Origin of the sequence: Candidatus Pelagibacter sp. HTCC7211 (genome assembly GCF_000155895.1) — a bacterium.
Lineage (GTDB): Bacteria > Pseudomonadota > Alphaproteobacteria > Pelagibacterales > Pelagibacteraceae > Pelagibacter.
In genome coordinates this window covers 1,090,001-1,320,686 of sequence record NZ_DS995298.1, presented here as the reverse complement: position 1 = coordinate 1,320,686, position 230,686 = coordinate 1,090,001, and the positions used below count along the sequence as shown (strand labels likewise).

General features: G+C 30.9%; 249 protein-coding genes (2 of these 249 cut by a window edge). 152 read left to right on the top strand and 97 right to left on the bottom strand.

Annotated features, from left to right (window positions below):
• The 4 genes from PB7211_RS07090 to PB7211_RS07075 form a co-directional block, all read left to right on the top strand.
• Positions 1 to 183 carry the 3' end of a histone deacetylase family protein gene (locus PB7211_RS07090; RefSeq protein WP_008545486.1) on the top strand. It extends 711 nt beyond the left edge of the window, so 183 of the gene's 894 nt are visible here — the last part of the coding sequence; its start codon lies beyond the left edge, outside the window; the stop codon is at positions 181 to 183.
• 3 nt (positions 184 to 186) lie between these two features.
• Positions 187 to 561, top strand: a complete 375-nt coding sequence (msrB, locus tag PB7211_RS07085; protein WP_008544893.1) for a peptide-methionine (R)-S-oxide reductase MsrB — start codon at positions 187 to 189, stop codon at positions 559 to 561.
• Between the two features lie 66 nt (positions 562 to 627).
• Positions 628 to 1,470, top strand: a complete 843-nt coding sequence (locus PB7211_RS07080) for an inverse autotransporter beta domain-containing protein (protein WP_083780115.1) — start codon at positions 628 to 630, stop codon at positions 1,468 to 1,470.
• Between the two features lie 3 nt (positions 1,471 to 1,473).
• A complete protein-coding gene (locus PB7211_RS07075; RefSeq protein ID WP_008545694.1) occupies positions 1,474 to 2,445 on the top strand; it encodes a hypothetical protein in 972 nt (323 codons plus the stop codon).
• A 23-nt stretch (positions 2,446 to 2,468) separates the two neighbouring features.
• Here PB7211_RS07075 and grxC read toward each other — a convergent pair whose 3' ends face one another.
• Positions 2,469 to 2,723: a glutaredoxin 3 gene (gene grxC, locus PB7211_RS07070; RefSeq protein WP_008545771.1), complete on the bottom strand. Its 255-nt coding sequence runs from the start codon at positions 2,721 to 2,723 to the stop codon at positions 2,469 to 2,471.
• Positions 2,724 to 2,726: 3 nt separating this feature from the next.
• Positions 2,727 to 3,023, bottom strand: a complete 297-nt coding sequence (locus PB7211_RS07065; RefSeq protein ID WP_008545008.1) for a TIGR03643 family protein — start codon at positions 3,021 to 3,023, stop codon at positions 2,727 to 2,729.
• A gap of 124 nt (positions 3,024 to 3,147) precedes the next feature.
• Between PB7211_RS07065 and PB7211_RS07060 the strand changes: the two genes are divergently transcribed.
• The 16 genes from PB7211_RS07060 to PB7211_RS06985 all read left to right on the top strand — a co-directional run bounded on the left by PB7211_RS07060 (position 3,148) and on the right by PB7211_RS06985 (position 17,267).
• A complete protein-coding gene (locus PB7211_RS07060) occupies positions 3,148 to 3,762 on the top strand; it encodes a LysE family translocator (protein ID WP_034399169.1) in 615 nt (204 codons plus the stop codon).
• An 89-nt stretch (positions 3,763 to 3,851) separates the two neighbouring features.
• Positions 3,852 to 5,090, top strand: a complete 1,239-nt coding sequence (locus PB7211_RS07055) for an amino acid ABC transporter substrate-binding protein (RefSeq protein WP_008545950.1) — start codon at positions 3,852 to 3,854, stop codon at positions 5,088 to 5,090.
• Between the two features lie 63 nt (positions 5,091 to 5,153).
• Positions 5,154 to 6,047: a branched-chain amino acid ABC transporter permease gene (locus tag PB7211_RS07050; RefSeq protein WP_034399168.1), complete on the top strand. Its 894-nt coding sequence runs from the start codon at positions 5,154 to 5,156 to the stop codon at positions 6,045 to 6,047.
• Positions 6,047 to 7,096: a branched-chain amino acid ABC transporter permease gene (locus PB7211_RS07045; RefSeq protein WP_008544848.1), complete on the top strand. Its 1,050-nt coding sequence runs from the start codon at positions 6,047 to 6,049 to the stop codon at positions 7,094 to 7,096. Before PB7211_RS07050 ends, PB7211_RS07045 begins: the two co-directional genes overlap by 1 nt.
• A complete protein-coding gene (locus PB7211_RS07040; RefSeq protein WP_008546037.1) occupies positions 7,093 to 7,833 on the top strand; it encodes an ABC transporter ATP-binding protein in 741 nt (246 codons plus the stop codon). Before PB7211_RS07045 ends, PB7211_RS07040 begins: the two co-directional genes overlap by 4 nt.
• Positions 7,833 to 8,618 carry an ABC transporter ATP-binding protein gene (locus PB7211_RS07035; RefSeq protein ID WP_008544548.1) on the top strand — a complete coding sequence of 262 codons (786 nt, stop codon included), beginning with the start codon at positions 7,833 to 7,835 and terminating at the stop codon, positions 8,616 to 8,618. Before PB7211_RS07040 ends, PB7211_RS07035 begins: the two co-directional genes overlap by 1 nt.
• On the top strand, positions 8,618 to 9,322 hold the full coding sequence (locus tag PB7211_RS07030; protein WP_034399167.1) for an AzlC family ABC transporter permease: 705 nt from the start codon (positions 8,618 to 8,620) through the stop codon (positions 9,320 to 9,322). The genes PB7211_RS07035 and PB7211_RS07030 overlap by 1 nt, the downstream gene beginning before the upstream one ends.
• Positions 9,312 to 9,635: an AzlD domain-containing protein gene (locus PB7211_RS07025; protein ID WP_008544674.1), complete on the top strand. Its 324-nt coding sequence runs from the start codon at positions 9,312 to 9,314 to the stop codon at positions 9,633 to 9,635. The genes PB7211_RS07030 and PB7211_RS07025 overlap by 11 nt, the downstream gene beginning before the upstream one ends.
• A 40-nt stretch (positions 9,636 to 9,675) precedes the next feature.
• A complete protein-coding gene (gene glaH / locus PB7211_RS07020; protein WP_008544628.1) occupies positions 9,676 to 10,587 on the top strand; it encodes a glutarate dioxygenase GlaH in 912 nt (303 codons plus the stop codon).
• Between the two features lie 32 nt (positions 10,588 to 10,619).
• Positions 10,620 to 11,387, top strand: a complete 768-nt coding sequence (locus tag PB7211_RS07015; protein WP_008544262.1) for a pyrroline-5-carboxylate reductase — start codon at positions 10,620 to 10,622, stop codon at positions 11,385 to 11,387.
• Between the two features lie 5 nt (positions 11,388 to 11,392).
• Positions 11,393 to 12,181 (top strand): ABC transporter ATP-binding protein, encoded by a 789-nt coding sequence (locus tag PB7211_RS07010; protein WP_008545696.1) that lies wholly within the window; start codon positions 11,393 to 11,395, stop codon positions 12,179 to 12,181.
• On the top strand, positions 12,181 to 12,888 hold the full coding sequence (locus PB7211_RS07005; RefSeq protein ID WP_008545201.1) for an ABC transporter ATP-binding protein: 708 nt from the start codon (positions 12,181 to 12,183) through the stop codon (positions 12,886 to 12,888). Before PB7211_RS07010 ends, PB7211_RS07005 begins: the two co-directional genes overlap by 1 nt.
• A 1-nt stretch (position 12,889) precedes the next feature.
• Positions 12,890 to 13,900, top strand: coding sequence for a branched-chain amino acid ABC transporter permease (locus tag PB7211_RS07000; RefSeq protein ID WP_008544470.1), 1,011 nt, complete (start codon positions 12,890 to 12,892; stop codon positions 13,898 to 13,900).
• Between the two features lie 35 nt (positions 13,901 to 13,935).
• Positions 13,936 to 15,267 (top strand): branched-chain amino acid ABC transporter permease, encoded by a 1,332-nt coding sequence (locus tag PB7211_RS06995; RefSeq protein ID WP_008544306.1) that lies wholly within the window; start codon positions 13,936 to 13,938, stop codon positions 15,265 to 15,267.
• Positions 15,268 to 15,341: 74 nt separating this feature from the next.
• Positions 15,342 to 16,505, top strand: a complete 1,164-nt coding sequence (locus tag PB7211_RS06990) for an MFS transporter (RefSeq protein ID WP_008544697.1) — start codon at positions 15,342 to 15,344, stop codon at positions 16,503 to 16,505.
• A gap of 48 nt (positions 16,506 to 16,553) precedes the next feature.
• A complete protein-coding gene (locus PB7211_RS06985; protein ID WP_156773050.1) occupies positions 16,554 to 17,267 on the top strand; it encodes a sulfite exporter TauE/SafE family protein in 714 nt (237 codons plus the stop codon).
• 54 nt (positions 17,268 to 17,321) lie between these two features.
• Here the strand turns inward: PB7211_RS06985 and PB7211_RS06980 are convergent, their stop codons facing one another.
• The 13 genes from PB7211_RS06980 to PB7211_RS06920 form a co-directional block, all read right to left on the bottom strand.
• Positions 17,322 to 18,512 (bottom strand): ABC transporter substrate-binding protein, encoded by a 1,191-nt coding sequence (locus PB7211_RS06980; protein ID WP_008544200.1) that lies wholly within the window; start codon positions 18,510 to 18,512, stop codon positions 17,322 to 17,324.
• Positions 18,513 to 18,619: 107 nt separating this feature from the next.
• Positions 18,620 to 20,101 (bottom strand): aldehyde dehydrogenase, encoded by a 1,482-nt coding sequence (locus PB7211_RS06975; protein WP_034399163.1) that lies wholly within the window; start codon positions 20,099 to 20,101, stop codon positions 18,620 to 18,622.
• Positions 20,094 to 20,876: an alpha/beta fold hydrolase gene (locus PB7211_RS06970; protein WP_008544051.1), complete on the bottom strand. Its 783-nt coding sequence runs from the start codon at positions 20,874 to 20,876 to the stop codon at positions 20,094 to 20,096. Before PB7211_RS06970 ends, PB7211_RS06975 begins: the two co-directional genes overlap by 8 nt.
• Before the next feature lie 6 nt (positions 20,877 to 20,882).
• On the bottom strand, positions 20,883 to 21,470 hold the full coding sequence (locus tag PB7211_RS06965; RefSeq protein ID WP_008544157.1) for an amino acid synthesis family protein: 588 nt from the start codon (positions 21,468 to 21,470) through the stop codon (positions 20,883 to 20,885).
• Between the two features lie 3 nt (positions 21,471 to 21,473).
• Positions 21,474 to 22,103 (bottom strand): class I SAM-dependent DNA methyltransferase, encoded by a 630-nt coding sequence (locus tag PB7211_RS06960; protein WP_034399162.1) that lies wholly within the window; start codon positions 22,101 to 22,103, stop codon positions 21,474 to 21,476.
• Positions 22,104 to 23,783, bottom strand: a complete 1,680-nt coding sequence (locus PB7211_RS06955) for a thiamine pyrophosphate-binding protein (protein ID WP_008545204.1) — start codon at positions 23,781 to 23,783, stop codon at positions 22,104 to 22,106.
• A 17-nt stretch (positions 23,784 to 23,800) separates the two neighbouring features.
• Positions 23,801 to 24,970 carry an LLM class flavin-dependent oxidoreductase gene (locus tag PB7211_RS06950; RefSeq protein WP_008544375.1) on the bottom strand — a complete coding sequence of 390 codons (1,170 nt, stop codon included), beginning with the start codon at positions 24,968 to 24,970 and terminating at the stop codon, positions 23,801 to 23,803.
• Positions 24,971 to 25,120: 150 nt separating this feature from the next.
• Positions 25,121 to 25,807: a YdcF family protein gene (locus PB7211_RS06945; protein ID WP_008544816.1), complete on the bottom strand. Its 687-nt coding sequence runs from the start codon at positions 25,805 to 25,807 to the stop codon at positions 25,121 to 25,123.
• Positions 25,808 to 25,889: 82 nt separating this feature from the next.
• Positions 25,890 to 26,861, bottom strand: a complete 972-nt coding sequence (locus PB7211_RS06940; protein WP_008544198.1) for a 2OG-Fe(II) oxygenase family protein — start codon at positions 26,859 to 26,861, stop codon at positions 25,890 to 25,892.
• Positions 26,858 to 27,814 (bottom strand): DMT family transporter, encoded by a 957-nt coding sequence (locus tag PB7211_RS06935; protein ID WP_008545917.1) that lies wholly within the window; start codon positions 27,812 to 27,814, stop codon positions 26,858 to 26,860. The genes PB7211_RS06940 and PB7211_RS06935 overlap by 4 nt, the downstream gene beginning before the upstream one ends.
• Positions 27,811 to 28,761 (bottom strand): DMT family transporter, encoded by a 951-nt coding sequence (locus PB7211_RS06930; protein WP_008545448.1) that lies wholly within the window; start codon positions 28,759 to 28,761, stop codon positions 27,811 to 27,813. Before PB7211_RS06930 ends, PB7211_RS06935 begins: the two co-directional genes overlap by 4 nt.
• On the bottom strand, positions 28,758 to 30,341 hold the full coding sequence (locus PB7211_RS06925) for a choline dehydrogenase (RefSeq protein ID WP_008544405.1): 1,584 nt from the start codon (positions 30,339 to 30,341) through the stop codon (positions 28,758 to 28,760). The genes PB7211_RS06930 and PB7211_RS06925 overlap by 4 nt, the downstream gene beginning before the upstream one ends.
• Positions 30,342 to 30,386: 45 nt before the next feature.
• Complete coding sequence (locus tag PB7211_RS06920; RefSeq protein WP_008545433.1) at positions 30,387 to 31,220, bottom strand: TauD/TfdA dioxygenase family protein; 834 nt, start codon at positions 31,218 to 31,220, stop codon at positions 30,387 to 30,389.
• 51 nt (positions 31,221 to 31,271) lie between these two features.
• Here PB7211_RS06920 and PB7211_RS06915 point away from each other — a divergent pair, with 51 nt between their 5' ends.
• On the top strand, positions 31,272 to 31,604 hold the full coding sequence (locus PB7211_RS06915; RefSeq protein ID WP_008545010.1) for a DMT family transporter: 333 nt from the start codon (positions 31,272 to 31,274) through the stop codon (positions 31,602 to 31,604).
• A gap of 4 nt (positions 31,605 to 31,608) precedes the next feature.
• On the opposite strand, the gene PB7211_RS06910 is transcribed toward PB7211_RS06915, so the two are convergent.
• Together PB7211_RS06910 and PB7211_RS06905 are read right to left on the bottom strand one after the other, a co-directional pair.
• Positions 31,609 to 32,079: a thioesterase family protein gene (locus PB7211_RS06910; RefSeq protein ID WP_008544089.1), complete on the bottom strand. Its 471-nt coding sequence runs from the start codon at positions 32,077 to 32,079 to the stop codon at positions 31,609 to 31,611.
• A gap of 1 nt (position 32,080) precedes the next feature.
• Positions 32,081 to 32,806: a class II aldolase/adducin family protein gene (locus PB7211_RS06905; RefSeq protein WP_008544700.1), complete on the bottom strand. Its 726-nt coding sequence runs from the start codon at positions 32,804 to 32,806 to the stop codon at positions 32,081 to 32,083.
• A gap of 35 nt (positions 32,807 to 32,841) precedes the next feature.
• On the opposite strand from PB7211_RS06905, the gene PB7211_RS06900 reads away from it, so the two are divergent.
• Positions 32,842 to 33,729, top strand: a complete 888-nt coding sequence (locus tag PB7211_RS06900; RefSeq protein ID WP_008546117.1) for a 3-keto-5-aminohexanoate cleavage protein — start codon at positions 32,842 to 32,844, stop codon at positions 33,727 to 33,729.
• 38 nt (positions 33,730 to 33,767) lie between these two features.
• Here PB7211_RS06900 and PB7211_RS06895 read toward each other — a convergent pair whose 3' ends face one another.
• Both PB7211_RS06895 and PB7211_RS06890 read right to left on the bottom strand, forming a co-directional pair.
• Positions 33,768 to 34,796, bottom strand: a complete 1,029-nt coding sequence (locus tag PB7211_RS06895; protein ID WP_008545254.1) for a D-2-hydroxyacid dehydrogenase — start codon at positions 34,794 to 34,796, stop codon at positions 33,768 to 33,770.
• Positions 34,789 to 36,144 carry an aromatic ring-hydroxylating dioxygenase subunit alpha gene (locus tag PB7211_RS06890; protein WP_008545816.1) on the bottom strand — a complete coding sequence of 452 codons (1,356 nt, stop codon included), beginning with the start codon at positions 36,142 to 36,144 and terminating at the stop codon, positions 34,789 to 34,791. Before PB7211_RS06890 ends, PB7211_RS06895 begins: the two co-directional genes overlap by 8 nt.
• Positions 36,145 to 36,230: 86 nt before the next feature.
• Between PB7211_RS06890 and PB7211_RS06885 the strand changes: the two genes are divergently transcribed.
• From PB7211_RS06885 to PB7211_RS06860, 6 genes are read left to right on the top strand one after another with little or no spacing between them, the layout of a single operon-like run.
• Positions 36,231 to 37,367: an aromatic ring-hydroxylating oxygenase subunit alpha gene (locus PB7211_RS06885; RefSeq protein ID WP_008546091.1), complete on the top strand. Its 1,137-nt coding sequence runs from the start codon at positions 36,231 to 36,233 to the stop codon at positions 37,365 to 37,367.
• Positions 37,360 to 37,779, top strand: coding sequence for a lactoylglutathione lyase (gloA, locus tag PB7211_RS06880; protein WP_008545376.1), 420 nt, complete (start codon positions 37,360 to 37,362; stop codon positions 37,777 to 37,779). Before PB7211_RS06885 ends, gloA begins: the two co-directional genes overlap by 8 nt.
• A 17-nt stretch (positions 37,780 to 37,796) precedes the next feature.
• Positions 37,797 to 38,192: a cupin domain-containing protein gene (locus PB7211_RS06875; RefSeq protein ID WP_008544555.1), complete on the top strand. Its 396-nt coding sequence runs from the start codon at positions 37,797 to 37,799 to the stop codon at positions 38,190 to 38,192.
• Positions 38,193 to 38,212: 20 nt separating this feature from the next.
• Positions 38,213 to 39,634 (top strand): glutamine synthetase family protein, encoded by a 1,422-nt coding sequence (locus PB7211_RS06870; RefSeq protein WP_008544323.1) that lies wholly within the window; start codon positions 38,213 to 38,215, stop codon positions 39,632 to 39,634.
• Positions 39,635 to 39,637: 3 nt separating this feature from the next.
• Positions 39,638 to 40,648 (top strand): alpha/beta fold hydrolase, encoded by a 1,011-nt coding sequence (locus PB7211_RS06865; RefSeq protein ID WP_008545274.1) that lies wholly within the window; start codon positions 39,638 to 39,640, stop codon positions 40,646 to 40,648.
• A gap of 2 nt (positions 40,649 to 40,650) precedes the next feature.
• Complete coding sequence (locus PB7211_RS06860) at positions 40,651 to 41,592, top strand: 3-hydroxyacyl-CoA dehydrogenase NAD-binding domain-containing protein (protein WP_008545348.1); 942 nt, start codon at positions 40,651 to 40,653, stop codon at positions 41,590 to 41,592.
• Between the two features lies 1 nt (position 41,593).
• On the opposite strand, the gene PB7211_RS06855 is transcribed toward PB7211_RS06860, so the two are convergent.
• Genes PB7211_RS06855 through PB7211_RS06845 form a run of 3 tightly spaced genes read right to left on the bottom strand, consistent with a single transcriptional unit; the run spans position 41,594 to position 44,680 of the window.
• The gene (locus tag PB7211_RS06855) at positions 41,594 to 42,376 is read right to left on the bottom strand and encodes an SDR family oxidoreductase (RefSeq protein ID WP_034399160.1); all 783 of its coding nucleotides are present in this window, start codon (positions 42,374 to 42,376) and stop codon (positions 41,594 to 41,596) included.
• Positions 42,377 to 43,597 carry a Coenzyme F420 hydrogenase/dehydrogenase, beta subunit C-terminal domain gene (locus tag PB7211_RS06850; RefSeq protein WP_008544176.1) on the bottom strand — a complete coding sequence of 407 codons (1,221 nt, stop codon included), beginning with the start codon at positions 43,595 to 43,597 and terminating at the stop codon, positions 42,377 to 42,379.
• 60 nt (positions 43,598 to 43,657) lie between these two features.
• Positions 43,658 to 44,680 (bottom strand): quaternary amine ABC transporter ATP-binding protein, encoded by a 1,023-nt coding sequence (locus PB7211_RS06845; protein ID WP_008544171.1) that lies wholly within the window; start codon positions 44,678 to 44,680, stop codon positions 43,658 to 43,660.
• A gap of 109 nt (positions 44,681 to 44,789) precedes the next feature.
• On the opposite strand from PB7211_RS06845, the gene PB7211_RS06840 reads away from it, so the two are divergent.
• Positions 44,790 to 45,917, top strand: coding sequence for a TauD/TfdA family dioxygenase (locus PB7211_RS06840; protein ID WP_008545233.1), 1,128 nt, complete (start codon positions 44,790 to 44,792; stop codon positions 45,915 to 45,917).
• A gap of 2 nt (positions 45,918 to 45,919) precedes the next feature.
• Here the strand turns inward: PB7211_RS06840 and PB7211_RS06835 are convergent, their stop codons facing one another.
• From PB7211_RS06835 to PB7211_RS06815, 5 genes are all read right to left on the bottom strand, one after another.
• Positions 45,920 to 46,567 carry a glycerophosphodiester phosphodiesterase family protein gene (locus tag PB7211_RS06835; protein WP_008543995.1) on the bottom strand — a complete coding sequence of 216 codons (648 nt, stop codon included), beginning with the start codon at positions 46,565 to 46,567 and terminating at the stop codon, positions 45,920 to 45,922.
• 17 nt (positions 46,568 to 46,584) lie between these two features.
• Entirely contained in the window at positions 46,585 to 47,472 is an 888-nt protein-coding gene (locus PB7211_RS06830; RefSeq protein ID WP_008544152.1) for an ABC transporter permease, read from the bottom strand.
• Between the two features lie 65 nt (positions 47,473 to 47,537).
• Positions 47,538 to 48,551: a glycine betaine ABC transporter substrate-binding protein gene (locus PB7211_RS06825; protein WP_008544883.1), complete on the bottom strand. Its 1,014-nt coding sequence runs from the start codon at positions 48,549 to 48,551 to the stop codon at positions 47,538 to 47,540.
• Positions 48,552 to 48,700: 149 nt separating this feature from the next.
• Complete coding sequence (locus PB7211_RS06820; protein ID WP_008544254.1) at positions 48,701 to 49,642, bottom strand: NAD(P)-dependent oxidoreductase; 942 nt, start codon at positions 49,640 to 49,642, stop codon at positions 48,701 to 48,703.
• Positions 49,639 to 50,511 (bottom strand): DMT family transporter, encoded by an 873-nt coding sequence (locus PB7211_RS06815; RefSeq protein WP_008544849.1) that lies wholly within the window; start codon positions 50,509 to 50,511, stop codon positions 49,639 to 49,641. The genes PB7211_RS06820 and PB7211_RS06815 overlap by 4 nt, the downstream gene beginning before the upstream one ends.
• A gap of 55 nt (positions 50,512 to 50,566) precedes the next feature.
• Between PB7211_RS06815 and PB7211_RS06810 the strand changes: the two genes are divergently transcribed.
• From PB7211_RS06810 to PB7211_RS06785, 6 genes are all read left to right on the top strand, one after another.
• Positions 50,567 to 51,313 carry a maleate cis-trans isomerase family protein gene (locus PB7211_RS06810; RefSeq protein WP_008546065.1) on the top strand — a complete coding sequence of 249 codons (747 nt, stop codon included), beginning with the start codon at positions 50,567 to 50,569 and terminating at the stop codon, positions 51,311 to 51,313.
• Positions 51,313 to 52,479: a M24 family metallopeptidase gene (locus PB7211_RS06805; RefSeq protein ID WP_008544669.1), complete on the top strand. Its 1,167-nt coding sequence runs from the start codon at positions 51,313 to 51,315 to the stop codon at positions 52,477 to 52,479. Before PB7211_RS06810 ends, PB7211_RS06805 begins: the two co-directional genes overlap by 1 nt.
• A 39-nt stretch (positions 52,480 to 52,518) precedes the next feature.
• On the top strand, positions 52,519 to 53,604 hold the full coding sequence (locus PB7211_RS06800; protein ID WP_008545042.1) for an ABC transporter ATP-binding protein: 1,086 nt from the start codon (positions 52,519 to 52,521) through the stop codon (positions 53,602 to 53,604).
• 125 nt (positions 53,605 to 53,729) lie between these two features.
• Positions 53,730 to 54,857, top strand: coding sequence for an extracellular solute-binding protein (locus PB7211_RS06795; protein ID WP_008544955.1), 1,128 nt, complete (start codon positions 53,730 to 53,732; stop codon positions 54,855 to 54,857).
• A 70-nt stretch (positions 54,858 to 54,927) separates the two neighbouring features.
• A complete protein-coding gene (locus PB7211_RS06790) occupies positions 54,928 to 56,175 on the top strand; it encodes an ABC transporter permease (protein ID WP_008544090.1) in 1,248 nt (415 codons plus the stop codon).
• Between the two features lie 3 nt (positions 56,176 to 56,178).
• Positions 56,179 to 57,033, top strand: a complete 855-nt coding sequence (locus PB7211_RS06785; RefSeq protein WP_008544590.1) for an ABC transporter permease — start codon at positions 56,179 to 56,181, stop codon at positions 57,031 to 57,033.
• 2 nt (positions 57,034 to 57,035) lie between these two features.
• Here PB7211_RS06785 and PB7211_RS06780 read toward each other — a convergent pair whose 3' ends face one another.
• The 7 genes from PB7211_RS06780 to PB7211_RS06750 are packed head-to-tail and all read right to left on the bottom strand — an operon-like array spanning position 57,036 to position 64,163.
• Positions 57,036 to 57,914: a branched-chain amino acid aminotransferase gene (locus tag PB7211_RS06780; protein ID WP_008545933.1), complete on the bottom strand. Its 879-nt coding sequence runs from the start codon at positions 57,912 to 57,914 to the stop codon at positions 57,036 to 57,038.
• A gap of 11 nt (positions 57,915 to 57,925) precedes the next feature.
• Entirely contained in the window at positions 57,926 to 59,047 is a 1,122-nt protein-coding gene (locus PB7211_RS06775; protein WP_008544487.1) for a thiolase family protein, read from the bottom strand.
• A gap of 19 nt (positions 59,048 to 59,066) precedes the next feature.
• Entirely contained in the window at positions 59,067 to 60,212 is a 1,146-nt protein-coding gene (locus tag PB7211_RS06770) for a dimethylsulfoniopropionate demethylase (protein WP_008546106.1), read from the bottom strand.
• Positions 60,213 to 60,234: 22 nt separating this feature from the next.
• Complete coding sequence (locus tag PB7211_RS06765; RefSeq protein WP_008544844.1) at positions 60,235 to 60,570, bottom strand: 5-hydroxyisourate hydrolase; 336 nt, start codon at positions 60,568 to 60,570, stop codon at positions 60,235 to 60,237.
• A gap of 4 nt (positions 60,571 to 60,574) precedes the next feature.
• Positions 60,575 to 62,317, bottom strand: a complete 1,743-nt coding sequence (locus PB7211_RS06760) for a thiamine pyrophosphate-binding protein (protein ID WP_008544213.1) — start codon at positions 62,315 to 62,317, stop codon at positions 60,575 to 60,577.
• A gap of 5 nt (positions 62,318 to 62,322) precedes the next feature.
• On the bottom strand, positions 62,323 to 63,477 hold the full coding sequence (locus tag PB7211_RS06755; protein ID WP_008545851.1) for an alpha-hydroxy acid oxidase: 1,155 nt from the start codon (positions 63,475 to 63,477) through the stop codon (positions 62,323 to 62,325).
• Positions 63,474 to 64,163, bottom strand: a complete 690-nt coding sequence (locus tag PB7211_RS06750) for a Type 1 glutamine amidotransferase-like domain-containing protein (RefSeq protein ID WP_008544187.1) — start codon at positions 64,161 to 64,163, stop codon at positions 63,474 to 63,476. The genes PB7211_RS06755 and PB7211_RS06750 overlap by 4 nt, the downstream gene beginning before the upstream one ends.
• A 57-nt stretch (positions 64,164 to 64,220) precedes the next feature.
• On the opposite strand from PB7211_RS06750, the gene PB7211_RS06745 reads away from it, so the two are divergent.
• Complete coding sequence (locus PB7211_RS06745) at positions 64,221 to 64,949, top strand: ABC transporter substrate-binding protein (RefSeq protein WP_008544440.1); 729 nt, start codon at positions 64,221 to 64,223, stop codon at positions 64,947 to 64,949.
• Here the strand turns inward: PB7211_RS06745 and PB7211_RS06740 are convergent.
• Positions 64,946 to 66,169, bottom strand: a complete 1,224-nt coding sequence (locus tag PB7211_RS06740) for an aminomethyltransferase family protein (RefSeq protein WP_034399261.1) — start codon at positions 66,167 to 66,169, stop codon at positions 64,946 to 64,948. The genes PB7211_RS06745 and PB7211_RS06740 overlap by 4 nt on opposite strands.
• Before the next feature lie 156 nt (positions 66,170 to 66,325).
• Here PB7211_RS06740 and PB7211_RS06735 point away from each other — a divergent pair, with 156 nt between their 5' ends.
• The 5 genes from PB7211_RS06735 (at position 66,326) to PB7211_RS06715 (ending at position 74,078) form a co-directional block, all read left to right on the top strand.
• Complete coding sequence (locus PB7211_RS06735) at positions 66,326 to 67,813, top strand: ABC transporter substrate-binding protein (RefSeq protein WP_008545153.1); 1,488 nt, start codon at positions 66,326 to 66,328, stop codon at positions 67,811 to 67,813.
• Between the two features lie 95 nt (positions 67,814 to 67,908).
• The gene (locus PB7211_RS06730; protein ID WP_008544346.1) at positions 67,909 to 68,865 is read left to right on the top strand and encodes an ABC transporter permease; all 957 of its coding nucleotides are present in this window, start codon (positions 67,909 to 67,911) and stop codon (positions 68,863 to 68,865) included.
• Positions 68,866 to 68,868: 3 nt separating this feature from the next.
• On the top strand, positions 68,869 to 69,765 hold the full coding sequence (locus tag PB7211_RS06725) for an ABC transporter permease (protein WP_008544946.1): 897 nt from the start codon (positions 68,869 to 68,871) through the stop codon (positions 69,763 to 69,765).
• A 3-nt stretch (positions 69,766 to 69,768) separates the two neighbouring features.
• Complete coding sequence (locus PB7211_RS06720) at positions 69,769 to 71,793, top strand: ABC transporter ATP-binding protein (RefSeq protein WP_008545916.1); 2,025 nt, start codon at positions 69,769 to 69,771, stop codon at positions 71,791 to 71,793.
• A gap of 62 nt (positions 71,794 to 71,855) precedes the next feature.
• On the top strand, positions 71,856 to 74,078 hold the full coding sequence (locus PB7211_RS06715; protein ID WP_008544271.1) for a 3-hydroxyacyl-CoA dehydrogenase/enoyl-CoA hydratase family protein: 2,223 nt from the start codon (positions 71,856 to 71,858) through the stop codon (positions 74,076 to 74,078).
• Here PB7211_RS06715 and PB7211_RS06710 read toward each other — a convergent pair.
• Together PB7211_RS06710 and PB7211_RS06705 are read right to left on the bottom strand one after the other, a co-directional pair.
• Positions 74,075 to 74,725 carry a peptidylprolyl isomerase gene (locus PB7211_RS06710; RefSeq protein ID WP_008544229.1) on the bottom strand — a complete coding sequence of 217 codons (651 nt, stop codon included), beginning with the start codon at positions 74,723 to 74,725 and terminating at the stop codon, positions 74,075 to 74,077. The two genes, PB7211_RS06715 and PB7211_RS06710, sit on opposite strands and share 4 nt — an antisense overlap.
• A complete protein-coding gene (locus PB7211_RS06705; protein WP_008545819.1) occupies positions 74,725 to 75,447 on the bottom strand; it encodes a putative zinc-binding metallopeptidase in 723 nt (240 codons plus the stop codon). The genes PB7211_RS06710 and PB7211_RS06705 overlap by 1 nt, the downstream gene beginning before the upstream one ends.
• A 56-nt stretch (positions 75,448 to 75,503) precedes the next feature.
• Between PB7211_RS06705 and speB the strand changes: the two genes are divergently transcribed.
• Positions 75,504 to 76,463: an agmatinase gene (gene speB / locus PB7211_RS06700; protein WP_008545561.1), complete on the top strand. Its 960-nt coding sequence runs from the start codon at positions 75,504 to 75,506 to the stop codon at positions 76,461 to 76,463.
• A 20-nt stretch (positions 76,464 to 76,483) separates the two neighbouring features.
• Positions 76,484 to 77,920 (top strand): aldehyde dehydrogenase family protein, encoded by a 1,437-nt coding sequence (locus PB7211_RS06695; protein ID WP_008545706.1) that lies wholly within the window; start codon positions 76,484 to 76,486, stop codon positions 77,918 to 77,920.
• Here the strand turns inward: PB7211_RS06695 and argE are convergent.
• Positions 77,917 to 79,107, bottom strand: a complete 1,191-nt coding sequence (argE, locus tag PB7211_RS06690) for an acetylornithine deacetylase (protein ID WP_008544724.1) — start codon at positions 79,105 to 79,107, stop codon at positions 77,917 to 77,919. The genes PB7211_RS06695 and argE overlap by 4 nt on opposite strands.
• A gap of 27 nt (positions 79,108 to 79,134) precedes the next feature.
• Between argE and PB7211_RS06685 the strand changes: the two genes are divergently transcribed.
• From PB7211_RS06685 to PB7211_RS06650, 8 genes are read left to right on the top strand one after another with little or no spacing between them, the layout of a single operon-like run.
• Entirely contained in the window at positions 79,135 to 79,476 is a 342-nt protein-coding gene (locus PB7211_RS06685) for a tRNA-binding protein (RefSeq protein ID WP_008545863.1), read from the top strand.
• A gap of 2 nt (positions 79,477 to 79,478) precedes the next feature.
• Positions 79,479 to 80,072 carry a LysE family translocator gene (locus tag PB7211_RS06680; RefSeq protein ID WP_008544357.1) on the top strand — a complete coding sequence of 198 codons (594 nt, stop codon included), beginning with the start codon at positions 79,479 to 79,481 and terminating at the stop codon, positions 80,070 to 80,072.
• A 1-nt stretch (position 80,073) separates the two neighbouring features.
• Entirely contained in the window at positions 80,074 to 82,743 is a 2,670-nt protein-coding gene (acnA, locus tag PB7211_RS06675; protein ID WP_008545707.1) for an aconitate hydratase AcnA, read from the top strand.
• Between the two features lie 2 nt (positions 82,744 to 82,745).
• The gene (locus PB7211_RS06670) at positions 82,746 to 83,390 is read left to right on the top strand and encodes a hypothetical protein (RefSeq protein ID WP_008545324.1); all 645 of its coding nucleotides are present in this window, start codon (positions 82,746 to 82,748) and stop codon (positions 83,388 to 83,390) included.
• Positions 83,383 to 84,681 carry a PQQ-binding-like beta-propeller repeat protein gene (locus PB7211_RS06665; RefSeq protein ID WP_008544523.1) on the top strand — a complete coding sequence of 433 codons (1,299 nt, stop codon included), beginning with the start codon at positions 83,383 to 83,385 and terminating at the stop codon, positions 84,679 to 84,681. Before PB7211_RS06670 ends, PB7211_RS06665 begins: the two co-directional genes overlap by 8 nt.
• Before the next feature lie 2 nt (positions 84,682 to 84,683).
• Entirely contained in the window at positions 84,684 to 85,112 is a 429-nt protein-coding gene (locus PB7211_RS06660; RefSeq protein WP_034399156.1) for a hypothetical protein, read from the top strand.
• A complete protein-coding gene (zapE, locus tag PB7211_RS06655) occupies positions 85,109 to 86,161 on the top strand; it encodes a cell division protein ZapE (RefSeq protein WP_008545952.1) in 1,053 nt (350 codons plus the stop codon). Before PB7211_RS06660 ends, zapE begins: the two co-directional genes overlap by 4 nt.
• The gene (locus PB7211_RS06650) at positions 86,161 to 86,583 is read left to right on the top strand and encodes a secondary thiamine-phosphate synthase enzyme YjbQ (RefSeq protein ID WP_008545708.1); all 423 of its coding nucleotides are present in this window, start codon (positions 86,161 to 86,163) and stop codon (positions 86,581 to 86,583) included. The genes zapE and PB7211_RS06650 overlap by 1 nt, the downstream gene beginning before the upstream one ends.
• A gap of 21 nt (positions 86,584 to 86,604) precedes the next feature.
• On the opposite strand, the gene PB7211_RS06645 is transcribed toward PB7211_RS06650, so the two are convergent.
• From PB7211_RS06645 to PB7211_RS06575, 15 genes are all read right to left on the bottom strand, one after another.
• Positions 86,605 to 87,066 carry a hypothetical protein gene (locus PB7211_RS06645; protein WP_008544762.1) on the bottom strand — a complete coding sequence of 154 codons (462 nt, stop codon included), beginning with the start codon at positions 87,064 to 87,066 and terminating at the stop codon, positions 86,605 to 86,607.
• Positions 87,067 to 87,075: 9 nt separating this feature from the next.
• Positions 87,076 to 88,203: a diaminopropionate ammonia-lyase gene (locus tag PB7211_RS06640; protein WP_008545451.1), complete on the bottom strand. Its 1,128-nt coding sequence runs from the start codon at positions 88,201 to 88,203 to the stop codon at positions 87,076 to 87,078.
• A gap of 3 nt (positions 88,204 to 88,206) precedes the next feature.
• Entirely contained in the window at positions 88,207 to 89,532 is a 1,326-nt protein-coding gene (glnT, locus tag PB7211_RS06635) for a type III glutamate--ammonia ligase (protein WP_008545185.1), read from the bottom strand.
• Positions 89,533 to 89,566: 34 nt separating this feature from the next.
• The gene (locus PB7211_RS06630; protein ID WP_008545625.1) at positions 89,567 to 90,886 is read right to left on the bottom strand and encodes an FMN-binding glutamate synthase family protein; all 1,320 of its coding nucleotides are present in this window, start codon (positions 90,884 to 90,886) and stop codon (positions 89,567 to 89,569) included.
• Positions 90,887 to 90,888: 2 nt separating this feature from the next.
• Positions 90,889 to 91,572, bottom strand: coding sequence for a protein glxC (locus PB7211_RS06625; RefSeq protein ID WP_008545019.1), 684 nt, complete (start codon positions 91,570 to 91,572; stop codon positions 90,889 to 90,891).
• On the bottom strand, positions 91,572 to 92,456 hold the full coding sequence (locus tag PB7211_RS06620) for a class II glutamine amidotransferase (protein WP_008545299.1): 885 nt from the start codon (positions 92,454 to 92,456) through the stop codon (positions 91,572 to 91,574). Before PB7211_RS06620 ends, PB7211_RS06625 begins: the two co-directional genes overlap by 1 nt.
• 12 nt (positions 92,457 to 92,468) lie before the next feature.
• Positions 92,469 to 92,621, bottom strand: coding sequence for a hypothetical protein (locus PB7211_RS08030; RefSeq protein ID WP_008545017.1), 153 nt, complete (start codon positions 92,619 to 92,621; stop codon positions 92,469 to 92,471).
• Positions 92,622 to 92,678: 57 nt separating this feature from the next.
• A complete protein-coding gene (locus PB7211_RS06610; protein WP_008545291.1) occupies positions 92,679 to 92,909 on the bottom strand; it encodes a hypothetical protein in 231 nt (76 codons plus the stop codon).
• Between the two features lie 11 nt (positions 92,910 to 92,920).
• Complete coding sequence (locus PB7211_RS06605; RefSeq protein ID WP_029455438.1) at positions 92,921 to 94,321, bottom strand: ammonium transporter; 1,401 nt, start codon at positions 94,319 to 94,321, stop codon at positions 92,921 to 92,923.
• A gap of 127 nt (positions 94,322 to 94,448) precedes the next feature.
• A complete protein-coding gene (locus PB7211_RS06600; protein WP_008545628.1) occupies positions 94,449 to 94,865 on the bottom strand; it encodes a hypothetical protein in 417 nt (138 codons plus the stop codon).
• 8 nt (positions 94,866 to 94,873) lie between these two features.
• On the bottom strand, positions 94,874 to 96,283 hold the full coding sequence (locus tag PB7211_RS06595) for an FMN-binding glutamate synthase family protein (protein WP_008544549.1): 1,410 nt from the start codon (positions 96,281 to 96,283) through the stop codon (positions 94,874 to 94,876).
• Entirely contained in the window at positions 96,283 to 97,137 is an 855-nt protein-coding gene (locus PB7211_RS06590) for a gxgxg motif-containing protein (RefSeq protein WP_008544064.1), read from the bottom strand. Before PB7211_RS06590 ends, PB7211_RS06595 begins: the two co-directional genes overlap by 1 nt.
• Positions 97,125 to 98,069 carry a glutamine amidotransferase gene (locus PB7211_RS06585; protein ID WP_008545934.1) on the bottom strand — a complete coding sequence of 315 codons (945 nt, stop codon included), beginning with the start codon at positions 98,067 to 98,069 and terminating at the stop codon, positions 97,125 to 97,127. Before PB7211_RS06585 ends, PB7211_RS06590 begins: the two co-directional genes overlap by 13 nt.
• Positions 98,070 to 98,100: 31 nt before the next feature.
• Positions 98,101 to 99,570: a glutamine synthetase family protein gene (locus tag PB7211_RS06580; protein ID WP_008544420.1), complete on the bottom strand. Its 1,470-nt coding sequence runs from the start codon at positions 99,568 to 99,570 to the stop codon at positions 98,101 to 98,103.
• Positions 99,571 to 99,690: 120 nt separating this feature from the next.
• Positions 99,691 to 101,019: an NAD(P)/FAD-dependent oxidoreductase gene (locus PB7211_RS06575; protein ID WP_008544935.1), complete on the bottom strand. Its 1,329-nt coding sequence runs from the start codon at positions 101,017 to 101,019 to the stop codon at positions 99,691 to 99,693.
• A gap of 143 nt (positions 101,020 to 101,162) precedes the next feature.
• Between PB7211_RS06575 and PB7211_RS06570 the strand changes: the two genes are divergently transcribed.
• From PB7211_RS06570 to sucD, 3 genes are read left to right on the top strand one after another with little or no spacing between them, the layout of a single operon-like run.
• A complete protein-coding gene (locus tag PB7211_RS06570; RefSeq protein ID WP_008544462.1) occupies positions 101,163 to 102,101 on the top strand; it encodes an HpcH/HpaI aldolase/citrate lyase family protein in 939 nt (312 codons plus the stop codon).
• Between the two features lie 2 nt (positions 102,102 to 102,103).
• Complete coding sequence (locus PB7211_RS06565) at positions 102,104 to 103,264, top strand: malate--CoA ligase subunit beta (RefSeq protein ID WP_008544572.1); 1,161 nt, start codon at positions 102,104 to 102,106, stop codon at positions 103,262 to 103,264.
• 4 nt (positions 103,265 to 103,268) lie between these two features.
• Positions 103,269 to 104,156, top strand: a complete 888-nt coding sequence (sucD, locus tag PB7211_RS06560) for a succinate--CoA ligase subunit alpha (protein ID WP_008545773.1) — start codon at positions 103,269 to 103,271, stop codon at positions 104,154 to 104,156.
• A gap of 34 nt (positions 104,157 to 104,190) precedes the next feature.
• Here the strand turns inward: sucD and PB7211_RS06555 are convergent, their stop codons facing one another.
• Complete coding sequence (locus PB7211_RS06555; protein ID WP_034399153.1) at positions 104,191 to 104,538, bottom strand: hypothetical protein; 348 nt, start codon at positions 104,536 to 104,538, stop codon at positions 104,191 to 104,193.
• Entirely contained in the window at positions 104,539 to 106,866 is a 2,328-nt protein-coding gene (locus PB7211_RS06550; protein ID WP_008544616.1) for a DUF1989 domain-containing protein, read from the bottom strand.
• A 110-nt stretch (positions 106,867 to 106,976) separates the two neighbouring features.
• Here PB7211_RS06550 and PB7211_RS06545 point away from each other — a divergent pair, with 110 nt between their 5' ends.
• The 14 genes from PB7211_RS06545 to PB7211_RS06480 all read left to right on the top strand — a co-directional run bounded on the left by PB7211_RS06545 (position 106,977) and on the right by PB7211_RS06480 (position 121,262).
• Positions 106,977 to 107,921, top strand: coding sequence for an ABC transporter substrate-binding protein (locus tag PB7211_RS06545; RefSeq protein ID WP_008544939.1), 945 nt, complete (start codon positions 106,977 to 106,979; stop codon positions 107,919 to 107,921).
• 71 nt (positions 107,922 to 107,992) lie between these two features.
• Complete coding sequence (locus tag PB7211_RS06540) at positions 107,993 to 108,457, top strand: hypothetical protein (protein WP_008544792.1); 465 nt, start codon at positions 107,993 to 107,995, stop codon at positions 108,455 to 108,457.
• A gap of 34 nt (positions 108,458 to 108,491) precedes the next feature.
• Complete coding sequence (locus tag PB7211_RS06535; RefSeq protein WP_008545910.1) at positions 108,492 to 108,869, top strand: hypothetical protein; 378 nt, start codon at positions 108,492 to 108,494, stop codon at positions 108,867 to 108,869.
• Complete coding sequence (locus tag PB7211_RS06530; protein WP_034397628.1) at positions 108,842 to 109,420, top strand: hypothetical protein; 579 nt, start codon at positions 108,842 to 108,844, stop codon at positions 109,418 to 109,420. Before PB7211_RS06535 ends, PB7211_RS06530 begins: the two co-directional genes overlap by 28 nt.
• Positions 109,421 to 109,484: 64 nt before the next feature.
• On the top strand, positions 109,485 to 110,516 hold the full coding sequence (locus tag PB7211_RS06525; RefSeq protein ID WP_008545421.1) for a quaternary amine ABC transporter ATP-binding protein: 1,032 nt from the start codon (positions 109,485 to 109,487) through the stop codon (positions 110,514 to 110,516).
• Positions 110,517 to 110,519: 3 nt separating this feature from the next.
• Positions 110,520 to 112,673 carry an ABC transporter permease gene (locus tag PB7211_RS06520; protein ID WP_008544222.1) on the top strand — a complete coding sequence of 718 codons (2,154 nt, stop codon included), beginning with the start codon at positions 110,520 to 110,522 and terminating at the stop codon, positions 112,671 to 112,673.
• Between the two features lie 8 nt (positions 112,674 to 112,681).
• A complete protein-coding gene (glpK, locus tag PB7211_RS06515; RefSeq protein WP_008545570.1) occupies positions 112,682 to 114,160 on the top strand; it encodes a glycerol kinase GlpK in 1,479 nt (492 codons plus the stop codon).
• Between the two features lie 117 nt (positions 114,161 to 114,277).
• Positions 114,278 to 116,005, top strand: coding sequence for an ABC transporter substrate-binding protein (locus PB7211_RS06510; protein WP_008545353.1), 1,728 nt, complete (start codon positions 114,278 to 114,280; stop codon positions 116,003 to 116,005).
• Between the two features lie 87 nt (positions 116,006 to 116,092).
• Entirely contained in the window at positions 116,093 to 117,157 is a 1,065-nt protein-coding gene (locus PB7211_RS06505) for an ABC transporter ATP-binding protein (protein WP_008544888.1), read from the top strand.
• Positions 117,150 to 118,214, top strand: coding sequence for an ABC transporter ATP-binding protein (locus PB7211_RS06500; protein WP_008545337.1), 1,065 nt, complete (start codon positions 117,150 to 117,152; stop codon positions 118,212 to 118,214). The genes PB7211_RS06505 and PB7211_RS06500 overlap by 8 nt, the downstream gene beginning before the upstream one ends.
• On the top strand, positions 118,214 to 119,080 hold the full coding sequence (locus PB7211_RS06495) for a carbohydrate ABC transporter permease (protein WP_008544707.1): 867 nt from the start codon (positions 118,214 to 118,216) through the stop codon (positions 119,078 to 119,080). Before PB7211_RS06500 ends, PB7211_RS06495 begins: the two co-directional genes overlap by 1 nt.
• Positions 119,077 to 119,877 carry a carbohydrate ABC transporter permease gene (locus tag PB7211_RS06490; protein ID WP_029454412.1) on the top strand — a complete coding sequence of 267 codons (801 nt, stop codon included), beginning with the start codon at positions 119,077 to 119,079 and terminating at the stop codon, positions 119,875 to 119,877. Before PB7211_RS06495 ends, PB7211_RS06490 begins: the two co-directional genes overlap by 4 nt.
• A gap of 86 nt (positions 119,878 to 119,963) precedes the next feature.
• Complete coding sequence (locus tag PB7211_RS06485; RefSeq protein ID WP_034399260.1) at positions 119,964 to 120,230, top strand: DUF2160 domain-containing protein; 267 nt, start codon at positions 119,964 to 119,966, stop codon at positions 120,228 to 120,230.
• A 3-nt stretch (positions 120,231 to 120,233) separates the two neighbouring features.
• On the top strand, positions 120,234 to 121,262 hold the full coding sequence (locus tag PB7211_RS06480; protein ID WP_008544385.1) for a glycerol-3-phosphate dehydrogenase: 1,029 nt from the start codon (positions 120,234 to 120,236) through the stop codon (positions 121,260 to 121,262).
• Between the two features lie 2 nt (positions 121,263 to 121,264).
• Here the strand turns inward: PB7211_RS06480 and PB7211_RS06475 are convergent, their stop codons facing one another.
• Complete coding sequence (locus tag PB7211_RS06475; RefSeq protein WP_008544347.1) at positions 121,265 to 122,599, bottom strand: NAD(P)-binding domain-containing protein; 1,335 nt, start codon at positions 122,597 to 122,599, stop codon at positions 121,265 to 121,267.
• 77 nt (positions 122,600 to 122,676) lie between these two features.
• Between PB7211_RS06475 and PB7211_RS06470 the strand changes: the two genes are divergently transcribed.
• Both PB7211_RS06470 and PB7211_RS06465 read left to right on the top strand, forming a co-directional pair.
• Positions 122,677 to 123,834 (top strand): iron-containing alcohol dehydrogenase, encoded by a 1,158-nt coding sequence (locus PB7211_RS06470; RefSeq protein ID WP_029455422.1) that lies wholly within the window; start codon positions 122,677 to 122,679, stop codon positions 123,832 to 123,834.
• Positions 123,834 to 124,616: a glutamine amidotransferase-related protein gene (locus PB7211_RS06465; RefSeq protein ID WP_008545196.1), complete on the top strand. Its 783-nt coding sequence runs from the start codon at positions 123,834 to 123,836 to the stop codon at positions 124,614 to 124,616. The genes PB7211_RS06470 and PB7211_RS06465 overlap by 1 nt, the downstream gene beginning before the upstream one ends.
• 4 nt (positions 124,617 to 124,620) lie before the next feature.
• Here the strand turns inward: PB7211_RS06465 and PB7211_RS06460 are convergent, their stop codons facing one another.
• Complete coding sequence (locus PB7211_RS06460; RefSeq protein ID WP_008544433.1) at positions 124,621 to 126,306, bottom strand: formate--tetrahydrofolate ligase; 1,686 nt, start codon at positions 126,304 to 126,306, stop codon at positions 124,621 to 124,623.
• Between the two features lie 127 nt (positions 126,307 to 126,433).
• Between PB7211_RS06460 and PB7211_RS06455 the strand changes: the two genes are divergently transcribed.
• Genes PB7211_RS06455 through PB7211_RS06440 form a run of 4 tightly spaced genes read left to right on the top strand, consistent with a single transcriptional unit; the run spans position 126,434 to position 131,540 of the window.
• Positions 126,434 to 127,690, top strand: a complete 1,257-nt coding sequence (locus PB7211_RS06455) for a sarcosine oxidase subunit beta family protein (RefSeq protein WP_008546121.1) — start codon at positions 126,434 to 126,436, stop codon at positions 127,688 to 127,690.
• Positions 127,691 to 127,963, top strand: a complete 273-nt coding sequence (locus PB7211_RS06450) for a sarcosine oxidase subunit delta (RefSeq protein ID WP_029454419.1) — start codon at positions 127,691 to 127,693, stop codon at positions 127,961 to 127,963. It abuts the gene before it with no gap.
• Positions 127,960 to 130,956 (top strand): sarcosine oxidase subunit alpha family protein, encoded by a 2,997-nt coding sequence (locus PB7211_RS06445; RefSeq protein ID WP_008545676.1) that lies wholly within the window; start codon positions 127,960 to 127,962, stop codon positions 130,954 to 130,956. Before PB7211_RS06450 ends, PB7211_RS06445 begins: the two co-directional genes overlap by 4 nt.
• Entirely contained in the window at positions 130,953 to 131,540 is a 588-nt protein-coding gene (locus tag PB7211_RS06440; protein ID WP_008545273.1) for a sarcosine oxidase, read from the top strand. The genes PB7211_RS06445 and PB7211_RS06440 overlap by 4 nt, the downstream gene beginning before the upstream one ends.
• A gap of 13 nt (positions 131,541 to 131,553) precedes the next feature.
• Here the strand turns inward: PB7211_RS06440 and PB7211_RS06435 are convergent, their stop codons facing one another.
• The 8 genes from PB7211_RS06435 to purE all read right to left on the bottom strand — a co-directional run bounded on the left by PB7211_RS06435 (position 131,554) and on the right by purE (position 136,453).
• On the bottom strand, positions 131,554 to 132,402 hold the full coding sequence (locus tag PB7211_RS06435) for a DMT family transporter (RefSeq protein ID WP_008545308.1): 849 nt from the start codon (positions 132,400 to 132,402) through the stop codon (positions 131,554 to 131,556).
• A 26-nt stretch (positions 132,403 to 132,428) separates the two neighbouring features.
• Entirely contained in the window at positions 132,429 to 132,869 is a 441-nt protein-coding gene (locus PB7211_RS06430; protein ID WP_008545507.1) for a hypothetical protein, read from the bottom strand.
• Positions 132,870 to 132,872: 3 nt separating this feature from the next.
• On the bottom strand, positions 132,873 to 133,619 hold the full coding sequence (locus tag PB7211_RS06425; RefSeq protein WP_008545796.1) for an aspartate/glutamate racemase family protein: 747 nt from the start codon (positions 133,617 to 133,619) through the stop codon (positions 132,873 to 132,875).
• Positions 133,620 to 133,639: 20 nt separating this feature from the next.
• A complete protein-coding gene (locus tag PB7211_RS06420) occupies positions 133,640 to 133,987 on the bottom strand; it encodes a cupin domain-containing protein (protein WP_008545208.1) in 348 nt (115 codons plus the stop codon).
• A 133-nt stretch (positions 133,988 to 134,120) separates the two neighbouring features.
• On the bottom strand, positions 134,121 to 134,327 hold the full coding sequence (locus PB7211_RS06415) for a cold-shock protein (protein ID WP_008545539.1): 207 nt from the start codon (positions 134,325 to 134,327) through the stop codon (positions 134,121 to 134,123).
• A gap of 114 nt (positions 134,328 to 134,441) precedes the next feature.
• The gene (locus PB7211_RS06410) at positions 134,442 to 134,912 is read right to left on the bottom strand and encodes a GNAT family N-acetyltransferase (protein WP_029455411.1); all 471 of its coding nucleotides are present in this window, start codon (positions 134,910 to 134,912) and stop codon (positions 134,442 to 134,444) included.
• Positions 134,913 to 135,959 (bottom strand): 5-(carboxyamino)imidazole ribonucleotide synthase, encoded by a 1,047-nt coding sequence (locus PB7211_RS06405; RefSeq protein ID WP_008544336.1) that lies wholly within the window; start codon positions 135,957 to 135,959, stop codon positions 134,913 to 134,915.
• Positions 135,960 to 135,961: 2 nt separating this feature from the next.
• Positions 135,962 to 136,453: a 5-(carboxyamino)imidazole ribonucleotide mutase gene (gene purE, locus PB7211_RS06400; protein ID WP_008544649.1), complete on the bottom strand. Its 492-nt coding sequence runs from the start codon at positions 136,451 to 136,453 to the stop codon at positions 135,962 to 135,964.
• 92 nt (positions 136,454 to 136,545) lie between these two features.
• Here purE and PB7211_RS06395 point away from each other — a divergent pair, with 92 nt between their 5' ends.
• Genes PB7211_RS06395 through PB7211_RS07995 form a run of 4 tightly spaced genes read left to right on the top strand, consistent with a single transcriptional unit; the run spans position 136,546 to position 139,946 of the window.
• Positions 136,546 to 137,511, top strand: coding sequence for a membrane dipeptidase (locus PB7211_RS06395; RefSeq protein ID WP_008544308.1), 966 nt, complete (start codon positions 136,546 to 136,548; stop codon positions 137,509 to 137,511).
• A 2-nt stretch (positions 137,512 to 137,513) separates the two neighbouring features.
• Positions 137,514 to 139,175 carry a hypothetical protein gene (locus PB7211_RS06390; RefSeq protein WP_008544277.1) on the top strand — a complete coding sequence of 554 codons (1,662 nt, stop codon included), beginning with the start codon at positions 137,514 to 137,516 and terminating at the stop codon, positions 139,173 to 139,175.
• 2 nt (positions 139,176 to 139,177) lie between these two features.
• Positions 139,178 to 139,786, top strand: coding sequence for a DUF3726 domain-containing protein (locus PB7211_RS06385; protein ID WP_034399150.1), 609 nt, complete (start codon positions 139,178 to 139,180; stop codon positions 139,784 to 139,786).
• The gene (locus tag PB7211_RS07995) at positions 139,779 to 139,946 is read left to right on the top strand and encodes a hypothetical protein (protein WP_196242560.1); all 168 of its coding nucleotides are present in this window, start codon (positions 139,779 to 139,781) and stop codon (positions 139,944 to 139,946) included. Before PB7211_RS06385 ends, PB7211_RS07995 begins: the two co-directional genes overlap by 8 nt.
• Here PB7211_RS07995 and PB7211_RS06380 read toward each other — a convergent pair.
• The 3 genes from PB7211_RS06380 to PB7211_RS06370 all read right to left on the bottom strand — a co-directional run bounded on the left by PB7211_RS06380 (position 139,943) and on the right by PB7211_RS06370 (position 142,726).
• Positions 139,943 to 140,488 carry a hypothetical protein gene (locus PB7211_RS06380; protein WP_008545780.1) on the bottom strand — a complete coding sequence of 182 codons (546 nt, stop codon included), beginning with the start codon at positions 140,486 to 140,488 and terminating at the stop codon, positions 139,943 to 139,945. The genes PB7211_RS07995 and PB7211_RS06380 overlap by 4 nt on opposite strands.
• A gap of 143 nt (positions 140,489 to 140,631) precedes the next feature.
• Entirely contained in the window at positions 140,632 to 141,990 is a 1,359-nt protein-coding gene (locus PB7211_RS06375; RefSeq protein ID WP_008546087.1) for a glycine cleavage T C-terminal barrel domain-containing protein, read from the bottom strand.
• A complete protein-coding gene (locus tag PB7211_RS06370) occupies positions 141,983 to 142,726 on the bottom strand; it encodes a methylenetetrahydrofolate reductase (RefSeq protein ID WP_232208845.1) in 744 nt (247 codons plus the stop codon). The genes PB7211_RS06375 and PB7211_RS06370 overlap by 8 nt, the downstream gene beginning before the upstream one ends.
• A gap of 251 nt (positions 142,727 to 142,977) precedes the next feature.
• Here PB7211_RS06370 and PB7211_RS06365 point away from each other — a divergent pair, with 251 nt between their 5' ends.
• Genes PB7211_RS06365 through PB7211_RS06270 form a run of 20 tightly spaced genes read left to right on the top strand, consistent with a single transcriptional unit; the run spans position 142,978 to position 162,614 of the window.
• Positions 142,978 to 144,171: an aromatic ring-hydroxylating oxygenase subunit alpha gene (locus PB7211_RS06365; protein WP_008545147.1), complete on the top strand. Its 1,194-nt coding sequence runs from the start codon at positions 142,978 to 142,980 to the stop codon at positions 144,169 to 144,171.
• Positions 144,172 to 144,182: 11 nt separating this feature from the next.
• Entirely contained in the window at positions 144,183 to 145,223 is a 1,041-nt protein-coding gene (locus PB7211_RS06360; protein ID WP_008545912.1) for a homocysteine S-methyltransferase family protein, read from the top strand.
• A 1-nt stretch (position 145,224) separates the two neighbouring features.
• On the top strand, positions 145,225 to 147,630 hold the full coding sequence (locus tag PB7211_RS06355; RefSeq protein WP_008544664.1) for a GcvT family protein: 2,406 nt from the start codon (positions 145,225 to 145,227) through the stop codon (positions 147,628 to 147,630).
• Between the two features lie 8 nt (positions 147,631 to 147,638).
• Positions 147,639 to 148,010: a hypothetical protein gene (locus PB7211_RS06350; RefSeq protein WP_008544342.1), complete on the top strand. Its 372-nt coding sequence runs from the start codon at positions 147,639 to 147,641 to the stop codon at positions 148,008 to 148,010.
• A gap of 19 nt (positions 148,011 to 148,029) precedes the next feature.
• Complete coding sequence (locus PB7211_RS06345) at positions 148,030 to 149,265, top strand: M24 family metallopeptidase (RefSeq protein ID WP_008545600.1); 1,236 nt, start codon at positions 148,030 to 148,032, stop codon at positions 149,263 to 149,265.
• The gene (locus tag PB7211_RS06340) at positions 149,265 to 149,678 is read left to right on the top strand and encodes an AAA family ATPase (protein WP_008544705.1); all 414 of its coding nucleotides are present in this window, start codon (positions 149,265 to 149,267) and stop codon (positions 149,676 to 149,678) included. The genes PB7211_RS06345 and PB7211_RS06340 overlap by 1 nt, the downstream gene beginning before the upstream one ends.
• A gap of 11 nt (positions 149,679 to 149,689) precedes the next feature.
• Positions 149,690 to 150,064 (top strand): cytidyltransferase, encoded by a 375-nt coding sequence (locus tag PB7211_RS06335; RefSeq protein WP_008544605.1) that lies wholly within the window; start codon positions 149,690 to 149,692, stop codon positions 150,062 to 150,064.
• A gap of 4 nt (positions 150,065 to 150,068) precedes the next feature.
• Complete coding sequence (locus tag PB7211_RS06330; protein ID WP_008546108.1) at positions 150,069 to 150,920, top strand: HalD/BesD family halogenase; 852 nt, start codon at positions 150,069 to 150,071, stop codon at positions 150,918 to 150,920.
• A complete protein-coding gene (locus tag PB7211_RS06325) occupies positions 150,921 to 151,700 on the top strand; it encodes an enoyl-CoA hydratase (protein WP_029455395.1) in 780 nt (259 codons plus the stop codon). It abuts the gene before it with no gap.
• Positions 151,700 to 151,897 (top strand): hypothetical protein, encoded by a 198-nt coding sequence (locus PB7211_RS06320; RefSeq protein ID WP_008544575.1) that lies wholly within the window; start codon positions 151,700 to 151,702, stop codon positions 151,895 to 151,897. The genes PB7211_RS06325 and PB7211_RS06320 overlap by 1 nt, the downstream gene beginning before the upstream one ends.
• 2 nt (positions 151,898 to 151,899) lie before the next feature.
• Positions 151,900 to 153,273: a selenium-binding family protein gene (locus PB7211_RS06315; protein WP_008545315.1), complete on the top strand. Its 1,374-nt coding sequence runs from the start codon at positions 151,900 to 151,902 to the stop codon at positions 153,271 to 153,273.
• Entirely contained in the window at positions 153,273 to 153,635 is a 363-nt protein-coding gene (locus PB7211_RS06310; protein WP_008544839.1) for a 2Fe-2S iron-sulfur cluster-binding protein, read from the top strand. Before PB7211_RS06315 ends, PB7211_RS06310 begins: the two co-directional genes overlap by 1 nt.
• A 5-nt stretch (positions 153,636 to 153,640) precedes the next feature.
• Positions 153,641 to 154,090 carry a CoA-binding protein gene (locus PB7211_RS06305; RefSeq protein ID WP_008544065.1) on the top strand — a complete coding sequence of 150 codons (450 nt, stop codon included), beginning with the start codon at positions 153,641 to 153,643 and terminating at the stop codon, positions 154,088 to 154,090.
• 28 nt (positions 154,091 to 154,118) lie between these two features.
• Positions 154,119 to 155,729: a membrane protein gene (locus PB7211_RS06300; RefSeq protein WP_008545623.1), complete on the top strand. Its 1,611-nt coding sequence runs from the start codon at positions 154,119 to 154,121 to the stop codon at positions 155,727 to 155,729.
• Between the two features lie 37 nt (positions 155,730 to 155,766).
• A complete protein-coding gene (locus tag PB7211_RS06295; protein WP_008545848.1) occupies positions 155,767 to 156,336 on the top strand; it encodes an NAD(P)H-dependent oxidoreductase in 570 nt (189 codons plus the stop codon).
• The gene (locus PB7211_RS06290) at positions 156,305 to 156,781 is read left to right on the top strand and encodes a hypothetical protein (RefSeq protein ID WP_232208844.1); all 477 of its coding nucleotides are present in this window, start codon (positions 156,305 to 156,307) and stop codon (positions 156,779 to 156,781) included. The genes PB7211_RS06295 and PB7211_RS06290 overlap by 32 nt, the downstream gene beginning before the upstream one ends.
• A gap of 56 nt (positions 156,782 to 156,837) precedes the next feature.
• Entirely contained in the window at positions 156,838 to 159,270 is a 2,433-nt protein-coding gene (locus PB7211_RS06285; protein WP_008545129.1) for a GcvT family protein, read from the top strand.
• Complete coding sequence (locus PB7211_RS06280) at positions 159,270 to 160,019, top strand: electron transfer flavoprotein subunit beta/FixA family protein (RefSeq protein WP_008545226.1); 750 nt, start codon at positions 159,270 to 159,272, stop codon at positions 160,017 to 160,019. The genes PB7211_RS06285 and PB7211_RS06280 overlap by 1 nt, the downstream gene beginning before the upstream one ends.
• On the top strand, positions 160,019 to 160,972 hold the full coding sequence (locus PB7211_RS06275) for an electron transfer flavoprotein subunit alpha/FixB family protein (protein WP_008544980.1): 954 nt from the start codon (positions 160,019 to 160,021) through the stop codon (positions 160,970 to 160,972). Before PB7211_RS06280 ends, PB7211_RS06275 begins: the two co-directional genes overlap by 1 nt.
• Positions 160,973 to 160,994: 22 nt before the next feature.
• Positions 160,995 to 162,614: an electron transfer flavoprotein-ubiquinone oxidoreductase gene (locus tag PB7211_RS06270; protein WP_008544406.1), complete on the top strand. Its 1,620-nt coding sequence runs from the start codon at positions 160,995 to 160,997 to the stop codon at positions 162,612 to 162,614.
• A gap of 1 nt (position 162,615) precedes the next feature.
• Here the strand turns inward: PB7211_RS06270 and PB7211_RS06265 are convergent, their stop codons facing one another.
• Positions 162,616 to 162,990 carry a DUF2237 family protein gene (locus PB7211_RS06265; protein WP_034399149.1) on the bottom strand — a complete coding sequence of 125 codons (375 nt, stop codon included), beginning with the start codon at positions 162,988 to 162,990 and terminating at the stop codon, positions 162,616 to 162,618.
• On the bottom strand, positions 162,991 to 163,458 hold the full coding sequence (gene hisI / locus PB7211_RS06260) for a phosphoribosyl-AMP cyclohydrolase (protein WP_008545562.1): 468 nt from the start codon (positions 163,456 to 163,458) through the stop codon (positions 162,991 to 162,993).
• 77 nt (positions 163,459 to 163,535) lie between these two features.
• Between hisI and folE the strand changes: the two genes are divergently transcribed.
• The 9 genes from folE to PB7211_RS06220 all read left to right on the top strand — a co-directional run bounded on the left by folE (position 163,536) and on the right by PB7211_RS06220 (position 171,176).
• Positions 163,536 to 164,153: a GTP cyclohydrolase I FolE gene (gene folE, locus PB7211_RS06255; RefSeq protein WP_008544725.1), complete on the top strand. Its 618-nt coding sequence runs from the start codon at positions 163,536 to 163,538 to the stop codon at positions 164,151 to 164,153.
• A gap of 1 nt (position 164,154) precedes the next feature.
• Positions 164,155 to 165,156, top strand: a complete 1,002-nt coding sequence (locus PB7211_RS06250) for an MDR family oxidoreductase (RefSeq protein ID WP_008545893.1) — start codon at positions 164,155 to 164,157, stop codon at positions 165,154 to 165,156.
• Entirely contained in the window at positions 165,156 to 166,043 is an 888-nt protein-coding gene (locus PB7211_RS06245; protein ID WP_008544776.1) for a LysR family transcriptional regulator, read from the top strand. The genes PB7211_RS06250 and PB7211_RS06245 overlap by 1 nt, the downstream gene beginning before the upstream one ends.
• 134 nt (positions 166,044 to 166,177) lie before the next feature.
• Positions 166,178 to 167,197 carry a Fe(3+) ABC transporter substrate-binding protein gene (locus PB7211_RS06240; protein WP_008545849.1) on the top strand — a complete coding sequence of 340 codons (1,020 nt, stop codon included), beginning with the start codon at positions 166,178 to 166,180 and terminating at the stop codon, positions 167,195 to 167,197.
• Positions 167,198 to 167,203: 6 nt separating this feature from the next.
• A complete protein-coding gene (locus PB7211_RS07990; RefSeq protein WP_008545936.1) occupies positions 167,204 to 167,365 on the top strand; it encodes a hypothetical protein in 162 nt (53 codons plus the stop codon).
• A gap of 110 nt (positions 167,366 to 167,475) precedes the next feature.
• Positions 167,476 to 169,095 (top strand): ABC transporter permease, encoded by a 1,620-nt coding sequence (locus PB7211_RS06235; protein WP_008544134.1) that lies wholly within the window; start codon positions 167,476 to 167,478, stop codon positions 169,093 to 169,095.
• A gap of 7 nt (positions 169,096 to 169,102) precedes the next feature.
• Complete coding sequence (locus tag PB7211_RS06230; RefSeq protein WP_008544957.1) at positions 169,103 to 170,161, top strand: ABC transporter ATP-binding protein; 1,059 nt, start codon at positions 169,103 to 169,105, stop codon at positions 170,159 to 170,161.
• Positions 170,162 to 170,175: 14 nt separating this feature from the next.
• Positions 170,176 to 170,862, top strand: a complete 687-nt coding sequence (locus tag PB7211_RS06225) for an AzlC family ABC transporter permease (protein ID WP_008544468.1) — start codon at positions 170,176 to 170,178, stop codon at positions 170,860 to 170,862.
• Positions 170,859 to 171,176, top strand: a complete 318-nt coding sequence (locus tag PB7211_RS06220; RefSeq protein ID WP_008545790.1) for an AzlD domain-containing protein — start codon at positions 170,859 to 170,861, stop codon at positions 171,174 to 171,176. The genes PB7211_RS06225 and PB7211_RS06220 overlap by 4 nt, the downstream gene beginning before the upstream one ends.
• Here the strand turns inward: PB7211_RS06220 and PB7211_RS06215 are convergent.
• Positions 171,169 to 171,852, bottom strand: coding sequence for an MBL fold metallo-hydrolase (locus PB7211_RS06215; protein ID WP_008544545.1), 684 nt, complete (start codon positions 171,850 to 171,852; stop codon positions 171,169 to 171,171). The two genes, PB7211_RS06220 and PB7211_RS06215, sit on opposite strands and share 8 nt — an antisense overlap.
• 54 nt (positions 171,853 to 171,906) lie before the next feature.
• Between PB7211_RS06215 and PB7211_RS06210 the strand changes: the two genes are divergently transcribed.
• Both PB7211_RS06210 and PB7211_RS06205 read left to right on the top strand, forming a co-directional pair.
• Positions 171,907 to 172,350 carry a c-type cytochrome gene (locus PB7211_RS06210; protein WP_008546064.1) on the top strand — a complete coding sequence of 148 codons (444 nt, stop codon included), beginning with the start codon at positions 171,907 to 171,909 and terminating at the stop codon, positions 172,348 to 172,350.
• A 2-nt stretch (positions 172,351 to 172,352) separates the two neighbouring features.
• On the top strand, positions 172,353 to 172,790 hold the full coding sequence (locus PB7211_RS06205; RefSeq protein WP_008545127.1) for a DUF4396 domain-containing protein: 438 nt from the start codon (positions 172,353 to 172,355) through the stop codon (positions 172,788 to 172,790).
• Between the two features lie 3 nt (positions 172,791 to 172,793).
• On the opposite strand, the gene PB7211_RS06200 is transcribed toward PB7211_RS06205, so the two are convergent.
• On the bottom strand, positions 172,794 to 174,101 hold the full coding sequence (locus tag PB7211_RS06200) for an MATE family efflux transporter (RefSeq protein ID WP_008544760.1): 1,308 nt from the start codon (positions 174,099 to 174,101) through the stop codon (positions 172,794 to 172,796).
• Positions 174,102 to 174,156: 55 nt separating this feature from the next.
• Here PB7211_RS06200 and PB7211_RS06195 point away from each other — a divergent pair, with 55 nt between their 5' ends.
• Positions 174,157 to 174,867: a class I SAM-dependent methyltransferase gene (locus tag PB7211_RS06195; protein WP_008544369.1), complete on the top strand. Its 711-nt coding sequence runs from the start codon at positions 174,157 to 174,159 to the stop codon at positions 174,865 to 174,867.
• Here PB7211_RS06195 and PB7211_RS06190 read toward each other — a convergent pair whose 3' ends face one another.
• Positions 174,868 to 175,395: a cytochrome b gene (locus PB7211_RS06190; RefSeq protein WP_029455381.1), complete on the bottom strand. Its 528-nt coding sequence runs from the start codon at positions 175,393 to 175,395 to the stop codon at positions 174,868 to 174,870.
• Here PB7211_RS06190 and PB7211_RS06185 point away from each other — a divergent pair.
• From PB7211_RS06185 to PB7211_RS06170, 4 genes are all read left to right on the top strand, one after another.
• The gene (locus tag PB7211_RS06185; protein WP_008545405.1) at positions 175,390 to 175,857 is read left to right on the top strand and encodes a cytochrome c; all 468 of its coding nucleotides are present in this window, start codon (positions 175,390 to 175,392) and stop codon (positions 175,855 to 175,857) included. The two genes, PB7211_RS06190 and PB7211_RS06185, sit on opposite strands and share 6 nt — an antisense overlap.
• Before the next feature lie 11 nt (positions 175,858 to 175,868).
• The gene (locus PB7211_RS06180) at positions 175,869 to 176,393 is read left to right on the top strand and encodes a hypothetical protein (RefSeq protein WP_008545666.1); all 525 of its coding nucleotides are present in this window, start codon (positions 175,869 to 175,871) and stop codon (positions 176,391 to 176,393) included.
• Positions 176,394 to 176,475: 82 nt separating this feature from the next.
• Entirely contained in the window at positions 176,476 to 177,411 is a 936-nt protein-coding gene (locus PB7211_RS06175; RefSeq protein WP_008545735.1) for an ABC transporter ATP-binding protein, read from the top strand.
• Positions 177,401 to 178,168 carry an ABC transporter permease gene (locus PB7211_RS06170; RefSeq protein ID WP_008545471.1) on the top strand — a complete coding sequence of 256 codons (768 nt, stop codon included), beginning with the start codon at positions 177,401 to 177,403 and terminating at the stop codon, positions 178,166 to 178,168. Before PB7211_RS06175 ends, PB7211_RS06170 begins: the two co-directional genes overlap by 11 nt.
• Here PB7211_RS06170 and PB7211_RS06165 read toward each other — a convergent pair.
• The 3 genes from PB7211_RS06165 to PB7211_RS08025 all read right to left on the bottom strand — a co-directional run bounded on the left by PB7211_RS06165 (position 178,165) and on the right by PB7211_RS08025 (position 180,920).
• A complete protein-coding gene (locus tag PB7211_RS06165) occupies positions 178,165 to 179,307 on the bottom strand; it encodes a glycine cleavage T C-terminal barrel domain-containing protein (RefSeq protein ID WP_008545456.1) in 1,143 nt (380 codons plus the stop codon). The genes PB7211_RS06170 and PB7211_RS06165 overlap by 4 nt on opposite strands.
• A gap of 94 nt (positions 179,308 to 179,401) precedes the next feature.
• Entirely contained in the window at positions 179,402 to 180,676 is a 1,275-nt protein-coding gene (gene aceA, locus PB7211_RS06160; RefSeq protein ID WP_008545888.1) for an isocitrate lyase, read from the bottom strand.
• Positions 180,677 to 180,758: 82 nt separating this feature from the next.
• Positions 180,759 to 180,920 (bottom strand): hypothetical protein, encoded by a 162-nt coding sequence (locus tag PB7211_RS08025; RefSeq protein WP_008545618.1) that lies wholly within the window; start codon positions 180,918 to 180,920, stop codon positions 180,759 to 180,761.
• Positions 180,921 to 181,031: 111 nt separating this feature from the next.
• Between PB7211_RS08025 and PB7211_RS06155 the strand changes: the two genes are divergently transcribed.
• Positions 181,032 to 182,465 carry a helix-turn-helix domain-containing protein gene (locus PB7211_RS06155; RefSeq protein WP_008544478.1) on the top strand — a complete coding sequence of 478 codons (1,434 nt, stop codon included), beginning with the start codon at positions 181,032 to 181,034 and terminating at the stop codon, positions 182,463 to 182,465.
• A 189-nt stretch (positions 182,466 to 182,654) separates the two neighbouring features.
• Here the strand turns inward: PB7211_RS06155 and PB7211_RS06150 are convergent, their stop codons facing one another.
• Complete coding sequence (locus PB7211_RS06150; protein WP_008546014.1) at positions 182,655 to 185,192, bottom strand: ABC transporter permease; 2,538 nt, start codon at positions 185,190 to 185,192, stop codon at positions 182,655 to 182,657.
• Positions 185,176 to 185,841, bottom strand: coding sequence for an ABC transporter ATP-binding protein (locus tag PB7211_RS06145; protein WP_008545585.1), 666 nt, complete (start codon positions 185,839 to 185,841; stop codon positions 185,176 to 185,178). The genes PB7211_RS06150 and PB7211_RS06145 overlap by 17 nt, the downstream gene beginning before the upstream one ends.
• Here PB7211_RS06145 and PB7211_RS06140 point away from each other — a divergent pair.
• The 9 genes from PB7211_RS06140 to PB7211_RS06100 all read left to right on the top strand — a co-directional run bounded on the left by PB7211_RS06140 (position 185,840) and on the right by PB7211_RS06100 (position 192,972).
• Positions 185,840 to 186,448: an arylesterase gene (locus PB7211_RS06140; protein WP_034399147.1), complete on the top strand. Its 609-nt coding sequence runs from the start codon at positions 185,840 to 185,842 to the stop codon at positions 186,446 to 186,448. The two genes, PB7211_RS06145 and PB7211_RS06140, sit on opposite strands and share 2 nt — an antisense overlap.
• Positions 186,449 to 186,482: 34 nt before the next feature.
• Positions 186,483 to 187,028: a tetratricopeptide repeat protein gene (locus PB7211_RS06135; RefSeq protein WP_034399146.1), complete on the top strand. Its 546-nt coding sequence runs from the start codon at positions 186,483 to 186,485 to the stop codon at positions 187,026 to 187,028.
• Positions 187,029 to 187,658, top strand: a complete 630-nt coding sequence (locus PB7211_RS06130) for an SOS response-associated peptidase (RefSeq protein WP_008544172.1) — start codon at positions 187,029 to 187,031, stop codon at positions 187,656 to 187,658.
• Positions 187,651 to 188,133: a GFA family protein gene (locus PB7211_RS07870; protein ID WP_029454475.1), complete on the top strand. Its 483-nt coding sequence runs from the start codon at positions 187,651 to 187,653 to the stop codon at positions 188,131 to 188,133. Before PB7211_RS06130 ends, PB7211_RS07870 begins: the two co-directional genes overlap by 8 nt.
• Complete coding sequence (locus PB7211_RS06120) at positions 188,130 to 189,476, top strand: NAD(P)/FAD-dependent oxidoreductase (RefSeq protein WP_008545342.1); 1,347 nt, start codon at positions 188,130 to 188,132, stop codon at positions 189,474 to 189,476. Before PB7211_RS07870 ends, PB7211_RS06120 begins: the two co-directional genes overlap by 4 nt.
• Before the next feature lie 53 nt (positions 189,477 to 189,529).
• Positions 189,530 to 189,979, top strand: a complete 450-nt coding sequence (locus PB7211_RS06115; RefSeq protein ID WP_008546018.1) for a YtoQ family protein — start codon at positions 189,530 to 189,532, stop codon at positions 189,977 to 189,979.
• A gap of 6 nt (positions 189,980 to 189,985) precedes the next feature.
• Positions 189,986 to 191,098, top strand: coding sequence for an RIP metalloprotease RseP (rseP, locus tag PB7211_RS06110; protein WP_008546098.1), 1,113 nt, complete (start codon positions 189,986 to 189,988; stop codon positions 191,096 to 191,098).
• A gap of 156 nt (positions 191,099 to 191,254) precedes the next feature.
• Positions 191,255 to 191,530, top strand: a complete 276-nt coding sequence (locus PB7211_RS06105) for an HU family DNA-binding protein (protein WP_008545361.1) — start codon at positions 191,255 to 191,257, stop codon at positions 191,528 to 191,530.
• A 140-nt stretch (positions 191,531 to 191,670) separates the two neighbouring features.
• Entirely contained in the window at positions 191,671 to 192,972 is a 1,302-nt protein-coding gene (locus PB7211_RS06100; RefSeq protein WP_008545426.1) for an ammonium transporter, read from the top strand.
• A 124-nt stretch (positions 192,973 to 193,096) separates the two neighbouring features.
• Here PB7211_RS06100 and bcp read toward each other — a convergent pair whose 3' ends face one another.
• Complete coding sequence (gene bcp / locus PB7211_RS06095; protein ID WP_008545779.1) at positions 193,097 to 193,567, bottom strand: thioredoxin-dependent thiol peroxidase; 471 nt, start codon at positions 193,565 to 193,567, stop codon at positions 193,097 to 193,099.
• A 46-nt stretch (positions 193,568 to 193,613) separates the two neighbouring features.
• On the opposite strand from bcp, the gene PB7211_RS06090 reads away from it, so the two are divergent.
• Positions 193,614 to 193,997, top strand: a complete 384-nt coding sequence (locus PB7211_RS06090) for a rhodanese-like domain-containing protein (protein ID WP_008544362.1) — start codon at positions 193,614 to 193,616, stop codon at positions 193,995 to 193,997.
• Here the strand turns inward: PB7211_RS06090 and PB7211_RS06085 are convergent.
• Positions 193,994 to 194,581 (bottom strand): 2-hydroxychromene-2-carboxylate isomerase, encoded by a 588-nt coding sequence (locus tag PB7211_RS06085; protein WP_008545290.1) that lies wholly within the window; start codon positions 194,579 to 194,581, stop codon positions 193,994 to 193,996. The two genes, PB7211_RS06090 and PB7211_RS06085, sit on opposite strands and share 4 nt — an antisense overlap.
• On the bottom strand, positions 194,574 to 195,047 hold the full coding sequence (locus PB7211_RS06080) for an ABA4-like family protein (protein ID WP_029455374.1): 474 nt from the start codon (positions 195,045 to 195,047) through the stop codon (positions 194,574 to 194,576). Before PB7211_RS06080 ends, PB7211_RS06085 begins: the two co-directional genes overlap by 8 nt.
• 26 nt (positions 195,048 to 195,073) lie before the next feature.
• On the opposite strand from PB7211_RS06080, the gene PB7211_RS06075 reads away from it, so the two are divergent.
• Positions 195,074 to 195,637 carry a regulatory protein RecX gene (locus PB7211_RS06075; protein WP_008545927.1) on the top strand — a complete coding sequence of 188 codons (564 nt, stop codon included), beginning with the start codon at positions 195,074 to 195,076 and terminating at the stop codon, positions 195,635 to 195,637.
• Here the strand turns inward: PB7211_RS06075 and PB7211_RS08020 are convergent.
• From PB7211_RS08020 to PB7211_RS07915, 3 genes are read right to left on the bottom strand one after another with little or no spacing between them, the layout of a single operon-like run.
• A complete protein-coding gene (locus tag PB7211_RS08020; RefSeq protein ID WP_034399144.1) occupies positions 195,629 to 195,772 on the bottom strand; it encodes a hypothetical protein in 144 nt (47 codons plus the stop codon). The genes PB7211_RS06075 and PB7211_RS08020 overlap by 9 nt on opposite strands.
• The gene (locus tag PB7211_RS06065) at positions 195,772 to 196,536 is read right to left on the bottom strand and encodes a 3'(2'),5'-bisphosphate nucleotidase CysQ family protein (protein ID WP_008544185.1); all 765 of its coding nucleotides are present in this window, start codon (positions 196,534 to 196,536) and stop codon (positions 195,772 to 195,774) included. The genes PB7211_RS08020 and PB7211_RS06065 overlap by 1 nt, the downstream gene beginning before the upstream one ends.
• A 6-nt stretch (positions 196,537 to 196,542) precedes the next feature.
• The gene (locus tag PB7211_RS07915; protein ID WP_008544731.1) at positions 196,543 to 196,710 is read right to left on the bottom strand and encodes a DUF3553 domain-containing protein; all 168 of its coding nucleotides are present in this window, start codon (positions 196,708 to 196,710) and stop codon (positions 196,543 to 196,545) included.
• 41 nt (positions 196,711 to 196,751) lie between these two features.
• Between PB7211_RS07915 and mnmA the strand changes: the two genes are divergently transcribed.
• The 13 genes from mnmA (at position 196,752) to PB7211_RS06000 (ending at position 208,248) form a co-directional block, all read left to right on the top strand.
• A complete protein-coding gene (gene mnmA / locus PB7211_RS06060) occupies positions 196,752 to 197,870 on the top strand; it encodes a tRNA 2-thiouridine(34) synthase MnmA (protein ID WP_008546086.1) in 1,119 nt (372 codons plus the stop codon).
• A gap of 164 nt (positions 197,871 to 198,034) precedes the next feature.
• Positions 198,035 to 199,210 carry a trans-sulfuration enzyme family protein gene (locus PB7211_RS06055; RefSeq protein WP_034399143.1) on the top strand — a complete coding sequence of 392 codons (1,176 nt, stop codon included), beginning with the start codon at positions 198,035 to 198,037 and terminating at the stop codon, positions 199,208 to 199,210.
• A gap of 6 nt (positions 199,211 to 199,216) precedes the next feature.
• The gene (locus PB7211_RS06050) at positions 199,217 to 200,437 is read left to right on the top strand and encodes an MFS transporter (RefSeq protein ID WP_008544704.1); all 1,221 of its coding nucleotides are present in this window, start codon (positions 199,217 to 199,219) and stop codon (positions 200,435 to 200,437) included.
• On the top strand, positions 200,415 to 201,605 hold the full coding sequence (locus tag PB7211_RS06045) for a chorismate-binding protein (protein WP_232208841.1): 1,191 nt from the start codon (positions 200,415 to 200,417) through the stop codon (positions 201,603 to 201,605). The genes PB7211_RS06050 and PB7211_RS06045 overlap by 23 nt, the downstream gene beginning before the upstream one ends.
• Positions 201,602 to 202,159 (top strand): aminodeoxychorismate/anthranilate synthase component II, encoded by a 558-nt coding sequence (locus tag PB7211_RS06040; protein WP_008544331.1) that lies wholly within the window; start codon positions 201,602 to 201,604, stop codon positions 202,157 to 202,159. Before PB7211_RS06045 ends, PB7211_RS06040 begins: the two co-directional genes overlap by 4 nt.
• Positions 202,122 to 202,892: an aminotransferase class IV gene (locus PB7211_RS06035; RefSeq protein ID WP_008545252.1), complete on the top strand. Its 771-nt coding sequence runs from the start codon at positions 202,122 to 202,124 to the stop codon at positions 202,890 to 202,892. The genes PB7211_RS06040 and PB7211_RS06035 overlap by 38 nt, the downstream gene beginning before the upstream one ends.
• Before the next feature lie 3 nt (positions 202,893 to 202,895).
• Entirely contained in the window at positions 202,896 to 203,294 is a 399-nt protein-coding gene (locus PB7211_RS06030; RefSeq protein ID WP_008545688.1) for an HIT family protein, read from the top strand.
• A gap of 111 nt (positions 203,295 to 203,405) precedes the next feature.
• A complete protein-coding gene (locus tag PB7211_RS06025; protein WP_008545638.1) occupies positions 203,406 to 204,200 on the top strand; it encodes a hypothetical protein in 795 nt (264 codons plus the stop codon).
• A gap of 31 nt (positions 204,201 to 204,231) precedes the next feature.
• Positions 204,232 to 204,702, top strand: a complete 471-nt coding sequence (gene aprB / locus PB7211_RS06020; RefSeq protein ID WP_029454500.1) for an adenylyl-sulfate reductase subunit beta — start codon at positions 204,232 to 204,234, stop codon at positions 204,700 to 204,702.
• Positions 204,702 to 206,561: an adenylyl-sulfate reductase subunit alpha gene (gene aprA, locus PB7211_RS06015; protein ID WP_008544778.1), complete on the top strand. Its 1,860-nt coding sequence runs from the start codon at positions 204,702 to 204,704 to the stop codon at positions 206,559 to 206,561. The genes aprB and aprA overlap by 1 nt, the downstream gene beginning before the upstream one ends.
• 21 nt (positions 206,562 to 206,582) lie before the next feature.
• Positions 206,583 to 206,933 carry a hypothetical protein gene (locus tag PB7211_RS06010; RefSeq protein ID WP_029454502.1) on the top strand — a complete coding sequence of 117 codons (351 nt, stop codon included), beginning with the start codon at positions 206,583 to 206,585 and terminating at the stop codon, positions 206,931 to 206,933.
• Between the two features lie 71 nt (positions 206,934 to 207,004).
• Positions 207,005 to 207,139 (top strand): hypothetical protein, encoded by a 135-nt coding sequence (locus PB7211_RS08085; protein WP_008545402.1) that lies wholly within the window; start codon positions 207,005 to 207,007, stop codon positions 207,137 to 207,139.
• A 29-nt stretch (positions 207,140 to 207,168) separates the two neighbouring features.
• A complete protein-coding gene (locus tag PB7211_RS06000; protein ID WP_008546097.1) occupies positions 207,169 to 208,248 on the top strand; it encodes a sulfite exporter TauE/SafE family protein in 1,080 nt (359 codons plus the stop codon).
• A 12-nt stretch (positions 208,249 to 208,260) separates the two neighbouring features.
• On the opposite strand, the gene PB7211_RS05995 is transcribed toward PB7211_RS06000, so the two are convergent.
• The 3 genes from PB7211_RS05995 to PB7211_RS05985 are packed head-to-tail and all read right to left on the bottom strand — an operon-like array spanning position 208,261 to position 210,806.
• A complete protein-coding gene (locus PB7211_RS05995; RefSeq protein WP_008544288.1) occupies positions 208,261 to 209,343 on the bottom strand; it encodes a YeiH family protein in 1,083 nt (360 codons plus the stop codon).
• Between the two features lie 7 nt (positions 209,344 to 209,350).
• Complete coding sequence (locus PB7211_RS05990) at positions 209,351 to 210,517, bottom strand: UxaA family hydrolase (protein ID WP_008544455.1); 1,167 nt, start codon at positions 210,515 to 210,517, stop codon at positions 209,351 to 209,353.
• A 4-nt stretch (positions 210,518 to 210,521) separates the two neighbouring features.
• Positions 210,522 to 210,806, bottom strand: coding sequence for a UxaA family hydrolase (locus tag PB7211_RS05985; RefSeq protein ID WP_008544684.1), 285 nt, complete (start codon positions 210,804 to 210,806; stop codon positions 210,522 to 210,524).
• A gap of 114 nt (positions 210,807 to 210,920) precedes the next feature.
• Between PB7211_RS05985 and xsc the strand changes: the two genes are divergently transcribed.
• The 4 genes from xsc to fghA all read left to right on the top strand — a co-directional run bounded on the left by xsc (position 210,921) and on the right by fghA (position 216,056).
• Positions 210,921 to 212,705, top strand: coding sequence for a sulfoacetaldehyde acetyltransferase (gene xsc / locus PB7211_RS05980; protein WP_008544656.1), 1,785 nt, complete (start codon positions 210,921 to 210,923; stop codon positions 212,703 to 212,705).
• Positions 212,706 to 212,744: 39 nt separating this feature from the next.
• Positions 212,745 to 214,049 carry an NAD(P)/FAD-dependent oxidoreductase gene (locus tag PB7211_RS05975; RefSeq protein ID WP_008544877.1) on the top strand — a complete coding sequence of 435 codons (1,305 nt, stop codon included), beginning with the start codon at positions 212,745 to 212,747 and terminating at the stop codon, positions 214,047 to 214,049.
• 62 nt (positions 214,050 to 214,111) lie between these two features.
• Positions 214,112 to 215,224, top strand: a complete 1,113-nt coding sequence (locus PB7211_RS05970; RefSeq protein WP_008545375.1) for an S-(hydroxymethyl)glutathione dehydrogenase/class III alcohol dehydrogenase — start codon at positions 214,112 to 214,114, stop codon at positions 215,222 to 215,224.
• A 1-nt stretch (position 215,225) separates the two neighbouring features.
• Positions 215,226 to 216,056 carry an S-formylglutathione hydrolase gene (gene fghA / locus PB7211_RS05965; RefSeq protein WP_034399140.1) on the top strand — a complete coding sequence of 277 codons (831 nt, stop codon included), beginning with the start codon at positions 215,226 to 215,228 and terminating at the stop codon, positions 216,054 to 216,056.
• Between the two features lie 5 nt (positions 216,057 to 216,061).
• Here the strand turns inward: fghA and PB7211_RS05960 are convergent, their stop codons facing one another.
• The 7 genes from PB7211_RS05960 to PB7211_RS05930 are packed head-to-tail and all read right to left on the bottom strand — an operon-like array spanning position 216,062 to position 222,242.
• Positions 216,062 to 216,547 carry a YajQ family cyclic di-GMP-binding protein gene (locus PB7211_RS05960; RefSeq protein WP_008544207.1) on the bottom strand — a complete coding sequence of 162 codons (486 nt, stop codon included), beginning with the start codon at positions 216,545 to 216,547 and terminating at the stop codon, positions 216,062 to 216,064.
• A 22-nt stretch (positions 216,548 to 216,569) separates the two neighbouring features.
• On the bottom strand, positions 216,570 to 217,721 hold the full coding sequence (locus PB7211_RS05955; protein ID WP_008544477.1) for a M24 family metallopeptidase: 1,152 nt from the start codon (positions 217,719 to 217,721) through the stop codon (positions 216,570 to 216,572).
• Positions 217,721 to 218,497: a fumarylacetoacetate hydrolase gene (locus tag PB7211_RS05950; protein WP_008544832.1), complete on the bottom strand. Its 777-nt coding sequence runs from the start codon at positions 218,495 to 218,497 to the stop codon at positions 217,721 to 217,723. The genes PB7211_RS05955 and PB7211_RS05950 overlap by 1 nt, the downstream gene beginning before the upstream one ends.
• 9 nt (positions 218,498 to 218,506) lie before the next feature.
• Positions 218,507 to 219,310, bottom strand: coding sequence for a M23 family metallopeptidase (locus tag PB7211_RS05945; protein ID WP_008545844.1), 804 nt, complete (start codon positions 219,308 to 219,310; stop codon positions 218,507 to 218,509).
• On the bottom strand, positions 219,295 to 220,053 hold the full coding sequence (locus PB7211_RS05940; protein ID WP_008544958.1) for an SDR family NAD(P)-dependent oxidoreductase: 759 nt from the start codon (positions 220,051 to 220,053) through the stop codon (positions 219,295 to 219,297). Before PB7211_RS05940 ends, PB7211_RS05945 begins: the two co-directional genes overlap by 16 nt.
• Positions 220,053 to 220,646, bottom strand: a complete 594-nt coding sequence (locus tag PB7211_RS05935) for a TerC family protein (RefSeq protein WP_029454515.1) — start codon at positions 220,644 to 220,646, stop codon at positions 220,053 to 220,055. Before PB7211_RS05935 ends, PB7211_RS05940 begins: the two co-directional genes overlap by 1 nt.
• Positions 220,647 to 222,242, bottom strand: a complete 1,596-nt coding sequence (locus PB7211_RS05930; RefSeq protein WP_008544606.1) for a GMC family oxidoreductase — start codon at positions 222,240 to 222,242, stop codon at positions 220,647 to 220,649.
• A 149-nt stretch (positions 222,243 to 222,391) separates the two neighbouring features.
• On the opposite strand from PB7211_RS05930, the gene PB7211_RS05925 reads away from it, so the two are divergent.
• The 5 genes from PB7211_RS05925 (at position 222,392) to PB7211_RS05905 (ending at position 227,765) form a co-directional block, all read left to right on the top strand.
• Positions 222,392 to 223,489 carry a TRAP transporter substrate-binding protein gene (locus PB7211_RS05925; RefSeq protein WP_008544653.1) on the top strand — a complete coding sequence of 366 codons (1,098 nt, stop codon included), beginning with the start codon at positions 222,392 to 222,394 and terminating at the stop codon, positions 223,487 to 223,489.
• Between the two features lie 67 nt (positions 223,490 to 223,556).
• Entirely contained in the window at positions 223,557 to 224,195 is a 639-nt protein-coding gene (locus tag PB7211_RS08015) for a TRAP transporter small permease subunit (protein ID WP_034399137.1), read from the top strand.
• Positions 224,196 to 225,530: a TRAP transporter large permease gene (locus tag PB7211_RS05915; RefSeq protein ID WP_008545156.1), complete on the top strand. Its 1,335-nt coding sequence runs from the start codon at positions 224,196 to 224,198 to the stop codon at positions 225,528 to 225,530.
• Positions 225,531 to 225,556: 26 nt separating this feature from the next.
• Positions 225,557 to 227,014 carry an NCS1 family nucleobase:cation symporter-1 gene (locus PB7211_RS05910; protein ID WP_008545024.1) on the top strand — a complete coding sequence of 486 codons (1,458 nt, stop codon included), beginning with the start codon at positions 225,557 to 225,559 and terminating at the stop codon, positions 227,012 to 227,014.
• A gap of 4 nt (positions 227,015 to 227,018) precedes the next feature.
• The gene (locus PB7211_RS05905) at positions 227,019 to 227,765 is read left to right on the top strand and encodes an SDR family NAD(P)-dependent oxidoreductase (protein WP_008544890.1); all 747 of its coding nucleotides are present in this window, start codon (positions 227,019 to 227,021) and stop codon (positions 227,763 to 227,765) included.
• Here PB7211_RS05905 and PB7211_RS07985 read toward each other — a convergent pair.
• Positions 227,755 to 227,892 carry a hypothetical protein gene (locus PB7211_RS07985; RefSeq protein ID WP_156773049.1) on the bottom strand — a complete coding sequence of 46 codons (138 nt, stop codon included), beginning with the start codon at positions 227,890 to 227,892 and terminating at the stop codon, positions 227,755 to 227,757. The two genes, PB7211_RS05905 and PB7211_RS07985, sit on opposite strands and share 11 nt — an antisense overlap.
• Before the next feature lie 90 nt (positions 227,893 to 227,982).
• Between PB7211_RS07985 and PB7211_RS05900 the strand changes: the two genes are divergently transcribed.
• Complete coding sequence (locus tag PB7211_RS05900) at positions 227,983 to 228,633, top strand: DUF3047 domain-containing protein (protein ID WP_008545898.1); 651 nt, start codon at positions 227,983 to 227,985, stop codon at positions 228,631 to 228,633.
• Positions 228,634 to 228,680: 47 nt separating this feature from the next.
• Complete coding sequence (locus PB7211_RS05895) at positions 228,681 to 229,103, top strand: YbgC/FadM family acyl-CoA thioesterase (protein WP_008545805.1); 423 nt, start codon at positions 228,681 to 228,683, stop codon at positions 229,101 to 229,103.
• Here PB7211_RS05895 and PB7211_RS05890 read toward each other — a convergent pair.
• Positions 229,093 to 229,773: a uracil-DNA glycosylase gene (locus PB7211_RS05890; protein WP_008544295.1), complete on the bottom strand. Its 681-nt coding sequence runs from the start codon at positions 229,771 to 229,773 to the stop codon at positions 229,093 to 229,095. The two genes, PB7211_RS05895 and PB7211_RS05890, sit on opposite strands and share 11 nt — an antisense overlap.
• Positions 229,774 to 229,775: 2 nt before the next feature.
• On the opposite strand from PB7211_RS05890, the gene PB7211_RS05885 reads away from it, so the two are divergent.
• Both PB7211_RS05885 and PB7211_RS08080 read left to right on the top strand, forming a co-directional pair.
• Entirely contained in the window at positions 229,776 to 230,330 is a 555-nt protein-coding gene (locus PB7211_RS05885) for a histidine phosphatase family protein (protein ID WP_008544919.1), read from the top strand.
• Between the two features lie 11 nt (positions 230,331 to 230,341).
• A complete protein-coding gene (locus PB7211_RS08080) occupies positions 230,342 to 230,470 on the top strand; it encodes a hypothetical protein (RefSeq protein ID WP_255347119.1) in 129 nt (42 codons plus the stop codon).
• Here PB7211_RS08080 and PB7211_RS05880 read toward each other — a convergent pair.
• Positions 230,467 to 230,686, bottom strand: the 3' portion of a protein-coding gene (locus PB7211_RS05880; RefSeq protein WP_008544997.1) for a hypothetical protein. Its footprint extends 203 nt past the window's final position; only the last 220 of its 423 coding nucleotides appear in the window; the start codon falls outside the window, past its right edge; it ends in the stop codon at positions 230,467 to 230,469. The genes PB7211_RS08080 and PB7211_RS05880 overlap by 4 nt on opposite strands.

The window sequence follows — 230,686 nt, the reverse complement described above, 5'->3', positions numbered from 1 at the left end:
CGATTAGGTAAATTAAAAATTTCAGATGAAGGCATAAGACTCAGAGATGAGCTAGTAATTGAAAGTTTTTCTTCAAAAAAAATACCTATTTGTGGTGTTCTAGGTGGAGGATATAATAAAGACTTTAATAAATTGGTAGAATTACATTCTTTATTACATCAATCTTGTGCTAAATTAATTTAAATTATGACAAAGAAAATTAATAAAGATTTAACTTCTGAGCAAAAATTAGTTTTATTTGAAGAGGGCACTGAAATGCCAAATTCCTCTGAATTAAATAATGAAAAAAGAGAAGGAAGTTTTCATTGTGTAAATTGTGGTGAAAAATTATTTGATTCAATCACAAAGTACGAAAGTGGCTCAGGCTGGCCATCTTTTTACGAGTCTTTACCTGATGTATTTGAAACTAAAACAGATCACCTACTTGGTTATGCTAGAACTGAATATCATTGTAAAAAATGTGGTGGTCATCATGGTCACATCTTTGACGATGGTCCAAATCCTTCTGGTAAAAGATACTGTAATAACGGCGTTTGTTTGGTTTTTAAACCAAAGGAATAAATCATAAACCTAAATTAGGTTTAATATAATTTGTAAATTTTAATTAAATCTAATAAAATTTAGTGAATGAAAATAGTTAAATTAACTTTCATAATTTTATTATATAGCTTAAGTGCTAATGCTATAGACCTAACCAATAAGTTTATGAATAACTTGAATAGTTATTTTAGTGATAAATTCCCAACTGCTGAAATTGGTTTAAGTACAGGTGTAACAAATGAAGTTACGGGAAGTGTTTTAGTAGTAAAACCTATAAGTGATCCAAGTGATAATGAAAATATTATCTTCACTCAAGCAAGTTTATTTTTATCAGACGATAGCAGAGAAACTATCAATTTAGGTTTTGGTAATAGAAAATTGATTAATGATGATACATTATTAGTTGGTTATAATTTATTCTATGATCATGAATTAGATTATGATCACCAAAGAGCAAGTATTGGTATTGAAGCAATATCAAGTGTTGGATCGTTAAGAGCTAATCAATATTACGGTCTTTCTGGCTGGAAATCAGGATTAAATAATATAAATGAGAAAGCATTAAATGGTAGCGACGTAGAATTAGGTATGCCATTACCTTATCTGCCATGGACAAATTTATACTATAGATCATTTAACTGGGAAGGTGCTAGTGGTGCAGCAGATCTAGAAGGAGATGAGATATCACTAGAAGCAAAACTTACAAATTTTAATATTGAAATTGGAAAAAGAAGTAATGATGGAGTTACTGAAGATGAGGAATTTTTAAAAATAACTTATACTTGTTGTAATAATTCAAATAACGAAATTGGAATAAGTGACACCGCCTATAATTTAACTTCAGTTTCAGATCAAAAATTTGCAAAAGTTAGAAGACAAAACTTAATTGTAAAACAAAAAGAAATGGATTTAACAGTAATAGGATTTTAATTTATGAAAGCTGATTTAAATATTAGAATATTTTTTATAATATTATTTTTAAGTTTGATTAGTATAACATTCTATTCAACAGCTACAAATGCACAGCCTGGAACTACGGTAAGTAGAAATGATCCAGAATGCAACGGTAATGGAGGAACTATAACTCCTGCTGCTGCAAACAATAGATGTGAATTTACTCCTGATGCTCAAAAGATAACTTTTTATAGATTAGATCTATGTACTTCTCGACCAACTGGTCCAACAACATCTGCACAAGTAGTAAGAACTAATTGTTCTACATTTTTCAAGAATGATAGTGGGTCTGAGACAACAGTTGTAAAAGGAACAGGTACTCAAATAGGAACTGCTGCAGATTATACTGCTTTACCTTATGGAAATTATACTTTCGCAATTGTCACTATGGGTTCTACATTTAAATTCACGACAAGCCAACTTTTTGATGCTACGATGAGTGACAGATCAAATACTTCGACAACTTGTGTAACAAAAGTATCATCTCTTGGAACAATATACGGTTTTGAAAACAGAATTAATACTGCTGCAAAATCAAATGTAGACTGTACTTCAGGCGCAACTGCTGCCGAGACAACAATTGGAGTTAATACATTAACAATGGATAGTGATGATGATTGCTATCATGCAGTAACTTTTCAAGGTACGAGTGTTAATATCGATGCTTATTTAGTAGAGTCAGATTTGACACTTCTTGATGGAGTTGGAGCTACAGACACAGACCAAATTAAAAATGGTATAGCAGGTTGTACTGGCGGTGCAGATCACGATATTGCAAGAATAATTGGTGTAATGCCACTTGCAACAACAATGAAAATTACCCCTCAAACTACTGGTCTTCAAATCAAATACAATAATACCAGAGGTATAACAAAAAGTATGACTAGCACTACAAATATGATTGGATATTTTGATAGTGCTTATTTCGATTTTGATTTAATTGCTAGGTAGTTTGAATTAATTTTAAACTTTTTTTATTTCAGTAATTCTAATAATTTATTCTCTTTTTCCAAAGCTCTGGTTTCATCATAACCACCAATGTGCTGGTCATCAAAAAAGATTTGTGGAATTGTTCTCTTACCATTTGCTTTTTTAATCATTTCTTCCATAGCACCTTCAACTGTTGCAATGTTAATTTCTTTATATTCTACATTATTTCTAGCTAATAATCTTTTAGCAGCATCACAGTAATTGCAAAGAGGACCTGTATAAATAGTTACTAATTTCATGAATTATAAATAATCATTCTTTTTAATTTTACTAGTAATTTGTTTTCTTGAGTATTCAAATTTTTTTCGGTGTTTAATACTTTTTTGATTAACTCGTTTTCGCCACAACCTGAATGAGGCAGGCTTAATAGATCGTCTCATAATTTTAATTACCTCAGACTCTGTTTTCCCAGTCTTCTTTTCAATATCTTCAAAAGTGATCCGGTCAGCCCAAGCTGCCCAAATAACCCAATCTGGGTCATTTACATCTGGCTCTGGATTTTTGACCCTGGTAATAGGGGTGTGACCTTTTTTTTTCATAAATCCTTTATATTTGAAAAAAATGTTTAATGCATTTTTTTTAGAGAGTGATATTATGTATTTGATAGTCCTTCTTAGCCATCTTTAGCTCCCGGTTTTTAAGGACTATCCACGCATACTTAAAATGTTCCCCATAAACTATTTTCTATTTTTACAAATAATCTTATTTTTATTTATTACACCAGGTACACCAAGAATTGTCATAATTTCTTATTCTATGAATTATGGTGTTCAAAAATGTATTTGGACTGCATTAGGAGATATAAGTGCAAACTTTATTCAGGCAACTCTTGTCATCTTTGTCATTGGCTCATTTTTTTTAGATAATCCAAATTTTTTAAATATTTTTAAATGGATAGGAATAATTTATTTATTATATCTTGCTTATGATCTTTATAACTCAAAACCAAAAGATATAAGTTCAAATAATATTTCATCAAAAAGTTTTTTTTCTTTTTTTAGAGATGGTTTTTTAGTTGCAGGCACAAGTCCTAAGGCTTGGATGTTTTTTCCATTAATTTTTCCACAGTTTATTGATTTTAATTCAAATTATGTTGTTCAATTCTTTATTTTAATCACAACTTATGTAGTTTTAGATTTTTTATCTTTAGTTGCTTATGCTATGCTTGCTAGAAAATTAATTGTTTGGATAAAAGCAAATCCAAAAGTAATTAATACAATTTCTGCGAGTGTTTTAATTATCATTGCAATTATTATTGCTGTAATTCAACAATATTAACACTAATTAGTGATGCTTAATGCCTCTTGCATAAAATTAAATTTGTTTATTTAATAAGAAAATAATTAATTAATTAAAGAGGAAATAAAATGAGATTAAATAAAATAATTTTAAGTTTTGTTTCTGCATTAGTGATTTTATTCTCAACTTCAGTTGCATCTTTTGCAAAAGTTGTTGGTGACAAAATTATTTTAGGTGCTGCAATTTCATTAACTGGTAAATATTCATCTAATGGTGTTCATACTCAAAACGGTTATAACATGGCCGTTGACAGAATTAATAGCATGGGTGGTGTTAAAGTTGGTGGAAAGACTTATAAGTTTGACATTATCTATTATGATGATGAGTCAAACCCAAAAAGAGCTGCACAGCTTGCAGAAAGATTAATATCACAAGACGGTGTTGAGTTTATGCTTGGCCCTTACAGTTCTGGTTTAACAAAAGCGATTGCGCCTGTAACTGAAAAATACGGTGTTCCAATGGTTGAAGCAAATGGTGCTTCTAGATCTTTGTTCACAAAAGGTTACAAATATCTATTCGCCGTATTAGCTCCTGCTAATTTATATCTTGATGTTGCTATAGATCTAGCGGTTGAAAAGAATAATGGAAAAGGAGTTACTGTTGCAATGGCGTTTGAACAAGATGCATTTTCTCAAGACGTAAGACTTGGTGTTTTAGATGCAATTAAGAGAACTGGCTCTAAAAAAGTAATTGATGATAAATTACCAAAAGAGCTAAATGATATGGCTGCGACTTTAGTAAAAGTGAAACAAATGAAACCAGATGTTTTAGTTGTTTCTGGTCACACAAAAGGTGCTCTAACTGCTATCAGACAAATATCTGAGATGAAGGTAGATGTTCCAATGTTAGCTATGACACACTGCGATGCAGCTAAATTATCAAAGCAACATGGTAAAAACTCACAGTATGCCTTATGCGCTTCTCAGTGGCACAAAACATTAACTTATAAAGATGATTTCTTTAAAGATGGTATGACTTATGATGCAGACTTTACTAAAGAGTTTGGTTATGCACCTCCATATCAAGCAGCAGAGTCATCAGCTGCCCTATTGGTATTTAAAGATGCATTTGAGAGAGCAGATTCTTTTGATCAAAAGAAAGTTAGAGACGCTCTTGCAGCTACTAATATGCAAACTTTTTATGGAAATATAAAATTTGCAGAAGGTGGTCAAAATGTTGATAAGCCAATGGTACTTTTCCAAGTGATGTGTGATGATGCAGGAAAATGTGAAAACAAAGTTGTTGCTCCAACTAAATGGGCGTCAGCTAAGTTAATTCACCCAATTCCTTCGTGGTCTAAAAGATAAAAACAAATCTATAAATACCCCCTAATATATTATATATAGGGGGTATTTTTTTAAAGGTTCATTATGGATTTCATGGTTTTTCAATATCCAATGATTTCTGTTCAAGCATGTTTGGATGGAGTTTTACTTGGAATTTTATTTGCATTGATTGCATATGGTATGGCGCTTCAATGGGGGGTAATGAATATAATTAATATTGCTCAAGGAGATCTTGTTATATTAGGTGGATACATTGCTTACTTCATGTATCTATATGGAATTCATCCAGCTTGGGGAGTAATTGTATCTCCAATAATAATGTTCTTTGTAGGTATAGCAATTTACAAACTTGTAATTAATAAAGTAGTAGATAGGGATTTATTTATCTCTATTTTAGCTACTTTTGGAATAAGTATTCTTTTCATGCAATTAATGAACTTTGCATTTGGAGCTGATGTTGTTCTCGCAAATTCAGATTATGGAACAACTATGTTATTTAATAATAATGTTGTATTGCCAAATTCAAAAATATTTTCAGCTTTTATAAGTGTTTTATTCGCAATTTGTTTAGTAATTTATATGAAAAAATCGAAGCTTGGTCGTGCAATTAGAGCTACAGCACAAAATGCAAGAGCAGCAAAGATTTTAGGCGTAGATACAGAAAAAGTTTATGCAGCTACTTTTGGTATCAATGCAGCCCTTTGTGGTGTCGCTGGTGCATTAATATCCATAACATTTACTATCCATCCTTATATGGGTTTACCATACACAATAAGATCATTTATGATTGTCATTATTGCTGGATTAGGAAATTTACCGGGTGTTGCAATGTCAGGTATGGGATTAGGTGTTTTTGAAGAATTCGCTGATTATATTTTAGGAACAGAATTTAGAATAGGATCTGTATTTTTACTTCTAGTTTTAATACTTGTTTACAGAAGATTTAAATTATCAAGGAAAAGAGAATACTTAAAATAATGAAAAATAATTTAATTTTATATATTGGAATTTTAATTTTTGGTATAGCCGCTCCATTTATATTTCCAGCTTTTAAAGTTCAGTTATCAATACTTTGTGTATTAATTATTCTTGCTACAACCTGGAATATTCAGGGTGGTGAAATGGGCTATAATTCATTTGGAAATATTCTCTTTTATGGTCTTGGCATGTATCTATGTGCTTCTGTACAAGTTGGAATGTTTTTTCCATTAGCAGAGTGGACAGAAAGTGGGGGTGAAAAAACATTTGTTCATACTCCAACTCAGTTTTTTCAAGGAATGGCTGTTGGATTGATAGTAGCTGCAGTTGTACCAACTATTGTAGCAGGTTTAATTGGATACTCTATTTTAGGACTTAGAGGACATTATTTTGCAATTTGTACATTAGGATTAGGAGTTGCAGCAGGTGAAATTTCTGGAGGAATTGAGATCATTGGAGCTGGACAAGGCTTCACTACTCCACCATTTCCTGATGTAGGAAGTTTAGAATCAAGAGGTGAATTTTTTTATTTCTTAAGCTTCTTTACATTGGTACTTACATTCATTGCTGTTCGTTCAATATATCCTACAAGATTTAAATTAATACTTAACGCTATCAGAGATAATGAGGACAAAGCTGAAGCAATGGGTATTGAAACAATGAAATACAAAATTATTGGCTGGATGATCTCAGCATTCTTTTGTGGATTAGCAGGTGGAATAATGGGCGGCTTAGTTGGATATATCGACTCTACTGATGTTGCGTTCGATGGAAGAGAGATGGGAGTATTCATGGTATTGATGGCAATACTTGGTGGCAAAGGAACACTTTGGGGTCCAATTATTGGTGCAACTGTTTTTCATATATTTAAAGAAGGCTTTTGGACATTCTTTTTAGGTTGGCAGTATGTAGCTTTAGGAGTCTTGATTGTTGTGATTGTAATTTATTTCCCTGAGGGAATTATGGGATGGTTAAGAGAAAAATATCCAGAGAGATTTGGTGAAGTAGTTGATGAAAAAGATCGTAAAGCACAGGTAGAACTTAAGTGAGTATTTTAGAAGTAAGTAATGTAAGTAAATCATTTGGTGGTGTTAAAGCTAATGTTGACATCTCAATGAATGTTGAAAAAGGTAAGATAGTTGGATTAATTGGGCCAAATGGCTCAGGCAAAACCACATTATTTAATTCGATTGTAGGAACTTATCCTATAGATAATGGATCAATAAAATTTAATGGCAAAGAAGTCTCAGAGTTGCCAGTCCCCGTAATTGCAAAGCTAGGATTATTAAGGACATTTCAACAGACTAGAATTTATGGAAAGCTTAACTGCATAGAAAATATGCTTATTAGTCACAAAGGTAGTGACGCAGACTTAATGAAAATATTTTCTAAAATTCCACAAGAATTAACAGATAAAGCTGAAAACTTATTAAATTTCGTAGGGTTATTTCAAAAAAGAAAACTTAGAGCAGGGGACCTCTCATTTGGTCAACAAAAGTTATTAGAACTTGCAATGGCATTAATGAATGAGCCTGAAATGTTATTATTGGATGAGCCAACAGCGGGAATTAATCCGACATTGATAAATGGAATAATCGATAGATTAATTAAGGTAAATCAAGATTTTGGAATAACACTTTTAGTGATCGAGCATAATATGAGAGTAATAATGCAGTTAGCAGAAGACATTTTTTGCTTAGCTCATGGTAAAATGTTAGCTAATGGTTCTCCAAATGAAATTAAAAATGATAAACGTGTTATAGACGCGTATTTAGGAGCTCAATAATGGCAAATCAATATGAAGTATTAGGAAAAGCTCCAACACCAGAGGATTTAAAAAAATTATCGCCTGAAGAAATTCACTTAACTATAAATAATTTAAATGCTGGTTATGGAAAAATGGAAATTTTGCATAATTTTGATTTATTTGTAAATAAAGCTCAGTCTTTATGTTTGATTGGTCCAAACGGAGCAGGTAAGTCAACTATACTTCATTCAATCTATGGATTTACAAATATTTTTTCTGGTCAGATTGAAATAGAAGGAAAAGAGATTACAAATCTTACTCCTGCTGAAAAATTAAAGTCAGTTGGTATAGCTTATATACTTCAAGATAATTCAGTATTTCCTGACATGACTGTCGAAGAAAACTTGTTAATGGGAGGATATATTAAAGAAAAAACGGATGAGTCATATCAAGAAGCTGAAAGAATTTTTCAAAAATATGAAAGATTAAGAAATAGAAGAAACCAGCCAGCAAAAGTTTTATCAGGTGGTGAAAGAAGATTGCTAGAAATATCTAGAGCGTTAGTTATGAAGCCATCAGTATTGTTAGTAGATGAACCATCGATTGGTTTGGAACCAAGATACATAGATATGGTTTTTGAAATTTTAAGAGATCTTCAAGAAAATGAAAAAAAAACTATTATTCTAGTAGAGCAAAATGCTAAAAAAGGTCTTGAGTTTGCAGATATAGGATATGTTTTGGTGTCGGGACAAACTGCAATTGCAGGAAAGGGAGATGATTTACTTAAAAATCCTGACGTTGGTAGATTGTTCCTTGGTGGATAATGATTAAGAAAAGTTTTTTCTTAAAAGGATATAGCTCAATATTTACTCATGACAGTCCAGCAATAGCTCTCACTTGTTGTTTTGTAGCTATTGGAGCTCTTTTTAAAAATTTAGGTTTTAACATTCAGGAGAGTATTTTTTCAACTGTTTTAACTTATGCTTTGCCTGGCTCATTAGTTATGGCTGAGTCCATGTTAATTGGAGCATCCTTATTAAATATTTTTTTAGCGGTTTGGTTTGTTAATGCAAGACTTTACCCTATGGCTGTATCTTTATTTCCTTTAATGATGCACAAAAGTCAACCTAAGTGGAAATACTACTTTTCTTGTCATTTTATTGCTGTTTCTGCTTGGCTGATCATGAAAAGTAATTACAAACAAATTCCAAAAAAATACAGAATTGATTACTGGATTGGCATTGGAAGTGCAACAGTAAGTGTATCAGTTATTGGCACATTTTTGGGTTTTTCTTTATCAGAGTATTTGAATAAAGATATGATGATGGGATTAGCAATTCTTAATCCAGTTTATTTTTTATGCATGATGGTTGGGGCATCAAAAAATATACCAATAACTCTATCAGTTTTGCTTGGAATTATATTAGGACCAATTATATATTTATTTTCACCCGAGTGGTCAATTTTATTGGCAGGTGTGATTGGTGGAACTATAGCTTACCTAGTTGGAGAGCACAGTGTCAGCTAATATAGTATATGCAATCCTGGTAACTTCTTTAGCAACATTTTTATCTAGATTTTTGGGTGCTATTACATCTGAGGGCATAAAAGAAACCTCAAAACTTTTTAAATGGTTTAATTGTTTAGCCTACGCAACCTTGGCAGCATTAATAGCAAGAACTATAATTTTTCCTGCTGGTATTTTAATAGATGCAAGTTATTCCAGTAGATTACTTGTTGTATTGTTATCTTTGTTTGTTTTTTTCATTTCAAAGAAAAACTTTGTTTATCCTACAATTTTCTCTGCTTTTTGTATGGCTATTATTAATAATTATATCTAATTAAAATTGATTTATAAACTAAGGTAAAATAAAATTTAGAATGCAAAAAATTACGGGTATAGATATTCAAGAGCATGATCATTCAAATAGGATCGTTAAGATTAGTTTAGAAAATGATATTATAGATAAATTAATTTTTCCTTTTAATAAATTTGATTTAACAGCATTAGAACTCAAACCATTTACAAGATTTACTTTAGCTAAAAGTTTAGATGATTTAACAAACAATAAATTAAGTGATTTGATGAATTCAATCATTAGAGATAGATCGACAGGTTGTTTTATCATAGGACCAAAAAACATAACTACAAAAATTAATGATACATTTTTAGTTAAGTTGTCAACTGCAATCGCTCATCTTATAGGTGTGCCAAATCATGATGCCATGACTGGAAAATATTACGCTCGTTTTCACGTAAAACATGAAGATACTAGCGACTCATATTTGAGAAAAGCTTATAGAAATATGGATCTTCACACAGATGGAACATATGTCAAAGATGTTACTGATTGGTTAATTATGACTAAAATTGATGAACAAAATGTAGAAGGTGGAGAGACTGCAATGTTACACCTTGATGACTGGGAACATTGTTTCGATTTATATAATGATCCCATAGGAAAACAAAAGTTTGTTTGGGGATCACCAAAAAGTAAAAATATTGATTATAAAGTTGAACACCCAGTTTTTTCGTCAGATGGAGAGGGAAGACCAACAATTTCATACATAGATCAATTTCCTGAACCACAAAATATGGAACAAGGAAATTTTTTGCAGAGATTATCTGATGGATTAGAGGAGAGTAAAAATAAAATAATTACAAAATTACCTGTTGGTTACTCTGTGATCGCAAATAATTATTTCTGGCTTCATGGTAGAAAACCTTTCAAAGAAAATAAGGAATTAAGTAGAGAATTACTAAGAATTAGAGGTTCTTTTTTTGTTAATTAATTCAATATAATCAATATAAAGTAACCAAAATTATGATTTTAGGTTTTATTGGTACAGGAAAAATTGCTGCTTCAGTGATTACTGGAATATGTAAATCAAATATTTCTTTCAAAAAAATAATTATTTCACTAAGAAATAAAAAAATAGCACAAGGTTTAAAAAGAAAGTTTAAAAAAATAGTTATCGCTAAAGATAACCAACAAATTGTAGATCAGTCTAATTGGGTATTTTTATCTGTTACACCAATTGTTGGTGAAAAAATTATAAAAGATTTAAAATTTAAATCCAAACAAACTGTTGTTAGCTTTATTTCAACTATAACTTTGTCTCAATTAAAAAAAGCAATTAACAAAAAAGTATCAATTGTTAGAGCAATACCTCTTCCTCCAATTGCATTAAAGAAAGGTCCGGTACCTATTTGCCCTCCTAATCCAAAAGTAAAAGCATTTTTTAATAAGCTTGGAACAACAGTCGAAATTAAAAATGAAAAATCTTCAATAAATTTTTGGTCAACTTCTGGAATGATGGCACCTTTTTATGAGGTGTTGAGAGTTATGACTGATTGGCTAGTAAAAAGAGGAGTAAAAAGAAGTAATGCTCAAAAATATATTACCTCTCTGTTTTTAGCATTATCTGAAGATGCTGTGGTAAATTCAAAAAAAAACTTAAAAAATTTAGTTAAAGATTCTCAAACGCCAAAAGGATTGAATGAACAAGGTGTGAAGGAATTAACTAAAGCAGGTTTTTATAAATCCCTTGAAAAAACTTTAGACAGTATTCATCGAAGATTAAATAAATAAATTAGATGTCTGAAAATATTTTAGAGATTAGTAATTTGTCGAAATATTTTGGAGGTATTGCTGCTGTATCTGATTGTTCTTTAAATGTTAAACGAGGAAGTATTACAGGAATAATTGGACCTAACGGATCAGGTAAGACGACATTATTTAATTTAATTGCTGGAAATTTAAAATCTTCAAATGGATATGTTACTTTTGACGAAGAAAATATAACTGATGTTCCATCATATGAATTATTTTCAAAAGGACTTTTAAGAACTTTTCAAATTGCTCACGAATTTACCAATTTATCTGTTTTAGAAAATCTGATGATGGTTCCTGGAAATCAATCAGGAGAAAAAATAATGACAGCATTGTTTAAACCTGGCCTGGTAGCTCAAGAAGAAGCTGTGATTAAAGACAAAGCAAAAGAAGTAGTCAATTTTTTGAATTTAGGACATTTATCAAATGAATTAGCTGGAAATCTATCTGGCGGACAGAAAAAATTGTTAGAACTTGGAAGAACGATGATGGTAGATGCAAAACTTGTGCTACTTGATGAGGTTGGTGCTGGAGTAAATAGAACTTTATTAAAAGATCTTGGTACTGCGATTGAAAAGCTAAATAGGGAGAAGGGCTATACTTTTTGTATGATTGAGCATGATATGGATTTTATTGGTAGATTGTGTGATCCAGTAATAGTAATGGCTGAAGGATCAGTTTTATTTGAAGGATCAGTTGAAGAAGCAAAAAAGGATGAAAAGGTAATTGAAAGTTATCTTGGAAGAGGCTCCAAACTTAAGGATACAAAGTAATGGCATATTTTGAAGGAATTGAAATGACAGGTGGTTATGGAAATGGACCTGATATCATTAATTCATGTTCAGTAGACGTAAATAAAGGTGAAATAGTTTCTATACTAGGTCCAAATGGAGCTGGAAAATCTACAGCTATGAAAGCTATGCTTGGTTTACTTAATTTAAAATCTGGATCAGTAAAAATTGACGGAAAAGATATTTCAAAATTATCTCCACAAGATAGAGTTAAAGAGGGTATTTCATTCGTTCCTCAAACAAAAAATGTATTTGCTGGTATGACAGTTGAAGAAAATTTAGAAATGGGTGCATTCCTAGTTAATGATGACGTAAAAAATATTATTGAGGAAATTTATGAGCTATTTCCGGTTTTAAAAGAAAAAAGAAATCAGTTTGTTGGAGAATTGTCAGGTGGTCAGAGACAACAAGTTGCTCTTGGAAGAGCTTTAATGATTAAACCAACTGTTTTAATGTTAGATGAACCTACGGCAGGTGTTTCCCCAATAGTAATGGATGAATTGTTTGACCATATTATTAAAGTAAAAAGAACCAATGTTGCAATCTTAATGGTTGAGCAAAATGCAAAACAAGCATTAAATATTTCTGATAGAGGTTATGTTTTAGTAACTGGAGAAAATCGATATTCAGGAACAGGAAATGAATTATTAAACGATCCAAGAGTTAGAAGCTCATTCTTAGGCGGGTAGTATGGATATATTAAACGCAATAATACTTTTACTTAATTATATTTTTATTCCAGCCCTAACCTATGGATCTCAATTAGCCCTTGGTGCAATTTTTGTAACATTAATTTATGGTATCTTAAGATTTGCTAATTTTGCTACTGGAGACATGATGTCATTTGGTACAATGATTACTATTTTGTTTACATGGTATTTCCAATCTTTAGGAATTTCACTTGGTATTCTACCTACAGCACTATTAGCCATTCCTTTTGCGATTATTTTCATGATTTTATACATGTTCAGTATTGATAAATTTGTGTTTAAATATTATCGAACAAACAAAAGTCCACCTGTTCAACTGGCAATGGTAAGTATTGGGGTTATGTTTGTCACTCAAGCAGTTGTAAGAATTATTATTGGTCCATCAGATAGAAGATTTTTTGATGGAGAAAAATTTATTATTAAAGCACGTGAGTTTAAAGAGATGACAGGTTTAAACGAAGGTCTTGCATTAAAATCAACTCAAGTGCTAACAATATTTGTTACAATAGTATTAGTTTCTTTGTTATTTTGGTTTTTAAACAAAACGAAGACAGGAAAAAGCATGAAGGCATATTCTGATAATGAAGATTTGGCACTTCTTTCAGGCATAGATCCAAAGAAAATTGTTATGATTACGTGGATAATTGCTGGAATTTTAGCAACTATTGGTGGTGCTTTATATGGTTTAGATAAAAGTTTTAAACCATTTACATACTTTAACAATATGCTTCCTATTTTTGCTGCTGCAATCGTTGGAGGTATTGGAAACCCTTTTGGAGCATTTTTGGGAGGATATGTTATTGCTTTTTCAGAAATATTTTTAACTTACGCTTACAAAAAATTTTTTATGTATATGTTGCCAGAGAGTATGGAGCCTGAAAGTTTAGTTCAACTTTTATCAACAGACTATAAGTTTGCAGTATCATTTTCGATACTTGTTATTGTTCTACTCTATAGACCCTCTGGAATATTTAAAGGGAAAGTATTGTGAGAAAAAATTTAAACGTAATTGCGGCTTACAGTATTATGATGGGCTTAATTATCTTAGTGGGATTATTTCAATCTTGGAATATTGCATTATCTATTTTTAATCTTTGCTTAATTTCTGCAGTAATGACAATGGGAGCTAATATTCAATGGGGTTATGCAGGACTAATTAACTTTGGAATTATGGGATATACAGCATTAGGCGGTCTTGCAGCAGTATTAATATCTGTCGATCCTGTACAAGAGGCATGGAGCGCTGGTGGTTTTGATATTTTAATGAGCTTATGGCTAATAGTAGTTATGGTCTTAGTTGTCAGATTTATTTTAAAAAGATTTGAAAAATCTAAAGTGAGAACTTATAGCATCGCGGCAATAATAATTTCGGGTATATTGCTTATTAGATTTTCTGCAGAACCAGGCATTGAAGCTATTGAAGCTGTTGATCCTGCTAAAACAGGTTTTTTAGGTGGATTTGGATTACCTATTTTATTTTCTTGGATTGTTGGAGCATTCTTTGCTGGAGGATTAGCTTTTATTGTTGGGAAAGTAGCGTTGGGTCTTAGAGCTGATTACTTGGCAATTGCTACACTTCTTATTTCAGAAATTGTAATCGCTATAATTAAACACGAAGATTGGCTTACAAGAGGCGTTAAAAATGTAATTGGTTTAAAAAGGCCGGCTCCATATGAAGTTAATCTACAAACGACAGATTGGTTTATAAATTTAGTTGAAAAATTTAATTCTGGAAAATTAGAAATAATTTCCAATTTATCAGATCGGCAATCAGCATTAAATCAGCTTGTTATCGAAGGCTCATCAGTATTTGTAAAATTATGTTACTCAGGTTTATTCTTAACAGTGGTTATAATTCTTTTAATTTTAACTCAGAAAGCACTTTATTCTCCTTGGGGAAGAATGATGAGAGCAATAAGAGATAATGAGGAAGCAGCAAACGCTATGGGAAAAAATGTAGTTAAACAACATTTATTAATTTTTATTTTAGGATCTGCAATAGTTGGAATTGCTGGCGCGATGTTAGTTACTCAGGATGGCTTGTTTACTCCTGGAAGTTATAGACCTATGAGATATACATTTCTTATATGGGTAATGGTAATTGTTGGTGGAAGCGGGAACAATTTTGGTGCTATTTTAGGAGGTTTTGTAGTTTGGTTCTTATGGATTGAAGCTGCTCCAATTGCATTATTCTTAATTAATTTTTTTACAGCAGGTATTTCAGAAACAAACGCTCTTAAAGCTCATTTAATTGAAAGCGTGCCTTACTTTAGATTCTTAATGATGGGCCTTGGATTATTATTAATTATGAGGTATCGACCAAAAGGTATACTTCCTGAAAAAATAGAAATAAAATAATTTAATATGAAATATATTATATTGGGTGCTGCAATTGCTTGGGCCATGTACATGGCAGACAAGTATATGTTTTAATGAATAAAAATCTTTGGCTGCTGATTTTAAGTCAGATTTTTGCTTTTACCGCTGCACCAGTCACAGTATTTTTAAGTGGAATTATTGGATCTCAATTCAGTCCTATTAAATCTTTAGCAACTTTGCCAATGGCATTATCGATTGTAGGTATTGCGATCTTTGCATTTTTTGCCGCAAAGATTATGAGTATTATTGGAAGAAGAGCAGGTTTTATTCTTGCTTCAGTTGGAAGTTCTCTAGCATCATTAATGGCATCATACTCAATAATTATTGAAAGTTTTTTATTATTTAATTTAGGATGTTTCTTACTTGGAGCAGGAGTAGCTTTTAGTCATCAATATCGTTTTGCTGCAGTTGAAACTGTAGATAAAGATATGGCCCCAAAAGCTATATCAATAATATTATTAGCAGGGATTGGTTCAGCTTTTATAGGTCCAAATTTAGCAAATATTTCAAAAGAGATTATCTTAGATCATTTGTATGCAGGTTCATATGTTGCACTTGCAATATTGACATTATCTTCAACAATTTTTTTATTATTTTATGAGGATAATCATAGACCAAATAATTTAATTAAAAAAAATACACGAAGTTATTTTGAATTAATTACACAACCAAGATTTTTACAAGCATTAATAGCATCATCTTTTGCTTATGCGGTGATGTCATTTTTGATGACAGCTACACCCATAAGCATGCATGTAATGGAAAAAATTAGTTTGGCAAAAACTGGATTAGTTATTCAGCTACATATTGCGGCAATGTTTTTACCTTCATTAATCACAGGAAATTTGATCAAAAAATTTGGACATAGCAAAATAATGTATTTAGGTGTTCTTTTGTTTTTAATAACAATTTTGACAAGTTTATTTGAGCAAAATTTTAAAAATTATTTAATAGCATTAATCTTTTTAGGATTTGGTTGGAATTTTTTATTTATATCAGGAACAAGTTTATTAGTTTTATCTTACAAAGAAGAAGAAAAGTTTAAAGCTCAAGGCTTTAATGATCTTATTGTTTACACAGTTCAAGCAATAGCAAGTTTATCAGCTGGCATATTTATTAGCCTAACTAGTTGGAAAACAATGAATTTAGTTTGTATTATTTTTTTAATAATTATTGTTATTTCCACTTTTAGAGCAGATTTAAAACAAAGAATTTAAATGGATTTTTTGTGATACTTTAATTTAGATTTATCTGAATTTTTATTAATAAGTTTTACTGTTTTTATAGCTTCGATAATAAGGGGGTTTAATGGATTTGGATTTTCAGCAACTTGTATTTCTGGATTTTCTTTTATTCTTCCTGCATTAGAGGTAGTACCGATTATATTAATTCTCGAGATTTTCATAAGTATTTTTATGGCACCTTATATTTGGAACAAAATAGACTGGAACTTTTTTTTTAAACTATTGATAGGGATTACAATTGGTTCACCAATTGGATTATATTTATTAAAATACTTATCACCACAAACAACTCATTTGTATGTATGTGTAATAATTATATTTTTTTCTTTATTATTAATGAAAGGCTACTCAAATCAAAAAATTAATAATGATGGCTCAAAAATTTTTACAGGAATAATTTCTGGAACCTTAAATGGATTAACAACATTAGGTGGAATGCCTGTTGCACTATTTTTATTGGTTACCAGTATACAACCAGCCGTAATTAGAGGGTCTTTAGCAGCACTATTTTTTTTAACAGATGTATATGCTTTTGTTTTAAGCTTTTTGGGAGGGATTGTAGATATGATAACAATTTATAGAACTCTTCCATTGATAATAATTTTACCAATTGGAGTTTATATTGGAGATAAATTTTTTGTTAAAAGCAAAGAAGCTCTTTATAGAAAAGTAGTGTTTAATTTTTTAATAATAATATCAATTTTTGGTATTTTAAGAATTACAGGAAGTATTTAAACATAAAAAAACCCCAGCAATTTACAATTACCGGGGTTTTTAATTTGATATTAATTATCTTTGTTTTTTAGTTTTAAACTTTCCACCTTTTACTTCTTGCTCTAAGAAAGAACCTTCGGCTTCACCAACACTAGTAAATGTAACACCAGTTGCTCCCTCGTAGTTAATCTTTTTACCTTTGGCAAGTAAGTCTAAACCTTTTTTTAGTTGACCTGGATAAATTTTAGTTCCAGGCTCATTAGCAACATCCATTACATTTTTTGCAATAGATGCTCTATCTGCTGAATTACCAGCTTGCATCGCTAAAACTATTAAAGCAGCAGCATCATATGATTCTCCAGTGTAAGGACCAGATGAATCTATTCCACCAGCTTTAGCTACTTCAGCAAACACACCAGCACCTTTTCCAGTTGAACCAGGCATAGAACCAAAAGATTTGCTTAAATCTTTTCCAAATGCATCAACCAAAGATTGACCGATCATTCCATCTGATAAAATAAATCTATCAAATGCACCTGAGTCTAAAGAGGCTTGAATAATTCCTTTTCCTCCTTGATCAAGGTAACCAATTACTGCTACTGCATCACCACCTGCTGAAGCAAGTGTTGCTACCTCAGATGAATAATCAGCTTTTCCATCTTCGTGAGCAGTTACTGTTGTAACTTTAATACCGTGAGCTTTAACTGCTGCTTCATATACATCAGCTAAACCTTTTCCATAGTCATTATTTGTGTAAGTTATTGCTACACTTTTAACTTTTCTGTCTTTTGTTATATCAGCTAAGATTTGACCACCTCTAGCATCTGATGGTGCAGTTCTAAAGAAATACCCATTATCATCTAAAGTTGTTAAACCTGGAGAAGTTGCTGATGGTGAAATCATCACTACACCATTTGGTACAGCAACATTTGATGCTATTGCACCAGTTACACCTGAACAATCTGCCCCCATAATTGCAGCTACACCACCTGAAATTAGTCCTTCAGCTGCTGAAGTTGCTGCCGCTGAGTCTACACAAGTTGAGTCTGCTCTTACTGGCTCAATTTTTTTTCCACCTAATAGCGAACCTGAATCAGAGGCCTCTTTAAAAGCAAGCTCTGCAGATGCAGCCATAGCAGGAGTTAGAGATTCAATAGGACCCGTAAATCCTAAAATAATCCCCATTTTAATCGAATGTCCGTCTGCCATTACATTTGAACCAAAGCTTGATACAAACATAAATACGGCGATAAATAGTTTTCTCATTATCTTCCTCTTTATTGTTAACAATTTATAAAAACCAATTTAAGTATGAATAAAACCAATATTCAATGACAAAATTATCCTAATTTAAACAGGTTAATTAATGCTGATTATCTTATTGAGAAAGGATCCAGAGAAGGCTCATCTGACGTATAAAACCAAGTAGTTTTAACTCTGGTGTAATCTTTAATAGACTCAATTCCTGCCTCTTTTCCATAACCACTATCCTTGATACCTCCAAAAGGGGCAGATGGTGAAATTAATCTATAGGTGTTAACGAAAGTTATTCCTGCCCTAATAGCTTTTGAGACTCTCATTCCTTTGGATAAATTGTTTGTGTAAACCCCAGAGGATAATCCATATTGATTATCGTTCATTTTTGAAATTACTTCTTCTTCTGTATCAAATTTCATTACTGATAATACAGGTCCAAATAACTCGTTTTCTGCTACAGGCAGATTGTGATTATCACATTCTATAATTGTTGGAGGAAAGTAATATCCTTTGTTAGAAAAAGAATGTCTTTCACCACCACATTTAATTTTTCCACCTTGATTAATTGTATCTTTAATATTTTTTTCTATTACCTCTAGTTGTTTAAAATTACTTAAAGGGCCCATCTCTGTCTCTGGATCCATTGGTGCTCCGATTTTTATTTTTGACGCTCGTTTTGAAAGTTTATCTAAGAATTCATCATAAATTCCTTTTTGTAAATAAAGTCTTGAGCCTGCTATACAGCTCTGTCCACTTGCACCAAATATTCCAGCTGTAATTCCATTTATTGCATTTTCTTGTTCTGCATCATCAAATACTGCAACTGGACTTTTTCCACCTAGTTCCAAACTTACTTCTGATAAATTTTCTGCAGAGTTTCTAATTATATGTCTTGCTGTTTCAGGACCTCCGGTGAATGCAACTTTTTCAACTAAGTTGTGAGTAGTTAAACTTTTACCACAAGGATCACCAAATCCTGTAATTACATTCACTACTCCTTTAGGGATACCAGTTTTTTCAATTAATTTTGCAAATTCAAATAGGACAGCAGGAGCAAGTTCTGAGGATTTAATTACAACTGTATTTCCCATCGCAAGTGCTGGCGCTAATTTAGTTGCAGTTAAAAACATTTGTGAATTCCAAGGAATTATTGCAGCTATAACTCCTATAGGTATTCTTGTTGTAATTGCTTGAACATTTGGTTTATCTATTGGCAAAACTGTTCCTTCGACTTTGTCTGCTAAGCCAGCGTAGTAATCGTAGTATTCTGCAATATAAACTGCTTGTTTTTTTGTTTCTCTATATAGTTTACCAGTGTCAATTGTTTCTATTTCACCTAGCATTTCTGCATTTTCCCTAAGTTGATTTCCAATAGCTCTTAAAAATTTAGCTCTTTCTCTTGGAAGTAACTTAGGCCATTCACCCTCGAATGCTTTTTGAGCAGCTTTGACTGCATTATCAACATCTTTAGAACTTGCTTCTGGTACAATTGCCCAAGGTTCATTGTGTTCTGGATTAAGAGTTTCAAATGTTTTTTTACTTTCAGAATCAACCCATTCACCATTAATAAACATTTTATATTGTTTTAGTTTAGTCATTAGATCTAATAAAATTTTTGATTGCTAAATTTACATCATCAGCACACTCAATACCACAAAGATGTTTTCCATCTTTAATGATCTTTAATTGACTTTTAGAGATTAAAATATTTAATTCTTGAGACATTTTTACTGTTGAGCCAATATCATATTCACCCGTCATAACCAGTGTACTAGCTGTAATTTTATTAAAATCCTCATCATTTTTATGGTTAACAAATAGCTCATAAACTTTTAAAAAATTGTTCATGTTATTAGCTGACAAAATTGAACTTATTTTTTCATAAATTTCTGGATTTTTTTCTAGATATTTATCAGTAAACCATCTTTTAAGAGCTAGTTTTGATAGTTTTAATTCTTGTTTTGCTTGTTCAAACCTTTGATTAACTATTTTTTGTTGTTGCTCCGTTCTTTTGTAAATTGAACCTAAAAGAACCAATGATTGTAACCGATCATTAAACTTAGTTGCAAAATTTCTAGCAATTAAAGAGCCAATTGAAAAACCAACTAGATGAATTTTCTGAAAATTAAGCTCATCAATTAATTTGATTAGTTGATCAGAAAAATCATCAAAACTTATATTTTGTTTTTTTAAAGAAGATTTGCCATGTCCCAAAATATCATATGCAAGAGTACTATAGTTTGTAAAAAAATCTAATTGTGGTTGCCAAATTTCATAAGTAAGGCCAACACCATGTATAAAGACTATTGGTATTGATTGTTCTTTTTGATTTAAAACATAAAAAGTACCAGATGCCGATGTTCCTGTTGTCATCTAGAATTATTTGGGTTCAATACCCATTTCTTTCATATCTTGATATCTGTCACCAGTTCTTGCATGAGCTCTTCCACTTGAAGCACCACCTATAGCTATTACTATTTCGTCATCAAATGGAGCATCATGAATAGTAAATTCATGAGTTAAATAATAAGGTCTTAAACCCGAGTCTGTTTTGTGCATCATGGGTATTGAAATTTTAGATCCAGCTGGACTTCTAGTATTTGTAAAACTTAAATAAGAAGTCCCACCAACTGCATCCCTAAATTTATTACCAAATCTTAATGTATGAATAAAAGCAGACGCATGTTCTATCTCTCCATTTAATCCTACTACACCTGCTTTTCCATAAGCTAATATTTTTTCAGGAGATCCAATTTCTTTAATAAGCTCGGGTACCAATAAATCACCTAACTTTGGAGCTAAGTCTAAAATAGTAGGTCTTAAATTTTCAACAAAACCTTGTCCATGCCAGGGATTTTTAAAAACGGCTGCAACTGAAACTAATAAGACCGGTTCTTTAGCTTCCTTACCACCTTCGATAAAAGTTTTATCAACAAATTTTGTAAATTTTCTTAAATTAATTTCCATTTTTTATTTAGTTACCTGAGCCAAAACTAGCCAGGCATTTACTCCTTTGCTTGCAATATAATCTGATTTAATAAATTCAATTATTTTCCAAGAGTTATTATCTTCTAACTCTTTAATCTTTTTGTCAAACCCATATTCTTCGTAAATTCCTAAATTTATTGTAAAACAAATCAAAGACTCATTTTTACAGATTCTAACCATTTCATCTAGTGCTGGTGGATTTACATGGCCAAAAGTAAAAGTTCCAACACAAGTTATTCCTTCATAAGTATCATCTGCAATATTTACTTTTTGATTAAGATCAATTTTAAATAAATTCTCATAAATATTTTTTGGAACTAAATCTAGCATTTTTTGAGAAAAATCAGCACCATCTAAGTTTAGATAGCCATTCTTTTTTAGCTCAACACCTACCAAGCCAGTTCCACAACCCGCATCTAAAATTTTAATTTCTTTTTTTGAATTATGTTTTTTAAAAAGGGTAACAGTTTCTTGAGGTCCAGAATATTTCCAATCAACCATATCTTTGTCGTATTTATTTTCAACTGTCCACTCGTCATAGTAATCCTCAACTTCTTTACCTGCCTTTAATTTATAAATTGGGATTTTATTACCAATATCTTTTTGTGACATTTATTTTTGCCTATGTTTAAAACTATCTCTTCTAAAACTATATAATGCACTTGGGTCAACATCAACATCAACCACTGCAGGTTTATTTGATTTCACTGCAGCTCTAACTGCCTCACTTATTTCAGAAATTTTTTTTACTTTAAAGCCTTTTGCACCATATAATTCTGCAACTTTATCAAATGAAGGGCTACGGATGTCTGCACCAAGGTATCGTTTCCCAAAAAAATCTTTTTGGTAGGCTTTTTCTGCTCCCCAACTTTGATTATTCATTACTATGGTTGTTGTGTTAATTCTATATTCTACTGCTGTGCTTAATTCAGAAATTGTCATACCAAATCCACCATCGCCCATTAAACTAACAACAGTTTTTTTTGGTTTTGCAACCTTAACTCCTAGACCGCAGGCAAACGAAAAACCTACCAAACCAAAATCTAAAGGTGTGAATAAAGAAGGAGGATTATAATATTTGAGAGCATCTGTTGCTTGTAAACATAAAGTTCCTGCATCTAAAGTAATAGCTGTATCCTTTGGTAACGCTTTTCTTAATTGTTTAAACAAACCTTTTGGTTGAATAGGAAAATTTTTACCTAGATTATTAGTTTCTCTATCAGTTAAATAATCTTTTCTTTGTTTTAAAAATTCATTTGTCCAATTTTTTATATCTAGTTTAATTTTTTGTTTTTTGATTTCATTATATATTTGATTAGTGACTGTGGCTGCGTCAGCATTGATACCTAGAACAACAGGAAAATATTTGCCCAGCATTTTTTTTTCAATTTCAATTTGAATAATTTTTGCTTTTTTATTGATATTATCGTAGCTATAAAAAGTAGAATTAAAACCTAACCTGGTTCCAATCGCCAAAATAACATCTGCTTCTTTCACAAGCCGTGATGCAACAGGGTTTCCACGAGGTCCCATTTGGCCTGCGTTAAGTTTATGGTTAAATGGTATGGCATCCCCATGACCTGCAGCGGTAACTATTGGCGTATTTAATAATTCTGCAAGCTTAATCACTTCTAAATATTTAGAAGTATATTTAATCCCACCACCAGCAATTATCACAAATTGTTTTGCATGACTTATTATCTTTGCTGCTCTTGTAATTTTTTCTTTGTTTCCTTTAAGGTAACTTTCGCTATCAAATGAAGGTTTTTTTACATTTATATTATAGTTCTCTGTTGCTGCTAAAATATTTCTAGGTAAATTAATGCAAACTGGTCCTCTTCTAGGCTTCATTGCTAGTCCAAAAGCATCACTAATTACTTGAGGAATAATTTTAGATTTTTTTACAGTCCAAGTTTTTTTTGTAATGGGTTTAAATAAAGATTGCTGATCAAGACCTTGAAATGCATCTTCAACTTTATCTTTAGTTGAATATGATCCTGCAATTGCAACTACTGGAGAGAAAGCAGCTTTTGCTTGAGCGACTCCTGTTACCAAATTGGTAGCTCCTGGGCCATTTTGTCCAGCTAAAATAACACCCGGTTTATTAGATGCTCTGGCATAACCATCGGCCATGTGAGTGCCAGTTCTCTCATCTCGTACACCAATAAATTTTATCTTTTTTTCATGATAAAGAGCATCAAACATTTCCATTGTTGCAGAACCAATGAGACCAAAGACATGTTCAACGTTCTCTTTTTTTAAAGACTTAACGGCAGCTTGACCACCAGACATTTTGTTTCGTGATTTGATCACGAAACTTTTTTTATTTCAGTATCAATATCATTTTTGAAGTTAGGCATAACTTTTTCAGTAAAAAGTTTTATGCTTTTCATGCAGTCTTTATGTTTTACTCCAGGAAAATTGGACCAAACTTGTAAATTCTGTAAGTTTAATTCAGATTTTAACTCATGAATTTTGTCTGTAACATATTCAGGTGTACCAAATAACATGTTTCTTTTATGTAAAAATTCGTAATTTAATAAATCTAATTTACCTTTAGTTTCAGGCAATTCTTCGCCTGGATCCATATGATTTCCAAGCCCTCTCCAGTGACATACCCATCGCATATAATTTACCATATGTTCACCAGCTTTTTCTTTTGCTTCTTCCATAGTGTCGGCAACAAACATATCTCTAACTAATGAAATTCCTTCACCCATTGGAACGTTTCTTTTTTCAGCTTCAGATTTTGCATTTTTAAATGCTTCAAATTTAATTTTTAAAGCTTTGACTGTTGGTATCCACATAATAATATTTAATCCTTGTTGCGCAGCCCATTCAATTGATCTAATGCCATCTACAACTTGATGAATTGGTGGATAAGGTTTTTGATATGGTTGAGGCAGAACACTAATCTTTTTCATTACATTAGTTTTCATATCCATAAATTCTTCACTAGGTTTACTCATATCATGTTGCCACACATAATCAGGTGATGGGTACGTGTAAAATTCACCTTTGTGATCAAAAAATTTTTCTTTCCAAGCTTTTTTTAAAATTGTTAAAGTTTCTTCAAACAATCTAAAATTTTTAGCCTGATCTTTCATGTCAGCTTCGATATTTAGATTAACTGCTTCCCTACCATAAATACCCCGGCCAATGCCAACTTCGACTCTGCCTTTTGATAATTGATCTAAAAGAGCTACATCCTCAGCCATTTGTATGGGATTATGAAACGTAATTACATTACAGGCTTGGCCTATTCTAATTTGATTAGTTCTTGCAGCCGCATCTACACCCATCATTAAAGGGTTAGTACAAGACTCCATTCCTTCGTGATTAAAGTGATGTTCGGTATACCAAATAGAATCCCATTTATTTTGATCACAATATTCTGTAATTTCTCTAGTTTCATCTAATAGTTCGTGGTAAGGCTTGTGTGTCCAGTTAGTAGTATTGCAAAAGTATCCAAAATTCATGCTTCCTCCTTTAAACTTTCTAATTTAAAAAAAGACGACCGATCCCACTTTCGTATTGGATATAACGATGAGTTATGTATCGCTCTTTACAATATAAATCTTAGCACAATTTTAAGTTCTAGGGAATATGGAAATTACTTCTATTTAAAGTTAATACTTTAAATTGTAATAAATTCTACCTATCATTTCTCTTACAAAAAAACTTGTCCCACTTAGCGCATTTGCAGAAGGTATGAAACTCATAAAAGTAATTTTTGATAATCCTTTTTGAAAATCAACAGGAAAAGGGACCACATTTATACCGGCAGCTTCAAAGACTTTTTGAGCTCTTGGCATATGAAATGCAGAAGTAACCAGTAAAACCTTAGACTTATCTTCAGAAAGTAACTTTTTAATAGCTTTTGCTTCTTGGTCAGTATTTTCTACATTTTCAGTTAAAAGAATATTATTTTCTGATATTCCATTATTGATTGCAATTTCTTTCAAATATTCACCTTCTGGAATTCCAACAGACCATGGTAATTTTCCTCGAGTAAGAATTAGTTTAGGGGCCTTTTTTTCTTTAAATAAGTTTATTCCTGCAAAAATTCGATCAGATGCTTCACCGAATTCATAATCTAAACCATCTTTAGAGTTTATAGTTCTAATCATACCACTCAAAACAACTATTGAGTCAGCAGGCTCAATATTAGAGGGTTTGCTTAATTGATAATCAGATTCAAGGTAAGCAACTAATTTGTCAGAAACAATAGGTAAAGAGCAAACGATTAAAATAAATATGCCAATTATGCTTATTTTTTTTGAATTAATAATTACTCCAAAAATAATTAATACCATTATCAGCATTAATGGACTAAAAATTAGAGGGAGGATTTTATGAAGGTAAATCATTATTTAAACATATCTATATGTTTTAATTTTATCTTTGGTATTCAATAAATTTTTCTAAAGATTTTTTTAAAAATTTCTCAAAAATTATACCTTTATTTTTATTATACGAATTCCCATTTAAAAATGAAGGAGACATTTTAAAATCATATGATGGCTCAAAAAAGAAAGGAATAGACATTCTCTTAGTTTTATTCCATAAAACTCTGTGATTAGTTGCTTTAAATTTACCCATACTTAAATATTCTAACGCTAAACCAGTATTAACGATTAGTGCATTTTTATTAAATGGAACATCATACCATTTTTTATTTCTTCTATTTTGAAATTGTAACCCACCTTTTTTATCTTGGTATAGTACAGTAAATATCCCACTATCAACATGTGTTTCACAACCAAGAGCAACCCCATCCTGTTTTGAAATTTCTACTGGCTTATTTTGATTTGGATAGTAATTAAATCTTAAGGTACTTAAAGTTTTTATTCTTGAAAAAGCTTTTCTGCTAATATTTTCATCTTTATTGTAAAGTCTTATTATGCTTTTAAATAATATCTCACTTAAAGAAAAAATTTCATCAAAATAATTTGATAAACTTTTTATAGATGTTTTATCCAAGGATTTTTTAAGATCTAAATATTCAATATATTTAGACTTATATTTTCTTACATGTTTTAATGTTATTTTAAGATCTCCTAAATCTAATCCTTCTTTACCATTTACAGTATTTGGAAAGTAACCTCGATATAAGTTTTTATTTTTATTATTCCATTTTTTTGGAGCCAATTTGTTTTTATTTATTTCTGAAGAATTAAAAAATCTATTTCCAATTTTGCAGATATTATTTATCTTTTTAATATCTATTCCATGGCCAGTAACTTGAAAAAAACCTACCTCAACGCAAGCCTTTTCAATTTTTTTGATTATTTTTAATGCATTTTGAGTTTTAAATTCATCTCTAATTAGTGAGGATATGTTTATAGTTGGTATATAATTTTTGGTCATCTTCTAACAGGTGTCTCAGTAGCAATATACTGTTCTCTAACTTTTTCTCTTGAATAAATATATATTCCAGCTGATATTATACAAGCAACACCTATAAAAGTTCTGGTAGATGGAATCTCATTAAATAAAAAATATCCAGGTATCATAGACATTATAATTAAAGAATACTCAAATAACGAAACTACAGAAGGTGAAGCAATAATATAAGCAGAAAAAATACAAACAAAAGCAATAGATGCAGCTACACCAAAAAATAATATAAATTTCCACGTATATTCTATGTTTGAAAACCATTCTCTAAAAATAAATTGGGTAGTTGAGTCATAGTTTGCATTATTAAATTGACCATTACCCATATAAATATAAATCAAACCGCATAGAGCTATAGCAATTAAATAAAAGTAAAATAGTTGAGTATTTACATCATCTTTATCGGATGTGTATTTTGTTATAGTCATAGATGCAGCATAAAAAAATGCACATCCTACTGGAAGTAAACTTTTATACTCAAATTCTGAAAAATTTGGATTAAGCACTATAAATACTCCTAAAAATCCAAAAGCAATTGCTGACCATCTTCTAATCCCAATATATTCTTTTAAAAAAAATTTTGCAAAAATTGATACAAAAAAAGGACAAGAAAAAAAAAGTGCATTAGCTGTTGCTAAAGGCATATAAGTTAAGGATATAAAAAAAGCAGAAAAAGCTAGAAAATGTAAAATGACTCTTACAAAAGTAAGGACAGGGTAATGTGTTTTTAAATTAACTTTTTGTTTTTTAAATTTGATATAAAAAAAAAGCAAAACTGCAGCAACAAAGTATCTTCCAAAGAAAATTTCATAAAGAGCAGATTTTTCAAAAATAAATTTGATTAAAGAGTCTTGCATTGCAAACAATGTCATTGCAATAATTATAAGCAGGATACCTTTTGAATTATTATCTTTAGCTCTCATCTATTAGGAGTATCTGTTACAATCATTTGATCTTTTACTTTTTCTCTTAAATATATATATATCCCCGCTCCTATAATAATTGAAATACCGATAAAAGTTCTTAATGTTGGCACATTATCAAATATTATATAGCCAATCATAATTGACCAAATAATTAAAGAATATTCATATAAAGAAACTACTGACGGAGATGCAATGCTGTACGCATTAAATATACAAAAAAATGCTAAAGCTCCAATAAATCCCATTAAGATTATAATTGGCCAAGCATAAGTTGGGTTTATAAACCATTCTCTAAAAATAAATTGAAATGTAGGATCACTAAAATTATTAAATTGACCTTTACCTGTAAAAATAAAAAATAAAATACTTATAATGGTTGCTCCAATATACAAATGGGTCATCTGAGTGTAAGAATTATCTTTGTCAGAAGTATATTTGGTAATTGTCATTGATATCGAGTAGCATAAAGCACATGCAATTGGTGCTAGTTTCTTATATTCAAAATCACTAAAATCTGGATTTAAAACGATAAATACCCCAATAAATCCTGATAAAATTGCAAGCCATCTTCTAATCCCAACTTTTTCATTTAAGAATAATACTGCTAAAATTGAAACAAAAAATGGACTAGAAAAAAATAAAGCATTTGCCATTGCAAGTGACATATATGTTAGTGAAATATAAAAAAAACTAAAACCAAAGAAAAAACATATAATTCTCAAAGTAGTTAAAAATGGGTAGTGAGTTTTAAAAATAATTTTTTGTTTTGTAAATTTCATATAACAAAATAAAAAAAATGCAGCTGATAGGGTTCTTCCTAGATATAATTCATACAACGCAGAGTCTTCGTATATGAATTTAATTAATGCATCCTGAATTGAAAACACAACCATTCCAACAAGAATAAAAAGAATACCCTTGGTATTGTTTTGTGCTGTTGTCATGAATTCATAATAAAGTCAGATGCTCTTTCTCCAATCATTAGGGTAGGTGCATTTAAATTACCACTTGTTATTTCAGGCATTATAGAAGCATCGGCAACCCTTATATTTTGTAATCCATGTATTTTAAGTTTTTCATCAACTACAGCCATATCATCTACACCCATTTTAAGAGTGCAAGAAGGATGATAAGCAGTTTCTGCTTTTGATCTAATATATTCCTCGATTTGACTGTCTGTTTGAGCACTTTCGCCTGGACCAACTTCTTTTCCCGTATAAGGCTTCATAGAGTTTTGACTAAGTATTTTTCTTGCTACGTGAATACACTTAATTGTCTCTTTAAGATCATAATCATCTTCTAAGTAATTGAATTGAATTTTTGGATAATCATAAGGATTTGAACTATTCAATGTAATTTGTCCTCTACTTTTTGGTTGATTTAAACTTGCATGTAATTGAAATCCATGTCGGTCAGGATCCACCGTGCCGTGATCTATTACAAATGCAGGAAAGAAGTGGAACTGAATATTTGGATACTCTTTATCTGCTGATGATTTGCAAAATCCTCCAGCTTCTAAAAATGATGTAGAGCAGGGACCACTTTTATTTAGAAACCACTGAATTCCAATTCTAACCATATTCAATTTGTTGACATATGAATATAAAGTATCTGGAGTTTTACATTCTTGTTGAATATAGGTTTCTAAATGATCTTGTAGATTTTTACCAACCCCTTTAAGTTCATGAATTACTTCAATTCCTTTATCCTTTAAGTGATCTGCTGGTCCAACACCTGAAAGCATAAGTAATTGGGGTGAATTTATTGATCCACCACTAAGTATTATTTCTTTATTTGCATATATTTTTTCAACTTTATTTTTAATTTTAACTTCAATTCCTATTGCTTTTTTTCCATCAAAAATAATTTTCTCAACAAATGTTTCTGTAAATACTTTTAAATTATTTCTTTTTCTGGCTGGATTTAAATAATATTTGGAAGCACTAGCTCTTTCACCTTTATGAATGGTAACATCATACATTCCAAAGCCTTCCTGATCTTCTCCATTCATATCATTATTAATTTTATGACCTGCTTCTTTAGCTGAGTTTAAAAAAGCACTAAATAATGGGTTTTTATTTTTAGATTGATTAATCGGAAGTATGCCGCTTCCACCTCTATACTCGTTCTCACCTTCAGACCAAGTTTCAATTTTTTTAAAGAAAGGTAAAACTTTTTCATATGACCAATCTCTTAGTCCAAACGAAGCCCATCTTTCATAATCATTTTTATTTCCTCTTACATAAACCATTCCATTATGAGCAGAGCAGCCGCCAATCATCTTTCCTCTTGGACAAAAAAGTTTTCTATTATTTAAGTGAGGTTCAGGTTCTGAATAATATTTATAATTATATTTTGGATCATGCATCGTATACAAAATTGCAAGTGGCATGTTTACTTTCCAAATATCACTATTTTTTCCTGCTTCAAAAATCGCAACATTATTTTGTGAATTCTCCGACAACCTATTTGCCAATACGCATCCTGCTGTACCTGCACCAATAACTAAATAATCAAATTTCATAATTTTTAAGAATTTATATTAATTTATTAAGAATTTAAATCTTACTTATTGAGGATGGTCACCCTCAATTGCAATTCGATCCATTATTCTCTCGTATCCAAGACCTCTTCCAGGAAAAAAATCTGCTATTGCATAATGAATTACACTTCTATTATCCCAAATAGCAACAGTGTCTTCTGTCCAACTAAATCGACAGGTTAGATCCAATCTAGCTTGATGTTCAAATATTTCCTTTAAAACTTGATCACTTTCCTCTTTTTCTAAACCTATAATCTGTTTTGTGTAGGTCCAGTTAACATATAAAATTTTCTTACCTGTTTCAGGATGTGTTCTTACTATTGGATGCTCATTAGAATAAGAGTCATAATTTCTTTTTTCATTACCTTCCATGTATTTATAATTATCAATAAAAAATTCTGCTCCAAGTGAACTATGAACTGCTTTTTTATTAATTATTTTGCTTTGGATTTTAGGGTCTAATGTTTCCCAGGCTAATTCCATATTTGAAAAACAAGTATCTCCACCAACAGGAGGAATTTTGACTGACTTTAATATCACTGCTTTAGTAGGCTTGGAATTATAACTTACATCGCTATGCCAGTTTTCACCCCATTGATTTTTTTCTTCTTTACCTTTGATAATTCTTACAATCTCTGGATGATCTTTTAATCCTTTAACATATGCATGAGTCTCTAATGGACCAAATTTTGCTGCAAGAGCTATTTGCTGTTCATTTGTAATGGGCTGATCTCTAAAAAAAATAACTTTATGTTCTAATAATAAATCATTTATTTTCTTAAAATTTTGATCAGAAGTATCAGTTAAATCAATTCCACTAATTTCTGCACCTAATGCGCCTGATAATAATTTTACATTCATTTAAAATAACTTATCGCTAGAATTTTCATTTGTCAAAATGTATAAGATAGGATGACTTTGACTCAGGCCTATATATTATTAGCAGTAGCAATTGCAGGAGAAATAATTTCTACAGGAACTCTAAAAGCTACAGATGGTTTTACTAAATGGGTACCTTCTTTAATCTGTATTTTAGCCATAGCCATTTGTATGTATACAATGTCTCATGCAATGAAAATTTTACCGATTGGAATAACTTACGCTACATGGTCAGGTGTAGGCATAATTGCATTGTCTTTGATAGGAATTTTTAAATATAAGCAAATTCCGAACCTTGCAACCACAATAGGCTTAGTGCTTATTGTTATTGGTGTTGTTATAGTCAATACTATGAATGATGCTTAAGTATTTATTTTTTTAATTTAGAAGAAAATTTTAAATTATCAGTTTTAAAAGTACTATTATTTTTAGAAATGAATTCTCTCATTAGATCCACTTTTTCTTTTTCAAATTCAACAACTTTTCTTTCATCTAGATCAACATAAAGCGATAAAGCTTCTAGAGTTGCGGATAAGTATTTTTTTTCTGAATGTATCATTTCTAACTTATATTGAATTCTTTTTTTATCATGGTCACAATAAATTAAGTTAATATCTACTTCGTCATTTTCTTTAACCTCTTGATCATAGGTAATATGAGATTCTACAACCATAGTGCTTTTTTTTGTAGTTTTTGCAGAATGTTCGCCCATATTAAAACTAGTTAATAAGACTTCTGATCCAAATTGATCAAATATGAGAACATAATATGCAACATTCATATGTCCATTATAGTCTGTCCAATCTTTTATTATTTTTTGTTTAGTAAGAAATATACTCATATTAATTTACATAATCAGGTTCTTCTTTATCTAAGATACATCTAATCTCTGATAAAAATTGTTTTGCTGTATCAACAGGATAATTTGCAGCCTCCTCTGAAGTTTTTTCAGCAATTTCATGACTTACAATGTTTAAATCTTTATTAGTTGATAGAGCTGTAATGTAAGTTTCGGAAGCTTTTTCAAAATAATATAATGAATTGAAACCTTCAGCAACTGTCTCTCCAGTTGTTATAATTCCGTGATTAGCTAAAATCATATGTTGCTTATTGCCTAAAGCATTTGCCATTTTGATTGACTCTTCTTGAAATCCCAATCCTCCAAAATCATTATAGACAGCAATCTTGTTATAAAAAGTCATAGTATTTTGATCTATAGGTTTTAACGTTGGGTCCTTTAGTGTTGATAGGATAGTTGCATATTTTGAATGAACATGAAAAATACATTTAGCATGTGGAGCTTTTTCATGAATTGTTCCATGTATATTTAATGCCGTAGAGTCTACTATTTCGGGTTTATTTCTAAATTCATTAATATTTTCTTTTGTTATTAAAATTAAATCACTTGCTTTTATTCGGCTAAAATGAATGCCGGCTTTATTTACATAAAAATCTGAGGAACCTGGAACGCAAGCACTAAAGTGATTTGCAACTGCTTCATGCATATTTAATCTTGCAGCCCATCTAAATGTTGCAGCTAAATCTTTTTGTAATTCAGTTATTTCCATTTTTACTTTTTTAAACTATAAGTGAATTATAAATTATGAACAATAAAGTTTTTGTATCTTGCGCGGTAACTGGTTCTGGAGACACTGCTAGCAAACACCCTGATTTGCCAAAAACTCCTGAACAAATAGCAACAGCTTCTATCGAAGCTGCTAAAGCAGGTGCTGCAATTGCTCATATTCATGTTAGGGAAGAAGATGGTACTCCTAGTAGGAGGTTAGAGCTATATAAAGAAGTAGTAGATAGAGTAAGATCTAGTGGCACTGATGTAATCTTAAATTTAACTACAGGTATGGGAGGTGACCTTGATATCGGGCAAGGTGATAACCCTTTAGATTTTGGCCCAATGACTGATATGGCAAATGTTATGGAAAGAATTGCAAATGCTGAACAGTTTTTACCTGAAATTTGTACACTCGATGCTGGAACACTAAACTTCGGCGATAGTTCGGTTATAACAGTTAATACGCCAAATGATTTGAGAAAAGCTGCCAAAAAATTAAAAGACATAGGGGTAAAACCTGAAATTGAAGCATTTGATTTAGGCAATATGTGGTTTGGTGCCCAATTGTACAAAGAGGGCTTATTAAGTGACCCACCAATGTTTCAGATGTGTTTAGGAATACCTTGGGGTGCACCAGCAACAACATTAGCAATGCAAGCAATGAAGGATATAATGCCAAAAGAGGGTGTTTGGTCTGGTTTTGCAATTTCAAAAAATGAAATGCCTTTTGTTGCTCAAACTATTTTGATGGGTGGAAATCCAAGAGTTGGCTTAGAAGATAATTTATATTTATCAAAAGGAAAATTAGCTACAAATGCGCAGTTGGTTGAAAAAGCAATAAGAATTGCAGATGAAATAGGCTATTCACCAATGACGCCAGCTGAAACAAGAGAAAAACTTAAACTTATTAAACACAAGTAAGTTAAAAATATTAGCTTAATTAATTTTATAAAATTTTTTTAATATCCAAGCTTTTTATCAATCTGATTCATTAACTCTTTATCTTCAAAAAATAATTTTAAATTTTTTATAAATATATTCAGAGTTAATCTTACATAGTCACCATGATCGTCAGACGATACATGAGGTGTTAAAATTAGATTTGGCGTATCCCAAAGTCTTGAAGACTTATCTAAAGGCTCGTGGGTAAAAACATCAAGTATTGCGCCAGCTAATTCATTATTATTAAGTTTATCAGCCATTACTTCATAATCCATTACTGACTGTCTTCCAACATTAACTATTCCACATGTTGGTTTAAGCATATCAAGTCTATCTTTATTAATCATATTTTTTGTATCTGGAGTTTCAGGTACAGCTAGGTACAAAAAATCTGCATTTGGTAAAACAGTATCAATACTTTCGATAGTAATAACCTCATTACATCCTTCTACTTTTTTCCCTTTTTTATTTACACCAATCACATTTGCTCCTAATGATTTGATGTGTTTTGCCATTGAAGATCCTAGAGATCCTGTTCCAACAACAACCACTGTTTTGCCTGCAATAGGATTGCTAAATAAAGAGACAAACTCTTTATTTTTTTGATTGGTAACAATTTTGGTCATATGATTTTGCAACATCAAAATAGCCATTAACCCGTATTCACCAGCTTTTTTGGCATGGACACCACTGCTATTAGTTAATACTAAATCATCAAACATCCAGTCCAAAGGAAGCAAATGCTCAACACCCGCAGAAACAACATGTATCCATCTCAAATTAGGTGAAATTTTTTTTAGATTTTGTGTAGGAAAGTTCCAAGCTAATAAAATATCAGAATTAGACATTGATTTTTCAAAATTATCTTCATCCCAATCAACAAATATTTCTACTTTGTTTTTTATTTCTGGAAGATCTTTAAGCGCATTTTCTAAGTGCTCTTTTGTAATAGTAAAATTTTTTTCACCTTCGGCATCAGTAGGGAAGGAGCCTGGTGCCCAATGATTATTCTTAACATGAATTTTTATCTTTTTATTTTCAGTCAAAATTACCCCTCGCCTCCATTTGTTGAAGATTTTTAATAATACTATTGTCTCTTTCTTTTAACGGCATTTCTTCTAAATCAAATTGCATATTCATCACTGAAGAACATATTGATTTGACGTACTCTTTATCATTATTACTTCTTTTTGGGGCTTTTAATACCGTATCTTGTCCATTAGTTCTCACGACTTCTCCTTTTGTCTTTTGAGGTTGAGGTGGTTCTAATCCTTGCTCTAAATCTTTAATTAATTTTCTTGTTCTTCTTCTATATATCATAACACCTTTATCAGTTGGCATTAGATGTTCTCCTTTATGACCACTTATTGAACCCATCCCCTCAACAGCTTCTGCATCACCAGGACTTTTTTGTTTTTCTTCTTTAGTTCTATTTGAAATTTCACCAGCTTCAATTCTTTCGTATCCTTCTTGATTATTGTATTCTATCGGATCTCCTCTTTCACCAAAATTTGCCCAAGCTAAAGCAACACAATGATGATCATCAATAGGCACAACCCACCTTGTAAAAGAACTTCTTCCAAAGTATTTACTTTTTGTACCATCAGCTGCAAATGCAGCTCCAGCCTGAGTAAAATTAGGTAAAATTAATTCATTTACTCTTACCCAAACATTGTCATTTATTCTTCGCGTATTACATCCTAGATATTGAATTCCTCTTTCATAAAATTCTATTTCTCCAACTTCAGCAAAACCTTCAGAGAATTGAAGACCAGAACTTTGACCGTGTAAAAATGATGTATGAAGAGGATCCATGATTGCATCTAAGACTTGGATCCAATTACAGTTATAATCTATACGATATGGACTCGAAGTATTTCCTGGTATTTCAAATGAGTCGTAATGTGGAAATTCTGGAATTTTATCCATTGGTCCAAGATAAGAAAATACTAAACCGTTAAATTCTATTACAGGGTAAGCTCCAAGTTTAAAAGTTTCTCTTAGTTTTTTAGCTTGTTTTGACTCTGGGTCTTCACCAGGTGTTTCAAGTATTTCACCGTTAGGAGAAAAAAGCCATCCATGATAACAACACCTAATTCCTTCTTCTTCAGTTTTACCATAGGCCATAGAAGCTCTTCTGTGAGGACATGCTTTATGGACCAAACCTATATTCCCTTTAGAAGTTTTAAATATTACTAAATCCTCTCCTAAAATACGAATTTCTCTTGGGATATGACTTACCTCAGAAGTTAAAGCAACAGGATGCCAATAGCGTCTTAAATATTCTCCACAAGCTGTCTTTGGATTTGTTCTTGCTAAAACCTCATCTATTTTTGGTACTGTAGACTGTTTATAGCCTCTAAAATCTTCTTCTATAAATTTGTTATTTCCCATCTAATTGCACTATTCAAATATTTTATTGTAAATCTTAATATTCTAAAATAGGGTTTTCAATATAATTAATAATTTTCTACTAGCCCATGTCTAAAGAAAAAAATTTAGTAAAAATAAAGAAATCAAAAAATGCCAATACTATATTTGGCCTACCAGCTAAATCTTATATTGATGAAAATTTTTGGAAAAAAGAATGTGAAACAGTTTTATCTAATGATTGGTTATTTGTAGGTTTTGCTCATGAACTTAAAAATACTGGTGATGTAATTCCATTATTTATTGCAAATAAACCAATATTACTTGTACGAAATAACAATAACGAAATAAAAGCTTTCCATAACGTTTGCAGTCACAGATGCCTAAAGCTTATAGATGAAAAAAAAAATGTAGGAAAAATGATACGTTGTCCTTATCATGCATGGAGCTATGATCTTGATGGTAACTTAAAAGCAGCACCTCATGTTGGTGGTACAGATCAACACAAGCCAAAAGGATTTAATTTTTTTGATCATGGTTTGAAACCAATAAAGATTCATATTTGGCACGATTGGATTTTTATAAATTTTAATGGAAAAGCAAAAAAATTTGAACAATATGCAAAACCACTTATTTCAAAATTCAATGATATTGATTTTACTAAATTGAGATATGCAGCTACGTTAAATTTTGGAAATATAAATACTAATTGGAAATTTTTAATTGAAAACTTTATAGAGCCTTATCATGTACAGTTTGTTCATAAGACTACTACCAATCAGCCTTTAAAAGATCATTACACTGTTGTAGACGGAGTATGTTATGGCAGTGGAGTAGACGTTTATGAAGAAGACACTAAAAATAGTACTGCTTTATCTGTAACATCTAGATATTTGTCTCTTTTTCCAAATTTTATAATTGGAACTTATTTTCCTAATCAAATCGGAGTTTATCTTAACGTGCCAATAAGCCCAGGTTTAACATCTCAAAAAAGAATAATTTACACAACAGACGGTAAAGACATGAGTAAAGAAGAAATTAAAATGGTTAAAAACATATGGTGGAGTGTTCATAAAGAAGATCATGAAATGTGTGAAAGACTTCAAGAAGGAAGGCACTCTCCAGCATCTTACGAAGGTGGTCTTTTGTCTCCTGTGTGGGAAAAAGGTGTTCAAGCATTTCAAAAGCTCATAGTTGATGCTACAATGAAATCTTCAAAATCAATAAAAAGGAAAAAAAATGTCTAAAGAAATCAATCTAGAGGGATATCGACTAGCCCATACAATGATAAGAGTTAAAGATCTAGAAGCATCTTTTAATTTTTATTGCAAAACATTAGGTATGAAAGTTTTAAGAAAAACAGATTATCCTGAGGGAAAATTTACAAATGCATTTATCGGCTATGGACTTGAAACAGAGTCTCCTTGTTTAGAATTAACACACAATTGGGATCAAAAAGAAGATTATGACAAAGGAAACGGATGGGGGCATGTTTGTATTGAAACTCCAGATGTTTATAAAGCTTGTGAAGATCTTGAAAAACTTGGTGTGAATATTACTCGTAAACCAGGTCCAATGAAACATGGAACAAGAGTAATAGCATTTTGTGAGGATCCTGATGGATATAAAGTTGAATTAAATGAACCAATAAAAGTCTAAACTGAAAGGAAATAAGAATGTCAAAGAAGCCACAACTATATAAGTTTAAAGATATAGAAAATAGACTTCATACTTTAGAACCAGGCAAGAGTTATATTAAACCCTTTGTTACCAGCAAAGTAAGTAACACGATGTGTGGTGGATTAAATTTCTTAAATAAAGTTTCTGTGCCATGGGATTTAACTTGTGATGAAATTATTTACTGTATGGAAGGAACTTTTAGACTAACATGTGATGGAGAGTCTTATATCTGTAATCCTGGTGATGTTCTTTATATACCTAAGGATAACCATATAGCTTATGAATGTGATGAAAAATGTGTAATATTTTATGCAGCGTACCCTCATGATTGGAAACAAAAAGCAGGCATAACATTTGTTCCTGGAATAGATCCTGAAGATATGCCACAATAATAAAAATTGAAGAGATCAACATGAGTAAAAATGAAAAAATTTATTACGTTAATTTTAAAGATGCAGTTGAGCGTAATAGAAAAAAAATACCTTCAGTTTATAAAAAATTAAAAAACGCTGGTGTAAAATACGTTTTATCAAGTTGGATTGATCTCCATGGTATTCCAAAAACAAAACCTGTTCCAATGTCTGATTTTGAACCTTTGTGTTTAGGAAAGGGACCTCAGTTTGCAGTTCATTCAATCTCTTATGTTCCAGAACTAACTCCAGCAGACTCGGATCAAGTTATGCTACCAGATTTAGACGCTGTTTATATTTGTCCTTGGGACACATCAACAGCAATAATTTTTGCAGATCTATTTTGGGAAGATAAACCTTACAATGTTTGTCCAAGACAAGCTTTAAAACGTAATATGCAAAAAGCTCAAGATGCTGGATATAGAGGTATGGCAGGGGTCGAACCTGAGTTTATTGCAATGAAATATGATGAAAATGGTCAGCCAATAAAAGCTATTGATACTGATCCAATAAAGGGAGTTAGGCCTAGAAGACAAGCTTTTGGTTATGACGTTGAGCACTCATTAGACTCAATGCATTTTTTAAAAGAATTAATTGATATTCTTAACGGTTTAGGATGGCAGCTTCATGATGTGGTTGCTGAAGGTGCTTACTCACAATTTGAATTAGATTTTCATTATACAAATCTTTTGGAGATGGCTGATAGATTAGTTTTTCTTCGTATCCTTCTCAAAGAGGTCGCTAAAAAACATAATATGTTTATTACATTTATGCCAAAACCTACTATTGGAGACTGGAGATCAGGAGCGCATATAAATTTCTCCATGGTCGGTAAAAATGGAAAAAATATTTTTGATGCAGGTAACAAATGGTCAAAAGAATCATTATTTGCTGTAGGTGGATTAATGAAACATGCTGAGGCATTAACTTCAATTACATGCTCAACAGTAAATTCGTATAATGGATTAGTTCCTAGAGTGGGAGGATTTGAAGGAGGCACAGTTACTTGGGCGCCAACAAATATTACTTATGGACACAACAATAGATCTGCTCAATTTAGATTACCTCAAAATAGATATTGTATAGAAAATAGAGCTGCAGATATGACCATGAATGTATATTTAGCTTTTTCAATGACACTTGCAGCTGCAGTAGAGGGAATTAAGATGAAAATTCATCCAGGCAAACCTACAGATCAAGATCTTTATGAAATGACCGATAAAGAGTTTAAAAAACTTGGGATTAAAAGGTTGCCAAGAAATTTACTTATGGCTTTAGAAGCTCTAAAGAATGATAGATTGTCTGATGAAGTTATAGGAACGGTTATGAAAAATTCTTTATTAGCTTATAAGAATGATGAATGGGAAAGATACCATCAAGCAGTTACTGATTGGGAAGTGAAAGAATATCTCAGACTTTATTAATTCATGAAGAATTATGAAAAGTTTAAATTAGGAAATATTAAACTTTTATCTGGTAAAATTTTAAGTTCAGCGGAATTAGCATACAAAACCTACGGCAAATTAAATAAAAGTGCCTCAAATGTAATTATTCTTCCAACTTTTTATACAGGAAGCCATATTAGAAATGAGGGATTTATTGGAAAGAATAGAGCAATTAATCCTAATAAATATTTCATTGTATCAATTAATATGTTTGGTAATGGCTTTTCATCGTCTCCAAGTAATACAATCAAAAATCAATCTGGTTCAAAATTTCCAACATTAACTTTATGGGACAATATTTATTGCCAACATAAACTCATTACTGAAAAACTAAAAATAAAAAAAATAGCATTAGTAACTGGCTGGTCAATGGCTGGATGTCAATCATATCAATGGGCTGCACAGTTTCCAAATATGGTAAAAGCAATTCTTCCATTTTGTGCATCATCTAAAACATCAATTCATAATCATGTTTTTTTAGAGGGAGTAAAAGCTGCACTTACAGCTGACAAGAATTGGAATAAAGGTAATTATAAAAGACAACCTGTTGTAGGTCTAAGAGCTTTTGGTCGTGTTTACGCAGGATGGGCTTTTTCTCAAAATTTTTATAGAGAAAAACTATTCAAGAAACTTGGATATAAAAATTCAGAAGAATTATTAAATGATTGGGCAGAAGATCATGCAAAAAATTGGGATGCTAATAATTTACTATCAAAATTAAAAACTTGGCAATTGAATGATATAAGTAGAGGACCAACTTATAAGAATAATTATATTAAGGCACTTAAATCTATAAAAGCAAAAACAATTTTAATGCCATGCAATCAAGATCTATACTTTAGAACCAAAGATAATGAATATGAAAAAAGATATATTCCACGTTCATCATTAAGACCAATTAATTCATCCTTCGGCCATTGTGCTGCAAATCCTGGTAATGATAGAAAATTTGAAAAAGAACTAGATAAGAATATTAAAGAGTTATTAAATTAAAAATGAATAAAATAAAAAAAATAGCCATTATAGGAACTGGTGTAATTGGTGCCGGATGGATAATTCGTTGCTTGGCACACGATAAAATTGTTTACGCTTTTGACAAAGATTTAAAACTTAAAAAAAACTTAGTATCTGAAATTAAGAGAACATGGCCTTATGTTAAAAAGCTTTTTAATAAAAAAACACTTAAATTAAAAAATTTTAAATATTTTACTTCTCTTGAAGAAGCTGTGAAAGATGCGGATTTTATTCAAGAATGTGCTAGCGAAAATTATGCCTTAAAAACTAGATTAATGGCAACTATAGGCAAGCATGCAAAACCTAAAGCGATAATTTCATCTAGCTCATCGGGATTATTACCTACTAAAATTTATTCCAAATGTAAAAATCCTCAACGAACAATTATTGGACATCCATTTAACCCAGTTTATTTATTACCTGCAGTTGAAATTGTGCCTAGTAAAAAAACTTCAAATGAATATTTAGATAATGCTAAAAAATTTTATAAATCGATTTCAATGAATCCAATAATGGTTAAGCATGAATTGCCTGGTTATTTATCAGATAGATTACAAGAGGCTTTGTGGAGAGAAGGACTACATATAATCAATGAAGGACATGCAACCACTGAAGATTTAGATAGAGCAATTGAAGATGGGCCAGGATTGAGATGGTCATTAATGGGAACTTTCCTAACTTTTCATTTAGCAGGAGGAAAAGCTGGCATGAGACATATGTTAGAACAATTTGGTCCAGCCTTAAAATTACCTTGGACAAAGTTAAAAGCTCCAAATTTGTCAAATAAATTAATAAATAGATTAGTGGCAGGCACTAAAAAACAATCTAAAGGAAAATCAGTTACAAAAATTGCAAATATAAGAGACGAATATCTTGTTGAACTTCAAAAACTTAGAAAAAAGTACGAAAAAAAATTAAGATAACTTAATCATTCCTTTCAGTATGGCCATCAACAGATATCACTTGTCCAGAAACTCTACTTGAATCATCAGAAATTAAAAAAGAACACATTTTTCCAATATCTTCTTCAAGGATCCATTGTTTCATTGAACTCATTGAAATAAAATCTTTTTCAATAGTTTTTGTTGATACTTTAGTGAATTTTGCTTTATCTCTTATTACTCTTTTCATTCTATCACCTTTAATTGTGCCAGGACATACAGCATTAACTCTAATATTAAATTTACCGAGTTCCATTGCTAATGTTTTTGTAACACCAATGATAGCCCATTTACTTGCCGCATAAGGAGAACGCAATGGAAAACCAAGTATCCCGGCAGTTGATGAGATATTTATTATTGAACCATTTTTAGATTTTTTAAGTAAAGGAATTGATTTTTTTGTAAAATAAAAATGACTATTAACATCTACATGTAATGTATTTTCCCAATCTTTTGATTTTAATTTTTCAAGAGATCCAGTAGGACCAGCTATTCCTACATTATTAATTAAAGCATCAATTTTTTTTGTTTTCTTTTTTATTTTTTGGAAAAAATCAGAAACTTGTTTTTCATCAGAGGCATCACAATAGTAAGTAAATAATCTTTTATTTTTTAAAGAATTTTTATTCAATTTAGTTAGAGATTTTGTATTAATATCACATAGATAGACGTATGCTCCTCTAGCAAGACAAATTTTTGCAGTAGCTAAACCTATGCCAGATGCACCAGCTGAAATAATTATTTTTTTATTTTTTAAAATATTCATTTAAATTTTATTTATTCTTAAAGTGATGCCTTTCTCCTCTTTAATATTAAATTCACTTTCATTATTATCATAAAGTTCTTTTATTCTTAATCCACTAGTTTCAACAATAGGTAAATTATTTTTTTTAAGACCTAAATGTCTTGCGTATACAGATTTTTTTTTATTTACCTGATGAGGCTGAAAGTCATTTATATCATCAATTTTTAAATGATTTCCTTTTTCAATATATCCATCTTTAATTGCACTATTTAATATATCTAATCCTTTTTCAGTTCTTACAATTGCTGCATTAAATCCCTCATCCTCTCCTATGGGAGATCCACCCCTCCATGTATCAAGGGCTGCTATATCAGCGCTTTCACCTATTGCGTCAGGACAAATCTTACATCTAAAATGAACTCTCCAGTTACTTTCATCTCCCCAAAAAGAATTATATTCTTTATCATGTTCTCTTCCATCCTTTGTTCTGACGTACATCAGACCAGGATTGCCGTATCCTCTGTATCTAAAAATATCTAGCTCTTCTTCTTTAATATTGTAGCTTTCTATAAAATCTTGAGATTTAGTAAATTCTGTAGAACCACCACAGACAAGAGTTAATAAATATTTACAATATTTATCTACTCTTTTATCAGTTTTAGAGAGAAGTCTAATTGCAGAAATATCACAAGGCTTTCCAATAAAAGCAAAATTTTTATTTTTATCTAGGGCTTCATTAAATTTACTTAAAGGTGAGGCGGGACCATATCTTGATCTACTCTCACAACTCAATAAATCTTTTTTTGAATAACTGAACTTTGGAATACTTCTCATTGGTTTGTCGGGGTCTCCCGCAGTATGTAAAATGAAATCTACCTTATTAGTTTCTAGCAGATATAAAGAAATTCCATTTAAAAGCCCTCCGGTTGAACTTTGAAATCTGATATCTTTATCAGATGACCATGCGTAGTATAAAGAATTGTAAACTCCCCATATTAAATCCTCTTTTGAATTTTTACTTATCTCTTTTTTAGGTAACCCCTCAACTAATACACCGGGACATATTTCTTTTATTTTTCTAAAGTCTTCATTAGATAAAGATGTTGTTTCTCTTGGTTCTAATCTTCCTTTATCAGTCATTGAAATTTGAATTTTTTCTTTTCCAACAACACTTTGACAAAGTCCACAACCTATGCATAGCCCATTACTTGTAATCTCTGTCAGATTTTTAATTTCTAACATTAATTATTTGCAAATATAATCATTCTCATCACAACTACCAAGTAGTGATGGTAATTCATTTTAAGATTTAACTAAAGAAGATTGTAATTCTTTATTTGTTATATATCCTTTTATATGTCCAGCTGAGTCTACGACATCAACAACCACATCATTAAGAACAATTTTTGGTAAAAATTCCTCTAAAAATTCATCTTCATGAACTTTTAATCTATTTTCTCCAGAGGGTTGTCCTTCTTTAGCATCAGTCATAATTACTTTTGCTTTTAAAACTTTTGCTCTATTTACATCTTTAACAAATGCTGCAACATAATCATCTGCTGGATTCATAACAATATCAACCGGAGTTCCAACTTGAACTAATTTACCTGCGTTTAAAATTGCAATATGATTTCCAAGTCGTAGTGATTCATCTAAATCATGAGTTATAAAGACAATTGTTTTTTTTAATTCTGACTGAAGAGAAATTAATTGTTTTTGCATATCACTTCTTATTAAAGGATCTAAAGCACTAAATGCTTCGTCCATTAACATGATATCCGAGTCTGTTGCTAAAGCTCTAGCAAGACCAACTCTTTGTTGCATACCTCCAGATAATTGATTTGGATATTGATTTTCAAAACCACTAAGTCCAACGGCCTCAATTTTTTCCATTGCTATTTTATTTCTTTCCTCTTGAGTTATATTTCTCATCTCTAAACCATAGCCTACATTTTGAATTACTGTTTTATGGGGAAAAAGACCAAATCTTTGAAAAACCATACTCATTTTATGTCTTCTAAATTCGATTAGTTCTTGTTTATTCAAAGACATTACATTTGTGCCTTCAACTAATATTTCACCAGATGTGGGTTCTATTAATCTGTTAAGATGTCTAATTAATGTAGATTTTCCTGATCCAGATAATCCCATGCAAACAAAAGTTTCCCCTTCTTCAATCTTTAACGAAACGTTATCTAGTCCCACAGTGTGACCAGTTTTTTCTAAAACTTCCTCTTTGGTCGCCCCGTCTTTAACCATTTGCATTACTGATTGTGGCTTATTACCAAAGATTTTATAAATATTATTGATTTCTATTTTTGACATTTTTCAATGAACTTGTAACAAAACTGCTAAATAGATTAAAGGAAAGAAATCGATAATTACAACTATTAATTGCATTGACAAATTTTAATGAGTAAATAATCATCAGTAAATGTTTCAAATAGATAAAATTGAAAAAGATACATCAGATTTAAAAATTAAATGGAGTGATGGAGAAGAAAGTAAATTTAACTATATGTGGCTTAGAGATAACTGTCCTACAGCTCATGACAAAGATTCTCATCACAGAATGTTTAATATTTTAAATGTTTCAGAAAATTTATCAGTAAAAGATTTTAAAATAGATGACAAAGGGTCTCTTGAAGTTCAATGGAGTGAAGGAGATCATACTAGTTTCTATGATCTGAATTGGCTTCGTCAAAATTGCTATACATTAAAAAATAAATCAAAATATATTTCTCCTTACAATTTATGGGATCAAAATCTTGGAAATAAATTCGAGTCAATTTGTATAGAGCATGACGAAATTTTAGACTCTGACGAGGGCTTGATAAAATGGTTAGAGCTTTTGCATCATACGGGTATTGCAATAGTTAAGAACGCACCAGTAGAAAAAAGATCTGCTTTTCCATTACTTAATAGAATAAGCCACATAAGAGAAACTTTTTTTAAAACACCTTTTGAGGTTATAAATATTCCAAAACCAAATAATTCAGCATACACAGCACATGCACTAAGAAATCATATGGATTTGCCTTGGTTTGAACTGCCTCCAGGATATCAATTTCTTCACTGCTTAATTAATTCAGCTAAAGGCGGCGACTCTTCGGCTGTAGATGGATTTGCAGTTGCTGAATATTTAAAGAATAATGAAAAAGAAATTTTTGAAACATTAGTTAACGTGCCATTAAAATTTAAAGATACAGATTATACACAAGTGTCTCATAGGGCATTTCATGCACCAGCAATCAGCTTGACTAAAGATGGAGATTATCATGATATTAGATTTAGTGTAGCAACAATGGATGTGCTTGATTGTCATCCTGATCTAATGGAAAAAGTTTATAAAGCTCACCATAGATTTGGAAACTTATTACATGATGATAGGTTTCAAATTAAATTTCGTTTAGGACCAGGTGACATTTATTCATTTAATAATAGAAGAGTATTGCATGGAAGAACAGAATTTGATCCAAACTCAGGGCATAGACATTTACAAGGTTATTATATGGATCGAGATGAAATCATTGGAAGATTAAATTATTTAAAAAAACAATAACTTCATAGATTCTCAAAAATTAAATTATAATTTTTTCTGTATTTATTAAAATCCAATTTGGACTTGATCGTATAAAAATATTTTTTAATTTTTAAATTTTGAATTTTTTTTTTTTTTAAGTATGATTTGTCCAGTATTAGGCAGTTGATATCTTTATTGCTCGCTTTTTTAAGTATTTTTTTAATACTGGTTGGTGGTGCAAAAGATAATCCAACTTTAACTTTTTTGTTAATCTTTAATAAATTGTAAACATTTTCATGCTTAAAAGATATAAATACACATCTTTTAAATTTTGAGGTCTCCTTAAAGAGCTTTCTAAGTAGCGACATTGATAAGGTTGGCTTTATTTCAATAAATAACGAGCATTTATTTTTTGAGAAAATTAATAGGTCTTTTAATAATGGAACTGGATTATTAAGATTTTTGCTTATTTCTTTAATTTTTGAATAATTGAGATTTTTTACACTTAAATTTTTTTTAAAAATTCTTTTAAGTGTAAAATCATGAAAACAAATAAACTCACCATCTTTTGTTGCATGAATATCTGTTTCAATCCCATAATTTTTATTAAAACAATATTTAAAAGAATTTATATTATTTTCTAAGAATTTCCTTTTAGCAAGACCTCTGTGAATTAATAGTTGAGGCATTAACAGATTATCAATATCTATTTTTTTGTTGTCCCACGATGTCTTTGAATTCTATTTCCGTATTCCTGAGTAACCCTGTCAAATATAATTGCAAGAGCAACAATTGCTAGACCATTCATTAGACCTAGAGCTAAGTATTGATTAGAAATTGCTTGCAAAATTGGAACACCTAATCCTCTTACACCAATCATAGAAGCAATTACTACCATTGCTAAAGCCATCATAATTGTTTGGTTTATTCCAGCAAAAATTGTTGGAAGAGATAAAGGTATTTGAACAGATCTTAATTTTTGCATTGGAGTAGCACCAAAAGCTTCAGCTGCTTCTAATGTTTCTTTATCTACCTCTCTTATCCCTAAGTTTGTTAACCTTACAACAGGAGGCAAAGCATAAATACATACAGCCAATAGACCTGGAACTTTTCCAATTCCTAATAACATAATAATAGGTATTAGATAAACAAAGCTCGGAATTGTTTGCATCATATCTAGAACTGGCAATATAGTCCTTTCTGCTCTGCTCGATTTTGACATTAGAATACCGATTGGTATTCCAACCACTATACATACAAGCGTTGAGACAGAAATAATTGCAACTGTTGCCATACAGTTTTTCCACATTCCAAAATAACCAATAACTATAAAACAGGCTATTGTACCAATTACTAATTTATAATTTCTAGATCCTATCCATGCTAAAATACCAAAAACACCAATAACTATAGGCCACGGAGTATTTACTAATAATTTTTCAAGAAAAATTAAAAATGATAAAAGTGGATCAAAGAAACCTTCAATTGCATCACCGTATTCTCTTGAAAAGTTTTTAAAACTATAATCGATACCTTTCTTTAACTCTCTAAGAGCGTCTCTATCCATTACTGGTATCTTGCTTAAAAATTCCATATTAAATTTATTATACTATAAAATCGAACCCGTTAAAATTTAACGGGTTCGATTAATACTTTTAATTAAAGTGCTTTTTTGATTTTTGAAGCAGCTGAACCTGAAACCCATTTAGTCCACACATCTTCTTGTGTTTTTAGGAATTCAATTGCAGCATCTGCACCTTCTGCTTGGTTTTCACCCATCCATACTAGCATACCATTCATTACTGGACCTGGATAAGTTCTATTCTCAAGGTATTTCATACCATCTTTACCAGCTGTTTTCTTAAAGTTATCAGTTGTTACTGTGAAAACTTCAGATTTTACCCATGATGATTTTTTTGGATTAGCACATTCTTGTTCTGGTTTAACTAAACAGTTATCCCAGTTATCTTTGCCGCCAAATTCACCCATGTCTACAGCTTGCATGTTGTATTTTCCGATAAGTGCAGTTGGTGACCAGTAGTATCCAAACCAGTTTTCACCTCTTTCAGCAGCTTTTGCTATTGAACCATCTAATCCAGCAGCAGAACCTGTCTCTACAATCATCCATCCTTTTTCTTCCATACCCCAAGCTCTAAAATGGTTTCTGTTACTTAATTCACAGTTCCATCCTGGAGGACAGATATGAAATCCACCTTTTGAAGGATCTTCTGGATGTGGAAATAGGTCAGGTCTTTTTAAAATTGCATCTGCAGTTGTAAGTTCAGGATGCTTTTCTAAAGTTGCAGGTAATACCCACCAACCTTCACCTAAACCAGTAATAGGTGCTTTGTTAACTGAGTGCATTTTACCTTCATCCTCAGCTTTATTTAAAGCTACGATTGCAGCATTTGCCCAGAATTCTGGAGCAACATCTGGCTCACCTTTTTCACTCATTGAAGTGAAAGTAGGCATTGTAGCACCTGGAACAAGTTCAACTTCGCATCCATAACCTTTTTCAAGTATAATTTTATCTACTTCAGCCATGAAATTCGCTGATGCCCAGTTCATATTAGCAATTGTAATCTTTCCACATGCAGCATTAGCAACACCAGTAAATAAAGTGAAACCTAAAACAGCTAATGAAGAGAGAACTATTTTTTTAATCATTTTCATTGTTTTCCTCTTAATAGTTTATATTTATCAAACACAACACATTAAGTTTAGGAAATCAATATGTCAATGGACGCAAACAACTTTGAATTGAATATAGAATTGATAATATCTTATATAAAGAACGATTTTTAGACTTTAAGTTTTAAATATTAGATTTCGTATCCTTTTTCCTCAGGCTCATTATCAGTTAACTCTTCAGGAAATCCATCTGCTCTAAAATCTATATTATTAGAATCTTCCATTCTTTTAACAATCATTGAAGACCATGCTCTTGAACCATATTTTTTTTGACCGTCTTTAAATATCTCAACAATTTTTGGAGAAATCTCTAATCCAGCGTTTAATTTTTTTGCTAGATCATCAAATAAACCAGTATCCTTTAAAACTAAGTCCATAGTAAAATTTATATTGTAAGACCCATTTAAAATCACCTGACTTTCAGTTTCATGCACAAAAGAATTACCTGAGGAAACTGCAATTCCTTTATAAGCTTTAGCAAGATCTAAATTTGATTTTTTAGCAACAGTCCAGGCTTCACCTAATGCAACTAGATGAACTGAGGCTAAGTAATTTGTTATAACTTTAAGAACTGTAGCACTTCCTAATTCACCAGTATGCAATACTTTTCTACCCATCACGGTTAATGCAGATAAAATTCTTTCAAAAGCCACTCTATTTCCTCCAACAAAGATAGCAATATTTCCAGTAGCAGCCCTATGACAACCACCGCTTACTGGACCATCTAAAGGTATGCCATTTTTTTCTATAACCTTTTTGCCAATTCTTTTAATTTCAGCTTCATCAGTCGTGCTCATTTCAAGCCATATTTTATTTTGAGTTATACCTTCTAGCACTCCATTTTCACCTTCCATAACATCTGCACAAATTTTTGGGGATGGTAAGCATGTAATAATTAAATCTACTTGCTCCGCTAATTCTCTTGCAGAACTTGCAACTTTGGCTCCTAAATTTTTAAACTCGTTAGTTAAATTCTCATCCAAGTCTCTTACAGTTAAATCAAATTTATTCCTTAACAAACTTCCAGCTAGTTTACCTCCAACATTTCCAAGACCTATAAATCCTATTTTCATTTTTTAACCTCATTATTTTTATTTTTTGTAATCACAATTAAAATTACTCCGACAATAATTAATGCCCCACCAGTAAATAATTCTTGTGTAGGTTTTTCTCCTAAAAGAAATATTGCTGCTAATAATCCTGTTGGTGGAATACCCATAGTTACAATTGGAAGAACTTTATAAAGTGGATTATTTTTCAAAACATAATAGAAGCAGCCATAAGTAATTGGTTGCATTATAAAACCAATATAAATAGCAATAATCCAATGATCAAATTTTGCATTTGATAAATAGCCTATCGTATTTCCATCTAGTATTGCTGAAATAAATATTAAAATTGGTCCAGAAAATAATGCCAACCAAGCAACTAAAGCTAGTGGGTTAATTTCTTTACTCAGTGGCTTAACAACAACTTGGCCTAGCGCCCATATTGCAGATCCTAAAATTGTTAGACCGATACCAATAAACTTTCCATCTAAACTGGGCGATCCTGTTAAAACGTAAACTCCAATAAAAGCAATTCCAATCCCAACCAAAGCTCGTATGGTTGGTTTTTCTTTAAGCATAAAATATGCAAAAATTACCCCAAAAGGAACTTCAGTTTGCACTAATAGTACCGCTGCAGAAGCATCTATTAAATTTAAACCAGAATACGTAATACTATATTGCAATGTATTAGCTATAAAAGATGCAATAAAAATTTTTTTTAAGTATCCCCACGGTATTGGAAACCACCAAATTAAAATAGACGCTGCAAACATAAATCGAATTCCCATTAACAAAATTGGAGGAAAAGACTCAAATGCAGGTTTGGCTATAACAAAACCAAAACCTAAAAATATAGGCACCAAAGATGCAACAAAGGTGTCTTTTATATTCATATTGTTTTTTATATTAATGATTAAAGAACTTATGATATATTCACCCTTTTAAATTATGAATTCAACAAAAATAGAACCAAAATATATTTCTAAATCAAATCCTAGAGTTGGTTTAATAGCACTTGCAAGTGACTTTATGATTGAAAGAGACTTTATAAATGTAATTAAAGACCGTGATATTGACTTTTTTGTTAACCGTATCGAATGTTACAATCCACTAACTACGGAAAATCTAATAAAAATGTCTAATAAAGTTACAGAAGTTACAAAAGACATTTTGCCAGATCAAGATATCGACTGTGTTGTTTATGGATGCACCTCAGGAACTATAGCTGCGGGTTATAGTTCTATAGAGCAAAAAATTAAAGTAGCCAAACCGATGGCAGATGTTACGACGCCAAGTACTGCTGCAATAAAAGCTTTAAAAAAATTGAATATTAATAAGATATGTCTTTTTACTCCTTATAGTAAAAAACTTAATGATGATGTAGCTGAATACTTTAAAAGTGAAGGATTTGAAATTACTTCAAATGCGTATTTTGATATAGAAGCAGATTATGACATTGGTAAAGTTGATCAGAATTATTTGTGTGAAGTTTTATCTAAAATAGATTTAAATGGAGCAGAGGCTTTATTTGTTTCATGTACAGCCTTACCAGTATTACCAATAATTGATGAATTAGAAAAAAAATTAAATACAACTGTTCTATCCAGTAATCAGGCTTTGATTTGGGATACACTTGAGAAAATAAATAAAAATAATTCAGTGGAAGGATTTGGAAAATTATTCCAAAGTAATTGATGCTTTTTACAAAAGAAGAATACAAAGATAGATTAAAGAAGACTCAAAAAATGATGCGAGAAAAAGGCATCGAATTATTAATCTCTCATGATACAAATAATTTAAATTACTTAACTGGTTATGATGCCTGGTCTTTTTATTATGCACAATGTGCAATAGTTCATGTCAATGCAGATGAACCTTTATGTTTTGTTAGAGCTCAAGATGCTGGTGGAGCTTATATAAAATCTTATCTTAAAAATGAAAATATTATAGTTTATGATGAAAATTACATTCATACTTGGCCAAAGCATCCTTATGATTACTTAGTTCAAATCATCAAAGAAAAAAAATGGGACAAACTTTGTATTGGTGTAGAGATGGATGCACACTACTATACAGCATTTTGTCATGAAAAAATAAAACAAGGTTTACCAAATGCAAAGATAGTTGATAGTGATAGATTAGTTAACTGGGTAAGATTAGTTAAATCAGATACTGAAATTGAATTTATGAAGTCAGCTGCTAAAATTTCTGAAAAAGGGATGAAAACCGCTATGGAAGTTATAAATCCAGGAGTAAGGCAATGTGATGCTGTAGGTGAAATTCAAAAGACATTATTTTATGGAACCGAAGAGTTTGGTGGTGAATACTCAAGTATAGCAACGTTACTTCCTACAGGAAAAGGAACATCTGCCTCTCATTTAACTGCATCTCAGGATAAGTTTGTAGAAGGTGAATCTACTATTATTGAGCTATCAGGAGTTTACAAAAGATATCATGCACCTATGGCAAGAACTGTATTACTTGGAAAACCAGATCAACTAAAAATTGATACTATGAAAAAAACTATTGAAGCTTTAGAGGCTGGTATTAGTGCTACAAAACCAGGAAATACTGCAGATGACGTTGCTCAGGCTTTTTGGAAAATACTAGATAAGTATGGAATTGAAAAGAAGTCTAGAACTGGTTATTCGATAGGTATTGGCTACCCACCAGATTGGGGAGAACATACTCTTAATATTTATAAAGGAGACATGACTATTCTTGAACCCAATGTTTGTTTTCATATGATAGCAGTAATGCAATTTGGTGACTGGGGAGTTGAAGCTTCAGAAGCAGTAAGAGTAACAGAGAGTGGTAGTGAATTATTTTGTAATATGAGTAAGGAATTATTCATTAAATAAATTGCTTGATTATCAATCTAACTAATGTTTTAACGTCTTATGGGTAATGATCACTTCGTAAGATTTGAAAATGTTGATAAAAGTTACGATGGTAAACAACTTGTCGTAAAGGGTTTAAATCTAGATATTGAAGAAGGTGAATTTGTTACAATGCTTGGACCATCTGGATCAGGTAAAACAACTTGTTTAATGATGTTGGCTGGTTTTGAAACACCAACTAATGGACAAATTTATTTAGACAACAAAGTCATTTCAGATATTCCTCCACATAAAAGAGGCATAGGAATGGTATTTCAAAACTATGCATTGTTTCCACATATGACAGTTTATGAAAATTTAGCATTTCCGTTAAGAGTTAGAAAAATTCCAAAAGATGAAGCTGATAAAAAAGTTGATAAAGCTTTATCAATGGTTTCCCTTCAAGGTTTTGAAGCAAGAATGCCCATGCAATTGTCGGGTGGTCAACAACAAAGAGTAGCTGTTGCAAGGTCGTTAGTATTTGACCCAAAACTAGTATTAATGGATGAACCTTTAGGAGCCTTAGATAAAAATTTAAGAGAAAGTATGCAATATGAAATTAAACATATACACGAAAGTATTGGTGTAACAGTTGTATATGTTACGCACGATCAAACAGAAGCCTTAACTATGTCTAATAGAATTGCAGTCTTTAATGATGGAAAAGTTCAACAGCTTTCAAGTCCAGATGAATTATACGAAAGACCTGTCAATTCCTTTGTAGCTGAATTTATTGGTGAGAATAATACTTTCGCTGGGGAGGTGTCAGATGTAGCGGGGGATAAGTGTAAAGTTAAATTAAATTCAGGAACAGAAATTTTAGCAAATCCAATTGTTGCAAAATCAAAAGGGGAAAAGACTACAGTTTCTCTAAGACCTGAAAGAGCGCTAATAGATCCTGAGTCAGAAATGGATAATAATCACAAAGGTAAAATTGAAGAGGTAATTTATCATGGAGATCATACGAGATTAAGAGTTGATTTGCTTGGCAACAAACAATTTATCTTAAAAGTTCCAAATAGTTCAAACAGGATGGATATTAAAGAAGGTAAAGAGATAAATATCGGTTGGAACAGTGTTGACTGCAGAGCATTAGACCCTAAATAAATACTTAAAATATCAAATAAATACTTAATCTTTAGCAAATATTAATCAACTGTTGACTATGCTTTGCTATCTTGTTTTACTTTCGCTTTATAAAAACTAAACGTTAACGTTAAATAGGAGAATAAATGAAAAAATTAAGTAAATTATTACTTGCTCTTTCTTTTGTACTTTCTGTAACAACTTCAGCATTTGCAGTTACTGTAGTGTCTTGGGGTGGAGCTTACACAGAGTCACAAAAATTAGGGTATGGTGATCCTACAGCTGCAAAATTAGGAATACCTGTTAATTGGGTAGACTACACTGGTGGATTATCAGAGATTAAAGCTCAAAAAGAAGCTGGAGCAATTACTTGGGACATCATGGATGTATATGCAAAAGATACAATCATTGGATGTGACGAAGGAATTTTCCACGAATTTGATTTTGACAAAGACTTCTTGCCGGCTCCAGATGGAACGCCAGCAAGTCAAGATTTCTTTACAAGCATGCCGTCTAAGTGTGCTGTTGGAAACATCTTGTACTCTTGGAACTTTGCTTACAATGATGCAAAAATTGGAGATAAAAAACCAAAATCAATCAAAGATTTTTTTAATACTAAAAAGTTTCCAGGTAAAAGAGCAATTTACAAAGGTGCAATGTCTAACTTAGAGATCGCATTAGTTGCTGATGGAGTTAAAGCTAGCGGAGCGCAAGCTGGTGGTGACTTACTTTACAGAAAAATGGAAGGTGCTGGTATAGACAGAGCTTTAGCTAAAATTAAAAAACTTTGTACAGATCCTAACGGTGGATGTGTATTTTGGAATGCGGGAGCTCAACCACCAGAACTATTAGCTAATGGTGAAGTAGTAATGGCTACAGGTTGGAACGGCAGATTCTTTAATGCACAAATGGAGGGAACTCCACTTGTACAAGTTTGGGACGCTCAAATTCTTGACTATGAATATTTTGCATTAGTTAAAGATGGTCCTGGCTATGCTGACGGTAGTGCTATGAAAGTACTTGCTGAAATGACTAGTACAGAAGGTTTAGCAGGAAGTGCTAAGTATATTGCTTACGCTCCTTGGAGAAAATCTTCAATTGCTATTATGGAAGCTGGAGAGCCTTGGTTTAAAGATGGTAAAACTAACATGGTACCACATATGCCAACAGCTCCATCAAACTTAAAAAGCCACATTCTTATGAACCCTGATTACTGGGCAGATAACCAGGATGAGATTAATGAGAAATGGGAAGCAATGAAAGCTGGTCTATAATTTAGTTTTATAGAATAGTTTTTTATACTATATTAAAAGGGCAGTTATTTATAACTGCCCTTTTTTTATTATGAGCCAAGATCAAATTTTATCATCTGACGGAATACCTCTTGAGCAAAGCCTTAAAAAAGCAGAAAGAAAAAATAAGCTTAAGGCAGTTTTACTAGTAGCTCCACTTTTTTTATTTCTACTTATTATTTACGTCTTTCCAATTGGAGATATGCTATTTAGAAGTGTTGATGATCGTATGATCACAAAAATGCTTCCTAAAACATTTAAAGCTATGGAAAGTTGGGATGGACAAGATTTACCGGATGAGCCTGTCTATAAGGCTATATATGAAGATTTAAAATATTTAAAAGAAAATAAAACTTATGGAAAAATTATTGCAAGATTAAATTATGAAAAATCTGGTTTTAGTAGTTTAATTAAAAAAACTGTTAGAAAATTAAAGAAGATAGAAGAAGGTAATTATAAAGAACAATTCATTAAAATTCATAAAAGATGGGGTCAGCCCGAATATTTAGTTGCTTTAAGAAATGCAGCTCCCAATTGGTCATATGCAAAATATCTAAAGGGTGTGGATATGAGATTTGATCAGGATAAAAACATAGTTCAGGTAGAGGAAGACAGAAGAATTTATAAAATTTTGTGGATGAGAACAATAAACGTAGCTTTTTGGGTTACTCTTTTTTGTTTTATTCTTGCTTACCCAATTTCACATTTACTAGCAACTTTACCCATGAAATACAGTAATTTGTTAATGATTTGTGTTCTACTTCCTTTTTGGACATCATTATTAGTTAGAACTTCTAGCTGGATGGTTTTACTTCAACAGCAGGGACCCATTAATGACTTGATTGTTTGGCTTGGCCTAGCTGCAGACGATAATAGGCCCGAGCTCATGTACAATGTTATTGGTACATTTGTTGCTATGACACAAATATTATTACCTTTTATGGTTTTACCTTTGTACAGTGTGATGAAAACTATATCTCCAAGTTTGATGAGAGCAGGTAAATCATTAGGTGGAACACCACTAGTATCTTTTGTAAAAATTTATTTTCCCTTAACTATTCCAGGTATTGGTGCTGGATGTTTATTGGTATTTATTTTAGCTATAGGTTATTACATTACACCTGCACTAGTTGGAGGTGCAAGTGGATCGCTAATTAGTAATACTATTGCATATCATATGAAAAGTTCTTTAGACTGGGCTTTTGCATCTGCACTTGGAACAATGCTGTTAGTAGGGGTTTTAGCAATTTATTGGGTTTATAATAAACTAGTTGGAATAGATAATATTAAGTTAGGATAATTTATGGCTTTACCAAATCATACACCTTTAAATTATAGAATTTGGCATTACACTTATTTGACATTTTGCGGTCTAGTATTCTTTTTTTTAATTGCTCCATTGTTTGTAATTTTGCCACTTTCATTTAACGCTGAGCAATACATTCACTTTTCTGCAAAAATGTTAGCACTTGATCCAGAAGGTTTTTCATTAAGATGGTATGAAGATATGATTTTTGGAACAAAAAACCCCTGGGGATTAGCAACAAAGAATAGTTTAATTATAGCTTTCTTCGCTACAATTGGATCAACAATTCTTGGAACAGTAGCCGCCCTTGGTTTGAGTAGTAGACACATGCCTTATAAAGCAGCTTTCATGGCTTTGTTGATTTCACCGATGATTGTTCCATTAATTATTTCTGGTACTGCAATCTTTTTCTTTATGGCAAAAGTAGGATTAGCTGCAACACATACCGGTATTGTTTTATCACATATAATTTTAGGAACTCCGTTTGTTGTAATTACAGTTACAGCAACTTTATCTGGTTTTGACCATAGTGTAACAAGAGCTGCAGCAAGTTTAGGAAGTAATCCTGTAAATACATTTATGAAAATAACACTGCCTTTAATTATGCCTGGCGTAATTTCTGGTGCACTATTTGCATTTGTGACATCGTTTGATGAAGTTGTAGTTGTATTATTCTTAGCTGGATTAGAAAATACTACTATCCCGATTCAAATGTGGGTAGGATTAAGAGAACAATTAAGCCCAACAATAATGGCAGTTGCAACATGTTTAATTGTAATGTCCACTTTAATTCTGGTTACCGCAGAACTTTTAAGAAGAAGGTCTGAAAGACTAAGAGGAATTAATAGATAGTTCTAGTTTTTTCCAACTAATTTTTCATAACTAGAAGAAAGATCTTTAATCAAATCACATACTTCAAATTTATCATCTTGAATACTTCCAACAGGTGTAATCTCTGCTGCTGTACCTGTGATAAAACATCCTTTAAAACTAGAAATTTCTTTAGGAGAAATTTTTCTTTCTATTATTTTAATATTTTTTGATTTTGCTAAATCAATAACAGTTTTTCTAGTGATACCATCTAAAAATGAGTCTGGAATTGGTGTATGTAATTCATTATTTTCATCTTTAAAAAAAATATTAGCACTTGTAGCTTCAGCTATGTTGCCTTCATGATCCAACATCAACGAGTCTGTGAACCCATCTTTTTCAGCTTGATGCTTAGAAAGTGTGCAAATCATATATAAACCAGCAGCTTTACTCTCCCAAGGTGATGAATTTTGAGGTGGCCTTTGCCACTTAGAAATATTTAATTTAATACCTTTTAACTTTAATTCAGCATTGAAGTATGTTGGCCAATCCCATATTGCTATAGCTACATTAATCTTAGTATTCTGCGCAGAAACCCCCATCATTTCACTGCCTCTCCAAACAAAAGGTCTAATATATCCGTTTTGAATATTTTGATCAGAGACAAGTTTTTCAGTAGCCTCAATAATTTCATCATATGAATAAGGAATTTTCATATCTAAAATTTTAGCAGAATTGAAAAGTCTATCTGTATGTTCTTTTAATTTAAAAATTTTTGTATTGTAAACTCTTAAGCCTTCAAAAACTAAACTAGCATAGTGCATACCATGACTAATAATATGAACTCGAGCATCCTGCCAATCACATAATTCATTATTAAACCAAATTTTTCCTGATCTTTTATCGAATGGTAATTGTTGCATGTTTCAATCTTTTATACAGACTCAATAATTGTTGCAATACCCATTCCAAGCCCAATACACTGTGTAGCTAGGGCGTATTTTTTATTTTCTCTTTTTAAAAGCTGAGCTGCTTTCCCAGTGATCCTTGCTCCAGTTGCACCTAGAGGATGACCTAGCGCTAACGCACCACCATCTATATTAATTTTATGTGTGTCTATTTCTAAATCTTTAATGCATGCCAATGATTGAGATGCGAATGCTTCATTTATTTCTACAATATCAATATCCTTCATTGTTAATTTAGCTCTTGTCAGTGCTTTTTGAGATGCACCAATAGGACCTAAACCCATTGTATCAGCTTTACACCCTTGAACTGCTGTCGATACAATTCTTGCTAGTATTTCTAAATTATTATTTTTTGCATATTGTTCTTCACATATAAGTGTAGCAGCAGCTCCATCTGTAAGTGGTGAGGATGTTGCAGCTGTAACAGTCCCATTTTGATCAAACGCTAATTTTAATCCATCTAATTTTTCTTGATTACTGTTTGGTCTGATATTGCTATCTTGTGAACATTTTCCAATAGCAACAATCTCATTATCAAAATTTCCTTTTGATTGTGCTTTAGATGCTTTTTGATGACTTGATATTGCAAATTCTTGTTGTTCAGCTCTTGAAATAGAATATTGTTTAGCAACATTTTCTGCAGTGGTACCCATTGAAAAATAAACATTGGGATTTTCTTTTTCAGCAAAAGGGTATGGTATAGCATCAAAACCAGTAGTTACTCTGGTCATACTTTCAACTCCACCACAAATAAAAACTTTTCCAGATCCCATAGCTATTTTTCCTGCAGCTATATGAATACCTTCCATGGATGATCCGCACCATCTGTCTACTGTCATGCCAGATGTTTTAATATCCATATCAGTTAGAAAAGTTACTAATTTACCAATATTGAAACATTGTTCACCTGTTTGAAAGGCACATCCAACTATAATGTCTTCTATTTCTTTTTTATTAATTTTAGTTTTAGAAACAAGATTACTAACAACTTCAGCAAGTAAATTTACAGGTTTTACGTCAATCAATTCACCTTTTCTTGCCATTGTGAAAGGAGATCTTGAATAACCCGCTATAACTGCTCTAAACATAATGGGTATATATAGCTATTTAATCTGGAAATGGCAAAGATGTTATCGTCCCATTTCTTTTTTCACCATCAAGAGTTTCAATAATGACTTCGTTACCTACGTTCCAATAATCTTTTAAAATCATTGATAAACCAATATTTTTTTTAATTCTAGGAGAGAAAATACCAGATGTTATTTGTCCAATTCTTTTATTGTCCTTTGAAAATATTTTTAAAGGTTGTCCAGTTGCTGCACAAGGAGCACCATCAAAGATAATGCCCCTCATTTTTTGTATTATGCCTTCACTTTGAATTTTTGTTAGAGCTTGTTTGCCAACAAAGTCATGAGAAGCATCTGCTTTACAATACTTTTCTAGGTTGCACTCTAAAGGGTTATTCTCACCAGTAAAATCGTTTCCATATGACATTAGCCCAGCTTCAATTCTGTCAATTAGGTTTGGACAACCTGGAGAAATATTAAATTTTTTACCTGCTTCCCAAATGGTATCCCAAAGTTTTTCACCCATTTCAACTTTATCAAAATAGTTTTCATGAACTTTAAAATAAATTTCAAAACCGTCTTGTTTACTGTATCCAGATCTTGCAATAATTTGTTTTGTCCCCTCAAAGTCTATCACTCTGAAATTAAAAAATTTAATCTTTTTAATTTCATCTCCAAATATTGAAACCATTAATTCTTCTGATTTTGGTCCTTGTATTGCCAATGGATAAACATCTGGCTCTTCAATCACTACATTTAAGTTTAAACCTAACGCCAATCCTTTGGCCCACAACAAAATATCAGAGTCTGCAATTGATATCCAAAACATATCATCATCTAATTTGAGTAAAACTGGATCATTTATCATTCCAGCATTCTCGTTAAGCATTGGGATATAAAAACATTTACCTATTGTCATATCTTTTATTGAACGAGGTGTTAATTTTTGAATTAGTTTAGCAGCATCTGGACCACAAATTTGAACTTGTCTCTGACAAGAAACATCCCACATCTGAACCTCTTTACTTAGATGTAAATAATCTTCTTCAACAGTATTTTTGAAACCTTTTGGTAAAAGCATATGGTTTACTACTGTAAAATCTGAAACTCCATGTTGTTCAACTCTATTTGTATAAGGAGTTCTTCTTATTCTTCTAGACATATTTAATTTTATATTTTTTGACATAAAAAATTTTATTTTTTAGTTGTTATTGAGACCACCAAATAGAGTAACTATTAGGTGATATAATAATTGGCAAGTGATATTTTTTTTCAGGATCTTCCATTTTAAATTTGATAACTATTTCAGAAACAATTTTTTTTTCAGAAAAATAATCTGAAGTTTTACATACCATTTCATATTCACAATCACAGTCTTCTTTTGAGAGTTCAAAATCTTTTAAAATTCTTCCTCCACTATCAGTTTCGGTTTCAAAAAATATTTTTTTCTCTCCAGATACGCTTATTTGATTAATAATTACTTTAACACCACTTGCATGTGTTCCATTTACTGAATTAAGTAGGTGAGAAGATAAAGTCGCCATAAATTTATTCAATCGACGCCTTATCTCTTTTATCACTAACAGCAGCAACAATTGGACTAATGACACCTTTAGCTTTAACATTGATACATGCAGTTTTTCCGCTTTCAAGGGCCCTTTTTAATGCCGGAGCCAATTGTTCTCTTTTTGTAACCAGTTCACCATGACCACCAAAACCCTCAAAGATTTTATGAAAAGGTATATCCCTAAAGTCTGTCGCAAAATGTTTTCCACTTTCAAACAATCTTTCTTGTTGTTGTGAAATACAATCTAAACCACCATTGTTATCAATTACAACTACAATGGGTTTATTTTCTTGAAAAGCAGCTTCTATTGACAAACCTCCAGATAAAAAAGCACCGTCCCCACTTATTAAAATAACATTTGAGTTAGGGTTCGTATTTTTAGCTGAAAGCGCAAATGGCACACCAACACCTAGCATACTAAAAGTGCCGGGATGAAGAATTCCACCTATTTTTTTTCCTTTTGATCCTGCAATATTTATTGCAATTTCAGACCAAAAATGAGTATTCCCTCCATCAATCACTAACCAATCTTTTTCACCAATGGCATCTTGAACATCCAAAGCTAATTGAAGTGGATGCATTTTACCCCCATTAGTTTCAGCGTGTTTTGTTTCTTTGCTTAAGTCTTCTAAAGTTTTATCAACCCATTCTTGTTTTTTAGTCTTATTAAGATCAAACCATTCTTTACCTAAATTCCACTTATTATTTGTATTAAGTTTATTTAAAGTATCAAAAAATACACCTGGATCACATAACAGATTTAAATCGGCAGCTCTATTAAGTTCTATTTCTTCATGAGATCCATTAATACAAACAAGTTTTGTTGAGGTTGGAAATAGAGGTGGATTTCCAAAATTCATTTGATTATCTAGTCTTGCTCCAACCATCAACACCAAATCAGACTCATGTAATGCAAATTTTGATGGTGGATACTGATGTATATCAGCTAATCCCATATAGGCATTGGCTTCTTCACCAAGTAATTTTTGATGGTAAGGAATATTAAATATTGGAATATTCAAATTATTTCCTACTTCCTCTAATTTTTTTTCTGAGCCAGACCACCATACTCCATGCCCACCTATTATTACTGGTTTTTTTGATTTACATGCAAGTTCTAAAATTTCTGATAAATGTGTTGGATCAGGCCAAGCTTTTACAACAGGTTTTGTTTTATTTGAAAAAGGTCTTTCTTCAAGGCCAGCATCTTCTGAAAAAGATGAAAACATAATATCAACAGGCATACTTAAATGTACTGCACCTGGATATCCATTAGTTGCAATCCTGTATGCTTTATCTACAAATTCTCGAATTCTAGTACCATCAGTAATACTCGCACTATATTTTGTTAATGGAGCAGCAATTGCAACATCATCAATTTCTTTAAATCCACCCGAGCCTTGTCTTTTTAAACTACTTGAACCAGTTATAAATATTACAGGTGATCTTTCACCCCAAGCTTCCATCATTGATGGTACAGCATTTGCAAAACCTTCTGGGCCTACAAGACAAACTGCAGGTTTTCTAGTAATTCTGGTATGTCCGTCAGCTATGTGTCCAGCTATTTGTTCATGAGGACAATTGATTACTTCCATTTGGCATTCCATAAATCCTTCTAGTGCAGGGTTACAAAAACCTCCAGACAGAGTAAAAACATGCTGAATTCCTTTATCTTTTAATGCTCTAGCTATTAATGATCCACCTCTAATTTTTTTCTCTGACATAGTATTTAGTATTTCATATTTTGAATGAATTTTTTAGCAATTATTTCTGAAGTCACTTCGTTTATATCAGTTAAACCAACTAAACCAAGTGCAGTACTTAATTCATCTTTAATTATATCTAAAATTTTTCTTAATCCTTTTTCTCCATCAGCACCAATCCCATACATTAATGGCCTACCAAGCATTACATAATCAGCTCCTAACGCCAAAGCTCTGATGATATCACTTCCACCTCTTATTCCACTATCAAAAAGTAAAGGGAATTCTTTACCCAGTGCATTTCTGATTAAAGGTAACGCTTCGATTGCTGCAGTAGCACTATCTAATTGTCTTCCTCCATGATTTGATACTTGAATAGCATCAGCTCCTTCAGCTTTAATCTTTAAAGCATCTTCTGGAGACATAACTCCTTTAATTATTAATTTACCTTTCCACGCTCCTCTTACTCTTTTTAAGGTTTCCCAATCTGTTGCTCCTCTACTTTCACTTCTAACAAATTTATTTCCATTTTTTGACGTTTCATAGTTCATAGGCTTAGGAATACCACCTAATAAAGTTGCTAATGACCAAAGAGGATGTGTTGCAAAATCAAACATTTGTTTTGGACCAATTTTAAAAGGCACAGTAAATCCATTTTTATTATCTTTTGCTCTTCTAAATTGAATTGGAACGTCTACAGTTAGTATAGCCACTTTGTAACCTGTCTGCTCTGCTCTTTGTAAAAGTTCCATTACAAAATTTTCCTGAAAATTGTACAATTGCATCCAAGAACGACCTTCTGATAATTCATACATATCTTCTAAAGATGTTGATGATGCCATTGATACACACGGAGGTATATTGTTAACAACACTTTCTTTAGCTAACATTTTATCTGCCCCAGTCCAAGTTAAGTTACACATGCCCATTGGAGAAAAACCAAATGGCTGATCAAACTCAATATCTAAAAATTTTTTTTTGAGATTTCTATTTTCAACATTTCTTAGAACTTTTGGCTCAAGTCTTATTTGATCTAAAGCTGTACTATTAATTTCACAAAGTTTCTCATCACCTGAAGCACCATCTAAAAAATCAAACATCAACCTAGGCATTCTCTTTTTTGCTAAATTCCTTGCATCTTCGATGCTATGAATTTTTTTACTTGCAGTTATATTATTCATTTATTCTTTATATATTCTTTAAGATTAATTTTTTTATTTTTATCTAAAAAATAAGCGCTTTGATTATTTACAGTAGAATAAACTTCAGTTGGTTTTCCGTCAATAAAAACTACTGCCACACCATCATCAATAGCAATCCCTTTGGGTAATTTGTTATTTTTAATATTCATTTCAAATTCATTAATTCTTTCAATATTAGACGAGTGAGGTGTGCAACTACCTTCCAATATACTGATACCTTTTAATGGTTTAAAACCTTGACCCATAGAATCTGACAATATCCAATCAAACCAACAAACAGCACCAGCACTAACTCCAGACAATATTGTTCCTTTCTCATAAGCAATTTTAAATACTTGTTCAAAATTATTCTTTCTCCAAATTTCTAACATAAATGAAGTATTACCACCTCCAACATAAACCAAATCTTTACTGAGTAACCAATCTGAAAAACCATTTACACTTGATGTAAGATTAAAATGAGATAGTTCAGAATTACTATTATCAAATTTTTTATAAAATTTTTCTACTTTTTCATTATCATCTTTGCTGGCTGTACCTAAAAAACCAATATTGTTTTTTATTTTTTTTAATTGATTTAAAATAAAATGATCTAAACTTTCATCTGACTCTGGTGTCACCCCAACACCACCTATTGCAATTATTTTTTTTTCGATTTTGCTCATTTAATTAAATTCAAAAAATTTGAATTAATATATAGTATTTTATAAATAAAATTTCTAATGAATGATTTTATATCAAAAAAAATAGCCCCATCTGGTGTTTTGCGTGTTGGTCTCAATATGAGCAATTTTTTACTCGTTAGTAGTGAAGATGCATCGGGTTTACCAGATGGATTATCTCCAGATGTTGGAAAAAAAATTGCAAAAGAACTTAATTTAAGTTGTGAATTAATTAAATTTCCAAATCCAGGTTTACTAGCTGATGCTGTAAATGATGATAAGTGGGATATTGGTAATATAGCTTATGAGAAGGAGAGAGGTAAAACAATAGATTTTAGTGATCCTTATATAAATATTGATGCTAATTTTATATTTAGAAGTCAAAGTAATTTTAAAAGTAATGAAGAGGTAGATACACCAGGTATTAAAATAGCTGTTTTTGAGCGAAGCGCGTATGATTTATGGCTTACTGATAATTTCAAAAATGCTGAATTAGTTAGAGCATCATCAATAGAAGAATCACATAATTTATTTAGAAATAATAATGTTGACGTACTAGCTGGATTAAAATCTAAACTTGTGGATGAAATAAAAACTAACAATGATTTTAAAATGATTACAAATCCATTTACTTACATAAAACAATCTATTGGAATCAAGAAAGGTAACCCTGAAATATTAGAATTTTTAAATGAGTTTATTTTAAACCTTATTAAAGAAGGCTACATAGAACAATTATTAAAAAAACATAAAGTTCAGGATAAATTAAGTATTCCTAAAATTGATTAGTTTTTAATTCCTGACCACGGTTCAGCTTTTGTGGGTATCTTTTTATTTATACCTCTTACTATTTCACCTTTCGGATCATACATAGGTAATTTACAAAGTTCAGCTTTATGAATTTTTTCATCAGTACATTCAACATCTACTACTGTTCCGGGTCTAATGTCTGATTTATCTAATAGTACAATTCCAACCCCACAAACTTGGTAAGGAGACCATGTGCTTGATGTTATTTTTCCAATAGATTGATTATTTATTTTTATATATCTTCCTTTTTTTGCTATTCCATCAACAACTCTAATACCCCAGCTTCGGCATTCCTTATCTGCATTTAACAATGCCTTTTTGCCTATAAAGTTATCTTTTTTTAAATCAACAAAACGACCAAGTCCTACTGAAAAAGGATTAGTTTCATTTGAAAAATCCTGTCCTGCAGATAAAAGTCCAGCTTCAATTCTTCTACCTCTAAAAGATGGCGTTGCAGTAATTATCATTCCCATTTTTTTTCCATTTTCTAGAATAAGATTACCTAATTTTTCTGCATCATTCTCAGGTCTAAAATAAATTTCCCATCCTAGTTCATTCGTAAATCCAGTTCGACTAATTATTACTTTTTCATTTGCCATTGTAATTTCAACCCAATCAAAATATTTCCATGTATTTGCTATGGGTTCATCAATTAATTGATCAAGAAGTTCCATCGATTTAGGTCCTTGAATTTGACTTACAAATACATTTGGTTCTTTTATTTCAACATCAAGTCCTTCTGAATTAGCTTTATACCATGAAAGCATGTCCCCATCTGCTTGAGCGAACCAATAACAATTTTCATCAATTCTTAAAAGTAAACCATCGGTGATTATTCCACCATCATGATAACAAGCGAACTGATAAGAGCATCTTCCTTTTTTAACTTTTGAAATATCTCTTGGAAAAATTCTTTGTAATAATTTAAGAGCATCAGGACCTGAAATTTCATAAGGATGTTCTCCTGTATGTCGAAGAATAATTTCTCTTTTTGTTTTCCAATATTGTTCATCCGGTGTAGCATTTGATAATTTTTCAGTCGTTAGTCGACCAGCATAATGAGAGTATTCTGGGTCATAAGGTAGCTCTTGATAAGTCAAAGGATGAATACTCATGGTTCTTGCTAGTTCAACAGGTCGGCCACTTTCTTCTTGCTGCGGCTTGATTGAAAACCTAATATTTCTTAAAGATTTATGCATATAATTTTTTAATAAATTAAATCTGAATTTTAATCCAGTTATATCATTAATTTGAAAGCCCAAATTAGGTACAATCTATAGTTGTATTGTACATTATTATTGTTCTAAATTTTGTAAGATGTTAGCTTTTCAAAAAATAAAGAGAGGAAATTAATAATGAAAAACGTTTTTAAAACGATATCAATTTGTTTGGTATCTTTAATGGTATCATTTTCATTTGCCAATGCTTCAAGTGGAACTTTTAAACTTTCACATGATCTTGGTTTTGGAAAAGATACAAACTTAGATGCGATAACTAAGGGTAGATTATTTCAGGTAGTCATTATGACTCAAAACCGTTTAGTTAGAAAAGATCTTAAGGGAGTAACATCTGCAGAATTAGCTACAGATTGGTCTGCAAATGCAGATGCCACTGAATGGACTTTTAAACTTAGAAAAGGAGTTAAGTTTCATGATGGGTCTGACTTTGATGCTGAGGACGTAAAATATTCTTTGATGAGAGTAAAAGATCCTGAAATTGGTTCACCTGCGAAAAAAAGCTTGAGCGTTGTAACAGACATTGAAGTTGTTGATTCTCATACTGTTAAAATGAAATTAAACACTTCTTTTGCTGATTTTCCACTTAACTTGACTGATTACAGATTGAGAATGATTCCATCTGGATCAGGAGACACTATTGGAAAAACAGGAATTGGAACTGGTCCTTTTATTGTTGAAAAATTTGATGCAGAAGGAACCACAATTCTAAAAGCTAATCCAAACTATTGGGAAGGTGCACCTGGACTTGCTGAAGTTCACGTAATCGCGATACCTGATGGTGAAGCTAGAGTTCAAGCTCTTTTGACTGGTCAAATTGATATGAATAGGTATGTACAATTTAGTCAGAAAAAAATCTTTGATGGTAATTCTAAATTTAAAACTTCAGTAATACCAACTGGTAACTGGAGAGGTATGGTTATGAATACGGAACGTGCTCCATTTGATAACCCTAAAGTTAGAAAAGCTGTTAGACTAGCTGTAGACAGACAAGAACTTGTTGATACTGTAATGGGTGGTGAAGCAGTAGTATCATGCGATACACCTGTAGCTCCAACTGACCAATATCGTCATAACATGAGTTGTAAACAAAACATTGCTGAAGCGAAAAAACTTCTTAAAGAAGCTGGATATCCAAATGGTATCGAAATGGTAATTCACGTTTCAACAAAAGAACCTACTTGGCCAACTATTGCAGAAGTGATTCAGCAACAAGTTGCTAAAGCAGGTATCAAAGTTGATATCAAAATGACACCATCAAAAAGTTACTGGAAAGAAACTTGGATGAAAAAAGATGTTGCAATGACACGTTGGAATGAAAGATCTGCAGATAGTGTTCTTCATGAAGTTTATCACAGTAGTGCTAAATGGAATGAGTCATACTACAAGAGTTCAGACTTTGATAAAAATCTTGCAGATGCTAGAGGTGAGCTTAATTTTAAAAAAAGAAAAGCTCTTTACGAAAAAGCACAACATACTTTATGGGAACAATCTGGAACTATGATACCTTACCATGTATCTAAACTAGTTGTTACAAGCTCAAGAGTTAAAAACCTTGATGATGTTGAGGTTTTTTCAATTCAATGGCACAAAGTCAAAGTAGATTAGTATAAAACTTATATTATACAGGCCACAATGTGGCCTGTATAATTACTTTCATTTATAAATAATTAATTTTAAAATTTGGGTTAATAATTTTAATTATGTTTTTTTTAATTTTTAAAAGATTTGTCTTAGGTTTAGTAACCTTATTTATAGTATCTTTGATAACATTTATTGGTGTTGAAATATTACCTGGGGATGCTTGTACTTCTTATTTAGAAAGAGAAGCTTTTGGTGAAGCTTTGGCTGCATGTATTAAAAGACTAGGATTAGATGTTCCAGCACATGAAAGATATATATCATGGGCATATAATGTTATTCAGGGAGATTTTGGTTATTCACTGAGTGGCCAAATGCAAATTAATGAGGTCTTAGGACCAAGAATAAAAAATTCACTAGTTCTTGCTTCTGCAGCAATAATTATTGGTATCCCATTAGCTTTAATATTAGGAATAATCACAGCTCTTTGGAGAGATAAAATGCCAGATATTATAATTTCTACTGTTGCAATATTTTCAATGACTATTCCAGAATTTATAAGCGCTACTTTATTAATACTAATAGTAGCAATTTGGCTAGAGTGGTTACCTGGCATAGTAATTGTACCTACAGATGTTACTTTTTTTGAGTTACTACCAAATATTATTTTACCAGTGATAGCAATTGCAATGATAATGACTGCACATATGGCTCGAATGGTTCGTTCAAGTGTTATTCAAGTAATGGCAAGTGATTATATTCAAATGGCAATATTAAAAGGAGTGCCATATTGGAAAATGGTTTTTAAACATGTGTTACCAAACGCATTGTTACCTGCAATTAATGTTGTTGCTTTAACTATTGCTTGGCTGTTGGGTGGAGTAGTTGTGACTGAAGTGGTATTTAATTATCCAGGACTAGGAAGATTAGTAATTGAATCGATATCCAATAGAGATTTACCAGTTGTTCAAGCTTTAGGAATCATTCTTGCATCTATTTACGTCAGTATAAATTTTATAGCTGACTTATTAACATTAATGTTAAATCCAAGATTAAAGACATTACAAACTAGAAAATAAAAAATGGAAAACTCAAAAAATACATTTCATGAAAATCCCAAAAGTTCTCTAGAAAAAGTTTTAGATATAATATCTACAATGGCCTCGAAACCATCAGGGTTTATTGGGTTAGCAATTTTAATTTTTCATGTAACTTTAGCTATAACTAGTCCGTGGTTTGCACCTTATGATTATAAAGCAATTAATCCTACGTTAATGTTAAATGCACCATCGTCAGAATTTTGGTTTGGAACTGATAGTTTGGGTAGAGATGTTTTTACTAGAACAATTTTAGGAGGTAGAACTGCACTTACCATAACATTCTTTGGATCAATTATTGCTTTACTTTGGGGAGGTCTTTTAGGAATTTTTTGTGGTTTAGTAGGTGGAAGAATTGACGATGTAGTGATGAGGATAGTAGATGCATTTTTATCAATACCCTGGATCTTGGCTATGCTTTTGATAGTTTCACTTCTAGGAACAACCACTGAAGTATTAATACCAGCCCTAGGTTTTTTTTATGGAAAAGGAATTGTTCGAGTTGCTAGAGCAGCTACTCATGATGTTATAGCAAAAGATTTTATTGTTTCTGCAAAAGCTAGAGGCCATAGCAATCTTTCAATTATTTGGAATGAGATATTACCAAATGTAAGAGATGCTATTTTAGTTGAAGGAGCAATGAGATGGTCTTGGATGCTTCTTGGATTTAGCTCATTATCTTTTTTGGGATTTGGGGTGAGCCCTCCAACTCCTGATTGGGGATTAATGATATCTAATGCTAGAGGATTAATGTCTTTTGCATGGTGGGCAGTAATTGCGCCTATTGTTGGATTAAGCTCATTAATTATTGGTATAAATTTAACCGCTGATGCTTTTGCTAAGGCTTTAGGAATTGATAGATCAACAAAAGCCCCTGTTTAAATTATGAATACTAATATTCAAGAAATTAAAGATTTATCTATTGGCTTTAAAAGTCAAAAAGGTGAACAAATCTCTATTCTTAGAAACATAACTACTAATATTAGAAAAGGTGAAACTGTTGGGATAGTAGGTGAGTCAGGATCTGGAAAAAGTACACTTGCACTTGCGATGATGGGCTATATTAAACATGGCCTTTTTACTACTGGTGGAGAATGTTTATTTAAATCTCAAGATTTACTCAGTCTAAATAACAAGGAATTAGAGGATATTAGAGGCAGAAAAATTGCAATGATCCCACAAAACGCTGGCCAAGCATTAACACCTAATCTTAAAATTGGTTATCAAATTGAGGAAGCGCTTAAACTACATACAGATTTTAGTAAAGTTGAAAGGGAGCAGAAAATTTCAGAATTATTAAATCAAGTCAGACTTCCATCACCAAAAATAATGGCACTCAGATACCCTCATGAACTTTCAGGAGGACAACAACAAAGAGTTGCAGTTGCTATGGCTTTAGCTGGTAACCCAGAATTATTATTATTAGATGAGCCAACTACTGGTTTAGATGTAACAACTCAAGCACATGTTTTGGAACTTTTAAAAGATATAGCAAAAGATACTGGTACATCGATGGTTTATGTAAGTCATGATCTTGGAGCAATAGCCCAAGTTTGTGACAGAGTGATTGTAATGTATGCAGGTGAAATTGTACTTGAAGGACCGGTTAGAAAAATTTTAAAAGAACCTATCCATCCATACACTTATGGATTATTAAAATCAATTCCAAAACTTTCTCTATCAGGGCTTCCTGATTCAATGCCAGGCAGCCAACCGCAACCAGGTAACATTGGAAGTGGGTGTAGTTTTTATGATAGATGTAATTTTTCAAGCGATGAATGTAAAGTTAAAGTGCCTGAATTAGAATATTTATCTGAGCTAGATACTAGTGTTAGATGTTTTAATCACTCTGAATTAGTTTCAAAAACTAGTGAACAGAAAATAACAAACGACTTAAAAAATAAAATAACTATAGATGAAATTTTAGATTTAAAGGATGTTTCTATATCTTATGCAAAACAAGGTATTATCGATCAATTCTTAAACAAAGTGACCGATACTAATCCCACCGTCAAAGATATAAATATTAATATTAATAAAGGAGAAACTATAGCATTAGTTGGAGAGTCTGGCAGTGGTAAATCTACAATTTTAAAATCTATCGCTGGGTTATTAAAAACTAAAGATGGGTATATAAAATTTGATAAAGAAAAATTGTTATCTGGTGATTTAAAAAAAAGAAATTCAGAACATTTAAGATCTATTCAATTAATTTTTCAAAACCCAGACGAGTCTTTAAATCCAAATCATACAGTTGAGCAAATACTTTCCCAACCTTTAAAACTATATTTTGGTTTGACAGGTAATAAACTTAAATCGAGTATTGCCGAATTACTTGAAAAAGTAAGACTTGGAGCTTTTTATATGAGCAGATATCCTAGACAATTATCTGGAGGAGAGAAACAAAGAATAGCTGTTGCAAGAGCATTTGCAGCAAGACCAGATATTATTTTATGTGACGAAGTAACTTCAGCTTTAGATGTATCTGTACAAGCCGCTGTATTAGATTTATTACAAAAATTAAAAGAAGAGTTAGGTACAACCTATGTGTTTGTTTCTCATGATCTTGCGGTTGTGAAAGCTATTAGCGATAGAGTTGCTGTTTTATATCAAGGAAGATTGTGTGAAATTGGTCCATCAAAAGATGTATATCAATTTCCATCTCACCCTTATACAGAAGTTTTAATCGGTGCAGTTTTAGAGCCAGATCCAGATATAAGACCAAAACTAGTAGCTGAAGATATAGTTGAGGAAAAACCACCTGAAATTGGCTGTTCTTTTCAAGGAAGGTGCCCAAGAATTATTGGAGATAAATGCAGAAATGAAACTCCACCATGGCAAATTGGAGATAACGGTAATGCAATCCGATGTCATATTAATATTGAAGAATTAAAAATTCAACAAAGCTAATGTTGAGACGATTTATTTATTTCAAGTTTGATTTAATTTTAATATAAGATCATTCTAATTTTATGAATATCAAAAAAGTTGTAGTTATCGGATCAGGGACAATGGGAAGTGGGATTGCAGCTCATTTGTGTAATGCAAATGTTCCTGTTACTTTACTAGACCTAACTACAGAGATAAGTGAGCAAGCAAGGGAGAGAATAAAAAAATCAAGACCCCCTCTTTTAATTGATAAGTCAAAAATTGATAATATTAATGTTGGAAATATTAATGATGATTTTAAAGTTGTTAATGAAGCAGACTGGATTGTCGAAGCTGTTGTTGAGAGAATAGATATCAAACATAACATTTATGAAAAAATTTTTAAAAAGAGAAAAGCTGGATCAATCATATCATCAAATACATCTTCAATACCTATAAGTGTACTTTCAGAAAAACTATCGGCTGAAGATAAAAAAGATTTTTGTATAACTCATTTTTTTAATCCTGTTAGATATATGGATTTACTTGAAATTGTTAAAAGTGAAAATAACGATTTAAATAAAATTGACACTCTTAAAAAATTCTGTGAAATTAGTTTAGGAAAAGGTGCAATAGTTTGCAACGATACCCCAGGCTTTTTAGGAAACAGAATAGGAGTTTTTGCAATGCAAATCGCTATGACAGAAGCATTTAAAATGAAAATGTCTATAGAAGAGGCTGACGCTGTTTTTGGAAGACCAATGGGAATACCTAAAACAGGAGTATTTGGTTTATATGACTTAATTGGAATAGATTTAATGGCTGATGTTTTGAAAAGCTTTATTAAAGAACTTCCTCAGTCAGATGAATTCCAAGAAGTTGCAAAAGAAATACCACTAGTCAAAAAATTAATTGAAACTGGTTATACAGGACGTAAAGGCAAAGGTGGCTTTTATAGAATGAATAAAGTTGATAATAAAAAAATTCTTGAAGCAATTAATTTAGAAACTGGAGAATATCATCCAACACAAAAAATTAATATAAAGTCTGACAAAGTAGATCTAAAAGCTTTAATCAATAGAGATGACAAATACGGTGAATACGCTTGGTCAGTTATTTCAAAAATTATTAATTATGCCTCTTCTCTAGTTCCAGGTATTACAGATGAATTTAATGATATTGATGAAGCAATGAGACTTGGGTTCAACTGGAGCAAAGGACCATTTGAAATGTTAGAGGAAATTGGTGTTGCTAATTTTTTCGATAAATTTCAAAATTATGAAGGAAATAAATTTTTAGAAAATTTATCCAAAACAAAAGATGAAAAATTTCATGGAATAAGACAAAAATATACTGACATTGAAACTTTAGGAAAAGTAAAAAAAACAGCAACCAATATTGATGGTAATAGCTCAGCATCTATTTATAGATTTGATGACTATAATATTGTTGAATTTACCACTAAAGCAAATGCGCTAGATTATGACTCAATGGAGGCTTTAAAAAAAGCTACTGATAAGCCATTAATAATTATTAATGAAAGTATGCAATTTTCTGCAGGTGTTAATTTAAGCTATACAATGGAATTTGCTAATAAAGGTGACTTTAAATCCATAGAAAAATTTGTGGGGTACTTTCAAGAGACATGCAAACATTTAAAATATTCTGACCATCCAGTTGTATCTGCTCCCTCAGGTTTAACTCTTGGTGGAGGATTTGAGGTTATGGTCCAAAGTAATTTCGTGGCATCTCATACAAATATTGTAGTCGGACTAGTTGAAGCTATTGTTGGATTAATACCTGCTGGAGGTGGATGTAAAGAAATGTTAGCAAGATGGCTTGATACAGAAGAAGCTAAAAATGATCCTCATTATGCACCATTGAAAGTATTTGATATTATTGGTTATGGAAAAACAGCAACTTCTCCCGTTGAAGCTGAACCCATGAAGTATTTAAAACCAGAAGATAAAAAAATAATGAATAGAAATAGTCTTTTGGAAGTAGCAAAAGACATCTTAAAAAATAATAAAGATTTTAAAGCACCCTTAGAGACAAAATTTAATCTTCCAGGTAAAGCTGTCAAAGAAGAAATGAATAAAATTTTAGAAAAACTTTATAATGAAAAAGTTATTCTCGATCATGGTTTGTTGGTTGCTCAAGAACTATCGCATGTTTTAAGTGGAGGAGATACCACAATTGATAAGACTTTGTCAGAGGATGATTTATATAAATTAGAGTTAGATGCTTTTATGAAGTTAATTGAAACTGAGAAGACTCAAGATAGAATTAAACACACTTTAGCTACTGGCAAACCTTTAGTTAACTAATTAATTCCATACATTCTAATTGTATTAATAAAATCTGGTCTTAATACATATTCAGACCGATGAGAATATTTAATTTTTTCTAAAATTTTTATTCCATAAATTACTTTTCCAATAGGTGTATATTCACCTTCAAACAAAGGTTCGTCATCAAGAATGATAAAGAATTGACTATCTTCAGTATTATATTTTAAGGTTCGCGCTAGACCAACACTTCCTTTTCTATAATCAAACTCTGCATCAATTTCTGAATTAATTGTTCCAAGACCAGATTTTCCAGTACCTATTTTTCCGTAATCTAATTTATTTTTTTTACCATACTCTAGATCTCCCGCTTGCACTAATTTATGTTTAATTACTCGATGAAATGCAACGTTATCATATGAATTTGTTTTTATTAATGTCTTGAATCTTTCAACTGCTTTTGGAGATACTTCTGGGTAGAGTTCAATAATTACATTTCCACATTCAACATTAAGTACAACAATATTTTCTGGCTTATCAAAGTTAATTGTTTGTGGATTGAAATCTTTAACAAATAAACATTTATTTTTAATTATTATTGTAAAACCTAATACAAAAATTGCTAATATTAAAAGAAAAATGAGTATTAATTTTTCAGATAAGGTTACTTTAACTTTTTTAATCATCAAAAATTAAAAGTAGCATCAATCTCATTTATCTTTTCTTTTATAAATTCAACTTTTTTATTTAGTATATTATCGTTAGTGTCTTGATATTTATTTGTTATTAAGTGAGAGAAAACTTCAGCCATATCCTCGGAGGGTATTGTTTTTGAATATTCAGTGAAAAAACCATTAGTTTTTTGGTAGGTATCAAGCCCTAATTTCTTAGAACAAGTAGAGCAATCAGCATATTCAAAATTTTTATTATTAAATGATTTCCACTCTTCTTCATTAAAAAGATCTTTAAATCCGTCATTTATGACATGAAATAACTCATGATGAATTACTCTTTCAAAATATTTTTCGTTAAACTCAAGATCAATAATAAGAGTTTTCATCAAATGATCAGGAATACCTGCGGTATTTATTCCTGAAATTGATAAATTTTCACACATTACAATATATTTAAGATTAATTTTTTTTAAAAATTGTTTTGAATATCTATTTAAATTTTTTGAAATTATTTTGTATTTTTCATCATAAGTTTGATTATTAGAATTTGTGCAAGATATATTTTTATGAATACCAAGCTTAAAAGGTTTTTCAGCATAAAAATATTTTAGGTTGTTTGGTGTTTTTAATTCGTAAATTTCTAAATTTGGAATTTTTATTAAATTATAAATTGTATTTGCCTTTACTGGAGTTATTAAAATAAAAAATAGTAAAATTAGCTTAAAAATCCTCATAATCTAAATTTAGATGATATTCGATTTAAAAAGAATGTGGTACATTTTGTTTATAAATGAAAAAAGAACGTAATAAAAATCCAATTCAACCTGTAAGTGGAACTAAAGTTCCAAGATTTGCAGGACCATCAACATTTGCAAGACTACCAGAGTTAAGAGATGTTGAAAGTTGTGATGTAGCAATTGTAGGTATCCCATTTGATGCGGGTACAAGTTATCGACCAGGTGCAAGATTTGGCCCACAAAGTATTCGACAAGCTTCACGTCATTTAAGAACAAATTTTCATCCAAGTTATGACGTTGAACCTTTTAAAGTACAACAAGTAGCAGATGCTGGTGACATTACTTGTAACCCTTTCAGTATTGATGAAGCAATAAAACAAATAGAAGTTGGAGCAACCGACTTATTAAATAAAGTAGGAGGTATTATTAGTTTAGGTGGAGATCATACAATTGCAGTACCACTACTTAGAGCAATTAATAAAAAATGTAATGGACCGGTTGCATTAGTTCATTTTGATGCTCATCTTGATACTTGGGATACTTATTTTGGTGCCCCATACACACATGGCACTCCTTTTAGAAGAGCAAGAGAAGAGGGATTATTTTTAGACGATGCTTCTATGCATGTTGGTATCAGAGGTCCACTTTATAGTAGAGATGATATTAAAAATGATGAAAGTTTTGGATTTAAGATAATTCATTGTGATGAATTTCAAACAGAGGGAACAGATAAAATTGCAGAAAGAATTAAAAAAAGAGTCGGTGATAACCCTTTATATTTATCAATTGATATTGATGTTCTTGATCCAGCTTTTGCGCCTGGAACAGGCACACCAGAGATTGCAGGTATGACAACTAGAGAAATGGTTAATGTTCTAAGAGGATTATCTGGATTAAATTTAGTATCAGCAGATGTAGTTGAAGTTTCACCTGCTTACGACCATGCTGAAGTTACTTCACTTGCAGCTGCAACAATCGTATACGAACTTACAAATTTATTTGCAAAATCATAAAGAAAGGATAGTTTCTCAAAATGTTAGATCAAAAAAAATTTTATATTAACGGTGAATGGGTTTCTCCCAAAAAACCAAATGACTTGACGGTAATTGATCCATCAACCGAAGAGGAGTGTGCAGTAATATCTTTAGGTGGAGCTGAAGATGTAAATGATGCAGTAAGTGCAGCAACAAAAGCTTTTGAAACATGGGCTTTTTCCTCAAAAGAAGAAAGACTAAAATATCTTGAAGCTCTTTATGTACTTTATAAAAAGAGATGGGCCGATATGGCTAAAGCTATATCTTTAGAAATGGGTGCGCCAATTGATTTTTCAACTCAATTACAAGCTGGAACTGGTGCTAGTCACATTAAGTCTTATATCAAAGTTTTAAAAGAATATAATTTTGAAAAAATTTTAGGTGATCATGCTCCCAATAATAATATTTTGCATGAGCCAAAAGGTGTTTGTGCTTTAATTACTCCTTGGAATTGGCCAATGAATCAGACTTGTTTAAAAGTAATTCCTGCAATTGCAGCAGGATGTACGATGGTTTTAAAACCTTCAGAAATTGCACCATTATCTTCAATGATTTTAGCAGAGATGATTGATGAAATAAAATTACCAAAAGGTGTTTTTAATTTAGTAAATGGAGATGGAGCTGTAACTGGAAACGCCTTAACAAGTCATCCAGATGTAAATATGATTTCATTTACAGGATCAACTAGAGCAGGAGCTTTAATTTCACAAAATGCAGCGAATGATTTTAAAAGAGTTAGTTTAGAATTAGGAGGAAAGGGTGCCAATATAATTTTTAAAGATGCTGACGCTGAGGCAGTTGAAAGAGGCGCTTTAAGATGTTTTAGAAATACGGGGCAATCTTGTAATGCACCTACCAGAATGTTAGTTGAGAAATCTATTTATGATGAGACTGTTGAAAGAGTAAAAAACTTTGCTAATTCAATGAAAGTTGATGTTGCAACTAAAGAAGGTGATCATATTGGACCTGTTGTATCAAAAACTCAATTTGATAAAATTCAATCCTTAATTCAAGTTGGAATTGATGAAGGTGCAAAATTAGTTGCTGGAGGAACGGGTAAACCTGATGGTTTAGATAAAGGATATTTTGTAAAACCTACAGCTTTTGCAGATGTAAATAATCAAATGCAGATTGCAAGAACTGAAATTTTTGGACCTGTTTTATCGATTATACCATTTGAAACTGAGGAAGAAGCAATTTCAATTGCAAATGATACTCCTTATGGACTTTTAAACTTTATCCAAACTCAAGATCAAGAAAAAGCCAATAGAGTTGCAAGAAGACTTAGATCTGGAATGGTTGATATTAATGGTGCAGGTTTAGCACCAGATGCACCTTTTGGTGGATACAAGCATTCAGGTATTGGACGTGAAGCTGGCAAACTTGGCTTAGAGGAATTCCTAGAAGTTAAAGCTGTTAGTGGTTGGAATAATTAATTAACAATAGAATTATTTTTAATCCCATCCAAAAGGTTAATACATTTTTTGAGTTCATCTAGAACTATAAATTCATCAATTTTATGTGCTTGTTCAATTGATCCTGGTCCACAAACAACAGTGCTAATTCCAATTTCCTGATACAACCCAGCTTCAGTTCCAAAAGAAACGACTTGTCTAGAATTATCACCAGTTAAACTTGAGATAAATTCACAAGCATCTGATTTATCTTTTCTATCAAATCCAATTATTTCTCCTATAATTTTTTTTTCGATTGAGGCATTAGTAAAAACTTTTTTCATATCTGGAAGTAAAACTTCATTTGCATATTTATCTATTTCTTGATTTAAAAATATACCATCTTCTTTTACAACAGGTCTTGTTTCCCAATTAACATGGCATTTGTCTGCTATTACATTGTGAGCTATACCGCCAAATATTCCACCAATAGATAAAGTAGAGTGTGGAGGATCAAAAATTGAGTCTTGAGGCACTCTCTCTTTAAGTTTTTTTCTTAATTCAATTAATTTATTTACATATCTTGATGCATATTCAACAGCACTTACACCTTTATGAGGTGCTGAACTATGACCTGCTAAACCTTTAAAATATGTTGTATATTCATAACATCCTTTATGAGCATCAATAATTTTCATGTTAGTTGGTTCTCCAACTATACAAATACCGTCTTTAATATTTCTTCTTTTCAATTCTTCTATTAATATAGGAGCTCCTATACATGCTGTTTCTTCATCAAAGGTAAAAGAAAAATGAATGTCTCTATCTAAATTAGATTTTGAGTAAATAGGCGCATAAGCTAAAGCACATGCAATAAAACCTTTCATATCGCATGAACCTCTTCCATATAATTTATCTTCTCTTATTGTTGCAGTAAAAGGATCTGAGCTCCAACCTTTTGAAACTGGAACAACATCAGTATGTCCTGATAAAATTATTGGTTTTTTATTATTTGAATTTTTTGCTTTAAGAGTTGCAAATAGATTTACTCTTTTTTTTTCATCATCATATGTTCTAAAAGAAGTAGCACCTAATTTTTTTAAGATATCATCACAGTAATCAATTAAAGCAGTGTTATCTTCACCAGATATAGTTTTGAAACCAATTAGGTCTGTTAAAATTTTAATAGAATTATTATATAAAAGTTCTGAATTATTTTCTGTACTCATATTTTTCATCCATTATATATTAATTATATGAAAGAACAAATTACATATGATATTTTTGACAAAGTGGACATTCGTGTTGGAACAGTTATCTCTGTTAAGAAAAATGAAAAAGCTAGAAAACCATCACTAGTTGTTGAAGTTGACTTTGGTGAAGAGATTGGAATTAAACAATCATCTGCTCAAATTACTCATTATTACAATGAAGAAAATCTCAAAGGAAAACAAGTAATTGGAGTATGTAATTTTGCTGAAAAAAATATTGCTGGTGTTGTGTCTCAAGTATTGATTTTAGGATCTATAGATAAAGAGGGAAAAGTTATATTAGTTCATCCATCTCAAAAGTCAGAGAATGGTTTACCAATTGCTTAATAATGCATCCAGAAATTTTATCAATTACGTTGTTTGGAATAGTTGCTGCATTCACGCCCGGACCAAATAATTTTGTAGCATTTTATTCTGGATTTAATTTTGGAATTAAAAGAACACTTCCGCATATTATTGGAGTTACTTTAGGCTTCCCCTTTCTTTTATTATGTTTAGCTTTAGGGTTAATAAATGTATTTAAATTATATCCACTAGTTCAAGAGATACTAAAATATCTTGGAACATTATTTTTAATTTATTTAGCTTATAAGATTTCATTTTCAGGATCTACAAAACAAGAAAACAAAAATAAAAATCCTGTCAAATTTATAGAAACTTTTATTTTTCAATTTTTAAATCCAAAGGGAGTGATTGCGGCAGTAATTGTTGTTTCTACTTATATAAATCCAGGAGAGAACTTTGTGAATTATACGACTCAAATTCTTGTTCTTGCATTACTAGTTTCGGTCACAAGTATTACCCTTTGGACGTTTATGGGTAAATTTCTTAGGAAATTTGCGACAAATCAGAAATTTATTAATTATTTTAATTATGTTATGTCACTGCTTCTTTTATTAAGCATAATAACTTTTTATTTATAATATGACACCGGGTACAAAAAATTCTTATAATACTCTAAAAAATATCTCAATCGATAATAAAGAATATAAATATTATTCTTTAAAAGAAGCTGAACAAAACGGCCTAACTGGCATTTCTAAACTTCCTAAGTCGTTAAAGGTTTTATTAGAAAATCTTTTAAGATACGAAGATGATCTATCGGTAAACAAAAACCAAATTAATTCAATTAAAGAATGGTTAAAATCAAAAAAATCAAATACTGAAATTGCATATCGACCTGCTAGAGTTTTACTTCAAGATTATACAGGTATTCCCGCTGTTGCTGACTTAGCCGCAATGAGAGAGGCAGTAAAAGATAAAAACAAAGATCCAAATACAATCAACCCATTATCAGCAGTTGATTTAGTAATAGATCACTCGGTACAAGTTGATAAATCAGCTAATTCAGATTCTTTTGAAAAAAATGTAGATATTGAGTTTGAGAGAAATGGTGAAAGATACTCTTTTTTAAAATGGGGACAACAAGCATTTAATAATTTTAGAATAGTTCCTCCAGGAACAGGAATTTGTCACCAAGTAAATTTAGAATATCTTTCAAAAGTTGTTTGGACTGAAGAATTTGAAGGAGAAAAATATTTATTCCCAGATACATTAGTTGGCACAGATAGTCATACAACTATGGTCAACGGATTATCAGTACTAGGTTGGGGTGTTGGTGGAATTGAAGCAGAAGCAGGAATGTTGGGCCAACCTATATCAATGTTAATACCAGAAGTAATTGGTTTTGAAGTAAAAAATAAAATGCCTGAAGGCACAACAGCTACAGATCTTGTTTTGACAGTTGTAAAAATGTTAAGAGATAAAGGTGTGGTTGGTAAATTTGTTGAATTTTATGGAGTAGGTTTAAAAAATCTAACATTAGCAGATAGAGCTACAATTGCAAATATGGCGCCTGAGTATGGGGCTACATGTGGATTTTTTCCAATAGATGATGAAACCTTAAAGTATTTAAAATTCTCAGGAAGAGATCAACATACTGTAGATATTGTTGAAAAATATGCAAAAGAACAAGGCTTATGGGCAAGCAATGAAATAGAATTTACAGATACTATATCTTTAGATATGTCTACAGTTGTTCCTACAATTTCAGGACCTAAAAGACCACAAGACAAAGTTTTATTAACAGAGGCAGCAACTTCATTTAAAAAAGTTTTTGAGGAAGCAACAAGTAGAAAAAATCAATCTATCTCAAAAGTTTCTGATACAGATTATGAAATTAAAGATGGATCAATTTTAATAGCAGCGATTACTTCCTGCACTAATACATCTAACCCTAACGTATTAATTGGTGCTGGATTACTTGCAAAAAAAGCTGTTGAATTAGGATTAAAAGTAAAGCCATGGGTAAAGACTTCATTAGCACCAGGTTCACAAGTAGTTACTGATTACTTAGAAAAAGCTGGATTAAACACTTACCTTGATAAACTTGGTTTTAATTTAGTGGGTTATGGATGTACGACCTGCATTGGTAATTCAGGTCCGTTACCTGAAAATATTGTTGATGCTATCCAAAAAGAAAATATATACGCAGTATCAGTCTTATCAGGAAATAGAAATTTTGAGGGACGAATTTCTCCACATATTAAAGCTAATTATCTAGCTTCGCCTCCATTAGTAGTAGCTTATGCTTTAGCAGGTCATATGGAATTTGATCTTTATAAAGATGCTCTGGGTAAAGACAAAGAGGGAAATAGTATTTATTTAAAAGATATTTGGCCGACTAATGAAGAAATAGAAGATACTTTGAAACAATCTTTAAATGCTGAAATGTTTATTAAAAGATATTCAAATGTTTCTGAAGGACCTAGTCAATGGCAAAAAATTAAAACAGAAGAAAGTAGTATTTATAATTGGGATGAAGGATCAACTTATGTAAAGAAACCACCATTCTTTGATAAACTTTCTGATCAACCAGAGGGATTTAAACCAATTAAAGATGCAAGACCTTTATTAATTTTAGGAGATATGGTTACTACAGATCACATATCACCAGCAGGAAATATTCAAAAAGATAGTCCTACAGGAGAATATTTTATGGAGCACCAGATTCTACCAAAGGATTATAACTCATATGGATCAAGAAGAGGAAATCATGAAGTAATGATGAGAGGAACATTTGCAAATATCAGAATTAGAAATGAAATGGCTCCAGGAACTGAAGGTGGATTCACAAAATTATATCCTGAAGAAAAAGTGTTACCTGTATATGATGCCGTTGTGGAATATAAAAAAAGAGGAACAGATTTAGTCGTTATTGGTGGAAAAGAATATGGAACAGGATCCTCTAGGGACTGGGCTGCAAAAGGAACTAAATTATTAGGTGTTAAAGCAGTAATTGCTGAAAGTTTTGAACGAATTCATAGGTCTAATTTGATTGGAATGGGAATTTTACCATTACAATTTAAAGATAATATTAATAGAAAAAATTTAAATTTAGTTGGATCTGAATTAATAAGTGTTATTGGTTTAGAAAAAGGCGTTAATCCATCTGATGAAGTAAGTTTAGAAATCAAATATGCATCTGGTGATATTAAAAAAATTAAAACTTTATGCAGAATTGATACTAAAAATGAATTAGAATACTATAAAAATGGAGGCATACTTCAATACGTATTAAGAAATATGATTTAATTATGGATGAAGAAATTTCAATTATAAATAGCAACACAAGAAACGAAAGAGTAAGAAATTTTTTTGTTAAAAATAAAAGTAAAATTATTGTAATTTTGCTTGCTATAATGATTGTTCTAATAGCAGCATATAGTTTTGATAAATATAAAACTAATCAAAAAATAGAAATTTCAAATAAATTTAATTCGACGACATTAATGCATTCAGATAAAAATAAAGAAAGCACGATAAAAAATTTAGTAGAAATCATCAATAAAAAAGATCCTACTTACTCTCCGTTATCACTATACTTTATTCTAGATAAAAAACTTATTTCTGATCGTGCTAAAATAAATGAATATTTTGATCTATTAATTGAAAATACACCACTTGATAAAGAAATAAATAATTTAGTAATTTATAAAAAAGCATTATTTAATGCAGATCAAGCTCAAGAGAGTGATTTGCTTAATATTTTAAATCCATTAATTAATTCTGAAAGTGTGTGGAGATCCCACGCATTGTATCTGATGGCTGAGTTTTTTTATTCAAAAGATCAAAAGCAAAAATCAAAAGAATTTTTCAATCAAATCATCAGTTTAGAAAACCCTAATTCAGATATAAAATTACAAGCTGAAAAAAGATTGAACAGAGATTTGAGTGACTAGAGTAATTATTTTAATAATATCATTGATTTTATTAAATCATTGTTCATTTAATGAAAATTCACGTATTTGGAAAGATAAAGAAAAAAAATTAGAACCAGTAAAAAATATTAAAAAGGTTTTTTCAGAAGAAAAAAAGATTTCCTCAGAGTTTAACCAAGAACTAAAATTAGATTTAACGAAAATTAAAACTAACAACAGAATTATAGATAACAAAAATAATTATGGTGCTCAAAAATATAGTGGTTTGTTAAAAAAGATTGGGACATATAAATTTGGAAAATTTGAAGAGATTAACCAGTTAAATTTTAAACCAGTTTTTTTAGAAAATGGTCTAATATTTTTTGATAAAAAAGGTTCAATAATCAGGTACAATAATAATAAAAAAGTATTATGGAAAAAAAACCATTATTCAAAAGCAGAAAAAAAGCAAAAACCTAAATTAAACTTTGGATTAGACGCTAAAAATTTATTAGTTACTGATAGTATAGCAAAATATTATTCAATAAATATTAATTCAGGGGAATTAAATTGGTCTAAAAATAATACTTACCCTTTTAATTCTGATATTAAAAAACATAAAGATAAATTTTTTGTTATTGATTATAAAAATACTTTAAGATGTTATGAGATAAAAACCGGCAATGAATGTTGGAACTTAAAAACTGAGGACTCTTTTACTATCTCTAATTCAAAATTATCCTTAATTATAGTTGACGATTTAGTGGTATTTAGTAATTCAATCGGTGATATAACTGCAGCTGATATTGAAACAGGATTAATAATCTGGCAGCTACCAACACAAAGTAGCTCAATAATTAATGAAACCTATAATTTTAAAGTTTCAAAATTAGTTTCTGATGGAAATTCTATTTATTTTTCAAATAATAAAAATGAATTTTATTCAATCGATCTTAAAAATGGAATAATTAACTGGAAAAATGAAATTAGCTCTAACATTACACCTGTAATAACTGGAAATTTAATTTTTACGGTATCTGAGGATGGATATTTATTAACTATTGAAAAAAATAAAGGAAATATTATTCGTGTTACTGATTTGTTGAAGAACTATAAACTTAAAAAAAGAAAAGATATTAAGCCAGTAGGTTTTGCAATCGATGACACGACTTTATATCTCACAAATTCTGATGGAAAAATGATTTTAGCAGATTTGAGTATTGGAAATATTAAAACAATAGAAAAGGTTTCTGGAGATTTTGTTTCAAGACCATTTATCTTTAATCAAAATTTGTTTGTAATAAGAAATGGATCAATTGTTCAGTATAATTAGCCATGATCTTAAGATTATTAGATAAGATCGGAAGAAAAAAAGTTGTTTTAGATAGAGGACCATCTCACCCCAGATTTAATGAAGCCAAACCATGGATGAATAGGTATTATGTTTTTCTAAGACATCGTCCTAAATGGTTCCCATTTAATATTTTAATTCATGAAATGCTTGCAGATGATCATGGCGAAGGTGTTCATAATCATACTTTTCCTTATATAACTATAATATTAAGGGGCGGTTATTGGGAAACTCTAAAAACAGGAAAATATTGGAGACCACCAGGATATATTGGGTTTAGATCTGCAAATAACTTGCATAGAGTTGATCTAAAACCCGGTACAAGGCCATTAACTTTATTTATTTCAGGACCATTTGGTCTTAGAAAGGGTCCAAGATCAGAATACGGTATAGATTTTAAAACTAAAAAATGAATTTAAATAATCTTTTCCAAAATTTTTGTAAAAAAAATAATTTAGAAATAAATGCTTATCAATTAACAATAGTTAATAAAATTGAAAGTTTTTATACTTCTAATTTTAATAAATCAATTTTTAAAAAATTTTTTTTAAAAGATAATTCAAAACAAGTTTTTTATTTACATGGTGGTGTGGGTGTAGGAAAAACTATGATCTTAAATTTTTTTTTTGATCTAGTTGAGGAAAAAAAATTAAGATTACATTTTAATGAGTTTATGCTGAGTTTTCATGATTTTGTTCATCAAAGAAAAGAAAAAAATGAGGAAAATATAATTTATCAATTTGTAAAAGATTTAAAATCTAAAACTGAATTAATTTATTTTGATGAGTTTCAAGTAACTAATATTGTTGATGCAATGATTCTAGGAAAATTATTTGAGCAAATTTTAAATGAAAATATACAAATAATTTTGACTTCAAATACAAGAATATCTGAACTTTATAAAGATGGCCTCCAAAGAGATCAGTTTAAACCTTTTATAAAAATTATGGAAAAACAATCTATTGAGTGTGAACTAAAAATAGAGGATGATTATAGAAAATCAAATGACAATCAAAAACAAAGATATTTTTATCCACTCAATCAAGAGACTAATTTTAAAATAAACAAATTTTTTAGAACTATCACAAAAGGAAAAAACCATTCATCAAAAATAATTAATGTAAAGGGGAGAGATTTTAAAATAGAAAATTTTTACGAGGGAGTTGTAAGATTTAATTTTAATGATTTATGCTCTCAAAATCTTGGTGCTGAAGATTATTTAGAAATAATTAAAAACTGTAAATTTATTACAATTGATCATATCCCACAATTTAATGATATTAATTCTAATCAACAACATCGGTTTATTACATTAATTGATGTCATATATGACAAAAATATTCCTCTAGCAGTAACTGCAGAACAAAATATAGATCAATTTACTTCATCGAGATTGTTACAAAATCCTTTTAAAAGGACTGTCAGTCGATTATATGAGTTAACATCAGTGGAAAAGAATTAATGAAGCAAGAGTTCTTTAATCTTAAAATAACTACTAATGGTCAAAAATTGTATGAATTCACTGATCAGACAATTCAGTGGATCAACAAAAATAATTTTAAAAATGGAATCCTTAATCTAAGTATTCAACATACTAGTGCGTCTTTAATTGTACAGGAAAATGCTGATCCAGATGTTCAAACAGATTTAATAAATTATTTTGATAAATTGGTACCTATGGATAATAAATTGTATGTCCACACTACTGAGGGTAAAGATGATATGCCTGCACATATCAAATCGTCATTAACTAATAATCAAATCTCTCTTAGTATTAAAGATAGTGAATTATTGCTTGGAACTTGGCAGGGTTTATATTTATTTGAACATCGTTTAGAGCAACAGAATAGATCAATTATCCATCATTTTATTGGTGATATTTAATCTTTTATATCTTAAATTTTTTTATCTATAAGGATCATAAGCCCATTGCAATATAGCTTGTCTCTGTCTTTTTCTGCATCCGAGGTCACCCTTTTCACAGTTCTTTTCTATTGCTAAAACATGTCTTCTAAAATTTTTCCATCTTTTAATTTGTATCTCATCCATTGCTGGAATTCTTCTTCCATTAGCAAATCTACAATACCATTGAAACCAACCTAGAGGGTCCTCTTTAAATATCCATCCCTTTTCAATCCAGTGTTCCCTTGAAAGTCCTGACACAACTTTAAATCTATTTAAATGTACATCAAATGTTTTACTTAATTTTACATTTTTGAACCATACTTTTGGATATTCTTTAATATCCAATCCAAAATATGCACCACCAAATACTCCCAATTCCATCATCCTTTTTGGAGTTAACTCTGGTTTAAAAATTTTATAAAAATCTAAATTATCAACTTTTTTTTTAATAATTTTTTTCATAGAATTATTTTATTGACTTATAAGTTTTTGATACATTTCTTTATCAGTGTCACCCTCACAACCAAAAATTAAAACGTTTGAGTTTTGATCTAATTGTAATTTTTTTTTTATATTTTGATCTTCACAGCTAGCAATTAAACTTATTACTCCCGGTGCAGAATTTTCTCCAGCTATAATTTTTTGATCACTGAAGCTTGAATTTCCTAATAACTTCATGGTATTTCCGATATCATCATCAGGCAGACTAATGCAATGTTTGACTGAATATTTTAGTATTTCCCATGGCACTAATGATACTTCACCACATGACATACCGCCCATCAAGCTCTCTCTTTTAATATCAATTTTTTCCACTTTTCCTGTTCTAATACTTTCTAATACGCAAGCTGCGCTATCAGGTTCAACGACTATTGTTATTGGAATATTATCTAAATATCTTGCAATACCCGCAATCATGGCACCAGCCATTCCACCAACACCAGCTTGTAAAATTATATGTGTAATTTTTTCATTATTTATTTGATCAACGATTTCTCTCATCATTACTGAGTAACCGGCCATAGTATATTTTGGAACCAGCATATAATCTTTCCAAGCAACATCTTGAACTATTTGCCAATTATTTTCTGTAGATTGTTTGATGCATTCAAGTAAAGATTTTTCATAATTTCCTTTAACCTTTATAACATCAGCACCAAGATCAGCCATAGCCTGACCTCTTGCCTTGCTTACAAATTCACTAATAAAAATTTTACATTTTAATCCTAATCTTCTTGCTCCCCATGCAACAGATCTACCATGATTTCCAGCAGTTGCAGTAGCAACTACAATATCTTTGTCTCCTTTAGTAACTTTCTCAACCGCATAAGCTCCACCAAGTGCTTTAAAAGACTTAAGATCAAATCTTTTGTCTTCATCTTTATAGAAAATATTTTTAAGGCTTAATTCATTTGATAACTTATTCAACAAAATTAATGGAGTAGGGGCATATCCCTCCCATTTAGAAATACTATTATAAGCATCATCTATTTCGTCTTTTGATATCGATTTTAATATTTGATCTTTATCAAATGAATAATCTTTATTATCTAGAAATTCTGAATATTTCCATTGGTGACCGTTAGATAGAATTACCATAGTCTAACAATCTAAAGTATTATCTTTTTCCCATTTGGTAACTGGTTTCTTTTTATTAAATGAAGATTTACTATTGAAATCTTTAATCTCAGAATTTTTTAGTTTGATATAACTTTCAACTACATCTTTACCAAATGCATTTGAAAGGGTTTTACTTTTTTGGAGCATTGAGATTGCTTGTTTGATATCGTTTGGTAATTTTTTAAGATTTGGATATTTTTTATAATCTTTGTACATGTTGCAATGTAAAGGTTTTCCGGGATTTAATTTTTTATTTATTCCTTCAAGTCCAGCAGCAATTATTCCAGCTTGAAGTAAATATGGATTTGCTGAACCATCCATTAATCTTAATTCAAATCTTCCTTGATCAGGTATTCTTATCATGTGTGTTCTATTATTACCAGTATATGAAATACTACTTGGTGACCACGTTGCTCCAGATTTTGTTGGAGGAGCATTAATTCTTCTGTAGCTGTTAATTGTTGGGTTAAAAAACGCAGATAATGCCTGCGTGTTATTCATAATACCACCCAAGAAATTATAGGCTAATTTACTTAATCCAAGATTATTTTTTTTATCTAAAAATTTATTATTCTTTCCATTCCAAACTGAGACATGCGCATGACATCCATTTCCAGTCAGATTGTGGAATGGTTTTGGCATAAAAGTTGCTCTTAAACCATGTTTTTCCGCTAAGCTTTTAACCATATATTTAAAAAATACATGTCTATCTGCGGTTATTAGAGCATCTGTATAATCCCAATTCATTTCAAATTGTCCATTAGCGTCTTCATGATCGTTTTGATATGGCTTCCAACCCATTGCAATCATGCAATCACAAATTTCTTTAATTAATTCATATCTTCTCATTAAAGCTGATTGATCATAACAAGGCTTAGATTGAATATCTCTTTTATCTGCAATTGAAGAACCATCTTCTGAAATTAAAAAATATTCACATTCAACACCAGACTTCATCTGTAATTTTTTTTGTGACATTTTTTTTATTTGTTCTTTTAACATTACTCTTGGAGACGCTTTTACAGGTTTACCGTCCATATATAAATCTGATGCCAACCAACCTACTTCTTTATTCCAAGGTAATTGAATTAAACTATCAGGGTCTGGTACACCAAACATATCACTGTCTGCTGGTGTCATATCTAACCAAGTTGCAAATCCAGCAAATCCAGCTCCATTTTTTTGCATTTCAGCAATTGCTTGTGCCGGCACTAATTTTGATCTTAAAACCCCAAACAGATCAACAAAACTTATTAAAAAATATTTTATTTTTTTTTGTTTTGCTATTTGTGAAAGATTTTTTGGCATAAACAACCCTACTTGTTTAAAAAAATATAATCAATTATTTTTTTCCAGGTATCCAGTTCGTACCAGCTAAGGGAACTCCAGCCATAGCTGCTGCTTCTACTGTTAAAGCACATAAATCTTCAGGTTCAAGATTGTGAAGGCTATTTTTTCCACAAGCCCTTGCAAGAGTTTGCGCTTCAAGCGTCATTACTTTTAAATAATTAGTTAATCTTTTACCTGCTTTAACAGGATCTAATCTTTTCATTAATTTTGGATTTTGAGTTGAAATTCCAGCTGGATCATTTCCTTCATGCCAATCATCATACGCACCTGCAGTTGTCCCAAGCATATTATATTCTTTTTCCCATTTAGGATCATTATCACCAAGTGCAATCATAGCTGCACTTCCAATTGATACAGCATCAGCCCCCAAGGCTAAAGCTTTAGCAACGTCACCTCCATTTCTAATACCTCCAGAAATAACTAATTGTACTTCGCGGTGTGAATTTAAATCTTGAAGTGCATCAACAGCTGGCTTAATACAAGCAAGGGTAGGTTGACCAACATTTTCAATAAATACTTCTTGTGTTGCAGCAGTTCCTCCTTGCATTCCATCAAGAACAACAACATCTGCTCCTGCTTTTACAGCTAAAGCGGTATCATAATATGGTCTAGCTCCAGCAATTTTAATAAATATTGGAACCTTCCATTTGGTAATTTCTCTTAATTCTAAAATTTTAATTTTTAAATCATCTGGTCCTGTCCAATCAGGATGTCTACACGCTGATCTTTGATCTACACCTTTTGGCAAAGTTCTCATTTTTGCAACTCGATCATTAATTTTTTGACCTAATAACATTCCACCACCACCAGGTTTTGCACCCTGGCCAATAACAACTTCTATTGCATCGGCTTTTCTTAAATCATCAGGATTCATGCCATATCTAGAGGGTAATAACTGATAAACTAAATATTTTGATTGTCCTCTTTCTTCAGGGGTCATTCCTCCATCACCAGTTGTTGTAGAAGTTCCAGCAGCACTAGCACCTCTACCTAGTGCTTCTTTAGCTGGACCAGATAAAGCTCCAAAGCTCATACCTGCAATCGTAATTGGAATATCTAACTCTAATGGTTTTTTTGCATATTTAGTTCCAAGTGTAACATTAGTTGTGCATTTTTCTCGGTAACCTTCTAAAGGATATCTAGACATTGATGCACCTAAGAATAATAAGTCATCAAAATGCGGAAGTTTCCTTTTTGATCCACCGCCCCTGATATCATATATTCCAGTTTCTGCCGCTCGTCTTATTTCAGAATTTGTATATTTGTCAAAAGTCCAAGACTGACGAGGATGTGTTTTATTATTTTTTTTCATATTTAGTAGCTTGATACATTGTCAATTTTAAAATTATATAATTTTCTTGCTGAACCGTATCTTTTAAAACTTTCAGCTTTAAGATTTTTAATACTTGCGTCTTTTAAAAGTGAATTAAGTTTTTTAATATGATTTTTATCCATTTTTTTTTCAACACAATCTGCACCAAGTGATTTAACTTTACCTCTTATATATATGTTAGTTTCATATAAACTATCACCTAATGCCTCACCAGCATCACCGCAAACTACCATATTGCCTGATTGAGACATAAAACCAGACATATGTCCAACTGATCCTTTTACAATAATATCAATTCCTTTCATTGAAATTCCACATCTTGAACTAGCATCACCATCAATTATTAATAGCCCTCCATGTGCGGTAGCACCAGCTGATTGGGATGCATTACCTTTAACATGAACCTTTCCTGACATCATATTTTCAGCCACACCAGTACCCACGTTTCCATCAATAGTAATTTGAGCTTTTTGATTCATTCCAGCACAGTAATAACCCACATGTCCTTTAATATTTATATTTATCTCATCTGTTAACCCTGCACAAAGAGCATGATTTCCCTCTGGATTAACTATTGTAAAATTTCTATCATTTTGTTTACGATCTAAACTTTGTAATTTTTCATTTACTTCTCTTAATTTTAATTTCTTTAAATCTAATTTCATTAATTTCCCCAAGAATAAACAATACCAGGTTCTGGTTCAAAAATTTTTGCACTATTTACATCTGGCAAATGAGCCATCGCTTGAAATTCAGATGCAATTGCTACATAGTTTTTTGTTTCAGCTATGACAGCCGGTTTACAAGCTATTTCATCTCTAACAACTGCAAATCCTTTTTTTGTACCAGTAATAAATGTATAAAATCCATCTAAGTCTTTTAAACCTGACACCAAAGTATCTTTTAATGATTTCTTATTTGACAAACTATTTGAAACATAACCTGCTGCAACTTCAGTATCATTTTCAGAATTAAAAATGTTACCTTTTTTTATAAGTTTTCTTCTAAGATTGTTATGATTTGATAATGATCCATTGTGTACTAAACACTCATCTTTTCCAGTAGAATAGGGATGAGAACCATCTGTTGTTATGGCACTTTCTGTTGCCATTCTGGTGTGACCAATTCCATGGGTACCACTAAAACTATCTAATTTAAATTTTTTAACTACATCTTTTGGGTTTCCAACTTGTTTAAAAATTTCAATTGAATTTCCATAACCAACCAGTGAGATTTCTGGAAAACTATTATTAATAATTTTTATAACGGTTTTAGGCTCTATCGGGGTTTTAAGAATTACGTGATCTGAATATTGATTTAATTTAGATTTATTAATTTTTTTTGAGATTTCTTTTTTAAATTTATTGAAATCTAAATCACCAATACATAATGAGTATTTAAAAATTTTTTTTTCTTCATTTTTATAAATTGCAAATCCAGCACTATCAGGACCTCTAGACTCCATATTATTGAGCATTCCAGACAACATCTTACCCAAACTTTTTTCATATTTTTTTGTTTTTAAGTAGATGCCAACAATTCCACACATAATTTTTTTGGTTTAGTTTATTAAAGAAATTAAAAAATCCTTATAGTAGATAACATTAGCTACTACAATGATGATTATAGCAGCTATCACACCGTATTTAGCTTTTGGAAATACTACACCTCTCATCTTCGATGGTCTTAATACTTTTTTATCTTCATCTGTCATATTTAAATCAAAAAAAAAGGGCGCTACAATTAAGTAGCGCCCAAATTATTTATTTAATTACCAATCGGTAATATTGCTTTTATGGTCGTTTGCACCGTGTCTTTTTCGAGATAATCTTTCAAGTTCTTCTCTTTCAGATTTATCTGTAATGACACTCCATCCAATCCATACAACAATTAACAATAGAACTAGTATAAATTCACTAGATCCTGCTCCAGGATAAACCGATCCAGCAACCTCTTCTGCAGGTTTATTTAGATGATCTATCCAGTTTGTTACTGTAGCCATATTTTTCTCCTTTACCTGGTTGCCGATGAAACTGCTTTTTCATCTTCTTTAGCAGATTCCATTGTTTCATAGTCTAATCCAGCTATCTCTACTTCACGAGGGATTCTTAATTTACCCATACCGTTTAGTATCTTAGCTATGATGTAGCCTGGTATTAGTCCAAGAACTAAGAACATTATTATCGCTCCTAAGAATTGTCCTAATGGATTAATTGTTGCATATGTTGATCCGTCCCACATAGCGCCAACACTGTAACCAGATGCTGGGTAGCCATTTAAAACAAATCCACAAATTACAAGTCCAATAAAACCAGCATAACCATGCACAGCTACTGCTCCAACTGCATCATCAATTTTGAACTTCCGTTCAACCCAATAATGAAGTTTGTAAGAAATCACAACACCAATCATACCAATAATCAATGCTTGAATTGGATGATATAAGTCATTTCCAGCTGATGCACATATTATACCTGCTAGCCCACTTGAGTAAGTCCAGAAAGGATCACCTTTTGCAATAACATATCCAGCTAACAATCCACCTGATAACGACATTAAGAAATTCATAGTTATTCCACTTAATGTAGTAGGTGTTAAGTAAATGTTAGTTGCTGTCCAGAATGTTACTCCTTCCATTCCATACTCAGGTCCAAGGTCATATATTGGAACATTACATGCCGCATAAAATCCCCAGAAACCAGTATAAATTAAAAATAATCCAATAGTAACTAGCCAAGGATTTCGTGGTCCTATATTTCTAGGTTCTCCATTTGATGCAAATTTTCCAATTCTAGGTCCTAAAACCATAAGAACACCAAGTGCAAATCCACCTGCTATTGCGTGAATTACACCTGACGCATAAGCATCATGATATCCTAAAATTTTAAGCATCCATCCATCAAAATGCCATCCCCATGAAGCATCTATCGACCAGAAAACAGATCCAATCGCAATTGCTAAAACTCCAAATGCAAAAGTTGTTATTCTTTCGATAACAGCCCCTGAAACAATAGAAGCAGCCGTCCATGAAAATAACAAGAATGCTGCCCAGAAAACACCCATTATATGGTCGTTAAGATTAATTGCCATAAGAGCATTAGTTGGATTAGCAAGATCATTTCCTCCAAATCCTCCACCTAAAACTAGCCCGGTACTTTCTGTCATAATTGATGGAGCAATTCCTGGTCCTGTTGGAAAAGCCCAATAAATCCACCAACCAAATAAAAACCAAGTTACTGTTACCAAAGGTATAAGCATTGTATTTTTCATTAAGGTATGTTGATGGTGTTTGTATCTTGACGCTCCAACTTCATACATACAGAAACCGACGTGAATTAAAAACATCAGTACCACTGTTACCCAGTAGTAAAATTCTGTAAATATGGTTGTGAGAGCGCCTAACTGATCAGTCATTTTATCTCTCCCATATTAGTTTTTTGAAATCCTATAAAAGAAAATGATTCGATACAAATAAAAGAATACTTAAAAACCTAGTATGAACACTAGGTTTTTAAAAAATAATCAACTTATAATTGTAGATTTAAAATTTTAGATAAGCTTTTTTCAAATCAACAAGAGGGTGTTTTGGAGACATTTGAAACTTAACTAAAAGTTCTCTTGCAATCATATCTCTATCTTGCTGATTGTTTGGAAGTTTGATTGAACTTGGAATAGTTACCCAGCCATTTGCATTTCTACAAAACACTGCTGGTCTACCTTCTTCATAACCCATATGAACATCTTCTAACCAGTTAAGATCATCCCATCCCATTGCTTCTACATATTTTTTAAGAAACGGGGTTATCTTTGTATAGTCAGGAAGAAGATTAACGTCATATCTATAACCGATTGATTGACCAATCATTTTTTCTCTAGCTGTTTCTTTTTTCTTGCCTAATTGTTGGTCTTTAGCAGCCTTTGACTTTGTGACTTTTTTTTTATTTTTTTTCTTAACCATAGTTACCCCTAAATTTTATGATAGTTATCTACACCAACTGTATAGTTTGTACCGGCTAAAGGAACTTTTGCTAAAGCTGATGCCTCAGAAGTAAGTGCAGCTAAATCTTCTGGCTCTAGAGAATGGATGTTAGTTTTACCACACGCTCTTGCTAAAAGCTGAGCTTCTAAAGTCATTGAGTGAAGATAGTTGTAAACTCTTAGTGCAGCGTCATCAGGATTTAATCTTGCTCTTAGTTTAGGATCCTGTGTTGCAACACCAACTGGACAACGTCCTGTATGACAGTGATAACATTCACCAGCTTTTACACCCATTTCTTTTTCAAAATTAGCTTCTGGGATGTCTTTATTACAGTTTAAAGCGATCATTGATCCAGTACCAATTGCAATTGCATCAGCACCTAATGCTAAAGCTTTTGCCATATCAGCACCATCTCTAACACCACCAGCATAAATTAAAGTTACTTTTCCAGTTTTACCAACATCATCAATTGCTCTTCTTGCTTCTCTGATTGCAGCAATTCCTGGGATACCAGTATTTGCAGCTGCAATATGGGGTCCAGCTCCAGTAGAACCTTCCATACCATCTAGATAGATAGAGTCAGGGTCACATTTTGCAGCCATACGAACATCATCATAAACTTTTGATGCTCCAAGCTTCAATTGAATTGGTACTTTATTTTTTGTTAATTGTCTTAATTCTTCAACCTTAAGAGCTAAGTCATCTGGACCCAACCAGTCAGGGTGTCTAGCAGGAGATCTTTGATCAATACCAGAAGGCAATGATCTCATTTCAGCTACTTGGTCAGTTACTTTTTGACCCATTAAGTGTCCACCCATACCAACTTTTTGACCTTGGCCGATGAAAACTTCAATTCCATCCGCAAGTTGAGCATGATGAGGATTAAAACCGTATCTTGATTGAATACACTGGTAATACCATTTTTCAGAATATCTTCTTTCATCAGGTATCATTCCACCTTCTCCAGAACAAGTAGCGCTTCCAGCCATTGTAGCTCCTCTTGCTAAAGCAGTTTTTGCTTCATAAGAAAGTGCCCCAAAACTCATACCAGTAATATAAACAGGTATATCAAGCTCAATAGGGTTTTCACATCTTGGACCAATTACAGTTTTAGTTTCACATTTTTCTCTATAGCCTTCGATTACAAATCTTGTAAGTGTACCAGGTAAGAAAACTAGATCATCAAATGTCGGAATTTTTTTCATTAATGCCATTCCACGCATTCTGTATCTTCCTAACTGAGACTTGATATGAATATCGTCAATTACCTCAGGAGTAAAAATAGCATTATGACCTAATAAGCTTTTGTTTCTTTTTCCATCTTCATGTGCATGAACGTCAGCTTTTCCACCAACACTTCCATTACCATTTTTCTTTTTTGTTTTTTTCTTAGGCATTATATTGCTCCCTTCTTCTCTGTAGGTTCTAAATTATCGTAATTCCAAAGTTTTTTACCAGCTACAATTTTTTTCATTTTACTTACATCAAAATTTTCACCAATTTCAGCCACTTTTAACTTTCTTTTTAACCAATCTTGGTCACTTACAGTCAATTCAGCATCTACAGCATCACTACCATATGAACCAATACTTCCACCTATGAAAATTGTCCCATCATACATAGAGTCGCCCAAGTTTATACCAACGTCTCCAAGGATAATTATTCTACCTCTTTGCATCATAAATCCAGTAAATGCACCAGCGTCACCACCAATAATGATAGTTCCACCTTTCATATCAATTCCAGTTCTTGCACCAACACTACCTTTACAAATTAAATCACCGCCTCTGATAGCTGCACCAAAACATGAGCCTGCATTTTTCTCAATAACAACTTTACCAGCCATTAAATTTTCAGCACAGGACCAACCAACTCTACCATTAATTCTAACCGTTGGACCATCACATGAACCCATACCAAAATATCCTAAACTTCCTTCAAATATTAAGTTTAGTTTATTAAGTATACCAACGCCTAAGCTATGTTTTCCTTGAGGATTTTTAATTACAATAGTTCCATAACCTTCACTCATTAATTTATCAATTTCTTTGTTAGCCTCGGGAGCTGTCATATCTTTTACATCAAGATCTGTTCTTTTATTAAAATCAACATCATATGTCCCAAAATAATAAAAGTTTTCAGCCTCATCAGGATTAAAAAACTTTTGCTGAGTTCTTCCTGTTAAAACTTCTGTGTGCATACCCATTGACTGGGCTTTAGATTTTTTCTCGTTTGTTTTTAGATTTGCCATACTTTTACCTCTCCATCAAATGGATCATACGTATCAATTTCTTGTGGAAGAACTGATCTGATCGCTATTTCTTCTGAACCCATTGCGACTAAGTTATCTGATTCGTAAAGAACTAGTGGTTTAGCAGCCATAGTATCTTTTGCCATTCCTAATGAGTCTTTTGTTGCAACAAAATAAGTAAATACCCCATCAAGTCCAGTTAAAGACTCTTTCATTCCTTCTGCAAGGCTAGCTCCTTCCCTCATTTTTTGAGCAATATAAACTGCTATTAACTCAGAGTCACATTCAGACATAAATCTCATACCTTTATTTTCTAAAGCTCTTCTGTTGTTCCAATAATTTGTTAGTTGACCGTTATGAACTACTGATACATCGCTGAATGGATAGCCCCAAAAAGGGTGTGCAGATTTAATATCTACCCCAGACTCTGTTGCCATCCTAGCATGACCAATAGCGTGAGTTCCTACAAGCTTATCTAAAGAGTATCGATCACAGACAGCTTTAGCATTCCCAAGATCTTTAATTACCTCTAAAGATTTACCCATGGAAAGTATCTCTACACCTGGAATACTTTCGATTCTTTGAGAAAAATCCAATAAATCTTTCTTATCATAACTGATTTCATATCTTAATGAGTAGGGAAGGGTTCTCTCTTCTTTTATAATTCTTGCACCTAATTCTCTTAAGGTCTCATCAACTATCTTTTTTCTCTCGTCATATACCGAAACATCCTCCATAATTGATGAACTTCCTTCACCAACATTTTCTCCAACTTTAAAACGCATAATAAAGTTTTTACCATCTGTATCACCATATAAAGCGTAACCAGTTGAATCTTCTCCTCTATGTTTTAACGCTTGAAGCATACCTTGTAGTTCGCTTCCAACATTAGAAGATTTACCTCTATGAATTAAACCTGCAATTCCACACATATTATTTTACCCCTTCTATTTTATCTAAGACCTATGGTAGACAATCAAGATATGTATCTAGATCCCATTGAGTTGTAGCACCTAAAAATCTTTCCCATTCATCATTTTTATACCAATGAAAGACTTTATACATTTCATCTGGCATAGCTGATTTAATCACTTCATCCTCAGCTAAACGGTCAAGTGCTTGACCAAGACTTAAAGGTAATTTTTTAACTTCTTTACCAGCTGCTTGAGCTTCATACATACTTCGCGACTCTGGTTTTCCTGGATCGATATTGTTTGATATCCCATCATCAAAACATTTTAACAATCCTGATCCCATCAAATAGGGATTATGCATAGAGTCAACTGAACGGTACTCAAATCTACCAGGTGCTGATACTCTTAATCCACAAGTTCTATTTTGGTATCCCCAGTCCGCATAAACTGGCGCCCAAAAACCTTGATCCCATAATCTTCTATATGAGTTTACTGTTGAAGATCCAATTGCTGTTAAAGCACCAAGGTGTTTCATAACACCACCAATAGCTTTTAAACCAACTTTACCTGGTAATTGAACATCTTTAGTATCTGGCATAAATGTATTTTTCCCACCTTCAACATAAGTAAATACCTCATCCATTGCGGGTAGAGATTTATGTCCTAATTTATTCACTTTATCTTTTCCACCTGTCCATAAAGACATATTAGTATGACATCCACTTGCAGATACTCCCATAAATGGTTTTGTCATGAAACATGCAATTAGATTAAATTCTCTTGCAACTTGAGCACAAATTTGTCTGTAGGTTGATAGTCTATCTGCATTTCTTAAAACATCATCATACATCCAGTTTAATTCTAATTGTCCTGGAGCATCCTCATGATCACCTTGAATCATGTCAAGACCCATAGCTCTCGCATATTTCATAACTTGCATAAATACTGGTCTTAAAGACTCGAATTGATCTATGTGATAACAATATGGTTTAGAAAAACCTTTTCCAGTCGGTGTTCCATCTTCATTTTTTGTTAGCCACATCATCTCTGGTTCAGTTCCAACTCTTAGTTGATAACCATGTTTTTTCTTAAATTCTTGAGCATGTATTCTTAAATTTCCTCTGCAATCTGAAGTTAAATGAGCACCAGGATTATCTCTTTCTTCTCTGTTTCTAAAACAAGTTACAAATACTCTTGCTACTTTTTTATCCCAAGGTAATTGGCAAAAAGTTTCTGGATCAGGTATACCTACAAGTTCTTTTGCTTCAGGTCCATAACCGATGTAATTGCCGTGTCGATCAGTAAATAAGTTTGCTGTTGCTCCATATACTAATTGAAAGCCTTTTTCACATGTTCTTTCCCAGTGATCAGTTGGAATTCCTTTCCCAACAACTCTACCTGTAACAGATATGAATTGAAAAAAAATATATTCAATACCAAGTTCATTTATTTTAGCTCTAACTTGTTTAACTAATTTGGTTCTACCTGGTTGGTTAACGTGTTTTTCTAGGTCAGTCATTGCATTCCCCCTTAAGAATAAATTTTTTAATGGAGAAACGTTAGCTCAAAATTTAATTAGTGTCTAATTTTTGTTGGCTATAATAATTATATATAATTTTTATAAGTATTACTTATAAAATTAGCTCCAAGGGAATGGACTGTTTGAAGTAGGGTGAAGTTCACCTTTCTCGTATCGGTTGAATCTAAAAGGTTTTAAAAGATCGCTCTCAGTTCCAAGAATTTCTTTTGCAACAAGTTCACCTACACCAATCATTTTATACCCATGGTTTGCATCAGCGATCATGTAAACGTTTTCTAAAAATCTATCAAAGATCGGAAAAGAATCTGGCGTCATACACCCAAGACCACCTGATGGACCTTTTCTGTAAAGATCAGATTTTCCTTCAAATCTTTTTTGACAATGAGCTAAAGCAGAGCACCACATATCATTAAACGCCTCTGTAGTTTGGTATTCTGGTGACTCTATTCCATATGGATCAACATTCACTTGATCAAAATGTTTATCTACTATGTAAGGTGAAGTTCCACCTTGAACACCTAAACCTTCAATATCAGGTTTGTAATAAATTCCCCAAATTTTATCTGTGATTAATTTTTTAGTTTTATCTGAATATAATGGAGCAGTAGAGTCTACATGAATAACTGGTGGCTGTTGTCCATTGTTCATTTTTAAAAAATCAGGCTCAACACCAATCACACCCTCTTGTAACATCCAATATGTCCACATATCTGTTACATGCATTTTACCATCTTTACCTTTGATGCTTGCAGTTTTAGGAAGTTCTAACATATTCCAAAAATCTCTAGCCCACGGACCCGCTCCAACCACAACCTGTTCACATTCTATTGTTCCATTATCAGTTTCAACACCTGTAACAGCTTTACTGTTACTTCCTCTTTTAAATCCTGTAACTTTGACACCTTTAATAACTTGAACACCATTCGAAGTAGATTTATTTTCAAGAGCTTTAATCGAATCTTTATTAAAAGCGTAACCACCTTTTTTTTCATGAAGAACTGAGGTGATACCTTGAGCTTGCCAATCATCAAACATACCTTTCATGTAATTCATACAATCTTTTTCACCTTCAATAAATTCTGAATCGTAACCAATAGCTTTTTGCTGTTCATAAATCGTTGCAACATCTTCGTGCATTACTTCTGGAGAAATTTGTAAATAACCTACAGCATTATATTTAAATGCCTTAGGGTCGCTCTCCCAGACAGAAACTGAATGAGCCATTAACTCTCTCATAGCCGGTTGAAAATAATTATTTCTAACAACACCACATGCAATACCACTTGCCCCTGCAGCGATATCTTTTTTTTCTAAGACGACAATGTCACCTGGATTTTTATAAGTTTCAGAAAGTTTCCAAGCTGTACTTAAACCGTGAATTCCACCACCAATTATAACTACTTTAGCTTTGTTCGGTAAACTTGACATAAATTTAATCAATTATTAACAAAATGGATTTACGATGAAAGTATTATTTATAGTACTAAAATTTATATATATATTTAATACAATTAAATTATTTGTAATAAGGACCTTTTTAATAAATATTAAATTATCTAATTAAAGTAATTATGAGCCATAAATTCTATAAACCGGCCAAATCTAGACTTCAAAGAAGTGAATTAGCTGTTCCAGGATCTTCACCTAAAATGTTTGAAAAAGCATTAAATTCTTCAGCTGATTATATTTTTTTAGATTTAGAAGATGCAGTTTCTCCAAATGACAAAATATCAGCCAGAGCAAATATTATAAAAGCTCTCAATGAGATGAATTGGAGAAATAATGGCAAAACTATTTCAGTGAGGATTAATAGTCTTGATACACATTATATGTATAGTGATTTAGTAGAACTTGTTGAACAAGCTGGAGAAAATATCGACACTATCTTAGTACCAAAAGCTGGAACTGCTAGCGATGTTTATATGGTTGATTGTTTGTTGACGCAAATCGAGACTAATAAAAAATTAAAAAATAAAATTGGCATTGAGTGTTTAATTGAAACTGCATTAGGAATGTCAAATATAAAAGAAATTGCAGGCTCAAGTGAAAGACTAGAGGCATTACATTTTGGTGTTGCAGACTATGCTGCCAGTTTAAGAGCAAGAACAGTTGTGATTGGAGGATTAAATCCAGATTACCCAGGAGATCAGTGGCATCATGGATTATCAGAATTAGCGATGACTTGTCGAGCTTATGGATTAAGAGCAATTGATGGACCATTTGGTGATTTTAATGATCCTGATGCTTACATTGCAGCAGCAAAACGTGGTGCCGCTATTGGTATAGAAGGTAAGTGGGCAATTCATCCATCTCAAATTGAACTCGCTAATGATGTTTTTTCTCCTCCTGAAACAGAAGTAAATAAAGCAAAAAGAATTATAGAAGAATTAGAAAAAGCTGCAAAAGAAGGTAAGGGTGCAGCTCAACTTGATGGTAGAATGATAGATGCAGCATCTGCTAGAATGGCAGAGAATGTTGTAAACATTGATAAACTAATTAATAAAAAATAAGTATGGATATACACGAGTATCAAGCAAAAGAAATTTTATCTAGTTTTGGAGTAACAATACCAAGAGGAGGAATTGTTTATAGTCCTGAGACCGCAGAAAATAAAGCAAGAGAAATTGGTGGATCAAAGTGGGTTGTTAAAGCACAAATTCATTCTGGTGCAAGAGGAAAAGCAGGTGGAATAATTGTGTGTAATTCACCATTAGAAGTTGCTCAGGCAACAGACAAATTATTAGGAAAAAAACTTGTTACAAATCAAACTGGACCTGAGGGTAAAATAGTAAATAGAATTTACATTGAAGAAGCATCTGATATTGAAAAAGAATTATATCTTGGTTTAGTTTTTGATAGAAGCTCTGAAAGTATAATGGTTGTGGCCTCAACAGAAGGAGGAATGAGTGTTGAAGAAATTGCTAAAGAAAAACCAGAAACAATCATAAGATCAAAAATTGAAGTTGCAGTTGGTATTCAAAATTTTCAAGCAAGAGAACTAGCATTTGGATTGGGTATTGAGCCAGAGTTAATTAGAAGAGCTTCAGAAACAATTATTGGATGTGCTAAAGCATTTAGTGAACTAGATGCTACAATGGTTGAAGTAAACCCATTAGTGATTTCAAAACAAAAACAAATTTTAGCTTTAGATTGTAAAATGAGTTTTGATAATAATGCAATGTTCAGAAGAGATAAAGTTTCTGAATTAAGAGATAAAACCCAAGAAGATGAAAAAGAAGTTTTTGCATCAGATAGAGGCTTAAATTATGTAAGTTTAGAGGGAAATATTGGAAATATAATTAATGGTGCTGGGCTAGCCATGGCATCTATGGATATGATAAAATTAGCTGGTGGAGAACCAGCTAATTTTCTTGATGTCGGTGGAGGAGCAACTCCAGAAAAAATAGTAAAGGCTTTTAGGCTAATTACTATGGATAAAAAAGTAAAAGTAATTTTAGTAAATATTTTTGCTGGAATTAATAGATGTGATTGGGTTGCTGAAGGAATAGTTCAAGCACTTGAAAAAATTGAAATAAAAGTTCCATTAGTAATTAGATTAGCAGGAACCAATGTTGAAAAAGGAAATAAAATTCTTCAAGATAGCAAATTAAATTATATTGAGGCAAATACTTTGGAGGATGCTGCAAATAAAGCTGTTGCAGCATTAAAATAATTAAATGGCAGTAATTATTCAAAAAGATACGAAAATATTAATTCAAGGGTTCACTGGAAAAATGGGAACTTTTCATGCTGAAGAAATGATAAAATATGGATCTAACGTTATTGGAGGAGTAACACCTGGAAAAGGTGGTCAAAAACATTTAGATAAACCAGTATTCAACACAGTAAAAGATGCTGTGCAAGAAACAGGCGCCACTGCTTCAATATTATTTGTTCCCCCAGCTTTTGCAGCAGACTCTGCAATGGAAGCTGCAGATGCAGGAATAAAAACATGTGTTGCTATTGTTGATGGAATTCCTTCACATGACATGATCAGAATAAAACGATACATGCGAAGATATTCTAGAAAAGAAAAAATGACCTTAGTAGGACCTAATTGTGCAGGAATAATAAGTCCTGGTAAATCAATGTTGGGAATTATGCCTGGTCATATTTACAAGGAGGGTAGAGTTGGAATTATTAGTAGATCTGGAACTTTAGGATATGAAGCGGCACAACAATTAATGGATTTAAATATTGGGATTTCGACAAGTGTTGGTATTGGAGGTGATCCAATTAATGGAAGTTCTTTTAGAGACATCATTGAAAAATTTGAAACTGACGATGAAACAGATTTGATTTTAATGATTGGTGAGATTGGTGGACCTCAAGAAGTAGCAGCTGGGGAATTTGCAAAAGAAAATATGAAAAAACCTATAGTAGGTTACATTGCAGGATTAACCGCTCCAAAAGGAAGAGTGATGGGTCATGCTGGTGCAATTGTTTCAGCTTACGGAGAAAGTGCAGTTGAAAAGGTAGAACTTTTAAAAGAATGCGGTGTAACAATTTCTAAAAATCCATCTGTTATGGGCGAAACAGTAAAAGAAGTGTTAAATAGAAAATAGACTGATCTTAATAAAATATTTACTTACTAGAAAATTAAAGTTCTAAATTTTTTAATTTTTCCATGTATTCATCAAATTCTTTAACAAATGCCTGTGTTGGTTTAATATTTTTTTTTCTTTGATCTGATGATGTTTTTTCTAAATAGAAAAAATTATTTTCACATGCTTCATTTATTATCAGTGCAGATTTGGGTCTAGAAGTTTTAAATAATTTTGTTTTAAGTTCTTCGACAGACAATTTTTCACCTTCTTTATATGAATTCATAACTAATAACATCATATGATAATGTGATGGAGATTTTCTAAAAAAATAATTACTAGAACTATGAGAACGCCTCACTTGATCTTCCCAAAACTCTAATAAATCTTTTGTTCCCTTCATTTAAGCTCTCACTCTAGATTTTGTTGGATCATAAAAAGGAAAAGCAACTACTTTTGCATCAATTCTTTTTTGATGACCATCTAATTTACCAATTTCAACTTCAGTTCCAATTTCAGAATATTTTACATCTATCCTACATAAAGCTATGTTTTTTCCAAGTTTTGGCGATAACATTCCACTTGTTATTTCACCAATTTGTGCACGACCAACGTGAACACAATCGCCATTTACAGCTGGCTCATGTCCAACAAGCTCTAAACCAACTAATTTTCTTTGTGGATTTGCTTTTCTTTTAATCAATTCTTCTTTACCTATAAAGTCATCATCTTTTGTTTTAAGCGGAACTGTAAAACCTATACCAGCCTCAAAAGGATCTGTTTGATCATTAAATTCATAACCATAAAAAATAAGCCCAGCTTCAATACGAACCATATCTAAAGCTTCTAAACCTAGAGGCGTTATATCAAATTCTTTACCAGCTTCCCAAACTTTATCCCAAACTTCTGAAGCATCTTTTGGATGGCACCAAATTTCATATCCAAGTTCACCAGTATAACCTGTTCTTGAAATTACAATAGGTGTTCCAGTTTCATGTTCTATTCTTGCAATATTAAATCTAAACCATTCAAGCTCAGTTATTGATGGTTGAATAGGTGCAGTCCAAACAAATTTTTCTAAAATCTTTCTGCTGTTTGGTCCTTGAACAGCAATGTTATGAATGTGATCTGTTGCAGATTTGATCCAAACTTTATACTTTTTCTTTTTAGCCTGTTCTTTTAACCACTCTCCACTGTACTCATCTCCACCAATCCATCTAAAATTATCTTGTCCAAATTTAAACAATGTACCGTCATCTAACATGCATCCATTTTCATAACACATTGCTGTATAGACTACTTGCCCTACAGATAATTTTTTAACATTTCTAGTTAAAGTGTATTGCATTAAATTCTCAGCATCGGGGCCCAAGATTTCAAATTTTCTTAATGGAGAAAGATCAGTTGCTATTGCACTTTCTCTACAAGCATTGTATTCTTTTATGGTTCCTGAATTTGTAAAATTATTAGCCAACCAAAAACCTTTGTATTCAACAAAATTTCTTGTTAATTCAGATGTCTTTTTATGAAAACCTGTTTCTTGAGTTAATTTTGGTTCAGAGTCAGTTTTCATTCTAAATGCAATTGCTTTTGAATATTTATTATTTTTTGCATAAGTTCTAACAAAAATATCTGTAGGGTTCCACCCATTAGCAGCATCTACATCACAAGGACATGCAGATGATATACAGGTTAAATCTTTAAGAGCTCTGAACAAAACATAATCACCAGGTCTTGACCAAGGTTCATCGAATGTTGCAACATTATTTGCATCAATTCCTGTATTAAAAAATAGATTTATTGCTGACCAACTTTTTCGTGCATTGATATCATATTTTTCTAATCCTTTATTGAAGTTATCAGTGCAATTTATATGACCCATATAACCAAGATCTTCATAGTATTTTGAAGTACAGGCTAAATTGAACGTATCATGTCTTCCAACTGTATCTCTTACAACCTCAACCATTGCTTCATGATTTCCATCATAAAATTTTGAAAATAATCCTGGGCCTGGATAAGCGCTACCCATAAATGTTCTAGTTGCTTTGTCATCAATAATGCTTTCAATACCATCATTTAATTTATGAGTGTCAAATGCTAAAAAATCAGAACATTGCCTTCCACCTGTATCAATAATTTGAATGTATTCTCCTTCTTTAACTTCATAAGTTTCTGCTGTTCTTCTTTTAACAAGCTGTTCAACTATAGGATCACTTAAAGGATCTGGTAAAATAAATTGTTCATCTGTCTCAGAATATTTTGCTCTATTAACAAAAATTGTTAAATCAGTTGGCGGATTTTGCTCATGAACATTTAGAGGATCACCAGGAGCAGCAATTAATACAAAGCACTTATCTTTTGCTAAATGAGTTATTTTTTCTCCCATTAAACAATCTTCATTAAATATAATTGATGATTTTGCTTTACTTAGGTCTAGATTTCTCTTTTTAAAAATCTTTGTTATTTTTTCATCTTTTGCAATTACTCTTTTAGAGAAATCAGCATTTGCATTTTCTTTTAAATCTAAAATTGATTGATCTGGTTTACCATTAGCGTCAAATACAATTATTTCACAAATTTGTTTTCCTTCATCATTAATAATTTCAATCTGATCTTCTGGAAAAACCTCTATTACAGATAAACCACCACCTTTTACAAAATATCTTTCAACTCCTGGTGGTAAAGCTCTTAGACCTGGATTTCTAATTTCGTTGCTAGTTCCTAACATTACGCAAAATTATATATATTTTTTATAAGTTTATTATAATCAAAACGAGTTGACTAGAAGTTTAATTCAGAACATACTTTATTAATTAATATATTAATAAGGGGAAAAAAATGAAAAAAATAATATCATTAATATCTGCCCTAGTTATTTCTGTAGTAAGTTTTGCAGGAATATCTAATGCTGATAGCAAAAAGCCCATCGTAATCCCAACTCATAACTGGTCAAGCCAAATTGTAATGGCTTATGTTATTGGTGGTATTTTCGAAAGTATGGGAAATAACGTAAAATACGTTAACGCAGACTCACAAGCAGTTTACGAATCTATTAGAATTGGAGATGTAACTATATCTCATGAAGTATGGGAATCTGCTTTTGGTAAATCTTTTACTACTGCTTTAGATAAAGGTGGTTTATTAGATTGGGGTGATCATGAGGCAAGAACTCTTGAAGATATGGGTTATCCAAATTGGGTTGTTGAAAAAGGTTTATGCCCAGGTCTACCAGACTGGACAGCTTTAAAAAATCCAGATTGTGCTAAAAACTTTACAACACCTGATTCTCCAGATGGAAAAGGAAGAATGTTGGAAGGACCTCAAAGTTGGCACGGTGACTTGATCCCTCAAAGGGTTGATGCACTTGGTTTAGGTGATCTTTGGTGGGTTAAATTTGCTGGAGGTGCAGACGCACTTTGGGCAGAGTTAGCAGCAGCAAAAAAAGAAGGAAGAGGAACTATAATCTTTAACTGGACTCCAAACTTTACAGATGGTGCTGGTTTTACATTTATTGACTTCCCTCCATACACAGCTGGTTGTAGACCAGAAGATGGTGGAGATGGCAAATGTGGTTCACCTGATGGATACTTGAAAAAAGCAGTTCATGAGGATTTTCCAAAAACTCATCCAGATGCAGCGGCAGTATTTAAAAAGATGTCATTTTCAACAAGTCACATTGGTGCAATGGCAGCTTTAGTTGACGTTGATAAAATGACTCATGAAGATGCAGCTAAAAAATGGTTAGCTGACAACAAGTCAGTTTGGCAAGCTTTTACTAAATAAGGTTAAAAGTTAAATTTTATAATCTCTCCCAACATTGTTGGGGGAGATTTTTTTTTAGAGTATAATTATCTATGATTAAAAAAAATTCTTTAGTTATTTTATTAAGTTTATTATCTTTTAATTTATCTTTTGCAAAAGACATAAATATACAAGAAAATATTAATCTTAGTTTTAAATGTAAGTTAGGAAAAAAAATAATTAAAAACTCAGAATATAATTATCAAACTTTTTTAGCAGAGGAAATAAACGACAAAAATTTAGAAGAATTTAAAATAGAAGCAATAAAACCTGAAAAACTTTTTATAAATGGGTTGTCTTTATTTCTTTCAAAATCTGAAAAATTAAACGTTAAGATTGTTAATAAAGACGTTATTTTATTTAAAGCTTTTGATGAAGAAAAGAATTATTCAGAGTCTGCGATATTAACTAGAAAATCAGTTGAATTAGTTCATGAAATTACCAAAAATGTTAAAAGTGAAAACTCAGAAAAATATATATTTTTTTATTCATGCAGAAAAAAGGCGAAAAAAGTCTGATTTTTTTTTAAACGATTTTGTGTAAAATATTAATATGAAAAAATTTATTATAACTATAATTTTAGGTTTACTGATTTCATCCTCTGTTTTTGCAAGAAGCACTGGTTGTAAAGAAGGCAATTGTGATAACGGCTATGGTAAATGGGTTTATACAGATAAAACTACTTATGAAGGAGATTGGGTAGGAACTAAAAAGCATGGCCAAGGTGTAGAAACTTGGCCAAATGGATACATCTACAAAGGTGAATTTAAAAATAGTGTATGGAGTGGTAAAGGTATTTTAACCTTTCCTGATGGTTCTACTTATGATGGGGAGTGGGCTAATGGTTTTATGAATGGCCAGGGCACTTTTACTTGGGCTGACGGAAAACAAAAATCAGGTATTTGGAAAAACGGCAAGATACAAGAATGATGTTTAAGGACAATTATATTAACAAATTAAAAGATTTACCCGAGACTTTAAAACAATTTATTGGCCTAGTAATTATAACAATTCTTGTGATTTTATCTTTTAGTATTTTAAATGGAATTTTTGGTCAGGGTGATGATCTGGTCAAAAGAATGAAGTTGGAAGAACAAAGAATTGCTGAAGAAAAGAAACTAAGTGAATTGATATCAAAGTTACCTTCGGGCATATTGGTATCATTTGATGGAACAGATCATCATAAATTGACTGATGAAGTGTATGAAAAAGTATGTAAGGCTACGAAATTAATTCCTCAAAGAGCAATAATGGGAGCTAATTTTTTAAATTATAGAGCTCATGAGCTTTATACGATTAATGGAAACAAAATTGATGAAACTTTTGTTAAATGGGATGAAGAAAAAAGAATGTGTATTGCAGGTTTTACGGTTAGTGGAAATAATGTAGGAGTTGATGAAAGTATTACTATAAGTGGAGAGGCTTTAAGTTTTTTAAGTACTGGAATTGATACAAGGGTTTATTTTATTAAAAATTTTTAACTAAGAAGGATAACAATTATTAACATTTTAATTATATTAAATTTAATATAACTTTAAGCAACTTATGTCTGAAACTGTTATCAAATGTGAATCAGTCTATAAAATTTTTGGAGAAAATGCCAAAAAAATGCTTGAGGAAGCAAATGGCAATGTAGATGCAAAAACTTTTCAAGAAAAAGGATGTATAGTTGGTGTTAACAATGCTTCTTTTGAAGTTGCAAAAGGAGAAATGTTGGTAGTGATGGGTTTATCTGGCTCAGGTAAATCAACATTGCTTAGATGTATTTCAAGATTAACAGATGCAACTGGTGGAAAAATTTTCATAGAAGGGCAGGATTTATTAGAATTAAATAATAAAGAACTTATTGATCTTAGAAGAAATAAAATGGGAATGGTGTTTCAAAGTTTTGCTTTGTTACCACACAAAACAGTTGTTGAAAATATTGCTTTTCCACTTCAGGTCAAAGGTACAAGTACCGAGGATAGCATAAGCAGAGCAATGGAAATGGTAAAACTAGTTGGACTAGATGGAAGAGAAAATTATTTTCCAAGAGAACTTTCTGGTGGACAACAACAAAGGGTTGGGATTGCAAGATCTTTGGCTGTAGAACCTGACATATGGTTTTTGGATGAGCCTTTTTCAGCATTAGATCCATTAATAAGAAAAGAAATGCAAGATGAGTTTTTAAGACTTCAAGAAAAATTACAAAAAACTATTATGTTTATTACTCATGATTTTGATGAAGCACTCAAATTAGCTGACAGAATAGCTATTATGAAAGACGGTATAATAGAACAATTAGATACACCTGCAAATATAGTATTAAATCCAGCTACAGAATATGTAAGAAAGTTTACTGAAGAAGTTCCTAGAGAGAAAGTTTTAGTAATTGAAGACGTGATGGATGCTCCAAGTAAAGATAATTTAGGTGACTTAAAAGTTTCAAAAGATGAAATTATAGAAAACGTTGCAGAAAAAATTCTTACCCAAGAAAAAATTGTAGAGGTAATAGACTCAAATAATAATGTCGTGGGTTCAATTAAACCATCGAAGATAATTGATACAGTTTTTGGGGGAAGAAATAATGGAAGTTAAAGTATGGAATATTTAAAAAAATATCCAAAATTATTTCAATGGTTATTTTTGTTGGCTGTATTTTTTGGTTTATGTTTTTCAATAGATGTTCCCGAAACTTATAAATTTATAAGAGGCCAAGCAGAATTTGTTAAAGATCCAAATCAAAGTGTATATTTTTTCTTAGGTAAAGAAGTTAGGTATTATGCCTTTGATGTATTTTGGAGATTGCCTCCATTACTTGGATGGTTGCCTATTTGGATAAACGATTCTTTATTTTTTTTAATGAATGAGTGGATGCTAATGGAGTTTTGGAATGAAGATACTCAGGAGTTTAAAACTCGGCCATTATTATTACAAATAAGTAGGAATTTAACCTCATTTATGACTTTTTTAATTGAATTAATTAGAGAGATTTTATTGGGTGGATTGGAGACCATAGTTGCATTTACTAGCTGGGATTTTATAGATGCTTATCCTTGGTTGGAGTTACCAGGTTTACCGTGGACTATAGTTGCAGCAGGAGCAACTATACTTTCTTATAAATTAAGTGGAAGAGGCCTAGCTTTATTTGCAGGTTTAACGATGATTTATATTTCATTATTTGGTCAATGGAAGCCTTCGATGCAAACGCTATCTTTTATATTGGTTGCCGCTCCACTCTCGTTTATTTTTGGATTAGGTTTAGGCATAGCAGCATATAAAAGTAAACGTGTTGAAAAAGCTTTGTACCCAATTCTATTAGTTATGCAAACTATGCCTCAATATGCCGTACTAGTTCCTGCACTTGTACTTTTTGGAGTAGGTGATCATGCTGCTGTAATTATTACAATGGTTGTTGCTGTTCCACCAATGATACTTCTTACGATTTTAGGTTTAAGAGCCATACCCCCTGAAGTTATTGAAGCAGGAAGAATGAGCGGTTGTACCAATTGGCAGTTAATGGTCAAAGTATTAATCCCTACAGCAAGACGAGACATTTTAATTGGAGTTAATCAAGTTATTATGGTTTGTTTTTCAATGGCAGTAATATCTGCATTTATTGGTGCCAAAGGTTTAGGATTTAATTTATTATTAGCACTGAACCAACTTAATATTGGATTAGCATTAGAAGCAGGATTGTGTATCAGTTTAATTGCAATTCTTCTTGATAAAATGTCTTTAGCTTGGGCAAATAAACAAACAGATTATTTTGGTAATCTGACATTTTTTCAAAGAAATAAAAATGTAATATTTTTTGTAGCTTCATTTGTAATTGGAATAATTCTTGCATATGTTGGGACTTTTATTTTCAAAGGTAGTTTTAATTACTTGTTTGAAATTCCCCATAACAAAGGAATATCAACAGCAGATTTTTGGAATAAGGGAGTTGATTGGATTTTTGATACTTTCTTCGTGTATATTAAAGCATTCAATACATGGTTAATTCAAGATGTACTTCAGCCGATGAGAGCTTTATATTTAAGAATGCCTGCTGTAGCTACATTAGTTTTAGTTGTCGGCGCTGGTTATATTATAGGTGGAATTCGATCTGCTCTAGTTGTTTGTGGATTAACATTATTTATAGCTTTAAGTCCGTGGTGGGATAGGGCTTTGGTAACTTTTTACATGGCAACTTTTGGAGTGGTGATTTCTTGTTTAATTGGATTTTCTGTTGGAACTTTATGCTTTCAAAATAAAAAATCAGCAGCTTTTATGCTTGGTGTTTGTGATATATTTCAAACTTTCCCATCATTTGTGTATTTAATTCCAGTAATGATGCTTTTTGGAATAACCGATACATCAGTTTTAATTGCAGTAATAGTTTATGCAACAATTCCTGCAACGAGATATACTATTGAAGGTCTAAGAAGTGTTCCAATTGGCTTACATGAAGCTGCGACAATGTCAGGTGTAAATAAATTTCAAAGATTAACTAAAATAGAATTTCCTTTAGCTTTTCCACATATGATGCTTGGCCTAAACCAAACGATAGTTTTTGCACTATTTATGGTCATTATTGGAGCTTTTATTGGTACAGAAGATTTAGGACAATACATTTTAAAAGCACTCTCGGATAAAAATGGTGCTGGAATAGGTTTAACATTAGGTATTTGTGTCGCCTTTATTGGTTTAATATTTGATAATCTTATTAGAACTTGGGTTGACCAAAGAAAAAAACATTTAGGCATAAACTAATCACAAAAATGAAGAAATTTATAATTTCTATTGATCAGGGCACTACTTCTAGCAGAGCAATATTATTTGATTTAAAAGGAAAACCTATTTTTACTTCACAGCTAGAATTTACACAATATTTTCCTAGAGATGGTTGGGTAGAGCACGATCCAGAAGAAATATGGAAAACTACTTTAAAAGTTTTAAAAGAAGTTATTAAAAAAAGTAAAAAGCTTAAAGGAAAAGTACTAACTATCGGAATTACAAATCAAAGAGAAACAACTATTTTGTGGGATAAAAAAACTGGAAAGTCAGTTTATAATGCAATTGTTTGGCAAGATAGAAGATCCTCTGAGTATTGTAAAAAATTAATTAAACTAAAAAAAGAAACAATTATTTATAATAAGACAGGTCTATTAATTGATGCATATTTTTCAGCAACTAAAATTAAGTGGATAATTGACAATGTACCTAAGGCTAGAGATTTAATTAAAAAAAAGAGATTATTGTTTGGAACTGTTGATAGTTTTTTATTGTGGAAGTTAACAAAAGGTGTGGATCATGCAACAGACGCAACTAATGCTAGTAGGACAATGTTATTTAATATTTCTACAAATAAATGGGATGATCAAATATTAAAAATTTTAAATATACCTAAAGAAATATTACCAACGGTTAAAGATTGTGCTGCTGATTTTGGTTATACAGATCCTTCAATTACTGGCTCTTCTTATCCAATTACAGGAATGGTTGGAGATCAACAATCAGCTGCTATTGGTCAATGTTGTTTTGAAACAGGTTCTGTAAAGAGCACTTATGGAACTGGAGCTTTTGTGCTTTTAAATACTGGATCTAAAAAAGTTTACTCTAAAAATAGATTATTAACGACCATAGGTTATAGAATAAATGGTAAAACGACTTATGCTTTAGAAGGCTCTATATTTATTGCAGGAGCAGGTGTCCAATGGTTAAGAGATAAATTAAAATTTATAAAAAAAGCTTCAGACACTGAAAAAATTACTAAACAATTAGATACTAACAACGGTATTTATTTAGTTCCTGCTTTTACAGGTTTAGGAGCCCCTTATTGGAATGTTAACGCTAGAGGTATTTTAACAGGCTTAACAAGAGACACGGGACCAAAAGAAATTATAAGAGCAACAATTGAGTCTGTCGCTTATCAAACCTATGATTTATTTGAAGCAATGAAAAATGATGGATTAAAACCTAAATTAATTAAAGTTGATGGAGGGATGGTTGGAAACAATTGGTTTTCTCAATTTTTAGCAGACACGATAAACACCAGTGTTTTAAGACCCAAAGTAAACGAAACAACTGCATTGGGCGCAGCATTTATGGCAGGTCTGCAAATCGGAGTTTACAAATCATTGGATGATATTGCTAAAAATTGGAAAGTGGACAAAGGTTTTAGTCCAAAAATTGATAGCTCAGTTAGAAAAAATCTTATCCAAGGTTGGAACAGAGCAATTAAAAAAACATTATCTTAAATATTCAATCATTGATTGTAAACTGTTTATAGTCTCAGTTTTTTTTTGACTTCCACTCTTCAATTTAGTTAACTTAATTAATCAAAATAAACACTAACTAAAATATGGGAGAGATTAATGATTAAAACATTACAAAATATTTTTGCAGTTGTTGTTTTTTCAATCGTAACTATTTCTAGTGCATTTGCAGATGGTCATATGGCTGCAATTAAGAAATGGTCTAACGGTGAGTTTAGTTTGTCTGCTTTATCTGCTAAAGATAGAGAGAAAGAGCTAAAGTGGTTTCATGAAGCTGCTAAGCCATTCAGAGGAATGACTTTAAAAGTAGTATCAGAAGGTATACCAACTCACGTGTACGAGTCTAAAACTCTTACAAAGGCGTTTGAAGATATAACTGGCATTAAAGTACAACACCAAATCATAGGAGAGGGTGATGTAGTAATGGCTGTTCAAACACAAATGCAAACTAACGTAAGTATTTACGATGCCTATGTAAATGACTCAGACTTAATTGGTACGCACGCACGTATGCAACAAGCTGTAAATTTAACTGACTGGATGAAAGGTGAAGGTAAAGCAGTTACTAATCCAATGTTGGATTTAGATGACTTCATAGGGCTTCAATTTACTACAGGTCCAGATGGAAATCTTTACCAACTACCAGACCAACAATTTGCTAACCTTTATTGGTTCAGAAAAGATTGGTTTGATAGACCTGAAATCAAAAAACAATTTAAAGCTAAATATGGTTATGAATTAGGTGTACCATTAAACTGGTCTGCTTATGAAGATATTGCTAAATTCTTTTCAGAAGATGTGAAGACGATAGATGGTGTTAATATTTATGGTCATATGGATTACGGTAAAAGAGCTCCTGACTTAGGTTGGAGAATGACTGATGCATGGTTATCAATGGCTGGTGCAGGAAGTCAAGGTCTACCTAATGGAGTGCCTGTAGACGAATGGGGAATTAGAATGGAAAAAGGTTCTTGTAACCCAGTTGGCGCTAACGTATCAAGAGGTGGAGCTACTAATGGCCCTGCTGCAGTATACGCAATTAGAAAATGGGATGAATGGTTAAGAGCTTATGCACCTCCAGGAGCAGCGGCTATGGACTTTTATCAGTCTTTACCATCTCTTTCTTCAGGAAATGTTGCTCAGCAAATTTTCTGGTATACAGCTTTCACAGCTTCTTTAGTAGGAAAAAATCCTAATAATAAAGTAGTTGATGCAGAGGGTATGCCTTTATGGAGAATGGGCCCGTCACCTAAAGGACCTTATTGGGAAGAAGGTATGAAGCTTGGATATCAAGACGTTGGATCATGGACTTTGTTTAAGTCTACTGATGTTGAGAGAAGAAAAGCTGCATGGTTGTACGCTCAATTTGCAGTTTCAAAAACTGTATCTCTTAAAAAAGCTGATGTTGGTTTAACTTTCGTAAGAAAAAGTACTGTAAATCACAAACACTTCACTAAGAGAGCTCCTGAATTAGGTGGACTTATTGAGTTCTATAGATCAGACAATAGAAATGTGTGGTCTCCAACAGGTATCAATGTTCCAGATTATCCGAAGCTAGCACAATTATGGTGGCAGCATATCGGAGAGGTTAACTCTGGTACATTTACACCACAACAAACTATGGATCGTCTTGCAGATGAGATGGACTTAGTTATGTCTCGTATGGAAGCTGCTGACAAAGCTAGTAACGCGTACGGTGGATGTGGACCAAGACTTAATAAACCAAAAGAAACTTCTTATTGGTTAAATCAGCCAGGTTCACCAAAAGCCAAAGTTAATGAGAAACCTCAAGGTAAAACTATAGCATACAAAGACGCTTGGAAGTAACCTAAGGTTAATCTAAATTTAAAAATGGGGGCATTTATTGCCCCCTTTTTTTAAAACTAAATTACAAATAATAATTAATTTACAAATATGAGTTTAGAACTAAAAAATGTTGAAAAAAAAGTAGGAATAGAAACTCATATATATCCAACTAATCTAAAATTAGAAAAAAACACTATTAATGTTTTATTAGGCTCCACACTTGCGGGCAAAACAACACTTATGCAAATTATGGCTGGTCTAGACAAGCCTACATCAGGTGAAATTTGGTTTGATGATGAAAATGTTACTGGAAAAGAAGTTCAAAAAAGAAATTGCTCTATGGTCTACCAACAATTTATTAATTATCCTAATTTTACAGTTTTTGAAAATATTGCTTCTCCGTTAAAAATTACTGGTGTGAAACCTGACGAAATTAAAGAAAGAGTGGGAAAAGTTGCTGAGCTCTTAAAATTATCAGCTATGCTAAATAAAAAACCTGATGAATTATCTGGAGGACAGCAGCAGAGAACTGCTTTAGCTAGAGCGCTAGTAAAAAATTCAGATTTAATATTACTTGATGAACCATTAGCTAATTTAGATTTTAAGCTTCGTGAAGAACTAAGAGAAGAATTACCTAAACTTTTTGAAGATAGAGATTGTATTGTTGTATATGCAACAACAGAACCTTTAGATGCATTAATGATAGGTGGAAACACAGCAACATTATTAGAAGGACGTGTTATTCAGTATGGAGAAACTTTAAATGTTTATAATAAACCTGAAAATTTAATTTCAGCCAAAGTATTTAGTGATCCTCCAATGAACATTGCTGAGATAAGCAAAAGTGGGGAGATGTTCAAATTAAAGGATTATAATGTCCAATGGAAGTCAAATATAAAGATCAAAGATGGAGACTATAAAATAGGCATAAGACCGCACAATATAACCACATACAAAGAAGGAAATAATTCAGTTGAAATTAATGGAAAAGTTTTGATTTCTGAATTAAGTGGCTCAGAAAGCTTAATTCATTTTACTAATGGAAAACTTAATTGGGTTTCATTATCAAATGGTGTGCAACAGAAAAATATCGGTGAAAATACAAAATTATTTATGAATGTGGATGAATTTTTGTATTTTGATACAAATAACAGATTGGTAACCAATGGCTAAAATTACTTTAAAAGATTTGAGTCACAGTTATTTATCAAAACAAAGTAACGATGCAGATTGGGCATTAAGAGGAGTTAATATTGATTGGAAAGACGGAGGAGCTTATGCATTATTGGGTCCTTCTGGCTGTGGGAAGACAACATTATTAAACATTATCTCAGGTCTACTAAAACCAACCGAAGGTGAGATTTTATTTGATGATAAGGATGTTACGGCTTTAAACCCAGTTGAGAGAGATATTGCTCAAATATTTCAATTTCCAGTTATTTACGACACAATGACAGTTTATGAAAATTTAGCTTTTCCACTTAAAAATAGAGGTCTTTCTAAAACAGAAATTGACACAAAAGTAAAAGAAATTGGAGAAATGTTGGAACTAACATCAACTCTGAATAATAAAGCTGCTGGATTAACAGCAGATGGAAAACAAAAAATTTCTTTAGGAAGAGGATTAGTAAGATCAGATGTGAATGTAATTATGTTTGATGAACCTCTAACAGTTATTGATCCTCATCTAAAATGGGTTTTAAGATCAAAGTTAAAAGAATTACACCAAAAAATTAATCGAACTATGATTTATGTTACCCATGATCAAATTGAAGCGTTAACTTTTGCAGACGAAGTAGTAGTAATGCATGAAGGGCAAATTGTTCAAACAGGCACTCCTGTAGAATTATTTGAAAAACCAAAACATACTTTTGTAGGACATTTTATCGGCTCTCCAGGTATGAATATTCTACCTTGTGAAATTGAAAATGGTCAAATTAATTTTGAAGGAAAGATAATACCTAACAGTACCAGCATTAAACAAAAAAATTTTAGTAAAACGCAATTAGGTATTAGACCTGAATTTATTAATTTTTCCGATAATGGAATTAAGGTAAAGATTAAAAGAGTTAGTGATACAGGCCGACATAAAGTAATTGATACTGAGTGTAGTAGCGGAAGTATTAAAATTTTAGCCAATGCTTCTACTGAAATACCAAGTGACAGTGCATATATAACTTTTGAACAAAAATATACTTATGTATATGGAGACGATTGGATAATTGAATAATGAACAAAACATATAATCAAAAAGCCTGGTTCTTTGTTATTCCTGTATTTGTACTTGTTGCATTTAATGCTGTGGTGCCATTAATGACTGTTGTTAACTATTCCTTCCAAGAAACTTTTGGAAGTAACGTTTTTGCATGGGAAGGAACAAGATGGTTCAAACAAATTTTACATTCCGAAAGATTTCATGCATCTTTAGGAAGACAATTTATATTTACTTTTATAATTCTTTTAATTCAGTTGCCTCTAGGAATAGCTATTGCTTTAACTATGCCTAAAAAAGGTTGGGGGGTTCCTGTTTGTTTAATTTTAATGTCAATGCCACTATTAATACCTTGGAATGTAGTAGGAGCTATGTGGAATATATTTGCTCTTCCAGACATAGGTTTTCTTGGGAATTCTTTAAATTCACTTGGTTTTGATTATAATTTTACACAACAGAGTGGAGATGCTTGGTTTACAACTATTCTTATGGATGTTTGGCATTGGACCTCTTTAGTTGTTCTTTTGTCTTATGCAGGTTTAAACTCAATTCAGCCAGCTTACTATCAGGCTGCAGAAATAGATGGTGCTAGTAGATGGGATATTTTTAGATATATCGAACTGCCAAAAATGAAAAAAGTTTTAACTTTAGCTATACTTTTAAGGTTTATGGATAGCTTTATGATTTACACTGAACCTTTTGTTTTAACAGGAGGTGGCCCTGGCAATGCAACAAATTTTTTATCATTAGATTTAGTAAAAATGGCCTTAGGTCAATTTGATCTTGGACCTGCAGCTGCTATGTCACTTATTTATTTTTTAATTGTACTTTTAATATGTTGGGTTTTTTATAGCTTAATGATGAAAAATGAGGGAAGAACATGAAAAAAATAAAATGGGTGGTACCAACATTCTACATAATTTTTTTAATGTTACCTATTTATTGGTTACTAAACATGTCATTTAAATCAACTACTGAAATTATAAATGTTTATTCATTGTGGCCACAAGATTTCACATTAGATAATTATAAAACGATATTTACAGATAGCACTTGGTACATGGGCTATGTAAATTCAATTATGTATACAGTATTTAATACCATAATCTCTGTATCTGCAGCGCTTCCTGCTGCTTATGCTTTTTCAAGATATAAATTCTTAGGTGATAAACATTTATTTTTCTGGCTTTTAACAAACAGAATGGCTCCACCAGCTGTTTTTGCTTTACCTTTCTTTCAATTTTATTCATCAGTAAATTTATTTGATACTCATATAGCCATTGCTCTATCTCATTGTCTTTTTAATATCCCTCTTGCTGTTTGGATATTAGAAGGATTTATGTCTGCTGTTCCTAAAGAATTAGATGAAACTGCATATGTTGATGGTTATTCTTTTCCTAAATTTTTCTTTAAGATTTTTATTCCAACAATAGCTGCTGGAATAGGTATCACTATGTTTTTCTGTTTTATGTTTTCATGGGTTGAATTATTGTTAGCAAAAACTCTTACTGCTACAATTGCTAAACCAATCGCAGCTATAATGACAAGAACCTCAAGTACATCAGGTTATGAACTTGGTTTATTAGCAGCAGCTGGAAGCTTAACTATTTTACCTGGTGCAGTAGTAATTTACTTTGTAAGAAATTACATTGCCAAGGGATTTGCAATGGGGAGAGTATGATTTTTACAAAACTACATGCATCTAGCTGGTCTACGGTTGGACAACCAAAAGAAAAAGGTCTTTTTGATTTTGATTTTATAACATGGATGGCGTGGACTTGGCCTACAGCAAGTTTTTTTATTTTTATAGCTCTTTGCATCACAACTATGTATTTCTGGGAAAAAAAGGATCCGGGCGGCAACCCTAGAAAAGGAATACTTACTCTGAACACTACTAGAGGAGATAGACTTTTTGTATCGTTGTTAAGTGCAGCATTTATCCATTTAGCTTGGCTTGGTCTCACAGATTTGAATCTTTGGATTGCTACATTTTTATCTACTATTTTTGCAATATTTGTCTTTAGATACGTATAATTTATGAAAAAAGTTGTAATTATTGGTGCTGGTGCAATGGGATCTGCTTTTTCTGTTCCATGTGCAGATAATTCAAATGAAGTCTTTTTAGTAGGTTCATTTCTTGAAGATAAAGTTATTGATGAAATTAAAAATTTAAACAATTTTCATCCTATTTTAAAAAGTCAGTTACCAAAAAATATAAATGTTTTAAAATTTTCAGAATTTAATGATGAAATTAAAAATAATATTGATCTCTTGGTTGTTGGAGTTAGCTCAAAAGGAATTGAATGGATAGGGAATGAAATCTCTAAATTTTATAAACCATCAGTTGATATTCTCCTATTAACAAAAGGCTTAGCTTTAATTGAAAATAAATTTGAAACTTTAGCAGAAAAACTAGATAACATTTTAAAAGAAAAAGGAATTGCTGATGCTAAAATTTCTGCTGTAGCGGGACCCTGTTTAGCCAACGGGTTAGCAAATAGAATAAATAGCAGCGTTGTATTAGCAAATGAAAATATCAACGTTGTAAAAAATATAGGATCAATAATTTCAACAGATTATTATTCCACAGAGTTTTCAGATGATTTAGTAGGAGTGGAAGTGTGTGCAGCAACAAAAAATATATACTCTATGTTAATAGGTGCTTCAGAAGGCTTAAGCAGTAAATCGCTCGATAACGAATTAAAGAAAAAATATTTTCTGAATACAGCTGCATCTTTAGCCTATAAAGCAGTTGCTGAGATGAAATCTTTAACCAGAAAATTAAATGGTAAAGAAGAGTCGGCTTATGGTTTAGCTGGTTTAGGAGATTTATATGTTAGTTCAGCTGGAGGCAGAAATAGTAAAATGGGATACTATTTAGGGCAAGGTCATTTATTTAAAGAAGCTAAAGATAAATTTATGAAAGATATTACCGTAGAAGGTGCTGATTTAGCTCTCGAAATAGGACCAAAAGTTTTAAAAGAATTTAATGAAAAGGAATTTCCTCTTCTTTTTAGTGTAATCAAATGTATCTGCAGTAACCAGAAACTAGAAATTCACTGGTAAAATCATCTTTTATTTAAAAACGTTTTCATTGAGTCATCCATCGCTTTCTCCCAAGGTGTATGATGTACTGGCGCAACTGATCCAGTTACAGGAGATGAAAACGATTTATTTCTATAAGTTAGAATATCTTCTACCTTATGATGTTCCCATTCTTTAAAATGTTTTCTGATTAATTCAAAATCAATTTTAGGATAATCAGATATATTATGAAGTTCTTTGGTATATTCTGTTTGAAAATCAATCATTTGATCTGGGTTTTCTAATTTTTCTTCCATTGAAACCCATTTATTAATATCTTTATCTATTTCATCATCACTAGGCATTTTAATTTTATCCATAATTACATCTCTTGCGAACCATGCTTGACAATCAAACATATTAAATGTGTGAAATTGATCCTGCATACCTAAGTATAAAAGTTTATGATTATCTTGCCACACAACACCTTTATAAAGTTTTGGTGGATACAATCTGTTGTGTGTTTTTAATTTTAAGCTTTCATCTAAAAATGGGAAATGATGCAGATATCCAGTGCATAAAATAACTACATCAGCATCTTGCTCTGTTCCATCTTTAAATATGGCTTTTTTCCCATCCAACTTGTCTAAATAATGAACTTCTTTCATGCCTTTTGGCCACTTAAAACCCATTGGATTATGTCTGTAACCAATTGTTACACTTTTCGCTCCATATTTATTGCATTGTAGAGCGACGTCTTCAGCTGAATAACTACTTCCTAAAACAATAACATTTTTTCCTCTGAACTCTTCTGCATCTCTAAAATCATGGGAATGCATTATTCTTCCTGGAAAAGAACTCATCCCCTCATATTCAGGAATAAAAGGTACAGAAAAATGGCCCGTAGAAACTACCAAATAATCAAATGTATCACTTAAAGTTTTATCATTAACTTTATCTTGGTAGTTAATTTCAAACTTATCATTTCTATAAACAGTATTTATTACTCTGGTATTAAATTTAATCTTATTTTTTATATTTCCTTTACTGACTCTTCCTAAAATATAATCTTGAAGGACCTCTCTTGGAGGAAAGGATGGAATCGACTTCCCAAAATGTTGGTCAAAAGAATAATCAGCAAACTCTAAACATTCTTTAGGTCCATTAGACCACAAGTATCTATACATACTGTTAGGAACAGGATCTCCATATTGATCTGAACCAGTTCTCCAGTTGTAATTCCACAAACCACCCCAACTTTCTTGTTTTTCAAAGCAAACTATTTCAGGAATTTTTTCTCCTTTTTTTTCTAAATGTTCAAATGCTCTTAAAATTGAAAGTCCACATGGACCAGCGCCGATGATTGCTACTTTTGACATAGAATTTTTCCTATCATTAATAAATTTATAAATATATCTTACTAATAATTTTTAAAAAAATAAAATTATATTTTGTTATGAGTGTCAACTGGAATTATCCCACTACAGTGTGGATAGGGGAAAATAGAATTGATGATTTATCTTTGGCTTGTAAAGAACTTAATATTTTAAATCCATTATTTGTAACTGATAAAGATCTCGTGTCTTTACCCATGACTGTAGAAATTATTACAAATCTTAAAAATAGTTTTAGTAAATTAGATATTTTTTCTGATTTTACAGGAAATCCAACAGGCAAAAATATTACTGAGGGAGTAAAGATTTATAATAATAATTCTTGTGACGGTGTTATAGCTTTTGGTGGAGGAAGTGCCTTAGATGTTGGCAAAGCTATTGCATTTATGTGTGGACAAAAAAGGCCTATATGGGATTTTGAGGATGTTGGAGACTATTGGAAAAGAGCAGAAGAAAGTAAGATTTCTTCAATTATAGCAATACCTACAACTGCTGGAACAGGATCAGAAACCGGAAGAGCTTCAGCAATAATTAATGAGGAAACCGGCGTTAAAAAAATAATATTTCACCCTAAGTTTATGCCCGCAATAGTGATACTTGATCCAATATTGACTTTAGATCTCCCACCAAGAATTACTGCTGCAACGGGAATGGATGCTTTAGCTCATAACTTAGAAGCATTTTGTGCACCCGGGTTTCATCCTATGGCAGACGGAATTGCTTTAGAGGGCATGAGATTAGTAAAAAATTCTTTAATAGAAGCTGTTAAGAATGGAAAAAATATTAATGCTAGATTAGAAATGTTAACAGCAGCCAGTATGGGTTCTACAGCTTTTCAAAAAGGGTTGGGCGCAATTCATTCTTTAAGTCATCCTGTAAATGCACAATTTAATGTTCATCATGGTTTATCAAATGCTATATTTATGCCATATGTTTTAACTTTTAATAGAACAGAAATTTCTGAAAAAATTGTATCTGCGTGTGATTATTTAGGTTTAGAAAAATCTTTTGATAAATTTCTTCAATGGATTTTGGATCTTAGAAAAGAATTTAACATTCCTCATACACTTTCAGAAATAGTTGAAAAAGAAAAAATTGATTTAGATAAATTGTCAAAAATGGCATGTGATGACCCTTCAACATATAGCAATCCAAAGAAATTAACTGTAGCTGACATGAAAACTTTATATCAACACAGTATTACTGGAGAATTATTTTAATGAAAAAAATTTTACTTGTTGAAGGCAATTTAAAAGAAGCAAATCAAGAATTTACTGAAAATGGAATTAAAACCCATACCGAGAGTCTTAAAGAAAGCATAAGCTATTATACAAATAATCTTGAAATTGACTCGGTAAATCCATCTTCAGATAAAGATATTTTTGATAAAGTTAAAGACTTAAATAAGTATGAAGGTCTAATTTGGGGTGGTAGTAGCCTTAATATTTACAGTGATACTAAAGAGATTAGAAAACAAATTGAATTTATGAAAGAATGTCAAAAAAGAATTAAAAATATTCTTGCAATTTGTTGGGGAATGCAAGTTGCTGTGACAGCTGCAGGTGGAGTTGTTAATAGAGGTAAAAACGGAGCTCATAGAGGAATAGCTCATGGTATAGTGATTAATCAAGATGGATTAAATCACCCAATATACAAAGATAAAGATAAAATTTTTAATACTCCAGCTTTTAATTATGATGAAGTGGTGACATTACCAAAGAATGCAATTTTACTATCATCGAATAAAGTGAATAATGTAATGGCTTTAAATTTTGAGACAGAGTTTAGTAAAATTTGGGGTATACAATATCACCCTGAAATCACTTACGAAAAAATGATTACCTTAATAAAATTTAGAAGAAAAAGACTTCTTGAAAACAAGTCATTTTTAGATGAAAAAGATTTAGAGTCTCATATAACAATGATTGAAAATGAGGATAAAATTACCAAAAAAGAGTCTAGAATGAGGGAGTTAAAAAATTGGTTAGATTTGATAGCTTAATTTTTTAAAATAAACCTTCTATCTCTCCATCTTTATTTAACTTAATTGAATCTGCCGCTGGTACTCTTGGTAACCCTGGCATTGTCATTATTTCTCCACAGACAACAACAATAAATTCAGCACCAGATGATAATCTTACTTCTCTAACTGGCAAAACATGACCAGTTGGCGCTCCTTTTAAATTTGGATCTGTTGAAAAGCTGTATTGAGTTTTAGCAATACATACTGGAAGGTTGCCATAACCTTTCTCTTCAAAATCTTTTAATTGTTGTCTAACTTTAGTATCAGCAACTACATCACTTGCGTGATAAATTTCTTGAGCGATTTTTTCTATTTTTTTAAACAATGATAATTTGTCTTCATATAAGTATTTAAAAGTATTTTTATTTTCCTCACAGATTTCGGCTACATTATTTGCTAGTTCTTTTGTTCCTTCTCCACCGTTAGACCAGTGTGTACATTTTGAAGCTTTTACTCCTTGAGTTTTACAAAAATCAAGCAGTGCATTCATTTCATTATCTGTATCAGTAATAAAATGATTTACAGCAATGGTAACTGGGAGTCCAAATTTTCTTGTATTATTAATGTGTCTTTCTAAATTAATTAATCCTTTTTTTAATGCTTCTACATCTTCTTTTTTTAAATCATCTTTTGCAACTCCTCCATGCATTTTAAGTGCTCTTATAGTTGCAACAATAACTACACAATCTGGTTTAATTCCAGATTTTCTACATTTTATATCCAAAAACTTTTCTGCACCAAGATCAGCACCAAAACCTGCTTCAGTTACAACATAATCTGATAATTTTAAACCAGCTTTCGTTGCTATAACTGAGTTGCATCCATGAGCTATATTAGCAAATGGTCCACCATGAATAATAGCTGGATTGTTTTCTAAAGTTTGCGTGACATTCGGCCTAATCGCTTCTTTTAAAAGCACGGTCATTGGACCTTGAGCATTTAAATCTTTTGCATAAATAGCTTTTTTATCTCTAGTGTATGCAATTGTAATATTTCCGATTCTTTTTTCTAAATCTTGTAAATCTGTAGCTAAGCAAAATATAGCCATAATTTCTGAGGCAACAGTTATGTCAAAACCATCTTGTCTAGGGTAACCATTTGCAACACCACCTAAATCAACAACAATAGATCTTAATGATCTATCATTCATATCCATAACTCTTTTCCAGACAACTCTTCTAATATCTATGTTAAGTTTATTACCCCAATAGATATGATTATCTATGAGAGCTGAAAGTAAATTATGCGCCGAAGTAATTGCATGAAAGTCACCTGTAAAATGTAAATTGATTTGTTCCATTGGAACAACTTGAGCATAACCACCACCAGCTGCACCACCTTTCATTCCAAAAGATGGACCAAGACTTGGTTCTCTTAAACAAACAATTGACTTTTTGCCAATTTTATTAAGACCGTCGCTTAATCCAACTGATGTGGTAGTTTTACCTTCTCCAGCAGGAGTAGGTGTAATTGCAGTGACTAAAATTAATTTACCATCTGGTTTATTTTTTAAAGTATCTAGGTATTCCAAATTAATTTTTGCGATATGTCGACCCATAGGACTGAATGTTTCACTTTGGTCTGGCACATTAATCTTAGCCAAAATGTCTTTAATTGGTTGCATTTTAGCTTCTCTTGCTATTTGAATATCTGACTTCACATCGCTCATTTTAAATCCTATGCGTTATAAATTTTTCTTGAGGATTCTTATCCTTTTTTAACATCTTTGGAAACTTCTAAAAATTATATATAAAAAAAATAAGAACTATTTATATTCTTTTATATAAAATTCAGTTATGCAAAAATATTCTATTTTTAATTTGGTTAAAAATGCATTCTCTAATCATCAAAATTGGGATTTAGCTTGGAAAGATCCAACTCCAAAAAAAGAGTATGATGTCGTTATTATTGGTGGTGGAGGCCATGGTTTAGCTACAGCGTATTATCTAGCTAAGGAACATAATATCACAAATGTAGCAATTATAGAAAAAGGTTGGATTGGCGGTGGAAATGTAGGAAGAAATACTACCATTATAAGATCAAACTATATGCACGACGATAATGCATTGTTTAGTGAGTTTGGAATGGATCTATGGCGAAAGATGAGTCAGGATTTAAATTACAATGTAATGTTTTCACCAAGAGGAATTATCAATCTTGCACATTCAGATGCTCAAATGAATGTTTATGCAAGAAGAGGTAATTCTATGAGATTAAATGGCATTGATGCAGTTCTACTAAATAGAGAACAGGTGAGAGAAATTATTCCAATGGCAGACTTTTCAGAAAACGTTCGCTTCCCAATCTTTGGTGGATTAATGCAACCAAGCGCAGGAACAGCAAGACACGATGCTGTTGCATGGGGATATGCTCGACAAGCAGATTCAATGGGAGTTGATATTATTCAAAATTGTGAAGTAATTGGTTTTGATGTGTCGGGTGGAAAAATAAATGGAGTTAGAACATCTCGAGGTGATATCAAAGCAAAAAAAATTGGTTTATGTGTTGCTGGTAGCACTAATATTTTAGCTGAAAAATTAAATATGACATTACCAATTGAAACACATCTTTTACAAGCGTGTGTTTCAGAACCAGTAAAACCAGTTTTAGATGGTGTTGTTACATTTGGTGCAGGGCATTTTTATATAAGTCAATCAGATAAAGGTGAAATGGTAATGGGTGGTGATTTGGATGGTTATAATAGTTATGCTCAAAGAGGAAATTTACCGACCTTGCAACATGTACTAACAGAAGGAATTGCGATGATGCCTTTTTTAAGCAAATTAAAAATGCTTAGAACTTGGGGTGGAATTATGGATATGTCAATGGATGGTTCACCAATCATTGATAAAACTCATATTGAAGGATTATATTTAAATTGTGGTTGGTGTTATGGTGGTTTTAAAGCTACTCCAGCATCAGGTTGGACATTTGCACATACTATTGCGCAAGATAGAGTTCATGAATTAAATTCTGGTTATAGCCTTAATCGATTTAATACAGGTCATCTATTGGATGAAAAAGGTCTTGGCACAAAAACTTGGATTTCATAAATGCTTTATATTAAGTGCCCACATTGCGGAATGAGATCACAAAATGAGTTTTCTTATGGAGGTGATGCAAGTGTAAAAAGACCGGATTTAAATAAAGAAATATCAGATCAAGACTGGGATAACTTTGTTTATAATAGAAAAAGCTTGAGAGGAAAACATTGGGAATTATGGCAACATATATCAGGATGCAGACAGTGGATAAAAGTTGAAAGAGATACAGCCACTCATGAAATTTTTAGGACATTAAAAGCTAATGAGGAAATTTCTTTATGACACAAAGCTTTAGATTAAATGATGTTGGTCTTATTAATAGAGACAGGAAACTTTCATTTAAATTTAATAGTGTAACTTATTATGGATATGAAGGAGACACTTTAGCTTCAGCGTTAATAGCTAATGGAGTTCATTTAGTTGGTAGAAGTTTTAAATATCATAGACCAAGAGGATTTTTTGGAGCAGGAGTTGATGAACCTTATGCAATTGTTCAATTATATAGAAATGGTGAGACTGAACCAAATATTAAGGCAACAGAACAAGAGCTTTTTGAAGGTCTTGAAGCTAAAAGTGTAAATTGTTGGCCGAGTGTTAATTTTGACGTTGGGGCAATAAATAATTTTTTAAAAATATTTCTACCAGCAGGATTTTATTACAAAACATTTATGTGGCCCAAAAGCTTTTGGTATAAAGTTTACGAACCGTTTATCAGAAAAGCCGCAGGTTTAGGTGTTGCATCTACAAAACATGACAAGGAAAGATACGAACACAAATATGAATATTGTGACTTATTAATTGCAGGATCAGGACCATCTGGATTAGCAAGTGCTTATGCTGCTGCTAAAAATGGAGCAAGAGTAATTTTAGCAGAAGATAAATCTAGATTTGGAGGAACTTTGCTAACTAGCGATGTAAATATTGGAAATCAAACAGGTAAAGAGTGGGCTGATGGAATTATTTCTGAGTTAAAAGAAATGCCAAATGTAACTGTAAAAAATAGATCACAAGTATTTGGTTATTATGATCATAATATGCTGGTAATGTCAGAGAGAATTAGTGATCACTTACCATCAACAAAAAAATTTCATCCTAAACAAAGGCTTTGGTACATAAGAGCAAAAGAAGTTTTAATCTCCTCAGGTTCAATAGAAAGACCATTAGTATTTGGAAACAATGATACACCGGGTGTTATGCTTTCATCAGCAGCAAAAGAATATCTTAAAGTCTATGGAGTACTTGTTGGAAAAAAACCATTAGTTTTTACTAATAATGACAGTGGTTATGAGACTGCAATTGAATTTAAAAAAAATGGTGTAGATCCAATAATTTTAGATACTAGAAAAGATCCCCATTCAGAAATTATAGATGAAGCAAAAAACTTAGGAATAAATATTAAATTTTCTTATGTTGTAGTTGCAGCACAAGGCTATAAAAAAGTTAAATCTGCTGATATTGCTAAAATTTCAGATGATAAAGAACAGCTTGGCACAATCGAAAATATTAAATGTGACTGCATTTGTGTTTCCGGTTTTTGGACTCCTACTATTCATTTAGCCTCTCAATCAGGAAATAAAACTCAATTTAAAGAAGAAATTGATGCATTTATTCCAGGAGAATCTAAACAAAACGAAAAAACATTAGGTGCTGCTAACGGTATCTATACTTTAGATGAAACATTAAAAAGTTCATTTGAAGCTGGAAATGAGTTGTCAAAAAAAATTACCAATAATGATAATAAAGTATCTTTTCCAAATGTGGTTGAAAAGAAATCAACAGTTCACGATAAATTTTGGTGCGTTCCTTTACCAAAAGGAAAAAATTATAAAAGATTTTTAGATTTTCAAAATGATGTTGCTGTTTCAGATATAGAAATTGCTCTTAGAGAAGGGTATCGATCAATTGAACACGTCAAAAGATACACTACCCTTGGTATGGCAACAGACCAAGGTAAAACAAGTAATCTTAATGGTTTACAATTAGTGTCTAAGATAGAGAATAAAGTTGTTCCAGCAGTTGGACACACAACTTTTAGACCTCCATATACACCCGTTTCTATTGGAGCAATTGTTGGAAGAGAAGTTGGAAAACACACTAAGCCAACCAGAAAGTCACCAATGCACTATTGGCATGAAAAAAATAATGCTGTTTTTGTTGATGCAGGTGTGTGGTTAAGACCTAGATATTATAAACAAGGAAATGAAACTTTATTTGAAGGATCTAAAAGAGAAGCTAAAAATGTAAGAACAAATGTGGGAGTTTGTGATGTAACCACGCTAGGTAAAATAGATATCAAAGGACCAGATGCAGCAGAGTTGCTGAATAGAGTTTATACAAATGCGTGGTTAAAATTGCCAGTAGGTAAGGCAAGATACGGCGTTATGTTAAGAGAGGATGGAATTGTTATGGATGATGGTACGACTACAAGGATTTCAGAAAATCATTACCATATGACAACTACTACTGCTCAAGCAGCAAATGTACTTTCTCACTTAGAATATTATTTACAACTAGTATGGCCAGATTTAAATGTGAATGTAGTTTCAAGCACAGAACAGTGGGCTGGTGCTGCAATTGCTGGACCTAAATCTAGAGATTTATTACAGAATTTATTTCCTAATTCAGATGTATCCAATGAAGGATTACCTTTTATGGGTTACATGGAAGGAGACTTATTTGGAGTAAAAGCTAGAATTTTTAGAATTTCATTTTCTGGTGAACTCGCATATGAAGTGAACGTTGAGTCTGATTATGGAAACTTTATGTGGGAAAAAATTATGGAAATTGGGGAAGAATTTAAAATTCAACCTTATGGAACAGAAGCGTTATCTACATTAAGAATTGAAATGGGACACGTTGCTGGTTCAGAACTTGACGGAAGAACAATACCTTATGATAATTCTCTTGAAGGATTATTAAGCAAAAAGAAAGATTTTATAGGCAAAAGATCTTTAACAAGAGAAGCATTTACAGCAGAAGATAGACAAAAAGTTGTAGGCGTTGTTCCTCTAGATAAAAAAACGAGTATTCCAGAAGGATCTCATTTAGTTAAAGATTCTAAAGCACCACTGCCAAATCCTAAATTAGGTTATATTTCAGCATCATGCTGGAGTGTTGAATATGATAATCCATTTTCACTAGCTATTCTTAAAAATGGAAAAAATATGATTGGGGAAAAACTGTATGTCATGTCTCCACTTAAAAATAAAATAATACCAGTTGAAATAGTGTCTTCGCATTATGTTGATCCAAAAGGGGAGAGAGTAAGATCATGAGCACGATATCAGCTTTAGCAAATGTTCATTCAGTTGGTCAGTTTGGAGACCATGAAAATAAAAATGATAACGAACTTTTACAAATATCGGAGATAAAAGATTTATTAATTGTTCAAATAGTTCAGTATAAAAATTCTTCAATTTCTGTTGAAAGCATTAATGTTGATGGTTTGAATTTTAAAAATGAACCATTAAATGTAACAAATAACAGCGAAACAAGAATTTTATGGAATGGCCCAAAAAATTGGTTTTTAATATCTACTAAAAAAGATTTACTAAAAATAGTTCTAGAGACATTTAAAGACACTGATTTTGCTATAACAGATTTATCCCATTCAAGAGCTATAATTGAATTAGAAGGAGAAGAAGCCATAGAAGTTTTAAAGAAAGGATGTCCTTTTAATTTTAATACTTTAGAAAAAAATAATTCAATAAACTCTACCTATAACGGAATAGCATTTACGGTTGATATGTTAGATGATAAACCTAATAAGTTAAGATTATTTACATTTCGAAGTTTTGGAGAGTCTTTTTATCATTCTATCACAGATGCTTCTTTGGAATTTGGCTATAAATCTTTATAAGTAATAAAATATTTTAATCTCTGGTCGCAATATAAACTCCAATTGTCGTTATTAAAAAACCTAGTAGATCTAAATTAGTTAAATTTTCATTTAAAAATAACCAAGCCATAAAGGCAGATGTGGCTGGAATTAAGAAAAATATAGAAACTGTTTTGCTTGCTGAATTATTTTTAATTAGATACATCAAAATAGTAAAAGCACCAAATGATACCAGAAATATCTGATGGCTCATTGCAATTATAAAAGTTTGTGAAAAATCGATATATGGTTTTGCAAAAAATATCACTACTAATAGATGAAAGGAAAAACCACCTATAGCTTGATACATATTGCTTACTGAAAGAGGTAAGTTATTACTAATCTTTTTTTGCCAAATTGTTGAAGAAGTAATTGCTAATAAAGCTATGATAGTAGCAACTAAACCAGTTATTGGAATCTTTGACCCTATATCCAAACCTAAAACCAAAATTGCTCCTATAAATCCTAATAAAACTCCAACCCATTGTTTCATTGTTACTTTTTCATTTAAAATTGGTCCACTTAATGCGTTGGTAAGGATTGGTTGAAGTGTGACTATCAATGCAGCAATTCCTGTCGGCATTCCTTTTGAAATTGAATAAAAAACTCCACCTAAGTAAAGGCCATGAAAAAGAACTCCACTAAAAAATGACTCAATAAAATTTTTTTTGTTAACTAATAATTTTTGTTTTGTGTAGACTGAAAATAAGAAAAAACCGATTGCTACCATTGAAAATCTAAAAGCTAGAGCTGAAAATGGATCACTATTATCAATTATTGGCTTAGTAGTAATAAATGCTGATGACCACAACAATATAAATATGAATGGAAAAATTCTAACCATTTTAAAATTAAATAAATCTTATCAAATTAATCTAAGATATTTAAGGTAATTAATTTTTCTTGTTTGGTTTCTTTACACCACATTTCATAACTTTCACAAACTCTCCATAGATGATCAAAAGCTCTTTGTGAAATTTCTAATGGGAAGTGACTTTTTGTGTAATATAATTTTGGTATTTTCATTAAAAATTTAACCATAGAATCTTTTTGTAATTCTAAAAGTTTAATTGTTTCATCGTTAATTTTTTTTTTAGTAATTTTGTCAATAAAATTATTCTCTTTTAATTCTGCAAACCATTGATCATGATATTCACCAGAGCTAATGAAATCAAAATCTTTTGTAGTCATAAATATTTCAAAAGCTTGAATATTATTAATTTGAGAATTTTGTTTTTTAATATCTACAATTTTTAAATATATCATTTCTGCAACTCTTAGAACGTATGGTTTATCAGTATTTTTTTGCATAAATTATCTACTATGTTTATGCATCGCAGAATTTGCAAGGATCAAATTTGGATCTAAAAAGATTTTAGAAGATTTTACATTTTCAAAAGATTTAAATGCAAAAATTGCAATTGGAAGTTCAGTGCATCCTAATATTATCTTTTTACATTTCATCTTTAAAAGAGAATTTATTGCTGGTTTTATAGCTTTTGCTGCAGCTTTTACGTTCCCCATCTTAACAAGTTTAATTGCTTTATTTACTGATTTTTTTTGAAGTGTTTGTGAAGGTTGGACTAAATCATAATTTTTATTAAAAAAATTATGGTACACACCAGTATTTAAAGTTCCTTCAGTTGCCAATAGCCCAATTTTAGAATTTTTTTTACAATTCTGTTTTGTGAATTTGAAAACCTCTTTAGGCATATTAATAATTGAGATATTTACTTTTTTTTGCAAATCATCAAACCAATAATGTGCTGTGTTACAAGGTATAACAATAAATTTACATTTATTTTTTTCTAAAAGTTTACATCCACGAAGTAAACTTTTTAAAACTTTATTGTATTTAATTTTACTGACTTTGTTTGTAGATTTATTTGATAAACTTCTAGTTTGAATGCCAATAGACTCTGGTCTTCCTGGAATGTTTGATTTATTGTAAAGCAGAAATAATGGGTATTCTTGATCTATCTTTCCTCTATTTAAAATCGCTAGTTTATTGCAAAAATCAAGACCTGCTTGAGTACCCATTCCACCTAAAATTCCGATCATATCTATTTTGTAATTTATTATTAGATTGGTTTATTTATACCTCTCATAAAAACTATAAGTAGGCAACCATTTTTAGTAAACGAATTATGAGTAGATCCAGGTTCAAAAGTTACAAAATCACCTTTCTTAAAAATTTTACCGTCAGCATCCTCTAATTCTCCATCTATCATATAAAATTCCTCAAATCCTTGATGCTGATGTGGCAAACTTCTTGCACCAGGTTCCATTTTTAAAATGTAAGTTCCAAATCCACCATTTTTTTTATCATAACTAATTTTATGCCAACTCATACCTTTGACTGGTTCACCGTAATTATCAAATGGTTTAAAATCTAAGTTATTTAAATTATTTATAAATCTTTTGCTCATATTAATAATACACATTGTACTATTAATAATTGTAATTGGGAATTGTGTTAAAATTATTTTTATGTATTGGCTGAAATAAATATCTAATTTAATAGATAATAATTTTATATTTCAGCCAATAGGAAGTGTGAAATTATGCAGTTTTTAAGTTAACTGCTGAAGGACCTTTTGGACCATCTTCAACATCGAAAGTCAAAGCTTGACCCTCATCTAAACCGTTCATACCAGCATCTCTTACTGCTGAAACATGTACAAACACATCTTTTTCTTTATCTTCTCTTTCAATAAAACCAAAACCTTTGGTTGGATTGAACCATTTTACTTTTCCTTGTAGACTCATATTTATCTTCTTACTTTTCGTTGTATTAATTTATTACTTAAAATTAAGTAATTCTGGCTTTGTTTAGATTTTCTAGGGTTTTGTCAACATATTATTAGATAAATAAACTTAATTTTATGAAATGTTGTTAATTAACTTAGTTAAATAAACAGAATTTATATCTTCTTTGTAGTGAGCAAAGGGTTTACAAGGTTCGAATCCACATTGTTTAAATAGTTTTCTAGCAGGTATAAAAAAATCTCCAGCCCCAGTTTCTATACTTAATCTTGATATGTTTAATTTTTCTGCTTCAGTTATTAAATGATTAATTACGTTAATACCGTTACCTTTTTTTCTAAAATCGTCATGTATTCTTATGGATTTAAATTCACCGTGCCCTTTATCTAAAAATTTTAAGGCCCCACATCCCATTAATTTTTGATTTTCCCATAAACTCCAAAATTTGATAGAAGGAACTTTTAAACCAGGAATGTCTAAAACATGAGCACTACCCTCTGGTGATGCAGCTCTTAGTTCAATAAAGTGTTTAATTAAGAGTTCATTAACTTCAGGATGTTCAAAATTTCCCTCAATAGATTTTAACATTTAAATTAACGTAGTTAGATGTCCCATTTTTCTTTTGTCTTTTATCTCTTTTTTTAGATAATCAAAGAAAAATTCATTATCATTCAATTTTGATATTTTTCTGTACTTTGAAATTTCATCTCCAATAAGATTTATCATTTTAGCGTTAGAAATCTTTTTTAATGGAATTTGTTCCAGTCCACATACTGCTCTTACATGATTTTCAAATTGGCTAATATTATAAGCATTAATTGTTAAATGACCTGAGTTATGAACTCTTGGCGCAATTTCGTTAACATAAAGATTATCATTTCTGTCGATAAAAAATTCTACACATAATGTGCCTACATATTTTAGCTCCTCAGAAATTGTCATAGCCCAATCTTTTGATTGCTCAAAAATTTTATTATCAATATCAGCAGGTATTTTTGAGTTTCTTAAAATTTGATCTTGATGAGTATTTTCAATAGGTTCATAAATCTCATATTTTTGATTTTCAAATCTGGTTATTATTATTGAAATTTCTTTTTTTAATTTTACTAATTTCTCAAGAATATATCCTTTAGAAAAATCTATATTAAGTGAATTTAGCTCATCAATAGAATGAATAGGATGTTGACCTTTTCCATCATATCCAAGTGTAGTAGTTTTTAAAATTCCAGGTAAAAAATCTTCAAGAGAATCTAAATCAGATTTTTTTTCAATAGAGACGTACCTAGTTGTTCTTATATTTAATTTGTTGATAAAATCTTTTTCAGCTAACCTGTGTTGAATAAGTCTATTAACAGCAGGTTTTGGTAAAACTGGTTTTAATTTATTAATTTCATTTAGAGTTTCATAGGGAATATTTTCAAATTCAAAAGTAACTATGTCTACAAGTTTTACAAATTCAGCGATTTTTTCTTTGTCATCATAATTTCCACAAATAAAATTATTACAAAAGTTTTGAGCTGGTGCGTCAACATCATCACAAAAAATTATAGTTGTAATATTTAATTTTTTAGCAGCTATGGCCATCATACTTCCAAGTTGACCACCACCAATTATTCCAAGTGTAATATCGGACATTTTTATTTAGGTTTTTTTTTTACAGATTTTGTTTGAGCTGCTCTCCAATTATTTAATTTATTTTTTATTGATTGATTATTATTTCCAATAATTGAAGCTGCAAGTAACGCAGCATTTATTGCGCCATCTTCACCGATGGCAAGTGTACCAACTGGGATACCTTTAGGCATTTGAACTATAGATAATAAGCTATCTAAACCTTTTAATTTTTTACTTTCAATTGGTACTCCTAGAACTGGTAAAGATGTTAATGCAGATATCATTCCTGGTAAATGAGCAGAACCACCTGCTCCAGCTATAATTACACCAATATTATTTCTTTTAGTTGCTAGAGCATAATCGTACATTCTTTTTGGAGTTCTGTGCGCTGATATGATTTTAATCTCAAAAGGTACACCTATTTTTTTTAGTGTTTTTTCTGCAAGATGCATAATTTTATAGTCAGACTGACTACCCATTACTATTGAAACTTTTAATGATTTATTTTTTTTCATGAAATTTTACCAAAATCTTTATTTCAAAATAAACTCAAAATTTCAATAAAATTAATAGTATTTAAAAACATATTGATTAGAATTGGTACTTTATGAATTTTAAAATAGATAATCTACAATATTGTAATTGGTCTAGAGAGATCTTTGAATTCAATAGAGAGGCAAATCTAGACGCAGTTCACGTAACTATTGTTTATCATGAAGATTTTGATGAGTTAGTAGGTGAAACTAAAAAATGGGAAAAACTCTTTTCAGAAAACTCAGATTTAATTTTTTTAGGCAATGATTTTAAAGATATCGAAAAAGCAAACGTTGAAAAAAAAACAGCAATTTTTTTTGGGTTTCAAAATTGTTCACCCATTGAAGATGATATTAGTTTAGTAGAAAAAGTACATTCGTTGGGATGTAGATTTATGCAACTGACTTATAATAATCAGTCATTACTCGCAACTGGCTGTTATGAAAAAATAGATAGTGGTGTAACTAATTTTGGTCGTGAAGTTATTAAAGAAATGAATAGAGTTGGCATTGTTATTGATATGTCTCATTCAGCAGAGAAAAGTACATTTGATGCAATAGAATTAAGTGAAAAACCAATAGCTATTACTCATGCTAATCCATCTTTTTGGCACGCTGCAAAAAGAAATAAATCTAATGAACTGTTAAAAACATTAAGTGAAAGTGGAGGTATGCTAGGTTTGTCTTTATATCCACATCATTTAAAAAATAATACTAATTGCACAATTGAGAGTTTTTGCGAGATGGTTGCAAGAACAGCAGAAATTATGGAAATAAAAAATATTGGTATTGGATCAGACCTTTGTTTAAATCAAGCCGATACAGTTGTTGAATGGATGAGAAATGGCACTTGGTCTAAAAGCAAAAATTATGGAGAAGGATCTAAAAACAAACCTGGTTTTCCAAAACAACCAGAATGGTTTGAGGATGCTAGAGGATTTAAAAATATTGAAAATGGTCTTAAAAAAGCAGGGTTTTCAGACAGTGAGACACAAGGAATACTTGGAAATAATTGGTACAATTTTTATAAATCAATTTGATTATGAAAGTTGAATTAAGAGACCCAAACACAATAATGAAATTATCTAGATTAGGATCATTTCACCAATCAAAACTATCTTTTTTAAGAAGTTTTTTAAGTGAATTCAAAGATTGGGATTATAATAGAGATTTATTTAACTTAGATAAAGATGGTTATGGAGAGGCAATATATTCATTTAAAAAAAAAGATAGAGTTTATTCATTAGTTTGTTTTGCCAATAAGATTGAAGATGAAGAAAGATCCGATAGAGTAATAGCTACTAAGTGGGATGCTGCTTTTACACTTTATGACGGTGTACCCAGTAAAGATGATATTAAAAGATTAAAAAACGAGGTCCCTAAACAAGAAATAGGTAGACTTACATTTAAAGAGTTAACTTTATCAAGAGCAAATAAGTCTATTAGAGTTTTTAATCATGTTGTGAAAAATTTAAGTGAGGGTAAACAACCTGATTTAGATTTATTGTCAAAAGTTGGTTATTTATACAGAACTACAGCAGTTTATGGATCTGGAAAATTTGGTCTAGCAGATAGATTTCGGATTAAAAATAGAGAGGAAATTAACGGTCCTTTTAGATTAGAAATGATGTTAGTTTATTTAGTAAGACAATTTACGTTTGATCAGGTAAACCATGTTGCTCATAATATAAATCCCAAAACAGCAGTAAAACTAGATAATCAAATTTGTAAAAATTTAGGTATTGGAAACTCTACTGGTCTTGGTATGGCTCCTTTTATAGTTAATCACCCAACATTGTTAAATAATTGGATTTTAAGTAGAGAAATAGCATTAAAAAAGATTAGAGAAATTGAAATTGTTAAAAATCAAGACAGTCAACTTTTTAAAGATTGTTTAAAAAAATCATTAAAAAATATTACTAGCTGGAATACAGACAGTGAATATCAACAGAATAAAATTAGATTATTATTAAGAGATGTTAAAAAATTGATCAATCATGTTGAAAATGATTTTGATTTTCAGTCTGAGTTTCCATTTAATCAGATATATTTGTGGTTAGAGCAGAATTCATGCGAGGAATGTATAGAATACGTAGTCTCTATAATGATGGAGCCTTATAACGATATTACCGAGCCTTTAGTTAGCAATATGAGCTCTGAAGAAGAAAAGTATTTTAATATTCCAACCAATCGAACAACGCAAGAATTAATGGAAATTATTAAAACTAGATATCCAAATATTTTGGATATAAATTTTGATCAAAAAGAAAATAATCAAAATTTCTGGTTTATATCAAAAAACAAAGAAGAGCCTAGGATGGCTGACAGGTTTGAAGAACATGGATCTGAATTAGAACAACCTCTAGCTATAGCAAGGGATATAAAAAAACTTTATGAGCAATTACTTTCTTTAAAAAATGACACAACAATTGCTCAATTTTTATCATCGAACTCAGATTTAAGACATGTTGTTAGAAGAGCTTTTATAATTGAAAAATTTCCATATTCTGAGATTCAAGACAATACAATTGGTAAAAGTATTGTCCCTATTGATATGCTTAGACTTAAATTATCTTTTTTTGGTGCGTTAAAATTTGACCCTAGATCAGATAAATGGCTAAGAATTTGTATGTTCCAAGGTGCGCCACTACCAAATGAATTAAAAAACTATGACGAGCAATGGGTTTATAAAGCTAACAATTAATAATGAGATCTTTAAGTGAAATTGAAACTGCAGTTAAAAGAGCTAGTAGGGCAGTAGGTTTTTCTTGGGGAGTTTCTGAGGAAGTTGGAAAGTCTATAAGATTATTAGAGTTATTTGGATTAGCAGGAATAAAAAATTTAAATCAGTATTACAAAGAAAGAGAAATAAAAAAATTTGAAAATTTAAATTCAATCAGTGAGAAAAATATTGCTCAAGAAGCTTTCTGTCCAATTACACTTGGTGTTAGTTTTTTAGATCAAATTAAAGCAATAGAGAATTTTGACACGATACACTTTAAAAAGATTGCGTATCCAATAATTTTTTTGTCATTTTTAAGCAGAGCATCTGAAGTAAGTGGAAAAAAAATATATGTTAAATTTGATCAAAATGAAATTTTACTTAACTTAAATGTAAATATTTTTTCGAATGGATTTAATAAGGACTTCAGTAAACATTCAAATAATTTAGAGGTAAAACTTTTAGATAACAAAGACAACTTTACAGACTCAGATTGGAATAGTTTATACAAATTAGCTGAAAATACATTTGTAGAAGAAAGTGATAGTCTTAAACAGAGTGGAGCAGGAGCTGGCCTTACAGATAATGACTGATGAATCAGACAAAAGCAATAATTCTGAAATTATCAAAGAACTAGATAATGTTTGTGAAGAATGCAAAAAAGAAGATGAAAGTGTGTCTCAAAATTTAATTTTAACTAGTTATAAGCTTTGTTCGTCTTGTAGGGTATCTAAGACTATTTTTCCAATCTAGCTAATCTGGCTAACAGGCAACATATTCATTCTGCTCATTACAAAAGAAATTGATAAGAATGCTATAATTAAAAACGATAAAAAAACTATACCAAAAGATTTTATGTTAGATTTTAAGCCCAATACTTGCTTTGTAGAAATAATTAATCCTGCAAAAATCCAAAATTGTGTCAGAAAAATAATCGGTATCATCATATTGGGTGTTACTGCGAAAAATCTAAGTAAACCAGGTGCATGAGCAAACCCAACTGCTGTTAAAACTTTTTTAAAAGGAACCTTTGCTTTTTTGTCTGGAAAAAGTTTAACACCAATCACATAAATAAAGATTGCCCAAACTAACCAAGTTAAAATTGATGTAAGTCCAGACATAGCAACTGCTGTTTTAATTACTGTGTTAGCAGCAACAGCACCCGCGATCCCATCTAAAATCATTATTATCCCAGCAAAATAAATAGAAGCTTCACCAAAATTTTTATTATCTGAATATAAAGATTTATCTAATTTTATAGATTTAAAAACTATACTTAAAAATTCGGCAAACATTATTTTTTATTCTTTTGTGCTTTATATGAAACTAATAATGGGAATACTATTAAAGCAATCGCAATGATAATGCAAATTACTATCAAAAAACCCTTTGTCATTGAAGAAATGGGGGAGCTTTAATTTGCTCCCCCAAAATAAATTTAGCCTTTTACAACTTCTCTAGTATTTGCGTTGAAAGACTCTTTAAATGGAATATCTACTACAACTGCATCAACAGGAGTTCCTGGTGTGTCAGAGTATTTTTCAGGCAGGTGAACTTTAAATTTAGTTCCAACCTTACCTTTTGGAAAACCATTTGCATTTAATGTTCCATCAAACGGCACATATCCCATTGCTATGTTTTGTTTTTTTTCTGGGTGATACCAAGGAGAAGTTATAAATCCAACAGGATCTCCACCACTCTCTGGTGATACTAGCCAAAAATCAGGAGCGTACTCTTCAATAGGTTTTCCACCTAATTCAAGTCCAACTAATTGAAGCTTATAAGGTTTTTTGCCATCTTTAAGTTCAGCACCCATTTTTTCTAATGCAGCTTTACCGACATAGTCACCTTTTTTAGACCATTCACCTTTTCCAGATAAAGAAACTTGATAACCTAAGTTACACTGAAAAGGATTGTGTTGTTGATCCATATCTTGACCCCATGAAAGAATTCCAGCTTGAATTCTTCTATGGTGAGCAGGAGCAATAACCATTAGGCTATGTTTTTTACCTGCTTCAAGAACAGCATTCCACATATCCTCAGCGTATAAAGTCGAGTCTCTTAGATAAATTTCATATCCAGCTTCTCCAGAGAAACCAGATTGAGAAATTATACAACTTCTTCCACCAACTTTTACTTCCGCTAAGCCGTAGAAAGGCATATTATCAAAATCAACTTGATCTCCACAAAGGTCTTTCATTAAAGCTTTTGATTTTGGTCCTTGTATCTGCACAGGACTGACATCAATTTCCTCAATTGTACAATCAAATCTTCCATCAGCATTTACACCTTGAAGGTACATACCAATATCAGAGTCTGATAATGAAAACCAAAATTCATCTTCAGCAATTCTAAGTAGGATTGGATCATTTAATACTCCTCCATAAGCATTACACAAAATCACATATCTTGCTCTCATCGGAGAAATTTTTGTTGCATCTCTCGTTATTACATAGTCTGTAAATTTTTCTGCATCCGGACCTTTAACTCTTATTTGTCTTTCAACAGCAACGTTCCACATAGTAACGTGATTTACAATTGCATCATACTCAACCATTGCTCCACCATCTTCTGGTTTTACATATCCTCTTGGGTGATAAATACGATTGTAAACAGTTGCTCTCCAACAACCTGCCTGCATTGATAAATGCCAATAAGGTGATTTTCTTACCCTTGTTGAGATAAGCATTTCAACTTTAGTTGGCCCACTTTGTCTTAAATTATATGGTACTGCACGATCTGATTGATCAACTGAAGTAACATGTTTTAGTTTAGTATAGTCAAATTCATTAGACATAACTATTCTCCTTCAACCACTTGTTTGTTTCCTTCAAGCCGCCGAATGTATAAATGTGGAAGTTATCAGTATGCGATTTAACTTTCCCAATTAAATCATTAGGGTCTTTAGGTTTCAATAAATCTAACGCCTTACTAAAATTAGATTTAAGAAAATTTAAGGAATTTTTTGCTCCAACAATATTAGCAAACTTTATTAAGCTTGATATTTTTAGAGGTCCAGTAATTCCAACATGTACTGGTACGCTTTGTTTAGAAATAAAATCTATGATAGGCTGAGGGTCTAATAACCACTGAGTTACTATATAATCAGCATAAGGCTTTTTATCCATCATAGCTTTGTCTAAATCGGTATCGGATATGTCAGGACTTCCCTCGGGATGCCCAGCAATTCCTATTTTCATATTTTCAAAATAACCTGTTTCTAAAAGTTGAAATGAACTATCAAATTTTCCCATTGGTTCTCTACCACCACCAATTATTAATGCTTGTTTTACTCCACCGTCTTTACATCTTGAAACGTAATCTTTTAGCTCAGAATCGTTTTCAATTGATCTTGCGGGAAAATGAGGCACAGGATTAAAACCTTTTTTTACAAGTTCAATAGATTGATCTGAAGTCTCTTTATAGTCTCCACCAGGTAGCATTGTGACGTAAACATCCTTAACCGGAGGTAACGTTTCAAGGTCAGTTTTAGGACCAATTTCTAGTGAAAAATTCATTTTTTTCTCGATCATTATCTTATTTGAAAATGCTGTCAAAGAAATTCAGCTACCTTAAAGAACCACTTGTAGATAGAATTTTATTTTGATTTTGCCCATTTTATGGTACGATTTTTTATGTTTTGGATTGGTCCAGAATTTGTATATGGATTTTCATACAGCTTGAATTGTCAACCTGTATTTCAACAAATAATCATCAGAGAATCGTAAGAAAAACCCAATTTTCTAAATTTAAGTAAAACTAAATTAAATAGAAAAGGAGGTTAATGAAGTCACAAAATTTAGATGTATTATCAAGAATTGTCGATCTAGATAAAATCGAAGCTACAAAAAAATCAATTAATGAAGCAAATGGTCTTCCTAATGAATGTTATTTAAGTGATGAATATTTTAAAATAGAAAGAGAGAAAGTTTTTTTCAATAACTGGATAGTTGTGGGTGTTTCCAGTTCAGTACCCGAAGTGGGCGATGCAAAACCATTTAATTTAATGGGAATTCCACTGTTAATTTTACGGGATAAAAATAATAAGATTAGAGTATTTCATAATGTTTGCAGTCATAGAGGCATGATACTTGTAAAAGAAGAATGCAAAATAAAGAACACTATAAGATGCCCATATCATTCATGGTCATATAATTTTAATGGTGAATTAATAGCCACACCTCACGTTGGCGGAATGAATATACATGAGACAGAAGGTTTTATTAAATCAAAAAGCAATCTTAAAGAAATTTCAACACATGTATGGATGGATTTAATATTCATTAATGTCAATAAAAACAAAAAAGATTTTGAGCAAAGTATCGATCCTTTAGAAAAACAATGGTCAAAGTTTATATCAAGAGAGGATCAAAAGTTAATAAGACATGCTAGAGATTTTGGTTATTTTAATATGGAAGTAAAAAGTAATTGGAAATTAGCAATTGAAAATTATTGTGAAAGCTATCACTTACCCTGGGTTCATCCAGAATTAAATAGAGTTTCAAATTTAAAAGACCATTATCATATAGAAGATCTTGCAGAAACTTTTTCAGGACAAGGCAGTAATAAATATAGTCAACAGTTTGATGGTAATAAAAAACTTTCAATATTTCCAAATTGGCCCAATGATCTTTATCAAAATTCAGAATATGTTTCTCTATTTCCAAATGTTATGCTTGGAATACATGTTGATCATTTTTATGCATTTTGGTTAGAACCATTGTCAAATAACAATACAAGAGAACATTTTGAAATGTATTACGTTGGAGATGAAAGTGCTTCAAGTGATGAATATAAAGAAATAAGAAAAAAAAATTTTGCATTTTGGCAAGAAGTTATGAGTGAAGATGTTGCTGCAATAGAAGGAATGCAAAAGGGTCGAAGTTCCCCTGCTTATAATGGAGGAAATTTTTCCCCAGTAATGGATACTCCTACTTTGATGTTTCATAAGTGGGTTGCAACTAACTTAACTAAATGAGAGGATAAATTATGAAAAAAGATCTTATTACTAGATTAAATGAAGGCCCAATAATGTGTGCTGAAGGGTATCTTTTTGCAATGGAAAGAAGGGGATATCTGTCAGCAGGACCTTTTGTTCCAGAAGTTGTTTTAGAACATCCGGAGGTAGTAACTCAATTACATAGAGAATTTATTAGGGCTGGCTCAGATGTTGTTCAAGCTTTTACATATTATGGGCATAGAGAAAAACTTCGAATAATAGGTAAAGAGCATTTGTTAGAACCAATGCAAAAGAATGCTCTTAAAATTGCAAAAGATGCAGCTGCTGAATTTAAAGATCTAGATCTGATGGTTTGTGGAGATGTAGCAAATACAAATGTATTTGATCCTAATGATGCGAATACTCATAAACAATGTCAACAAATGTATGAGGAACAAGTTGCTTGGGCTAAAGAAGCTGGAGTAGATTTTGTTATTGCTGAAACAATTAATTGGTCTGACGAAATGAAGATTGCATTAAAAGCTATAAAAGATGCTGGACTTATTGCGGTTTGTAATTTTGCAATACCTAGAGGAGATAAAACTAGAGAAGGTCACAGCGCTGAAGATGCTTGCAAGATGATGGAAGATCTAGGTGCTGATTTGGTTGGTTTGAATTGTTATAGAGGACCAGAGATGACAATGAAATTATTAAAAAAAGTTAGAGATAAAGTTTCATGTCATGTGGCAGGACTTCCTGTTCCTTACAGAACAACTGAAGAGGAACCTGGCTTTTTAAATATTTCTGATCATGGCTGCGATCTTATTCCAGGAGGCAATGCTTTCCCTGTTGCTTTAGACAATTTATTTTGCAATCGATACGAGATGGCAGAGTTTGCTAAAGATTGTGTTGAAAGTAAAATAAATTTTATTGGTATATGTTGTGGAGCAGAAGCCCATCACGTCAGGGAGATGTCAGTTGCAATTGGAAAGAAACCAATTTCAATGAAATATATGCCTGATATGAGCAAACATTTTCATCACGGAACAGATAAGTCTTTGAAAAAAGTAAATAAAGAGATCAAATATTAATATGGAAAAAAATGCCAAGGTAGTTGTTATAGGAGGTGGAGTAGTTGGATGTTCAATCCTCTATCATCTTTCTAAGTTCGGGTTAAAAGATTGTATTCTTCTTGAAAGAAATGAACTGACTTCAGGATCATCTTGGCATGCTGCTGGAAATGTACATGTAATTTCTTCTGATCCAAATATCTCTCGCATGATGGCTTATACAATAGGCCTGTATAAAGAAATAGAAAAAGAGTCTGGTCATTCTGTAGGCTTTAAACCCAGTGGTGGGTTTTATTTAGCATCAAACGAAGTGTGGGCTGATTATTTAAAGAGAGAAAGATCAAAAGCAAGATACATGGGACTTGATCAAGAGTTCATTTCTCTAGAGGAAGTAAAAAAGAAAAACCCTTTAATTGATCCATCTAGATATTTATTGGCGTTGTGGGATCCTATTGATGGTGAAGTTGATCCATCGGGAGTTACTTATGCTTTTGCTAAAGCTGCAAAAGTTCATGGGGGAAAGTATTATACCCACACAGTTGTTAAAGACACAAAACAAAAAGAAGATGGATCTTGGGACGTAATCACAGATAAAGGGAATATTAAGGCTGATATTGTTGTTAATGCAGGAGGACTTTGGGCAAGAGAAGTTGGTCAATTAGCAGGATTAAATCTCCCAGTACAACCGATGGAACATCACTATTTAATCACTGAGTCCATTCCAGAAATAGAAGCAATGGGGGATCTAAGATTACCGATAGGAACAGATTTTGAGGGAAATATTTATTTTAGACAAGAAGGAAAAGGAATGTTGCTTGGAACTTATGAGCCGAAATCAACTCCATGGAAAGTTGAAGGAACCCCAATGAACTTTGGACATGAGTTACTTCAGCCAAAATTAGATAATATTGAAGATAGACTAGCGATAGGTTTTGAAAGAATGCCAGCGTTAGAACGTGCTGGAATTAAAAATATAGTTAATGGTCCTTTTACTTTTGGTCCTGATGGAAGTCCTTTAATTGGTCCAGTTCCAGGAATGAAAAATTATTGGGTAGCAGTTGGCGTTATGGCAGGATTTTGCCAAGGTGGAGGAGTAGGAAAATGTATTGCTGAGTGGATAATTGATGGTGAACCTTCAATTGATGTTTGGGCGATGGATGTTGCAAGATTTGGAGATTATGCATCACCTCAATATGGAACAGTAAAATCTTCAGAAAATTATGAACGAAGATTTATTATGACTTTTCCAAACGAAACACTTCCAAAAGGAAGAAAACAAAAAACAACCGCACTTTACGACCGTTTTGTAAATCAAGGAGCAGTGATGGGTGATAGCTTTGGATTAGAAAATGTTTTGTGGTTTGCAAACAATAAAGAAGATGCTCATGAAGAACCCACTATTAAAAGATCAAGATCACATGATTATGTTTCAAAAGAAGTAATTAATGTTAGAGAAAATGTTGGGCTAATTGAAGTTGCTAACTTTTCGAAACATGAATTTAAAGGTCCTGATGCCAGAAAATTTTTAGATCATATTATGGCTGGAAGATTACCAAAGCCTGGAAGAATTTCATTATCTCCAATGTTATCATATAGAGGAAAATTGTGTGGAGATTTAACTGTAGCTTGTTTAGATGAAAATGAATTTATGGTTTTTGGGTCAGGAGCTGCACAAGAAATACATAGACGTTGGTTTGAAAGTCATTTAGGAAAATTTAATTTAAATTATAAAAATAGATCTGATGAGTATCATGGGTTGTCAATTGCAGGACCTAATTCAAGAAAAGTATTAGAAAAAATCGTTAGAGATGATGTTTCAAATGAAAAGTTTAAATTTAGAGACTCTAGAAGAATGTTCGTTGGTAGCGTACCAGCTATAATAAATAGAATTTCATTTACAGGTGAGCTTGGCTATGAAATTTATGTAGCACCACACTATCAATTAAAACTTTATGAAGAGTTAATGGAAGCAGGAAAAGAATTTGATATTAAACCTTTTGGTGGAAGGGCATTAATGTCTATGAGATTAGAGAAAAATTGGGGAGCTTGGACGTTAGATTATAGACCAGATTTTACTGCAAAAGAAACTGGATTAGATATGTTTATAAATTGGAAAAAAGAATTTATTGGTAAAGAAAGCGCACAAAAAGAAAGCTCCTCAAGCAAACTTACACCTTTAATTGTTGAAACAAATGACATTGATGTAACGAACAATGAAGCTGTAATGAATGGAGATCAAAGCATTGGCTATGTAACTTCTGGAGGTTTTGCACATTTTGTGAACAAGAGTGTGGCATTTACATTTATCGATCAAAATAAAATTAAGTCTGAAAATAAAATTCAAGTAGAGATAAATGGAAATCTATTTAATTGTTCAGTAATTAAAGAACCACTTTACGATCCAAGTGGTCAAAAAATGAGAAACTAAATAATTTAATGTATAGACCTTTACCAAATCAATTAACAATTAGAAATTCAGCAATTGAAGGTTTAGGTTTATTTTCAGAGATAAAGATTAACAAAGACTCTTTTATAGGTGTTACACACGTTAAACATGAAACATTTCCTAACAGTTACATTAGAACGCCCTTAGGTGGTTTTTATAATCACTCAGAAAATCCCAATATAATTAAAATGGGAATGGATATATTTCCAGGATACGAATTTGGCAAAACTCTAGATTTAAATTCTCTATCAACAATTAGCAAAAAAAATGAAAAAAATTTCAAGTATTTATTCCTTGTTTCACTAAAGGATATTGATCCAGGTCAGGAATTAGTTGCACAATATACTTTTTATCAATTTTGAAATATTATTTATCAATCTTATGAAATTTAGTAGAAAAATAAATCCAGAATACAAATTATATACAAACTTCCTTACAAAAAAAAGAATAAGAGAGGATGAGATTAACTTTGAAAAATTAAGAAGTTATCGACTTGAGAGAGTTAAAAAAGAATTGATTAAAAATAATTTAGAAGCATGTATTTTATTTGACCCAGTCAATGTTCGGTATGCATTAGACACTGTAAATATGAGTGTTTTTAATATGCATAATCTTTCTAGGTATTGTTTTGTACCAGTGGAAGGACCAACAATTCTTTATGAGTATTTTAACTGTGAAAAATTGTCTGAGCACTTAAATTTAATTGAAGAAATTAGACCAGCAATAACCTGGGATTATTTTGCTCATGGAGATCAAGCCAATTCACAATTAAAAAAATGGATTTCAGAAGTTAATGAATTATCACAAAAATATTTTAAATCAAAAAAAATTGCAATCGATGTTTTAAATGGACCAGCAGTTACAGAATTAAATAAAAGTGGAATAGAAGTAATAGATGCAAAATCAATATTAGAACAGGCAAGAGTTATTAAATCACCAGAAGAGTTAAAATGTATGAAGGCAGCTATTGAAGTTGCAGAAATCGGTGTAACTAAAATGAGAAAAGAACTCAAAGCAGGTATTACTGAGGATGAACTATGGTCGATACTTCACAAAACAAATATAGAAAATGGCGGTGAATGGATTGAGTGTAGAATTTTATCATCAGGGGAGAGAACAAATCCTTGGATGCAAGAAAGTAGTAATAAGATAATACAACAGGGAGAAATTGTTTCATTTGATACTGATATGGTAGGACCTTATGGATATTGTGCTGATATATCGAGAACATTTGTATGCGGAAATATTTTTAATGATAATCAAAAAAATCTTTATTCAATGGCAGTTAATCAAATTAACCATAATTCAAGTTTAATAAAAGATGGTACGACTTTTAAAGAGTTTATAGAAAAATCTTGGAAACTTCCTAAAGAATATTATGGCAATAGATATTCTGTGATGGTTCACGGAATAGGTTTGTGCGATGAGTGGCCATCAATAAGATATCCAACAGATGGTGGAGACAAAGGCGGTATATTTCAAAAAAACATGACTATTACTGTTGAAAGCTATATTGGAAAAGTTGGTGGTAAAGAGGGCGTAAAACTTGAGCAACAATATTTAGTGGGTCAAAATGGACTTGAACTAATGTCCCATCATCCGTTAGAAGATATTTAATGAAAATAATTTTAATAATGGGTTTGCCTGGTTCAGGAAAAACAACTTTGGCAGGAGAATTAGCACCAATGTTAAATGCTAAGAGATTGAATGCTGATGAAGTTAGAAAAGAGGCAAATGATTGGGATTTTTCTGAAGAAGGAAGAAAGCGGCAAGCTAAAAGAATGTCAGATTTTGCTCTAAAATTAAAAGAACAAGGATTTGATGTTGTAGCAGATTTTATATGTCCAACACCAGAAGCGAGAAGTTTGTTTCCTGCTGATTATGTTATATGGGTAGATACTATTAAAGAAGGAAGATTTGATGATACTAACAAAATGTTTATCAAACCAGATAAGTTTGACTTTCATGTTACTACACAAGATGCTAAAAATTGGGCACCAAAAATATTTGAAGATATTAATTTAAAATAAGGGGTAAAATCATGTCATACCAATGGGATAATAAAAAACCAACAGCTCAAATGTTAGGAAGGTGGCAACCATTTCATGATGGCCATTACACATTGTTTAAAGAAATTATAAAAAAAACTGGTCAAGTGTGTATTCAAATTAGAGACGTTCAAGGAGTGGATGATAATCCATTTGATTTTGAAACTGTAAAAAAAAATATTGAAGATAGGTTAAATCCAGAATTTGAAGGACAATTTAAAATTATGATGGTTCCGAATATTACTAATATTTGTTACGGTAGAGGAGTTGGTTATAAAATTGAAGAAATTGAACTATCAAAAGAAATTCAAGAAATCTCAGCTACAAAAATTAGAGCAAAAATGAGAGAAGAAGGCAAACTAAAATAAAGCAATGAACGATAGACTTAAAACTATTGTTGATTTAGAAAAATATCCTATTCATGATTTAAATTCTCCAATTATTAAAAGATTAATTGAGAAGTGTAAAAAAGAACTAGACCAAGATAGCTGTTCTACCATACCAAATTTTATTTTACCTAAATCTTTAGAGACAATGAATTTAGAATTAGAAAAGCAGCTTGATGAAGTTTATATGTCTAAGGAAAAAATCAATGCATACTTATATGCTAAAGATGATCCATCTTTACCTAAAGAACATCCTAAGAGAAATTTTATGGAAAGATATAATGGATATCTAAATTCTGACTGTTTTCAAAAAAATTCAGAAATGAAATACCTTTATGAAACTGAAGAGCTTTTGAAATTTGTTTCTGCTTGCCTAGGTGTTTCTCCAATATACAGATGGGCCGACCCATTGGCTTGCCATGCATATAATGTAATGAAACCTGAAGGAATTCTTCCATGGCATTTTGATAGCTGCGAATTTACTTTAAGTTTAATGATCCAGAAACCTGAAAATGGTGGGATTTTTGAATATTGTGCAAACATAAGAGAACCAGGGAATGAAAATTTTGAAGAGGTTAAAAAAGTTTTAAATGGAGATAGGACGAAAGTTAAACAATTAAAGTTAGAACCTGGTGATTTACAAATATTTAAAGGAAGATTTACACTTCATAGAGTAACCAAAGTTGAAGGTAAAAAATCAAGATATATGTGTATACCAGCTTATGTATTGGATCCATGGAGAGTTAATACACCTGAGCATTCTAAAGCAATATATGGCAAAGTTTTACCAATTCATATAGAAAGAAATCAAGCAAGATCCGATGGGTTAACTGATTAAATGACAAGCAATATTAAAATAAAAAAAATCGACAAAGATATATCATCAATAATTATTGATGAGCCTCAAACCTATAATTCATTATCATTTAAAAATCTTTCAGATTTATTAAAGAGTTTAAAAAAATTAGATGCTGATAAAAATGTTAAAGTTATAATTTTAGAAGGTGCCGGCAAAGGTTTTAGCGCAGGTCACAATTTAAAAGAAGTAAGAGGATTAAAAAAAAAAGAAAAATATCAAAAACTATTTAATCTTTGCTCAAAAGTAATGCTTCAAATTGTTGAAGGAAGGAAACCCGTTATTGCTAAAGTGCATGGAGCAGCTTTTGCTGCAGGATGTCAGTTAGTTGCGAGTTGCGATCTAGCTTATAGTACTAAAGAAGCTTTATTTGCTACCCCTGGAGTAAATATTGGTTTATTTTGCAGCACACCTATGGTTGCTGTAAGTAGAAAAATTAATAGAAAACCTATGATGAAAATGTTGCTAACGGGTGAGCCTATTAAAGCAAGTTATGCAAAAGAAATAAGTCTTATTAATGATTGTTTTGCTGCATCAAAATTAAATTCTGAAGTTTTAAAAGTTGCAAAACTTATTGCGTCAAAATCAAATCTAACGATTAAAATTGGAAAACAAGCTTTTTATAAACAATTAGAGATGCCTTTAGCAAAAGCTTACGCATATACAAGCAAAATGATGACAATTAATATGATGGCAATGGATGCAAAAGAAGGAATTTCAGCTTTCTTGGAAAAAAGAAAACCAAAGTGGAAAAATAAATAGTGTTAAATAAAAAAAATTTCTTTATTATAATTTTTATAATTGCAGGCATGTTTTTTATTTTAAGTTTTAATGATCATAATTTTAAAAGAGCTGTAGACGCATGTCTTGCAGGTAGTCAAAAATTATCTGAATCAAAAATTACAGATTTAAAAGAAGCAAAAAAGTTTTGTGAGGAACAAATAAAAAAGAATAAATAATTATGACTAATATTATAAATGAAAAAAAAACATGTTGTGGTCCTGGATATGCTAGTCCAGCAGATGCAATAAAAGCACCAAGTGAAAAACTTTTATATACAATAGCAATTTACACAGGTACTGGAATTCAGAAACCAGATTATCTAGCAACTATTGATGTAGATCCAGACAGTCCCACATATTCAAAAGTTATTCACCGACTTGAAATGCCAGGTATAGGAGATGAATTGCATCATATGGGATGGAATGCTTGTTCTTCATGTCATGGTGATGAAGGTATGAGTAGAAAATACCTTTTAGTACCAGGTGTAAGATCTAATAATATTCATGTAATTGATACTGCAACAGACCCATTTGCACCTAGAATTCATAAAATTATTGAAGGTTCAGAAATTAAATCTAAAACTAATTTATCAGGCCCCCATACAGTCCACTGTTTAGGCTCTGAAATAATTATTTCTTTTTTAGGCAATGCAAGAGGTGAAGCACCAGGTGGATATTTACATTTAAACAAAGATTTTGAAATTGTAGGAAGATGGGAAAATTCTATGGGGGATATCCCATTTAGTTATGATTTTTGGTATCAGCCACGACACAACGTCATGGTAAGTTCAGAGTGGGCAGCACCCAATACATTTATGCCAGGTTTTGATTTAGAAGAAGTTGGTCATTTAAAATATGGACGTAGATTACATATCTGGGATTTTAAAAAAAAAGAACCAGTTGAAACAATGTATCTAGGAGAAGACGGTTTAATACCATTGGAAGTTAAATTTATGCACAACCCTGATAGTAGTCATGGTTTTTGTGGAGCAGCTCTAAGCGCAAATGTAATTCATTTTTGGAAATCTAAAGAAGGAAAATGGGAATGGGAAAAAATCATAGACGTAGAAAATGAACCACATCCGGATTGGCCAATTCCAGTACCTGGAGTTATGTCTGCCATCCTTGTATCAATGGATGATAAATATCTTTATCTTAACAATTGGTTACATGGAGATATGAGACAGTATGATATTTCAGATCCTCATAACCCAAAGTTAACAGGACAAGTTTGGATGGGTGGTCTTTTAGGTAAAGCACCCGTTGTTAATGGTGTGAAGATTGCTGGTGGTCCACAAATGTATCAGTTATCGTTAGATGGTAAACGCATGTATGTCACAACTTCATTGTTTTCTACTTGGGACAATCAATTCTATCCTGAAATACGTACACAAGGTGGAGCTATGATAATGATAGATTGTGATGTTGAAAATGGTGGTATGAAAATAAATAAAGATTTTATAGTAGATTTTGGAAAAGAACCAAACGGTCCAAGCAGGTGTCACGAAAGTAGGTACCCAGGTGGAGATTGTACAAGTGATATTTGGCTTTAATGCAGATCACAATCGCAAATCGAGGGAATAGTGTTTATAAAGTTTCTGGACGAATGTCTTTACTTCAAGAATTAAGAGAACAAGGCGTGGATTTACCTTACGGTTGTCAATACGGAGGATGTATTACTTGCGCAGCTAAATTAATTGAAGGTGAAATAGATCAGCGTTCACAAGTGGCACTTAATAATCGTCAAATAAATAATGGATATATAATCTTATGTGTTGCAAGACCAAAAACAGATTGTACTATTGAAATTGGAGTTGAAAGTCATGATAAACTTTATAGAAATCCTTTTCTTGACCCACTTGCACCGCATGAGCTAAAAGCTGATATTGCTACTCAAAAAAATAAAAAAAAATAACACTTATGAATCATAAAGAGCCTTACTCAGATGAATACTTAAGAAATATACTTAGTTCAGTAAAAACAATTGCAATGGTTGGAGCTAGCCCTGATAAAACAAAATTTAGCTATGGTGTATTAAGAGTTTTGCATGAAACAGGTTATGATATGATTCCAGTGAATCCGCGCCCTGGTATAACAGAGATAAGAGGTTTAAAAGTTTACCCAGATTTAAAAGCAATCGATAGACCTGTAGATATGGTAGAAGTTTTTAGAAAACCTGAAGATCTTTATGGTATTGCAGAAGAAGCTATTAATATTAATGCTAAAGTTTTATGGGGACAAATTGGTGTTATTAATCATGATGCTGCAAAATTAGCAGAAGATGCTGGACTTAAAGTAGTAATGAACAGATGTCCTAAAATTGAGCTATTTAGACCATTCTGGAAACCTAGACTTGATCTTAAAATTTAAGTTATTGTAAAATAAGATCAATAACATCATGAAAAAAATATTTAAATTTTTAGACGATACTTTTTTAGATTTAGGTCGTCAGTTTAAATGGACTTATCTTCCACCATTAATGGTTTATTTAGCAGCAGGAATTTCCGGACTTACCGGTATTGTAGGAACTTTTTTTGTTAAAGATTATTTAAATTTATCAGCTGCATTTTTAGCAGGCTTAGGATTTTGGGCTGGAATTCCATGGGCTTTAAAAATGCCCTTAGGTCATTTAGTTGATCTTATCTGGGACAGAAAAAATTACATGGTTTATGTGGGTGCATCCTTAATAGCCATAAGTTTATTAATTATGTATGGTCTAATCATACATACAGAAGACATGGTTCAAATATTTTCTGTAGAGACTTGGTTTGTACTTAGTGTGCTTTTAGCTCCAGTTGGATATGTAGTTCAAGATGTTGTTGCTGATGCAATGACAGTTGAAGCAGTTCCCTTGAATGACGATCAAGGAAATGACTACAGTAAAGATCAAATCAAAACAATGCATACAACAATGCAGACATTAGGTCGTTTTGCAATAATTGGTGGTACAGTTCTAGTTGCTTTAGTGAATGTAATTTTATTCAGAGATGTAGAAAATTTAGATCAAGCGAATAAAATTCAACTATATGGCTCTATTTATATTTATGCTTTAGTTATTCCACTTGTTTCTATTCTAGGTGTTGGATTAGCAAAATATTTAAAAAATAAAAAAATTAAAATTTTAAGATTAAAAGGTTTAGATTTTAAAGATGAAAGAGGCTCAGAAAAAACAAAAATAAATTGGTGGATATTAGGTGGTAGTTTAATATTTGTTGTTTTTACATTATCAATTGGGTCTTTCAAAGTTCCATTTGCACAAGAAATCGTTTTTATTGGTTCTGTAATAATAATCTTATTTTTAATGTTCAAACTTATTAAAGAATTACCTGAAAACTTGAGGTTAACAATTGTTGGAACTGCTGTAATTATATTTATATTTAGAGCGATGCCAGGTCCTGGCCCAGGACTTTCTTGGTTTGAAATAGATGTACTTAAATTTAATGAACAATTCTTTTCAGTTTTATCTCTGTTAGCATCCATCTTAACTCTTGCTGGTATTGTTTTGCTTAGACCATTTATGGCTAACAATTCAATTGCTAAAATAATAGTTATTTTAAGTATTGCAGGATCTATTTTATTTTTACCAAGTATTGGAATGTATTATGGTTTTCATAATTGGACATCATCTTTAACGAATGGTGTTGTAGATGCAAAATTTATTGCAATCATAAACACCGCGTTAGAGTCGCCTTTAGGACAGGTATCCATGATACCATTGTTAGCTTGGATAGCAAAAAATGCTCCATCTCATCTTAAAGCAACTTTTTTTGCAGTTTTTGCTTCATTCACAAATCTTGCACTTTCTGCGAGCGCTTTGTTAACTAAATATTTAAATCACATATTTGTAGTTACAAGAGAAGTTAAAGACAAATTTAGTGGAAAGATTCAAACCACAGCAGATTATTCTGAATTAGGTATCTTGTTAATTGTTGTGACAGTATTAACTTTGATTTTACCAATTTTATTTGTATTTATAATTAATAATAGCAAGTACAAAACCTCAGAATAATTCAAAAAATTTAAAATTAAAAAGTTGGTGAAAATATATGAAAAAGATTTTTTTAGTTTATGGTCATTATAATGACAAATCTTTTAATGCTGCAATAAGAGATACTTTTATCAAAACAGCTGAAAATAATGGCAACAAAGTTGATGCTGTAGATTTGTATAAAGAAAAATTTGATCCTGTATTCGCTGGCGAAGAAGCGGGTGAAGAAGTTTTAAATCACCGCAAAAGAATTGAGGAATGTGATACGATTGTTTTAATAGCACCAATTTGGAATTTTAGAATGCCAGCAATTGTTGAAGGTTGGATCGATAAAGTCTTAGCCCCACCTTGGGCTTTTACATTCAAGCAGTTATGGGGAAATTATGGATACCCAATTGGAAACTTAAGAAAAAAAAGAGCTATTATTTTTTGTACTTATGGATCTCCACGTTTAGCAATTACAACTTTTTTTTTAAACCTACCCATTAGAAGGTTAAAAAGAGGAGTATTTCATATGTGTGGCATATATAACATTGTCTATAGAAGATATTTTGCGGTACCATTTGTAAGTGATGCAAAAAGACAAAAGTTTCTAGATGATGTTAAAAACACTGCAAATAATATTTAAAGTTTTAATATTAGTATTAATCTCAATATCAATTTCTAAAGCAGAGCTATTAAAGCCCAACAATCAAATCAAACCTGATGAAGTTGTTAAGATTCAATTGTCAGGGCTTCAAAAAAATGACTCAAATTTTAAGGATAGTGGTATTGAGCAAACTTGGAATTTCGCTCACCCAAATAATAAGAAAGTGACAGGACCTTTACCTAATTTTAAAAGAATGCTTAAGGGGGACTCTTACCAAATGATGATTGATCATTTAAGTCACACAATAACTAAGCTTGGAAGTAGTGATAATTGGGCTCAATTTGAAGTAATTATTTTAGATAAGAATAAGATTTACCATAAGTTTAATTGGCAAGTAGAAAAATATACAGAAGATGGTGAGCTTATGAACTGTTGGTTGACTACAATGGTGTCAAATCCTATCCCGCTTGGCAGTTCAATTTAATTATCCACATATATAATTTTGTTTCGTTATTTCAAAAAATTTAGTAGTAATCGCTGATGAAGACAAAAACTAAAGTTGTAGTAGTCGGGGGTGGAGTAGTAGGTGTCAGTGCGCTTTACCATTTAGCAAAAAAAGGATGGTCAGATGTAGTCCTTGTAGAACGTAAAGAGTTAACTTCAGGTTCGACATGGCACGCAGCAGGATTGCTACCGTTGTTTAATATGAGTTATTCTGTTGGACAACTTCATAAATACGCTGTTGATCTTTATAAAAAATTAGAAGAGGAAACGGGTCAAAATGTAGGCTTTAGCGTTGTATCTAATATTCGATTAGCAAGTACCAAAGATAGAATGGATGAATACCATCAATACGCTGGTGTTGCACAAACAATAGGCGTTGATGTAAAATTTTTAACACCTCAACAAGTTAAAGAAATTTGGCCTCTATGTCATACAGATGATTTAGTTGGTGCAATCCAACACCCAGAGGATGGATATATTCAACCAGCTGACTTAACACAAGCAATGGCTACAGGTGCAAGAAACATGGGTGCTGAGATTTATAGAAATACAACTGTACTTTCTATGAAACAAACTAAAGATGGTTGGGTAGTTGAAACTGATAAAGGATCAATAGAGTGTGAACATGTTATTTCTTGTTCAGGAAATTTTGCAAGACAAACTGGTGAAATGGTTGGTTTAGATATTCCGGTAATACCTGTTGAACATCAATACATTGTTACAGAACCACATCCTGAAATTCAAAAAAGAAAAAAAGATGGTTTACCTGAGATGGGAGTTTTGAGAGATAGTGATAGCAGATGGTATATGAGAGAAGAGGCAGGTGGATTAATTTTAGGTCCATATGAAGATGGTGCACCTGCATGTTATGTTGAAGGACCTTCAAAAAATTCTGAATACGAATTATTCCAAGAAGATTTAGATAGGTTAGCCCCACATATTGAAGGCGCAATTCACCGAGTTCCTGCATTTGGTGAAGTAGGAGTAAAAAAAGTTTATAACGGTGCAATCTGTTATACACCAGATGGTAACCCAATAGTTGGACCAGCTTGGGGATTAAAAAATTTTTGGATTAATGAGGGTCATAGTTTTGGAATAACAGCAGCAGGAGGTGCTGGTTGGCAATTAGCTGAGTGGATTGTAGATGGTGAACCAACTATTGATATGTTAGGAGTTGAGCCAAGACGTTACGGAAATTATGCTACAAAATCTTATCTAAAAGCAAAAAATGAGGAGGCTTATAGCCATGTATTTATTACTCACTATCCTGACGAAGAGAGACCAGCAGCAAGGCCATTGAGAACAGCGCCATGTTATGAGAGGATGAAAAATCTTGGAGCAGTATTTGGACAAAAATTTGGTTGGGAGAGGCCCAATTTTTTTGCAACTGATGGGATGGAACAAAAAGATGATTGGTCTTTTAGACGATCTAAATGGTTCGATGCAATTAAAAAAGAGTGTGAGAATGTAAAGAAAAATGTTGGGTTATTAGATATGACCGCATTTGCAAAATGTAGAATAAAAGGACCTAAATCAGAAGAGTTTTTAGATTATTTGGTTGCAAATAAACTGCCAAAAAAAATAGGTAGAATTAATTTATGTCATGCTCTTAATACAAAAGGTGGTGTTCACTCTGAATTCACAATTATGAAGGAAGCAGAGAATAGTTATTACTTGGTATCTGCAGGATCCAATTTAAGACTAGATCATGATTGGATACAAAAATGGATGCCAACAGATGGATCAGTTATATTTGAAGATTTAACAAACAGTACGGGTGTACTAGTGGTAGCTGGACCAAAAGCAAGAGAATTGATGCAAAAAGTTTCAACAGACGATTTTTCAAATGAAAATTTTAAATGGTTAACTGCAAAAAAAGTTGATGTAGGCTATGCACCAGTAAATGCAATGAGAGTAAATTTTGTTGGAGAGTTAGGCTGGGAGTTGCATCATCCAATTGAATATCAAAATCATATATTTGATAAACTAATGGCAGAAGGAAATGATTTAGGTATTAAACCTTTCGGCATAAGAGCAATGAATAGTCTAAGATTAGAAAAATCATACAAACTAGTTGGTACAGAATTATCTATTGAGTATTCACCTTATGAGTCCGGTTTAGATAGGTTTGTTCACCCTAATAAAGGAAATTTCATAGGTTTAGAAGCTCTTAACAAGTGGAGAGAAAAAGGATTTGATAATAAACTGGTAACTTTAGAGGTCCATAACACAAAAGACGCTGATGTTTTAGGAAATAACCCTATATATAAAGACAACAAAGTAGTTGGAAGAGCAACTGGTGGAGAATTTGGTTTTAGATTAGATAAGTCAATAGCTTTAGCTATGGTTAAGCCAGATTGTTCTAATGTGGGCGACAAATTACAAGTTGATATTTTAGGTGAAATGTACGACGCTACAGTATTAGACGAGAGTCCTTATGATTCTGAAAATAAATTATTGAGAGCTTAATGAAAATACTAGTCGCTGTTAAAAGAGTAATTGATTACAACGTTCAAATTAGAGTGAAAGAAGATGGTAGTGGTATCGTCACTGAAAATGTTAAAATGTCTACTAATCCACCAGATGATAATGCAATTGAAGAGGCTGTTAAAATTAAAGAGTCTGGTAAAGCTACTGAGGTAATAGCTGTTACAGTCGGAGAAGAAAAAGCTCAAGAGACTGTCAGAAAAGCTTTAGCTGTTGGTGCAGACAGAGGCATACATATCAAAGCTGATAATAACATAGAACCTTTAGCAGTTTCAAAAATTTTACAAAAAATTGTAGAAAAAGAAAAACCTGACTTAGTATTTATGGGCAAACAAGCAATAGATGATGATTGTAACCAAACTGGTCAAATGTTAAGTGCTTTATTAGATTGGCCACAAGCTACATTTGCATCAAAAATAAATGTAGAAGAAGGAAAATTAAAAGTTACAAGAGAAATTGATGAAGGTTTAGAAACTATTGAAATAAATACTCCTGCAATAGTAACTTGCGATTTAAGATTAAATGAACCTAGATATGCTTCTTTACCCAATATTATGAAAGCAAAGAAAAAACCTATAGAGCAATTAATTGCTTCTGATTTAGGTATAGATATTAATCCAAGAGTTCAACAAATAAAAGTAGAAGAACCTCCTCAACGTAAAGCAGGTATTAAAGTAGCAAGTGTTGCAGAATTAGTTCAAAAATTAAAAAATGAGGCAAAAGTAATATAATGTCAGTATTATTAATAGCAGAACATAATAATAAAGAATTAAAAGCTTTTACTTTAAATGCTGTAACTGCCGCTTCCCAGATTGATAGCGATGTTCACGCTTTAGTTATTGGTAATAGTTGTGGAGATGCTGCAAAAGCAGCTTCTGAATTACCTCTTGTAAAAAAAGTAATTACAGTTGATGCTCCCCATTACGAAAATTTTATAGCTGAAAATTTTGCACCTGTAATAATAAAACTTGCAGAAAGCTACTCACACATTGTTTGTTCAGCCAATACATTTGGAAAAAATTTAATGCCACGTGTTGCTGCTAAATTAGATACTTCACAAATAAGTGATATTACCAAAGTTGAGTCGGCAGATACTTTTGTAAGACCAATTTATGCTGGAAATGCTTTTGCAACAGTTAAAAGCACAGATCCTAAGAAATGTGTAACTATTAGACCAACTTCTTTTGAGGCTTGCGCAAGTTCAGGTGGTTCTGCACCAGTAGAAAATATTGATGCAGATGCAGAGTTTTCTTTAACAAAATTTGTAAATAGGGAAGAAATCAAATCAGATAGACCAGAACTTGGTACAGCTAGAATAGTTGTCTCTGGCGGTCGGGGAATGCAAAATGGAGATAATTTTAAATTGATTACAGCAATAGCAGACAAATTAAATGCTGCAATTGGTGCATCTAGGGCAGCTGTAGATGCTGGATATATAAGCAATGATCATCAAGTAGGTCAAACTGGAAAAGTTGTAGTTCCAGATCTTTACATTGCAGTTGGAATATCAGGGGCAATTCAGCATTTAGCTGGAATGAAAGAAAGTAAAGTGATTGTTGCTATTAATAAAGATGGTGAAGCACCAATTTTTAGTGTCGCAGATTATGGTTTAGAAGCAGATTTATTCGAGGCTCTTCCACAGTTTTTAGAAGAACTGAACAAATTAAACACTATACAAAAATAATTCTTAAAGATAAAAATATCACATGGGTAGAGAGTCGATGGAGTATGATGTGGTTATTATTGGAGGTGGTCCTTCAGGTTTAGCTACAGCAATTAAATTAAAACAACTAGACTCAGATTTAAATGTTTGCTTACTTGAGAAAGCTTCTGAAATTGGAGCTCATATTCTCAGTGGAAATGTTTTTGAAACAAAAGCATTAGATGAACTATTGCCAAATTGGAAAGAACTTAACTCACCGATTAAAACAAAAGTTTCAAAAGAAAAATTTTTATTTTTAGGAAAAACCAAGTCATTGAGTTGGCCTACGTGGTTACTTCCTGCAGTTCAGCAAAACCATAATAACTATATTATTAGTTTAGCAAATTTATGTAGATGGCTTGCAGAACAAGCAGAATTACTAGGTGTTGAAATTTTTCCAGGGTTTCCAGCAAGTGAAATTTTATACAATGATGATGGTTCAGTTAAAGGTGTTGCAACACAAGATATGGGAATAGATAAAGAAGGGAATCAAAAAGATAGTTTTGAACCTGGGATAGAATTATTAGGCAAGGTTACAGTGTTTGCAGAAGGATGCAGGGGTCATTTAGGAAAGCAATTAATTGAGAAATTTAATCTCTCAGAAGGGAAAGATCCACAACAATACGGAATTGGTTTTAAAGAAATTTGGGAAGTGGAAGAAAAAAACCATGAAGAGGGAACGGTAATGCATACTGCAGGTTGGCCTTTAGATAATAATACCTATGGTGGTAGTTTTATGTATCATGCAGAAAATAAACAAGTTTTTTTAGGTTACGTGATTGGATTAGATTATAAAAATCCTCACCTTTCACCATATGATGAATTTCAAAGATTTAAAACTCATCCAGCCATTAGAAAGATAATTTCTGGAGGAAAAAGAATTTCATATGGTGCCAGAGCATTAATTGAAGGTGGGCTTCAAAGTTTACCTAAAATGTATATGCCAGGTGCATTGTTGGTAGGGTGTGATGCTGGAACCTTAAATATGCCTAAGATAAAAGGTTCACATACTGCAATGAAAAGTGGAATAATTGCAGCTGAAACTATAATTGAAAATATTAAAGAAAATAAAGATTTATCTAATTATGAAGAAAAGTTTAAAAATAGCTGGGTATATAAAGAGCTTCATGCTGCAAGAAATGTCAAACCTAGTTTCAGTTGGGGTTTAATTCTTGGCATTATATTTACAGGTATTGACCAAATTTTATTTAAAGGAAAGTTACCATTTACCCTTAAACACAAACACGCAGACCATGAAACTTTAAAACCAGCAAATGAAATGCCTAAAATAGAATATCCAAAATATGATAACGTCATAACATTTGATAAAACCAGTTCCGTATATCTTACTGGAACTAACCATGAAGATAATCAACCGGTTCATTTAAAACTTAAGGATCCAAATTTACCAATTAGTTATACATTAGAAAAATTTGATGAGCCTGCACAAAGATATTGTCCAGCAGGTGTTTATGAGGTTCAAAAAGAAAATGATGTAAATAAATTTGTAATTAATTCTCAAAATTGTATTCACTGTAAAACTTGTGATATTAAAGAGCCTTCACAAAATATTACTTGGGTAACACCAGAGGGAAGTGGCGGTCCTAAATACGGTAATATGTAGATTAAGATAGATCTATTGCAAACTTTTTTAATTTTTCAATTGGCAAATGTTTAAGAGTATTTTTGTGAGTTCTCTTTAAAAATATTGGACAACCTTTTCCAGCCTCAACTGCTCTTGCATACCACATAGCACATACGCACCAACCATCTCCATCTTTTAAACCTGGGAATCCAAATTCAGGATGAGGAGTTATTAAATCATTACCTGCTTCTTTTAACCATTCTAAAAATTCAGTTGTTACTTTTGCACAAACTGTATGCACACCATGATCGTTTTCGTCAGTGTTGCAACATCCATCTCGATACCATCCAGTTAATGGATCATTGGAGCATTCTTCCAGATCTTCACCTAGAACATTTTTTTGTTTTTCACTCATTTAAATTTTTGTAGGATTTGGTTGTCCTTTATATACTTCTTCTGGATCAAATTTTTTTTCTTTTTCTAAAAATTCCATTTCAATTTTTCGACCATTATCAATTGGCCCCATTGGAATTGATCTATAAAAACAAGATCTATATCCTACATGACAACTTGCACCATCACCTATATCAACAGTCATCCATATTGAGTCTTGATCATCATCAATTCTGAGTTCAGTTACTTTTTGAGTAAATCCGCTGGTTTTACCTTTGTACCAAATAGCTTTCCTAGATCGACTGAAATAATGAGCTTCTTTAGTTTCAATAGTTTTTTTAAAAGCTTCAACGTTCATATATCCATGCATTAATATATCTTTTGTTTTAGAACACATGGTAATTACCGGTATAAGACCATCATTATCAAATTTAGGTGACAGAAGGTTTCCCTCTTCTATTTCTAAGACATTTTCTCTTTTTTTGAACATATTGGGTGATTATGTAGCATATATATGAATATATTAAATATTTTTAAAATTAAGTAATTACTGTATAAAAAGGCGCTATGAAATTAGTAAAAGACAATGATGGTAAAATTATAGATGCTAACCAAGTTTCAGATAAAGAAGCTGAAGATGCTTTCAGAACTATATTATCTTGGTTAGGTGAAGATCCCACAAGAGAGGGTCTATTAGAAACTCCTAAAAGGGTAATGAAAGCGTATAAAGAATATTTTGCAGGTTATAAAGTAGATCCGAATAAGATTTTAGATAAAACATTTGGGGATGTTGATGGATACGACGATATGGTGATACAAAAAAATATTTCTATTCAAAGTCATTGTGAACATCATATGGCACCAATTATTGGTAAAGCTCATGTGGCGTATATCCCAAAAGAGAGAGTTGTAGGTTTAAGTAAACTTGCGAGAGTTGTAGAAGTTTTTTCAAAAAGATTACAAACTCAAGAAAGATTAACAATGCAAGTTGCTAAAACTTTAATGGAATCTTTAGATGCTAAAGGTGTTGCTGTGACAATAGATTCAACACATCAATGTATGACCATGAGAGGAATTAAAAAAGAACAAGCGTCAACAGTTACAAATTATTATTTAGGACAATTTAAGGAAGATCTAAGTTATCAAAATCGATATCTAAGATTCATAAGTATTTCTAAAGATTAAAGTGTCAGATCAATTCAAAGCATTAATCATCAATCAAGAAGGCGAAAATTTTACAAGAGAAGTAAAATCCATTGATAAAAGCTTTTTAAAACATGGTGATGTAACTATCAAAGTAGATTATTCAGATCTTAATTTTAAAGATGGAATGATTTTAAAAAATGGTGGAAGATTAGTTAAAGAATTTCCTCATATTCCAGGTATTGATTTTGCAGGTACAGTTATAGAGAGTGAAAACTCAAAATTTAAAGAGGGTGATGAAGTAATTTTAACTGGATTTAGAGTGGGTGAAGTATTTTACGGAGGATACTCACAAATTGCAAAAGTAAACGCAGATTTTTTAGTTAAAAAACCTAAAGAATTAACGAGTAGACAAGCCATGACCTTAGGAACAGCTGGGTTTACTTCTTTAATGAGTGCTTTCGCAATTCAAGCAAGAGAAAGCATTTTATTAGGTGAAAAAGTAAATGATGTTTTGGTAACAGGTGCAACCGGTGGAGTTGGAAGTGTAGCTGTAATGGCTTTGACTAAATTAGGATACAATGTAACTGCAGTTACCGGTAAAGACTCAAAAGCAGATTACTTAAAATCATTAGGAGCAAAAAACGTTGTAAATAGGTCTGAATTTGACAAAGACCCAAGGTTAATTGACAAAGGTTTATGGGACGGCGTAGTTGATACAGTCGGTGGAAAAATCTTAGCAAATACAATTGTTCAAACAAAACCAAATGGAATAATTGCAGTATGTGGTAATGCGAATAATAACGAACTAAATACAAGTGTGATACCTTTTATGTTAAGAGGAATTAAACTCTGGGGAATGGACTCTGCAAATTGTGGTATAAAAAGAAGAGAGTTTATATGGTCAGAAGCTTCAAAATTAATTGATTTTGAATTACTAGAAAAATCAATTTTAACAGTTAGTTTAGATGAATTAATAGATACTTATCCTAAAATTTTAAAAGGAGAAATTTCTGGAAGAGTAATAGTAGATTTAAATAAATAATGGATTGGGACAAATTAAAAATTTTTCATGCAGTTGCTGAAGCTGGCAGTTTTACAAATGCCACGATTAATTTAAATCTTAGCCAATCAGCAATAAGTCGACAAATACAATCGCTTGAGCAAGATTTAAAAGTTCAATTATTTGAGAGACATGCAAGAGGATTAACTCTTACAGAAAATGGCGAGTATGTTTTTAAAACTGCACATGAGGTTATAAGTAAACTTAAAGAAGTTGAAACATCTTTAGGTGATCAAAAAAATAAACCAACTGGAAAATTAACAATTACAACAGTTAGAAGTTTTGGAACCCACTGGTTAACTCCAAGAATTCAAGAATTTATGAGGCTTAACCCTGAAATTGAAATTGAATTAGTTTTTGATGACAAAGAATTGGATTTAAGTACGCGACAAGCTGATATTGGTATTTTTATGAGACGACCAAAACAACTCAATTATATTCAAAAGAAATTAGTTGATATAAAATATTTTATTTATGGTTCAAATAAATATTTAGAAAAATTTGGAATGCCAAAAACTATTGGTGACTTAAATAAACATAAGTTTATTTCTTTTGGAAAAGGAGCACCATCTCCAGTTTATAATCCCGATTGGGCTTTGAAGCTTGGTATGCATGATGGAAAAAAAAGAAAATCAATTATGAAGGTAAATAGTGTAATGGGATTACTTTTGGCAGTAGAGTCTGGAGTAGGCCTTGCTGCTTTACCAGAATACTTGGTCTCAAATTCTAACAATGTAATTAAAGTCTTACCAAAATCAGAAGGTCCAATTACAGAGGCTCACTTTGTATATCCTCAATCGCTTAAAAATACTGCAAGAGTTCAAGCTTTTAGGAACTTTCTATTCAGCAAAATAGGTGATTGGAAATAATTATTTCAATTTTTAAATAATTGTAATTTATCGAAAAAATAGCTTTACAACTGCGACAATATATGCGATTGATAATCATTCGCAGTGCGAATAATTCTCATTCGCAAATCAATAAGGGTAAAGAAAGAGATACAATGAAAAAAATAACTACATTAGGAATAATTTTAACATTCTTTACTAATTTAAGTTTTGCAGCTGAAGTAAATGTTTTTAGTGCAAGACATTACGATTCTGACATTCAGCTTTATAAAAAATTTACAGAAAAAACTGGCATTAAGGTAAATGTGGTATCAGGAAAAGATAAAGCTCTTCAAAAAAGGATAACAGAAGAGGGTGCTGACTCTAAAGCAGACATTTATATTACAGCAGATGCAGGAAGATTAGGTGCATTTGATGCTAAAGGAATGTTTCAAAATTCAATGACTTCCAAAATCAAAGCTGCTGTTCCAAAAAACTTCAGATCTACTAACTGGACTGGAATAGCGAAGAGAGCGAGAATTATGTATTATTCTCCAGAAAGAGTTAATGCTAATGAATTGAATGGAATGACCTACGAAGGTCTTGCTGATCCTAAATGGAAAGGTAGAGTTGTTATAAGAAAATCAAATAATATTTACAATCAATCTCTTGTTGCATCATTAGTAAAAAATAATGGGAAAAAGGCTACTTGCGAATGGTCAAAAGGTGTTGTTGCTAACATGGCAAGAGACTCAAAAGGGAATGATAGGGCTCAAATATTAGCAGTTGCTGCTGGAGAAGCTGACCTAGCTGTAGCTAATACTTATTACTTAGCATTAATGTTATCTGGAAAAAAAGGAGCTGAACAACAAGCAGCAGCTAAAAAAGTATTACCGTTTTTTCCAAATCAAGGTGATAGAGGAACACACATGAATATTAGTGGTGGTGGAGTATTAAAAAATGCACCAAATCCAAAAAATGCAAAAAAACTTTTTGAGTTTTTATTAACTAAAGAAGCACAAGAACACATTGTTAATAATACATTTGAATATCCAATGATTGATGATGTTGAACCACATGATTTAGTAAAACAAATGGGTCTTGGTTTTAAACAAGACTTAAATACTAAAGTTGTTAATTATGGAAAAAATCAAGCAATAGCATTGGAATGCATGTTAGCAGCTAAGTGGAAGTAATTAATAATGGAAAAAAATTTATTTAATTTTAATAAAAATAACTCTTCTAATGCAAGTGGTTCACAAGTGGGTCAGATAACATGTGAACCATGTGCAAATGAGTGTAAAAAAATTGAAATTAAAATAAATAATAGAAAATTATCTGATATAAAAAAGCGAAGAAATTGATCATCTCATAAACGTTTTTAACAAAGAAGATTAATTTTCAATAAAGTGAACATAATTTAATAGTTTTTACCCTTCTATTAATTATGTTCACTAAATAAAAAAGGGTAAGCATGTATTTAAGAAAAATAAATATTTGGTATTTAACTTCGTTCTTTATTTCTATTGCTGTAGCAATACCAATTATTACTGTATTTTCTAGCTTTTTTGATAGTACAAGCAATTACTCAAACATTATTAAGAATACATTTCTTTATGATTATATATTTAATTCTTTATCTCTTTTATTAGGAGTATTATTCTTAACCTTTGTAATTGGTGTATCGTGTGCTTACTTAGTTTCTTTTTATAAGTTTACTGGATCAAATTTTTTTAAATGGGCATTAATTTTATCTTTTGCAGTGCCAGCTTATATTTATGCTTATTCTTTAACAGCTTTCTTTGAAAATTATGGAACAGCGTTTACAATTTTAAAAAGTTTGTTTGGAGAAGGTAATTATAATTCACATATACCAAAGTTCGATGGTATGGCAGGAGCAATAATTGCAATTTCATTTTCTTTATTTGGATATGTTTATGTATTAACAAGAGCTTCTTTTCATTATCAGTCACAAAATTTAATAGAGCTCGGAAAAAATCTTGGTTTTAGTAAGAAAAAATCTTTTTTTAAAATAATTTTACCTTCAGCAAGACCTGCGATAGTCGCCGGTTTGTCTCTTGTTGCAATGGAAACCTTATCTGATTTTGGATCAGTATCATTTTTTGGAATATCTACGTTTACAACTGGAATTTATAATGCATGGATTTCATTTGATGACCTAGCGTTAGCAAATCAACTATCTTTTTATCTATTAATTTTTATACTTGGATTATTTGTATTAGAAAATATATCTAGAAAAAAAGCTCAATATCACTCTCCTACAAAAGGAGGATTTAAAAAAAAATCATTAACAACATTACATGGTTATAAAGCTATTTTTGCTTTTTCATTTTGTTTTTTAATTTTTTTTATAAGCTTTTTATTTCCTGTTATTCAAATGCTTTATTGGACAATTATTTTTCCAAAACATTTAATTGATTTAGATTTAATTAGTTTATTTTCAAACACAATAATCTTAGTTTTATTTTCAAGCTTTGTTTTGATTAGTTTTGCTTTTATTTCAAATTATGGAAATAGATTATCTAGAAGTAAGTTTTTAGAAATTTTAAATACTTTATCAATCTCTGGTTATGCTGTACCAGGAATAATCTTGGCTGTGGCATTTATTACTTTTATTTCTTGGTTTGATAATAACATTATTAGTTTTTTTGATATTAAAAACGTTAAATCAATTTTTATAGGTTCAATTTTAGGTTTGGTTATTGTTTATTTTATAAGATTTTATTCGTTGGCAAGTAATGGAATTAAGTCAGGCTATTTAAAGATAAATTATTCAATTGATGAGAGTGCATACTTATTAGGATATTCAAAATTTAAAACTTTTAAAAATATTCATATACCTTACTTAAAAAATTCTATTCTATTGATTGGAATTTTGATTTCTATTGAAGTTATAAAAGAGTTACCAATTACACTAATAATGAGACCTTTTAATTTTGAAACATTTGCAACCCAAGCCTATATTTATGCCTCTCAAGATTTACTTGAAGCAGCAGCTGCACCTTCATTATTCCTTATTCTTATTGCAAGTTTCTTTATTTTAATTACATCTAGATACATTCTTAAGGATTAATTAATTTATGCCAAAAAACTTTTTAGAAATCGAAAATGTTACTTTTGCTGCAAGTGAAAAAAATAAAGTAAATAATGTCTCTTTAACAATTGAAAATGAAGGGGACATTATTTGTCTATTAGGACCATCTGGTATAGGCAAAACCACAATTTTAAGAACTATAGCTGGACTTGAAAAAATTAAATCTGGTAAAATTTTTTTAAAAAATAAAATTATTTCATCTAAAAATGTACATATTGAACCTGAGAATCGAAATATATCTTTAGCTTTTCAGGATAATTCTCTATTTCCACATTATAACGTAATTCAAAATATACAGTTTGGTGCAGATAGAAATAAAAAAAAGAAAAAAAGTTTAACAATTGATGAAGTTATTGAATTTCTACATTTAGATCACATCAAAGAAAAATTCCCACATCAAATAAGCTCTGGAGAAGCTCAAAGAGCTGCCTTAGCAAGAGCGTTACTTTCTAGACCTGATTTATTATTGTTAGATGAACCATTATCTAATGTTGATCAAAGTTTTAAAGAAGAAATACAAGTTAAACTTAAACAAATTTTAACTGATTTAAAAATTACAACAATCATTGTAACTCACGACTCTTACGAAGCATTTTATCTTGGAAGCAAATGTGGGATAATTTTAGACAGTCAACTTAAACAGTATGATGACCCTTACAATGTTTATCATTTTCCAAATTCTATAGAGGTTGTAAATTTTTTAAATAGAGGGATTTTAATACCAGCAAAAGTTACAGGTGAAGATAGTTTAGAGAGTGAAGATTTAGGAACAATTAAAGGAAATTTCATTAAACATTATCCAAAAGGATCTGACGTCCAATTGTTACTTCAACCAGAGGATCTTGAACATGATGATAAAAGTAATCTAAAATTAGAAGTCGTTGATAGAAAATTTAGAGGTACTAATTTTATCTATACATTAAAAACTAGCAGTGAACTGCTAATACCTGTTTTTGTTCACTCGCATCACATCCATCAACATGAGGTTGATGAAAAATTTGGTATTAAGAGACCAATTAATATTGATCATATAGTTTGTTTTTAATAAAACAAAATTAAATGCTCTCAAAAAAACAATTATTTACTAGAGGAATGCTTGATGTTGCACCTCACATGTTATCAGTAATTCCATTTGGAATTATTTGTGGAGCAATTGGTGTTGAACTTGGATTTAGTCCATACCTAGTATATGGGATGTCAATTATTATTTTTGGTGGAGCATCTCAAATTGTATTTCTTCAATTATTGTCAGGTGGAGCATCTTCATTGATAGCAGTTACATCTGTGGGTATAATTAATTCTAGACATTTACTTTATGGAGCAGTTTTATCAGAGTACTTAAATAAATTATCCTTTATTAAAAAATTATTTATTTCCTATATAGTAGTAGATCAAGCGTTTGCAGAGTCTGCTAAATTCTTCAAAAATAACAAGTCAGAGAAGTATTTACATTATCATTTAATTGGAGCTGGCTGCACTCTTTGGACTTGTTGGCAAATTGCTACATTGGCAGGGATTATATTGGGCTCCTTTGTGCCAGAAGAACTTGGACTAAAATTTACTATTCCTTTAACTTTTATTGCAATCGTTGTTCAAGATTTAAAAAAATTAGATCATGTTATTGTTATGTTAGTTTGTGGGATTAGCTCATTATTATTTTTTAATGCACCATTAAAATCCTACATAATAATTTCACCAATTATTGCTTTGTTTGTAGCTTCATTAATATTGAGGTTAAAAAAATGACTTGGTTATCAATAATTATTGCAGGCTTATTAACTTATTTTACAAGAATGGCTATGATAGCTTTAGTAGGAAGAGAAATGTTAAGTGAAAGAGTGAAAGAAGTTTTGGCATATGTTCCTTCTGCAGTGTTTCCAGCAATAATTTTTCCTGCAATTTTTATAAATGATTATGGAACATTTGTAGAAATACATGATCCAAAAATCTTTGCTGCTATAATTGCAATTATCGTTGGATATTTTTCAAAAAGTATAATTTCAACCATTCTATCTGGATTATTTTCTTATTGGTTATTAATCTTTTTTATTTTTAATTAGCACCAAGTTGAATATTTCTACTAACATTACTTTCAATCAATTTAGGCTTAGCTAAGTTTAGCTTAGACATAATGTCTATATATTCATCAACACTTTTCACTTGCAATCTAGGATTAAATTTTTTTTCATTTCCAATTGTACTTGAAAACTTACCATTATAATCATGACCTGGATAAACCAATGTTTCTTCAGGTAATTTTAAAAGATTATTAAATAAAGAGTTATAAGCATCTTTAGAACTTCCATTTTGAAAGTCTGTCCTACCGGTGCCATTAATTAAAAGAGTATCTCCAGTGAAAAGATAATTATCCAATAAAAAACTATAACTATCTGAGGTATGTCCTGGTGTATATAATGATTTTATTTTAAAATTATCAATATCAATTATCTCACCATCTTTAACTTTTATATCAACCATATCAGCTGGAGTATGCTCACCCATAAGTGTTGTGCAATTAGTTGCTTTTTGTAATTTGGAAGCCCCAGTTACATGGTCAGCATGAATATGAGTATCAATTACTTTTACAAGTTTTAAATCAAGATTTTTTAAAAGCTCAATATACTCGTTAACATTTTCGATAACTGGATCAATTATTATAGCCTCGCGACCTTTTGCCGAAGCAATAATATAAGTATAAGTCGATGATTTAGTATCAAAAAGCTGTTTAAAGATCATTTTTGAGTTAATTCACTTACTTGTTTATAAAATTTAAATATTTATATTAAAATCATGTTAAAGCACATTATTAAATTATTACCAACAATCATTTTAATTTTTTTTAGCACTTTAACTGTTGCTAAAGCACATAATCATTTTCCAATTACAACTAAGTCAAAAATTATGATTGAAAGAGGTAAAATTGCATATCAAAATTATTGTGTTTCATGTCATATGGTTAATTTAGCTGGAGCAGAGAATTGGAAAGAAATGGATGAAGATGGTCATAGAAAAGCTCCTCCTTTAAATGGAACAGGACACACGTGGCATCATGATGATCAAACACTGCATGCAATAATTAAATATGGATTAGCAAAATTAGTAAAAAATTACCAAGGTAAAATGATTGGTTTTGAGGACAATTTATCTGATAAAGAAATTGATAGTGTATTGGCTTATATCAAATCTTTTTGGCCTAAAGAAGAATATGAATATCAGATAAATTTAAGCAAATAATTATGACAGCTAGTACTTTTAATTGGTCTTGTTCAGATACATGGAAAAGAAGTGCAAAAAATACAGCATGGTGTTTATTAGGTTGTGCTATTGGAGATTTTGGAACAATATTATTTTTTCAATTAACAAAAATTCCATTTCCAGTTATAGGGATTATGACATTAGCAATTATAAACGGATTAATTACAAGTATAATTCTAGAAACCATTATACTTATGAAACAAAACTTTGATTTTAAAAATGCTTTAAAAACAGCTCTGGGAATGAGTTTTATTTCAATGGTAAGTATGGAAGTTGCAATGAATTTAACAGACTATCTATTGACAGGTGGAGCCATATTAACTTGGTGGGTTGTGCCAATCATGTTGATTGTAGGCTTTCTAACACCTTGGCCATATAATTATTGGCGTTTAAAAAAATTTAATATTGCGTGTCATTGAACTTTAAAATCTTAAATAGATTCTATTTAAATACCAAAAAAGAGAAATAGCTCTTAGAATCATAAAGATACAAAGAGAAATCCAAATCCCAGTATTTAATAGAAATTTAATTAATAATATTGAAATTAACAAATAAACTAAAACTGAAAAGATCATTGCATTTCTTAATTCTTTTGTTTGAGAGGCTCCTATAAAAATACCGTCAAATTGATAACAAAAAGATGAAATTACAGGTAAAATTATTAACCAAATTACATAAGATGAACTTAACTTTCTGATTTCATCTATATCTGACATAAAATTAATCACAAAGTTGTTAGTAAAAAAGAAGATTATAGAAATTATTAATCCTGATATCGAACTTAGTATAAATGAATTTTTAACAATATTTTTAAAAAGAGTTAAATCTTTTTTTCCTAATGAGTAACCAACTATTCCTTCAGTAGAAAAAGCATAAGCATCCAATATAAAAGCAGATAGAAAAACAAGATTGATTAATATAGCATTTGCAGCAACATAATCCTCACCAATTTGTGTTCCAAGATAAGTGAACCATAAAAATGAAAAGGTTAATAAGATTGTTCTAATAAAAATATTTAGATTAATATTAAATATATCTTTAATTTTTTTTATATTTAATATTTGATTAAATTTAATTTCAATTTTGGCATATTTTGATAAATACCAAAATGTATAAATTAAAAAAATTATTGATGTAATCAATGCTGAGAAAAAGGTTCCATAAGCAACACCCTTAATATTCAAATCAAATTTTGTGACAAGAACTACACTTATTAAAATATTCAAAATAGAAAAAAAACCAACAGCAAAACTAGAAGTTTTAGTTTTTTGTAATCCAACAAATAATCCAGTTATAATGTATAGTGTTAATTCCCCTGGAGCTGAATAAACTCTAATTCTAAAATATTGACTATAAAGATCTTTAGTAGCTTCAGATAAATCAAAAATCTTTAGACTTAAATTTAATATAAAATTTTGAATTAAAATTAATATTATTGATATAGTTAAAACAAATAAAAGATTTCGAATTATAATATTTAAGATTTCTGAATGGTCATTTTTTCCATTAGCTTGAGACACCATTCCAACTGTGCCCATTCTTAAAAAACCAAAACTCCAAAAAATCATTGAAAATAAATTGGCTGCAACAGATGTTGCTGAAAGGTAAGATAAACTTCCTAGATTTCCCATTAACGTTGTGTCAATAATTCCAACCATTGGAATTGCTAAGTTGGCAAAAAATATAGGAATTGATAATTTTAAGATATATTGGATTGAGGATTTTTGCATTTTTTATCTTTAAAACTGTATTTAAATAATTTTTGTAATGATTTAAATACTATAAATGGTTTCACTTAAAAATTGGGATAATAAAACTTGGTTATCATCAAATAAATATATTCACTCTTTCAATAAATTTATATTAAAACAAATAAAACTTAATAAATATTCTAGAGTTTTAGATATTGGATGTGGTAGAGGAAAAATTATAGCTAATTTATCGAGTAAACTTAATCTACATTATAAACCTATTGGTCTAGATATTGAAAATCATAAAGACAAAAGTAAAAAGATTATTTTTAAAACTACAGATGCTTTATCCTTCATTTCAAAAACTAAATTAAAGTTTGATTTAATCTTAATAAAACAAACAATTCATTTATTAAAAAAAAAAGAAATCAAAAAACTTCTGTATATTTGTAAAAATAAACTTAATGTTAATGGTAAAATTATAATTTTAAGTTTAGACCCAAAAAAAAATGAAATTCCAACCTTTTTTTTAATGAAAAAAAAATTACATAAATCATTAAAAAGAGACAAAAGTTATTTTGATTTAATTAAAAAAAATTATCCAAAAATAATTATTAAGCAATTTATATTTAAAGTTAAAATTTCAAAAATAAAATATATTCAGATGATAAAAAAAAGATATATTTCTACTTTACTTAGTTTTAATGAAAAACAAATAGCAGATGGTTTAATCGAAATTAAGAATAAATATAAAAAAGAGCTAAAGTTTAGAGATAGATTGATTTGTTTGATAATAAGAAACTAGCTAAGTAATTTTTTTCAATAAATTGTCATTAAAAAAAAATTTATGAATAATAACAGCTAATACATGTAAAGCTATTAAAGTTATAATTAAATAATTTGAAAAGACATGTACATCGTAAAATATTTCGGCTAATTCAAAATTATCATTTAATTTAATTTTTTTAAAAAATATTATTAAAGTTTCTCCATTGAATAGTTTTTTTAAAATTCCTGAAATTGAGATGGATAAAATAGTCACATATAATAATACGTGATTCATTTTTGCTAAAAACTTTTGTCCTTTAAAAATACTTGCATCTACTTTTGGTGTGGGGTTAATAATATTTTTAATTAGTCTAATGATAACTAAATAAAATATGGTTAGACCTAATATTATATGTATATTTTCAAATGTAATTCTCTCCTCACCAAAATCTAAATCCACTAGATAAAAACCTAAGGGAATTTGGATAAAAAGTAAAATTGCGCTGAGCCAATGTAGCAACTTTGAAAAAACACCATACTCTGTTAGGGTATTATTTAGATGCATGATTTATTTAAACATATAAAAATAATTATTAAAATATTATTATTGTCATTATGTGGTATTTTTGTGACTACAGCGGGTAACTCTGAACAAAGTTCTGAGGAAATAATTAAGAATAGAAAAGCTTTATTTAGTAAAAATTATAATACAGCTAAAAAAGTTCAATCACTCTCATCAAGTGGTGATTTTGATGATGCAAAGATATTAATGTTAGAGATGAGTGAAAATTATAAAAATTTAAAAGAAATGTTTCCAGATAACTCTAAAGAGGGATTTAAGACCGGTTCTTTGCCAATTATTTGGGAAGAAAAAGATGCTTTTGATGCTTTAATGCTAAAAGCATCTGATGATATGATAAAACTTGCTTCGACAATTGAAGAAACAGATAATGTTAGAGGCACAATTGGAAAATTAATGTGGAGTAATTGTAAAGCTTGCCACAGTAGGTATCGAGCACCACATTAATTTTTAAAAAAATGATCCCTCAGAAAGTTAAAGAACATTTAGAAGAATATATTAATCAAGAAGTTTATGTGCAAGTAGCAATAATTAAAGGCAAAGAAAAAGTTTCTACAAAATTTGCAATAGATAAATATTTTAATTCAAATCATTTTAAAGATCTTTCTGAAGGAAAACCATATGATCATTTTATAGATGGACTTAAAGATAAGTGTCTTGGAAAATTGAAAAATTCTCCTATGAGAAATAAAAAATCTAATGACAAGATTATTCAAGAATTACAAAAAAAATTAAATGAATTAAATGATGATGAACTTGACAATACATATTGGGAAATTGAAACTGGTGAGTTTTTTTCAACAGAACAAATACAAGAATTAGAAAATAAACGAAATGATTTAATTAATGAATTAGATATTATTAAAAATAAGGATAATGTTTTTAAAATTATAACAAGATATTGTAAAAGTTATGAAGAGTTGTGCCAAAAAAAATATCCAGAAGCACCACTACCTTTGGAAATATTAAAATCTATCAATTAGTTGTTTTTTTGTTGTAAAGAGCAGTTTAGTAAAATTAGATTATTGTAATATATAAATTAAACTCTATATATGGAGCTCCAAAATGTCTGAAAATCAAATAATTATTAACAATCTATCAAAATTTTATAATAACGGCTTCAAAGCTTTAGAAAAAGTAAATCTTAATATTAAAAAAGGGGAAATCTTTGCAATGTTAGGACCCAATGGTGCTGGTAAAACAACTCTAATTAGTATTATTTGTGGAATAGTTAAACCATCATCAGGTAAAGTTACAGTTGATGGTTATGATATTATAGATGATTATAGAGAAACCAGATCGAGAATTGGATTAGTGCCTCAAGAATTAACATTAGAACAGTTTGAAACCGTGTTTAACAACATAAGTTATTCAAGGGGTTTATACGGAAAGAAACCTAACCCAAAACATATAGAAAAAATTCTTAAAGATTTGAGTCTTTGGGATAAAAAAGATCAAAGATTAAGACAATTATCAGGTGGAATGAAGAGACGAGTTTTAATAGCCAAAGCTTTATCTCACGAACCATCAATTTTATTTTTAGACGAACCTACAGCTGGTGTTGATGTGGAGCTTAGAAAAGATATGTGGAATGCCGTAGAAGAGTTAAGAAAATCAGGAGTTACTATTATCTTAACCACACACTATATTGAAGAAGCTGAAGCGATAGCTGATAGGGTAGGTGTTATAAACCAAGGAGAAATAATTGTAGTAGAAGAAACAAAAGAATTATTAAAAAAAATGGGTCAAAAAAAATTAACTGTATATCTTCAAGAGGAAGTATTAGAAATTCCGAATAGCTTGAAAAAATACAATCTTAAAATTAGAGAAGATAATATATCCCTGGATTATACTTACAATGTTCAAGCAAAACAAACTGGAATTACAAATTTACTTCAAGATTTAAAAGATGAAGGTTTAAAATTAAGAGATTTGAAAACAGAGCAAAATTCATTAGAAAAAATATTTGTTAGTTTGGTTAAGGAGAATAATGAAATTTAATATTCTTGCGTTTAAAGCAATTTATTTTCATGAGATGGATAGATTTCGAAGAACTTTATTACAGTCTTTGTTGTCACCAGTTTTATCTACATCTTTATATTTTATAGTCTTTGGTTCTGTGATTGGTGGTTATGTTGAAAATATTGATGGTATAAGTTATGGATCTTATATTGTTCCAGGATTATTGATGTTAACGCTATTAACTCAATCAATTAGTAATACTTCATTTGGAATTTTCTTCCCAAAATTTAATGGAACTATTTATGAAATATTGGCAGCACCAATCTCTACTCTTGAAATTGTTCTTGCATTTGTTGGTGCTGGTGCAACTAAAACTTTAATAGTTGGAGTTGTAATTTTTATAACAGCAACCTTTTTTGTTGAAGTTGAAGTTAAATACCCATTATTAATGATTTTCCTATTATTATTAGTTGCTTTTACATTTGCTTTATTTGGTTTTCTAATTGGTTTGATGAGTTCTAACTTTGAACAAATGTCAATCATACCAACATTGGTTATCACCCCAATGGTATTTTTAGGTGGAAGCCTTTATTCTTTAGATATGTTGCCACCATTTTGGCAAACAATCACATACTTTAATCCAGTAGTTTATTTGATTAATGGGCTTAGATTTGCATTTTATGGCGTATCTGACTTTAATATATGGATCAGCATTAGCTCTATGGTTTTGTTCTTAATTATTTGTATAACTGTTGTCTCAGTCCTTCTTAAAAAAGGTTATAATATTAAATCTTAACTGCTACTAGCAATTTTCTTTTTTGGATCGTAAAAAGGTTTTTCAACAACAGTACAATTAAATTTACCTTCATTAGAAATTACTTCAAATTTATTACCTATTTCTGTTTGTTGAATTTCAACCATTGCTAAAGCAATATTCTTTTTAAGTCTTGGAGAGTAAACAGCTGAAGTAACTTTACCAATTATTTTATTATCTTTTTGTAACTCCCAAAATGTAGTGTTAGGTCCTTTTAAAGGTTCACAATCAATTTCAATACCAATTTGTTTTCTTTTAATGCCATCTTGTTTAATTTTTTTTAATGCATCTTTACCTACAAAATTTATATCTGCATCTAAATTTACAAGTCGGTCTAATCCCAGTTCGAATGGGTTGGTATTTATGTCAGCATCTGCATGGTAAGATAACATTCCACCTTCAATTCTTCTTATTGATGATGTATGACCTGGCTGAAGACCATGTGTTTTTCCAGCCTCCATAATTTTTTCATATAATTCATTACCTTTTGATCCGTCTCTTAGATATATTTCATAACCCAGTTCACTTGACCAACCAGTTCTTGAAACTATTAATGGAATACCATCTAGATCGTATTCTCTTAACCAATAATATTTTAATTCCCTAATACCTTCTCCAAATAATTTAACCATGATTTCTCCTGAGTTAGGACCCTGTAATTGTAAGGGAGAGACATCTGGTTCTTTGATTTGAACATTTAAACCTGAGTTAACAGCAACGCCTTGTGCCCATAACAAAACATCACTATCAGCAAGGGATAACCAAAAATGATTTTCAGCTAGTCTTAATAAAACTGGATCATTTAATATACCACCATCATTATTAGTGATTAATACGTATTTACATTGACCAATTGCAAGTTTTGATAAATCTCTGGGTGTAAGCAATTGTATAAATTTATAAGCATCAGGACCTGTTATTTCCACTTGTCTTTCAACAGCAACATCGCAAAGAATAGCTGTTTGAATTAGGTTCCAAAAATTCTGTTCAGGATTTCCAAAATCTCTTGGGATATACATGTGGTTATAAACTGAAAAACCTGTCGCGCCCCATTTTACAGTAGAGTCAAAATATGGTGATTTTCTTATTTGTGTACCAAAACCAAAGTTTTTATTACTCATTTTTTGTTCCTTAACAGTCTCTTGTAATCATTACAAACAAAAAAATAGCCCAATTAAGGGCTATTTAAAATAATTTGAGGGAAACTATTTTTATTTAAAATTGTTCAGATTCAGTTGAACCTTCCATTGCAGTAGTAGAACTTGTGCCACTGCTAATAGTATTTGATACAGAGTCAAAATATGAAGTTCCAACCTCTCTTTGGTGCTTAACGCTAGTATAGCCATCTTTTTCTCTTAAGAATTCCTGTTCTTGAATTCTAGAGTAAGCAGTCATACCTTCTTTTTTATATTTTTCTGCAAGTTCAAAAATTGCAATATTTTGTGTATGAAAACCAGCTAAAGTTATAAATTGGAATTTATATCCCATTTTGGAAATCTCTTGTTGGAAAGAAGCAATTTCATCATCATTTAAATGCTTTTTCCAATTAAATGATGGAGAACAATTGTATGCTAATAACTTTCCAGGAAATTTTTCATGAACTGCATCAGCAAATTTTTTAGCTTCTTCTAAATTTGGTGTCGCCGTTTCACACCAAATCAAATCTGAATATGGAGCATAAGCAAGGCCTCTAGATATTGCTTGATCAATTCCTTGTTTTACATAAAAGAAACCTTCTGGTGATCTTTCACCTGTTAAAAATGGTTTATCATTTTCATCATGATCATTAGTAATTAGTTTTGCAGCATTTGCATCTGTTCTAGCTAAAATAATAAGTGGAACATTAGCAATGTCTGCAGCTAATCTTGCAGCCTTTAGATTTTTAATCATAGTTCCAGTTGGAACTAAAACTTTACCACCCATATGACCACATTTTTTTTCACTAGCTAGTTGATCTTCAAAATGAACACCAGCAGCACCTGCTTTGATGAATTTTTTTGCAAGTTCAAATACATTTAAAGGTCCACCAAAACCTGCTTCACCGTCAGCAATAATTGGTAACATGTAATCAACTTTATTTTCTTCTTTCATATCACCATCTTTAAGTTCCATGTGTTGAATTTGATCTGCTCTAACTAATGCATTATTCATGGATTCAACTAATTTTGGTGCACTATCATAAGGATACAAAGATTGATCAGGATACATTTCTCCAGCACTATTTGCATCTGCTGCTACTTGCCATCCACTTAAATAAATTGCTTTTAACCCAGCTTTAGCATGTTGCACAGCGTGATTACCAGATAAAGATCCAAGTGTATTAATATAAGATTCTGTATTTAATAATTTCCAAAGCTTTTGTGATTGCATTTTACACATTGAATATTCAATTTTGATTGAACCTCTTAATCTTTCAACTTCTTCTTCAGTATAATCACGTTTAATTCCAGCAAATCTTTTTAAGTCGTATGAGATATTTTCTGCGCTCATTATTGTTAGTCCTATTATGTTTATGGTTTGAAAAGTTGAATTAGTAAGAAGTGAATATTATTAAATTTTTTAGAGACGAATTTTAACTATTGTCGTCTAAAGATTTAATAAGATCACTCATCCCACTTGAACCCCAATCACAATGATCATCCCTCATGTAGATACCTCTACTATTATGTCGATCTAGATCCTCTTTTCTTATGATTTGAGCTTCGTTTTCAGTGTTATTTAATTTTTTGTTCATGTAAATCTTATAATTTACAGAGTTTACAAAAGATATAAAAAAGATAAAAAAGCTTGTAAATATTATAAAAAAATTGTAAAAATAAATTTACAAAATTTACAAATAGAAAATATGAGTCAATTAGATTTAAAAATAGGGCCAAAAATCAAAGCTTTTAGAAGGCAATTAGGTTTACAAGCTAATAAATTAGCTGAAGATTTGAGCATTTCTCCAAGTTATTTAAACTTAATAGAGAGTGGTAAGCGTAAAATTGATGGCGATCTTTTATTAAAAGTATGTGAAAAACTTAATATTGAACTCTCTCATCTTACTTCTAAAACAGATATTAATTTACAAAATACTATTTCTGAAATCTTAGATGATAAATTATTTGAAGACCTAGATATTTTAGGACCAGAAGTAAAAGATTTAGTAAGCACCAATCCAAAGATTGGAAAAGCTATTGTTAGATTAGGTGATATTTTAAAAGAAAAGGATCACGAACTATTTGATAAAGTAGAAAAAATTTCTGGAAAGATAGTTGATAATAGAAAAAATTCATTTCCTGGAGAAGTAATTTCAGATTTTTTACAACAAAATAAAAATTATTTTCCAAAATTAGAAGACTTTGCAAATAAAGTTTTTGATAAAATTCAAAAAAATAATCGAACAAGATATATTGCTCTTTGTGAATATTTAAATTCAGAATATTCAATTAAAGTAAATGATGTAATTCCTGAGGAAAATAAACCTTTTTCTAAAATATTTAAAAAAAATAAAAAAGAACTTTTATTAAGTGATTATAGTTCATTGGAGACAAAAAAATTACATGCTGCAGCCCAAATAGCACAAGAGGGAGCCAGTGATGAAATTGAAGAATATTTATCAACATTTAGCTTTCCATCTGAAGAGTCAAAAAAATTAACAAAAGTTGCATTACTAAATTATTGTGGTGCAGCAATTTTAATGCCTTATAAATTTTTTCATTCAGAGTGTAAAAAACTAAAATATGATTTAGAGCTGCTACAAAATACTTTTGCTACCTCATTTGAACAAGTTGCACATAGAGTAACGTGCCTGCAAGATCCAAAACTTCCAGGAATCCCTTTTCATTTTTTAAGAGTAGATATGGCAGGAAATATATCAAAAAGATTTTCTTTATCAGGTATTGATATACCTAGATATGGAGGAGCATGCCCTAGGTGGAATGTTTACTCTGCTCTAACTAGACCAGGAGTTATCCAAGCTGCAGTAAGTAAAATGACCAATGGTGAAAAATATGTTTGCATTGCAAGAACAGTTGAAAAAGGTATAGGAAGATTTGGACAAGCAAAAAGCATATTGTCTATTGGTCTTGGTTGTGAGGCTAAATATGCTAAGGATTTTGTTTATACCGAAAATGTAAATATTAATGATAAATCAACAGAAATCCCAATTGGTGTATCTTGTAGAACTTGTGATAGATTAGATTGTTCACAAAGAGCATTCCCACCATTACATAAAAAATTTGATGTAGATTTAAACACAAGGGGAGTTTCTGTTTATGTTAGTGACAATAATTCTTAGATAATGATTAAATATTTACTACCAGCTATTGTTATTTTACTAATAGTTTTATTCTGGGAGAAAATTACTGATTTTGTTCAAAAAAAGTTCAATATAAAGCTTAATTATATTGTCGTTATTATTATTATTGCTGTAATAACATCTATAGTATTACTCCTAAATTTTTAGGTTTACGCTTCAAAATTCTAATTATTGATTTCTAATTAAAGGATATATTTTAGGATTTAGATATTTTAAATTTGTTAACAAAATTAAGATTAAAGTTACCAGACCAATAGAAGATCCAAGGTAAATTAATACTTTAAAATCAAATTTCCAGACAAGTTCAAAGATATTTTCCATTATAAATTTTGAACCAATTACTGCAAAAAAAATTGAAATTAAAATTACAGATTTAAAAATAATTATAAATTCAATTAGTGATGATAAAATCACTTCTTTTTTTGAAAACCCTAAAATTTTAAATACTAAATTTTGGTATTCTTTTACTTTTCCTTGAACCATAATAGCGCTAGAAATAACAATTAAACCAATAATAATAGTGACTGCCGAAATAAGGGTTACAGCGATAAAAACTTTATTTAAAACATCAGTTACTTTATTTAAATAGTCAGCAATCTTAATCATGGATAAACTCGGCAATACATCCAACATTGAAGTTTCATCAAATTTTTCAATTGTTTCAAATTTAGCAGTTGCTAAATATTCATGAGGAATATTGTTTGCAAATTGAGGATTAAATAGCATTGCAAAATTAATATTAAGATCACGGTAATCTACAGCTCTAAAATTAACTATCTTACCATCAATTTCTCTACCATAAATATTAAGAGTGAATACATCACCTAATTTAATATTTAAATTTTTTGCAACTTCGGCATCTAAAGAAATTTGAAGCTGATTGGGTTTGGTAAGATCCCACCATTTACCTTCAGTTAACGGATTATCTTCTGGAACTTCATCGGTCCATGAAGATCTTCTGTCACTTTCAATAACCCAGAAACTATCATTATCAGGTTGGATATAAGTATTTGGATTAACACCATTAATTTTAATAATTCCAGATGACACCATCGGTACCACTTCAATTTTGGCATTGAAATCCATATTCAATATATTTTTTTCAAATATTTCTTTTTCTCCTTTTTGAATCCCAACAAAAAAATAGTCAGGAGCAATATCAGGTATAGATTTTGCAATTTCTCTTTGAAAATTTGTTCCAACTAATGCGAGAGTTAAAAGCAAAGTAACTCCCAACCCTAAAGACATAATTGTAATTGGAGTAATACTTTTGGTTTGAGTGATATTTTTAATAGATACTTTTAGAGATATATTAGAAGAAGATTTAAATTTTTTTAAAAAATAAATGATTATTTTTGATAGTAAAAAAAATACAATTAAACAAACAAAAAAAGCCACAAAATACCCAAAACTGTAGATAGGTCTCTCAGAACCAAAGCTAAATAAAAGAACTAAAATGGATAACAATATAAGACTTAAAGCTATTGATTTTTTTGAATAATAAAATTCTAAATTTTGAAAAACATTTCTAAATAAATTTGAGGCTTTGACTTGATCGATTGAACTTATGGTCGGAATTGAAAAAATAATTAGAACCAATAATCCAACTAAAAAAATTTTTATATAGTTAACAAATGAAAATACTGGAGAAACATTAAGTCCCAATCCATCTGATAAATATTGATCTACAATAGGAACTATTAAAAAACTTGAGCCATAAGCTAAAGTGGTGATCATTAAAAGCAAAATTAACAATTGAAGATAATATAGTGTTTTAATGTTTCCTGAGTAAAACCCAACAGCTTTTCTAACTGCAATTGACATATTGTTTTGATTGATAAAAGAAAGAAGAGTATTTGCTATCCCAATTCCTGCAATTAACATTGCACTGATAGAGACTAACGATAAAAACTGTGAAAAATTATTGATAATTCTCTTTAATCCACTTGCAGAATTTTCAGGATACCTAAGCTGAACTTTTTGATCATCTTTAAATATATTTTCAATTCTTTTCTCTAGTTCTCTGGCATTCTCTACTTCATTAAATTTTACTTTGTATTCATAATTTAGAAAACTTCCGATACCATTAAGTTTTAATATTTCTAATGTTTGATCACCTGCAAGTGCCCAGTCACCAAACGCAACAAATCCACTGACATCTGGCACAGATTTTACAATTCCTATAATTGTAAATAATTGATTTTGAACTTTAATTTTGTCATTAATTTTTAGATCTAAATTTTTGGATAAACTTTCATTTATTAACAAAGTATTTGGCTCATTATGCATTCTATCAAACGCACCCGCAGGTTCATAATCCACCTCACCGTATAAAGGATATTTCGTATCGACAGTTTTTATTCTGGTAAAAAGAGATTTGTTTTTTTCTCTATCAATGGTTGAGACCATTGTACTGAACTCAATCATTTGAGAAATAGTTGTAAATTTTTTTACTTGATTGACAAGATCGAGATCTCCTTCATTTCGATTATAATCTATTTCAAGATCACCACCTAACAAAGCTTTAGCGTTATCGTTAAGTTCCTTTTTTAAACTATCTTCAATTGTGAAGATGGCACTTAAAATGAAAAGGCTAATAAAAAGTGTTATTATAATACTTGATAATTTTTTATAATTTCTGCTTAAATCTTTAAAAGCATACTTAATAATTAAATTTAATTCAGATGGATTATCTAATTTTTCCATCTTTAATTTTAATTTTTCGTTTTGCTTTATTTGCTAATTTTGGATCATGTGTTACCATAATTAGTGATGAACCTTCTTCTTTCACATATTTAAATAATACATCAGAAATCATTATAGAATTTTCAGTATCTAAATTTCCGGTAGGCTCATCTGCTAAGATTAATTCTGGTTTCATTGCAATAGCTCGAGCTATAGCAACTCTTTGTTGTTCTCCTCCTGAAAGTTGGCTCGGTAAATTATTAAATCGATGGCTAAGACCAAATCTATCTAATAATATTTTTGACTCTTTTTCAGGGTTTTTGAATTTATTTAGTTCAAGTGTTAATGCAACGTTTTCAACTGCTGTATAATTTGGGATTAAATAAAATGACTGGAATATAATTCCAATATTTTTTCTTCTTATTTCAGAGACTTCATCTTCACTTAATTTTGTAAGTTCATGATTTTGAAAAAAAATTTTTCCAGAAGTAGCTTTTTCTAAACCTCCAATTAACATTATAAGACTAGTTTTTCCCGATCCACTTTCTCCAACAATAGAAATTGTCTCTTTTTTCTTAGTAGTTAAGTTAACATCTTTTAAAACTCTGATATTATCTTTACCAGTTTTGTATTTAAGATTTACCTTATTTAATTTAAGAAGAACGCTCATGAATAAAAGTTTTATTATTAAAATAATTGTATTCTGTCTAGTCACCATAAAGGTGAGCGCTATAGAAAAAGTAATATTGTTTGGAGATAGCTTGATGGCAGGTTATGGATTGCCGAATGAGCAACATTTATCAGTGGTTTTACAAAGAAGCTTGGAGTTTGATGGACACAATATAAAAATAATTAATGGTAGTGTTTCGGGCAGTACTTCCGCAGGCGGATTGAATATAGCTGAGTGGACTTTATCAGAAAATAATATCGATCTTATGATCTTATGTCTTGGAGCTAATGATATGCTTAGAGGCATTAATCCTAAGGAGACAAAAAATAATTTAGAAGAAATAATTCAAATTGCAAAAAACAAAAATATAAAAGTGATTATTGCAGGAATGATCGCACCAACATCTTATGGTTTTGCCTACAAGAAATCCTTTGATAAAATTTTTTCTGATTTGTCAAAAAAACATAAATTACAATTAATTCCATTTCTACTTGAGGGTGTGGCACAAAATCCTAAGTTTAATTTAAGTGATGGCATGCATCCAAATGACCAAGGTACAATTATCATTGGTAATACTTTAAAAAAAGCTATCTTAGAAAATCTATAAAGACTAAATATTATTTTTTTGTTATCATTTTTGTATGAAGAAGATTCTAACAATTATTATTTTATTTTTTTCGACTACAACTTTAGCTGCAAATGAAAGAAATTTAGAACTAGATAAATTATTTATAGATTTAAAAAAAAATGATCCAACTTTATCAAAGAATATTGAACTAAAAATTTGGGATCTTTGGAGCACACATCCTACTGATGACAAACTAACATCAATTTTAAATGAAGGATCTAAATTAATGCAGGATAAAAATTTATTTAGGGCCATTTCAGTTTTCACAGAGGTAATTGAAATGGATCCAACTTGGGCTGAAGCTTGGAACAAAAGAGCTACAGTATATTATATGATTGGTGAATTTGAAAAATCACAGAATGATATTAATAAAGTTCTTAATTTAGAAGACAGACATTTTGGTGCTTTAGCCGGTCAAGGTTTAGTAAATATTCAACTTAAAAATTATGAAAAGGCAATTCTTAGTTATCAAATGGCAGAAAAAATCTATCCTACAATGAGATCTCCAAAAATTATGATTAAAAAAATACAAGAATTAATAAAAAGAGACTCAATTTGAATGTGTGGACGATATGTTGTTAAAAATCCTGTAACCAAAACAAGTAAATTAGTTAAATCAGCTATTCAGGTTGATGATATTGAAAACTATAACGCACATCCTTATCAAAAACTTCCAGTTATTAAAAAATATAAAAATGGAAATACATTAGAGTCACTTAAATGGGGTTTAATTCCAGGCTGGGCTAAAGATAAAGATTTTAAAGCATTAATTAATGCAAGATTAGAGACTATCGATGAGAAAGTTTCATTTAAAAAACTAATTAAAAATAATAGATGTGTTGCTGTAGCAGACGGTTTTTATGAATGGAAAAGAGAGGAAAAAGAAAAAACTCCACATTATTTCACAAGAAAGGATGGAAATTTAATATTTTTTGCTGGTATTTTTGAAGACGATCAGTTTTGTTTAATTACTGAAGAAGCTAAAGAAAATATAAGCGAAATTCATCATAGACAACCAGTTATAATTAATCAAACAGATGTTAATAGATATTTAAATTTGGAATTACAGGGTTCAAACTTCTTAAATGAATGTAATAAACCAGATCTTATATTTCATGAGGTGTCAAAGGATGTAAATAAACCGACAAATAATAGCGCATCTTTAGTTCAAAAAGTAAGTAATGAATAATAAAATTGAATTAAAAGGTAAATGTTTGTGTGGTGCAGTTAAATACAAACTTACTGAAAAACCATTATTTACTCAGGCCTGTCATTGCAAAGATTGTAAAATTTTAACAGGTTCATCTTATGTTATCAATTCAAGTGTTCTGGATAATACTTTAAGTATTGAAGGAGAAATTTCATCAACTATTAAACTCCAAGCTGGTAGCGGCAAATCTGTTAAAATATTTTTCTGTAACAAATGTGGGTCTTATATTTACACAGATTATGAGTCTGCGATTGGTAGATTAAATGTTAGAACTAAAACTTTAGAAAAATCTGACGAATTTCCCCCACAAGCTCACATATTTACTAAAGATAAAGATGAATGGGTAAATTTATCAAATATTAATAATTGTTTTGAGAAAATGTATGACCCAAAAGAAACCTGGCCAAAAGAAAGTATTATTAGAATTAAAGAATATCTAAATACAAAAAAATGAAAAATATCTATCATTCAGATATTTATAAATTTGAAACTCCTATCAATAGTTACTGGGAAGATATTTCACAAGAAAACTTAAACTTAAAAAAACTAACCAAAGATACCAACTCAGAAATAGTTGTTATTGGTGGGGGTTATACAGGTTTATTATGTGCAATTAATTTGATTGAAAATCATAACTTAGATGTGATTTTAGTTGAGGCGGGAAAAATTGGATGGGGTGCATCATCTCGTAATGCTGGATTTAATTGCCTACCACCAAGCAAAATGTCTTTTAAAAAAATGCAATCTATTTATGGAAGAGAAGAAACAAAAAACTTTTTTAAAAATTCTGTTGAGGGCTCAAATCATACAAAAGATATCATAAAAGAATATAATATTGATTGTGATGTAACAGGAGATAGTAATTACGTTGTTGCTCATCATAAAAATAAATTTGAACAAATAAAAGAACAAGCCGAGGTTTATAAATCTGAGTTTGGTATTGAAACTGAGATCTATTCTAAAGAACAATTTAATGAAATTGGTCATGGAGGAACGGAACAATTTGGAGCATTTTCCTATAAACCTGGTTTCGCAATAAATCCTCTTAAATTTGTTAATGGAATTGCAAGATATGCTTTATCTAAAAAATTAAAGATATATGAAAATACCAAAGTAGATAAGATTGATAAAAAAAATGGATCTTATATTTTAAAAACTAAAGAGGGATCTATTCGGTCAAAAAAAATAGTTGTTGCAACTAATGGATTTTATCAAGAGGGATTAATTTCTCAAATGGATGGCAGAATATTACCAATCATTTCAAATGTAATTGTTACTAGAAAGCTTAATGAGGATGAACTTAATGCTCACAACTTCAAAACATTTTCACCAATCGCTAATACTAAAAATCTATTGTATTATTATCGAAAGCTACCTGACAATCGGATTTTGTTTGGAACTAGGGGGGATTTGACTGGAAGTGATCAGTCAAATTTAGCTATGTCGAAAAAAATGGAGAAGTTTTTAAAATATATATTTCCAAAATGGTCAAATGTCTCAATTGATTATAATTGGAGGGGCTTAATTGCCTTATCTCAAAAACTCAACCCATCAATTGGTAAAATTGAAAACGAGGAAATTTATTATGGATTTGGCTATAATGGAGTAGGGGTGAGCGCAGCTCCCTGGACTGGAAAACAGCTATCTAAACTAGTCTTTTCCTCAAATAGTAAAGATCTTAATATTTCAAAGATTTATAAGGGATTACCAAAAAAATTTATATTTCCTCAATTAAGGATATTTTATTTTAGATTGGCTGTGTGGTTTTATACAATTAAGGATAAGCTTAATGTTTGATATAAGTTAATAAATATTTATTAAATTTAAGTATTTATAATAAGGAGAATTATATGTTGAAAGTGTATCTGGCTGGTGAAATCCATACTAGTTGGCGTGATGAAATTATTGATCTTTGTGCTAAAGAAAAATTAGATATCAAATTCACTTCTCCAGTAACTGATCATGAGGCCTCTGATAATTGTGGAGTAGAGATTTTAGGAGAAGAAGAAAAAAATATGTGGAAAGACCGTAAAGGAGCTAATATCAATTCAATTCGAACTAAAAAATCTATTCAAGATAGTGATGTTGTTGTTGTTAAATTTGGGGAAAAATATAAACAATGGAATGCTGCCTTTGATGCAGGCTATGCTTCAGCTTTAAATAAATCTATAATTGTTATTCACAACGAAGATCATCTTCATGCTCTAAAAGAAGTTAATGCTGCTGCATCAGCAGTTGCGTCTGATCAAAAACAGGTTGTTCGTATATTAAAATATGTTTTAGAGGGAACATTAAAATAATTATTTATGCTTACATATATAGTTCCATTTATAATTCTAATTCTAGTAGTTGTATTCATACACGAGTATGGACACTATTATTTCGCAAGGAAATATGGAGTAGGTGTTACTGATTTTTCCATTGGATTTGGAAAAGAAATTTTTGGATGGAATGATAAATCAGGCACAAGATGGAAAATTTGTTGGATACCTTTGGGCGGATATGTGAAATTTTTTGGAGATAGAAATGTGTTTTCACAAGCTGACCATGAAAAAATTTTAGAACAATATAGTAAAGAAGATCAAGATAAATTATTTGTTATTAAACCTTTGTATCAAAGAGCATTAATTGTATTTGGTGGACCCTTGGCTAATTTTTTATTAGCTATAGTTATTTTTTTTTCTATTTATACTTTTATAGGAAAAGATTTTACCCCTGCTGTTATCAATGAAGTTCAAAAAGATAGCCCTGCAATGATAGGTGGGCTAAAACAAAATGATATCATTTTAGAAATTGATGGTAACAAAGTTAACAGCATTATGGATGTCTCAAAGTTTATTACTACTTCAACAGGAGATGTTATTGATTTTAAAGTCGAAAGATTAGATCAAGAATACTTACTTAAAATTACACCAAATATAGTTTTAAGTGATGATAATTTAGGAAACAAAATTAACAAAAGAATGGTTGGCATTAAACTTGGTGCATATAATAATGAAATAAATCATGTAAAACTTGGTCCTACTCAGGCTTTAATTCATTCAATTAAAGAAGTTTACTTTGTTAGCGCGGCCTCACTTAAATATATAGGCACTATGATTAAAGGGACTGGTGACAGTTCTCAATTAGGAGGCCCAATAAGAATAGCTAAAATTACTGGTCAAGTTGCTGAAATTGGTATTCTTCCTTTTATTTCTATCATGGCTTATATCTCTATAAGTCTTGGACTTATTAATTTATTTCCAATACCAATGTTAGACGGTGGTCACCTAATGTTTTATGCTTTTGAAAAGGTTTTAGGACGTCCATTATCTCAAAAAACTCAGGAAGGTTTTTTTCGAATCGGTATGTTTTTATTGATATCATTGATGTTTTTTACAACGTTTAATGACTTAAAAGACTTGGGTTTATTCAGTTAATTAATAAGTTTAATTTGTTTAATAAGCCTTTAAAATAGCGCTTAATTTAGCCCAAACTATATATTGTGTTGAAAAATTTAAGAGACACTAAAAAAAAGCTTGATTTATCAACGTTTATGACAAGTATGATAATTAATCAACAAAACCGGAGCTAAAATGAACAAAAAACAACTAATTGCCCAGCTTTCAGGCTCATTAAATATGAGTAAAGCCGATGCTGAAAGAACATTTGATACAATAACAAACACCATTTTGGACGCATTAAAAGGTGATGATTCAGTAAAAATTGCTGGATTTGGTACTTATAAAGTAGCTAAGAGAAAAGCAAGAGTTGGAAGAAACCCGAGAACAGGTGAGCAAATTCAAATCGCTGCTTCTCAAAAAGTAAAATTCTTACCAGCAAAAGCTTTAAAAGAAGTATTCAATAAATAATTTTTTTTAACAGCCCTAACGTTTAAAATACGTTTAGGGCTGTTACTATATGCAAAAAATGCATATCCAGTTTACCTAATCAGCGTTAGTTTAAAGAATAAATGAAACTATAAGTCACCACTTAAACAAGTGGAGGTCTAATGACTAAAATAATAAAAAAAATATCAACACCGCTTCTGAGTTTAATATTTTTATTAAACATGAGTAGTGCGGGTATGGCGGAGACAACTGTCTCTGGAGAAGTTCAAGCGATATTTAACTCGCTTCTATTTTTAATTTGTGGTTTCCTTGTCATGTTCATGGCGGCGGGTTTTGCTATGCTAGAATCTGGTATGGTAACTTCAAAAAGTGTATCAGTAATTTGTGCTAAAAATATAGGTCTATATTCAATTGCTGGAATTATGTTTTGGCTTTTTGGTTATAATTTAGCTTATGGAATTCCTGAAGGAGGATACATAGGAACATTTACACCATGGTCAGATGCAAGTGCAGTTGATACAGGTTATGCTGATGGATCAGACTGGTTCTTCCAAATGGTATTCTGCGCAACAACAGTTTCAATTTGTTCAGGTGCAATGGCTGAAAGAATTAAGTTATGGCCGTTTTTCTTATTTGCAGCTATTTTAGCTGGGATAATTTATCCAATCGTTATGGGTTGGCAATGGGGCGGAGGCTGGTTGGCAGAACTAGGCTTCTCTGATTTTGCTGGTTCTACATTAGTACACTCAACTGGTGGTGCAGCTGCTTTAGCTGGTATTATTTTGTTAGGTGCTAGAACTGGAAGATTTGATAGCAAAGGTAATCCTAAAGCATTACAACCTTTTGCTGCTTCTTCAATTCCGTTAGTAACTGTTGGTGTATTCATATTATGGTTAGGTTGGTTTGGATTCAATGGTGGATCTCAACTAGCTATTGGAACATTTGATGATGCAGTTGCCGTATCGGGTATATTTATTAATACTAATCTTGCTGCTTGTGGAGGTGTTATGGCTGCTGCAATCATTACAAGATTAATGTATGGTAAAACAGATGTAATTCAAATGTTAAACGGAGCAATTGGTGGCCTTGTAGCTGTTACAGCTGAACCATTAGCACCAACACCTTTAGCTGCTATTTTAATTGGAGCTGTAGGTGGATTAATCGTAGTATTTGGAACTAAATTATTATTCAGTTTCAAACTTGACGATGTAGTAGGTGCAATTCCAGCTCACATGTTTGCTGGAATTTGGGGAACATTAGCAGTGCCATTAACAAACAGTGATGCATCGTTTAGTGCACAATTAATTGGTGTACTTTCAATAAACATTTTTGTGTTTGCTGTGTCTTACATCATATGGTCAATAATGAAAGCTACGTTTGGAATCAGATTGAGTAAAGAAGCTGAAACTAAAGGAACAGACGTTACTGAAACAGGTGTAATTGCTTACGCAATCAGAGACTAATTGCATGCAATAAAGAGGCTCTTCGATCTCCATATCGTTATCTCATTGAAGAGCCTCTTAAAAACAAAATAACTATCTCTCTCTCTTATAGTTAGTAAAAGGCCCCTTTTTAGGGGCCTTTTTTTTATTTTTTTAAAAATGTTTTAAGTGTTTCAAGGACTTCTTTAGCGTGGTCTTTAACTTTAACGTTTTCCCAAATTTTTATAATTTTGCCCTTTTTATCTATTAAAAATGTAGTTCGATTAATACCCATAAATTCACGACCCATAAATTTCTTTTTACCCCAAACCTTATATTTCTTAAGGATTTTGATCTCTTCATCAGCTAATAAATTAAATTTTATCTTATATTTGTCTCTAAATTTGTCGTGACTTTTAATATTATCTTTAGATATTCCATAAATTTCACATTCTAATTTCTCAAATTTTGATAGTAATTTATTAAAATCATTAGTTTCAATTGTGCACCCTGGTGTGTCATCTTTAGGATAAAAATAGATTACAACATATTTTCCAAGAGAATTTTTTAATGAATAAGTTTCTTTTGATGTAGATAGCAGTTTAAAATTTGGCGCTTTAGTATTAATTTTTAACATAATTTTCTAGCAATATAATACTATTAAGGTATTTTAAAACACAATTATGACAGTTAAATCTATTCAAACTTTAGTATCAGAGGCAATGCAAGAAATTAAAACAATTAATGCAGATGATGCTCATAAAATGGTTGAAGATAATGAATGCAATTTAATTGATATAAGAGAAGCTAGAGAATTAGAAAAAACAGGTAGTGTTGAAAATTCAGTTCACATTTCAAGAGGAATGTTAGAAATCTTTTTAGATCCAAACAGTGTTTATTTCCAAAAAGGAAAATTAGATCAAAATAAAGAAATGGTTCTATTTTGTGCTGGAGGTGTTAGATCAGCTTTGGCAGTGAAAGCTTTAAAAAATATGGGTTATGAGAAAGTTTCACATATAGAGGGTGGATTTGGAGCTATTAGTCAGAGTAAGTTTAAAATTGTTTAGTTAGAGCTTACTTCATCAACAGCATAGTCTAGACGATCTTGACCCCAGAAAATTTTATTATTAGCAACAAAAGTTGGAGCTCCAAATAATTCTTTTTTAAATGCTTCTGCTGTTAATTCTTTTAACTGATCTTTAATTAATTGATTACTTATTCCCTCAAAAAATTTTTTGTTATCAATATTTAATATTTTTAATATCTTGGTTATTTCAATTTCATTAGATAAATCAATGTTATCTCTCCAATACGCGTTAAAAAATGCATCTAGATATAATTTTTTTAAATTTTCTTCTACATATAAATATCCTCTCATCATATAAAGAGAGTTTATTGGAAATTTAGAATTCCAATTAAAAGAAATATCATTTTTTTCTGATACTAATTCACAATCACTTTGTAATATTTTTATTTTGTATTTATTAAATGCTGGAGCATCAATTTCAGCCAACTTATGTAAACCGCCCAATAGAATAGGCTTATAATTAAATAAGACTTTTTTATTTTGAATGATTTTTTGAATTTTTTTGTGAGCAATAAATGAGAAGGGACTAATTATATCAAAATAAAAATCTATTTGATTACTCATATAGGCTCATACGTTTTGCATAGAAAATTCGGATTATCCAATAAACAAACAATCCAATTGGACCTATTAAATAAGTAATAATCAGAGGTAATGCCAAAAGAAACTTATTAATAAAAAATTTCTGAGCATCTTTTACAATCCACCCACCTAGAAATAAATTGATTGCAATAAAATGTATCCAGAAAATCATTAAATACAAGTTATCTTCAAATAATCTGGATAACTCATATATGCCTAAATATAGGGTGAAGTTTCCAACAAAATCATACCCGATTAAATATGATTTATATAAAACAAATGTATAAGCCCCACCTAATAAAAAGATCGGAAATATTGATGTTACAAAATACCTACATAAGTGTGATTGTGGAAAAAAAATTAAAATAAACCAAAATGGCAATACACCTAAATTAACCCACATGTAAAGTGTCTCAATTGTAAAGTAAGTATAAATTTGTTCGATCATTTAAATATATTATATAAAATCTAACCATGATTCCTATAAGAAATAGAAAAAAATCCTTAAATGTAACAGTTGAAGAGATGAGAAATTTTGCCTTAGCTTATGTCGACAAATATGCACCCTCAAAACAACAATTAAAAACCTATTTGTTAAAGAAATATATGAAACTTTCAGCATCAGATATAAGAAAAAAAGATGTAAATAAACTTATTGATATTGTTCTTATAGATTTAGAAAAAAGTAAATTTATCAATGATAAATTTTATTCTGAGAGTAAAGCGAAAAGTATGATCCAAAAAGGAAATTCAATTAATAAAATCAGAAATTATTTAATTGGCAAAGGCATCAATGATGAGTTCATAAAAGATACAGTCGAGAAAATAAATGAAGATAATTCTGATCAAGATTTTTTTTCAGCTATAAAAATTTGTAAAAAAAAAAGAATTGGTCCAGCAAGAGTAGAAGACAATAGGATTTTATTTTACAAAAAAGATATATCTTTACTAGCCCGGAATGGTTTTGATTTTGAAACTTCAAAAAAAGTAATGGATATAGAAAAAGATGAATATTTAAAAATAATAAATTTACTTTAATTTTTTTTTATCTTCTTCTTCAACTAAATTATCTATTTTATTTCTTATGTAGTTTTTAACAAATACAAAAACTAATAAACCAAAAATTGAAACAGAAACTAATATTATTAATATTATTCTTAATTGCTCATCCATTATAATAAATTTTTACTTTTTAAAATTATACTTGGGTTTTTTAAATCTTTTTTTCCATATAAAATCTCATTACCATCAAAATCTGTTATAGTACCACCTGAGGCAACTAAAATTGCATGTCCTGCAGCAATATCCCATTCGTAGGCTCTTGGTTCTGCAACATAACCATCGTATTCTCCGGTTGCCACAACACAAAATTTTAAGGAGCTTTTCATTTTTATATTTTCAGTAACACCTAAGTCTTGATATATTTTTTGAATTTCAGGTTTAATTTTATTTGAGTAAGAAATAAATCTTAAGGGCTGATTATTTTTAATTTCTTTATCATTTAGACTTTTAATAACTCCGTTACTTAATTCATAAGCACTTCCTTTACCATAAGCGTAAAACATTCTCCTCTTAGCAGGTGCATTAATTAATCCGCCTACTGGTTCATTGTTAATAATTAAGCCCGCGTTGATTGTAAATTCCTCAAGATCATTTATGTAATCGTATGTTCCATCAATTGGATCAACTAGCCAAAAGTCTTTTAGAGTTGAATTATTTTTATTGTCCGATGTTTCCTCAGAAATAATTGGTATGTCTGGTGTTATTTCAGAAATTTTTTTAGTAATAAACTTATTAACCTCAATGTCACCATTACTTACTGGTGTATTGTCAGATTTAATTTCTTTTTTTAACCCTTTATCTCTTAATGAAATAGATAACTCTCCAGCCTTTAAAAAGGTATCTACTAATTCTTCAATTATTTTTTTTATATCCATTTAAAATTAGCCAATTTTTTTTAACTCAATATTTTTTGCATTAATTACTTTTTTTCCAACATTTTCAAAATTAACGGTAACTTTATCTTTTATAATAGATTGAACCTGGCCAATACCCCAGTCTTTATTGCTTGGATTAGTGACTTTGTCACCTGGTTCATAATCTAAAATCATTTAATTTAACTTATATTGTAAATAAGTATAAATACCACCTTATGAATAATGAATTAAACTCTATTGGAATTAATAAAAAGCCAGAGGATACGACAGTGGTTGTTGCTATGTCTGGAGGAGTTGACTCATCAACAGTTGCTGGCATGATGAAAAACGAAGGTTATAAGGTTATAGGAATTACTTTGAAACTTTATGATGATGGTAAAGAAGTCGCAAAATCAAAGCAATGTTGTTCAGGACAAGATATAATGGATGCAAAACGTGTTGCGCATAAATTAAACATTGAACATAAAATTTTATATTATCAGGATAAATTTAAACAGGGAGTTATTGATAATTTTGTAGACAGTTATTTGAATGGAGAAACCCCAATTCCCTGTGTTCAATGCAATCAAACTGTGAAGTTTAAAGATTTATTTGAGGTATCAAAAGAACTTAATGCAGATGCCTTAGTTACAGGTCATTATGTAAAAAGTATTACATCTAACAATACAACTAACATGTATAGAGCAATTGATGAAAATAGAGACCAAAGTTATTTTTTATTTAATACTACACGTGAACAATTAGACTATCTAAGATTTCCATTAGGTGGAATGCTTAAAGATGAAACAAGAGAAATTGCTAAAGATTTAGATTTAAATGTTGCCGACAAACCAGATAGCCAAGACATATGTTTTGTACCAAATGGAGATTATGCTTCTGTTATTAGAAAATTTAGACCAGATTCTTTTCAAAAAGGAAATATAAAAAATCTAGACGGTGATGTAATAGGTGTGCACGATGGAATAATTAATTTTACTATTGGTCAAAGAAAGGGAATTAAAGTATCCGATAAAGAACCTTTGTATGTTCTCAAGATTAATTCTGAAAATAACGAAATAGTAGTCGGTCCAAAAGAAAAACTTGGAAAAAAATCTATAACTCTAAAAGATTTAAATTTATTAACTGATAAAAAAGAGCTAAAAAAAAATATATTTGTTAAAGTTAGATCAACAGGTAGCCTTTTAGAGGCAAAAATTGATTTAAAGGATGATAATACAGCTAATGTTAGTTTAATAAGTCCAGAAGATGGTATTTCACCTGGGCAGGCATGTGTATTCTACAACAAGGACCAATATGGTCACAAGGTTTTAGGTGGTGGTTGGATTAAAGATTAGAGGAATTATTTCTTCTTATTTTTTCTTTTAGCTCTTCTTTTTTTAGAGCCTTGTTTTCTTCGGCCTCTATGTTTCTTCGGGTAACTCATTAAATCCTATATATTAATTTTATTGACGTTTTTTACGGGATATAGCATTGTCTTCTAAACATATCAAATTTTATTATGAACAATTCTTTCAAAACGTTCCTGAAACATACTGCAAAAGACTTTCATAATCAGTCTGTGAACCCCCCAGTTGTTAGAGCATCGACAATTATATTTAAATCGATGCAACATATAAGAAAGACACAAGCAAAAGCTCAAAAAAACCCAATTGGTGGACATTATGATTATGGCAGACAAGGAACATCAACAACACATATATTACAAAAGATTTTAACTAAACTTGAAGAAAGTTATCATGTATTTACAACTCCAACAGGATTTGGAGCAGTATTTTTAGCAATTTTCAGCATTACCAGACCCGGAGATGAGATAATACTTACAGACTCAGTTTATAGTCCAACAAGAATTTTAACTCAAGATTTTCTTAAAGAATTTAATATTAAAGCAGTTTTTTATGATCCACATGATTTAAAAACTATTGAAAAAAATATTTCAAAAAAAACTAAATTAATTTTTGTTGAAAATCCAGGAAGTAACTCTTTTGAATTTCAAGATCTTGGAAAAATCATATCTATTGCTAAAAAAAATAAAATTTTAACTGCTATAGATAATACCTGGGCAACTCCTTATTATTTTAAACCTATTAAGTTTGGTTTTGATATGTCAATTGTGTCTGCTACTAAATATTATTCAGGTCATTCCGATGTAATGGGTGGAAGTTTAGCGGTAAATAAAAAAGTTTTTAATAAAGTGAAAACTGCTGAGAGAAATACAGGCTTAAGATTGGGTCCTGATGATGCTTATTTGATTACAAGAGGATTAAGAACTCTTGATGTAAGATTAGATCGCCATAGTGAAAATGCAAAAAAAGTTGCTGAATTTTTATCAAAAAATAAAAAATTTAAATTACTTTATCCTTATAAAAAAGATTCTTACAATTTTAGAATGTGGAAAAAATACTATTCTGGTGCATCAGGATTAATGGGGTTAAAGATAAAATCTAAAAATACAAATTCAGTTAAAAAATTTGTTAATTCACTTAAATTATTTGGTTATGGTTATAGTTGGGGTGGTTTTGAAAGTTTAGCTTTACATCAAGAATACAGAGAAACAGGAAATAGAAAATACTTAAATTTAGCAAAAGATGAACATCTTGTAAGATTACATATAGGTCTTGAAGATCCTAGCGACCTTATCGCTGATATCAAACAGGCTTTAAAACATTTAAAGTAAATTTAAATGTCAGCTGAAAAATTTATTAAAAATAAAACAGTTCTAATTACTTTGGTTTCAGCTTGTTTAATTGTCATTGTTTCACTTGGAATTAGACAAACATTTGGAATGTTCTATTTTGATTTTTCAACTGACCTAGGAATTACTCTTTCACAATTCGGATTTGCCCTAGGTCTTCAAATGTTTTTATGGGGAGCTTTTGCGCCTTGGTTTGGTGTTATTACAGATAAATATGGTGGGCATATAGCTGTATTTATTGGTTTTGTATTTTATCTATTTGGAATTTTGATACTAGTTTCAGAATATAACACTGGACTTTATTTTGTAACCGGTATTGGTGTATTAATTGGAGTAGCACTTGGTGGAACTGCAATTAGCATCCCAGTTTCTGTTGTCGCTAAACATTTTCATGACTCAAACAGAACTGTAGCTATAGGCATTGTTACTGCAGCTGGTTCTTTTGGTTATTTTGTTTCACCAGTTTTTACGAGGTACTCCTTAGTAGAATTTGGATGGGAAAACACATTATTAATTTTTGCGGCATTTGTTGCTGCAGGATTATTTTTAGCTTTTTGTCTAACTACTCCAAAAAATGTAGTTGGTGGTAAAACTGATGATGATCAAACAGCCTTGGAGGCTTTAAAAGAAGCTTTGAATAATAAAAGTTACATTTATCTAACTTTAGGTTTTTTTGTATGTGGATGGCATATTGCTTTAGTTGCCACACATATTCCAGTTTATATTAATGATAGAGGTCTACCTGAATGGTGTACAGTCACAATTTTATCAATGATAGGATTATTTAATATAGCAGGAACATTGTCATCAGGATATTTAGCTCAAAAATTTAGTAAAAAAATAATTTTAAGCACTATTTATTTGGCCAGAGGTTTAGTTATTGCTATATTTATTTTTCTTCCACCAAGTCCAATTATTGCAGTATTGTTTGGTATTACTTTTGGTTTTTTATGGCTCTCAACAGTTCCTCCAACAATGGGGATTGTCGGATTTGTATTTGGAACTAAATATATTGGATTATTATATGGAATAGTATTTTTAAGCCATCAAGTAGGATCTTTTCTTGGAGCATATTTGGGAGGAGTATTTCATGACTTGTACGGCTCATATGATTATGCATGGTACATATCTATAGGTTTATCAGTCTTTGCAGGCTTGATACATTTACCCATTAAAGAAAAACAAGTTGCAAGACTTCAAACAGTTTAGAAAATTGATCAGAGAAAATTATTTAAATAGAATTAACAACTCCAACAAAACTTTTATCATTTATAAAACGATCAAAGGTTTTGATTTATTTACAGATTTTTCAAAAAAAATAACTTTAAATAATAAAAATATCATTAATTTTTTAAATCAAAAACATAAGTTTAAGACAAAGTATAAAGATACAGATTTAATGATAGGTTTTTTTGGATATGAATTATTAAATAATCTAATTGGAGTAAAGTTACCTAAACAAAAAAGTATCAACTTTCCAAAAGGAATATTCTATAAGCCAGAAACTAAAATTTCTTTAAAAGAAGATTTAACTTATCAATTAAATTCATCAAAAAAAATAGATAAAGAATTTAAGATAAATATTGATCAAAAATCATACACTAAAATCTTTAATAAATTTAAAAAGAAAATTAGATCTGGTGAGACATATCAAATTAAAATATGCACAAAATATAAAAATAAATCTTCAATTGATCCTTTAGACTTTTTTTGCAGATTGACTAAAAGCAATTTAGCACCAGAAGCTTTCATGATTAAAGATAAAAACTTCTCAATTATTAGTTGTTCACCTGAGAATTTAATTACTAAAAATGGTTCTAAAATATCAACAAAACCTATAGCTGGAACATTAAGAAAAACTAAAAATTTTAATAAGAATAAAGCTTTAAGTTTTTTTAGAAATAATATTAAGGAAACTAAAGAGCATAATATGATAGTTGATATGGAAAGAAATGATCTTTCAAGAATATGTAAACCTGGAAGCGTTAAGCTTAACAAAGAAAAAACAGTCGAAGAATATAAAGATCTTTATCATTATGTAAGTTTAATTACAGGAAAGCTTAAAAAAAATATAAAGAATATAGATATTATAAAAGCAATGATGCCTGGTGGATCAGTAATTGGTTGTCCTAAAATAAGCACATTAAATCTTTTGAACAATCAAGAAAAAGAAAATCGAAATATTTATACAGGGAGCTTTGGTTTCATTAAATTTAATGGCGATATGAGATTTAACATAATTATTAGATCAATATTAAATTATAAAAATGTTTCTGAAATTTCAGTCGCATCCGGGGTTGTAATTGACAGTAATGCAAAACATGAATTTAATGAAAACTTTATTAAAGCAAAAGCGTTAATAGATTTATATAAATGATATATGTAATTGATCACAAAGACTCGTTTACACATAATGTGGTTCATCAATTTTCATTATTTGATAATGTCGTGTGTGATGATTTTAGTAAAATTAACAACTCAAAATTAAATCAAGCATCAACAATTGTTTTTTCTCCAGGACCAGGTTCTCCAAAAGATTATCCATTGTCCTCAAAAATTTATAAGAAATTTAAGGGTAAAAAGAAAATAATTGGGATTTGTCTGGGGTTTCAGCAAATATTATTTTGTGAAGGAGCTAGTATAATTGAACAAAGTAAAATTTATCACGGATTTCAATCAGAAGTATTGGTTAATAAATCAAGTAAACTATTTAACACTGGACGCAAATTTAAAGTTGGTCGTTATCATTCTTTAAAATTAAAAGAACCCTTTGTAGCAGAAAATTTTGACATAACAATGAGATGTGTTATTTCAGGAGCCGCAATGTCATTTGAAAATAACATTGATAAAATTTATGGATTTCAATTTCACCCAGAATCATTTTTAACTTTAAATGGTAAAATACTTATTAAAAAAATCTTATCAGCTTAAAGATCTTAAAGAAATTGAATTTAAAGATCTTTGGGGAGATCGTGGTGTGTTTACAACAATGTGGATATTTAAAAATCCTTCAAAAATTCTTTTCTTTAAAGAACATATTAATAACTTAATCAAATCTGCTAAAGCTTTCTCAATATCTAAATCATCATTAAGATCAAATATTTTAAGATTAATTAAAAATAATATTGATTCAAAAGTAAGATATAATCATTTATTAAGAGTTGCTGTTAATAAAGGCATTCTTTCAATTTCATTAAGAAAACGTATCAAGCCAAAGTTAAATTTTAATTTAAAATTAGTAAAACTAAAAAGACAAAAACCTGAATTTAAAAATTTAAAATATAAAGAAATAATAAAACATTTATCCAAACTTGATAATTCAAAATCAGATATTGGGTTATGCTCAAATAAAAAAATTTTTGAAACCGGAACTTCTAACTTACTTTTTGTTAAGGATGGTAAATTCTTTTCACCAATTGATAAATTTTACAAAGGTATTACATACAAATTTTTTAAGTCAAAAATAAAAAAAATTACAAGAAAAGATATTTTTGTTAGTAATTTAAAAGAGTTTGATGAAATTATTTTGATTGGATCTGGAAAAGGAGTTGCTTCAGTAAAAACCATTAACCAAATAAAATGGAAAAGAAAAAGCCTAAAATTTTATAAAATTCTTTCAAAACATTATCAATCGGCAATTAACAAATGCCCAAGGTATAAATAGATTATGAAAGATCCCAATGATCCTTGTTTATTCTGCAATCCTAAAATTAGTGGAGTTGCGCATGAAAATAATTTAGCTTATGCAAGTTATGACTCTTATCCAGTTTCAGAATATCATTGCCTGATAATTCCAAAAAGACATATGAGTGATTATTTTGAATTAACAAACAATGAAATAATTGCTTGCAATGATTTAATTAAGATAATTAAAAATGAAATTTTAAATAAGGATCAAACTGTTAAAGCATTTAACATTGGAACTAATGCAGGTAAAGAATCTGGTCAATCAATTATGCACTGTCACATTCATGTGATTCCAAGAAGAGAAGATGATGTTGAAAACCCACAAGGTGGAGTGAGATCAGTAATCCCAAAAAAACAGCATTATAAAAGAAAAATATAAATTACAGGTTGTTATTAAAGACACATTGACCAATAGTTAAGGTTGATCTATAGAATTAACTAGTTTAGAAAATCTTTTTATTTTAATAAAATTTTTAACATTAAGGGTAATATGTTGGGAACTAATCCATTTTCTGTTTTAGCTGAAACAGTTTCGCCATTTGCTATGCAAAGCTTTATTGTTGCAATGATAGTTTTGATTGCTTTAGGAACAATAATTCAGATGATACATCATAAAAATATTACTTATTTTTTTAACAATGCAAAAAAAGCAAAACTTCAAGCAACTAGAGAAATAGGTGCTGGAGAGAAAGCTTCAATCATTGCAAAAACAGCAGTTGTAGACATTGGAACTACTTCAGAATTAGGATTTGGAAAAAGAAGATTATCTCATGTATTAGGTATGTACGGTACTATAATATTTTGGATATCTTCAGCAGTATTAGTATTTTGCTATACAGGTGCTGATAAAACTTCTTCATCAATGTGGTCTGTTTTATGGCATGTTGGGGCAATATTAACTTGTGTAGGTGGATATTGGTTCTGGTTCTTTTTAAGAGTTGATGTCTCTGCAGAGGCTCATCCTTGGTATAGAATAATTAAAGCAGATTTATTTGTGTTAGCTTTATTAGCTTGTTCTACTTTTGGGTTAGCTTGGTCATACACACAATTTAATGGTCAGACAGGAATTTCATTTTTGTTTTTAACTTTATTTGTAGTTTCAAATTTAGTTTTATTTGGTGGAGTTTATTGGTCTAAATTTGCTCATATGTTTTATAAACCAGGGGCAGCAATACAAAAAAATTTGGCTGAAGCTGATGGATCTAGAGATAATTTACCTCCACCAGCTGAAGCGCCTGAGCAATTTGGCCTAGGCATAAAAAGAGAAGAGCCAAAACACTATTAATATGTTAACTAGAAAAGGAATAAATTAAATTATGTCAACATTTGTATATATGACTAGATGTGATGGATGTGGTCATTGCGTAGATATTTGTCCGTCAGATATAATGCACATTGATGAAAATATAAGACGTGCAAAAAATATTGAGCCTAACTTTTGTTGGGAATGTTATTCATGTGTAAAAGCGTGTCCAAATCATGCAATTGATGTAAGAGGATACGCTGACTTTGCTCCAATGGGACACAGTGTTAGAGTTAGACGTGAAGAAGAAAAAGGAACTATTTCTTGGAAGATAAAATTTAGAAATGGAACAACAAAAGATTTTGTTTCACCAATTACAACAAAACCATGGGGAAAATTTATTCCAAAGCTTGCTGATGGAGATAAGCCGAACCAAGGTGAAATTAACTCACAACGTTTATACACAGAACCTGAAGGACTTAATATTGATGGTGAATTACCTGCGGTACCAAAAGAATCCTTTAAAAAAGGAGTTTACTACTAATGGCTAAGCATAAAACACATTATGAAGAATGCGATGTTCTAGTTGTTGGTGGAGGTATGGCTGGAACGGGTGCTACTTTTGAAGCTAGACACTGGGGTAGAGACATGAAAATTATTTGTGTTGAAAAAGCTAACATTGATAGAAGTGGAGCAGTTGCTCAAGGACTTTATGCTATTAACTGCTACATGGGTATGCAGTGGGGTGAGAACCAACCAGAAGATCATGTAAGATATGCAAGAAATGATTTAATGGGAATGGTTAGAGAAGATTTAGGTTATGACATGGCAAGACACGTAGACTCAACAGTTCATATGTTTGATGAGTGGGGCCTTCCAATGATGAAGAATGAAGAAACTGGTAGATATTTAAGAGAAGGTAAATGGCAAATCATGATTCATGGTGAAAGTTATAAACCTATTGTTGCAGAAGCAGCAAAAAAATCTGCTGATAAAATTTACAACAGAATAATGATTACTCATTTATTAATGGATGAGTCTCAAGAAAACAGAGTAGGTGGAGCTGTTGGATTTAATATGAGAACTGGAGACTTTCATGTGTTTAGAGCTAGAGCAGTAATTGTAGCTGCTGGTGGTGCTTCTCATATATTTAAGCCTAGAGCTGTAGGTGAAGGTATGGGAAGAACTTGGTATGCTCCGTGGAGTAATGGTTCAGCATATGCCTTACCGATTGCTGCAGGTGCAAAAATGACACAAATGGAAAACAGAATTGTGTTATGCAGATTTAAAGATGGATATGGACCTGTTGGTGCTTATTTTTTACATTTAAAAACTTATACACAAAATGCTAACGGTGAAAACTATGAAAAAAAATGGTATGAGCAAACTAAAGAGTTAGTTGGAGAGTATATTGATCATCACCCAACTCCAACCTGTTTAAGAAACCATGCTTTTATTCAAGAAACTATGGCAGGTGGTGGACCAATTCATATGGTAACAACTGAAGCCTTCCAAGACCCACATTTAGAAACTGTTGGATGGGAAAACTTTTTAGGTATGACAGTTGGTCAAGCAGTTGTTTGGGCTTCTCAAAATATCGATCCAAAATATACTAATCCGGAATTAACTACATCTGAGCCTTATGTTATGGGTTCTCACGCAACATGTTCAGGAGCATGGGTAAGTGGACCAGAAGATTTATCTCCTCCAGAATATTTCTGGGGATACAATAGAATGCTTACAATTGATGGACTTTTTGGAGCTGGTGATACTGTAGGTGGAAGTGCTCACAAATTTTCATCAGGCTCTTTTACAGAAGGTAGATTAGCTGCAAAAGCAGCAGTTAAGTATATTGAAGATAAAAAGGCTGAAGGTTTAAAGGTATCTGATAAACAATGTGAAGATTTTAAAACTAAAGTTTATAAACCTCTAGAAACATATACAGTTGCTCAAAATGAAATAACTGGAGGTACAGTGTCTCCTAGTTACATCTCTCCAATTCAAGGATTACAGCGTTTACAAAGAATAATGGACGAATATGTAGGGGGAATCGCAACTAATTATATGACTAATGCTAATATGTTAAAGAGAGGTTTGGAGCTTTTAGCTTGGTTAGAGGAAGATCTTGAAAATGTTGGGGCTGAGGATTATCACCAACTAATGAGAGCTTGGGAGCTTAAACACAGAGCTCTTACTTCACAGTGTGTAACAGAACATACTATGTTTAGAGAAGAAACGAGATGGCCCGGATATTATTACAGAGGTGATCATATGAAACTTGATGATGATAACTGGCATTGCCTAACAGTCTCTAGAAGAGACCCTAAAACTGGTAAATTTAGTATGGAGAAAGTTCCTGTCTATCATATCGTGGACGAGAACGAGAAGAAAAAAGCTTCTTAATTAAATTTTTAAGTACTCAGTATGGATATATTGTCGATGACAGATGATGAGGTTTATGCGGTAGCTAAACCTATCTGGGATAATTTAGTGAAATCTTCAAATCTTAAGGACTACGGAGGGTTTACAAGGGACTTTTCGACACAAATGCTGTTTGGAGCTAATGAGGTCGAACTTGGCAAGCAGTGGGCAAATAATAAGATAATCACTAATTTAAAAGAAACATTTGAACCATTTGGCTGTCTTAGAAGAGGTGTTCACATCACAGTCTTAATCAAGCAAACTAATAAAGAGATCTCAGGAGAATTTCTTGGTAGGCTAGTGCTTGGTGTTGAAGATGATGTGGTTAAAGTCTTTGGAGCAACCATCTACTAAACAAAAATAATTAATCCAAATTATAAAATAATTGTTTGACAAATAACGTTATGGGTGTATTGACGGATTAAATGCAATTTTCTAACGTAAAAATCATAAACAAACTTCAAAACTTAAAAGCAACTTTTATTAAAACTGGTATATTTTTAAGCCTAGCTGCTTATTGGGGTGTTATTTTAGTTGGAACTTTTATCACTTTTAACTAAGTTATTTTTAAATAACTTTTAAATTTTTTATGGAAGTATTTTTACCAATCGCACAAGTATTTGTTAATCCTATTGAAATACTTTTTTTAAGTGCAATTGTTGGTGTTCTCTCAGGTTTATTTGGAGTAGGCGGTGGTTTTTTAATGACACCATTTTTAATTTTTTTAGGTGTTCCACCCGCATATGCTGTTGCAAATGAGGCTAATAATATTTTAGCAACATCAGTATCAGGCTCTACAACACATTATCTAAAAAATACTTTAGATTACAAAATGGGTTTAATGATTGTTATAGGTGGAACCATTGGAACCTCCCTTGGTATTTATACCTTTACATATTTTAAAGGAATTGGAAAAATAGATACAGTTATCTCTCTAGCCTACATGTATATACTGGCAATTATTGGTACTCTAATGTTAGTCGAAAGCCTTGGTGAAATTGATAAGGCTAAAAAAAATCTTTTAATTAAAAAAAAATTACATGTTCACTATTGGATACATGGTCTTCCGTTTAGAATGAGATTTCCGAAATCTAAATTATATGAGAGTGCATTTACTCCAATAATTATAGGATTATTAGTAGGTTTTATCGCAGCAATCATGGGTATAGGTGGTGCATTCATTTTAGTGCCTGCAATGATTTACATTATAAAGATGCCTACAAAATTAGTTCCAGGAACTTCATTGTTTGTAACAATATTTGTAAGTGTAATTGTAACTTTTTTGCATTCATTTAATTATGGTTCGATAGATTTATTGTTAGTTTTTATGTTGGTTATTGGATCTATAATTGGTGTTCAATTAGGACAAAAATTAGGTGAAAGGATTAATAGTTCAGGGCTTAGAGCTTTGTTAGCAATTTTACTTTTAATAGTTGGTATAGCTATAGCTTATGATAGTTTTTTTGCAGAAGAAATTCAAAAAGAAACAGTTAAAGTTTTAAATACGGAATTAAATTTTTTCTCTCTGTTTATTAAACAATTTTCTGAAGAGATGCCATTTTTCTATGGATTATTTTCAATTATGTTTGCTGTATTTTTAGGAGTAGCAGCAGCCTTTATAAGAAGATTTATTTCGAATTTTAAAAAAAAAATGTCTGTAAAATCTTAGTTTTGAAATTTATTAAATAAATTTTTGTAGAGTTTCAATATAGATTAGACTTATAATTCCAACTGTAACAGCTGCAATCAAACCAACAACAAAAGGTTTATAACCCATTGATTTTAATTCACTTAGATTGATAGAAATTCCAACAGCTGCCATAGCCATTGTTAAGAAAACAGTTGCTAAAATTTTTAAATATTCAATTAGATTAACCCAAATTTCATGGTTATTACTTCCTGTAGGATATAATTGATCACCTAAATTTCTTACAATTATCATCCCAATAAAACCTAAAACAAAATAAGGAAAAATATTAAAAATTGAGTATTTTTGACCTTTAAATTCACCTCTATTATATAAAAATGCAAATAAAGGTATCAATATTACAAGGAAAGTATTTCTAATTAGCTTTGTTACTGTTGCTACATTTAATGTTTCAGGGCTATTAAACTGTTGATCATAAATCAATCCAGCTGCAGCTACTTGAGAGGTCTCATGAATAGAAGTTCCCAGAAATAATCCAACATTTAACGACTGATTATCAAAATACCATTCAGCAAAATATGGATATAACAGCATTGCGATTACACCAAATAAAGTAATATTTGCAATTGCATAAGCTACTTCAGATTTTTTTGCATTAATAACTGGAGCAGTTGCGACTATTGCTGTTGCTCCACATACACTTGTGCCTATAGCTATTAGATAAGACATTTTTGAGGAGATAGGTACTTTTTTAATTAGTAATTTAATTAAAATTAAAACCCCCACGATACAAATTATAATTAATGGAATTGCAATTGAACCAAACTTAATAAAATCTGCAAAACTTAATCTAATACCTAAAAATATTATTCCTAATTTTAATATATATTGTTGAGTAAAATCCAAACCAATCATCATTCCTGGTCTTGGTGTAAATGCATTACCCATTAAAATTCCAAGAAGTATAGCTATTAGTACAGTTGAAATTGGACTTTTGGGAGTTCCGAAAATTTCTATTGCTAATACATTATTAATTCCTTGAGAAAATAAACAAAATACTAAAGCTAAAATAACACCTGGTAAAATAGACTTGAGATACTTAAAGTTAATTAGCACAGAAACTTTATGCACTTCTGTAGAGTTTAGTCATCACAAATTCTTTATGACCTAAAGCTTCTGCACAAGTTAATCTTCCGTTAGCTACCCTTAAAGTTGTTTTAATTAATTCATCTCCTGCTTGAGACATATTCATTTCACGAGTTAATATTTTTGAAACATCACAGTCAATATGCTCACCCATACCTTTTACAGTTAATGGATTTGCAGTTAATTTTACAACAGGTTCGATCGGATTGCCGACAATATTACCTTGTCCTGTTGGAAACAAATGAATGTTAAAACCAGCTGCTGCTTGAAGAGTTACACACTCTGCTGCTGCAGATGAAGTATCCATAAAATACAAACCTTTACCTTTAGTTGGCTCCTCAGCAGGTTCTAAGACATCTATAAATTTACAGTTTCCGATTTTTTGAAAATTTCCAAATGCTTTTTCTTCAATAGTAGTTAATCCACCTGCAATATTGCCTGCAGTAGGTTGACTTTCTGAAAGATCATCAGTTGCTTCTTTTAAAATAAAATCATTATAATCATTCCAAGTTTTCATAAACTTGTCTGATGCTTCTTGAGTAGCACCTCTTGTAGCGCAAACTTGTTCAGCACCAGTTAATTCAGAAGTTTCACCAAAACATAAATGAACACCCATTGGTTCTAATTTATCCATAAGATTACCTACTGTAGGGTTTGCAGCTAAACCTGAAGTCGTATCAGACTCACCACATTTTACTGATATCCAAAGATCACTCATTGGACATTCTTCTCTTTGTTTTTCTGATGCCCACATGACAAATTCTTGAGCTTTTTTTGAGGCTTTCATAGTTGTTCCTATGTCACCTGTACGCTCTATATGAAATCCTTCAACTGGTTTTCCAGTTTTTGCTATACCATCAACAATTTTTTTAGTCCATTTAGGCTCAATACCTATAACTATTACAGCTGCTACATTTGGATTACAGCCAGTACCAATCATTGTTCTAAAATGAAGCTCTAAGTCTGCACCAAACTGAAGTCTTCCATATGAATGGGGAAGCGCAATAGTACCTTTAATGTTGTTTGCTACTGCTTCAGCACATGCATTTGAAATATCATCAACAGGTAGAATGATTACGTGATTTCTAGTACCAGCTCTACCATTTTCTCTTTTATAACCTAAAAAACTCTTTGGAATTTCCATATTACTACCACTTCTTTGTTTTAACATTGTGAACGTGAACGTGCTCACCTTTTTTAATTGATTTAACGACTTTTCCTATATCATGACCATATTTAAGAATTGTGTCACCTTCATTTAGATCAGTCATTGCAATTTTATGTCCTAAAGGAATTTCATCTAAAGATTGAATGTTTGTTGAACTATCATCTTCCATTATCCAGCATGCACAGTCCTGTTTAGGGGTAATTTTTTCAATAACAACTACTCCTACGTTGTCTTTTTTATCATGAATTATTATATCTGTTGCCATATTTATAGTGTCAATTGTTTGTTTGAAATTTCTAAAATCTTATATATTAATCCAAAAAATTAACAAACGAATTTTATAAGATTTTAAATTACACTTTAGAGAGGTTCTAGTTTTATGACAAAAATGACAACAGAAGAAGCTTTTGTAAAAGTTTTACAAATGCACGGTATTGAACATGCTTTTGGAATTATTGGTTCTGCCTTCATGCCGATTTCAGATATTTTTCCAGATGCTGGAATTACTTTTTGGGATGTTGCACATGAAACTAATGGTGGATTAATTGCGGATGGATACACAAGAGCTACTGGTAAAATGTCAATGGTGATTGCACAAAACGGTCCTGGAATTACTGGTTTAGTAACTCCAATAAAAACTGCATATTGGAATCACACTCCTCTTTTATTAGTTACACCTCAAGCTGCAAATAAAACTATGGGTCAAGGTGGTTTTCAAGAAGTTGAACAAATGAATTTATTTAAAGACATGGTTTGTTATCAAGAAGAAGTAAGAGACCCTTCAAGAATGGCAGAAGTTTTAAATAGAGTAATTGAAAAAGCTATTAGAGGATCTGCTCCGGCACAAATTAATGTTCCAAGAGATTATTGGACACAAGTTATTGACATTGATCTTCCCCCAATTGTAAGACTCGAAAGACAAGCAGGTGGTGTTGATGCAATAAAAAAAGCAGCCGACTTATTATCGAATGCAAAATTTCCAGTAATTTTATCTGGAGCAGGAGTTGTAATTGGTGGTGCTATTGAAGATTGTAAAAAACTTGCTGAAAAATTAGATGCACCAGTTTGTTCTGGTTATCAACATAATGATAGTTTTCCAGGAAGTCATCCACTAGCAGCTGGTCCATTGGGATACAATGGTTCAAAAGCAGGAATGGAATTAATTCAAAAAGCTGATGTTGTTTTAGCATTAGGTACTAGACTAAATCCTTTTTCAACTTTACCAGGTTATGGAATGGATTATTGGCCTAAAGATGCAAGCATCATTCAGGTCGATATGAATTCGGATAGAATTGGTCTAACAAAAAAAGTTACTGTTGGAATTTGTGGTGATGCAAAATTAGTTGCACAACAATTACTTGCTCAACTTTCACCAACAGCAGGTGATACAGATAGACAAAAAAGAAAAGACATAATTCACCAAACTAAATCGGCTTGGTTACAAAAATTATCAAGTCTAGATCATGAAGATGACGATGAAGGTACAGTTTGGAACAAAGAGGCGAGAGAAAGAGACGCTGATAGAATGTCTCCCAGACAAGCTTGGAGAGCGATTCAAGCTGGTATGCCAGATGATGTAATTATTTCAAGCGACATTGGAAATAACTGTGCGATTGGAAATGCTTATCCTACATTTGAAAAAGGAAGAAAATATCTTGCACCTGGTTTATTTGGTCCGTGTGGATATGGTTTTCCTTCAATATTAGGAGCTAAAATTGGTTGTCCTGATACTCCAGTAATAGGTTTTGCAGGTGATGGTGCATTTGGTATCAGCATGAATGAAATGAGTTCTTGCGCTAGAGAGGAATGGCCAGCTATAGCAATGGTTATCTTTAGAAATTATCAATGGGGTGCTGAAAAAAGAAATACCACTCTATGGTTTGATGATAATTTTGTTGGAACTGAATTAGATCCAGAACTAAGTTATGCTAAAGTTGCAGATGCTTGCGGTTTAAAAGGTGTAACAGTTAGAACAATGGAAGAAACAACAAATGCAATCAAGCAATCTTGTGAAGATCAAAAGAAAGGAATTACAACATTTATTGAAGTAATTCTAAACCAAGAACTTGGTGAACCATTTAGAAGAGATGCAATGAAGAAACCAGTCAAAGTTGCTGGTATCAACAAAGCAGATATGAAAAAGCAACCTTCTTTAAATTCTTAAATTCTTTAAAAAATTAAACAATTATCGTAAAGTCACTTCATGGAAGTGACTAACGATAATGGTTGTAGTTGGGTTAATGATTTAATTCCTCGAACTAATATTAAATCACTTCAATTAAATGAAGATTGTGATTGGTTAATAATAGGCGCTGGTTATACAGGCTTATCAGCAGCAAGAAAATTAGGGCAATTATATCCTAAGCAAAAAATTATACTTGTAGATGCACAATTAGCTGGAGAGGGAGCTAGCAGTAGAAATTCAGGCTATTTAGTAGATACCACTCTTAATGACGGATTTACCTCTAATAAAGAATTGGATAATTATAAAAAAAAAGCTGATATTTATGAATTGGGTATAAAATTTGTAAAAAATTTTATCAATGAATATCAAGTTGATTGTGATTGGAATGAATGTGGAAAATATTTTGCATCCTCAAAAAAATCTGATCAAACAATTTTAACAAATTTTTCAGATACTCTTTCAAAACTAGGTTTTGAACACAATATATTATCAAGCAATGATTTATCAAATAGACTTGGTACTAGTTTTTATAATATTGCGCTTCATACAAAAGGTGGAATTTTATTACATCCAGGAAAGTTGGTAAGGGCTATGATTGATATATTACCAAATAATGTTTTTTTGTATGAAAATTCATGTTTATTAGATTGGAGCAAAGTTAAAGATAAAATTTCTTGTAATTTTAAAAATGTAAAAATTAATACCAATAAAATTATTTTTGCGACAAATGGTTTTTTGAAATCTTTAGGTATTAAATCAAATTATAATTTTCCAATTACTTTAACCGCGAGTATGACGAGATCATTAACTGATGAAGAATTTAAGTCAATTGGTGAGCCAAAAGAATGGGGGGTATTACCCGTAAGACCAATGGGTGCCACAATAAGAATGACTAAAGATAGAAGAATTTTGATTAGAAATACTGCAGAAGTACGTGATCCTGCAAAAATGTCTAAGAAAGATTTAGATACAAGATCTATTAATCAAAAAATAGGAATTAAAAAAAGATTTCCACAATTACCAGACAATATAATCCAATCTTCATGGTCAGGAATTGTTTCCAGAACAAGAAATAGCTCTCAAATATTTGAAAAAATTGATGAAAATATCTTTGCTGCAGGTTGTTATAATGGATCTGGTATAGGTGTTGGTACTTTGTTTGGAGAACAAATTGCAATTAAAGCAAGCAATGAAAACACTAAAGAAATAGAAACCATTGAAGCAAGAAATAAACCTACATGGCTTCCACCACAACCTTTTTTAAATCTAGGTGTTAAAATAAGACTAATTTATGAACGACTTAGAGCAAGATCGGAAATTTAATAGGTGTCCTATTATACTTTGGTTTTTTGTGTTAAAAGATTTTCATAAAAAAGGTTTTTAAAATGAAAGTAAAAGCAGCAATTGCATTAGAAAAAGCTAAGCCATTAATTGTAGATTATGTAGATCTTGAAGGACCAAAAAAAGGAGAGGTTCTTGTTGAAATTAAATCTACAGGAGTATGTCATACAGATGCATATACATTATCGGGAGATGATCCAGAAGGTATTTTTCCATCAATACTAGGTCATGAGGGAGCTGGAATTGTTGTTGAAGTAGGTGAAGGAGTAACCTCATTAAAGAAAGATGATCATGTTATACCTTTGTACACTCCTGAATGTCGTAAATGTAAGTTTTGTTTATCCGGTAAAACAAATTTATGCCAAGCTATCCGTGAAACTCAAGGTAAAGGATTGATGCCAGATGGAACTTCAAGATTTTCTTATAAAGGAAAAACTTTATACCATTATATGGGCACATCAACATTTGCAAATTATACAGTTGTTCCAGAAATTGCCTTAGCTAAAATACGAGAAGACGCACCTGCAAGTAAAGCTTGTTATATTGGTTGTGGTGTAACCACTGGGATAGGTGCCGTGATTAATACTGCTAAAGTTGAAGAAGGTGCAACAACTGTTGTTTTTGGCTTAGGTGGAATTGGTCTTAATGTTATTCAAGGATGTAAGTTAGCTAAAGCAAGTGTTATTGTTGGTGTAGATTTAAATCCAGAACGTAAACAAATTGCAGAAAAATTTGGAATGACACATTTTGTTAATCCAAAAGATTATCCAGATAACAAATTACAAGAAAAAATAATTGAATTAACCAATGGTGGTGCTGATTATAGTTTTGAGTGCATTGGTAACGTAAATGTGATGCGTCAAGCATTAGAATGTTGTCATAAAGGATGGGGTGAATCAATTATTATTGGTGTAGCTGGCTCTGGTCAAGAAATTGCAACTAGACCATTTCAATTAGTTACAGGAAGAGTTTGGAAAGGAACTGCTTTTGGTGGAGCAAAAGGAAGAACGGATGTTCCTAAAATTGTTGATTGGTATATGGATAAAAAAATTAATATAGATGATTTAATTACTCATGAGTTTGCTATTGAAGACATCAACAAGGCTTTTGATTTAATGCACGAAGGAAAGTCAATAAGAAGTGTGATTAATTTCTAAAATGGAATTAGTTGAAAAACATAGGTCACACAACGGATCTCAAGAAGTTTACAAACATCTATCGGATACAACAAATTGTAACATGCAGTTTGCTGTTTATTTGCCTGATAATAGTAAGGATTGCCCATTATTATATTTTCTAAGCGGCATAACTTGTACTGAGCAAAATTTTATTCAAAAATCTGGATTTCAACAATTTGCCTCAAAACATCAGGTTGCTGTTGTTGTTCCTGATACCAGCCCAAGAGGAGAGGGTGTACCAGATAACGAAGATTACAAACTTGGTTATGGTGCAGGATTTTATCTTAACGCTACAAGAGAACCTTGGTCTAGAAATTATAAGATGTATGATTATATCACAAAAGAATTACCAGAGTTAATTTCAAACAAATTTGAATTTAGTAAATCAAAAATAGGAATTTTTGGCCATTCTATGGGTGGGGGTGGTGCTATTCAGTGTGCACTCAAAAATGATTTATATAAATCAGTCTCAGCTTTCTCACCTATATGTTCTCTTCATAATAGTACATTTGCAAAAGATATGTTTTCTAATTATTTAGATAATAATTTAGATGAATTAAATACCTATGATCCTTTAACTTTAATAAAAAATTCAAAAAAAAAATTTGAAAGTATTAAAATAGATGTTGGTTTAAGTGATGATTTTTTAAAAGATCTTTGTATAGATGATTTTATTAAAGTGTGCGATGAGACAGGTCAAAAATTACTCGTAACAAAACACCCAGGTTATGACCATGGTTATTACTTTATTAATTCATTTATAGAAGATCATATAAATTACCACGTTTTAATTTTAAAAAACGTAGATTAACAGAACTAATCTCTAAAGTTTACAAATTCAATTGGAAGACCAATATCAATAGCTTGTATTGCAGTTATGGCTTCTTGAAGATCGTCTCTTTTTTTTCCTTCAGCTCTTAATTCTTCCCCTTGAATTTTAATTTGGATTTTAAGTTTTAGTTTCTTAACATCAGCAATAATTTTTTTAGCATTTTCTTGGCTAATACCCTCTTTTAATTCACTGACTTGTCTGATAGTTGTGCCTGCAGCACTTTCTGAGTTTTTAACAACTATCACTCTTGGATCCACTTTCCTTCTTATAAGATGAACTTGTAGTATTTCATTTACTTGTTTTAACTTTAATTCATCTGGGGCAAATGTGGTGATCGTTTTATCTTTTCTTTCAATTGAAATATCAAGCCCTTTGAAATCATATCGGTTAGTAATTTCTCTTAAACAATTAGCAAGAGCATTATCAAATTCGGGATAATTTATTTTACTTATTACGTCAAATGAAGGCATATTTTATTATATAATCTAGTCATTATAGGATCACAAGATCCAACTTTTGTTTGCCTAATCTTTCATTGCCATTCTCTGTAACTAAATAGGTTTCACCTAAATTCATGGCTAAATTACTGTCTGAATCCATTAAGATCATATGCATGAAGAAGACATTACCAGGAGTTATTACATAAGGATTGCCAGTGTATAGCATAGGCCAGTCCATCCAATTAGGTGAAAAGGTTGAACCCAAAGAATAACCACAAGCATTCATTCTTGCTTTTTTAAAACCTAAATCATCAAAAGTTTTAGCATGAGCATCAAACACATCACCTGCAGTTTTACCTGGAATTAAAGTTTTTACACAATTTGTTAACGCATCAACACAAGCCTCATGCATCTTAATATGTTTTGAGTCTGCTTTTCCGATAGGTATAGTTCTAAACATTACTGAATGATAATGTTTAAAAGTTCCTGCCCATTCCAAACTTAATTGATCAGTATCAGACAAATTTCTTTTTTCTGCTTGATATCTACAAAGCAAAGCATTGTCTCCCGAACCAATTATATATTCATTTGCAGGGTAGTCTCCACCGCCTTCAAGAACTGCTCTTTGCATTTCTGCTAAAATTTTTGCTTCACTAGCACCAGCTTTAGTATATTTCCAAGCTTCATCAAGCGCTCTATCAGCAAGTTCGGCGGCTTTTTTCACATAAACTAATTCTTCATCAGATTTAATTACCCTTAATTTAGTTATTAATTCAGATTGATCTTCAACATTACAATAATTTTCTAAAGATTTATTTAATCTTAAAGCATTACGTCCAGTCATCCCATATGCTTCGTACTCAATTCCAATTTTTTTATCCTTTAAATTAAGCTCATTTAATATGTGTTTAAGATCATTAGTTGGATTTATCCCATCTTGATCAACCCAAATTCTGATATCTTTAATATTAGATGTATTTTGTGCCTGTCTTAAGTCAGGCGCGCGAGTTAAAAGAATAATATTTCCTTTTTGATCTAAAATTAGAGTTTGAAAAAAAACATATCCAAAAGTATCGTATCCTGTGAGCCAATACATAGACTCTTGCCTAAACATTAAAAGAGCATCTAAATTTTGCTCTTTCATTGATTTTAGAACGTCTTGTTTTCTTTTAGAAAATTCTTCTGCTGTAAAATGCAATCCCATTAATGGATTATAGCTTTTGCTGAACCTAACTTGTCAATTTTACCTGCATACAATCCTTTGCCAAGAATTGGAACTACACCAACAGTTGAGCCAGTAAAGACATAAAAGTCTTTATTTAAATCAACTTTATCTTTCTTTAGTTTGTTAAGAACAAATCTTAGTGAGTTAAGAGGACTTATGTAAACAGCTCCTGTATTACCCGAAACAGTCTGGTTTATCTTCTTGTTTGAAATAATTGTTTTTAAATTACCTATATTAATTTTTTTATATTTTTTCTTTTGACCAATTAAAAATTTTACATTTGCACCAAAATCACTGGCCAAATCACCAAAGGATGTAACACCTTTTTTCTTTTGTCTATAACCCACAACTTCAATACATGGTGCCATATGAGAAATATATTTTGCTATATTTTTCATAGTTATTTTACCTTTTGATGAAAAAAATTGCTTTTTAATTAAATAACAAACTTCTAGTTCAATTCCTAAAGTAGATTTATTTATTTTTACTTTTTTACCACTTTTTAAAAAATTTCTTTTATAGATAGATGCATAAAATGGCTCTTTTTCTTTCAATTTTTTCATTACAGGAATTCCTGTTCCACCAGCTTTAAATCCAATAACAGGTTCTTTAATTTTACTTTCACATAATTTTCTAAACTCATCAGCAACAGTAAGTTTTTTGGTGATCTTTTGAGGTAATGGAGAAACTATTTTATTTTTTAAAAATGCGTTAACAAGTTTATCTGAAATCTTATTTTTTAAATTTTTATTCATTAAACTTTTTTATTTCAATATAGACATTGGATCAAGTCTTGTTTGAAACCAATTAATTCTAAAATCAAGATGTGGTCCAGTTGATCTTCCTGTTGAACCAACTGTACCTATAATATCTCCTTGATTAATTTTGTCTCCAACTGAAACTAAAATATTTTCTAGGTGAGAATATATTGTTGATATTCCATGACCATGATCCATGATGATGGTGCCACCTGTATAATATAAATCGTCCTCTGCCATAGTGACAACTCCAGCTCCTGAAGATTTAATCATAGTTCCTTGCTTAGCTGCTATATCAATTCCGAAATGAGGCCACTTTGGTTTACCGTTTAAAATTCTTTGACTACCATATACACCACTAATAATTCCTTCAACAGGCATAATAAATTTATCTTTAAAGAAATCTAAATCAGAATTTATGGCCCTTGCCTCACCGATTGCATTATTTTCTTTTTTAATTCTTTTGTAAACTGACTCAGGTGGAGTAACTTTACTTTCCTCAAGTCCATCAATTCTTTGAATATTATATTTTCTTTTTAATACTTTTTTTGTAATTATAGTTTTTTTACCATCTATTATTTTAGTAAACTTTAAATCAAATTTTCTATCTCTATCAATACCAAAAACAAAAAAACCATCTTTTGATACTTTAACTTCTTTTTTACCTACTAGAATTTTAGCGTTAGGATTTGTTGAGCCTAAAATGAAATGACCTTGTAAAAATTTTCCTTGAAATTCAATTGCTTGAAGTTGTGATGGTACAAAAATTAAAAATACAAAAAAAAATCTATAAATTATTGAGCAGTCCATCCACCATCTATTATTATTGATGTTCCCGTAATCATTGATGAAGCTGAAGATGCCAAGAAACAAACTGATGTTGCTACATCACTTTCAGATGCCAGTTTTGACATAGGAATATTTCCTAAAGCTAATTTCTTAAATTTTCTATTTTTAAAAAAGTTTTTTACCATTGGTGTTGCCACAAATGTTGGTGCAACTGTATTTACTCTAATATTTTTCTTTGCTAATTCTACACCCATTCCTTTAGTCAATCCTTCGATACCAAATTTTGTCATATTATAAACATTTCGACCACTCATACCAACATGACCTAATTGAGAAGATATATTAATTATTGATCCAGGCTTTTTCTTGTTTTTAAGCATTTTTTTTACTACTAATTGAGCAACGTTAAATGCAGCTTTAAGATTTAAATCTACCAAATAGTTCATACTTCTTTGTTTTATTTTTTCAAATGGTTCAGGAATATTGGTTCCAGCATTATTAACCAGTACGTCTATGATTTTTATTTTTTCTATTTTTTTTCTTAAGTCATCATAATTCATCACATCACAGTGAATTTTAATAATTTTACCTTTTATTTTTTTTATTTCTTTTTCTAATTTATCTAAATCTGATGATGTTCGACTTAGAGCAATTACTGTTGCTCCAGCTTCAGCTAATGCTATTGCACAAGCTCTACCTAACCCTTTACCTGCTCCTGTAACAAGAGCATATTTATTTTTTAAATTAATTTTTTGTAAATACATTATAAGAATAATATTTTAATATCTGTGTAAATCAACTCAACAGCTACTACTAAAATTGCAATTAAACCAGCCCAAGCAATCCACTTATACTCTTTGATCCATTTAGATATCAAACTTGCTGCAGTTGCCATTAAAACGATTGATAAAACCAAACCAAAAATTAATAGTGTATAATGATCTCCAGCTGCACCAGCTACACCTAATACATTATCAAGGCTCATAGTAAAATCTGCAAGTAGAATAGTCCAAATAGCTTTTAAAAAGTTTGAATTATCAACTTTTATATCATCCTCTTGCTCTGAGCCTTTAATGACGTCAACATAAAGTTTGTAAACTATATAAAGCAGTAATAGTCCACCAATTAATCGAAGTCCTGTAATTTGTAATAGATAAGCGGTCAGTAAAGTTAAAATTATCCTTAATATTACTGCTCCACCTATGCCCCAAAAAATAATTTTTTTTCTTTGTTCAACTGGAAACTTTGATGCAACCATTCCAATTATAATTGCATTGTCGCCCGCAAGCACTAGGTCAATAAATATGATTTGACCTAAAATAGCTAACTGTTCTGGAGAAATTAGTTCTGCAAACATTTATTGCTCTAGTATCATATCTGCACCTTTTTCTGCAATCATTATTGTTGGTGCATTAGTATTACCAGAGGTTATATTAGGCATTATTGATGCATCGATCACCCTAAGATTTTTTATTCCTTTAACTTTTAATTTTTCATCAACAACAGCCATATCATCTTGGCCCATTTTACAAGTTCCGACAGGATGAAAAATAGTTTGTGCATAATTAGAAGCTTCTTTAACTAGTTCTTCATCATCATTAATACTTATCCCTGGTCTATACTCTTCAGGTGTATACTTTTTAAAAGTTTCAGATTCTAATATAATTTTCCTAGTTAATTTTAAACCTCGAGCAGCTACCATTCTATCATGATCAGTTGATAAATAATTTTGTTTAATTTTTGCGTAAGTTCTTGTGTCTTTATCAACGATACTAACATGACCTCTACTAGTAGGTCTTATATTTGAAACAGTTGGAGTAAATGCATGAAAATCATGATTTTTAGTAGCTCCCAATGTATCCATACTCATTGGTTGAACATGCCATTGTAGGTCTGGAAGTTCAAGTGATGGATCACTTTTTGCAAACATGCAAAGTTGGCTTGCCCCCATTGTCATTGGGCCAGATCTTTTAAATATATATTCTAGTCCAATCATTAAATTTCCAAATAAACTATTTATTTTTTTGTTAAGTGATTTAAGACCATTAATTTTATAAATCGGTCTTAACATCAAATGATCATGTAAATTTTCTCCAACACCATTTAAATTTTGTATAGTTTCAATACCTAGATTTTTTAATTTTTCATGATTTCCAATCCCAGATACTTGTAAAATTTGAGGTGAACCTATTGCACCAGAAGATAGAATTATTTCTTTATTAGCTTCAACTTTTTTTACTTCATTATCCATCCAAAACTCTACTTCTTTAGCTATTTTATTTTCAAAATTTATTTTTTTAATATGTGCATTAGTAATTATTTTTAAATTTTTTCTATGTTTTACAGGGTTTAGATATCCAACTGCTGTACTACACCTGAAGCCATCTTTTTGTGTTACTTGGAAATAACCACACCCATGATTATCTCCTGTATTAAAATCCTTTGTTTTTGGAATGCCAAATTCTTCTGCTGCATTTTGAAATTCATCTAAAAGTGGAAGGTGTATTCTTTGATCTGAAACTGATAAAGGTCCATCAACACCATGAAATTCACTTTTACCTCTCTCTTGATTTTCAGCTTTTATAAAATACGGCAAAACATCATCCCAACCCCAACCAGTATTTCCAGATTGCCTCCATAGATCATAGTCTCGGTGTTGTCCTCTAATATATAACAACCCATTTATTGACGAGCTTCCCCCTAAAATTTTTCCTCTTGGATATCTTATGGAAATATTATTCATACTTTCATCAGGTTCAGTTCGATAACACCAATCAGTATTTGGATTATGCATGGTTTTAAAATATCCAACAGGAATATGGATCCATGGATTATTATCTTTACCACCTGCTTCAAGAAGCAACACTTTGTGATTGGGATTTTCTGATAATCTATTTGCAAGCACACATCCTGCGGATCCAGCACCCAGAATTATAAAATCAAAATTTTCCATCAAGTTTAGAACCTTTATAATTTAAATTATTTTATTTAATAACAATTTTACCAAAAAAAACTAAATAACTCGATATTAATCCTTGTTATACTTTTAAAAGTTTGAGAGGGTACTTTTTTTATAAAAAAACAATGAGAGGGAAAAACAATATGAAAAAAATCATATCATTAGTTGTAGGAACTCTTCTTTTAACTGTCATGACAGTTACAGGAGCAAATTCTGCACAAACTCTTAAGTGTCAAACAGTAATTAGTGCAAAAGCTGATGAAGTGAAAATGTTAAAAGATTTCACTGACACAGTTTCTGAACTAACTCAAGGTTCACTTAAGTTTGAAATTATGCCAGCCGGAGCAGTAGTAGGTGTAAAGGAAACTTTAGATGCAGTTGATAAAGGTCTTATCGATTGTGGTTTTGCTTGGACTCACTATTGGTCAGGTGATCATCCAGCAGCTATGTTATTTGGTTCGCCAGTAGCAGGTGCAGGTGTTGGTATTGATAATATCGCATTCTTATCTTGGTTCCAATATGGTGGTGGTAAAGAGCTTTACGACCAATTATGGAGTGAGATGGGAAGAGACATCAAAGGTTTTATGTTACAACCAGTTGGTCCAGAAGCTCTAGGTTGGTTTAAAGAGCCAATTAATAGTATGGCTGACTTTAGAAAGTATAAGTTCAGAACTCCTCCAGGAATTCCAGGACAAACTTATAAAGATATTGGTGTAGCTTCTGTTGCAATGGGTGGTGGAGACATTCTACCAGCTCTTGAAGCAGGAACAATTGATGCAGCTGAATGGTGTTGCCCAAAACCTGATATGGTTTTTGGTTTACACAAAGTTCTAAAAAATTACTACTTACAAGGTCTTCACCAAGTAGTAGTAAATGCTGACTTCTATCTAAACGGTAGCAAATATAAAAAAATGTCTGCAATCGAGAAGAAAGCTTTAGAAGTTGCTGCAAACGCTTCTTTATCAAAATCAATGAGTTACAGAATATATGAAAACGGAAAAGCTCTTGCTGAGTTAACTACTAAGCATGGTGTTATATTACAAGACACTCCAGCTGACTATTTCCCAGCATATATGGCTGCTGCAAAGAAAAGTTTAGAAACAAATGCTGCAAAGAATGCATTCTTTAAAAAAGTTTGGGATTCTCAAAAAGCATTTGCTGATATTGCAGTACCTTTCTGGTCTGGATCTCAAATGTCTAATGCTAAGCTAGGAATGGCTCACGCAGCAACATTAAAATAATAACTAAAAACTTTTATAAAGCGGGCAATTTATTGTCCGCTTTATTTTTAATTAAAAAATTTTTTTAATGCCAAGAAACAATAAATCAAAAAAACCAATTAAACCTAAGAAGCTTGATATTTCAGACGAAATGATAGCTGAGAGAAGAGGTGGGTCAGGGTCAATGCCTAAAAATATGCCAAAGTGGATGGCATCTTCAATTACAAAAATAGATTTGTTTAGTAAATGGGTTGGCAATGTTGTTTGCTGGATAACAATTCCATTAATATTAGCAATGACTTATGAGGTTCTTGCAAGAAAATTATTCACTGCTCCAACTATGTGGGCTTATGACATGAGTAGATTTATGTATGGAGCTTTATTTATGTTAGGCGCAGGATATGCGCTCTCAAAGGGTGTTCATATTAGAGCAGATTTTTTATATCGAAATTTTAAAACCAAAACTCAAGGGAGAATAGATTTTTGGTTATATCTATTATTTTATTTTCCAGGATTAATAGTTTTTCTTTATATGACCACTGGATTTGTTCAAGAGTCGATAATGAGAGGCGAGCGGGGAATGGATACAGCTTGGATGCCATATATGTGGCCAATTAAAGCTTCTTTATGGTTTGGAATAGTTTTTCTAATTATCCAGGGTATTTCAGAATTATTCAAAAGTTATTGGGCTGCAACTAAAGGTGTTTGGCCAGGAGGCGAAGAATAAATGATATCTGAATTTATAGCTCCTGAAATTTTAGGTTTTATTTTAATTGGAGTAATGCTTTTTTCAATTTTTGTTGGGTTTCCAATTTCATTTACTTTAATTTTTCTTGGATTTGTATTTGGCTATCTAGGTTTTGGAAAATTAGTTTTTTATCTAATGACTTTACAGTTTTCTATGGTTATGACCGAACAAACACTGGCGGCAGTCCCACTCTTTGTCTTTATGGGAATTATGATGGAGCAAGCTGGATTAATGGAAAGATTGTTTTCAGCTTTTCAATTAATGTTAGCTAAGGTTAGAGGATCGTTATATTACGCAGTATTATTTGTTTCTGTAGTTTTTGCTGCTGCTACAGGAATTGTAGGAGCATCAGTAACTATACTTGGTATCATGGCAGCTAAATCAATGAATAGATCAGGTTATAATGTAAGATTAGCAGCAGGAACAATTACTGCTGGTGGAACTTTGGGTATATTAATTCCTCCAAGTATTATGCTTGTAGTAATGGGCCCAATTATGGAAATACCAGTTACAGATTTATTTGCAGCAGCAATTATACCAGGAGTTTTACTTGCAACTCTCTATGCCGCATACACTACTATTAGATGCTGGTTGGATCCAAGTCTTGGACCAGTATTACCACCTGAACTAAGAGCGACCAGTATGAAAGCTGTTTGGATTGAATTTTTTTTAGGTTTAGTTCCACCAGCAGCATTAGTCTTTGCAGCCCTTGGAAGTATTCTTTTTGGATTTGCAACACCAACAGAAGCAGCGGGATGTGGTGCAATGGGTTCTTTAATTTTAGCTTTAGGATATAAAAAATTAACATTTAAAAAATTACAAGATGCTTTAGTTAAAACTCTTGAAATTTCTGCGTTAATTATGGTTCTAGTTGCAGCTTCAAACTTCTTTGGGGCAGTGTTTTCAAGATTAGGAACACCAATGTTACTAACAGACTTTTTGTTAAGTCTAGAGATGAATAAATATTTAATCTTGGCTTTAATTATGGTGATGATTTTTCTTTTAGGCTGGCCTTTAGAATGGGTACCAATAGTAATGATTATTATTCCAATAATATTACCTTTAGTTGAAGCTTTAGGATTTAATTTAACATGGTTTGCAATTCTAGTAGCGGTCAATCTTCAGACTGCCTGGCTATCTCCTCCAGTAGCACTCTCGGCATATTTCTTGAAGGGTGTAGTTCCTGAATGGGATTTAAAGGATATCTATTATGGAATGATGCAATTTATGGTTATTCAAGTGATAGGTCTAGTTGTAATAATTATATTTCCTAAAATTGCATTGTGGTTACCAGCCTATCTATATGGACAGTAGAGATTATTAGTTTAATATTATTCTTAGTGAATCAGCCAAAAGTTAAATACTCTCTTTCTAATTGGGATTTAGTTACAGTTAATCCAAATTATAAAACTTGGGATTGGAAAGATCTTTTTTGTTTTTGGGGTGTTAATGTTCAAAGCGTTATAGGATTTTCTTTAATTGCCTCATTATACACTATTTATAGCTTAAATACCTTTGTTGTTTTTTTTGGCACTATTTTAGGGTCATTCTTCGTTTATTTATTTTGTAATTTAATTGGAAAACCATCTCAAAAATTTGGCTTACCATTTGCGGTGCTTTTAAGATCATCTCTAGGTTTTAGGGGTGCAAAATTTTTTGGATTAATCAGAAGTTTGGTTGGAATATTTATGTTTGGTATTCAAACCTATTTTTTATCAAAAGCTATTAGTTATTTAATTAGGATTTTAATTTTCTCGATAGATAAATCACTTTTAGAAAATGAAATTTTACTTACATTTTTATTGGGATTAAATATCATTGATTGGATATCATTTGTAATTGTTATTTCTTTTCAGACTTTAATGTTCAGCGTAGGCATCCAGTTTAATAAAAAATTGATAAATATTTCAGCAATTACAGTTTATGTTGGAATGATTTTATTTTTCTTTGTAGTTTTTTTAAGTGATGTAAAAATTACCTCAAAAGCATTTGTTGATATTTTAGATTTAAGTAATTTTTTTGATGAAACCAATATAGCTCCTTTACTTACAGTAGCTGGTACAATTTTTGCATATTTTTCAATTATCATTATTAGTTTTGGTGACTTCTCAAGATACATCAAGGATGAAAAAAATTTAAAAAAAGGTAATTTAAGTTTAATTGCTAATTTAGTTTTATTCTCTTTTGCAGCAGTTTTTATTGTTGTTGGTTCAGATATTTTTTTAAATCAAAAGTTTGAAGATATTAATCAAATCTTTACAAATCCAACTGATATAATAGGTAAATTTGATAACTTGCAAATCACAGTTGTAGTACTTTTTTTTATAATTGTGGCATCTATTTCAACTAATTTAGTGGCAAACTTTATTCCTTCACAATATTCACTAATAAATTTTATGCCTAATAATTTAACTTTAAAAAGCTCAAGTTATACAATTTCTGTAATTGGATTTGTCGTTGGGATTTTTTGGCTAACTTTGTTGAGTCAGATAGGAATTTTATCTTTTATTGATACGTTTGCATCTTTTTTTGGTCCAATAGTTGGTGTAGTCATTATTGATTTTTATTTAATTAAAGATGCAGATTTAAGTAATAAAGATCTCTATTCATCTGAAAATAAAAGCATTTATTATTATTCAAAAGGATGGCATATTAAAGCAGTTTACTCTATATTTTTAGGGTTTATTTTCTCCGCATCAACAATCTGGAATATGAATATGATGTTTTTACAATCTTACGCATGGATAATAGGCTTGATTATTTCTTCAGTTACATATTATTTGCTAGCAAAAAAATAAATTTATGAACAAATTTGATTTTAAAAATAGAACAGCTGTTATAACTGGAGGTGGACAAGGTTTTGGACTTGATATTGCAAAACGATTTTTAGAATCTGGAGCCAAAGTTATTATTTGGGATATAGATGAAAAACTTCTTAAATCAGCGTCCAGTGAAGTAAATAATGAAAATTTGAGTTACAATGTGGTTGATGTATCTAATTACTCTCAAATTGAGCAAAATATTAATCAAATAACTTTAAAAACAAATATTGATATCTTAATTAATAATGCAGGTATAACAGGTCCTACAGCGCCATTATGGGAATATGATGTAGATGAATGGAATAAGATTGTTCAAATAAACTTAATGGGAACATTTAATTGCTGTAGAGCGATAGCACCCAACATGATCAAGAATAATTACGGTAGAATAGTTAATGTTGCATCTGTAGCTGGTAAAGATGGAAATGCTAATGCTAGTGCATATAGTTCTGGAAAAGCAGGAGCTATTGGTCTCACTAAGTCACTAGGTAAAGAATTAGCAGATTATAATATAGCAGTTAATGCAGTTACTCCAGCAGGAGCCAAAACAAGAATTTTAGATCAAATGAGTAAAGAGCATGTACAACGTATGCTATCAAAGGTTCCTAGAGGTAGATTTTTAGAAATTCACGAGTTTACTTCACTAGTATGTTGGCTTTGTTCTGAGGAAAATTCGTTTTCTACTGCAGCGGTATTTGATATCAGTGGTGGTAGATCTACTTATTAATTTTGTAGGTAAGATTTACTATTTCAATTCTATCATCATTATTTAAATTATGAGCATTTGATAAAACTGGAGCAAAAATTATAACAGACCAGTATATTAACAACATAAAAATAGAAATTGTTTTCATTTTTTTAATTTAATGGGAAATATTGATTTAAGAATGTTTAAAAAATGTCCAAAAGTTGTATTTAAAAAAAAATAATCTATAAGTTTTTTTATGATAAAATTTTATATCCTAACTTTAACTTTTTTACTGCTATGCACACCTATAAAAGCAGAGAATATAAAGATATTTGAATTTACTGAATCTGAACTTAACAAACTGGAAGTAAGAAAGGTAAGAGGTGCTGATAATAAAACACTTTATTCTGTCGGATTAGACGAAAATGGTAACTTTTTAAAAGCAGTTGCTGATAATTCAGCATCTGGTTTAGGTAAAAAGGTAAAAATTAATTTAGACAAAACACCAATAATTAACATTACATGGAAAGTAGAGACAGATTTGAAAGGTATTAAAGAAAATACAAAAAAAGGTCATGATTTTGCAGCTCGTGTTTTTGTCATAAAAAAAACTGGAGCAACACCTTTGTCAAATAGGGCAATAAATTATGTTTTTTCAAGTAATAATGATGTTGGAGAAAATTTTCCAAGTCCGTATACAAAAAAATCTATAGATAATGTTTTGGCTACAACCAAAGAAAATTTAAATGAATGGGTTACAGTAAAAGCAAATGTAAAAGAGGATTTTAAAGAATTTCATAATTTAAATGTTAAAGAATTAGATGGAGTAGCAATAATGGCTGATACTGATAATTCAAAATTAAAAACAGTTAGTTACTTCCAAAATATTTATTTTTCATCAAAATAATATCTAAGTTTATGTTAAATTTTAATTTTATTTGATAAAGTATTTTTATGCATGAAAATTTTTACCATACTGTAAAAGTCTATTATGAGGACACTGATGCAGGTGGAATTGTATATTATGCAAATTATCTAAAATATCTTGAAAGAGCTAGAACTGAGGCTTTAAGAACCATTGGTCTTAGTAATTTACAAATTAAAGAAAAATTTGGAGCATTGATTATTGTTAAATCTTGCAACATTGAATTTAAAAAATCTGCATATCTAGAGGATAATTTAAATATAAGATCTTTTATAAAATCAGTAACCAAAACATCATTCGTTATGAATCAATTTATATCAAAAGATGACAATATTATAGTTGAAGCGCAGGTTCATTTGGTATTTGTTAATGATAAAAGTAAACCAATTAAAGTACCTGAAATAATTTTTAATAATTTTAAACCTTATTTCTGTGACAGTATCAAACTTTAGATATCCGTTTCACTTTTTTAAATAAATTAACCATCATTTTTAACGATATTAATTTTGTGTTTACATTTCGTGGACTTGGATGATAACAAGAAATTAAAACAATATTATCAGGCATTAAATAGAATTTGCCATGTTTAAAAACTATTTTTTTATTAATTTTATATCTTTTTTTGTAATGTTTAATGCAACTATCAAAAGCTACTTTTCCTAGAGCGATAATAGTTTTTAATTTTTTTAAATTCTTGATTTCAAAATCAAAATATTTGGAACAGTTATTTAGCTCATCTTTAAGTGGTTTATCGTTTGGAGGCACACATTTTAAAATATTAGTTATATAAGCATCATCAAGTTTAAGATTATCATTTATATTTTCCGACCTAGATTGATTTGCTATTTTTACTTCATGAAGACATTTAAATAAAAATTCCCCTGATTTATCACCTGTAAAAGCTCTACCAGTTCTTGTGCCACCATGGGCCGCTGGAGCAAGGCCTAATATTAAGATCTTGGCATTAATATCTCCAAATCCAGTAACTGGCTTACCCCAATAAGTTTCATTAATATTTTGTTTTCTTTTATTAGTAGAAATTTTTTTTATAAATTCAACTAATCTTGGACATTTTTTGCATTTAATAATTGTCTTATTTATATTTTTAAATTTAATACTCATTAATGAAATTTTTAAAATTTTTATTAATAATATTTATTATTAATTTACCAATTAAAGCAGAGTCAAATCAAAACTTAATTACTGAACTTAAAAAAGGTGGAAAACTAATTTTTATTAGACATGCTTATGCCCCTGGTGGAGGAGATCCAGAAAATTTTAATTTATATGATTGTAATACGCAGCGTAATTTGAGTCCATCTGGAAGAGATCAAGCTAGAAAAATAGGAAATTTTTTTCAAGATAATAAAATTCCAATTGATAAAGTTTATTCAAGTGAATGGTGTAGATGCAAAGAAACCGCTTCAATAGCTTTCAACAAATATGAAACAAAAAATTTTTTGAATTCTTTTTTTAGTTCACAATTTGCTAAAAATAAAGATTCTCAAATGAAAAAATTAAAAAAGTTTATTAAAAATTGGGATGAAAACAAAAATTTGATTTTTGTCACTCATTATGTCGTAATTTCTGAAAGTTTAAATTATACTCCATCCTCAGGAGAGATAATTGTTTCTAATAAAGATTTTAAAGTTATTGATACAATTAAAACTGAATATTAATATGATTTATTATGTCTTCTAAAAAAGCTATGAAACAAGCTCAAAAACAAGCTTATGCTAAACATAGAAGCAGTATCACAAATAGTAGATTTAATTCTAAGAATAAAAGTTTTTTAAAAAAAAATAAAAAGAAAAACTAACTTTCTTTTTCAAATCTTTCAATTTTTTTACACTCAGACATTAATGAAATTCCAACCTCTTCATTAATCACAGTTTTAATCATTATATTTGAATTTTCTAATTCGAAAACTAATTGAGTATAAAATTGAGGATAACCAATTTTATCTGTAAATATTTTGTTGTCTTCTTTATATATAAATTTTGTTGTGGTATTTTTTTTCATTACTGACAAATCA

Bases quoted from the DNA above. Each gene is read 5' to 3' on its own strand.
- PB7211_RS07050 (WP_034399168.1), top strand. From the start codon at position 5,154: ATGGATTTCATGGTTTTTCAATATCCAATGATTTCTGTTCAAGCATGT.
- PB7211_RS06860 (WP_008545348.1), top strand. From the start codon at position 40,651: ATGAATAAAATAAAAAAAATAGCCATTATAGGAACTGGTGTAATTGGT.
- PB7211_RS06430 (WP_008545507.1), bottom strand. From the start codon at position 132,869: ATGCAAAAAAATACTGATAAACCATACGTTCTAAGAGTTGCAGAAATG.
- PB7211_RS06790 (WP_008544090.1), top strand. From the start codon at position 54,928: ATGAGCCAAGATCAAATTTTATCATCTGACGGAATACCTCTTGAGCAA.
- PB7211_RS06365 (WP_008545147.1), top strand. From the start codon at position 142,978: ATGAAGTCACAAAATTTAGATGTATTATCAAGAATTGTCGATCTAGAT.
- PB7211_RS06890 (WP_008545816.1), bottom strand. From the start codon at position 36,144: ATGGGAAATAACAAATTTATAGAAGAAGATTTTAGAGGCTATAAACAG.
- PB7211_RS06865 (WP_008545274.1), top strand. From the start codon at position 39,638: ATGAAGAATTATGAAAAGTTTAAATTAGGAAATATTAAACTTTTATCT.
- PB7211_RS06405 (WP_008544336.1), bottom strand. From the start codon at position 135,959: ATGTCCGATATTACACTTGGAATAATTGGTGGTGGTCAACTTGGAAGT.
- PB7211_RS06720 (WP_008545916.1), top strand. From the start codon at position 69,769: ATGAATACTAATATTCAAGAAATTAAAGATTTATCTATTGGCTTTAAA.
- PB7211_RS06080 (WP_029455374.1), bottom strand. From the start codon at position 195,047: ATGATCGAACAAATTTATACTTACTTTACAATTGAGACACTTTACATG.
- PB7211_RS06885 (WP_008546091.1), top strand. From the start codon at position 36,231: ATGTCTAAAGAAAAAAATTTAGTAAAAATAAAGAAATCAAAAAATGCC.
- PB7211_RS07075 (WP_008545694.1), top strand. From the start codon at position 1,474: ATGAAAGCTGATTTAAATATTAGAATATTTTTTATAATATTATTTTTA.
- PB7211_RS06485 (WP_034399260.1), top strand. From the start codon at position 119,964: ATGGCGTGGACTTGGCCTACAGCAAGTTTTTTTATTTTTATAGCTCTT.
- PB7211_RS05945 (WP_008545844.1), bottom strand. From the start codon at position 219,310: ATGGACTGCTCAATAATTTATAGATTTTTTTTTGTATTTTTAATTTTT.
- PB7211_RS06155 (WP_008544478.1), top strand. From the start codon at position 181,032: ATGAGTCAATTAGATTTAAAAATAGGGCCAAAAATCAAAGCTTTTAGA.
- PB7211_RS06495 (WP_008544707.1), top strand. From the start codon at position 118,214: ATGAACAAAACATATAATCAAAAAGCCTGGTTCTTTGTTATTCCTGTA.
- PB7211_RS06600 (WP_008545628.1), bottom strand. From the start codon at position 94,865: ATGGTTAAGAAAAAAAATAAAAAAAAAGTCACAAAGTCAAAGGCTGCT.
- PB7211_RS06340 (WP_008544705.1), top strand. From the start codon at position 149,265: ATGAAAATAATTTTAATAATGGGTTTGCCTGGTTCAGGAAAAACAACT.
- glaH (WP_008544628.1), top strand. From the start codon at position 9,676: ATGCAAAAAATTACGGGTATAGATATTCAAGAGCATGATCATTCAAAT.
- grxC (WP_008545771.1), bottom strand. From the start codon at position 2,723: ATGAAATTAGTAACTATTTATACAGGTCCTCTTTGCAATTACTGTGAT.
- PB7211_RS06395 (WP_008544308.1), top strand. From the start codon at position 136,546: ATGAATTTTAAAATAGATAATCTACAATATTGTAATTGGTCTAGAGAG.
- PB7211_RS07000 (WP_008544470.1), top strand. From the start codon at position 12,890: ATGGATATATTAAACGCAATAATACTTTTACTTAATTATATTTTTATT.
- PB7211_RS06010 (WP_029454502.1), top strand. From the start codon at position 206,583: ATGGATATATTGTCGATGACAGATGATGAGGTTTATGCGGTAGCTAAA.
- acnA (WP_008545707.1), top strand. From the start codon at position 80,074: ATGACACCGGGTACAAAAAATTCTTATAATACTCTAAAAAATATCTCA.
- rseP (WP_008546098.1), top strand. From the start codon at position 189,986: ATGCTTACATATATAGTTCCATTTATAATTCTAATTCTAGTAGTTGTA.
- PB7211_RS05950 (WP_008544832.1), bottom strand. From the start codon at position 218,497: ATGAATAAAAATTTAAAAAATAAGATTTCAGATAAACTTGTTAACGCA.
- PB7211_RS05895 (WP_008545805.1), top strand. From the start codon at position 228,681: ATGCATGAAAATTTTTACCATACTGTAAAAGTCTATTATGAGGACACT.
- PB7211_RS06900 (WP_008546117.1), top strand. From the start codon at position 32,842: ATGAACAATAAAGTTTTTGTATCTTGCGCGGTAACTGGTTCTGGAGAC.
- PB7211_RS06570 (WP_008544462.1), top strand. From the start codon at position 101,163: ATGAGCCATAAATTCTATAAACCGGCCAAATCTAGACTTCAAAGAAGT.
- PB7211_RS06190 (WP_029455381.1), bottom strand. From the start codon at position 175,395: ATGCATCTAAATAATACCCTAACAGAGTATGGTGTTTTTTCAAAGTTG.
- PB7211_RS06510 (WP_008545353.1), top strand. From the start codon at position 114,278: ATGATTAAAACATTACAAAATATTTTTGCAGTTGTTGTTTTTTCAATC.
- PB7211_RS06185 (WP_008545405.1), top strand. From the start codon at position 175,390: ATGCATGATTTATTTAAACATATAAAAATAATTATTAAAATATTATTA.
- PB7211_RS05900 (WP_008545898.1), top strand. From the start codon at position 227,983: ATGATAAAATTTTATATCCTAACTTTAACTTTTTTACTGCTATGCACA.
- PB7211_RS06620 (WP_008545299.1), bottom strand. From the start codon at position 92,456: ATGTGTGGAATTGTTGGCATCTACTTAAAAACAAAAAAATATGAAAAA.
- PB7211_RS06580 (WP_008544420.1), bottom strand. From the start codon at position 99,570: ATGACTGACCTAGAAAAACACGTTAACCAACCAGGTAGAACCAAATTA.
- PB7211_RS06480 (WP_008544385.1), top strand. From the start codon at position 120,234: ATGAAAAAAGTTGTAATTATTGGTGCTGGTGCAATGGGATCTGCTTTT.
- PB7211_RS07010 (WP_008545696.1), top strand. From the start codon at position 11,393: ATGTCTGAAAATATTTTAGAGATTAGTAATTTGTCGAAATATTTTGGA.
- PB7211_RS06770 (WP_008546106.1), bottom strand. From the start codon at position 60,212: ATGTCAAAAAATATAAAATTAAATATGTCTAGAAGAATAAGAAGAACT.
- PB7211_RS08020 (WP_034399144.1), bottom strand. From the start codon at position 195,772: ATGGATGAGCAATTAAGAATAATATTAATAATATTAGTTTCTGTTTCA.
- PB7211_RS05960 (WP_008544207.1), bottom strand. From the start codon at position 216,547: ATGCCTTCATTTGACGTAATAAGTAAAATAAATTATCCCGAATTTGAT.
- zapE (WP_008545952.1), top strand. From the start codon at position 85,109: ATGAATTTAAATAATCTTTTCCAAAATTTTTGTAAAAAAAATAATTTA.
- PB7211_RS06295 (WP_008545848.1), top strand. From the start codon at position 155,767: ATGAAAAAGATTTTTTTAGTTTATGGTCATTATAATGACAAATCTTTT.
- PB7211_RS06960 (WP_034399162.1), bottom strand. From the start codon at position 22,103: ATGTCACAAAAAGATATTGGTAATAAAATCCCAATTTATAAATTAAAG.
- PB7211_RS06375 (WP_008546087.1), bottom strand. From the start codon at position 141,990: ATGTCTAATGAATTTGACTATACTAAACTAAAACATGTTACTTCAGTT.
- PB7211_RS06075 (WP_008545927.1), top strand. From the start codon at position 195,074: ATGATTCCTATAAGAAATAGAAAAAAATCCTTAAATGTAACAGTTGAA.
- PB7211_RS06085 (WP_008545290.1), bottom strand. From the start codon at position 194,581: ATGAGTAATCAAATAGATTTTTATTTTGATATAATTAGTCCCTTCTCA.
- argE (WP_008544724.1), bottom strand. From the start codon at position 79,107: ATGAGTACAGAAAATAATTCAGAACTTTTATATAATAATTCTATTAAA.
- PB7211_RS06475 (WP_008544347.1), bottom strand. From the start codon at position 122,599: ATGTCAAAAGTAGCAATCATCGGCGCTGGTCCATGTGGACTTTCAATT.
- PB7211_RS06065 (WP_008544185.1), bottom strand. From the start codon at position 196,536: ATGGATATAAAAAAAATAATTGAAGAATTAGTAGATACCTTTTTAAAG.
- PB7211_RS06870 (WP_008544323.1), top strand. From the start codon at position 38,213: ATGAGTAAAAATGAAAAAATTTATTACGTTAATTTTAAAGATGCAGTT.
- PB7211_RS06205 (WP_008545127.1), top strand. From the start codon at position 172,353: ATGACAGCTAGTACTTTTAATTGGTCTTGTTCAGATACATGGAAAAGA.
- PB7211_RS06795 (WP_008544955.1), top strand. From the start codon at position 53,730: ATGAAAAAATTAAGTAAATTATTACTTGCTCTTTCTTTTGTACTTTCT.
- hisI (WP_008545562.1), bottom strand. From the start codon at position 163,458: ATGTTCAAAAAAAGAGAAAATGTCTTAGAAATAGAAGAGGGAAACCTT.
- PB7211_RS08085 (WP_008545402.1), top strand. From the start codon at position 207,005: ATGCAATTTTCTAACGTAAAAATCATAAACAAACTTCAAAACTTAAAA.
- PB7211_RS06920 (WP_008545433.1), bottom strand. From the start codon at position 31,220: ATGAATGTAAAATTATTATCAGGCGCATTAGGTGCAGAAATTAGTGGA.
- PB7211_RS06660 (WP_034399156.1), top strand. From the start codon at position 84,684: ATGATCTTAAGATTATTAGATAAGATCGGAAGAAAAAAAGTTGTTTTA.
- PB7211_RS06345 (WP_008545600.1), top strand. From the start codon at position 148,030: ATGAAATTTAGTAGAAAAATAAATCCAGAATACAAATTATATACAAAC.
- PB7211_RS06025 (WP_008545638.1), top strand. From the start codon at position 203,406: ATGTTGGGAACTAATCCATTTTCTGTTTTAGCTGAAACAGTTTCGCCA.
- PB7211_RS06595 (WP_008544549.1), bottom strand. From the start codon at position 96,283: ATGCCTAAGAAAAAAACAAAAAAGAAAAATGGTAATGGAAGTGTTGGT.
- PB7211_RS06245 (WP_008544776.1), top strand. From the start codon at position 165,156: ATGGATTGGGACAAATTAAAAATTTTTCATGCAGTTGCTGAAGCTGGC.
- PB7211_RS07005 (WP_008545201.1), top strand. From the start codon at position 12,181: ATGGCATATTTTGAAGGAATTGAAATGACAGGTGGTTATGGAAATGGA.
- PB7211_RS06550 (WP_008544616.1), bottom strand. From the start codon at position 106,866: ATGTTAGGAACTAGCAACGAAATTAGAAATCCAGGTCTAAGAGCTTTA.
- PB7211_RS06940 (WP_008544198.1), bottom strand. From the start codon at position 26,861: ATGACCAAAAATTATATACCAACTATAAACATATCCTCACTAATTAGA.
- PB7211_RS05915 (WP_008545156.1), top strand. From the start codon at position 224,196: ATGATATCTGAATTTATAGCTCCTGAAATTTTAGGTTTTATTTTAATT.
- PB7211_RS08025 (WP_008545618.1), bottom strand. From the start codon at position 180,920: ATGAACAAAAAATTAAATAACACTGAAAACGAAGCTCAAATCATAAGA.
- PB7211_RS06040 (WP_008544331.1), top strand. From the start codon at position 201,602: ATGATATATGTAATTGATCACAAAGACTCGTTTACACATAATGTGGTT.
- PB7211_RS06930 (WP_008545448.1), bottom strand. From the start codon at position 28,761: ATGACAACAGCACAAAACAATACCAAGGGTATTCTTTTTATTCTTGTT.
- PB7211_RS06815 (WP_008544849.1), bottom strand. From the start codon at position 50,511: ATGAATATAAAAGACACCTTTGTTGCATCTTTGGTGCCTATATTTTTA.
- PB7211_RS06445 (WP_008545676.1), top strand. From the start codon at position 127,960: ATGACACAAAGCTTTAGATTAAATGATGTTGGTCTTATTAATAGAGAC.
- PB7211_RS06685 (WP_008545863.1), top strand. From the start codon at position 79,135: ATGAAAGAACAAATTACATATGATATTTTTGACAAAGTGGACATTCGT.
- PB7211_RS06305 (WP_008544065.1), top strand. From the start codon at position 153,641: ATGAATCATAAAGAGCCTTACTCAGATGAATACTTAAGAAATATACTT.
- PB7211_RS06030 (WP_008545688.1), top strand. From the start codon at position 202,896: ATGAAAGATCCCAATGATCCTTGTTTATTCTGCAATCCTAAAATTAGT.
- PB7211_RS06835 (WP_008543995.1), bottom strand. From the start codon at position 46,567: ATGCCTCAACTATTAATTCACAGAGGTCTTGCTAAAAGGAAATTCTTA.
- PB7211_RS06380 (WP_008545780.1), bottom strand. From the start codon at position 140,488: ATGTTTGCCGAATTTTTAAGTATAGTTTTTAAATCTATAAAATTAGAT.
- PB7211_RS06775 (WP_008544487.1), bottom strand. From the start codon at position 59,047: ATGTTTAGAGCAGTTATAGCGGGTTATTCAAGATCTCCTTTCACAATG.
- PB7211_RS06350 (WP_008544342.1), top strand. From the start codon at position 147,639: ATGTATAGACCTTTACCAAATCAATTAACAATTAGAAATTCAGCAATT.
- PB7211_RS08080 (WP_255347119.1), top strand. From the start codon at position 230,342: ATGTCTTCTAAAAAAGCTATGAAACAAGCTCAAAAACAAGCTTATGCT.
- PB7211_RS06810 (WP_008546065.1), top strand. From the start codon at position 50,567: ATGAATTCAACAAAAATAGAACCAAAATATATTTCTAAATCAAATCCT.
- PB7211_RS06275 (WP_008544980.1), top strand. From the start codon at position 160,019: ATGTCAGTATTATTAATAGCAGAACATAATAATAAAGAATTAAAAGCT.
- PB7211_RS06965 (WP_008544157.1), bottom strand. From the start codon at position 21,470: ATGGAAATTAATTTAAGAAAATTTACAAAATTTGTTGATAAAACTTTT.
- PB7211_RS07045 (WP_008544848.1), top strand. From the start codon at position 6,047: ATGAAAAATAATTTAATTTTATATATTGGAATTTTAATTTTTGGTATA.
- PB7211_RS06555 (WP_034399153.1), bottom strand. From the start codon at position 104,538: ATGAAGGGAACAAAAGATTTATTAGAGTTTTGGGAAGATCAAGTGAGG.
- PB7211_RS06115 (WP_008546018.1), top strand. From the start codon at position 189,530: ATGTTGAAAGTGTATCTGGCTGGTGAAATCCATACTAGTTGGCGTGAT.
- PB7211_RS06740 (WP_034399261.1), bottom strand. From the start codon at position 66,169: ATGCATAAATCTTTAAGAAATATTAGGTTTTCAATCAAGCCGCAGCAA.
- PB7211_RS06215 (WP_008544545.1), bottom strand. From the start codon at position 171,852: ATGATCTTTAAACAGCTTTTTGATACTAAATCATCGACTTATACTTAT.
- msrB (WP_008544893.1), top strand. From the start codon at position 187: ATGACAAAGAAAATTAATAAAGATTTAACTTCTGAGCAAAAATTAGTT.
- PB7211_RS05905 (WP_008544890.1), top strand. From the start codon at position 227,019: ATGAACAAATTTGATTTTAAAAATAGAACAGCTGTTATAACTGGAGGT.
- PB7211_RS05985 (WP_008544684.1), bottom strand. From the start codon at position 210,806: ATGGCAACAGATATAATAATTCATGATAAAAAAGACAACGTAGGAGTA.
- PB7211_RS06625 (WP_008545019.1), bottom strand. From the start codon at position 91,572: ATGAAATTAGATTTAAAGAAATTAAAATTAAGAGAAGTAAATGAAAAA.
- aprA (WP_008544778.1), top strand. From the start codon at position 204,702: ATGGCTAAGCATAAAACACATTATGAAGAATGCGATGTTCTAGTTGTT.
- PB7211_RS06540 (WP_008544792.1), top strand. From the start codon at position 107,993: ATGATTAAAAAAAATTCTTTAGTTATTTTATTAAGTTTATTATCTTTT.
- PB7211_RS06605 (WP_029455438.1), bottom strand. From the start codon at position 94,321: ATGACTGATCAGTTAGGCGCTCTCACAACCATATTTACAGAATTTTAC.
- PB7211_RS06120 (WP_008545342.1), top strand. From the start codon at position 188,130: ATGAAAAATATCTATCATTCAGATATTTATAAATTTGAAACTCCTATC.
- PB7211_RS06825 (WP_008544883.1), bottom strand. From the start codon at position 48,551: ATGAAAATGATTAAAAAAATAGTTCTCTCTTCATTAGCTGTTTTAGGT.
- PB7211_RS06945 (WP_008544816.1), bottom strand. From the start codon at position 25,807: ATGGTATTAATTATTTTTGGAGTAATTATTAATTCAAAAAAAATAAGC.
- PB7211_RS06745 (WP_008544440.1), top strand. From the start codon at position 64,221: ATGAATGATTTTATATCAAAAAAAATAGCCCCATCTGGTGTTTTGCGT.
- PB7211_RS06140 (WP_034399147.1), top strand. From the start codon at position 185,840: ATGAATAAAAGTTTTATTATTAAAATAATTGTATTCTGTCTAGTCACC.
- PB7211_RS06165 (WP_008545456.1), bottom strand. From the start codon at position 179,307: ATGAGTAATAAAAACTTTGGTTTTGGTACACAAATAAGAAAATCACCA.
- PB7211_RS06200 (WP_008544760.1), bottom strand. From the start codon at position 174,101: ATGCAAAAATCCTCAATCCAATATATCTTAAAATTATCAATTCCTATA.
- PB7211_RS06280 (WP_008545226.1), top strand. From the start codon at position 159,270: ATGAAAATACTAGTCGCTGTTAAAAGAGTAATTGATTACAACGTTCAA.
- purE (WP_008544649.1), bottom strand. From the start codon at position 136,453: ATGAAAAAAAATAAATCATTAAAAGTTTCAATAGTAATGGGTAGTCAG.
- PB7211_RS06415 (WP_008545539.1), bottom strand. From the start codon at position 134,327: ATGAGTCTACAAGGAAAAGTAAAATGGTTCAATCCAACCAAAGGTTTT.
- PB7211_RS08015 (WP_034399137.1), top strand. From the start codon at position 223,557: ATGCCAAGAAACAATAAATCAAAAAAACCAATTAAACCTAAGAAGCTT.
- sucD (WP_008545773.1), top strand. From the start codon at position 103,269: ATGGCAGTAATTATTCAAAAAGATACGAAAATATTAATTCAAGGGTTC.
- PB7211_RS06270 (WP_008544406.1), top strand. From the start codon at position 160,995: ATGGGTAGAGAGTCGATGGAGTATGATGTGGTTATTATTGGAGGTGGT.
- PB7211_RS06695 (WP_008545706.1), top strand. From the start codon at position 76,484: ATGTTAGATCAAAAAAAATTTTATATTAACGGTGAATGGGTTTCTCCC.
- PB7211_RS05990 (WP_008544455.1), bottom strand. From the start codon at position 210,517: ATGGAAATTCCAAAGAGTTTTTTAGGTTATAAAAGAGAAAATGGTAGA.
- PB7211_RS06765 (WP_008544844.1), bottom strand. From the start codon at position 60,570: ATGGCGACTTTATCTTCTCACCTACTTAATTCAGTAAATGGAACACAT.
- PB7211_RS06490 (WP_029454412.1), top strand. From the start codon at position 119,077: ATGAAAAAAATAAAATGGGTGGTACCAACATTCTACATAATTTTTTTA.
- PB7211_RS06175 (WP_008545735.1), top strand. From the start codon at position 176,476: ATGTCTGAAAATCAAATAATTATTAACAATCTATCAAAATTTTATAAT.
- PB7211_RS06715 (WP_008544271.1), top strand. From the start codon at position 71,856: ATGAATATCAAAAAAGTTGTAGTTATCGGATCAGGGACAATGGGAAGT.
- PB7211_RS06470 (WP_029455422.1), top strand. From the start codon at position 122,677: ATGAGTGTCAACTGGAATTATCCCACTACAGTGTGGATAGGGGAAAAT.
- PB7211_RS06435 (WP_008545308.1), bottom strand. From the start codon at position 132,402: ATGGTTAGAATTTTTCCATTCATATTTATATTGTTGTGGTCATCAGCA.
- PB7211_RS06370 (WP_232208845.1), bottom strand. From the start codon at position 142,726: ATGATCGAGAAAAAAATGAATTTTTCACTAGAAATTGGTCCTAAAACT.
- PB7211_RS06820 (WP_008544254.1), bottom strand. From the start codon at position 49,642: ATGAAAATAGGATTTATAGGTCTTGGAAATGTTGGAGGTAAACTAGCT.
- PB7211_RS06730 (WP_008544346.1), top strand. From the start codon at position 67,909: ATGTTTTTTTTAATTTTTAAAAGATTTGTCTTAGGTTTAGTAACCTTA.
- glnT (WP_008545185.1), bottom strand. From the start codon at position 89,532: ATGCCAAAAAATCTTTCACAAATAGCAAAACAAAAAAAAATAAAATAT.
- PB7211_RS07995 (WP_196242560.1), top strand. From the start codon at position 139,779: ATGACTGATGAATCAGACAAAAGCAATAATTCTGAAATTATCAAAGAA.
- PB7211_RS07060 (WP_034399169.1), top strand. From the start codon at position 3,148: ATGTTCCCCATAAACTATTTTCTATTTTTACAAATAATCTTATTTTTA.
- PB7211_RS06420 (WP_008545208.1), bottom strand. From the start codon at position 133,987: ATGAGCAAAAGATTTATAAATAATTTAAATAACTTAGATTTTAAACCA.
- PB7211_RS07065 (WP_008545008.1), bottom strand. From the start codon at position 3,023: ATGAAAAAAAAAGGTCACACCCCTATTACCAGGGTCAAAAATCCAGAG.
- speB (WP_008545561.1), top strand. From the start codon at position 75,504: ATGAAAAAAGAACGTAATAAAAATCCAATTCAACCTGTAAGTGGAACT.
- PB7211_RS06785 (WP_008544590.1), top strand. From the start codon at position 56,179: ATGGCTTTACCAAATCATACACCTTTAAATTATAGAATTTGGCATTAC.
- PB7211_RS05975 (WP_008544877.1), top strand. From the start codon at position 212,745: ATGGAAGTGACTAACGATAATGGTTGTAGTTGGGTTAATGATTTAATT.
- PB7211_RS06670 (WP_008545324.1), top strand. From the start codon at position 82,746: ATGGATGAAGAAATTTCAATTATAAATAGCAACACAAGAAACGAAAGA.
- PB7211_RS06145 (WP_008545585.1), bottom strand. From the start codon at position 185,841: ATGAGCGTTCTTCTTAAATTAAATAAGGTAAATCTTAAATACAAAACT.
- PB7211_RS06935 (WP_008545917.1), bottom strand. From the start codon at position 27,814: ATGAGAGCTAAAGATAATAATTCAAAAGGTATCCTGCTTATAATTATT.
- PB7211_RS05940 (WP_008544958.1), bottom strand. From the start codon at position 220,053: ATGTATTTACAAAAAATTAATTTAAAAAATAAATATGCTCTTGTTACA.
- PB7211_RS06650 (WP_008545708.1), top strand. From the start codon at position 86,161: ATGAAGCAAGAGTTCTTTAATCTTAAAATAACTACTAATGGTCAAAAA.
- PB7211_RS06575 (WP_008544935.1), bottom strand. From the start codon at position 101,019: ATGTCAAGTTTACCGAACAAAGCTAAAGTAGTTATAATTGGTGGTGGA.
- PB7211_RS06850 (WP_008544176.1), bottom strand. From the start codon at position 43,597: ATGTTAGAAATTAAAAATCTGACAGAGATTACAAGTAATGGGCTATGC.
- PB7211_RS06450 (WP_029454419.1), top strand. From the start codon at position 127,691: ATGCTTTATATTAAGTGCCCACATTGCGGAATGAGATCACAAAATGAG.
- PB7211_RS07055 (WP_008545950.1), top strand. From the start codon at position 3,852: ATGAGATTAAATAAAATAATTTTAAGTTTTGTTTCTGCATTAGTGATT.
- PB7211_RS06465 (WP_008545196.1), top strand. From the start codon at position 123,834: ATGAAAAAAATTTTACTTGTTGAAGGCAATTTAAAAGAAGCAAATCAA.
- gloA (WP_008545376.1), top strand. From the start codon at position 37,360: ATGTCTAAAGAAATCAATCTAGAGGGATATCGACTAGCCCATACAATG.
- PB7211_RS06410 (WP_029455411.1), bottom strand. From the start codon at position 134,912: ATGTTAAAATCTATTGAGGGAAATTTTGAACATCCTGAAGTTAATGAA.
- PB7211_RS06710 (WP_008544229.1), bottom strand. From the start codon at position 74,725: ATGATTAAAAAAGTTAAAGTAACCTTATCTGAAAAATTAATACTCATT.
- PB7211_RS06355 (WP_008544664.1), top strand. From the start codon at position 145,225: ATGGAAAAAAATGCCAAGGTAGTTGTTATAGGAGGTGGAGTAGTTGGA.
- fghA (WP_034399140.1), top strand. From the start codon at position 215,226: ATGGAATTAGTTGAAAAACATAGGTCACACAACGGATCTCAAGAAGTT.
- PB7211_RS06680 (WP_008544357.1), top strand. From the start codon at position 79,479: ATGCATCCAGAAATTTTATCAATTACGTTGTTTGGAATAGTTGCTGCA.
- PB7211_RS06990 (WP_008544697.1), top strand. From the start codon at position 15,342: ATGAATAAAAATCTTTGGCTGCTGATTTTAAGTCAGATTTTTGCTTTT.
- PB7211_RS06915 (WP_008545010.1), top strand. From the start codon at position 31,272: ATGACTTTGACTCAGGCCTATATATTATTAGCAGTAGCAATTGCAGGA.
- PB7211_RS06980 (WP_008544200.1), bottom strand. From the start codon at position 18,512: ATGAGAAAACTATTTATCGCCGTATTTATGTTTGTATCAAGCTTTGGT.
- PB7211_RS07870 (WP_029454475.1), top strand. From the start codon at position 187,651: ATGAATAATAAAATTGAATTAAAAGGTAAATGTTTGTGTGGTGCAGTT.
- PB7211_RS06310 (WP_008544839.1), top strand. From the start codon at position 153,273: ATGCAGATCACAATCGCAAATCGAGGGAATAGTGTTTATAAAGTTTCT.
- PB7211_RS06150 (WP_008546014.1), bottom strand. From the start codon at position 185,192: ATGGAAAAATTAGATAATCCATCTGAATTAAATTTAATTATTAAGTAT.
- PB7211_RS06800 (WP_008545042.1), top strand. From the start codon at position 52,519: ATGGGTAATGATCACTTCGTAAGATTTGAAAATGTTGATAAAAGTTAC.
- PB7211_RS06195 (WP_008544369.1), top strand. From the start codon at position 174,157: ATGGTTTCACTTAAAAATTGGGATAATAAAACTTGGTTATCATCAAAT.
- PB7211_RS06390 (WP_008544277.1), top strand. From the start codon at position 137,514: ATGAAAGTTGAATTAAGAGACCCAAACACAATAATGAAATTATCTAGA.
- PB7211_RS06235 (WP_008544134.1), top strand. From the start codon at position 167,476: ATGTATTTAAGAAAAATAAATATTTGGTATTTAACTTCGTTCTTTATT.
- PB7211_RS06240 (WP_008545849.1), top strand. From the start codon at position 166,178: ATGAAAAAAATAACTACATTAGGAATAATTTTAACATTCTTTACTAAT.
- PB7211_RS05885 (WP_008544919.1), top strand. From the start codon at position 229,776: ATGAAATTTTTAAAATTTTTATTAATAATATTTATTATTAATTTACCA.
- PB7211_RS06520 (WP_008544222.1), top strand. From the start codon at position 110,520: ATGGAATATTTAAAAAAATATCCAAAATTATTTCAATGGTTATTTTTG.
- PB7211_RS07030 (WP_034399167.1), top strand. From the start codon at position 8,618: ATGATTAAGAAAAGTTTTTTCTTAAAAGGATATAGCTCAATATTTACT.
- PB7211_RS06225 (WP_008544468.1), top strand. From the start codon at position 170,176: ATGCTCTCAAAAAAACAATTATTTACTAGAGGAATGCTTGATGTTGCA.
- PB7211_RS06000 (WP_008546097.1), top strand. From the start codon at position 207,169: ATGGAAGTATTTTTACCAATCGCACAAGTATTTGTTAATCCTATTGAA.
- PB7211_RS06300 (WP_008545623.1), top strand. From the start codon at position 154,119: ATGAAAAAAATATTTAAATTTTTAGACGATACTTTTTTAGATTTAGGT.
- PB7211_RS07015 (WP_008544262.1), top strand. From the start codon at position 10,620: ATGATTTTAGGTTTTATTGGTACAGGAAAAATTGCTGCTTCAGTGATT.
- PB7211_RS05890 (WP_008544295.1), bottom strand. From the start codon at position 229,773: ATGAGTATTAAATTTAAAAATATAAATAAGACAATTATTAAATGCAAA.
- PB7211_RS06645 (WP_008544762.1), bottom strand. From the start codon at position 87,066: ATGAAAAAAATTATTAAAAAAAAAGTTGATAATTTAGATTTTTATAAA.
- PB7211_RS06505 (WP_008544888.1), top strand. From the start codon at position 116,093: ATGAGTTTAGAACTAAAAAATGTTGAAAAAAAAGTAGGAATAGAAACT.
- PB7211_RS06325 (WP_029455395.1), top strand. From the start codon at position 150,921: ATGACAAGCAATATTAAAATAAAAAAAATCGACAAAGATATATCATCA.
- bcp (WP_008545779.1), bottom strand. From the start codon at position 193,567: ATGTTAAAAATTAATACTAAAGCGCCAAATTTTAAACTGCTATCTACA.
- PB7211_RS06330 (WP_008546108.1), top strand. From the start codon at position 150,069: ATGAACGATAGACTTAAAACTATTGTTGATTTAGAAAAATATCCTATT.
- PB7211_RS06265 (WP_034399149.1), bottom strand. From the start codon at position 162,990: ATGAGTGAAAAACAAAAAAATGTTCTAGGTGAAGATCTGGAAGAATGC.
- PB7211_RS06805 (WP_008544669.1), top strand. From the start codon at position 51,313: ATGCTTTTTACAAAAGAAGAATACAAAGATAGATTAAAGAAGACTCAA.
- PB7211_RS07915 (WP_008544731.1), bottom strand. From the start codon at position 196,710: ATGATTTTAGATTATGAACCAGGTGACAAAGTCACTAATCCAAGCAAT.
- PB7211_RS06170 (WP_008545471.1), top strand. From the start codon at position 177,401: ATGAAATTTAATATTCTTGCGTTTAAAGCAATTTATTTTCATGAGATG.
- PB7211_RS05970 (WP_008545375.1), top strand. From the start codon at position 214,112: ATGAAAGTAAAAGCAGCAATTGCATTAGAAAAAGCTAAGCCATTAATT.
- PB7211_RS07080 (WP_083780115.1), top strand. From the start codon at position 628: ATGAAAATAGTTAAATTAACTTTCATAATTTTATTATATAGCTTAAGT.
- PB7211_RS06830 (WP_008544152.1), bottom strand. From the start codon at position 47,472: ATGGAATTTTTAAGCAAGATACCAGTAATGGATAGAGACGCTCTTAGA.
- PB7211_RS06135 (WP_034399146.1), top strand. From the start codon at position 186,483: ATGAAGAAGATTCTAACAATTATTATTTTATTTTTTTCGACTACAACT.
- PB7211_RS06975 (WP_034399163.1), bottom strand. From the start codon at position 20,101: ATGACTAAACTAAAACAATATAAAATGTTTATTAATGGTGAATGGGTT.
- PB7211_RS06130 (WP_008544172.1), top strand. From the start codon at position 187,029: ATGTGTGGACGATATGTTGTTAAAAATCCTGTAACCAAAACAAGTAAA.
- PB7211_RS06780 (WP_008545933.1), bottom strand. From the start codon at position 57,914: ATGCAACAATTACCATTCGATAAAAGATCAGGAAAAATTTGGTTTAAT.
- PB7211_RS06315 (WP_008545315.1), top strand. From the start codon at position 151,900: ATGACTAATATTATAAATGAAAAAAAAACATGTTGTGGTCCTGGATAT.
- PB7211_RS06585 (WP_008545934.1), bottom strand. From the start codon at position 98,069: ATGTGTGGAATTGCAGGTTTAATTCATAGAGGTAAATCTTCTAATGTT.
- PB7211_RS06290 (WP_232208844.1), top strand. From the start codon at position 156,305: ATGATGTTAAAAACACTGCAAATAATATTTAAAGTTTTAATATTAGTA.
- PB7211_RS06840 (WP_008545233.1), top strand. From the start codon at position 44,790: ATGTTTCAAATAGATAAAATTGAAAAAGATACATCAGATTTAAAAATT.
- PB7211_RS06180 (WP_008545666.1), top strand. From the start codon at position 175,869: ATGATCCCTCAGAAAGTTAAAGAACATTTAGAAGAATATATTAATCAA.
- PB7211_RS06035 (WP_008545252.1), top strand. From the start codon at position 202,122: ATGGTAAAATACTTATTAAAAAAATCTTATCAGCTTAAAGATCTTAAA.
- PB7211_RS06565 (WP_008544572.1), top strand. From the start codon at position 102,104: ATGGATATACACGAGTATCAAGCAAAAGAAATTTTATCTAGTTTTGGA.
- PB7211_RS07985 (WP_156773049.1), bottom strand. From the start codon at position 227,892: ATGAAAACAATTTCTATTTTTATGTTGTTAATATACTGGTCTGTTATA.
- xsc (WP_008544656.1), top strand. From the start codon at position 210,921: ATGACAAAAATGACAACAGAAGAAGCTTTTGTAAAAGTTTTACAAATG.
- PB7211_RS06845 (WP_008544171.1), bottom strand. From the start codon at position 44,680: ATGTCAAAAATAGAAATCAATAATATTTATAAAATCTTTGGTAATAAG.
- PB7211_RS06440 (WP_008545273.1), top strand. From the start codon at position 130,953: ATGAGCACGATATCAGCTTTAGCAAATGTTCATTCAGTTGGTCAGTTT.
- PB7211_RS06875 (WP_008544555.1), top strand. From the start codon at position 37,797: ATGTCAAAGAAGCCACAACTATATAAGTTTAAAGATATAGAAAATAGA.
- PB7211_RS06050 (WP_008544704.1), top strand. From the start codon at position 199,217: ATGTCAGCTGAAAAATTTATTAAAAATAAAACAGTTCTAATTACTTTG.
- aprB (WP_029454500.1), top strand. From the start codon at position 204,232: ATGTCAACATTTGTATATATGACTAGATGTGATGGATGTGGTCATTGC.
- PB7211_RS08030 (WP_008545017.1), bottom strand. From the start codon at position 92,621: ATGACAGATGAAGATAAAAAAGTATTAAGACCATCGAAGATGAGAGGT.
- PB7211_RS06925 (WP_008544405.1), bottom strand. From the start codon at position 30,341: ATGAAATTTGATTATTTAGTTATTGGTGCAGGTACAGCAGGATGCGTA.
- PB7211_RS07990 (WP_008545936.1), top strand. From the start codon at position 167,204: ATGGAAAAAAATTTATTTAATTTTAATAAAAATAACTCTTCTAATGCA.
- PB7211_RS06055 (WP_034399143.1), top strand. From the start codon at position 198,035: ATGAACAATTCTTTCAAAACGTTCCTGAAACATACTGCAAAAGACTTT.
- PB7211_RS06910 (WP_008544089.1), bottom strand. From the start codon at position 32,079: ATGAGTATATTTCTTACTAAACAAAAAATAATAAAAGATTGGACAGAC.
- glpK (WP_008545570.1), top strand. From the start codon at position 112,682: ATGAAGAAATTTATAATTTCTATTGATCAGGGCACTACTTCTAGCAGA.
- PB7211_RS06100 (WP_008545426.1), top strand. From the start codon at position 191,671: ATGACTAAAATAATAAAAAAAATATCAACACCGCTTCTGAGTTTAATA.
- PB7211_RS07035 (WP_008544548.1), top strand. From the start codon at position 7,833: ATGGCAAATCAATATGAAGTATTAGGAAAAGCTCCAACACCAGAGGAT.
- folE (WP_008544725.1), top strand. From the start codon at position 163,536: ATGAAATTAGTAAAAGACAATGATGGTAAAATTATAGATGCTAACCAA.
- PB7211_RS06500 (WP_008545337.1), top strand. From the start codon at position 117,150: ATGGCTAAAATTACTTTAAAAGATTTGAGTCACAGTTATTTATCAAAA.
- PB7211_RS06545 (WP_008544939.1), top strand. From the start codon at position 106,977: ATGAAAAAAATAATATCATTAATATCTGCCCTAGTTATTTCTGTAGTA.
- PB7211_RS06630 (WP_008545625.1), bottom strand. From the start codon at position 90,886: ATGAAAAAAAATAATAAAACACATCCTCGTCAGTCTTGGACTTTTGAC.
- PB7211_RS05925 (WP_008544653.1), top strand. From the start codon at position 222,392: ATGAAAAAAATCATATCATTAGTTGTAGGAACTCTTCTTTTAACTGTC.
- PB7211_RS06725 (WP_008544946.1), top strand. From the start codon at position 68,869: ATGGAAAACTCAAAAAATACATTTCATGAAAATCCCAAAAGTTCTCTA.
- PB7211_RS06905 (WP_008544700.1), bottom strand. From the start codon at position 32,806: ATGGAAATAACTGAATTACAAAAAGATTTAGCTGCAACATTTAGATGG.
- PB7211_RS06335 (WP_008544605.1), top strand. From the start codon at position 149,690: ATGTCATACCAATGGGATAATAAAAAACCAACAGCTCAAATGTTAGGA.
- PB7211_RS06855 (WP_034399160.1), bottom strand. From the start codon at position 42,376: ATGAATATTTTAAAAAATAAAAAAATAATTATTTCAGCTGGTGCATCT.
- PB7211_RS06590 (WP_008544064.1), bottom strand. From the start codon at position 97,137: ATGGCAAATCTAAAAACAAACGAGAAAAAATCTAAAGCCCAGTCAATG.
- PB7211_RS06640 (WP_008545451.1), bottom strand. From the start codon at position 88,203: ATGGTAATTCTATCTAACGGTCACCAATGGAAATATTCAGAATTTCTA.
- PB7211_RS06735 (WP_008545153.1), top strand. From the start codon at position 66,326: ATGAAAAACGTTTTTAAAACGATATCAATTTGTTTGGTATCTTTAATG.
- mnmA (WP_008546086.1), top strand. From the start codon at position 196,752: ATGAATAATGAATTAAACTCTATTGGAATTAATAAAAAGCCAGAGGAT.
- PB7211_RS05955 (WP_008544477.1), bottom strand. From the start codon at position 217,721: ATGGGATTGCATTTTACAGCAGAAGAATTTTCTAAAAGAAAACAAGAC.
- PB7211_RS06090 (WP_008544362.1), top strand. From the start codon at position 193,614: ATGACAGTTAAATCTATTCAAACTTTAGTATCAGAGGCAATGCAAGAA.
- PB7211_RS06755 (WP_008545851.1), bottom strand. From the start codon at position 63,477: ATGAATAATATAACTGCAAGTAAAAAAATTCATAGCATCGAAGATGCA.
- PB7211_RS06705 (WP_008545819.1), bottom strand. From the start codon at position 75,447: ATGAGGATTTTTAAGCTAATTTTACTATTTTTTATTTTAATAACTCCA.
- PB7211_RS06210 (WP_008546064.1), top strand. From the start codon at position 171,907: ATGTTAAAGCACATTATTAAATTATTACCAACAATCATTTTAATTTTT.
- PB7211_RS06760 (WP_008544213.1), bottom strand. From the start codon at position 62,317: ATGTCAGAGAAAAAAATTAGAGGTGGATCATTAATAGCTAGAGCATTA.
- PB7211_RS06425 (WP_008545796.1), bottom strand. From the start codon at position 133,619: ATGATCGGAATTTTAGGTGGAATGGGTACTCAAGCAGGTCTTGATTTT.
- PB7211_RS06385 (WP_034399150.1), top strand. From the start codon at position 139,178: ATGAGATCTTTAAGTGAAATTGAAACTGCAGTTAAAAGAGCTAGTAGG.
- PB7211_RS06105 (WP_008545361.1), top strand. From the start codon at position 191,255: ATGAACAAAAAACAACTAATTGCCCAGCTTTCAGGCTCATTAAATATG.
- PB7211_RS06535 (WP_008545910.1), top strand. From the start codon at position 108,492: ATGAAAAAATTTATTATAACTATAATTTTAGGTTTACTGATTTCATCC.
- PB7211_RS06950 (WP_008544375.1), bottom strand. From the start codon at position 24,970: ATGAATTTTGGATACTTTTGCAATACTACTAACTGGACACACAAGCCT.
- PB7211_RS06220 (WP_008545790.1), top strand. From the start codon at position 170,859: ATGACTTGGTTATCAATAATTATTGCAGGCTTATTAACTTATTTTACA.
- PB7211_RS06750 (WP_008544187.1), bottom strand. From the start codon at position 64,163: ATGAGCAAAATCGAAAAAAAAATAATTGCAATAGGTGGTGTTGGGGTG.
- PB7211_RS06460 (WP_008544433.1), bottom strand. From the start codon at position 126,306: ATGAGCGATGTGAAGTCAGATATTCAAATAGCAAGAGAAGCTAAAATG.
- PB7211_RS05930 (WP_008544606.1), bottom strand. From the start codon at position 222,242: ATGGAAAATTTTGATTTTATAATTCTGGGTGCTGGATCCGCAGGATGT.
- PB7211_RS06610 (WP_008545291.1), bottom strand. From the start codon at position 92,909: ATGGCTACAGTAACAAACTGGATAGATCATCTAAATAAACCTGCAGAA.
- PB7211_RS05935 (WP_029454515.1), bottom strand. From the start codon at position 220,646: ATGTTTGCAGAACTAATTTCTCCAGAACAGTTAGCTATTTTAGGTCAA.
- PB7211_RS06285 (WP_008545129.1), top strand. From the start codon at position 156,838: ATGAAGACAAAAACTAAAGTTGTAGTAGTCGGGGGTGGAGTAGTAGGT.
- aceA (WP_008545888.1), bottom strand. From the start codon at position 180,676: ATGAGCGCAGAAAATATCTCATACGACTTAAAAAGATTTGCTGGAATT.
- PB7211_RS06360 (WP_008545912.1), top strand. From the start codon at position 144,183: ATGAAAAAAGATCTTATTACTAGATTAAATGAAGGCCCAATAATGTGT.
- PB7211_RS06995 (WP_008544306.1), top strand. From the start codon at position 13,936: ATGATGGGCTTAATTATCTTAGTGGGATTATTTCAATCTTGGAATATT.
- PB7211_RS06955 (WP_008545204.1), bottom strand. From the start codon at position 23,783: ATGTCTGGTGGTCAAGCTGCCGTTAAGTCTTTAAAAAAAGAGAACGTT.
- PB7211_RS06455 (WP_008546121.1), top strand. From the start codon at position 126,434: ATGCAAAAATATTCTATTTTTAATTTGGTTAAAAATGCATTCTCTAAT.
- PB7211_RS06230 (WP_008544957.1), top strand. From the start codon at position 169,103: ATGCCAAAAAACTTTTTAGAAATCGAAAATGTTACTTTTGCTGCAAGT.
- PB7211_RS06970 (WP_008544051.1), bottom strand. From the start codon at position 20,876: ATGACAACAGGAACATCGGCATCTGGTACTTTTTATGTTTTAAATCAA.
- PB7211_RS06525 (WP_008545421.1), top strand. From the start codon at position 109,485: ATGTCTGAAACTGTTATCAAATGTGAATCAGTCTATAAAATTTTTGGA.